Annotated in this window: 225 protein-coding genes, 1 tRNA gene, 3 pseudogenes, 3 riboswitches and 1 other annotated feature (2 of these 233 only partly in view); of the genes and pseudogenes, 45 read left to right on the top strand and 184 right to left on the bottom strand. The window is 37.4% G+C overall.

Going from position 1 to position 230,686, the window contains the following annotated elements; genetic code table 11:
• The 29 genes from minD to FC748_RS01480 form a co-directional block, all read right to left on the bottom strand.
• Nucleotides 1-415, bottom strand: partial view of a septum site-determining protein MinD gene (gene minD / locus FC748_RS01630; RefSeq protein ID WP_024363185.1) — the 5' portion only. 383 nt of this gene lie to the left of the window's left edge; only the first 415 of its 798 coding nucleotides appear in the window; its start codon is at nucleotides 413-415; the stop codon falls past the left edge of the window.
• Nucleotide 416: 1 nt separating this feature from the next.
• A complete protein-coding gene (gene minC, locus FC748_RS01625; protein WP_024363186.1) occupies nucleotides 417-1,085 on the bottom strand; it encodes a septum site-determining protein MinC in 669 nt (222 codons plus the stop codon).
• A 29-nt stretch (nucleotides 1,086-1,114) separates the two neighbouring features.
• Nucleotides 1,115-1,639 (bottom strand): rod shape-determining protein MreD, encoded by a 525-nt coding sequence (mreD, locus tag FC748_RS01620; RefSeq protein WP_024363187.1) that lies wholly within the window; start codon nucleotides 1,637-1,639, stop codon nucleotides 1,115-1,117.
• Nucleotides 1,639-2,550 carry a rod shape-determining protein MreC gene (mreC, locus tag FC748_RS01615; RefSeq protein WP_024363188.1) on the bottom strand — a complete coding sequence of 304 codons (912 nt, stop codon included), beginning with the start codon at nucleotides 2,548-2,550 and terminating at the stop codon, nucleotides 1,639-1,641. Before mreC ends, mreD begins: the two co-directional genes overlap by 1 nt.
• Before the next feature lie 13 nt (nucleotides 2,551-2,563).
• Nucleotides 2,564-3,583 carry a rod shape-determining protein gene (locus tag FC748_RS01610; RefSeq protein WP_024363189.1) on the bottom strand — a complete coding sequence of 340 codons (1,020 nt, stop codon included), beginning with the start codon at nucleotides 3,581-3,583 and terminating at the stop codon, nucleotides 2,564-2,566.
• Nucleotides 3,584-4,271: 688 nt separating this feature from the next.
• Entirely contained in the window at nucleotides 4,272-4,943 is a 672-nt protein-coding gene (gene radC, locus FC748_RS01605; RefSeq protein ID WP_029747282.1) for a RadC family protein, read from the bottom strand.
• A gap of 32 nt (nucleotides 4,944-4,975) precedes the next feature.
• Nucleotides 4,976-5,569: a Maf family protein gene (locus FC748_RS01600; protein WP_108029856.1), complete on the bottom strand. Its 594-nt coding sequence runs from the start codon at nucleotides 5,567-5,569 to the stop codon at nucleotides 4,976-4,978.
• 98 nt (nucleotides 5,570-5,667) lie between these two features.
• Nucleotides 5,668-6,312, bottom strand: coding sequence for a hypothetical protein (locus tag FC748_RS01595; RefSeq protein ID WP_024363192.1), 645 nt, complete (start codon nucleotides 6,310-6,312; stop codon nucleotides 5,668-5,670).
• A gap of 834 nt (nucleotides 6,313-7,146) precedes the next feature.
• A complete protein-coding gene (locus tag FC748_RS01585) occupies nucleotides 7,147-8,412 on the bottom strand; it encodes a bifunctional folylpolyglutamate synthase/dihydrofolate synthase (protein ID WP_108029858.1) in 1,266 nt (421 codons plus the stop codon).
• On the bottom strand, nucleotides 8,409-9,701 hold the full coding sequence (locus tag FC748_RS01580; protein WP_108029859.1) for a bifunctional folylpolyglutamate synthase/dihydrofolate synthase: 1,293 nt from the start codon (nucleotides 9,699-9,701) through the stop codon (nucleotides 8,409-8,411). The genes FC748_RS01585 and FC748_RS01580 overlap by 4 nt, the downstream gene beginning before the upstream one ends.
• A gap of 141 nt (nucleotides 9,702-9,842) precedes the next feature.
• Complete coding sequence (locus FC748_RS01575; RefSeq protein ID WP_024363195.1) at nucleotides 9,843-10,244, bottom strand: hypothetical protein; 402 nt, start codon at nucleotides 10,242-10,244, stop codon at nucleotides 9,843-9,845.
• A gap of 87 nt (nucleotides 10,245-10,331) precedes the next feature.
• Nucleotides 10,332-10,433, bottom strand: a riboswitch (cyclic di-GMP riboswitch).
• A 124-nt stretch (nucleotides 10,434-10,557) separates the two neighbouring features.
• Nucleotides 10,558-13,203 (bottom strand): valine--tRNA ligase, encoded by a 2,646-nt coding sequence (locus FC748_RS01570; protein ID WP_025220182.1) that lies wholly within the window; start codon nucleotides 13,201-13,203, stop codon nucleotides 10,558-10,560.
• 179 nt (nucleotides 13,204-13,382) lie between these two features.
• Nucleotides 13,383-13,704 (bottom strand) — a binding site (T-box leader).
• A gap of 281 nt (nucleotides 13,705-13,985) precedes the next feature.
• Nucleotides 13,986-14,666 (bottom strand): hypothetical protein, encoded by a 681-nt coding sequence (locus FC748_RS01560; RefSeq protein WP_029747283.1) that lies wholly within the window; start codon nucleotides 14,664-14,666, stop codon nucleotides 13,986-13,988.
• Between the two features lie 141 nt (nucleotides 14,667-14,807).
• Nucleotides 14,808-15,254, bottom strand: coding sequence for an SRPBCC family protein (locus FC748_RS01555; protein ID WP_024363198.1), 447 nt, complete (start codon nucleotides 15,252-15,254; stop codon nucleotides 14,808-14,810).
• Between the two features lie 123 nt (nucleotides 15,255-15,377).
• Nucleotides 15,378-16,670 (bottom strand): glutamate-1-semialdehyde 2,1-aminomutase, encoded by a 1,293-nt coding sequence (gene hemL, locus FC748_RS01550; RefSeq protein ID WP_108029860.1) that lies wholly within the window; start codon nucleotides 16,668-16,670, stop codon nucleotides 15,378-15,380.
• Nucleotides 16,670-17,650, bottom strand: a complete 981-nt coding sequence (hemB, locus tag FC748_RS01545; RefSeq protein ID WP_024363200.1) for a porphobilinogen synthase — start codon at nucleotides 17,648-17,650, stop codon at nucleotides 16,670-16,672. Before hemB ends, hemL begins: the two co-directional genes overlap by 1 nt.
• Complete coding sequence (locus tag FC748_RS01540) at nucleotides 17,647-18,408, bottom strand: uroporphyrinogen-III synthase (protein ID WP_024363201.1); 762 nt, start codon at nucleotides 18,406-18,408, stop codon at nucleotides 17,647-17,649. Before FC748_RS01540 ends, hemB begins: the two co-directional genes overlap by 4 nt.
• The gene (hemC, locus tag FC748_RS01535; protein WP_024363202.1) at nucleotides 18,398-19,330 is read right to left on the bottom strand and encodes a hydroxymethylbilane synthase; all 933 of its coding nucleotides are present in this window, start codon (nucleotides 19,328-19,330) and stop codon (nucleotides 18,398-18,400) included. Before hemC ends, FC748_RS01540 begins: the two co-directional genes overlap by 11 nt.
• Nucleotides 19,331-19,348: 18 nt before the next feature.
• Nucleotides 19,349-20,176, bottom strand: coding sequence for a cytochrome c biogenesis protein CcsA (gene ccsA / locus FC748_RS01530; RefSeq protein WP_024363203.1), 828 nt, complete (start codon nucleotides 20,174-20,176; stop codon nucleotides 19,349-19,351).
• Between the two features lie 222 nt (nucleotides 20,177-20,398).
• Nucleotides 20,399-21,763, bottom strand: a complete 1,365-nt coding sequence (gene hemA / locus FC748_RS01525) for a glutamyl-tRNA reductase (RefSeq protein WP_024363204.1) — start codon at nucleotides 21,761-21,763, stop codon at nucleotides 20,399-20,401.
• A gap of 343 nt (nucleotides 21,764-22,106) precedes the next feature.
• Entirely contained in the window at nucleotides 22,107-25,037 is a 2,931-nt protein-coding gene (locus FC748_RS01520; protein ID WP_108029861.1) for a VWA domain-containing protein, read from the bottom strand.
• 17 nt (nucleotides 25,038-25,054) lie between these two features.
• Nucleotides 25,055-26,503 carry an S-layer homology domain-containing protein gene (locus tag FC748_RS01515; RefSeq protein WP_024363206.1) on the bottom strand — a complete coding sequence of 483 codons (1,449 nt, stop codon included), beginning with the start codon at nucleotides 26,501-26,503 and terminating at the stop codon, nucleotides 25,055-25,057.
• A gap of 79 nt (nucleotides 26,504-26,582) precedes the next feature.
• Nucleotides 26,583-28,235 (bottom strand): hypothetical protein, encoded by a 1,653-nt coding sequence (locus tag FC748_RS01510; RefSeq protein ID WP_024363207.1) that lies wholly within the window; start codon nucleotides 28,233-28,235, stop codon nucleotides 26,583-26,585.
• Nucleotides 28,236-28,400: 165 nt separating this feature from the next.
• Nucleotides 28,401-28,574, bottom strand: coding sequence for a YjfB family protein (locus FC748_RS01505; RefSeq protein WP_080653334.1), 174 nt, complete (start codon nucleotides 28,572-28,574; stop codon nucleotides 28,401-28,403).
• 198 nt (nucleotides 28,575-28,772) lie between these two features.
• Entirely contained in the window at nucleotides 28,773-29,354 is a 582-nt protein-coding gene (gene yihA / locus FC748_RS01500; RefSeq protein ID WP_025220187.1) for a ribosome biogenesis GTP-binding protein YihA/YsxC, read from the bottom strand.
• Between the two features lie 4 nt (nucleotides 29,355-29,358).
• The gene (lon, locus tag FC748_RS01495; protein ID WP_024363209.1) at nucleotides 29,359-31,683 is read right to left on the bottom strand and encodes an endopeptidase La; all 2,325 of its coding nucleotides are present in this window, start codon (nucleotides 31,681-31,683) and stop codon (nucleotides 29,359-29,361) included.
• A gap of 232 nt (nucleotides 31,684-31,915) precedes the next feature.
• Nucleotides 31,916-33,187, bottom strand: a complete 1,272-nt coding sequence (clpX, locus tag FC748_RS01490) for an ATP-dependent protease ATP-binding subunit ClpX (RefSeq protein ID WP_108029862.1) — start codon at nucleotides 33,185-33,187, stop codon at nucleotides 31,916-31,918.
• A gap of 599 nt (nucleotides 33,188-33,786) precedes the next feature.
• Complete coding sequence (gene tig, locus FC748_RS01485) at nucleotides 33,787-35,076, bottom strand: trigger factor (protein ID WP_024363211.1); 1,290 nt, start codon at nucleotides 35,074-35,076, stop codon at nucleotides 33,787-33,789.
• 273 nt (nucleotides 35,077-35,349) lie between these two features.
• On the bottom strand, nucleotides 35,350-36,339 hold the full coding sequence (locus tag FC748_RS01480; RefSeq protein ID WP_108029863.1) for a DUF3196 family protein: 990 nt from the start codon (nucleotides 36,337-36,339) through the stop codon (nucleotides 35,350-35,352).
• 180 nt (nucleotides 36,340-36,519) lie between these two features.
• On the opposite strand from FC748_RS01480, the gene FC748_RS01475 reads away from it, so the two are divergent.
• From FC748_RS01475 to qoxD, 6 genes are all read left to right on the top strand, one after another.
• Nucleotides 36,520-36,987 carry a hypothetical protein gene (locus FC748_RS01475; RefSeq protein ID WP_025220189.1) on the top strand — a complete coding sequence of 156 codons (468 nt, stop codon included), beginning with the start codon at nucleotides 36,520-36,522 and terminating at the stop codon, nucleotides 36,985-36,987.
• Between the two features lie 416 nt (nucleotides 36,988-37,403).
• Nucleotides 37,404-38,246, top strand: coding sequence for a DUF2785 domain-containing protein (locus FC748_RS01470; protein ID WP_108029864.1), 843 nt, complete (start codon nucleotides 37,404-37,406; stop codon nucleotides 38,244-38,246).
• 768 nt (nucleotides 38,247-39,014) lie between these two features.
• Nucleotides 39,015-39,968, top strand: a complete 954-nt coding sequence (gene qoxA, locus FC748_RS01465; protein ID WP_108029865.1) for a cytochrome aa3 quinol oxidase subunit II — start codon at nucleotides 39,015-39,017, stop codon at nucleotides 39,966-39,968.
• Between the two features lie 27 nt (nucleotides 39,969-39,995).
• A complete protein-coding gene (gene qoxB, locus FC748_RS01460) occupies nucleotides 39,996-41,939 on the top strand; it encodes a cytochrome aa3 quinol oxidase subunit I (protein ID WP_024363216.1) in 1,944 nt (647 codons plus the stop codon).
• A gap of 1 nt (nucleotide 41,940) precedes the next feature.
• Nucleotides 41,941-42,540, top strand: coding sequence for a cytochrome aa3 quinol oxidase subunit III (gene qoxC, locus FC748_RS01455; RefSeq protein ID WP_024363217.1), 600 nt, complete (start codon nucleotides 41,941-41,943; stop codon nucleotides 42,538-42,540).
• Nucleotides 42,540-42,821 (top strand): cytochrome aa3 quinol oxidase subunit IV, encoded by a 282-nt coding sequence (gene qoxD / locus FC748_RS01450; RefSeq protein ID WP_024363218.1) that lies wholly within the window; start codon nucleotides 42,540-42,542, stop codon nucleotides 42,819-42,821. Before qoxC ends, qoxD begins: the two co-directional genes overlap by 1 nt.
• A 144-nt stretch (nucleotides 42,822-42,965) precedes the next feature.
• Here the strand turns inward: qoxD and FC748_RS01445 are convergent, their stop codons facing one another.
• Nucleotides 42,966-43,388, bottom strand: a complete 423-nt coding sequence (locus FC748_RS01445) for a universal stress protein (protein WP_108029866.1) — start codon at nucleotides 43,386-43,388, stop codon at nucleotides 42,966-42,968.
• Nucleotides 43,389-43,631: 243 nt separating this feature from the next.
• Between FC748_RS01445 and FC748_RS01440 the strand changes: the two genes are divergently transcribed.
• Entirely contained in the window at nucleotides 43,632-44,045 is a 414-nt protein-coding gene (locus FC748_RS01440) for an NUDIX hydrolase (RefSeq protein WP_108029867.1), read from the top strand.
• 136 nt (nucleotides 44,046-44,181) lie between these two features.
• On the opposite strand, the gene FC748_RS01435 is transcribed toward FC748_RS01440, so the two are convergent.
• The 11 genes from FC748_RS01435 to FC748_RS01385 all read right to left on the bottom strand — a co-directional run bounded on the left by FC748_RS01435 (nucleotide 44,182) and on the right by FC748_RS01385 (nucleotide 57,459).
• The gene (locus tag FC748_RS01435; protein WP_024363220.1) at nucleotides 44,182-44,595 is read right to left on the bottom strand and encodes a YugN family protein; all 414 of its coding nucleotides are present in this window, start codon (nucleotides 44,593-44,595) and stop codon (nucleotides 44,182-44,184) included.
• Between the two features lie 395 nt (nucleotides 44,596-44,990).
• Nucleotides 44,991-45,194: a cold-shock protein gene (locus FC748_RS01430; RefSeq protein ID WP_024363221.1), complete on the bottom strand. Its 204-nt coding sequence runs from the start codon at nucleotides 45,192-45,194 to the stop codon at nucleotides 44,991-44,993.
• Nucleotides 45,195-45,764: 570 nt separating this feature from the next.
• Complete coding sequence (locus tag FC748_RS01425) at nucleotides 45,765-46,142, bottom strand: SET domain-containing protein (RefSeq protein ID WP_024363222.1); 378 nt, start codon at nucleotides 46,140-46,142, stop codon at nucleotides 45,765-45,767.
• 478 nt (nucleotides 46,143-46,620) lie between these two features.
• Nucleotides 46,621-47,826, bottom strand: a complete 1,206-nt coding sequence (locus FC748_RS01420) for an SH3 domain-containing protein (RefSeq protein WP_108029868.1) — start codon at nucleotides 47,824-47,826, stop codon at nucleotides 46,621-46,623.
• 155 nt (nucleotides 47,827-47,981) lie between these two features.
• The gene (locus tag FC748_RS01415) at nucleotides 47,982-50,372 is read right to left on the bottom strand and encodes a sensor domain-containing protein (protein WP_108029869.1); all 2,391 of its coding nucleotides are present in this window, start codon (nucleotides 50,370-50,372) and stop codon (nucleotides 47,982-47,984) included.
• 12 nt (nucleotides 50,373-50,384) lie between these two features.
• Nucleotides 50,385-51,563, bottom strand: coding sequence for a beta-ketoacyl synthase N-terminal-like domain-containing protein (locus FC748_RS01410; protein ID WP_167492616.1), 1,179 nt, complete (start codon nucleotides 51,561-51,563; stop codon nucleotides 50,385-50,387).
• A gap of 208 nt (nucleotides 51,564-51,771) precedes the next feature.
• Complete coding sequence (locus tag FC748_RS01405) at nucleotides 51,772-51,972, bottom strand: hypothetical protein (protein ID WP_080653336.1); 201 nt, start codon at nucleotides 51,970-51,972, stop codon at nucleotides 51,772-51,774.
• Nucleotides 51,973-52,186: 214 nt separating this feature from the next.
• Complete coding sequence (locus tag FC748_RS01400; protein WP_025220198.1) at nucleotides 52,187-52,525, bottom strand: hypothetical protein; 339 nt, start codon at nucleotides 52,523-52,525, stop codon at nucleotides 52,187-52,189.
• Between the two features lie 153 nt (nucleotides 52,526-52,678).
• Entirely contained in the window at nucleotides 52,679-54,490 is a 1,812-nt protein-coding gene (locus tag FC748_RS01395; RefSeq protein ID WP_108029871.1) for an ABC transporter substrate-binding protein, read from the bottom strand.
• 25 nt (nucleotides 54,491-54,515) lie between these two features.
• Nucleotides 54,516-56,012, bottom strand: coding sequence for an ABC transporter permease (locus tag FC748_RS01390; protein ID WP_108029872.1), 1,497 nt, complete (start codon nucleotides 56,010-56,012; stop codon nucleotides 54,516-54,518).
• Between the two features lie 16 nt (nucleotides 56,013-56,028).
• The gene (locus tag FC748_RS01385; RefSeq protein WP_108029873.1) at nucleotides 56,029-57,459 is read right to left on the bottom strand and encodes an ABC transporter permease; all 1,431 of its coding nucleotides are present in this window, start codon (nucleotides 57,457-57,459) and stop codon (nucleotides 56,029-56,031) included.
• Nucleotides 57,460-57,627: 168 nt separating this feature from the next.
• Here FC748_RS01385 and FC748_RS01380 point away from each other — a divergent pair, with 168 nt between their 5' ends.
• Genes FC748_RS01380 through FC748_RS01375 form a run of 3 tightly spaced genes read left to right on the top strand, consistent with a single transcriptional unit; the run spans nucleotide 57,628 to nucleotide 59,714 of the window.
• Nucleotides 57,628-59,364: an ABC transporter ATP-binding protein gene (locus FC748_RS01380; protein ID WP_108029874.1), complete on the top strand. Its 1,737-nt coding sequence runs from the start codon at nucleotides 57,628-57,630 to the stop codon at nucleotides 59,362-59,364.
• A 19-nt stretch (nucleotides 59,365-59,383) separates the two neighbouring features.
• Complete coding sequence (locus tag FC748_RS22355) at nucleotides 59,384-59,506, top strand: hypothetical protein (protein ID WP_279633368.1); 123 nt, start codon at nucleotides 59,384-59,386, stop codon at nucleotides 59,504-59,506.
• A 37-nt stretch (nucleotides 59,507-59,543) separates the two neighbouring features.
• Nucleotides 59,544-59,714, top strand: a complete 171-nt coding sequence (locus FC748_RS01375; protein WP_080653337.1) for a YjcZ family sporulation protein — start codon at nucleotides 59,544-59,546, stop codon at nucleotides 59,712-59,714.
• A gap of 350 nt (nucleotides 59,715-60,064) precedes the next feature.
• Here FC748_RS01375 and FC748_RS01370 read toward each other — a convergent pair whose 3' ends face one another.
• From FC748_RS01370 to FC748_RS01350, 5 genes are all read right to left on the bottom strand, one after another.
• Nucleotides 60,065-60,631: a DUF4256 domain-containing protein gene (locus tag FC748_RS01370; RefSeq protein ID WP_108029875.1), complete on the bottom strand. Its 567-nt coding sequence runs from the start codon at nucleotides 60,629-60,631 to the stop codon at nucleotides 60,065-60,067.
• 58 nt (nucleotides 60,632-60,689) lie between these two features.
• Nucleotides 60,690-61,514, bottom strand: a complete 825-nt coding sequence (locus FC748_RS01365; protein ID WP_108029876.1) for a hypothetical protein — start codon at nucleotides 61,512-61,514, stop codon at nucleotides 60,690-60,692.
• On the bottom strand, nucleotides 61,511-62,800 hold the full coding sequence (locus FC748_RS01360; RefSeq protein WP_108029877.1) for a DNA methyltransferase: 1,290 nt from the start codon (nucleotides 62,798-62,800) through the stop codon (nucleotides 61,511-61,513). The genes FC748_RS01365 and FC748_RS01360 overlap by 4 nt, the downstream gene beginning before the upstream one ends.
• Before the next feature lie 861 nt (nucleotides 62,801-63,661).
• Nucleotides 63,662-64,102 (bottom strand): YfmQ family protein, encoded by a 441-nt coding sequence (locus FC748_RS01355; RefSeq protein WP_024363234.1) that lies wholly within the window; start codon nucleotides 64,100-64,102, stop codon nucleotides 63,662-63,664.
• 338 nt (nucleotides 64,103-64,440) lie between these two features.
• On the bottom strand, nucleotides 64,441-64,815 hold the full coding sequence (locus FC748_RS01350; protein ID WP_108029878.1) for an HsmA family protein: 375 nt from the start codon (nucleotides 64,813-64,815) through the stop codon (nucleotides 64,441-64,443).
• Nucleotides 64,816-65,015: 200 nt separating this feature from the next.
• On the opposite strand from FC748_RS01350, the gene FC748_RS01345 reads away from it, so the two are divergent.
• Nucleotides 65,016-65,240, top strand: coding sequence for a hypothetical protein (locus tag FC748_RS01345; RefSeq protein ID WP_024363236.1), 225 nt, complete (start codon nucleotides 65,016-65,018; stop codon nucleotides 65,238-65,240).
• Between the two features lie 139 nt (nucleotides 65,241-65,379).
• Here FC748_RS01345 and FC748_RS01340 read toward each other — a convergent pair whose 3' ends face one another.
• A complete protein-coding gene (locus FC748_RS01340; RefSeq protein ID WP_024363237.1) occupies nucleotides 65,380-65,607 on the bottom strand; it encodes a hypothetical protein in 228 nt (75 codons plus the stop codon).
• Between the two features lie 196 nt (nucleotides 65,608-65,803).
• Here FC748_RS01340 and FC748_RS01335 point away from each other — a divergent pair, with 196 nt between their 5' ends.
• Entirely contained in the window at nucleotides 65,804-67,186 is a 1,383-nt protein-coding gene (locus FC748_RS01335) for an SMI1/KNR4 family protein (RefSeq protein WP_108029879.1), read from the top strand.
• A 278-nt stretch (nucleotides 67,187-67,464) separates the two neighbouring features.
• On the opposite strand, the gene FC748_RS01330 is transcribed toward FC748_RS01335, so the two are convergent.
• The 4 genes from FC748_RS01330 to FC748_RS01315 form a co-directional block, all read right to left on the bottom strand.
• Nucleotides 67,465-68,172: a DUF4274 domain-containing protein gene (locus FC748_RS01330; RefSeq protein WP_108029880.1), complete on the bottom strand. Its 708-nt coding sequence runs from the start codon at nucleotides 68,170-68,172 to the stop codon at nucleotides 67,465-67,467.
• 31 nt (nucleotides 68,173-68,203) lie between these two features.
• Entirely contained in the window at nucleotides 68,204-69,490 is a 1,287-nt protein-coding gene (locus FC748_RS01325) for a DUF1963 domain-containing protein (protein WP_108029881.1), read from the bottom strand.
• A gap of 39 nt (nucleotides 69,491-69,529) precedes the next feature.
• Nucleotides 69,530-70,558, bottom strand: coding sequence for a DUF4303 domain-containing protein (locus FC748_RS01320; RefSeq protein ID WP_167492615.1), 1,029 nt, complete (start codon nucleotides 70,556-70,558; stop codon nucleotides 69,530-69,532).
• A 145-nt stretch (nucleotides 70,559-70,703) separates the two neighbouring features.
• Nucleotides 70,704-71,759 (bottom strand): ankyrin repeat domain-containing protein, encoded by a 1,056-nt coding sequence (locus FC748_RS01315; RefSeq protein WP_108029883.1) that lies wholly within the window; start codon nucleotides 71,757-71,759, stop codon nucleotides 70,704-70,706.
• Nucleotides 71,760-71,956: 197 nt separating this feature from the next.
• On the opposite strand from FC748_RS01315, the gene FC748_RS01310 reads away from it, so the two are divergent.
• The 6 genes from FC748_RS01310 (at nucleotide 71,957) to FC748_RS01290 (ending at nucleotide 76,596) form a co-directional block, all read left to right on the top strand.
• Nucleotides 71,957-72,361 (top strand): hypothetical protein, encoded by a 405-nt coding sequence (locus FC748_RS01310; protein ID WP_024363243.1) that lies wholly within the window; start codon nucleotides 71,957-71,959, stop codon nucleotides 72,359-72,361.
• 391 nt (nucleotides 72,362-72,752) lie between these two features.
• Nucleotides 72,753-73,358 (top strand): stalk domain-containing protein, encoded by a 606-nt coding sequence (locus FC748_RS01305; protein WP_024363244.1) that lies wholly within the window; start codon nucleotides 72,753-72,755, stop codon nucleotides 73,356-73,358.
• Between the two features lie 192 nt (nucleotides 73,359-73,550).
• Nucleotides 73,551-73,715 (top strand): hypothetical protein, encoded by a 165-nt coding sequence (locus FC748_RS21920; protein WP_162832720.1) that lies wholly within the window; start codon nucleotides 73,551-73,553, stop codon nucleotides 73,713-73,715.
• Nucleotides 73,716-73,997: 282 nt separating this feature from the next.
• Nucleotides 73,998-74,582, top strand: a complete 585-nt coding sequence (locus FC748_RS01300) for a hypothetical protein (protein ID WP_025220214.1) — start codon at nucleotides 73,998-74,000, stop codon at nucleotides 74,580-74,582.
• Nucleotides 74,579-75,169, top strand: coding sequence for a hypothetical protein (locus tag FC748_RS01295; protein ID WP_108029884.1), 591 nt, complete (start codon nucleotides 74,579-74,581; stop codon nucleotides 75,167-75,169). The genes FC748_RS01300 and FC748_RS01295 overlap by 4 nt, the downstream gene beginning before the upstream one ends.
• Before the next feature lie 332 nt (nucleotides 75,170-75,501).
• The gene (locus FC748_RS01290; RefSeq protein ID WP_108029885.1) at nucleotides 75,502-76,596 is read left to right on the top strand and encodes an NADH-dependent flavin oxidoreductase; all 1,095 of its coding nucleotides are present in this window, start codon (nucleotides 75,502-75,504) and stop codon (nucleotides 76,594-76,596) included.
• A 708-nt stretch (nucleotides 76,597-77,304) separates the two neighbouring features.
• Here the strand turns inward: FC748_RS01290 and FC748_RS01285 are convergent.
• The 5 genes and pseudogenes from FC748_RS01285 to FC748_RS01265 form a co-directional block, all read right to left on the bottom strand.
• Nucleotides 77,305-77,901: a hypothetical protein gene (locus FC748_RS01285; RefSeq protein WP_108029887.1), complete on the bottom strand. Its 597-nt coding sequence runs from the start codon at nucleotides 77,899-77,901 to the stop codon at nucleotides 77,305-77,307.
• Between the two features lie 365 nt (nucleotides 77,902-78,266).
• On the bottom strand, nucleotides 78,267-78,578 hold the full coding sequence (locus FC748_RS01280) for a DUF2834 domain-containing protein (protein WP_024363249.1): 312 nt from the start codon (nucleotides 78,576-78,578) through the stop codon (nucleotides 78,267-78,269).
• A gap of 980 nt (nucleotides 78,579-79,558) precedes the next feature.
• A pseudogene (locus FC748_RS22535) lies at nucleotides 79,559-79,687 on the bottom strand (hypothetical protein); the annotation flags it as partial.
• 213 nt (nucleotides 79,688-79,900) lie between these two features.
• Nucleotides 79,901-80,653: a DUF4085 family protein gene (locus tag FC748_RS01270; protein WP_108029889.1), complete on the bottom strand. Its 753-nt coding sequence runs from the start codon at nucleotides 80,651-80,653 to the stop codon at nucleotides 79,901-79,903.
• Nucleotides 80,654-80,796: 143 nt separating this feature from the next.
• Nucleotides 80,797-81,621: a sulfite exporter TauE/SafE family protein gene (locus tag FC748_RS01265; RefSeq protein WP_108029890.1), complete on the bottom strand. Its 825-nt coding sequence runs from the start codon at nucleotides 81,619-81,621 to the stop codon at nucleotides 80,797-80,799.
• 106 nt (nucleotides 81,622-81,727) lie between these two features.
• Between FC748_RS01265 and FC748_RS01260 the strand changes: the two genes are divergently transcribed.
• Entirely contained in the window at nucleotides 81,728-82,612 is an 885-nt protein-coding gene (locus FC748_RS01260; RefSeq protein WP_108029891.1) for a LysR family transcriptional regulator, read from the top strand.
• A 467-nt stretch (nucleotides 82,613-83,079) separates the two neighbouring features.
• On the opposite strand, the gene FC748_RS01255 is transcribed toward FC748_RS01260, so the two are convergent.
• The gene (locus tag FC748_RS01255; RefSeq protein ID WP_108029892.1) at nucleotides 83,080-83,460 is read right to left on the bottom strand and encodes an iron chaperone; all 381 of its coding nucleotides are present in this window, start codon (nucleotides 83,458-83,460) and stop codon (nucleotides 83,080-83,082) included.
• A 634-nt stretch (nucleotides 83,461-84,094) separates the two neighbouring features.
• Here FC748_RS01255 and FC748_RS01245 point away from each other — a divergent pair.
• The 3 genes from FC748_RS01245 to FC748_RS22530 all read left to right on the top strand — a co-directional run bounded on the left by FC748_RS01245 (nucleotide 84,095) and on the right by FC748_RS22530 (nucleotide 86,132).
• On the top strand, nucleotides 84,095-85,057 hold the full coding sequence (locus FC748_RS01245) for a S8 family peptidase (protein ID WP_108029893.1): 963 nt from the start codon (nucleotides 84,095-84,097) through the stop codon (nucleotides 85,055-85,057).
• A complete protein-coding gene (locus tag FC748_RS01240) occupies nucleotides 85,057-85,866 on the top strand; it encodes an endonuclease I family protein (RefSeq protein WP_108029894.1) in 810 nt (269 codons plus the stop codon). The genes FC748_RS01245 and FC748_RS01240 overlap by 1 nt, the downstream gene beginning before the upstream one ends.
• A gap of 161 nt (nucleotides 85,867-86,027) precedes the next feature.
• Entirely contained in the window at nucleotides 86,028-86,132 is a 105-nt protein-coding gene (locus FC748_RS22530) for a putative holin-like toxin (protein ID WP_370635715.1), read from the top strand.
• Nucleotides 86,133-86,300: 168 nt separating this feature from the next.
• Here FC748_RS22530 and FC748_RS01235 read toward each other — a convergent pair whose 3' ends face one another.
• From FC748_RS01235 to FC748_RS01105, 28 genes are all read right to left on the bottom strand, one after another.
• Nucleotides 86,301-86,798 (bottom strand): P-loop nucleotide/nucleoside kinase family protein, encoded by a 498-nt coding sequence (locus FC748_RS01235; protein WP_108029895.1) that lies wholly within the window; start codon nucleotides 86,796-86,798, stop codon nucleotides 86,301-86,303.
• A 408-nt stretch (nucleotides 86,799-87,206) separates the two neighbouring features.
• Entirely contained in the window at nucleotides 87,207-87,536 is a 330-nt protein-coding gene (locus FC748_RS01230) for a four-helix bundle copper-binding protein (RefSeq protein ID WP_108029896.1), read from the bottom strand.
• A gap of 95 nt (nucleotides 87,537-87,631) precedes the next feature.
• Entirely contained in the window at nucleotides 87,632-88,315 is a 684-nt protein-coding gene (locus FC748_RS01225) for a peptidoglycan recognition protein family protein (protein ID WP_108029897.1), read from the bottom strand.
• Nucleotides 88,312-88,716: a phage holin family protein gene (locus FC748_RS01220; protein WP_108029898.1), complete on the bottom strand. Its 405-nt coding sequence runs from the start codon at nucleotides 88,714-88,716 to the stop codon at nucleotides 88,312-88,314. Before FC748_RS01220 ends, FC748_RS01225 begins: the two co-directional genes overlap by 4 nt.
• A 140-nt stretch (nucleotides 88,717-88,856) precedes the next feature.
• Entirely contained in the window at nucleotides 88,857-89,048 is a 192-nt protein-coding gene (locus FC748_RS01215; protein ID WP_108029899.1) for a DUF4177 domain-containing protein, read from the bottom strand.
• A gap of 78 nt (nucleotides 89,049-89,126) precedes the next feature.
• Nucleotides 89,127-89,279 carry a hypothetical protein gene (locus FC748_RS21915; protein ID WP_167492614.1) on the bottom strand — a complete coding sequence of 51 codons (153 nt, stop codon included), beginning with the start codon at nucleotides 89,277-89,279 and terminating at the stop codon, nucleotides 89,127-89,129.
• Nucleotides 89,272-89,520 carry a hypothetical protein gene (locus FC748_RS01210; protein ID WP_108029900.1) on the bottom strand — a complete coding sequence of 83 codons (249 nt, stop codon included), beginning with the start codon at nucleotides 89,518-89,520 and terminating at the stop codon, nucleotides 89,272-89,274. Before FC748_RS01210 ends, FC748_RS21915 begins: the two co-directional genes overlap by 8 nt.
• Entirely contained in the window at nucleotides 89,520-92,045 is a 2,526-nt protein-coding gene (locus FC748_RS01205) for an exo-alpha-sialidase (RefSeq protein WP_108029901.1), read from the bottom strand. The genes FC748_RS01210 and FC748_RS01205 overlap by 1 nt, the downstream gene beginning before the upstream one ends.
• Nucleotides 92,046-92,047: 2 nt before the next feature.
• Nucleotides 92,048-92,647, bottom strand: a complete 600-nt coding sequence (locus FC748_RS01200; protein ID WP_108029902.1) for an integrase — start codon at nucleotides 92,645-92,647, stop codon at nucleotides 92,048-92,050.
• Nucleotides 92,640-92,948 (bottom strand): hypothetical protein, encoded by a 309-nt coding sequence (locus tag FC748_RS01195; RefSeq protein WP_108029903.1) that lies wholly within the window; start codon nucleotides 92,946-92,948, stop codon nucleotides 92,640-92,642. Before FC748_RS01195 ends, FC748_RS01200 begins: the two co-directional genes overlap by 8 nt.
• Nucleotides 92,945-93,598 carry a putative phage tail protein gene (locus FC748_RS01190; protein WP_108029904.1) on the bottom strand — a complete coding sequence of 218 codons (654 nt, stop codon included), beginning with the start codon at nucleotides 93,596-93,598 and terminating at the stop codon, nucleotides 92,945-92,947. Before FC748_RS01190 ends, FC748_RS01195 begins: the two co-directional genes overlap by 4 nt.
• A complete protein-coding gene (locus tag FC748_RS01185; RefSeq protein WP_108029905.1) occupies nucleotides 93,595-94,686 on the bottom strand; it encodes a baseplate J/gp47 family protein in 1,092 nt (363 codons plus the stop codon). Before FC748_RS01185 ends, FC748_RS01190 begins: the two co-directional genes overlap by 4 nt.
• Nucleotides 94,679-95,095 carry a DUF2634 domain-containing protein gene (locus FC748_RS01180; RefSeq protein ID WP_108029906.1) on the bottom strand — a complete coding sequence of 139 codons (417 nt, stop codon included), beginning with the start codon at nucleotides 95,093-95,095 and terminating at the stop codon, nucleotides 94,679-94,681. The genes FC748_RS01185 and FC748_RS01180 overlap by 8 nt, the downstream gene beginning before the upstream one ends.
• Complete coding sequence (locus FC748_RS01175; protein ID WP_108029907.1) at nucleotides 95,071-95,526, bottom strand: DUF2577 domain-containing protein; 456 nt, start codon at nucleotides 95,524-95,526, stop codon at nucleotides 95,071-95,073. The genes FC748_RS01180 and FC748_RS01175 overlap by 25 nt, the downstream gene beginning before the upstream one ends.
• Nucleotides 95,523-96,491 (bottom strand): XkdQ/YqbQ family protein, encoded by a 969-nt coding sequence (locus FC748_RS01170; RefSeq protein ID WP_108029908.1) that lies wholly within the window; start codon nucleotides 96,489-96,491, stop codon nucleotides 95,523-95,525. The genes FC748_RS01175 and FC748_RS01170 overlap by 4 nt, the downstream gene beginning before the upstream one ends.
• Before the next feature lies 1 nt (nucleotide 96,492).
• Entirely contained in the window at nucleotides 96,493-97,194 is a 702-nt protein-coding gene (locus FC748_RS01165) for a LysM peptidoglycan-binding domain-containing protein (RefSeq protein ID WP_108029909.1), read from the bottom strand.
• Entirely contained in the window at nucleotides 97,191-99,905 is a 2,715-nt protein-coding gene (locus FC748_RS01160) for a tape measure protein (protein WP_238600141.1), read from the bottom strand. The genes FC748_RS01165 and FC748_RS01160 overlap by 4 nt, the downstream gene beginning before the upstream one ends.
• A 250-nt stretch (nucleotides 99,906-100,155) precedes the next feature.
• A complete protein-coding gene (locus FC748_RS01155; protein WP_108029911.1) occupies nucleotides 100,156-100,557 on the bottom strand; it encodes a phage tail assembly chaperone in 402 nt (133 codons plus the stop codon).
• 14 nt (nucleotides 100,558-100,571) lie between these two features.
• Nucleotides 100,572-101,039 (bottom strand): phage tail tube protein, encoded by a 468-nt coding sequence (locus FC748_RS01150; RefSeq protein ID WP_108029912.1) that lies wholly within the window; start codon nucleotides 101,037-101,039, stop codon nucleotides 100,572-100,574.
• A 15-nt stretch (nucleotides 101,040-101,054) separates the two neighbouring features.
• Nucleotides 101,055-102,350 (bottom strand): phage tail sheath C-terminal domain-containing protein, encoded by a 1,296-nt coding sequence (locus FC748_RS01145; protein WP_238600142.1) that lies wholly within the window; start codon nucleotides 102,348-102,350, stop codon nucleotides 101,055-101,057.
• Nucleotides 102,350-102,553, bottom strand: a complete 204-nt coding sequence (locus FC748_RS01140) for a hypothetical protein (protein WP_108029913.1) — start codon at nucleotides 102,551-102,553, stop codon at nucleotides 102,350-102,352. The genes FC748_RS01145 and FC748_RS01140 overlap by 1 nt, the downstream gene beginning before the upstream one ends.
• Nucleotides 102,531-102,968 (bottom strand): phage tail terminator family protein, encoded by a 438-nt coding sequence (locus FC748_RS01135; RefSeq protein ID WP_108029914.1) that lies wholly within the window; start codon nucleotides 102,966-102,968, stop codon nucleotides 102,531-102,533. The genes FC748_RS01140 and FC748_RS01135 overlap by 23 nt, the downstream gene beginning before the upstream one ends.
• On the bottom strand, nucleotides 102,961-103,356 hold the full coding sequence (locus FC748_RS01130; RefSeq protein ID WP_108029915.1) for an HK97 gp10 family phage protein: 396 nt from the start codon (nucleotides 103,354-103,356) through the stop codon (nucleotides 102,961-102,963). Before FC748_RS01130 ends, FC748_RS01135 begins: the two co-directional genes overlap by 8 nt.
• An 814-nt stretch (nucleotides 103,357-104,170) precedes the next feature.
• Nucleotides 104,171-104,584, bottom strand: a complete 414-nt coding sequence (locus tag FC748_RS01125; protein WP_193768779.1) for a LuxR C-terminal-related transcriptional regulator — start codon at nucleotides 104,582-104,584, stop codon at nucleotides 104,171-104,173.
• 34 nt (nucleotides 104,585-104,618) lie between these two features.
• On the bottom strand, nucleotides 104,619-104,804 hold the full coding sequence (locus tag FC748_RS01120; RefSeq protein WP_108029916.1) for a hypothetical protein: 186 nt from the start codon (nucleotides 104,802-104,804) through the stop codon (nucleotides 104,619-104,621).
• Nucleotides 104,805-104,911: 107 nt separating this feature from the next.
• Nucleotides 104,912-105,787 (bottom strand): DnaA ATPase domain-containing protein, encoded by an 876-nt coding sequence (locus FC748_RS01115; RefSeq protein WP_108029917.1) that lies wholly within the window; start codon nucleotides 105,785-105,787, stop codon nucleotides 104,912-104,914.
• Between the two features lie 265 nt (nucleotides 105,788-106,052).
• Nucleotides 106,053-106,802: an ORF6N domain-containing protein gene (locus FC748_RS01110; RefSeq protein ID WP_238600143.1), complete on the bottom strand. Its 750-nt coding sequence runs from the start codon at nucleotides 106,800-106,802 to the stop codon at nucleotides 106,053-106,055.
• A gap of 42 nt (nucleotides 106,803-106,844) precedes the next feature.
• On the bottom strand, nucleotides 106,845-107,084 hold the full coding sequence (locus FC748_RS01105) for a helix-turn-helix transcriptional regulator (RefSeq protein WP_108029918.1): 240 nt from the start codon (nucleotides 107,082-107,084) through the stop codon (nucleotides 106,845-106,847).
• A 153-nt stretch (nucleotides 107,085-107,237) separates the two neighbouring features.
• Between FC748_RS01105 and FC748_RS22350 the strand changes: the two genes are divergently transcribed.
• Complete coding sequence (locus tag FC748_RS22350; RefSeq protein WP_108029919.1) at nucleotides 107,238-107,636, top strand: helix-turn-helix domain-containing protein; 399 nt, start codon at nucleotides 107,238-107,240, stop codon at nucleotides 107,634-107,636.
• A gap of 107 nt (nucleotides 107,637-107,743) precedes the next feature.
• Nucleotides 107,744-108,247 (top strand): ImmA/IrrE family metallo-endopeptidase, encoded by a 504-nt coding sequence (locus tag FC748_RS01095; RefSeq protein WP_238600144.1) that lies wholly within the window; start codon nucleotides 107,744-107,746, stop codon nucleotides 108,245-108,247.
• A 189-nt stretch (nucleotides 108,248-108,436) separates the two neighbouring features.
• Here FC748_RS01095 and tnpA read toward each other — a convergent pair.
• Together tnpA and FC748_RS01085 are read right to left on the bottom strand one after the other, a co-directional pair.
• Nucleotides 108,437-108,628 (bottom strand): annotated as a pseudogene (tnpA, locus tag FC748_RS01090) (IS200/IS605 family transposase); the annotation flags it as partial.
• 172 nt (nucleotides 108,629-108,800) lie between these two features.
• Nucleotides 108,801-108,874: transfer RNA gene (locus FC748_RS01085), tRNA-Arg, on the bottom strand.
• A gap of 220 nt (nucleotides 108,875-109,094) precedes the next feature.
• Between FC748_RS01085 and FC748_RS01080 the strand changes: the two genes are divergently transcribed.
• Complete coding sequence (locus FC748_RS01080; protein WP_108029921.1) at nucleotides 109,095-109,841, top strand: SDR family NAD(P)-dependent oxidoreductase; 747 nt, start codon at nucleotides 109,095-109,097, stop codon at nucleotides 109,839-109,841.
• Between the two features lie 83 nt (nucleotides 109,842-109,924).
• Nucleotides 109,925-110,593, top strand: a complete 669-nt coding sequence (locus FC748_RS01075; protein ID WP_108029922.1) for a hypothetical protein — start codon at nucleotides 109,925-109,927, stop codon at nucleotides 110,591-110,593.
• Between the two features lie 72 nt (nucleotides 110,594-110,665).
• On the opposite strand, the gene FC748_RS01070 is transcribed toward FC748_RS01075, so the two are convergent.
• From FC748_RS01070 to rph, 5 genes are all read right to left on the bottom strand, one after another.
• Nucleotides 110,666-110,830, bottom strand: coding sequence for a DUF2639 domain-containing protein (locus FC748_RS01070; protein WP_080653340.1), 165 nt, complete (start codon nucleotides 110,828-110,830; stop codon nucleotides 110,666-110,668).
• Nucleotides 110,831-110,957: 127 nt separating this feature from the next.
• On the bottom strand, nucleotides 110,958-112,424 hold the full coding sequence (locus tag FC748_RS01065; RefSeq protein ID WP_193768780.1) for a protein adenylyltransferase SelO: 1,467 nt from the start codon (nucleotides 112,422-112,424) through the stop codon (nucleotides 110,958-110,960).
• Between the two features lie 146 nt (nucleotides 112,425-112,570).
• A complete protein-coding gene (locus tag FC748_RS01060; RefSeq protein WP_108029924.1) occupies nucleotides 112,571-113,074 on the bottom strand; it encodes a metallophosphoesterase in 504 nt (167 codons plus the stop codon).
• 12 nt (nucleotides 113,075-113,086) lie between these two features.
• Complete coding sequence (locus FC748_RS01055; RefSeq protein ID WP_108029925.1) at nucleotides 113,087-113,680, bottom strand: XTP/dITP diphosphatase; 594 nt, start codon at nucleotides 113,678-113,680, stop codon at nucleotides 113,087-113,089.
• Between the two features lies 1 nt (nucleotide 113,681).
• Nucleotides 113,682-114,431, bottom strand: coding sequence for a ribonuclease PH (gene rph, locus FC748_RS01050; RefSeq protein WP_024363266.1), 750 nt, complete (start codon nucleotides 114,429-114,431; stop codon nucleotides 113,682-113,684).
• Nucleotides 114,432-114,606: 175 nt separating this feature from the next.
• Here rph and trhA point away from each other — a divergent pair, with 175 nt between their 5' ends.
• Entirely contained in the window at nucleotides 114,607-115,248 is a 642-nt protein-coding gene (gene trhA, locus FC748_RS01045) for a PAQR family membrane homeostasis protein TrhA (protein WP_108029926.1), read from the top strand.
• A 63-nt stretch (nucleotides 115,249-115,311) separates the two neighbouring features.
• On the opposite strand, the gene racE is transcribed toward trhA, so the two are convergent.
• The 8 genes from racE to FC748_RS01005 all read right to left on the bottom strand — a co-directional run bounded on the left by racE (nucleotide 115,312) and on the right by FC748_RS01005 (nucleotide 121,046).
• Entirely contained in the window at nucleotides 115,312-116,109 is a 798-nt protein-coding gene (gene racE, locus FC748_RS01040) for a glutamate racemase (protein ID WP_024363268.1), read from the bottom strand.
• Between the two features lie 10 nt (nucleotides 116,110-116,119).
• Nucleotides 116,120-116,572 (bottom strand): MarR family winged helix-turn-helix transcriptional regulator, encoded by a 453-nt coding sequence (locus FC748_RS01035; protein ID WP_024363269.1) that lies wholly within the window; start codon nucleotides 116,570-116,572, stop codon nucleotides 116,120-116,122.
• 74 nt (nucleotides 116,573-116,646) lie between these two features.
• Entirely contained in the window at nucleotides 116,647-116,868 is a 222-nt protein-coding gene (locus FC748_RS01030; RefSeq protein WP_004226437.1) for a helix-turn-helix domain-containing protein, read from the bottom strand.
• Nucleotides 116,869-116,905: 37 nt separating this feature from the next.
• Nucleotides 116,906-117,088, bottom strand: coding sequence for a hypothetical protein (locus FC748_RS01025; protein ID WP_108029927.1), 183 nt, complete (start codon nucleotides 117,086-117,088; stop codon nucleotides 116,906-116,908).
• Between the two features lie 71 nt (nucleotides 117,089-117,159).
• A complete protein-coding gene (locus tag FC748_RS01020) occupies nucleotides 117,160-117,618 on the bottom strand; it encodes an acyl-CoA thioesterase (RefSeq protein ID WP_024363271.1) in 459 nt (152 codons plus the stop codon).
• Between the two features lie 212 nt (nucleotides 117,619-117,830).
• Nucleotides 117,831-118,610 carry a succinate dehydrogenase iron-sulfur subunit gene (gene sdhB, locus FC748_RS01015; protein ID WP_024363272.1) on the bottom strand — a complete coding sequence of 260 codons (780 nt, stop codon included), beginning with the start codon at nucleotides 118,608-118,610 and terminating at the stop codon, nucleotides 117,831-117,833.
• Nucleotides 118,611-118,615: 5 nt separating this feature from the next.
• The gene (gene sdhA / locus FC748_RS01010) at nucleotides 118,616-120,370 is read right to left on the bottom strand and encodes a succinate dehydrogenase flavoprotein subunit (RefSeq protein ID WP_024363273.1); all 1,755 of its coding nucleotides are present in this window, start codon (nucleotides 120,368-120,370) and stop codon (nucleotides 118,616-118,618) included.
• A gap of 67 nt (nucleotides 120,371-120,437) precedes the next feature.
• Nucleotides 120,438-121,046, bottom strand: a complete 609-nt coding sequence (locus FC748_RS01005) for a succinate dehydrogenase cytochrome b558 subunit (RefSeq protein WP_024363274.1) — start codon at nucleotides 121,044-121,046, stop codon at nucleotides 120,438-120,440.
• Nucleotides 121,047-121,318: 272 nt separating this feature from the next.
• Between FC748_RS01005 and FC748_RS01000 the strand changes: the two genes are divergently transcribed.
• Complete coding sequence (locus tag FC748_RS01000) at nucleotides 121,319-121,753, top strand: YslB family protein (RefSeq protein WP_024363275.1); 435 nt, start codon at nucleotides 121,319-121,321, stop codon at nucleotides 121,751-121,753.
• A 97-nt stretch (nucleotides 121,754-121,850) separates the two neighbouring features.
• Here FC748_RS01000 and FC748_RS00995 read toward each other — a convergent pair whose 3' ends face one another.
• From FC748_RS00995 to zapA, 13 genes are all read right to left on the bottom strand, one after another.
• Nucleotides 121,851-123,080 (bottom strand): aspartate kinase, encoded by a 1,230-nt coding sequence (locus tag FC748_RS00995; protein WP_108029928.1) that lies wholly within the window; start codon nucleotides 123,078-123,080, stop codon nucleotides 121,851-121,853.
• A 103-nt stretch (nucleotides 123,081-123,183) separates the two neighbouring features.
• A riboswitch (Lysine riboswitch) is annotated at nucleotides 123,184-123,361 on the bottom strand.
• A 139-nt stretch (nucleotides 123,362-123,500) separates the two neighbouring features.
• Nucleotides 123,501-125,291 (bottom strand): excinuclease ABC subunit UvrC, encoded by a 1,791-nt coding sequence (gene uvrC / locus FC748_RS00990; RefSeq protein WP_108029929.1) that lies wholly within the window; start codon nucleotides 125,289-125,291, stop codon nucleotides 123,501-123,503.
• A gap of 156 nt (nucleotides 125,292-125,447) precedes the next feature.
• Nucleotides 125,448-125,759: a thioredoxin gene (trxA, locus tag FC748_RS00985; protein ID WP_024363864.1), complete on the bottom strand. Its 312-nt coding sequence runs from the start codon at nucleotides 125,757-125,759 to the stop codon at nucleotides 125,448-125,450.
• A 181-nt stretch (nucleotides 125,760-125,940) separates the two neighbouring features.
• Nucleotides 125,941-126,918: an electron transfer flavoprotein subunit alpha/FixB family protein gene (locus FC748_RS00980; protein WP_025220271.1), complete on the bottom strand. Its 978-nt coding sequence runs from the start codon at nucleotides 126,916-126,918 to the stop codon at nucleotides 125,941-125,943.
• Between the two features lie 51 nt (nucleotides 126,919-126,969).
• Entirely contained in the window at nucleotides 126,970-127,743 is a 774-nt protein-coding gene (locus FC748_RS00975; protein ID WP_024363862.1) for an electron transfer flavoprotein subunit beta/FixA family protein, read from the bottom strand.
• A 110-nt stretch (nucleotides 127,744-127,853) separates the two neighbouring features.
• A complete protein-coding gene (locus tag FC748_RS00970) occupies nucleotides 127,854-128,627 on the bottom strand; it encodes an enoyl-CoA hydratase (protein WP_108029930.1) in 774 nt (257 codons plus the stop codon).
• A 14-nt stretch (nucleotides 128,628-128,641) separates the two neighbouring features.
• Nucleotides 128,642-129,223 carry a fatty acid metabolism transcriptional regulator FadR gene (locus FC748_RS00965; protein ID WP_024363860.1) on the bottom strand — a complete coding sequence of 194 codons (582 nt, stop codon included), beginning with the start codon at nucleotides 129,221-129,223 and terminating at the stop codon, nucleotides 128,642-128,644.
• Nucleotides 129,224-129,459: 236 nt separating this feature from the next.
• A complete protein-coding gene (locus tag FC748_RS00960) occupies nucleotides 129,460-131,151 on the bottom strand; it encodes an AMP-binding protein (protein WP_108029931.1) in 1,692 nt (563 codons plus the stop codon).
• A gap of 502 nt (nucleotides 131,152-131,653) precedes the next feature.
• Nucleotides 131,654-132,067 carry a DUF350 domain-containing protein gene (locus FC748_RS00955; protein WP_010860124.1) on the bottom strand — a complete coding sequence of 138 codons (414 nt, stop codon included), beginning with the start codon at nucleotides 132,065-132,067 and terminating at the stop codon, nucleotides 131,654-131,656.
• A gap of 21 nt (nucleotides 132,068-132,088) precedes the next feature.
• Nucleotides 132,089-134,455 carry an endonuclease MutS2 gene (locus FC748_RS00950; protein WP_024363858.1) on the bottom strand — a complete coding sequence of 789 codons (2,367 nt, stop codon included), beginning with the start codon at nucleotides 134,453-134,455 and terminating at the stop codon, nucleotides 132,089-132,091.
• 18 nt (nucleotides 134,456-134,473) lie between these two features.
• A complete protein-coding gene (gene polX, locus FC748_RS00945) occupies nucleotides 134,474-136,183 on the bottom strand; it encodes a DNA polymerase/3'-5' exonuclease PolX (RefSeq protein ID WP_108029932.1) in 1,710 nt (569 codons plus the stop codon).
• Between the two features lie 259 nt (nucleotides 136,184-136,442).
• On the bottom strand, nucleotides 136,443-136,988 hold the full coding sequence (locus tag FC748_RS00940) for a CvpA family protein (RefSeq protein WP_024363856.1): 546 nt from the start codon (nucleotides 136,986-136,988) through the stop codon (nucleotides 136,443-136,445).
• Nucleotides 136,989-136,993: 5 nt separating this feature from the next.
• The gene (zapA, locus tag FC748_RS00935) at nucleotides 136,994-137,254 is read right to left on the bottom strand and encodes a cell division protein ZapA (RefSeq protein WP_024363855.1); all 261 of its coding nucleotides are present in this window, start codon (nucleotides 137,252-137,254) and stop codon (nucleotides 136,994-136,996) included.
• A 135-nt stretch (nucleotides 137,255-137,389) separates the two neighbouring features.
• On the opposite strand from zapA, the gene rnhC reads away from it, so the two are divergent.
• Nucleotides 137,390-138,316, top strand: a complete 927-nt coding sequence (gene rnhC / locus FC748_RS00930; protein WP_108029933.1) for a ribonuclease HIII — start codon at nucleotides 137,390-137,392, stop codon at nucleotides 138,314-138,316.
• Between the two features lie 226 nt (nucleotides 138,317-138,542).
• Here rnhC and pheT read toward each other — a convergent pair whose 3' ends face one another.
• The 6 genes from pheT to FC748_RS00900 all read right to left on the bottom strand — a co-directional run bounded on the left by pheT (nucleotide 138,543) and on the right by FC748_RS00900 (nucleotide 146,874).
• The gene (gene pheT, locus FC748_RS00925; RefSeq protein ID WP_108029934.1) at nucleotides 138,543-140,960 is read right to left on the bottom strand and encodes a phenylalanine--tRNA ligase subunit beta; all 2,418 of its coding nucleotides are present in this window, start codon (nucleotides 140,958-140,960) and stop codon (nucleotides 138,543-138,545) included.
• Nucleotides 140,961-140,972: 12 nt separating this feature from the next.
• Entirely contained in the window at nucleotides 140,973-142,010 is a 1,038-nt protein-coding gene (gene pheS / locus FC748_RS00920) for a phenylalanine--tRNA ligase subunit alpha (protein WP_024363852.1), read from the bottom strand.
• Between the two features lie 487 nt (nucleotides 142,011-142,497).
• Nucleotides 142,498-143,262, bottom strand: coding sequence for a TrmH family RNA methyltransferase (locus FC748_RS00915; RefSeq protein ID WP_108029935.1), 765 nt, complete (start codon nucleotides 143,260-143,262; stop codon nucleotides 142,498-142,500).
• A 112-nt stretch (nucleotides 143,263-143,374) separates the two neighbouring features.
• Complete coding sequence (locus FC748_RS00910; RefSeq protein WP_108029936.1) at nucleotides 143,375-144,343, bottom strand: sensor domain-containing diguanylate cyclase; 969 nt, start codon at nucleotides 144,341-144,343, stop codon at nucleotides 143,375-143,377.
• A gap of 27 nt (nucleotides 144,344-144,370) precedes the next feature.
• Entirely contained in the window at nucleotides 144,371-145,165 is a 795-nt protein-coding gene (locus tag FC748_RS00905; protein ID WP_024363850.1) for an alpha/beta fold hydrolase, read from the bottom strand.
• A 359-nt stretch (nucleotides 145,166-145,524) separates the two neighbouring features.
• Entirely contained in the window at nucleotides 145,525-146,874 is a 1,350-nt protein-coding gene (locus FC748_RS00900) for an FAD-binding oxidoreductase (RefSeq protein ID WP_108030026.1), read from the bottom strand.
• 174 nt (nucleotides 146,875-147,048) lie between these two features.
• On the opposite strand from FC748_RS00900, the gene FC748_RS00895 reads away from it, so the two are divergent.
• The 3 genes from FC748_RS00895 to FC748_RS00885 all read left to right on the top strand — a co-directional run bounded on the left by FC748_RS00895 (nucleotide 147,049) and on the right by FC748_RS00885 (nucleotide 148,991).
• Complete coding sequence (locus FC748_RS00895; RefSeq protein ID WP_108029937.1) at nucleotides 147,049-148,455, top strand: glycoside hydrolase family 18 protein; 1,407 nt, start codon at nucleotides 147,049-147,051, stop codon at nucleotides 148,453-148,455.
• Between the two features lie 173 nt (nucleotides 148,456-148,628).
• A complete protein-coding gene (locus FC748_RS00890) occupies nucleotides 148,629-148,787 on the top strand; it encodes a YfhD family protein (protein WP_105928897.1) in 159 nt (52 codons plus the stop codon).
• Nucleotides 148,788-148,799: 12 nt separating this feature from the next.
• A complete protein-coding gene (locus FC748_RS00885) occupies nucleotides 148,800-148,991 on the top strand; it encodes an H-type small acid-soluble spore protein (RefSeq protein WP_024363847.1) in 192 nt (63 codons plus the stop codon).
• Nucleotides 148,992-149,095: 104 nt separating this feature from the next.
• Here the strand turns inward: FC748_RS00885 and FC748_RS00880 are convergent, their stop codons facing one another.
• Together FC748_RS00880 and FC748_RS00875 are read right to left on the bottom strand one after the other, a co-directional pair.
• Nucleotides 149,096-151,255, bottom strand: coding sequence for a bifunctional diguanylate cyclase/phosphodiesterase (locus FC748_RS00880; protein WP_238600145.1), 2,160 nt, complete (start codon nucleotides 151,253-151,255; stop codon nucleotides 149,096-149,098).
• A 212-nt stretch (nucleotides 151,256-151,467) separates the two neighbouring features.
• Nucleotides 151,468-151,992, bottom strand: coding sequence for a sigma-70 family RNA polymerase sigma factor (locus tag FC748_RS00875; RefSeq protein ID WP_238600146.1), 525 nt, complete (start codon nucleotides 151,990-151,992; stop codon nucleotides 151,468-151,470).
• Between the two features lie 236 nt (nucleotides 151,993-152,228).
• Here FC748_RS00875 and sspI point away from each other — a divergent pair, with 236 nt between their 5' ends.
• Nucleotides 152,229-152,438, top strand: coding sequence for a small acid-soluble spore protein SspI (gene sspI / locus FC748_RS00870; RefSeq protein ID WP_024363844.1), 210 nt, complete (start codon nucleotides 152,229-152,231; stop codon nucleotides 152,436-152,438).
• Between the two features lie 77 nt (nucleotides 152,439-152,515).
• A complete protein-coding gene (locus FC748_RS00865; RefSeq protein ID WP_108029939.1) occupies nucleotides 152,516-153,895 on the top strand; it encodes an FAD-binding oxidoreductase in 1,380 nt (459 codons plus the stop codon).
• Between the two features lie 218 nt (nucleotides 153,896-154,113).
• Here FC748_RS00865 and FC748_RS00860 read toward each other — a convergent pair whose 3' ends face one another.
• The 17 genes and pseudogenes from FC748_RS00860 to FC748_RS00785 all read right to left on the bottom strand — a co-directional run bounded on the left by FC748_RS00860 (nucleotide 154,114) and on the right by FC748_RS00785 (nucleotide 169,672).
• A complete protein-coding gene (locus FC748_RS00860) occupies nucleotides 154,114-154,626 on the bottom strand; it encodes a GNAT family N-acetyltransferase (RefSeq protein ID WP_024363842.1) in 513 nt (170 codons plus the stop codon).
• A gap of 81 nt (nucleotides 154,627-154,707) precedes the next feature.
• On the bottom strand, nucleotides 154,708-155,415 hold the full coding sequence (locus FC748_RS00855; RefSeq protein WP_108029940.1) for an amino acid ABC transporter permease: 708 nt from the start codon (nucleotides 155,413-155,415) through the stop codon (nucleotides 154,708-154,710).
• An 11-nt stretch (nucleotides 155,416-155,426) separates the two neighbouring features.
• Nucleotides 155,427-156,128 carry an amino acid ABC transporter permease gene (locus FC748_RS00850; RefSeq protein ID WP_025220288.1) on the bottom strand — a complete coding sequence of 234 codons (702 nt, stop codon included), beginning with the start codon at nucleotides 156,126-156,128 and terminating at the stop codon, nucleotides 155,427-155,429.
• A 24-nt stretch (nucleotides 156,129-156,152) separates the two neighbouring features.
• Nucleotides 156,153-156,977 carry a transporter substrate-binding domain-containing protein gene (locus FC748_RS00845; RefSeq protein WP_108029941.1) on the bottom strand — a complete coding sequence of 275 codons (825 nt, stop codon included), beginning with the start codon at nucleotides 156,975-156,977 and terminating at the stop codon, nucleotides 156,153-156,155.
• A gap of 16 nt (nucleotides 156,978-156,993) precedes the next feature.
• The gene (locus FC748_RS00840; protein ID WP_108029942.1) at nucleotides 156,994-157,272 is read right to left on the bottom strand and encodes a glutaredoxin family protein; all 279 of its coding nucleotides are present in this window, start codon (nucleotides 157,270-157,272) and stop codon (nucleotides 156,994-156,996) included.
• Nucleotides 157,273-157,287: 15 nt separating this feature from the next.
• Nucleotides 157,288-158,301 carry an LLM class flavin-dependent oxidoreductase gene (locus FC748_RS00835; protein ID WP_108029943.1) on the bottom strand — a complete coding sequence of 338 codons (1,014 nt, stop codon included), beginning with the start codon at nucleotides 158,299-158,301 and terminating at the stop codon, nucleotides 157,288-157,290.
• A gap of 47 nt (nucleotides 158,302-158,348) precedes the next feature.
• Nucleotides 158,349-159,677: an LLM class flavin-dependent oxidoreductase gene (locus FC748_RS00830; protein WP_108029944.1), complete on the bottom strand. Its 1,329-nt coding sequence runs from the start codon at nucleotides 159,675-159,677 to the stop codon at nucleotides 158,349-158,351.
• Between the two features lie 200 nt (nucleotides 159,678-159,877).
• Nucleotides 159,878-160,774 carry a LysR family transcriptional regulator gene (locus tag FC748_RS00825; RefSeq protein ID WP_024363835.1) on the bottom strand — a complete coding sequence of 299 codons (897 nt, stop codon included), beginning with the start codon at nucleotides 160,772-160,774 and terminating at the stop codon, nucleotides 159,878-159,880.
• A 302-nt stretch (nucleotides 160,775-161,076) separates the two neighbouring features.
• Nucleotides 161,077-162,042 carry an ornithine carbamoyltransferase gene (gene argF / locus FC748_RS00820; protein ID WP_024363834.1) on the bottom strand — a complete coding sequence of 322 codons (966 nt, stop codon included), beginning with the start codon at nucleotides 162,040-162,042 and terminating at the stop codon, nucleotides 161,077-161,079.
• Nucleotides 162,043-162,336: 294 nt separating this feature from the next.
• Nucleotides 162,337-162,552 (bottom strand): helix-turn-helix domain-containing protein, encoded by a 216-nt coding sequence (locus tag FC748_RS00815; RefSeq protein WP_024363833.1) that lies wholly within the window; start codon nucleotides 162,550-162,552, stop codon nucleotides 162,337-162,339.
• Nucleotides 162,553-162,605: 53 nt separating this feature from the next.
• Nucleotides 162,606-162,845, bottom strand: coding sequence for a DUF2975 domain-containing protein (locus tag FC748_RS22525; protein ID WP_024363832.1), 240 nt, complete (start codon nucleotides 162,843-162,845; stop codon nucleotides 162,606-162,608).
• A 41-nt stretch (nucleotides 162,846-162,886) separates the two neighbouring features.
• Entirely contained in the window at nucleotides 162,887-163,369 is a 483-nt protein-coding gene (locus FC748_RS00810) for a DUF2975 domain-containing protein (RefSeq protein WP_024363831.1), read from the bottom strand.
• Nucleotides 163,370-163,641: 272 nt separating this feature from the next.
• A complete protein-coding gene (locus FC748_RS00805; protein WP_108029945.1) occupies nucleotides 163,642-164,349 on the bottom strand; it encodes a zinc ribbon domain-containing protein in 708 nt (235 codons plus the stop codon).
• 599 nt (nucleotides 164,350-164,948) lie between these two features.
• Nucleotides 164,949-165,107: pseudogene (locus FC748_RS00800) on the bottom strand (peptidase M28); the annotation flags it as partial.
• Between the two features lie 141 nt (nucleotides 165,108-165,248).
• Nucleotides 165,249-167,747, bottom strand: coding sequence for an HD domain-containing protein (locus FC748_RS00795; RefSeq protein ID WP_167492613.1), 2,499 nt, complete (start codon nucleotides 167,745-167,747; stop codon nucleotides 165,249-165,251).
• 242 nt (nucleotides 167,748-167,989) lie between these two features.
• Complete coding sequence (locus tag FC748_RS00790) at nucleotides 167,990-169,078, bottom strand: M42 family metallopeptidase (protein WP_108029947.1); 1,089 nt, start codon at nucleotides 169,076-169,078, stop codon at nucleotides 167,990-167,992.
• Between the two features lie 108 nt (nucleotides 169,079-169,186).
• A complete protein-coding gene (locus FC748_RS00785; protein ID WP_108029948.1) occupies nucleotides 169,187-169,672 on the bottom strand; it encodes a dUTP diphosphatase in 486 nt (161 codons plus the stop codon).
• A 104-nt stretch (nucleotides 169,673-169,776) separates the two neighbouring features.
• Here FC748_RS00785 and FC748_RS00780 point away from each other — a divergent pair, with 104 nt between their 5' ends.
• Complete coding sequence (locus FC748_RS00780) at nucleotides 169,777-170,172, top strand: hypothetical protein (RefSeq protein ID WP_024363828.1); 396 nt, start codon at nucleotides 169,777-169,779, stop codon at nucleotides 170,170-170,172.
• Between the two features lie 43 nt (nucleotides 170,173-170,215).
• Here FC748_RS00780 and FC748_RS00775 read toward each other — a convergent pair whose 3' ends face one another.
• From FC748_RS00775 to citZ, 23 genes are all read right to left on the bottom strand, one after another.
• Nucleotides 170,216-170,488, bottom strand: a complete 273-nt coding sequence (locus FC748_RS00775) for a DUF1294 domain-containing protein (protein ID WP_024363827.1) — start codon at nucleotides 170,486-170,488, stop codon at nucleotides 170,216-170,218.
• Nucleotides 170,489-170,821: 333 nt separating this feature from the next.
• Nucleotides 170,822-171,181 (bottom strand): 50S ribosomal protein L20, encoded by a 360-nt coding sequence (gene rplT / locus FC748_RS00770; protein ID WP_024363826.1) that lies wholly within the window; start codon nucleotides 171,179-171,181, stop codon nucleotides 170,822-170,824.
• A gap of 58 nt (nucleotides 171,182-171,239) precedes the next feature.
• Entirely contained in the window at nucleotides 171,240-171,440 is a 201-nt protein-coding gene (rpmI, locus tag FC748_RS00765) for a 50S ribosomal protein L35 (protein WP_024363825.1), read from the bottom strand.
• A gap of 31 nt (nucleotides 171,441-171,471) precedes the next feature.
• Complete coding sequence (gene infC, locus FC748_RS00760) at nucleotides 171,472-171,975, bottom strand: translation initiation factor IF-3 (protein ID WP_024363824.1); 504 nt, start codon at nucleotides 171,973-171,975, stop codon at nucleotides 171,472-171,474.
• Nucleotides 171,976-172,369: 394 nt separating this feature from the next.
• Nucleotides 172,370-174,304, bottom strand: coding sequence for a threonine--tRNA ligase (gene thrS / locus FC748_RS00755; RefSeq protein ID WP_024363823.1), 1,935 nt, complete (start codon nucleotides 174,302-174,304; stop codon nucleotides 172,370-172,372).
• A 393-nt stretch (nucleotides 174,305-174,697) separates the two neighbouring features.
• Nucleotides 174,698-175,627 (bottom strand): primosomal protein DnaI, encoded by a 930-nt coding sequence (gene dnaI, locus FC748_RS00750; RefSeq protein ID WP_255313727.1) that lies wholly within the window; start codon nucleotides 175,625-175,627, stop codon nucleotides 174,698-174,700.
• A gap of 24 nt (nucleotides 175,628-175,651) precedes the next feature.
• Nucleotides 175,652-177,025, bottom strand: coding sequence for a replication initiation and membrane attachment family protein (locus FC748_RS00745; RefSeq protein ID WP_038509878.1), 1,374 nt, complete (start codon nucleotides 177,023-177,025; stop codon nucleotides 175,652-175,654).
• A 17-nt stretch (nucleotides 177,026-177,042) separates the two neighbouring features.
• A complete protein-coding gene (gene nrdR / locus FC748_RS00740) occupies nucleotides 177,043-177,513 on the bottom strand; it encodes a transcriptional regulator NrdR (RefSeq protein WP_024363821.1) in 471 nt (156 codons plus the stop codon).
• Between the two features lie 170 nt (nucleotides 177,514-177,683).
• Nucleotides 177,684-178,706 carry a glyceraldehyde-3-phosphate dehydrogenase gene (locus tag FC748_RS00735; RefSeq protein WP_025220297.1) on the bottom strand — a complete coding sequence of 341 codons (1,023 nt, stop codon included), beginning with the start codon at nucleotides 178,704-178,706 and terminating at the stop codon, nucleotides 177,684-177,686.
• A 565-nt stretch (nucleotides 178,707-179,271) separates the two neighbouring features.
• Complete coding sequence (gene coaE, locus FC748_RS00730) at nucleotides 179,272-179,865, bottom strand: dephospho-CoA kinase (RefSeq protein WP_024363819.1); 594 nt, start codon at nucleotides 179,863-179,865, stop codon at nucleotides 179,272-179,274.
• Between the two features lie 13 nt (nucleotides 179,866-179,878).
• Nucleotides 179,879-180,751, bottom strand: coding sequence for a bifunctional DNA-formamidopyrimidine glycosylase/DNA-(apurinic or apyrimidinic site) lyase (gene mutM / locus FC748_RS00725; RefSeq protein WP_024363818.1), 873 nt, complete (start codon nucleotides 180,749-180,751; stop codon nucleotides 179,879-179,881).
• Nucleotides 180,752-180,762: 11 nt separating this feature from the next.
• Nucleotides 180,763-183,390, bottom strand: a complete 2,628-nt coding sequence (gene polA, locus FC748_RS00720) for a DNA polymerase I (protein ID WP_108029949.1) — start codon at nucleotides 183,388-183,390, stop codon at nucleotides 180,763-180,765.
• Between the two features lie 210 nt (nucleotides 183,391-183,600).
• Nucleotides 183,601-184,032 carry a hypothetical protein gene (locus FC748_RS00715; RefSeq protein ID WP_025220300.1) on the bottom strand — a complete coding sequence of 144 codons (432 nt, stop codon included), beginning with the start codon at nucleotides 184,030-184,032 and terminating at the stop codon, nucleotides 183,601-183,603.
• Nucleotides 184,033-184,396: 364 nt separating this feature from the next.
• Entirely contained in the window at nucleotides 184,397-185,398 is a 1,002-nt protein-coding gene (hflC, locus tag FC748_RS00710) for a protease modulator HflC (protein ID WP_024363815.1), read from the bottom strand.
• Complete coding sequence (hflK, locus tag FC748_RS00705; RefSeq protein ID WP_108029950.1) at nucleotides 185,398-186,384, bottom strand: FtsH protease activity modulator HflK; 987 nt, start codon at nucleotides 186,382-186,384, stop codon at nucleotides 185,398-185,400. The genes hflC and hflK overlap by 1 nt, the downstream gene beginning before the upstream one ends.
• Nucleotides 186,385-186,519: 135 nt before the next feature.
• A complete protein-coding gene (locus tag FC748_RS00700) occupies nucleotides 186,520-187,239 on the bottom strand; it encodes an LrgB family protein (RefSeq protein ID WP_108029951.1) in 720 nt (239 codons plus the stop codon).
• A complete protein-coding gene (locus FC748_RS00695; protein ID WP_024363812.1) occupies nucleotides 187,236-187,601 on the bottom strand; it encodes a CidA/LrgA family holin-like protein in 366 nt (121 codons plus the stop codon). Before FC748_RS00695 ends, FC748_RS00700 begins: the two co-directional genes overlap by 4 nt.
• Before the next feature lie 243 nt (nucleotides 187,602-187,844).
• The gene (gene pnpS / locus FC748_RS00690) at nucleotides 187,845-189,398 is read right to left on the bottom strand and encodes a two-component system histidine kinase PnpS (protein ID WP_025220303.1); all 1,554 of its coding nucleotides are present in this window, start codon (nucleotides 189,396-189,398) and stop codon (nucleotides 187,845-187,847) included.
• Nucleotides 189,395-190,111, bottom strand: coding sequence for a response regulator transcription factor (locus FC748_RS00685; protein ID WP_024363810.1), 717 nt, complete (start codon nucleotides 190,109-190,111; stop codon nucleotides 189,395-189,397). The genes pnpS and FC748_RS00685 overlap by 4 nt, the downstream gene beginning before the upstream one ends.
• A 55-nt stretch (nucleotides 190,112-190,166) precedes the next feature.
• Entirely contained in the window at nucleotides 190,167-190,607 is a 441-nt protein-coding gene (locus FC748_RS00680) for a MaoC/PaaZ C-terminal domain-containing protein (protein ID WP_024363809.1), read from the bottom strand.
• A gap of 189 nt (nucleotides 190,608-190,796) precedes the next feature.
• Nucleotides 190,797-191,735, bottom strand: coding sequence for a malate dehydrogenase (gene mdh, locus FC748_RS00675; RefSeq protein ID WP_024363808.1), 939 nt, complete (start codon nucleotides 191,733-191,735; stop codon nucleotides 190,797-190,799).
• Nucleotides 191,736-191,913: 178 nt separating this feature from the next.
• Entirely contained in the window at nucleotides 191,914-193,176 is a 1,263-nt protein-coding gene (icd, locus tag FC748_RS00670; RefSeq protein WP_024363807.1) for an NADP-dependent isocitrate dehydrogenase, read from the bottom strand.
• Between the two features lie 80 nt (nucleotides 193,177-193,256).
• Nucleotides 193,257-194,372, bottom strand: a complete 1,116-nt coding sequence (citZ, locus tag FC748_RS00665) for a citrate synthase (RefSeq protein ID WP_024363806.1) — start codon at nucleotides 194,370-194,372, stop codon at nucleotides 193,257-193,259.
• A gap of 180 nt (nucleotides 194,373-194,552) precedes the next feature.
• Here citZ and FC748_RS00660 point away from each other — a divergent pair, with 180 nt between their 5' ends.
• Nucleotides 194,553-195,590, top strand: a complete 1,038-nt coding sequence (locus FC748_RS00660; protein WP_309501205.1) for an AI-2E family transporter — start codon at nucleotides 194,553-194,555, stop codon at nucleotides 195,588-195,590.
• Here the strand turns inward: FC748_RS00660 and FC748_RS00655 are convergent.
• The 8 genes from FC748_RS00655 to FC748_RS00620 form a co-directional block, all read right to left on the bottom strand.
• The gene (locus FC748_RS00655; RefSeq protein ID WP_024363804.1) at nucleotides 195,574-195,963 is read right to left on the bottom strand and encodes an FxsA family protein; all 390 of its coding nucleotides are present in this window, start codon (nucleotides 195,961-195,963) and stop codon (nucleotides 195,574-195,576) included. The genes FC748_RS00660 and FC748_RS00655 overlap by 17 nt on opposite strands.
• Nucleotides 195,964-196,119: 156 nt before the next feature.
• The gene (gene pyk / locus FC748_RS00650; RefSeq protein WP_069513748.1) at nucleotides 196,120-197,880 is read right to left on the bottom strand and encodes a pyruvate kinase; all 1,761 of its coding nucleotides are present in this window, start codon (nucleotides 197,878-197,880) and stop codon (nucleotides 196,120-196,122) included.
• A 27-nt stretch (nucleotides 197,881-197,907) separates the two neighbouring features.
• On the bottom strand, nucleotides 197,908-198,867 hold the full coding sequence (gene pfkA / locus FC748_RS00645; protein ID WP_024363802.1) for a 6-phosphofructokinase: 960 nt from the start codon (nucleotides 198,865-198,867) through the stop codon (nucleotides 197,908-197,910).
• Nucleotides 198,868-199,094: 227 nt separating this feature from the next.
• On the bottom strand, nucleotides 199,095-200,051 hold the full coding sequence (locus FC748_RS00640; protein ID WP_024363801.1) for an acetyl-CoA carboxylase carboxyltransferase subunit alpha: 957 nt from the start codon (nucleotides 200,049-200,051) through the stop codon (nucleotides 199,095-199,097).
• Nucleotides 200,044-200,901, bottom strand: coding sequence for an acetyl-CoA carboxylase, carboxyltransferase subunit beta (gene accD, locus FC748_RS00635; protein ID WP_024363800.1), 858 nt, complete (start codon nucleotides 200,899-200,901; stop codon nucleotides 200,044-200,046). Before accD ends, FC748_RS00640 begins: the two co-directional genes overlap by 8 nt.
• 21 nt (nucleotides 200,902-200,922) lie before the next feature.
• On the bottom strand, nucleotides 200,923-201,564 hold the full coding sequence (locus tag FC748_RS00630) for a FadR/GntR family transcriptional regulator (protein ID WP_024363799.1): 642 nt from the start codon (nucleotides 201,562-201,564) through the stop codon (nucleotides 200,923-200,925).
• A 130-nt stretch (nucleotides 201,565-201,694) separates the two neighbouring features.
• Nucleotides 201,695-204,778: a DNA polymerase III subunit alpha gene (gene dnaE, locus FC748_RS00625; protein ID WP_108029952.1), complete on the bottom strand. Its 3,084-nt coding sequence runs from the start codon at nucleotides 204,776-204,778 to the stop codon at nucleotides 201,695-201,697.
• Nucleotides 204,779-204,797: 19 nt separating this feature from the next.
• On the bottom strand, nucleotides 204,798-205,745 hold the full coding sequence (locus FC748_RS00620) for a DHH family phosphoesterase (RefSeq protein ID WP_108029953.1): 948 nt from the start codon (nucleotides 205,743-205,745) through the stop codon (nucleotides 204,798-204,800).
• 90 nt (nucleotides 205,746-205,835) lie between these two features.
• Between FC748_RS00620 and FC748_RS00615 the strand changes: the two genes are divergently transcribed.
• Nucleotides 205,836-206,141 (top strand): YtpI family protein, encoded by a 306-nt coding sequence (locus FC748_RS00615; protein ID WP_024363796.1) that lies wholly within the window; start codon nucleotides 205,836-205,838, stop codon nucleotides 206,139-206,141.
• Between the two features lie 85 nt (nucleotides 206,142-206,226).
• On the opposite strand, the gene FC748_RS00610 is transcribed toward FC748_RS00615, so the two are convergent.
• Together FC748_RS00610 and FC748_RS00605 are read right to left on the bottom strand one after the other, a co-directional pair.
• Entirely contained in the window at nucleotides 206,227-207,534 is a 1,308-nt protein-coding gene (locus tag FC748_RS00610) for a DRTGG domain-containing protein (protein ID WP_024363795.1), read from the bottom strand.
• A 152-nt stretch (nucleotides 207,535-207,686) separates the two neighbouring features.
• The gene (locus FC748_RS00605; protein WP_108029954.1) at nucleotides 207,687-208,370 is read right to left on the bottom strand and encodes a metal-dependent hydrolase; all 684 of its coding nucleotides are present in this window, start codon (nucleotides 208,368-208,370) and stop codon (nucleotides 207,687-207,689) included.
• A gap of 307 nt (nucleotides 208,371-208,677) precedes the next feature.
• Here FC748_RS00605 and FC748_RS00600 point away from each other — a divergent pair, with 307 nt between their 5' ends.
• The gene (locus tag FC748_RS00600) at nucleotides 208,678-209,766 is read left to right on the top strand and encodes a M24 family metallopeptidase (RefSeq protein ID WP_108030028.1); all 1,089 of its coding nucleotides are present in this window, start codon (nucleotides 208,678-208,680) and stop codon (nucleotides 209,764-209,766) included.
• A gap of 376 nt (nucleotides 209,767-210,142) precedes the next feature.
• Here the strand turns inward: FC748_RS00600 and ald are convergent, their stop codons facing one another.
• Nucleotides 210,143-211,258, bottom strand: a complete 1,116-nt coding sequence (gene ald, locus FC748_RS00595) for an alanine dehydrogenase (protein ID WP_024363792.1) — start codon at nucleotides 211,256-211,258, stop codon at nucleotides 210,143-210,145.
• Between the two features lie 298 nt (nucleotides 211,259-211,556).
• On the opposite strand from ald, the gene FC748_RS00590 reads away from it, so the two are divergent.
• A complete protein-coding gene (locus FC748_RS00590) occupies nucleotides 211,557-212,006 on the top strand; it encodes a universal stress protein (RefSeq protein WP_024363791.1) in 450 nt (149 codons plus the stop codon).
• Between the two features lie 48 nt (nucleotides 212,007-212,054).
• On the opposite strand, the gene FC748_RS00585 is transcribed toward FC748_RS00590, so the two are convergent.
• The 5 genes from FC748_RS00585 to mbcS form a co-directional block, all read right to left on the bottom strand.
• On the bottom strand, nucleotides 212,055-212,984 hold the full coding sequence (locus FC748_RS00585) for a class I SAM-dependent methyltransferase (protein ID WP_025220308.1): 930 nt from the start codon (nucleotides 212,982-212,984) through the stop codon (nucleotides 212,055-212,057).
• 88 nt (nucleotides 212,985-213,072) lie between these two features.
• Nucleotides 213,073-213,576, bottom strand: coding sequence for a thiol peroxidase (gene tpx, locus FC748_RS00580; RefSeq protein WP_024363789.1), 504 nt, complete (start codon nucleotides 213,574-213,576; stop codon nucleotides 213,073-213,075).
• Between the two features lie 250 nt (nucleotides 213,577-213,826).
• Nucleotides 213,827-214,435: an RDD family protein gene (locus tag FC748_RS00575; RefSeq protein ID WP_108029955.1), complete on the bottom strand. Its 609-nt coding sequence runs from the start codon at nucleotides 214,433-214,435 to the stop codon at nucleotides 213,827-213,829.
• Between the two features lie 12 nt (nucleotides 214,436-214,447).
• Nucleotides 214,448-215,461, bottom strand: a complete 1,014-nt coding sequence (gene sppA, locus FC748_RS00570) for a signal peptide peptidase SppA (protein ID WP_024363787.1) — start codon at nucleotides 215,459-215,461, stop codon at nucleotides 214,448-214,450.
• A 187-nt stretch (nucleotides 215,462-215,648) separates the two neighbouring features.
• Nucleotides 215,649-217,235 carry an acyl-CoA synthetase MbcS gene (mbcS, locus tag FC748_RS00565; protein WP_108029956.1) on the bottom strand — a complete coding sequence of 529 codons (1,587 nt, stop codon included), beginning with the start codon at nucleotides 217,233-217,235 and terminating at the stop codon, nucleotides 215,649-215,651.
• Nucleotides 217,236-217,429: 194 nt separating this feature from the next.
• Nucleotides 217,430-217,527, top strand: a riboswitch (TPP riboswitch).
• 92 nt (nucleotides 217,528-217,619) lie between these two features.
• Here mbcS and thiM point away from each other — a divergent pair.
• From thiM to thiE, 3 genes are read left to right on the top strand one after another with little or no spacing between them, the layout of a single operon-like run.
• Entirely contained in the window at nucleotides 217,620-218,375 is a 756-nt protein-coding gene (gene thiM, locus FC748_RS00560) for a hydroxyethylthiazole kinase (protein ID WP_108029957.1), read from the top strand.
• On the top strand, nucleotides 218,375-219,202 hold the full coding sequence (thiD, locus tag FC748_RS00555) for a bifunctional hydroxymethylpyrimidine kinase/phosphomethylpyrimidine kinase (RefSeq protein ID WP_108029958.1): 828 nt from the start codon (nucleotides 218,375-218,377) through the stop codon (nucleotides 219,200-219,202). The genes thiM and thiD overlap by 1 nt, the downstream gene beginning before the upstream one ends.
• Complete coding sequence (gene thiE, locus FC748_RS00550) at nucleotides 219,189-219,818, top strand: thiamine phosphate synthase (protein ID WP_108029959.1); 630 nt, start codon at nucleotides 219,189-219,191, stop codon at nucleotides 219,816-219,818. Before thiD ends, thiE begins: the two co-directional genes overlap by 14 nt.
• Before the next feature lie 108 nt (nucleotides 219,819-219,926).
• On the opposite strand, the gene FC748_RS00545 is transcribed toward thiE, so the two are convergent.
• The 4 genes from FC748_RS00545 to ezrA all read right to left on the bottom strand — a co-directional run bounded on the left by FC748_RS00545 (nucleotide 219,927) and on the right by ezrA (nucleotide 224,741).
• Entirely contained in the window at nucleotides 219,927-220,133 is a 207-nt protein-coding gene (locus tag FC748_RS00545; RefSeq protein WP_024363781.1) for an alpha/beta-type small acid-soluble spore protein, read from the bottom strand.
• Nucleotides 220,134-220,345: 212 nt separating this feature from the next.
• Nucleotides 220,346-221,554: a tRNA uracil 4-sulfurtransferase ThiI gene (thiI, locus tag FC748_RS00540; RefSeq protein WP_108029960.1), complete on the bottom strand. Its 1,209-nt coding sequence runs from the start codon at nucleotides 221,552-221,554 to the stop codon at nucleotides 220,346-220,348.
• Nucleotides 221,551-222,711 carry a cysteine desulfurase family protein gene (locus tag FC748_RS00535; protein ID WP_108029961.1) on the bottom strand — a complete coding sequence of 387 codons (1,161 nt, stop codon included), beginning with the start codon at nucleotides 222,709-222,711 and terminating at the stop codon, nucleotides 221,551-221,553. Before FC748_RS00535 ends, thiI begins: the two co-directional genes overlap by 4 nt.
• Nucleotides 222,712-223,037: 326 nt before the next feature.
• Nucleotides 223,038-224,741: a septation ring formation regulator EzrA gene (ezrA, locus tag FC748_RS00530; RefSeq protein ID WP_024363778.1), complete on the bottom strand. Its 1,704-nt coding sequence runs from the start codon at nucleotides 224,739-224,741 to the stop codon at nucleotides 223,038-223,040.
• 199 nt (nucleotides 224,742-224,940) lie between these two features.
• Here ezrA and hisJ point away from each other — a divergent pair, with 199 nt between their 5' ends.
• Together hisJ and FC748_RS00520 are read left to right on the top strand one after the other, a co-directional pair.
• Nucleotides 224,941-225,738: a histidinol-phosphatase HisJ gene (gene hisJ, locus FC748_RS00525; protein ID WP_108029962.1), complete on the top strand. Its 798-nt coding sequence runs from the start codon at nucleotides 224,941-224,943 to the stop codon at nucleotides 225,736-225,738.
• Nucleotides 225,739-225,758: 20 nt separating this feature from the next.
• Entirely contained in the window at nucleotides 225,759-226,238 is a 480-nt protein-coding gene (locus FC748_RS00520) for a free L-methionine (R)-S-oxide reductase MsrC (RefSeq protein WP_024363776.1), read from the top strand.
• Between the two features lie 91 nt (nucleotides 226,239-226,329).
• Here FC748_RS00520 and FC748_RS00515 read toward each other — a convergent pair whose 3' ends face one another.
• The gene (locus FC748_RS00515; protein ID WP_108029963.1) at nucleotides 226,330-228,213 is read right to left on the bottom strand and encodes a sensor domain-containing diguanylate cyclase; all 1,884 of its coding nucleotides are present in this window, start codon (nucleotides 228,211-228,213) and stop codon (nucleotides 226,330-226,332) included.
• Nucleotides 228,214-228,681: 468 nt separating this feature from the next.
• Here FC748_RS00515 and rpsD point away from each other — a divergent pair, with 468 nt between their 5' ends.
• Nucleotides 228,682-229,284, top strand: a complete 603-nt coding sequence (gene rpsD / locus FC748_RS00510) for a 30S ribosomal protein S4 (RefSeq protein WP_024363774.1) — start codon at nucleotides 228,682-228,684, stop codon at nucleotides 229,282-229,284.
• Nucleotides 229,285-229,625: 341 nt separating this feature from the next.
• Here the strand turns inward: rpsD and FC748_RS00505 are convergent, their stop codons facing one another.
• Entirely contained in the window at nucleotides 229,626-230,384 is a 759-nt protein-coding gene (locus FC748_RS00505) for an N-acetylmuramoyl-L-alanine amidase (protein ID WP_108029964.1), read from the bottom strand.
• Nucleotides 230,381-230,686 carry the 3' portion of a phage holin family protein gene (locus FC748_RS00500; RefSeq protein ID WP_108029965.1) on the bottom strand. It continues 102 nt past the right edge of the window, so only the last 306 of its 408 coding nucleotides appear in the window; its start codon lies beyond the right edge, outside the window; the stop codon is at nucleotides 230,381-230,383. Before FC748_RS00500 ends, FC748_RS00505 begins: the two co-directional genes overlap by 4 nt.

Below are 230,686 nucleotides of genomic sequence, written 5' to 3'. Positions count from 1 at the left end.
CATGGTCTGCACCAGCTACTGCGTTACGATAGCCTTGCTCAATTCCAGCTGGACAATCAATTAAAACATAATCATAGTCTCTTTTTAATTCCTCTATTAAGCTCTCCATTTGCTCAGGTGTGACAGCATTCTTATCTGTCGTTTGAGCAGCAGGTAATAAAAATAGTTTATCATCTACACGTTTATCTTTAATTAACGCTTGATGGATTTTACAACGTCCTTCAACAACATCAACTAAATCATAAATAATACGGTTTTCGAGACCTAGAATAACATCTAAATTTCTCAAGCCAATATCTGTATCTACTAAACATACTTTTTTCCCTTGTAGAGCCAATGCAGTCCCGAGGTTAGCCGTTGTTGTCGTTTTACCGACACCGCCCTTACCTGAGGTTATGACGATTGCTTCTCCCACACTAGCTTCCTCCCTTAGACACATTTAACAATGGTCGAATATTTTTTAACGCATGAATTTGATCGTACGTAATACGCCCATCATAGCCGATAAATGCACAAGCCATGTCTGCTTGATTAATCGCTTTTACATGTTCATCTGACATTGCCTCAACTTGATCGGCAATCATTATATGTGTGGCTTCTAAACGAGATGCCGCAATAATCGCTTCCTTGTTGCCATGTACACCTGCATGCACAATTCCCTTGAGCCTACCAAGGACATATACATTACCACCAGCTTCTACACGTCCATTCGGATTCACATTCCCCACAATTACTAAATCCCCCGAGGCACGTAGAATTTGTCCCGACCTGACCACTCCTACATATGTATCTTGTTGGCTTTCAATCATTTTCTGGTTGCTTTCATGGACAGTCAGTACTTCACTTTGCACTTTTGCTACAATTAGCTGTTCCGATTCTTGAACAATTTTTACTAGCTCTTTTACTTGTTCATCAGAACAGTATCGATAGCCTAAATGTAATTGAACATCTACCTTGCCATCGATACCGCCTTCTGAAACTTTTCGTTTTAGCTCTTCTACTAAATCGGCATACGAACATTGATCGTCTAAACGAAGAACAAAACCGTCCTTTGTTCCCTTCATATTAACTAATTGTTTTTTCATGAATGCCTCACCTCACGTTGCTCTTGTTATTAAGAAACTTCACGTGCTCTCTGTAAGACACGCGCATTAATTAGATACTTGAAGGCCCAACCAAGAATCATTAAAAATAATGTATTAGCAATGATTGTTGGTAGTAGTCGTGATTGTAAGAATTCCGTTAACGGTATTGTTGTAAAAGCGATTAGATAGAAGAATTGATAGAGTACGAATTCTAAAATTGCTACTAAAACAACTGAAATAGTTGTGGTCACAACTAAGTGCTGATGAATTATTTTCACGATAGACCCTGCTAAAAAACAAATAAGTGGATAGAGTACCGAATATAATCCAATAATATCAATGTAAAACACATCATACAAGACACCAAAAAAAAGTCCATACATTACCGCACGTTGACGGCTGTAATAGATGGATATAAATATTAAGTATAAAATTAAAAATCGGGGTACTAGATAATAGATATGTCCACTTACTTCAATCGGTGAAAGCATAGCAAACTCTGGTTCTAGTAAAAATAGCAATACTGCAACAGAGGGAATGAGAAATCGAACCATTACTTTTCCCCCTCTACAGTAGCCTTTTGTGGATTTGATAAATCTACATTTGTCGCGTCACCATCTGAACCATCAATAACTGTCAATGTTCGTTTAGCTATCACAACATTTTCTAAAATTGAAAAATCAGCAGATGGTTTTACATAAGCCATTTTGGTTAAGCCAAAATCATCTGTACTTACTTCTGTAATTTCTCCAATTGGTACACCTTTAGGGAAAATACCGCCAAGACCAGAAGAAACTACTTTTTCTCCTTCTTTCACCGTTAAGCTAGAATCGATTCGCTTCATAATGAGTTCATTTCGTTCTTTATCAAAGCCCTCGATTAAACCGTATGCCTCTTTTTCTCCTAATACCATCGCGGAAACACGGTAGTTAGGATTGTTTGTATATAAAAGCTCTACTTCAGATGTGAAAGGGGTTACTAGCGTGATTTTACCAACTAGCCCTTTCGCTGTCATAACTGCCATATTTTTTTCTACCCCATGAGAAGAACCTTTATCTAAAATAATTTTTTCTTCCCATTGGTCAGGATTTCTAGCAATAACCGTTGCTTGAATTGGATTAAAAGCTTTTAAACTTTCCGCTTTAGAAAGTTCCATTAGCTTTTCATTTTCAGATTTTAAAACCAATGCTTCGGCTTGTACAGCTGCAAAATCTTCTAAGCGTGCTTTTAAACGTTTATTTTCTTCGTACGTGTTTAAGAGGGAGTCAATATTATTAAAAATACCAGTTATGTAATTTGCCGGCTTCGCAACAATAGATTGTGCGACGCCGACTGTATCTTTAATAATTTGCTCTGGTAAAGTTGCATTCGTCCGATCTCGTAATGAGAAGCTAATCAATGCCACAAGAAAAACCATGCCCACAAGTAGCAGTATTACTTTCTTATTGAAAAAAAACTGTGGCATTGCCTAAACCTCCTTACCCTTTTACTTGTTGTTGACGAATTAAATCAATATGATCTAATGCTTTACCTGTCCCAATAGCTACACAATCTAATGGATCTTCAGCAATAAACACAGGCATATTGGTTTCACGGCTAATAACTTTGTCTAAGTTCGTTAATAACGCGCCACCACCTGTTAACACGATACCTCGCTCCATAACGTCAGCAGAAAGCTCTGGAGGTGTTTGTTCCAACGTTTTTCGTACACCGTCAATAATTGACGATACCGCTTCACGCAATGATTCTGAAATTTCCTTAGATGAAATTTCAATCGTTTTTGGTAAGCCCGTTAATAGGTCACGACCTCTAATCTCCATTTTTTCATCTGGACCTTCAGCAAATGCTGTACCAATCTCCATTTTTACTGCTTCAGCCGTACGCTCACCAATCGTTAAGTTATACGATTTACGGATATATGAAATAATCGCTTGATCCATTGCATCCCCACCGACACGTACAGACTCACTTGTTACGATACCACCTAAAGAAATAACTGCTACCTCTGTTGTACCACCACCGATATCAACTACCATAGACCCTGTTGGATCCCAAACAGGTAAGTTCGCTCCAATAGCTGCGGCAAAAGGCTCCTCAATTGTAAACGCTTCTTTTGCACCTGCTTGGCGAGAGGCATCGATAACTGCGCGTTGCTCAACCGATGTAATACCATATGGCACACAAATCATCACATTCGGTTTTTTCCAATTACCGCCAGAATTTTTACAAGCTTCTTTTAAGTAATATTCAATCATCGCTGTTGTAATATCAAAATCAGCAATAACGCCATCTTTCATCGGACGAATCGCCACGATAGATCCAGGTGTACGGCCAATCATATTTTTTGCATCATTACCAACTGCAACGATATCTCCTGTTTTTGTATTCTTTGCTACTACAGAAGGTTCGCGTAAAACGATGCCCTTCCCTTTAATAAAAACTAATGTATTCGCTGTGCCAAGGTCAATCCCGACATCTTTACTACCTAATCCAAACAAATTGTGTACTCCCTTTCTATTTAAGCCATACTATCGTTGACATAAAATCATACCGTTCATTATAACGGATAAATGCAAGAATTTGTAGTGCCACATACCGCTTCTTGCAGAAAACTTACTATTTTAATTCCCTCGTAAACTAAAAATAGTACGTATAGATTAGCATATTATTTTTTTTCATGTAAGACAACGCATTATAGGCTACCAATTTTTGTGAATGCTATAGACATTTCTATGAATACAATAACGTCATCCATTTAAAAAGGTTCGTTTTGAGTTAACCCACTTTTAAATTTGCTACAACTATACTACTTCTAGATTATACTATAAAAATTTTATCTTTTAAAAACTGATATCTTCTTTGGAAGTATTTACAACCACTTAAAGACTTTGAGACCTTCTGCAGAAATCTAAAAAGCTCTGCAAATATATGCAGAGCTTAAGCTTGTCCAAATAACTTCAATGCGCATTATGATGTATCTGAATGAAAAAGCAACGAGCCGTGCCAAGCGCTTTCTTAGGTTCGTTGCACTTCCTCTTCGTACCTGTCCCATTACCTATTGCACACGCTTATGGAGAATGTTAACGCCCTTGCCTTCACTTCGCGTAGGAGTTGACATGTCCATTCCTTCATTCAACAACATTTCAATGCACAAACGTATGTAGGAAAGCCTTTACTTTATTAAAACTAAAAATAACCTTTTTCTTTTAAGCTAATAAATTGATGGTCGCCGATGATGATGTGATCCAGTAATTCAATGCCAATAATATAGCCAGCCTCCTGAATTCGTTTCGTTACCTCAATATCTTCTGGACTTGGGGTAGGTATACCGCTTGGATGATTATGCGCACAAATAATAGAAGCGGCAGAGCGCTTGACAGCCTCACGGAAGATTTCTCTCGGATGCACAATAGAAGCGTTTAGGCTCCCGATAAATATCGTTTGCTTATGCATAATTTGATTTTTGACATTAAGGAAAAGGACGACAAAATGTTCTTGACTTAGAGAGGTCATATCTGGCATAAGGTATGCTGCGGCATCTTGCGGAGAACGAACGGTAAACTTGTCATCATTTTGCTTTTGAGACAAGCGCCGGCCAAGCTCTATGGCAGCTAAAATTTGAATTGCCTTTACCTCCCCTATCCCTTTAATGGCAATCATTTCTTCAATAGTTGCATGTTTTAAATGGTGTAAACGTTCAAATGTACTTAATACACGATTTGCAAGTGCAAGAACTGATTCTTCCTTCGTACCTGTCCTTAGTAAAATAGCTAATAGCTCCTGATTCGATAAGCTCATTGCACCTTGTCGAAGTAGTCTTTCACGTGGTCGATCTGCCATATTGACGTCACGAATCATCGTTTTTGGTAAAACATCTGTTGGCAATAGCTTCACTCCTTCGCAAATTGAATAATATGCTTCGCTATCAATTGCGCAAACAACGCTGCAAGTGGTAAGCCGACAACATTGTTATAATCTCCTTCAATTCGTTTAACTAAAAGGGTTCCAGCTGTTTGAATACCATAACCGCCCGCTTTATCATAAGGGTCTCCAGATGCTACATAAGCTTCTATAAGCTCCTGTGATAAAGTATGGAATACAACTGCTGTTTCTTCTACAAATGTTGTTTCTATACCATTCGGCTCAATGATGGCAACTGCTGTCATCACCGTATGACGCTTGCCTGATAACCGAGATAAGTGTGAAATAGCTTCCTCCCGTGTTTTTGGCTTATGCAGTAACGCATTGTTAAAAACGACGATTGTATCTGCGCCAATAATCGTTGCTGCTGGCACTTTCTTAGCTACATCTCGTGTTTTTAGCAGTGCCACACCTGTTACATAATCCTGCATAGTTGTTGCTTTTACACTTGTCTCTTCTACATCACTTGTTACAATATCAAACGGAAGGTCCAACATAGCAAGCAGTTCCTTTCGTCGTGGTGATGCAGAAGCAAGTACTAATTTATGATTTGTTTCAAACATGATTTCACCATTCCTCCTTCTCTCTATCATAACGGAGAATACGGTTTTTGAAAATTTTCAAAAAATCAAGATAACACTCATATAGCTAACTATTCGACTTAGAATTTCGTTTGAAGACAAGCATTTTTGGACTTATAATGTGCAAAAATTTGGAGACGCACGATACTTAAATCACTAGAAATAGAGGTTGCTGCCTTGCCAATACTTTGCCAATCAGCAGGAAGAGTGGAATCCTTCGTTGCCTCTTTAAAATTTAATTTTGTCGTATTTTTATCAGCTAATACTTTTATCACTTCAGCAATTGTCGCCTCCTTGCAACTTTCACCACTAACACTAAACACTTTTTTAAATGTTGGTGGGTCCTTTAAAAACACTAACTCACTTTCTTCGTTCACTATACTTGTCCATACATAAAACTTGCCCTCTACTTCTACAATTGCACTTTCTTGCAATGACGGATGTTCAGAGACAAATGCACTTGCACTTGCATAATTAGAAAATACGCCCGCTTGACTTGCAAAAAACATAGTTGAGTTTGCAGTACCGCCTGTTGTCGGAATTGTTGCGGAGTCTGCCTCTGTTTCAGTTTCATTTTTCGCTACTTCACTTTCCTTTTTTAAAGAAAATTGGGTACTAGCTTGGAGAACACCTAAAAAAACTGCAACACCAAAAAGCCCGACAATACCACCAATTAGCATTGCACGCACTACTTGTTTTCTCACTACATGACTAACTATTTTCATACCTTCATCACCTCTTCCTTCAACTATCAAAACGAACATAAAAAAAGACGACACTGTTATCAGCTGTTATTTCATATAAGTATATGTTAGAGAGTATGCTTAAATGCTAATTTAATGCATTACCATTAATAGAAATTGGTGAGGTTCTACATTATATTTTTTACCTTGTTATATAAAGTGTTTGCCTACGCCTCACTAGAGTGTGATTGTTGGCATGAACTTACATAAGTGATAAAAAAATAAAAAAGTCAACCCATTAATGAGTTGACTTTACCTTTCTAATTAAACCTATAATTTTCATTGCTTACTAAATTTCAAAATAGCTAAATCAAAGACGTTAAAGATAAACTTTATTGTGACAAATCCAGCTAAGTTTAAAATGATAATATACGTAGAAAAATAAATTATACTTTTAACATCACTTATTACAGGCGGGTTGACAAACGCAATAGCAATCACAAAAGCCAAAATAAAAATAAAAAAATGACTATTTAAAAATTTCATAAGTAACCCCTCCGCATTTAAAATTTATTAGAGCCATCCATTTGTTTCACAAAAATCTGTAAAAAATCTAAGATGCTAAATACGTTGCAATAAAGTTTAAAATCGCAACGATTGATGACTATCTTCCTTCTTACAATGATTAAGTAACTTGTGTCCTTTACCGTGTCAGGCACAAGCAGTTAATCCAATGTTACTTACAGCCACTGGTTACATAAATTGCATGGCGATTTTGTAACATCCTGAAAGCAATTGACAAGCCGTTGCTCAAGTAACTATCCTTCTAGCAATCCCCTATCTAAATCGCACGCAGGAGTGGAAAAACAGTTGTCACTACCTATGTCCGCTTCCGTCAAGCAAGCTACCGCGCACTTCTGTTAATAAATATAAAGAGCCGGTTACGATTGTTCTACACTTCTTCTCTGATTGCTGTTGTAAAAATGGAATTGTATTTTGCAAAATTGCTTTTTGCGGGGCATGACATAATGCCAACATATCTTGTGCTGACATCGCACGCGGATTATCAAAATCAACAAAATAAAATGTCTCACTAATTTGCTCTAAGTACTGCAAAACTCCTTTTACATCCTTATCACCTAATATGCCGACAACAAAGGTAATAGACTCATTAGGAAACGCTTGGCGAACCGTTTCTACCAATTTTTCTGCACTAGCTGGATTATGCGCACCGTCAAAAATAATATATGGCAACACCTCTTCAAATCGTCCTAAAATGCTTGCCATTTCAATACCTTGGCGTATACTTGCCACATTGATTGCTACATTTAGCGCAGTCGCAACTTCTAAAAATGCCGTAATGGCTAATGCCATATTATTCGCTTGATGAGGTCCTTTCATATGACGTGTAAGATTTGTGATATGTAAGTCCATAGTATCATTTTTATAGTTCTCATAGTCATGCATCCGCACAATATGGAATTGATTGTTCAGCTCTAGAACAGGTGCTTGCTTTGCATTAGCTTCTCTCTCAATAATGTTCTTTGCTTCACAAGGTAAATCCCCGATTACAACTGGTCGATGCTGTTTAATAATCCCTGCTTTATGCTGCGCAATGCTTTCAATAGTCGGACCTAAAAATTTTGTATGCTCTAGCGCTATACTCGGAATAATCGAGACAATAGGTTGCACTACATTCGTACTATCTAGTAAGCCCCCCATACCCGCTTCGATTAATGCAATATCGACATCACAATGGACAAAATGCAAAAACGCTGCGACTGTTAAAAGTTCGAAATCCGTTAGTTTACCGCTAAGCCCCGCATCCTTCATTTGTTGAAAAACGCGATCCATCTCTAGTGCTGAAATAGGTTGTTGCATTACTTGAATTTGGTCATGCACATTCAAAATGCATGGAGACATGAACTTGCCTACTTTTAAGCCATGTTCCTGCGCAATTGACTCTAAAAATGTTAATGTTGAGCCTTTGCCATTCGTGCCTGCAAGGTGCACAATTTGCAATGTTCTTTCAGGATTCCCTACAAGTGCCAATGCTTCTTCAATCGCTGTAAGCCCTGGCTTAATTACATCATCACTAGTTAAAGCCCATTTTTTCTTATAATCATCGAACTGAGGAATCATTGTGCTCCCTCCTGTATCCATTGGCGAACTTCAGCTATAAAATACAGCGAACCTGTAATCACAACAATATCTTGTTGGTCCTTATGTTGTATGACTTCACTTACTATATATTTCCAATTTCTGTTATATCGTTTGTCTTGATGCGTTGATAACATCGCTAACTGTTCAGCTGGCATTGCATTGGGTAGTCCAATTTGTGTAAAAGATATAGAAGTTGCTACTGCATCCATTAACGCAATACTATTGGCATGGTCTTTATCAGAAAGAGCTGCATAAATAAATCGATAGTGTTGATTTGGATAGACCTTCTGTAATGTTCGAATCAATGCGGCAGTTCCTTCTGAGTTATGAGCACCATCTAATACAATATTATTAGGGAACTGTTCAAAGCGACCTGCCCACTGTGCGTGTTGTAGCGCTTGGCGCATTGACTCTTCGGATAAATGAATAAGCCCTTTTTCACGTAATAAATCCATCGTTGTGATAGCCAGACTCGCATTAGCGATTTGATGCGCTCCTGCCATTTTTAATTGAATGTCTGTGAGGTCAAGATGCGCATTGTGATAATGAAATGATTGCATGCCCATCTCCTGCTCCTGTGCACTCACGTTAAAATCATGCCCTAGAACAAGACACCTAGCATGACGTTCTTGTGCAACCTTTTGAATCGTAGCAAGTGCTTCTTTATTTTTAACACCAACCACTACGGGTACACCTTCTTTAATAATACCTGCCTTCTCAAAAGCAATCTTCGCATATGTATCGCCTAAAAAGGCCGTATGCTCTAAAGAAATCGTTGTAATAATGGATACAAGTGGTGTTATGACATTGGTCGCATCAAGTCTTCCACCGAGCCCAGTTTCAATTAACGCAAAATCCACTTCTTCATGTGCGAAATATTGGAACATAATAAGTGTGACGACCTCAAAAAAGCTTGGATAGTCCCCATTATAATTTGCCTCAATGATTGAAGCTACGTTATTCATATACTGTAAAAATTGCTCGTCCGGAATTTGTTTTCCATTGATGGTCATACGTTCATTGACACGTGTTAAATGTGGTGAAGTAAAAGCACCAACCCGATATCCTGCATTCTCTAGCATTTCTCTCAGTACATTTACGGTGGACCCCTTGCCATTGGAACCTGCCAAATGGATAGCGCGCAACTTGTTATGCGGGTCCCCTAAACGCGCCAATACTTCACGCATCATGACTAAAGGTTCACGTTTATGATCAACCGCCTTTAATGTAAAAATAAAATCTGTACATGCTTTTATCGTAGTAAACAAAAGAAACACTCCCTTTCACTACAGTATAAAGGGTGACTGGCACACAAACAATTCTGATACAAATTTAAAAACACACAGAAAACCACTGTAGGAGTGATCATTTGTGTGTTTTTAACTAATTTTTTTCAAATAAACAACAAATTATTGTAATTGATGGATGCCTAATAGCGCTCCCATATCATCTAAAATTATTTTTGCATCATTATTTAAGAGTGGCATAACATCCGATCTTTGCACTAGTTCTAATGAATTTTTTAATGTTCTTTTCAGCATCGAAATATCAAAATTTGAACAATACTCATTAATCTTATTTATCACTAGTAAATCTGTACGTGTTAATGAAATCTTCGTATCTTTTTGTCCCTTATTATCCGCTAAAATATGTTTAATAAGAACCCGTCCACTTGCATTTAATAGTCGATAATATTTAGCCTCCGATAACTTTAAAAGATTTGCTTCTATAATTCCCCTAGCGCTCACAAAATCTAAATCATCACAAGCTTTGTTTACTTTCACTACAATTGTTCCAATATTTCCTGACATAATAAACCTCCGTTATTCTTGCATTCAAAGTAAAAGACCATTCTACTCAACATAGAATGGCCATAAAATTAAATAAAAATTTCATTTAATGGTAACCAGGCGATCATAGTTTGAAAAATACTCATTTCTCTTCACCTTAGACCCTAGGCTTTGCGTCCTACCCTTTCGGATAGTTTGCCTTTATCTATTATACTAACTAAAATAGATAATACTATATATTTTTTCCTAACTCAATACATAACTTTTGATGCATAAAAAGAAAAACAGCAAATGACTATTTCGCCATCTGCTGTTTCTTCAAATCACTATGCTATTACATGTTTTTTAATTCTTCTAAACGTTTTAATACTACTGCATGTTTCTCTTCATAATCCGCTAATTTTTCGCGTTCGGCATTTACTAATGCTTCTGGAGCCTTTGAAACAAATTTTTCATTGGACAGCTTACCAGTGACAAGCTTCACTTCTTTCGCCCACTTTTCTAGTTCTTTTTCTAGACGAGCGATTTCTTCTTCTAGATTGATAAGACCTACAAGCGGTAAGAATAGCTCTGCTCCCGTTACTACTGCCGTCATTGATTGACTCGGAGCCTCTAAGCCTTCACCAATTGTTAACGGCTCAGGATTACAGAATTTTTCTAAGTAGGCTTTATTCGCTTCAAGAGTAGCAACTGTTGCACTATCTTTAGCAGAAATGAACAACGGTACTTTTTTGCTCATAGGTGTGTTAACTTCCGCACGAATATTACGCACCGAACGTATAATATCCATAAGGAGCTTCATATTGTCTGCTTCTTCAGCAAAGTGAAGATCCGTACGCACAGTAGGCCATGCTGCCACTGTAATTGACTCACCTTCATGAGGTAAATGTTGCCAAATTTCTTCTGTGATGAATGGCATAAACGGATGTAATAGACGCATTGTTTGGTCTAATACGTAAGCTAGTATAGATCGAGTTGTTTTCTTAGCAGCCTCATCTTCACCATTCAGCGGTAGTTTCGCCATTTCAATATACCAAGAACAGAAATCATCCCAAATGAAATTATATAGTTCACGACCTACTTCACCAAACTCATAACGTTCTGCTAATGAAGTCACACGTTCAATTGTTTCATTCAAGCGCGTTAAAATCCATTTATCGGCTACTGATTTTTCACCAGTTAAGTCGATTTCATCATATGTCATTCCATCCATGTTCATAAGTGCGAAACGGGAAGCATTCCAAATTTTATTAGCAAAGTTCCAAACAGATTCTACTTTTTCCGTTGTATATCGTAAATCTTGGCCTGGAGATGAACCTGTTGCTAAGAAATAACGCAGTGAATCCGCTCCGTATTTCTCAATAACATCCATTGGGTCCACACCATTACCAAGTGATTTACTCATCTTACGTCCTTCGCCATCACGTACCAATCCGTGGATTAATACATCTTTGAATGGGCGTTGTCCAGTAAATTCAATACCTTGGAAAATCATACGAGATACCCAGAAGAAAATAATATCGTATCCTGTTACAAGCGTACTTGTTGGATAGTAACGTTGATATTCTTCATTTGCCTCGTCAGGCCAACCCATTGTAGAAAATGGCCATAGTGCTGATGAGAACCATGTATCTAACACATCTTCATCCTGTGTCCAATTTTCTGCGTCTGCAGGCGCTTCTTTACCTACGTAAATTTCACCTGTTTCATTGTGATACCATGCAGGAATTTGGTGTCCCCACCATAATTGGCGAGAGATACACCAGTCACGGATATTTTCCATCCAACGAGAATATGTGTTTTCAAAACGTGATGGAACGAAGTGAACTTTACCTTCCTCGTCTTTTTGCAGTTCTAAAGAGGCATCTGCAAGTGGTTGCATTTTAACGAACCATTGTGCGGAAAGATAAGGTTCTACAACTGCACCAGAACGTTCAGAATGTCCTACAGAGTGCATATGCTCTTCAATATTGATTAGGACACCTGCTTCTTGTAAATCGGCTACAATTTGCTTACGGCATTCAAAACGATCCATACCATTGTATTTACCCGCAAGTTCATTCATTGTGCCATCTTCGTTCATTACCAGAATACGTTCTAAGTTATGACGATTACCAACTTCAAAGTCGTTCGGGTCATGAGCTGGTGTCATTTTTACTACACCTGTACCGAATTCCATATCAACGTAATCATCTGCTACGATAGGAATTTCTCGGCCCACGATTGGTAAAATAACCGTTTTACCGATTAAATGTTGGTAACGCTCATCTTTCGGGTGAACTGCTACACCAGAGTCCCCAAGCATTGTTTCAGGACGTGTCGTTGCAACTTCCACATAGCCAGAACCATCTGCTAATGGGTACTTCATATGATAGAATGCACCTTGTACATCCTGATAGATAACTTCAATATCCGATAAGGCTGTTTTTGCTGCTGGGTCCCAGTTAATGATACGCTCCCCACGATAAATTAAGCCTTTTTCATATAATTGCACGAAAACCGTTTTAACGGCATCCGATAAACCTTTATCGAGTGTAAAACGTTCACGAGAGTAGTCTAATGCAAGGCCAAGCTTCGCCCATTGCGCGCGAATATGCCCAGCGTACTCCTCTTTCCATTCCCAAGTTTTTTCTAGGAATTTTTCACGTCCCAAATCATAACGTGTAATATTATCTTCACGTAGTTTTGCTTCTACTTTTGCTTGTGTAGCAATACCTGCATGGTCCATTCCTGGTAACCAAAGTGCATCATAACCTTGCATACGCTTCATACGAATTAAAATATCTTGTAATGTTGTATCCCATGCATGACCAAGATGCAATTTTCCTGTTACGTTCGGTGGTGGAATGACGATTGAATAGGGTTCCTTCCCGCTTTCAGGTTGTGCTTCGAAAAATTTACCTTGTAGCCACCATTCATAGCGACCCGTTTCAATAGACTGCGGATCGTATTTCGTCGGCATTGAAATGTTTTCTGTCATATTGACTCCTCCTGTTGTGAAATAATTTTTGACATTTATGCGCTTAGGCAAGCTTCATAATTACTCGTCTTGATTTACCAGTGTATTCACACCAAATAAATCAGTGACAAATGCCTTTGGATTATTCGCTAATAAAATGCATACATCTTTTTAGCAAATAAAAAAACTCCTATCGTCAACAAAAGGACGAAGGAGTTTAAGTTCGCGGTACCACCTTTAATTCCAGCAGAGTAAGATAAGCACTCTCGCACATCACTATTTCTCATATTAGTGCACTTTAAATGCCCTTATACATTAGAAGTAAGGATTCATGCTGGATGTCTTAAGCTTATTACAGCTGGCTCTCAATTCGTTAACGGTGTTTAACCGGCTTTAACTACTATTAGTTCACTAAAGCTGCTCGAGGGCTACGTTCGATTACGTACAAATAGAAACTTTTCAGCTACCGTTTCCTCTCTATAAATGCACAAATAATTTACTCTTCCCTGTCATAGCATCCATATTCAGCTTTCCACATTGTACCGCAAATTCATCTATTTTTTCAAGTGATTTAGTTAATTTCAGCTAGTCTTAAAAAGTAAATAGAAAAGGAAGTGACTATTCATATGCGACGACGTAAGTATAACCCTTGGCTTTTACCACCTTGGCTACGACAATTTCGATTTTATTGTAGAACAATTATTGTACCGATTTGTGGTTTTCAGTTTATCCGCGTTATCATCATCCCAACTTCTGGCGATCTTATCATCTTATTACTTTTACTACTTCTATGCTATTTACTTTTAAAAGATATCATTTGATACACGAACTTTGAGCGGAGTATAGTCTTCTGTTAAATCCCAAATCATTGTTTCTACTTCATTCCAGGAACTTGATTCACGCACAGCAGAGTGACTGGAAGATTCTCTAAGCACAATTTTTTGTTCCGCCGGTACCGATTGTTTAGCTTTGGCTGATGCTTCTACAGGTGTCGGCTTCATTACTTGGACAGTTTGCTCAATAAACGTAGACTCCTCTATTGGAAGTTGCGTCTTGGCTACAACAACCTGTTCCTCAACAGCATCGATTTTTTCTACTGCTGGCATTGGTAATGCTTCACTACGAAATGTACTCGTCACTGTCCATTCAAGTTGACACATTTGATTGGACAGTATTGGACGAATGTCTTTCACCATTAAGTCCTCAATCGCTGCCTCTTTTGGTAAATCAACATTTAATGGGACTGCATATTCAAAATAGCCAGTATCTCCTTGAATATCGAGTGCATCAATACTGATTAAATCTTCGGCATCCATGAATGTTTGCATGTCTTGAAAATCAAAGCGTACATGCGCTGTGATATGATAAATACCATTTAATCTTAACGAGTCTTCTAATTGCATCGATTGCCATTGTGGCTTTATCTGCACAGCCGCAATTTCTGTTGGGCAACCATATCCCGGAAAACAAAATGTTTCACGCATATTCCAAGTTTTCTGTTCGATAATAATCCCTCCCTTAGCATCATATGAATTGCAATCGAAATGTATGCTAGACAACGATGGTTACAAGATTTTTACCATAAAAAAAGCATGCCTGAATAAAAATCAGGCATGCTTTTACGCTTAAACGTTTACCATTTTAATTTTATTTGCTACGCGATCTGTCAACATTTGTGTAGCTTTTGGAACGATTGGCTTGAAGATTGGATTTAATACAGGACCAGCTAAACCTCCTGCTGTAACTTCTAAAAAGCCTGTCATTTTTGTATTGTTTGCATCAATGCTTTCAGCTAAGAAATAGCCATTTCCTGTAAAATTATCTGATAGGCCTTTTAATTCAAAAGTTACCTTTGAAGGTGCTGCCCACTCTAAAATTGTAATCTCTACTTCTACCGTTTTTTTCAGTACACCAACATTACCTTTAAATGTCCACGTAGAGTGTTTATCATCTATCATCGTATGTGCATTATAACCTGGGACAAGCTTTGCCCATTTTTCCATGTCACTAACGAATTCCCAAACATGTTCAATTGCTACGGGTACTTCTACTGTATGTGTGCCTGTTGCCATTTTAAAACCACTACTTTCTTTTCTGAATAGCTCTATTATAAACTAAAACGCCCACTATTTGGCTATGCTGAAAGTTTTAATTTTGACAAAAAAAAGCCACCCCAATGGATGGCTTTAGATAACTTATTTTGCTAATTGGGCAAACACTTTATGGAAAGCATCGACCGTTTTCGCGATATGTTCCTCTGTATGTGCAGTAGAAATAAACAATCCTTCAAATTGGGAAGGCGGTAAGAAAATACCTTCTTCTGCCATTAAACGGAAGTATTCCGCAAATAATTGTAAATCAGACGTTTTCGCTGAAGCAAAATCGATTACATCTTCATTTGTAAAGAAGAAACCAATCATCGAGCCAGCGCGATTCACCGTATGTGGAATATTGTACTTTGTAGCTGCAGCTCTAAATCCTGCTTCTAGTTGGTCTCCTAACTTTTTGAAATACTCATAGGCGTTTTCATCAAGTCGGGATAACGTTTCATAGCCTGCTGTCATTGCTAATGGATTACCTGATAATGTACCAGCTTGATAAATTGGACCAGCCGGTGCTACTTGCTCCATAACTTCCTTCTTACCCGCGAAAGCACCTACAGGTAGACCGCCACCAATTACTTTCCCTAGCGTTGTCATATCTGGTGTTACAGCAAAGTAACCTTGCGCACAGCCATAGTCAACGCGGAAGCCTGTCATAACCTCATCAAAGATTAGCAGCGCACCATGCTTTGTTGTTAATTCACGTAAGCCTTCTAGGAAACCTGGCTGTGGTGGGACAACGCCCATATTCCCTGCCACTGGCTCAACAATTACTGCCGCAAGCTCTGCACCAAATTTTTCAAATACTTGTTTAGCACCTTCTAAATCATTGTAAGCCACCGTTAATGTATTACGCGCAATATCCGCAGGTACACCAGGGCTATCAGGTAGGCCTAATGTCGCCACACCTGAACCAGCTTTTATCAATAATGAATCACCATGACCATGGTAAGAGCCTTCAAATTTCAAAATTTTATCACGACCTGTTACACCACGTGCTACACGTAATGCAGACATTGTTGCTTCTGTCCCTGATGATACAAAGCGAATCATCTCCATGCCAGGTAAACGTTCTAATACTAGTTTAGCTAAACGATTTTCTGTATAACTAGGAGCTCCAAAAGAAGAACCTTTCGCTGCAGTTTCAGCAATGGCTTTTACAACTTCCGGATGAGTATGCCCTAAAATTAAAGGGCCCCATGATAGTACATAGTCAATATATTCATTGCCATCGATGTCTGTAATTATTGCACCATGACCAGATTCCATAAATATAGGATCCATATTTACTGATTTAAATGCACGTACGGGACTACTAACCCCACCCGGCATTAAGTTGATAGCTTCTGCATATGCTTGTTTTGATTTTTCGTAAGAACGCGCCATTATTTCTCCTCCAACCAACGTGCTACATCTTTAGCATGATAAGTGATAATTAGATCCGAGCCTGCTCGTTTCATACCTAGCAATGTTTCAAGCACTACTTTTTTCTCTTCAATCCAACCATTGATAGCTGCAGCTTTAATCATTGCATATTCACCAGAAACGTTATAAGCAACAATCGGTAATGTATAGTTATTTTTCATATCTCGAATAATATCTAAATAGCTTAGGGCAGGCTTCACGATTAAGAAATCCGCACCTTCTTCAATATCAGATTCTGCTTCACGGAAAGCTTCCATACGATTGGATGGGTCCATTTGGTATGATTTACGATCACCAAATTGTGGTGCTCCATCAGCCGCATCACGGAAAGGGCCGTAATAGCTTGATGCATATTTTACGGCATAGGACATAATTGGTACATTTTCAAAGCCCGCTGCGTCAAGACCAGTACGTATTGCAGCAACAAAACCATCCATCATATTTGACGGTGCAATAATATCTGCACCTGCTTTTGCTTGTGAAACAGCAGTACGTGCTAAAACATCTAAAGAAGCGTCATTTAAAATTTGATCGCCCTCAATCAAGCCACAATGACCATGGTCTGTAAACTCACACAGACATGTATCAGCAATCACTAACAGCTCTGGGTGACGCTCTTTAATAAGGCGTGTCGCTTCTTGAACAATTCCATGATCGTGGAAAGCACCTGTCCCCACTTCATCTTTTTCTGCTGGTAAACCAAATAAAATAACAGCTGGGATACCTAAAGCAACCACTTCATCTACTTCAGCACCTAGATTATCTAATGAAAATTGAAAAACACCTGGCATTGACTGAACTTCATTCTTAATATCTTCGCCTTCTATCACGAAAATAGGATAAATTAAGTCCTCTTTGTGTAAGTAAGTTTCTTTTACCATAGATCGTATCATTGCATTTGCGCGTAAACGACGATGTCTTTGAAATTGTAAATTTGTCATGTTCTTTCCTCTACTTTCGTTAATTCCTCGATGACTGCTTGCATAGTATAAATACTCGGCATAATGTCTACAGTAGCACCGTGGTTTACAATAGCTGCTTCTGTAATGTGCCCGATTGCCGCCACACGTACCGCTTTCCATCCAACGACTGTAGCTATATCCTTTGCATAGACATCTACAGCCGAAGGACTTGCAAAAATGACTGTAACATCTGAATGTTGCTGGATACAATCGATAATTACTTGTTTTTGGTCGTGGCGCTCAATCGTTTCATAAACCGTCCATTCATTTAATTTGAAGGGCAGCCCATCCTTTAATGTTGTTTTCGCTTTTTCCCCACGAATAAATAAACATGTTGGATTGTGCCCTGCAACAATAGGAAACTCTTTAACAAAGACATCGGCACTAAATATTGAAGGCATAAAGCTAACTTGAAAGCCTAACTTTTCTAATGCCGCAGTCGTTTTCGTTCCAATCGATGCAATTTTCCCTTGAAAATGGCTTGCACTTAAATGACAACGATTCATCTTACTAGCAAAAGCATCTACCGCATTTTGACTCGTAAAGATTAGCCAGTTAAATTGACGTGCAAATGCTAATTGCGCATCATCTTTTGGATCAATAATTTCGCAAGTTTCTATCAATGGGGCAAAAACTGCCTGACCACCTAAAGCGGAAATATCGTCTCCAACTGTTGCTGTTTTAGACGTTCCAGTTAAAATAATTGTTTTACCCTGCAAAGGTAAATTATTTAGCATCTTGCTCTGCCTTAACACGTTGAATTAAATCATAGGCACCTTGTTTCGTTAACATGTCAGCTAGTTCATTACCAATTGCTTCGGCATCAGTACCTACTACCGTCTCTTTATAAATAACTGCGGCATCTGGTGCGGCAACTAACCCTGTTAGTGTAATTTCTTCCCCATTATACTTGGCATAACCTGCAATAGGCACTTGGCAACCACCATCCATAGCAGCTAAGAAAGCACGCTCTGCATGTGCTTCTTTCCATGTAGCACTGTCAGTTAATTTTGCTAGTTCAGCTAATAATTCAGCATCGTCTTGTCGACATTCAATCCCTAAAGACCCTTGTGCTACAGCTGGAAGACAGTCTTCCACTGATAAAAACTCTGTTACGACATCATCGCTCCAACCCAATCTCTTTAAACCTGCGGCCGCTAAAATAATCGCATCATATTCGTCTGTTTCAAGTTTTGCTAAACGTGTATCGACATTTCCGCGAATCCATTTAATTTCAATATCAGGACGTAATGTTAAGAGTTGAGCACTTCGTCGAAGAGAGCTTGTCCCCACTACTGCTCCTGCAGGAAGATCTGCAAATTTCACATGACCTTTAGAAATAAATGCATCGCGCGCATCCTCACGAGGTGGAATACAACCAATTACTAAACCTTCTGGTAGTACGGCAGGCATATCTTTCATCGAATGAACCGCAAAATCAATTTCCTTGTCAAAAAGCGCCTGTTCAATTTCTTTTACAAAAAGTCCTTTACCACCAACTTTAGAAAGTTGAACATCTAAAATTTGATCGCCTTTAGTAACAATTTCTTTTACTTCAAATTCAAACGGCACACCTGCTGCCTTTAGCTCATTGATAAACCAATTTGTTTGCGTTAATGCTAATTTACTTCTCCTAGAACCTACAATAATTTTTCTCAACAGTCTCCAACCTTTCTTCTAATACCATAAATGGAATCGAGATAAGCTACTTCCTAAAAAGAAATTTACGACAACTAATAAATAAGCATAAATATGAACCCACGCATAATTAGTGCCCGTCAGCTTACTTTTACGATTCACATATAAAATACAACAATATAATACTAAAATGATAAAGGACCCTATTATCTTCGCATCAAAGATAGATAAACTCTCTAATCTTAATAATGCCCATTCAAAGCCTAATATTAAACTTATGAATAACATTGGAATCCCTATAAAAAATGATACGTTCATCCAATTGCTCGTTTGCTGTAATGATGGCAAACGTGTCCATAATTGTGACCATTTTTTCTTTTTTAATAAGCGATATAAAACTAAATATAATATCGCAAATACAAAAGTTAACGTGAAAGCAGCATACGATAATATCGCAAATGAAATATGGATAAAGAGCATTTCCGAAATTAATGTATCCCCTACTGCTCCTGTTGGCCTTTTCGGCATAAATGTAAAAATACTAGCAAATAAAAATCCTAATATATTGATAATAAATACTGGTAAATCGACTCTCGCTATACAATGGAGAATAATCGATAAAGTTACTAACAACCAAGAATAGAACAGAATTCCTTCATATAAAGATAAAATCGGGAAACGCTTTGTTTCGATAAAAGTTAGTATAATAATGGCACTTTGAATCACCCATACAAATGAAACAAGCCAAAAAGCAATCCGCCTTGCACGTACTTGTTTATAAAAGTAATCAGTAAAGTAAAACACTAGACTGATCGCATACAAGACGATCATCACTTCATAGAGCCTTGTCATTGTCAAATCAGCCAATGGACATCCCTTCTTTATTTCAAAAAGTGCTAAAGCTACTATAAACAGTATCCCAGCCTAAAAAAGACGTTTTCGTATCTTTAGTTTACCATACAGATACGAAAACGCCTCATGTAATTTCAAGTTCGCACACGTCAGCAAAACCATGCAAAAAGCAAAAATTTGCTACATGACTCAAATCGTGAGCCTCAAGCGATTGTGGAGCTCGAATGTCTAGACATCTTAGAAAGAGTACTTTGGTTCAGTAGGTGTTTGCGATGATCGTAAACGTTCTTTACGCTCAAGCTCTTGCTTGCTCATCATATCCACTTCATCTTCCACAGCATCCTCTATGCCAAAAATTTGTTGGAATAAACGTAACTGTTCATTTGCTTTTGGTGAATTTGCCATTTCCTTAGCTTGTAAAATTGGCTCTTTTAACAATTGATTAATAATTGATTTTGTATGCTTACTTAAAATCTTACGTTCTCGATCCGTTAACTCTGGCATTTTATTTTCAATACTGATCATTGTTTCTTGTTGAATTTGGTTTGCTTTTTTACGTAAAGCTGAAATGACTGGCACGACACCAAGCGTTGCAAACCAATCTTTAAATTGAACAACTTCTTTATCAATCATTTGCGTAATTTCCGCTGCCGCACGTTCGCGCTCTGCCAAGTTAGCTTCAACAATACCTTGTAAATCATCGATATCATATAAGAATACGTTTGGCAGATCACCAACACGTGGATCAATATCACGGGGTACCGCAATATCGACCATAAACAGTGGTTTACCTTTACGCAAACGTTCAACAAGTTGCATGAGCTCATAATCAATGACAAAATCTGTCGCACCTGTGGACGTAATTAAAATATCCGCTTCAAGTAGTGAGCATTGTAATTCCCTCATTGACTTCGCTTCACCTTGGAACTTGGCTGCTAAACTTTCAGCTTTTTCAAAAGTACGATTAATAACCGTCACTTTTCCTACGCCGTTACCATACAAGTTCTCGATAGCAAGTTCACCCATTTTACCTGCCCCTAAAATAGCGACGTGCTTGCGTTGTAAAGATCCAAAAATTTTCTTTGCTAATTCTACTGCTGCATAAGAAACAGATACCGCATTCTCCCCAATAGCTGTTTCACTATGTGCTCGCTTCGCAAATGTAACTGCTTGTTTAAATAACTGATTGTAGACCGTACCTGTCGTCCCAATCTCTTGTCCATTTAAGAAGCTTTTTTTCACTTGTCCTAAAATTTGTGTTTCACCAAGCACCATTGAATCAATTCCAGCTGTAACTTTAAATAAATGTTCTAATGCCTCATCTTCTTCTCGAATTGTTAAGTAAGAAGAAAAAGTCTCCACAGGCAAGTTGAACCAATTTGCTAAAAATTGCTTCACAAAGTGACGTCCAGTATGCAATTGATCGACGACTGCATATATTTCTGTTCGATTACAAGTTGAAACGATAACATTTTCCAATATACTTTTTTGTTTTTGCAGCGCTTCCATTGCTTGCGGTAACTCGCTTTCTACGAAAGATAGCTTTTCCCTAATTTCAACTGGCGCTGATTTATAATTCAAGCCTACTACGATGGTATGCATGAATAACACCTCACACGTTCTAATTCACAAATCTCATTATAGCACAGTTCGACAATAGTTCATCTATTATTTGTGAACATGTCATGAAGAACTATAATTCATTTTCTACTTTAGAATTATTATAAACTAAGTTTAACAAATTATACGTATTGTATCAAATTTTAAAACTGCATACGAGTAATGCTGGTTTCGCTATGTCAAGGAAAGTTCAAAAATAGAATGGTCTGCTAGATAGCTTTCTCTAAAAATGGCATTGAACTCTTTTACACAATAGAAAAAACTGTAGACAAACTAAAACTTGCATCTAGTCGTCTACAGTCGAATCGCTCCTCATTGAGCACTTTTATGAATTTGTAATTTTAACAGTTTTTTGTGAAATTATTTTTCCGTCTTTATCATAAGCTAAAAACTCGATGTCGCCATTGACTTTAAAGTCAACCATAGTTTGAACATTTTTCGTCAACATAAACACACTATCGCTGCGCTTTTTAAGATCAAATTGAACATCACCGCTGACAGAGGAATAACGAACAACGACATTTGCAACATTTGGACAATTACTATCAATTCTTGCATTCATCGTAATATATCCTTTTCGGATGGATACTGTCGCTTCCTCAAATAAATCATCAGGGTTGATACAGCTTGAAGGCGCAGTTTTACATAGAATCGCATCAATTATTTTTTGAGCGACCTGATGGAACTGGTAATTATCAATTGCATGATAATATGTGCCACCTGTTTCCGTAGCCATTTGTGTCAGAATTGCCTCATTAATTTGGTTTTTCTTACCCATACTTACAGTGTAAATTTTGATGCCTTTCTTTTTCGCATCATTAATTACTTTTGTCATTTTTGATTTACTTGTTTTTCCATCAGATACAACAATAATGGATTTAGAAGTTTTTGTATCATTTGAGAATTTAGTAAGAGCTAATTCTATACCCGTAAAAATCTCTGTAGCTCCCTTATCCGTCGATGTACGATACAGGTCTTTCTTTAAGACATTATCTGTACTGCCTTCACCTAATACAGTTGCACTTGTGTTCGTTTCAATGACAATATTATTTTTCGCCTGAATTTGATTGATTACTTCCATCATTTTTGTACCGCGATAATTCGTTTGGTCGATACGTTTCATAGAAGAAGAGTAATCAACTACATATGCGACTTCAGTTGCTAAACTACAAGCATTTTTACTAAAGTAAGGATTTGTAAAAATTTCTTTTGTAATCGTTTTATCTGTAATAGACTTCAATATTGTTGCATAACGTGGGTCAACTTTATTGACAAGAGTAGCTTCTATTTTAGATTTCCCATAAATGATCGAGTCAAAGTAAGCGACTGCAGTCCCTGGCCCACCTGTATTATTCAAATAATCCGAAGTATTTGTGACAAAGGATGCCGTTTTTTCTACACCATCAAATTTGATTTTTACCGTTCCTTGATAATCCGTAATTGGTTCTCCACCTGGACGAACTAACGTTACCATAACTTGTGTATATCGGTCCTTACCAGATGGTCTTGCCGCAGCATCTGCACTTTCTTTTAACGCCTCAACACGTTTTTTATAAGCTTCTACTTGTCCTAGTAATTTACCGCCTTGGTATTTTAATAATACGGTACGTTCATAATTACTTAAGCCCGTTAATATAGCATAAATTTTCATAACACTATCATAATGCTCTAATGTTAAATTCTTTTCTTCTGGCATATATTTTGGACTCATTAACTGAATAATCGTACCTACTGGATTGATATTTTCCACTTGTGAAGCAATATTATCATCGATTCCTTGGATTCGATAAATTGGACGACCATCCTCTGAAATCATATACATAATCTCAGTCTTCGCTGGTGTCGTCACAGAATCTTTTAAACGCTCGTTCAATATTTTTTCAAATAAATATACAGAGATATTATAGTTTTCAAATTGTAAAATCGCATTCTCATATCCAAGAGCAGGATACTTCGGATCGGCGCCACCATATTGTAAATACATATTTTGTACAACGCCTAGAGAATTGGTAACATTTGTTTGTTGTCCAATACTAAAACGCTTTTCATCTGCATCAGGATTTAATGGCACGGGACCGTAAACATCAATTACATTTTCAGTGAAAAACTCCGGTGGCTTTTCATATTGTACATAAGGTGGTGTTATAGTACCATTGTCATCTGTATTCGTTGGGTCATACACTTTAAAGTCAATGCGTAATTCTGGCTGTGGCGCGTAACGCACGTGTGCATTTAATTTTTCTCCAACCAGACACTTCATGCTAGGGTCTGTGTTGTTAATAAGTTCAAAACTAATCGTATCACGTACTGATTTTGTAAGCTTTTTCGCTTTAACAAACGCTGTTACAGTTGAACCGTCCGATTGAACGTTGCGAACAGCTTCACCAGCTGAATTGACAATATCAGCTCCCTCTGAAGACGTTACACGGAACGTATAGGACTTATCATCAGCAATCGGGTCACCGTTACATGCCTTTAAAGATACTGTAATCGGCGTCATATCCTCACCGTTTGCAATTAAATCTGTTTTTTCAACTTCAATACTTTGCAGAGCATTATTGACATAGTCAGGACCTGTAAAATCACTATCATTATCCTTCGGTTCTTCAAACTCTCCGCTATTCGAACCCATAAAGCCTGCTGGTAAAGTTACTTTATCATTATCACGACCTGCTGCAGATTTTTTTAAACCTAGGACAGCAAAGGAACCGTTTTGTACACTACGATATAAAAACTCGGCTGCATCACCACGAGATAGTTTCGTAGAGGGATTAAAATCAGCAAATGTTTTTTTGCCTGTATTGCCAGTTGAAATATCATTTGTATATAAATATTGTACTGCCTGTGGTTCATCTAAATCTAAACCTTTAAATGCAGCATATATACGTGCAAAGTGACCTCGTGTAATGGCTTTTGAACGATTTACCATTACATGTGTACCTTCGAATGGCAAATATAAATCACTATAAAAATTATAGGCAACACTTTCGTTATATGATAACGCATAGTTTTTATCAAGCTTTGCAAACATTGTGACAAGCTCTCGCTCTGTTACTTGCTCGTTTGGCAAAAAGTTATTCGCACCATTTAATGCTAATAAATCATTATCAACTGCCCAAGAAATAGCTTTGTATTTACTATCAGTTGTCGGCACATCTTGAATCGTTGTAGCAGCTAGTGAGACCATTGGTGTTACAGTCATAAAGGCTAGTACAAAACAGGCCAATAATAGCAATGCCTTTTTCGCATATTGCATTCCTTTCAGTCCTTTCATTAGTTAAAGAATAATATATCATCTCGGTAGTTTTGTTTTAAATCATTCTCTAAATAGTTTAAGAATCGCTCAAGCACAGCAGATGCTTGGGCACGAGTTAATGGTTGGTTTGGATTAAATCGGCCCGTTACAGGGTCGCCTGTCATAAGACCAAGCTCATTGACGATATAAATACCATCTCTTGAATAGTTAGGAATTTGTGCATCATCTTTAAATTTTGTAACATAGCCAGGATCTGGCGCTTTGTTTTCAAGCCCTAATGCACGGACAAATATTGCCGCAGCTTGCGCACGTGTAATCGCATTATCTGGTTTAAAATAATCTGGTGTCACACCTTTAATAATGCCTTTGTTGACTGCCGATTCAATATAGGCATAATCTTTCATCGTACGTTTAACATCTTTAAAGACACTTGTAGATGTTTTTTTCGTATTCTTTTCTTCCATAACACGAAGGTCAACTGCTTTACCAATGGCGATAGTAAAGTCAATTCGTTTCATCGGCGTATTTGGTGAAAAGAAATTACTTGTATCGGAATAGATCCCTAATGAGTATAGTTTTTCGATAGCAGCTTTTGCATAGTGATTCGATAAATCACGGAATTTCGGAATAATAAGACGTTCGATTGTCGGCGTAAATTCTGTATTTAAATCCACTTTACCTTTTTGTCCAGAAGCTAAATCATACGTATATTCTGAAATTACGTCCTTTTCGCTAACGACCGCATAGCCTCCATCAAAGCTTGCTAAACTGCCTGGATTTTCCTCATAATTGAGCACACGTGATTTGCTTGTTGATAGGCGATTTTTCACATGGCTTGTTGTGCCATCACTGTACGAATAAACAGATTCAGTAATTTGCGTTTCAGTTGCTCCCCAGAAATTTTCGTACCCGGCATGACGACTATCCGTTTCTATTATTACTGTATTTGTTTTTGCGGTCTTACCAGAGCCAGTCTGAAATGTATATGTTTTTCTTGAAATAACATTTCCTGAATAATAATCAGATGCTGCGCGGTTATCTGTTACAGTTCCTTGTGAAAACTGGTAGTCTGCTAATGTATACGTTATTTTGCCGACTACAATTTTCTCAGAGTACTTTTTCACAACACCATTCGATGTCTTTTGCCCAATCGTAGCATAGTTAACAACATCTGATTCATAAGCTATATTTCTTGTTAATGTCGCGCCATTACTTGCTGTTAATTTTAAACTATACGTTTCTGTTAATTTCCCTTTTGATTCTTTTTGAGTAATTTTAATATCTTTACTCGTCCCTTTAAAAATAATGGGTGTTCCAGTAATGAACACGGCTTCTTCGTATGTATATTCATTTTTTACCGCACCAGTTGTTTCCACCGATGTGGCAGAAGCATCTGCTAGTATGCTGGTCCCCATAACGAACACCATCATTAACGCTAACAGCACTTTCAATACCTGTTTTCGCATCTGTTTTTTTCCCTCTCTTTCTTCCCATGCATATGCACAGATGAAGCTATCCCTACATAGAGAGATAGCTTCCATCTTATTAATCTACTAGAATGAAATGTGCCTTTACAAAACGGTCAGATAGTACGACTAAACGATCGGAAGGTTTCAAATCAGATGGTTGAATAACTTTCCCTGCTTTAATAAGCGTCGCTTGATCAATATTCATATCAACCATTTGGCCTGCCTCATACCAACGACCATTTTGCCATTGACTCACACTTTTCACATTAATAGTAGCTGGATATGTCGATTTTACTGACTGAAGTTTACCTACTAGCATTAATGGAGCAACTGGTTTTGCATTATCTAACATGTGAAGAGCTTGTACATGCCCGTTGTTCACATAGAAGTAACCGTAATCCCCTTCTGATAAATACAGTTCAATATCTGGCATTACACTATATGTTTTATTGCCATCATCAACCTTTGCCTTTGTCGTATTACTCACAGATAGTACAGTCTTATCTGTTTTCTTGAACACATTTGATTCGATTTTCATTGCATCATCAATTTCAATTAAATAGCCATCCGCTTGAGTTAAACGTCCATAATATAATTCATGTGATGCTAAGTTTGGTGACATAAAGCTATCGCTTGTTACATCCACCACTTGTGCATAATGATCACGAGCAGTACCGTCAGTAATAACAAACGCAGTACCATATGCTAATAATCCTGTTGGTTGAACAAAACGGCCATTGCGAATTAAAATTGATCCATCATGGAAGTACAGCGTGCCCGCATTTTTCAGCTTTAATAATTGGTAATCTGTATCGACTGCAATCATTGGCTCATAGTACGTACGTTCATTATTTTTCAATACAACAATCTTCTCAATAACCTCTTTACCAAATTGCTTCACTGTCGCGTAATATGCTTCACTACCAATATAATTTTTCAACTGACCTTTTTCTATTTTCGTATTGCCAACGTAAATAGGAACCTTTGTAGAAAAACTCATTGTAGATAGTGCAGTTGTTGACGCTGTACCAAATTGCCAGTTCACAAAGGCATTTTGATTTTTAACCGTTAATTTGTTCGCATTGATATTAACCGATTGTATTTCACCTTTGTAAAGATTTTCAACTAATGTTCCTGTCTCACTAATATCTACTTTTGTCACAATCGAAGTACTTGTATTTTTCAGATGAAGCTTTACACGATCTCCTACATACAGTCCACTAATATCAACTGATGAGGAAGCTTTTTGAAACGCTGTATCCTTATTCAAATAATATGTAGTTTCTTTACCGACATCTGGCTTTACCATAATGAACATACCATTAGGATCAATGCTTGTGATTACGCCAGCTATCGTTTTAGGATTTTGTGCGACTGTTGTCGTTTCCTCAGTAGTATTGGAAGTACCACGAAGTTCCACTACACTACGCAGCGAGATTTCAGCTTCTACTTTCATACCTAGTTTAAAACCTTCAATCGTTGTTTCCGTATTATTGATGTACAGGCGGGCACTATTGCTAATATTGTATGTGACTTGGCGACCACTCGCATTTTCTAAAGTGATTTTACTTAGCTGTTTTTCTACTTGCCCACTTGCATTCGTATATTCTGAATAAGTTACATCTACGAAGGTTCCTGTTACTAACTGTGCGGCCTGAACAGTTGGTAATGATGGTAAACTAAATACCATTAAACATAGAACGATCAATATGTATGGAATCTTCTTCAACAATTCCCGCCTCCTTATAAAATTGTTATTTATCAATAGTATATCGTATTATTGGTAGTTTTTCTTATTCAAAAAGTTACATTTTCACATGTTTTTCTATTTTTTCGAATCTACCATAGACATAAAGGAAGAGGTAGCTTCCAATTTCAAGCTACCCTGCCAACATCATACTTGGATATCAATTGTATGTCCGGCTGTTGGATGTGGAGCATCTAACATTTCAACTAACTGTTCAGTGTTTTGCTGTTGCATCTCCATCGCTTGCTTTGTAACAGCTAAAGAGACATTTTGCATAAGATTTGATTGATTCATTGCGATAGATAAAGCTGCAATATCCATTCTAGTCCACCTCCTATTTCATTTATCGGCTAATTTTAGCGTTCATCAAGCAATTTTCTTATATTTGTCCATAACTTTCATGCTAGTAATTAAAAGTGTCAAAGCGCTTTTCATGAAAAATAATAACGACGAAATGCTTGCACATAAAAACAAAAAAACATCTACTGTGCTACATAAGACGCAATAGATGTTTTTAGTTTACATTTTATTTTCAATTGTTTGCCAAGCTTCTTCAAAACCGATGCCTTTTTCTGAAGAGAACACAATGAGCGGATCATTTTTATCCATATCTAATGTTTCCTTGACAACTTTTTTATGCTTATCCCACTTACCTTTTGGAATTTTATCTGCCTTCGTTGCAATAACGATACAAGGAATACTGTAATGTTTTAAAAAATCATACATCATACAATCATCAGCAGTTGGAGGATGACGTAAGTCTACAATTTGAACGACCGCTTTTAATTCTTCACGGCCCGTAATGTAACGTTCAATCATTTTCCCCCAAGCTTCACGCTCGGTTTTTGAAACTTTGGCATAACCATATCCCGGAACATCGACGAAAAACAGTTGTTCTTCGATTTTGTAAAAATTTAGCGTTTGTGTCTTCCCAGGTTTAGAAGAAATACGCGCTAACGCTTTACGTCCAATCATTCTGTTAATGAAAGATGATTTCCCAACATTTGAGCGACCTGCTAATGCAAATTCTGGCAGTCCATCTTCTGGGTATTGGTCCGGTCTTACTGCACTTATGACCATTTCGACATTATGGACTTTCATTTCTTTAAAAACCTCCGTCTAGTGCAATTGCTAATACTTCATCAGCAGATGACACTAGTTTAAATGTTAAATTTTCGCGTACACTTTCAGGAATATCTTCAATATCACGTTCATTATCTTTTGGACAAATGATCGTTGTTAAGCCTGCTCGGTGTGCACTTAATGTTTTTTCTTTCAAACCGCCAATTGGTAGGACGCGACCACGTAATGTAATTTCACCTGTCATGCCTACTTCACGACGAATCGGGCGATGTAAAATCGCAGAAACTATTGCTGTTGCCATCGTAATACCTGCTGAAGGGCCATCCTTTGGTACTGCGCCTTCTGGTACATGGATGTGGATATCATGTGTCTCGAAATATTCCGAATCCACATGAAGTTCTTCTATTTTTGTACGTACATAGGACAATGCAGTTTGTGCCGATTCCTTCATAACATCTCCGAGTTTCCCCGTTAGCTGTATTTTTCCTTTACCAGGAGTTAAAGAAACCTCGATTTGCAACGTATCACCACCAACGGTTGTATACGCTAGCCCAGTTGCCACACCAATCTGATTTTCCTCTTCTGCTTGTCCATAGCGGAAACGGTGTTTTCCAAGGTATTCGATAACCGATTTTGAACTTACAGTAACACGTTTCTTTTCCCCAGACACAATAACTTTAGCGATTTTACGGCATAGCGTTGCGATTTGACGCTCTAAGCCACGAACCCCCGCCTCACGCGTATAATAGCGGATGATATCCAGCACCGCTTCATCTTTGATAACAACTTGTGTTTTCTTCAAGCCGTGTTCTTTTAATTGCTTTGGTATCAAATGATTTTTTGTAATTTGAGCCTTTTCAATTTCTGTATAGCCAGCAATTGAGATAACTTCCATACGGTCCAACAAAGGCCCAGGGATTGTACTTAAATCATTGGCTGTCGCAATGAATAAAACGTTAGATAAATCGTATGGTTCTTCAATGTAATGGTCGCTAAATGTGTTGTTTTGCGCAGGGTCCAACACTTCTAGCATTGCCGCTGCAGGGTCTCCTCGGAAATCATTAGACATTTTATCGATTTCATCAAGTAAAAATACCGGATTAATCGTACCTGCTTTTTTCATCCCTTGAATAATACGACCTGGCATAGCACCAACATACGTACGACGATGTCCGCGAATTTCAGATTCATCGCGCACGCCACCTAAAGAAATACGAATAAATTTGCGATCTAAACTTTCTGCAATTGAACGTGCCAATGAAGTTTTACCTACACCTGGAGGGCCAGCTAAACAAAGAATTGGACCACGTAATGAATTTTTTAACTGACGCACAGCTAAATATTCTAGCACACGTTCCTTTACTTTATCTAACCCATCATGATCGCGGTTTAAAATTTCCTCAGCATGCGTAATATTCATTCGATCCTCGGTTGCCTTTGTCCAAGGTAAGGATACTAACCAGTCAATGTAATTGCGAATAACACCACTTTCCGCGCTAGCACTCGGCAATTTTTCATATCGATCAAGCTCTTTTAATGCCGCTTCTTTTGTCGAATCAGGCATGCCTGTTTCATCGATTTGTTTACGCAATTCCGCAACTTCACCAGTTTTTCCTTCTCGATCCCCTAGCTCTGTTTGAATAGCTTTCATTTGTTCGCGTAAGTAATATTCTTTTTGCGTACGCTCCATCGATTGCTTTACTTTCGTATTAATCTTCTTTTCAAGGTCCAGCACCTCTTGTTCATCATGCAAGCGAATAATTAAATGATCTAAACGTTTTTTAACATTTAACATTTCTAAAACTTCTTGTTTATCCGCAATTTTGATTGGTAAATGAGAGGCTATAATATCAGCAAGGCGGCTTGGTTCTTCAATATCAGCCACTGTATTAATCGTTTCTGTCGTGATTTTGTTGGAGGATTTAGCGTATCTTTCAAAATACGTTAACAATGTACGCATTAAGGCTTGCGTTTCCACATCTTTCTCAACTTTATCCTCTTTTACATCAATATCAACAACTGTAAATTTCTCTAATGCTTGATAATTAGACCAAGTTGCACGCGCAACACCTTCAACTAAAATACGTAGTGTGCCGTTTGGCAATTTAAGCATTTGCTTTACATACGCCATCGTACCGACTTGATATAAATCCTGTTCTTCTGGCTGTTCATCGTGCATTTCTTTTTGTGTCACCAATAAAATCAATTGGTCCTCTAACATTGCTTGTTCAAGCGCCGCTACAGAACGATTTCTACCCACATCAATATGTAACACCATCGACGGGTATACTAAAAGTCCACGTAAAGGCAATAATGGTACATTTGTTGTTTTTTGAATTGTTACCATGCGGGTATTCACCTCCGTCAAAAATTTTCTTGTTCACAATCCCGCGCTTCTAGTATGTGTTTAAAAAACCGATTCACACTATCTATTCAAACGAGCCAAAAATTTCATCTATTTACAGTCGCCGGCTTTATGTATGAATAAAAAGCTGACTCTCGATATGTGCGAACATTGCACAATCGAAGTCAGCTAAGTTACTCTTTTTCTCATAACAATAGACAGCTTTGTCTGTTTATTATGCTGAAGTTTTTGTGTCGCTACCTTCATCGAGTTCAGTGCCATCTTCAAGAAGCAATTTCGGTTTCTCTTTATCCGTAATTGTTTTTGCCGTAATGATACATTTTTTCACGTCATCACGTGAAGGTAATTCGTACATTACTTCAAGCATTGTTGACTCAATAATTGAACGAAGACCACGTGCACCTGTTTTACGCTCAATTGCTTCCTTTGCAATTTCAGAAAGGGCACCTTCATCAAACTCAAGCTCAACACCATCTAGTTCAAGCATTTTTTGATATTGCTTCGCTAGCGCATTTTTTGGTTCCGTCAAAATTTGTACAAGTGCAGCCTCATTCAATTGTTCTAGGCTTGCAAGTACTGGCAAACGACCGATGAATTCTGGAATTAGACCAAATTTCAACAAATCTTCAGGAATTAATTTCGACATTAATGAACCTTCGTCCACTTCAACTTTATTAGGATCTGAACCGAAACCAATCACTTTTTCACCTTGACGACGTTTAATGATGGATTCAATACCATCAAATGCTCCGCCTACGATAAATAAAATATTTGTTGTATCAATTTGTAAAAACTCTTGGTGTGGATGTTTACGTCCGCCCTGAGGAGGCACACTTGCAACAGTACCTTCTAAAATTTTTAGCAATGCCTGTTGGACACCTTCTCCAGACACATCACGTGTAATCGATGGATTTTCTGATTTACGTGCAACTTTATCGATTTCATCAATATAGATGATCCCTTTTTCTGCACGTTCGATATCATAATCTGCTGATTGGATTAATTTTAATAAGATATTTTCAACGTCTTCACCTACATAACCAGCTTCTGTCAAAGAAGTAGCGTCTGCAATTGCGAATGGAACGTTTAATATACGTGCTAATGTTTGAGCTAATAATGTTTTACCGCTACCAGTTGGGCCGATTAACACAATGTTCGATTTTGCTAATTCTACATCATCAATTTTACTGTTTGTATTGATGCGTTTGTAGTGATTGTAAACCGCAACCGCTAAGGCTTTTTTAGCACGCTCTTGTCCAATAACATAATCATTTAAAATCGATAAGATTTCTTTCGGTTTAGGAATATCTTGGAAATCGATTTCTTCCTCAACACCTAGTTCTTCTACAACGATTTCTGAACAAAGTTCGATACATTCATCACAAATATAAACACCAGGACCTGCAACTAATTTACGTACTTGTTCCTGCGGCTTCCCACAGAATGAGCATTTTAAATTGCCTTTTTCATCATTAAATTTGAACAATATGTTTCACCCCTATTCAAGCTACAATCTTACAAGATTATTGAATCATTATCAAATAAATTGATTGCAACATTTACGTCATGGCGCAAATGCATCTAAATTTTGAATTATTTTCAAGTCTATTCAAACGATCTACCAGTTAGCTAAGTAATTGCAGCATTTGCGCAAAAACATTAATGGCTCTCTACTTGCTGTTCTGCAAATAATTCGTGTTGATGCGAGCTTTCAGACGAACCCATGACAACTGTCTGATTTTTCAGCTTCATTTTCGAGGTTTTAGCTCCCTCAGTCGTAAAACCTAAGTGCGTTCTTCCATTTTAACGGAGACACTATACTACTGCTACTTGTCGGCTTTACTACAATGAAGTTAAAGTTTAGCATCGTGTAAAAAATTAAACAACAATACTATGTATAAGATATTAACTAAAGTTGCCTCCAAAAGCATAACAGTTAGTAAAAATTGGATTTTTTCATTCCTCGACCTTGAGAGGTTGGGGCCCCTTTAGTCTAAACTAAAAAGCTATGTGTGATAAAACAAGGCACGGTTTAACGCCGTACCTTGTTTTCTTAATTTTTCTATCTAGTTACGTTAAAAAATCTTATTCAGTAATTTTAGCGTTTTCTACTAAAAATTCAACTGTTTTTTGGATTTTGATATCATTTTCAAGAACAGCAGTACCGCCTAGTGCACCAGTAATTTGTTCTTTCGTCATATTGAATTGAGCTGCCATTTTTTCTAATTCAGCTTCGATGTCAGCTTCAGTAGCTTCAATTTTTTCAGCGTCAGCGATTGCTTCAAGTGTTAATGAAACACGTACACGGCTTTCAGCTTCTTCTTTCATTTGACCACGTAAATCTTCTTCTGATTGACCAGAGAATTGGTAGTATAGCTCTAGGTTCATACCTTGCGTTTGTAAACGTTGACCGAACTCTTGTAACATGCGATCTGTTTCAGAGTTAACCATTCCAGCTGGTACTTCAAACTCTGCATTGTCAGCAGCTTTTTCTACTAATTCATCACGAAGTGTAGCGTCTGATTCAGCTTGTTTTTGTGATGCTGTTTGTTCTTTAATTTTTGCACGTAATGCTTCTACGCCTTCAACTTCTGGATCTAATTCTTTTGCAAACTCATCGTTTAGCTCTGGAAGTACTTTTGTTTTTACTTCTTTTACAGTCACTTTGAAAGTAGCTTCTTTACCAGCTAATTCAGCAGCGTGGTATTCTTCTGGGAAAGTTACAACAACGTCTTTTGCTTCGCCAGCTTTCACACCTACTAATTGCTCTTCAAATCCAGGAATAAATGAGCCTGAACCGATTTCTAATGGGTAATCTTCGCCTTTTCCGCCTTCAAACGCTTCCTCACCTACAAAACCTTCAAAGTCAATTACCGCTGTGTCGCCTTCTACGATCGCTTCATCTTCTTTGATTTCAAGTTCAGCTTTACGAGCTAATTGCTCTTGGATTTGCGCTTCAACTTCTTCGTCTGTTACTTCAACTGGAAGTTTCGTAACTTCTAAGCCTTTGTAGTCGCCAAGTTTTGGTTCTGGTTTCACTGTTACTTGTGCAGTGAATGAGAAATCTTGACCATGTACGAAGTTTTCTGTACCAGAAATTTCTGGGTAATCAACTGGCATAATACCAGCTTCGTCGATTGCTTTTGCATAAGAATCTGGAACGATGATTTCTAAAGCATCTTGGTATAAAGATTCAATTCCAAAACGTTGTTCAAACATTTTACGAGGCATTTTACCTTTACGGAAACCTGGTACGTTAATTTGTTTTACAACTTTTTTGAATGCTTGGTCCATCGCTGCGTCTACTTCTGCAGCTGGTACTTCAATTGTTAGAGTACCGATATTACCTTCTTGTTTTTCCCATTTTGCTGACATGTATAAATACCTCCAAAATAATCTAATTTCAATCACGCTTGACGTAATTGCGTCCGGATTTGTTTGAAAAATCCGCAACATATGCCAGCGACTTAACATTTAGCTCAAGTTTTCATACCCTACTAGAAAGTTAAAGCCATTGACATTAAATCCGCCTACTCATGTGAAGTAGAGGATTGGGTTGATCAATTTTAAATGTTAGACAATTTATTCGTAACTACGATTTTGACAACCATTTTAGTATATCATAGATGCGTATAGTTTCAACTTATTTCATACTTCATGGAGTTCTGTTAGTTTTTCTAACATTTGTAAAAAGTCAATGATTTCATAGTCCATTTCCTGAACCTTACCAAGCATCGATTGTACAAAATCTATATAGCTATATGCAATATCATCGGCTTCAAAAGGAAACCATTCAAATGGATAAGTAACAATAGCATGCTTAGCCATTAAATATTGTACCATTTCCAACGTTGATGGGTCTTGTTCTAATTTAGATTCGATAATTTTTTTTATTTCATTATATTGTTTTAATTGATTTGGCAGTGCCAGATGTATTGGATTGACTGTTTTGGTTTGTTTAAATTTTGAAACGATGATATCAATCGAAACTTCTTGCTCAACAAGTAATATTAACGCAAGACTTTGCACAAATGGGTGGATATCAGCACATTCGATAATAGCCTTTAAGGGTTTTTTTAATTGTCGTACATTCGTATCCATTAAACGATGCAGTCGCAACGATTGTTCATTTGGTGTTAGTGCACTAAACTTCTCCAAGTCATATTCTTGTTCTTCTATAAGTTCTTGTACAGCCTCTCTTTGTTGAAGCTTTTTAGCCACTTCACTATTTATACTTTTTAAGCGTTCGAATTTTTCTAGTTGTGCTTCAGGAAGTACTTTTTCTTCTATCAAAGTAGTTATTATGGACTCCACTTGATGGTATTCCTTCAACTGCATACATATTGTAATGTATAGTTCCATTACTTCCACATACATTGAGGTGCCTAGAGCTAGCAGTTGTTCACACACTTCTTTTGCCTTCAAATAGCCCTTCAGCTCATATAAAGCATAGGCATAGGCACATAAGGCTTTTTCATCTCCACTTTCATATAAAAACGCCTTTTCAAAGCATGCGACCGCATCTTCATATTGGTATTTTTCCGCAAACATATGACCCTCTCGAATTAATGTTTGGATGGCACCAGGAAAAACAACAATATTGTCATGTTTAATAACATGACGCTTATGCTTTGTCATCTTCTCACCTCTTTAGATTTACTAATTGTTTATTTTTAACAAAAACTATTGAATTTCTATTCATATTTTGTAATAAATTGAATTATAATTAATAATACCCATATTTTTTCCTTCATAACAGACATCGCTATATTCATTGTCAGCAAGACCAATACAAGTTGTTCATAAGGAGTGTAATACATGCCATTAATGGATACAATCATGGAATTTGATAGTCGCATCTCCCCCGTTTTTGAGGAATTATCTATTAAAGTTATATCAATTACGACAGCACACGGTCCGCTACAAGATTATTCAATTGACTTTGAATTTTTTACACAGACAAAATTAAATACATTTACAAAAGAAGCAACGACACATATTACAAGTATGCATGGGAATATTCCTGGCTCCATCTCTATTGGCCATCAACATCAAGCGTCACTTTTTATTATTCCCCAAAGCGTTCATATTGAATGCAACTATAAACTTTTGCAAATTGACACTAATGATATGAAACGTATTTTACAGCATCCTCATCCCACTCTCTATTATAGTGAGTGGCTTTTAGATGCCATCAAAAATGCTAGTATCCTTATGGAATTAAAAACAAATCAAAATACAATGATTGAATGGCCACTCGGCATCAAATCGGCTGTTATTTTATAGGAAGCAAAACTAATTCCGTTTATGTATATCGAGTATAAAGTGATAATAGGGTTGTTTGACTTCTGCCTACAATAGCGTTTCCCCTCTCCCATAAAGTGAAACATACGAGGAACCTTAAACTACGCTCTCACATAGGGAGAAACTTGCAATGAAAATAACATCATAAACGTTAGGACGAGCTAAACTCCTGTCTTATACATTAAAACTACATTTAACCGAGCCTTGGGCATACTACAAGTATGTCTTTTTGTCGTGCATCAACGATGGTTGTCCAGCCTTTGCGCTATTATCATATCAGCTTTCTATAGATTGCGGTATTCCTATTGTCAAAGTAACCATTAAATAATTCGCTACAGACAAATTTCTTGAGTAAAAATGTATAATGAACGAGAGATTTATTTTTGGAGGCATTCATCATGGAGATTAAAGAAGCATTACAAACATTTTCATCTATGACCCTATCAGCACGACAAGCATTTTTTAACAAGGAGGGCGAATGGCTACTAAAGGAAATGTTAGCGCATATCGGTTCAACAGACGCAGAACTACGCGATCACCTTATCTATAGAATATTTATCGACTTATTGAGTGATAATTTACTAAGCGCTCAGCAACTACAATATTTATTTGACACAGCAACTGGTGAAGATTTCTTATACGCTAACATTGGAGAACAAATGACGGATAGTGTTTTCACCCGCTCTTTTTCAGCTTTACTAGTAGCGAGCATTTTGGCAAAAGATAGTGAACTCCTTATTTTAGATGACGCAAGCTTACAATCTTTCTTTAAAAAAATAGGGCGTTATTTGTTACTTGAAAATGATACAAGAGGTTATATAGAAGGTAAAGGCTGGGCACACAGTGTTGCACACGGAGCAGATTTAGCGGCAATAACAATTAAACATCCGAAATTTGATTTGCAACACGCTCCTTCTATTTTACATGCATTCAAACTAGTAACTTGGAAAGATGTTGTTTTTATCAACGACGAGGAAGAACGCTTAGTCAATATAATTGAAGCATTATTAGCAAGGAATTATTCTGAGGAAGCACTATCCGAATGGGTAGAGCAAGTTTTTGATAAATTCGAAATGCATTTAGTAACACAAGGCTATAATCAACGCTTTTTTAGTGGGCGCACTTGTACATTGAACGCAATGAAGACTTTGTATTTCGCTTTAAAAATGAATAACCTAGCACCAAAACTTCAAAACACACTGTATTTGCAAATTGCAAAGTGGTTGAAGCTCGGTTCCTAAATGAAGGACAGAACATCCAACGCATTTGGATGTTCTTTTTTTCGAATACTAATATTAATATACTAATATTTGTTAATTTTTCAAATCGTTTAATTATGTTAACATAATTTCAACAATGTTCCAATATACCCCTTTATAATCATCCCTTACATAGAAAATTTATCCTTTCAGGTACCTAAAACCGACTTTTCTTATACTCCTTTTTTAGATAAAACGCAACTAAAATGTATCAAAAACACAGTCGCATCATGGACTTTATTACAAAACATCGTCTAAAATGTGAAATGATAATTTTCACAAAAAATTTGTTTACTTAGTTAAATACGACAAACGCAGTATTTTCAACGTTTATACAGTGTTAATTTAACAAAACCTTAAAATACCAATAGTAAAATAGCTTTTTTTGTTCAAAAAATGTTCATAATCACCCCCTATTCATTATCAGTTCTATAATTAAATATTTTTTTTTCTGGTGCTGCGGGCGTATAATCCTATATGCAAACAAAGACATGATGCGACCATCTACATTGAAGAATTGTCCATTTTATGGTGCATACATCATCATGTTTGTGAACGCTTGCAAAAGACCAATCATTTACTAGACTTAATGCTTCATATTGAACCATGCCATTGTCATTGTTAATGCAAACGTATTTGATTGGTACATCAGATAAAAGAGGTGACCTCAATACCCACTATTTATAAATGTGAATCAATACTACTACACATGAAATTTATGAATAGCCGTTTTATAGAAAGGAGTCAAACATGAATAAAAAATTTAGCTTAATGTTATTAGCATTTGGCGCTATCGCAATCCTTTCTGGTTGTGAACCATTAACTGTTTTCAATCCAAAAGGACCAAATGCTCAAACATTATCAAACACAATTATTTTATCCATTATTACAATGGCAGTTATTTTACTAGTCGTGTATGTGCTTTTTGCATTTATGCTAACAAAATACCGTGCATCAAAAGCTTCTGCCGATTATGAGCCACCTCATGAAGAAGGTAGTCATGTACTAGAAATTACATGGACAGTTATTCCTATTATTATCGTAGCATTCCTAGCAATTGTTACTGTAAAAACTACTAGTACGGTAGAAACAACACCAGAAGGTTATGACAATAAAGAACCACTAGTTATCTATGCAGCATCTTCAAACTGGAAATGGCACTTCAGCTATCCAGAGCAAGGTATTGAAACTGTGAACTATGTAAACATTCCAACAGATCGTCCTATTGAATTCAAACTGTATTCATTCGGACCAATTACAAGTTTCTGGATTCCACAGTTAGCGGGTCAAAAATATGCGATGAGTGACATGTTAACAACTATTCACCTTGCAGCTGATGAAGTTGGCTCATTCATGGGACGTAACTCAAACTTTAATGGTCGGGGATTTGCGGAAATGGAATTTGAAGCACAATCTATGACACAAGCAGACTTCGATCAATGGGTTAAAGACGTAAAAGCGAACGAAAAACCATTAACTGAAGAAAAATTCAAAGAATTATTAGCAGCTGAACATGTAGGTCGTTCAAGCTACTCTTCTACTCACTTAGATTTCAGCCCTGCACCAATGGCACATGGTGATATGGATATGGGGGGTATGGACCATGGTGACATGGACATGTCTGACGAAGATATGAACCATGAAGATATGAACCATGAAAATATGGACCATTCCAAAAAAGATGCCGAAACACATTCACACTAATTTCCAAATTTGAAAGGAGCGCATCCTATGAGTATGGAAGAATTATTCCATCCACTGCAAGAACCGATGATTTTAGGCGCAGCTATTAGTATCGTAGTTGGTGCAGTAGTTGTCGTAGCAGGCCTTACGTATTTTAAAAAATGGGGCTACTTCTATAAAAACTGGCTATCAACAGTCGATCATAAAAAAATCGGTATTATGTATATCGCCGTTGCACTTTTAATGCTATTCCGCGGTGGTATCGACGCACTTTTAATGCGTGCACAAACAGCAGTTCCTGATAACGGACTACTTGATGCACAACACTATAATGAGATTTTCACTACGCACGGTTTAATCATGATTTTATTCATGGCGATGCCATTTGTTATCGGTTTAATGAACATCGTTATTCCATTACAAATCGGTGCACGTGACGTTGCGTTCCCACGTCTAAACGCTGTCAGCTTCTGGGCATTCGCAGCAGGTTGTGGTTTACTGAACCTATCATTCATTATTGGTGGTTCACCAGATTCAGGTTGGACAGCTTACTTCCCATTAGCGGGTACAGAATTTAGTCCAACTGTTGGGAACAACTATTATTCTTTAGCACTACAATTATCAGGTATTGGTACGTTATTGACTGGTGTTAACTTCATCACGACTATCTTTAAAATGCGTGCTCCTGGTATGACTTTAATGAAAATGCCAATGTTTACTTGGTCAATTTTAATTACAAACGTTATTATCGTATTTGCATTCCCAGTATTAACTGTAGCACTTGCATTAATGATGTTAGACCGTCAATTCGGTACAAAATTCTTTGCGATGACAGATGGCGGTATGGACATGCTTTGGGCCAACCTATTCTGGGTTTGGGGACATCCTGAAGTTTACATCGTTATTCTTCCTGCCTTCGGTATTTTCTCTGAAGTCATTGCAACATTTGCTCGTAAAAACTTATACGGTTACAAATCAATGGTAATGAGTATGGTTGTTATTTCATTACTATCATTCTTAGTATGGGCCCACCACTTCTATACAATGGGTCACGGCGTTATGGTAAACAGTGTATTCTCTATTACAACAATGGCGATTGCTGTTCCAACCGGGGTTAAGATGTTCAACTGGTTGCTCACAATGAGGCACGGTAAGATTCAATTTACTACCCCAATGCTTTATGCACTTGGCTTTATTCCGATTTTCACAATCGGTGGGGTTACAGGTGTAATGCTCGCAATGGCAAGTGCCGACTATCAATATCATAATACGATGTTCTTAGTTGCCCACTTCCACTATGTATTAATCCCAGGTACAGTATTTGGTGTACTTGCAGGTTACCACTTCTGGTGGCCAAAAATGTTCGGTTTCCGTTTAAATGAGAAATTAGGGAAAGCTGGTTTCTGGTTTATCGCTATCAGCTTCAACGTAGCGTTCTTCCCTCTATTCATTTTAGGTTTAGATGGTTACGCTCGTCGTATGTACACTTACTCTGAATCTACTGGTTACGGTCCACTTAACTTGCTATCGTTCATCGGTGCACTTGGACTTGCAGTCGGCTTTGCGTTAATTTGCTATAACATTTACTACAGCTGGAAACATATGCCACGTAACGAAAAAGCAGATGTGTGGGATGGTCGTTCATTAGAATGGGCTACTCATTCTCCAGTTCCTGAATACAACTTTGCAGTAGTACCAACAATTACACGTTTAGATGAGTTCTGGTTTGCGAAAAAAGAAGGTCGCGATATTACTGCAGGTAAAATCGAGAAAATCCACATGCCTAACAACACAGGTACGCCTTTCTGGACAAGTGGTTTCTTATTCCTAGCAGCATTCTTCGCAGTATTTAGTCTTTGGATTCCAGCCATCATCAGCATGCTTGTTGTATTTGGCTTCATGGCTCATCGTTCATTTGAAGATGATCATGGTCGTTACATTTCAGTTGAAGAAATTATGGAAACTGAAAAAAGTTTGAGAGGTGATAAATAATATGAAAATCGATTCTTCACTTCCATTAGAATATAGTACAGAAGAAAACCGCTTAAAGATTTTTGGATTCTGGGTTTTCCTTGGCGCCGAAATCATGTTATTCGCTACACTCTTTGCTGTTTACTTTGTGCTTCACAATCGTACAGGCAGTGGCCCGAATGGTGCTGAGATTTTCGAGTTAACACCAGTATTACTAGAAACATTCCTACTTCTAGCAAGTAGTTTTACAATCGGTCTTGGCGTTCATGCTATGCGCCTTGGCAACAAAAAAGCAATGATGACATTCTTCATCATTACACTTATCTTAGGTCTTGGCTTCTTAGTTATTGAGATTGACGAGTTCGTCACTTATGTTCATGAAGGTGCAACAATTACAACAAGTGCATTTTTATCTTCATTAATGACTTTACTTGGTACGCACGGTGCCCACGTAACATTTGGTCTCTTCTGGGGCGTTGCAATTTTAATCCAAGTAGCAAAACGTGGCTTAAACCCACAAACGGCTAACAAAGCGTTTATCTTCTCACTGTACTGGCACTTCCTAGACGTAGTTTGGATTTTCATCTTCAGCTTCGTCTACTTGAAAGGACTGATTAGCTGATGAAGGAACTATTCCCAAAACAACATGTGATGGGCTTCGGCTTCTCACTATTATTAACAATTATCGCTTTAGCAGTTGTGAAATTTGATATGTCTTACAATATGGCATTTGCAATCCTAGTAGTGACTGCACTTGCGCAAGCAACTGTTCAATTAGTATTATTCATGCACATCGGTGAATCTGAAGATAAGAAAACGTTATATACAACAATTCTATATTCAGTATTCGTAGCTGTTGTGACAATCCTTGGTACATTATTTGCAATGATCTGGGGTTACTAATAAAAATGGCCGAGAAAATGATCCTCATTTTCTCGGCTTTTAAAATACAACAAAAAAGCCAGTCTCGAAAATATCGAAACTGGCTTTAGTTTGTTTAAAAATAGTGAACTTGCTCTAGGCTGTTATACGTTCATTAAATTCGTATTAGCGAACGATTAGCACATCACATGTAGCTAAACGGACAATACGCTCCGCTACTGAACCGATGACCATTTTTTCTAACTGATTTAAGCCTGTTGCACCACATACAATTAAGTCTACAGTAGGCAGTTGCGTAAGAATGCTTTTTGGTGAACCCGTTTCTACAACAGCCAATACCTCTGTTACGCCGGCTGTTTGAGCCTCTAATCTTAACTTTTCGATTTTAGTAAGATGTTCCTCTTTCAATTTCTCTGCATACTTTAAGTCATATGCAGTGATAGCACCAAACGACTTCGTATCAATCACATTCACTAGTTGTAATGTTGCGCCATATTCTTTTGCCAATTTTACCGCACGCTCACACGCTTTCAACGACTGTTCAGAAAAATCTATTGCTACAGCGATTCTTTTATAATTCGTAGCCATCATTAATCCCCCTCATCTTTTCTTACACATTCAGAGTTTTCTCAATCATTATATCATAAAGAAAATAGATTCCCCCTTCTATCTGTAGCATAACTAGTAAAATAAAGATATTGACCGTCTACTACTATATCTCGATTCAGCCAAGACTCGAAATAACCCATTCACAATATGCCCTTTCCAAATATGTTCCAATACGCTATTATGTATGTATTTAACTATACGAAGATAGACAAGGAGAGGCTAATGGAAGAAGTTAAAGTCGTCTATGCATTAATTAAAAATGTCGATTATCATATATTAATGGTTCATAATCATGAAGGGCATTGGTCGCTTCCTGGTGGCAAAGTGGAAACAGATGAAACGCTGATAGAAGCTACAATCCGTGAAGTCCATGAAGAAACAGGTTATCTAGTAGAAGTAGGTAAATTACTCGCGGTAAATGAATCAAAATTAACAAGCAGGAATCATCACGCTTTATTTTTCACTTTTGAAGCGCAAGTTATAAGTGGGGTTGAAGAAATAGCATTGCCCGATGAAATAACCAACATCGAATGGGTACCTATTGAAATTGCTAACAGTAGAATGCCTTATTATAGAGAAGGAATTGACAAACTTTATGAAAATCACGCGCTCTACTACGACCAAGGTACAATATAACAAGCTGGCATTTAACGATACATGACCACTATAAATTAAAAAACTATTTTAAGAAGATTTGTCACTAAGTTCATAGGCATAATAAAAGCCACTACTTTTTAAAAGTGTGACTAGCGTAAAACAATTGGTGTAAAGACTAGTGAAAATAAGGGAGAACTTTATCAGCCACTACCTTTTCGCCAACTTCTATCCATTTACTTTTATCATGTATATAGCCATCCTTATCAAGCGGTGTTTGGAATTGGCTCGCTCCCGTTGCATCTAGCAAAGAGCCCTCATCATAATCCAATCCGACATTCGTTACATGTTTAATAACAAATGGGTTTTGAAAGCGAATTTGTGCATCATAAAAATCTAGTTCACCTTGCGTTACAATAAAAGGCACTCGCAAATAGATGGTTTCTCCACCCTCACTTGATAAAATCGTATCAAAACTTCCTTTGTGATACTCCCAATTGCCTCCAATTGTAAAACCATGTCTTTCTATATGATCACGTAAGTAACCAAAGCTTATTTCTTTTCCGACGATATTAGATTCAATTTGTAACAATTAGATACCCTCCTTTGCTGTTGATTGCAGTCTATCCTAAAGACACGAAATACAAACAAGTTTATTCATAGTGTTTTTTATTTCTTTATTCTAAACTCGATTTATTTAAGCAAAGTTAAGTTCTCTGTTTGCATAAAACCATTTCCAGAAGTACAGATACGTTTTAAGCGCTTCTCTACGCTCCCTATTACCTTTTCTCTTCATATAAAGGGAAAGAATCATCCAATGTTTAAAAGAGCGTACACATGCTGTTAGAAAGCTTCAATGAATAGGTTTATTGTCAGTCATCTCAAAAGACACTGAAATAAAAAAACTGTAGACAAATCCCAAATTGCTTTGAGTTTGCCTACAGTCTTAAGCATCGTTGAAGATGCCTATCGTCAGTTTAATAAAAATTAAAGTTTAACGATGTTTGTAGCTTGAGGTCCACGTTGGCCTTCTTCTACAGAGAATTCCACTTTTTGACCTTCGTCAAGTGATTTGAAACCGTCACCTTGGATAGCTGAGAAGTGAGCGAATACATCGTTTCCGCCTTCTACTTCGATGAAACCAAAACCTTTTTCTGCGTTAAACCATTTTACTGTACCTTGTTGTGTCATTTAAATGACCTCCATTAATTGTATTTAATAATATCCGATTTCCTCAAAAGAAAAAAATTCACATATTACAAAAAGTACCGAACAAATAACACGATTACTCTTTGTAACATGTGAATTCATTGTTTCTTCGCAAACGATCTTATTAATTTCATTATATACTACAAAATTTCTTTTGTCTAGTGCTAGTATAAACAACTTTCAATTTCTTTATTCATCTTCTTTTAAATCTTTTCAAAAGAGGCTGGGACATAACTAAAAAAATTTAAGGTACAGAGGAAAGGTGTTCATACATTTTTGCTATATGAAGAACTTAGCTATTCTTGCTTTTGCAATAAATAAAACAATAGAAGGGTTCACTAGTTGTTGGTAGCGGAGGTGGTGACTCCTGCTCAGAACAGCACACAATGTAAGACGCGGGCATTCCGCGCGTTAGCGAGGGTTGCGGCTTACGGTGCTGAGCGGAAAGCACCGCTGTAGCGAACAAACAATGGCGCAGCAAAAAAGGTGTTAGATTGACTGCAATCAATCTAACACCTTTTCTCTTTTGTCCCAGCTTCTGTTCACTCTTTATTATTTCTCATTAAACCATAATTGGTCTTGATTATCTACATCACCATTATAATTAATACATATTTCTTCCCCAGCCTTAATGTCTTTGAAAGCAAAGAAATCAAATGTCTGGTTTCTAAAATTAATCTCATAAGTTGCATTTGGTTCATAAGAATGGTTAAACAACATCCCATAACCAAGAAGAATTGCAGATTGACCTATACCATATTCAAAAGCATAATCAGCAAGCAATGTTTGCTCGATGTATTGATGCTGTTCATTTGGATAAGAAATGACTGGTGCTTCATGCAACAGCTCTCCTTTTTGGATATCGCACGTAGCAAATACCCCTCTATTGAATTCTCCATCACTTAATGGAGATGTTTTAATTTCTATCATATTCGTTCTCCTACTCACTATTAAAATATACTTACAACTGTACCATTAATTTAGTCCATGAGCTCATTTTTTTAATCTTTTGGGCAATTTTTTTCAATTTAAATCCATTTACGGTCTTTTAAAAGACAAAAAATTAGGTAATCTAATGCTTCTGGTAGCTATTTTCATTGCAAAAAAATCGTGCAGCACATCACCATTCAAATGCGCTACACGAAATATAGTTTGTCAAATCAATTTTTAGCATTGTTTTTTAATAGATGATGAAGTATAACCACTATGATTATTAAGCCAATAAAAGTACCTGTATTATCTGACTCAATGGCAAAAAATGTAGGAAGAACAAATAAATTGAGTATAAAGATGAATGTCGCCATTATCAATAAAAATCGATATATCATTTTATTAATCGCTCCTTACTGTTCTGTTCCCAAAGCATAGCTATCAGCTCTTTAACAAGTTCTAGCTTAGACAAAGGGAATTATTGAACCCAATAATCGTAACGACCCTTCACTAATCCTTTAGCAATAATATAATCGCCTGCGATTACTACATTGTTAAATGTTTCATAACTATCTGTTATATTTAAAGATAAATGCTCATATATTTTGGTCACTTTTTGCTCGTTTCCATTGATATAAATTGTATCATTTACTTTTAGCGGGAACTGAATCGTTATTTTATGGTCGTGCACTTCACTTGCTAAATGATAAGTTAGCTTATTATTTACAAGTGCATAGCTAAGAACTCCTGCTAGTTGTTTGCCTCCAGTAATTTCATCATCATTTACTAGTTGCATATAGCCTTGCCAGCGATTACTAGCAGTCGGTGAAAACTCGGCTAAATAGTAATCTGGGGCTGTTTGTGATAAGGAAATCTTTTTCGTTGCATCAAATAAAATGTTCGACGGTTCAGCTAAACTTAGTAGCTCTTTGTCCATGATTGGCGTTTTGGATAAAGCACTTGCAGGGAGGTATCCATATATTTTATTTGAAGACACGTAGGCACGACCATCTGCTGTTGTGAAATAGACTGCAACAGATGTGCCCGTCTTTAATGATTGACTTTGCCAGCCAGGACGAACGGATACATCAACATTTTCTTTTACATATTGAATAGTTCCTTCAGGTAAATTGGAAACATAGTCTTGCGGTACATATCCCCATACATAATCAATTGTTGAATCCGTTCTTGGATTGTATTCTACTTTTACATAATCTCCACTTAGCTCGACTACTTTAAAAACAGCTCCATATGGCGTATGCATAATAGTTTTTGCTGAACTACTCGGGGCTTCTTTAATAGAAACGCCTTTTGCTGAGCTTGAAAATATAGGTGTTCCAACCGTAAACTTTTCACCTGCTACTTGTTGTTGAATAGCTAACGGAACATCCTTGTAAATCACTAAATTGGTTGCTTGTACACGATAGCCGCCACTCATCTTGTATACTTTGCCAACAGTCGAATACTCATGGCCGTATACACGATAAAATTCTCCTTTCTTGACAACGAGTGAGGTGAACGTGCCATCAGCATTTTTTTTATATATTTTCACATCCTTTGAAAAGGTCAACTTACCTGTTTGCCCTTTTGTAATTTCCGCACCATCCCAAATAACCTGTGCTTTTATATTTGATTGAAAGCTTAAGCATATTATTAGCGTAAAGAATACTATCCATTTTTTCATAAACACCATTCGCTCCTTTTTATCTATTTGTCTATCTCCACTATTTTGTTCAAGCGTATAGTCGCAATATAATACTCGTAATTGTTACAGCAAAGGCTTCCTCAAAAGAGAAAGCCTAGCTAACAAATTTTAACCGTGAATGAATAGGGCGTACATCAGTTAATGGTAAGCCATTGCGCTTTTAATGCTGCGACAGGTAGTGGTCGGCTAAACAAATAACCTTGCGCATAGTCACAGCCAATTTCGGCTAAGAATTCGTATTCTTCCGCCCCTTCTACTCCTTCCGCTATTACTTTCAAATCGAGCTGCTTAGCTATCGCGATAATGGTTTTGACAAGCGCTTTGTTTTCATCATCTTGGTTCATCCCAATAACAAATGATTTATCAATTTTTAAGGAATCCAATGGATATTTATTTAAATAACTAAGCGAAGAATAGCCTGTACCGAAATCATCCATTGATAAACTGATTCCTAGTTTTTTCAATGCATATAATTTTTCAATCATTGACTCAGCGTACATCGCAATACTCTCCGTAATCTCCAACACAACATAGGATGCATCGAATGACGCATTCTCTATTGCTTGCTTAACATTTTCTACAAATGTTGATTCAAGCAGCTGCTTCACCGATACATTAATACTTATTTTTAAAGGCTTATTTGTTTCATTGTGCCAACGGGCTGTTTGTGCTATGGCTGTAGTCAATATCCATTTACCTATCGGAATAATCATCCCTGTTTCTTCCATAACGGAAATAAATTCATCTGGGGTAACTTGCCCAAGCACCTCATTATTCCATCTAATGAGTGATTCCATAGCAATAATTTCATTCGTTTTCACATCAATAATAGGCTGGTAATAAAGCTCAAACTCCTCATGATCTAATGCTGTTCGTAATTGCTTTTCAATCATCATCTTTCGATAGAAGTGTTGTTGCATTTCTGAAGTAAATAATTGATAGTTATTTTTCCCTCGTTCTTTTACGTAGTACATGGCTGTATCTGCATGCTTAATCAATGTATTCGCATCATACCCATCATTAGGGAACGTGCTAATACCAATACTCGGTGTAATGAAATACTCACTTCCATCAATCCAAAACGCTGTATTAAATTGACATAACAAATCTTTAGCAAATCTCTCACTTTTAGTAGCATCATAATCAGGCAGTAAAATGGTAAATTCATCTCCACCGAGTCGATAGATCGTTGCCTTGCTATGTTTTTCTTTTAGCAATATTTCAATACGCCTTGATACTTCAATCAATAAGAGATCACCCACATCATGTCCAAGTGAATCATTGATATATTTAAAACGATCGAGATCAAAGAACAATATGGCATTTTGACTTCCTTCAAGTTTTGCTTGTTCTAAAAGCGCTATTAAATCTTCATTGAACATCCTTCTATTTGGTAACCCTGTTAATGCATCATGATTAGCTTGAAACTTGATTTCATCTTCATAGCGCTTGCGTTCCGTAATATCAGTTGAAACTGCCAATAATGTAGCACTATCATTTATATTAATCGGAACTTTAACCGTTTGTACCCATACAACTTCCCCCGAAGCGGATGTAATAGCTTCTTCTTTTATAAAATACTTTTCTGGCAATTTAAACGTATTATCTGGATTGTTGCATTCTTCTCCATCAGTGAAGTCAGCTAGTAAATCGCCGTCCGTTTTCCCAATCATATCTTGAAAGCTCATGCCCATTAACTGTGCATACGATTTGTTCATTAATGTATAACGACCACTTTCATCTTGCGCATAAATATAATTAGGATTTAAATCAATGACCCTGAACAAAAACTGCTTTTGCTCGTATAGCTTTTTATTCATATTATTAACAATTTCAAAATGCATTCTACTCGAAAGAATCAAGATAGAAATCGCAAAGACTAAAATAGCAATCGAGCTTGGGTACAATCTAGAAGTTGGAAACATATTTAAGTAACCAATAGCAAAGCCGATGGATGTGAAAATAGTAAAATAAAATAAAAAAGAACGTTCACTTTTATGTTGTACATCTAAACTAATCAACAAACAAATAATAATTGTGATGATAAATAGAAATACATTAAAATTAAAAATCCATGATAGCTCTCCATCAACAGGAAAGTAAAAAACACTTGTATCTATTTGAATACGTTCTAATCCACGAATACTTTTAGAGCTCCATCCTATTATGTAAACAAATAACGCAAACGCATAAGAGATGAATACAGTGGTCCGATTAACAATAGTCCCCCACTTTTTTTGATACTCCGATGGGAGCATTTCTTGAACAATCGTATACCCAACGTAAAAGATGGTTGGTGTTAACATGATTGACCCAAATCGAAATAGTTTAAAAAAGAACATAATGGTCTCTTGGCTAAACAATTGAACAGCATATAAAAATGAAACATCTATATGCCAAAAGGACGCCAAAAGAAGAAATAGAAAAATAATTTTGGATAGTTTATTTTTTTTGAATAACACTAAAATCGTAATTCCAACACAAATGGGAATACCAGATAACAAAAGTAAAAAAATAAAAAACATATAAAGAGCCTCCTAAGTATGTGTCAGTAATAAACAAGCATTATTCCCGCTACTACCATGAGTAGTGATACATACAGACTCTACCGCTTGATGCCTCGTTTCATAAACAATCGGTGTATCTTCAAATCCATGCCCTAATGTTTTAATCGTTGGCGGGATAAACCCATATTCCATTGACAACAAAGAAGATATGATTTGCATTGCTCCCATTGCACCAAACGTGTGACCAATCATTCCTTTAATCGAAGTAATGGGCACATTTGAACCAAATGTTTCTTTCAAAATAAAGCGTTCGATTTGATCATTCAATGCTATGCCTAGTGCCTGACTGTTTATATAACTCGGTAGTGTATCCCCAACCGTTTCTTGAAAAACGTCTAACATATGTCTACCAGTACTATCAGAATTTAATAGTTTCTGCCCTTCATTTCTCGAAATAACACGCTCAACCTTCCCATAAATGCTTTGCCCTCGTGCATTTGCAGATTGTCTACGTTCTAAAACCATAACGCCAGCTCCCTCGGATAAAACAAAGCCTTGATGCAGTGTTGAAAAGGGAACACCCGCTTTTTCAATGGAGCACTCCGTTGAAAGAGACCTCAATTTTTTAAAGCCATTAATAGTCCATTGGCCTAAAGGAGCCTCTGTTCCTCCTACAATGCAAGCATCAACACTTCCAGACTCTAATAATTGTTTCCCTATTAAAATGGCATCTAAACTAGCACTGCAACCAGTTGTGACGGTAAATGCAGAACCACACGATCCGATAGCTTCTGCAACAGAGCTCGAAAGCGTGTGGGTATCAACAAGCGCAACCCCATGAATCGGGAATTTTCTTAAATCAAAACCATCCGCAGCATATTTTTCGATTTCCAAAATCGCTCCAGCGGATGTACCCATAATGACAGCGATTCGATGCGGTTGAACATCTTTTAAATTTGCCATTTCCATTGCATCCAATGTCGCGGCAATTGCCATTCTTACAGAACGTGGATGTCGGCGATAATTTACGCCATTAATCTCCTGAAAGTTTTGGTCAATCACGCCCGCAACGATGTTTGCTTGAGGCTGATGAGCATTGTTTAAATTACTCTGTGTACAAATACCTTTTGTTAATACATTTAAAAAACTATGTTTATCTAGAATTCCAGGAGCTTTAATGCCATACCCTGTTATGACTATGTCGTCCAATACAATCACCTTCACGCGTTAACTTTATTTTATTATATACAACTAAATCAGACATAGCCATATTGGCAAGCCTTAAGTTCTAAATAGGTGATTGAAATGAATAATTTGTATCATATTTAAGCAAAAACTCGTAATATTTTAAGCAAGGTTTTTCTTTTCATCTAATATTTTACAAGCAAGAATACCATTTTTTATGGAAATAATAGTATTAATTGACGATTTTGTGGTTATATTCAACCCACTTTTCCATTTCTCGCTCAACGGCTCGATTTTGCCATTCAAACCAAATGCCGCTACATTCACTGCAATGACTTTCTACTCCGCTTTTATTGTGTCGATCTTTACATGTAAAGACCGTCTTTTTACGACAGCTATAGCAGTAAATTTCTTTATCTTGATTAAATATCACAACAATCAACTCCGACTTTTTCTTAAAGTACTTTCCAATTACTATGTGAATTATTCGTTACGTTGATTTACAACGAACACTAGAATGTCCTCTATTTTGGTTTATCATGTCAACAGCAAAAGCCCTTCTAACCGTTGGAGAATGGTAGAAGGGCTTTTTAATGTAAGTAAAGTATTTTGTAAAGTCGGAATAAGAGCTGCATAACTTTTCTATATTACTTTGCACTAGGTGGAATAATCTCTGCAATTAATAGGAGAAAAAACACCAGTCCAATTAAACAAAATAATACCGAAGCCAAAAATATCGGACCTTTCTTGGTAGTAAATTGCTCGTTTTTGTGAATGATTCCTGTTTGAGCAGTAACTTGAACTTCATTGTATCTAGCCATTGGTCCACCACTACTCAAAAAGTAAAAAATTCCACCTGCAATGGCAAAACCAACAAAAAACATAATTTCGATAAATCGAACAGAGAAAAACGATGCAATCAAGTACGTAATGATTCCTTCTACAATCAAAGTGACTAGCATAATGAGTACATCTTTCTTTCGCAAATGCCTAACTCCCCTTCTTTATCTTTTTTCTTCATATACGATTAAAACTCTGGAAAGTTCCAATTTTAAACAAATAATGTAGCTTTGTACTAAAAAAAGCACTTCAACCATAAAAAATGGCTTTGAAGTGCTTTACCTAAAGTGGAAGATACTTTATTTATTAGCTTTATAAGCACTTAGAAATTCTTTTACCTTTGTGCTATCTGCTGTTAATTTTAGGCCTGTGTCAACAAGTGGGGAAACTGTTGAAACGGCTGGTTTTTTATTACCTTGATAGAAACTAATAAATTCATCTTGGTTGATCGAGTAAAGGATGGCTTTACGCAAGTCTGCAGATTTCGAAACTTCACGGCCTTTTGGATTGATTAATAAATATGATACAGCATTACTATCCGCTGTTTTTAACGCTAAGTTTGCATCACCTTTTACAACATCAATTTTCGTTTCAGGCACAGATTGTAATACGTCAATTTCACCATTACGAAGAGCAGAAAGTGCTGAGTCATTATCTTCAATGAATCGAACGTTAATATGATTAATTTTCGGCTCGTTTTCAGTCCCTACTTGGTAAGCTGGGTTTTTGACAAACGTTGCTTCATAATCATTTTTTTGAACTAAAATGTAAGGTCCAGATGCCGCTAAATGATTGGCATATGTTGCCCCTTCTGTTACAGTAGCTTGGTCACCGTATGCCACATTTACATTTGGGTCATAACTTGCTACGTCAAATGTATTGACTGCTTTAACTGCCGCTTCAGACACAATTCCGCCCGATTGGTGAGCTAAATAGTTTAGCACTTGTGGGAAAGGATTCGGTGTTGTAATTTTCACAACTTGATATTTACCTGCTGCATTATCTACACTCGCTTCGTCCGTTACAACTTGTGCAATCGCTGCAGGAAGTTTAGCCGATAATTCATCTAAAACTGATTGACCGTCAGACGTTTTCACCGCTTCAAGTGCAGTTATATCTGAAACAATTTCTACAGAATCAATATTCTCATGAATAGAGTATGTGCGGTGATCTGGTACTGAATTTTGATCTTTTGCACGCTGTAAAGAGAATACAACGTCTTCAGCCGATACCAAGTCGCCAGTATCTACCGCTTTGCCATTTTCCACCTTAGCAAAATTGATATCATCACGTAAGACGAAATAGTATTCTTTGTTATTTTCGGAAATTGCGTGATGATAAGATAGTGAACCATTAGAAACGACCTCATCCGTATCAGATAAATTCACTAATCGTACATACATATTAGTATTTAATGTATTAATGGAACCGTCATTTCCTTTTACCGGGTCAAGAGAAGTTAAGGAAGCAATCCCTTGATGTAAAACTAATGTATCTGTTGCATTTTTAGCGGTATCATTAAATGAAATTGTTTCCCATGCTTGTGCACGTGATTTTGGTAAACGGACAGTGTCTGGATTTACTTCTTTTGCATAAATCCCTTGGAACTTTTGAGAAATATATAATGGTGCAATATACGCATTATCAAACACTAATGCTTGCTCTAGCTCTTTATACTTCTCTTTTGCAGCATCTCCCGTTAACGTACTCGCTTCATCTATTAATTTATCGATAGTGGCATCGGCAGTCACACTGTAATCTCCACCTGTTTTAAATAACCCTCTTACTGCATAGTCAGGATTGCCGGTTACAGTTGTCCAGCTAGATACCGCTACATCATAGTTGCCAGCATCTTTTTGTGCCGAGTAAGAACCGAAGTCTGGTTGAATATTTAACTTTACTTCAAAACCATTTTTTACTAATTGGTCTCGTACAATATTCATATCTTGTTCTTGTGAAGCCATCCCAAGCACTTCAAGAACTGGTTTAGTACTAGCTGTTTCTGATTGATCATCTTTATTTTCTACATTTGATTTTGTTTCTACACAACCAGCTAACGCAACCGCAGCAACAGTTGCTGATGTAGCCAATGTAAATAATTTTTTGTTCATCTGTCTTTTCCTCCAATATAATAAGTTAATTTGTTTTAGGATCAAGGGCATCACGTAATCCATCGCCGAAAAAATTAAACGATAAGACGAGTAACATAATGCATAACCCTGGGAAAATAGCCACATAAGCATTGGTTTCTAAATACGTACTACCTACTTTTAAAATATTGCCCCATTCTGGTATATGCGGCTCTATACCGAGGCCAAGGAAGCTTAAACTACTAGTCGATATGACCGCTCCGCCAATTGTTAAAGTCGCTTTTACTATCATCGGAGCAAGAGCGTTCGGTACGATATGTTTAAAAATAATGGCGGCATCTGATACGCCTAGCGCCTTTGCTGATTCAACAAATTCAAAATTGGCAATTTGCATGACATTGGCGCGCATCGTTCGTGCATAGGTTGGAATAGCCCCTACACTCAATGCAATAATTAAGTTCACTGTATTTGCGCCAAATGCTGCAATAATTGCAATAGCTAGTAAAATGCCTGGGATAGCATATAAAATATCTAGCAAACGCATGATAATGTTATCTGTATTTTTTCCGTAATAGCCTGAAAACGCACCGAGTGCTCCTCCTATTACAGCTGGTATAATTGTAGAAAAGAAACCAACAATTAATGAAATTTGAGCACCAAATACGATTCTAGAAAATAAATCCCGACCAAAATTATCAGTTCCGAGCGGATAATCTAAAGATGGCGTCTGTAGCAAGGCACTATAATTATTTTGCACGGCAAAATCGTAATCAAATGTCCATGAACTCACGACCGACAGCGAGAACATAAAAATAATGAAGAACATGCCGAATACAGCCATCGTATTGCGCAAGATTTTATTCCATATTTTTTGCCATTTTTCTACTGCCGATGGATCCGTATTACGTGCTTTTTTAATTAACGTCAAGCCAAGCAGTAATGAAAATAAATTGCCAGTTAGTGTAGGTAAAAGTAACACCACACCAAGGGGTATCATCCATTTTGGCGCATTACTAGCCGTAACGTAACGCGCTACAAGTATAGCCATCACGGCATAAAAGACAGCGAGTGCTAAAAACGCACCCATTGCGAATAAAAATGTATCGACTACATACGGCTTAAATAAATTGAGTGCCGAAATACCGATAATAAAAATTTGTGTAATGAAGGCATAGATGGCAAAAGTATATTCTGCCGTTTTATTTTTTGTTGCGAGCATAAATCCGAAACCTGCTGCAAATACATTACCCACTAGTACTGTTAGCATTAATGGGTAACCAAGCAATCTTGTTCGCTTTTGAATTTCTCGTTGTTTAGCTAAATCTTTTTTTATTTGCCACGTTGCGACCCATACATATAAAGTCGTAGCAACGTAAATGATAAATAGCCCAAGGATATAGGGACGCCATACACCGTCAGCAAAATTAAAACTATTTAGTAAAAACAACACTGAAAAAATAGCAGAAAAGACAATGGTAAACTGTGCATTGACATATTCTTGCGTTATTTTCATTAGCAGCTTAACATTCGAGATGAATTTCACACTATCCCCTCTCCTCCTAAGATTTCTTCATTTTTGAACGAATACGTGGATCAAAGAATGCATATAGCACGTCGATCACCATGTTGACAATCGAAATCGTAATCGCAATATAGACAACCCCTCCAAGGAGTGCCGGTATATCCGGAATAAATTGTTTATCAACGATATAGCTACCAATACCACTGATGTTAAAGACTTTCTCTGTAACAGAAGCACCGCCAAGCATACCACCAAATAACAGACCGATTACTGTAACAATAGGAATCATTGCATTGCGAATCGCATGCTTGGTGATAACCATGCGCTCACTCAATCCTTTCGCTTTGGCAGTAATAATATAATCCTCATGAATCACTTCAAGCATGCTTGACCTTGTCATGCGAGCAATCGACGCTGTAATAGAAGTACCTAATACAACAACTGGCATAACAATGGATAACCAATTATTCGGATTATACGTAGCTGGGAACCATTGTAATTTTAATGAAAACGTTAAAATAAAAATCAAACCTTGCCAGAAGCTCGGTATGGATAAACCAATAAGTGCGATAAACATAAACGCATAATCTGCAAAAGAATTTGGCCTTACCGCTGAGATGATCCCAACAGGAATGGCAATCGCCACCGCCATTAGTAATGACAATAGGGCAATTTCCAATGTCACAGGAAATTTATTCATAATACTTTGCGTAATATTTTCCTTGCCTTCAAACGAATTACCTAAATCAAACGTAAACAGTCCAGATAAAGAATGCCAAAGCTGCACTAAATAAGGTTGATCGAGTCCATAAATTTTATTAAAATTTGCGACTTGTTCAGGTGTTGCCTCAATACCCAGCAAATTGCGAGCAGGGTCAAATGGTGATAAATATAAAATCGTAAATACTAATGTGGCAACACCAACGATGACAAAGGCACTTTGAACTAAACGTTCAACGATAAACCGACTAAATGCGTTACTACATAAGATAAGGAAAATATACATAAAAACACCTGGAATAAATGACAAAACTAAAAACAGTGGATTTTCAAGCAGTTCACTAAAATAGCTTTTATAAGAAGGCTTTGCTAAACCATCGTTTGCTAATATTTTTTCAACTTCTCTATGTAGCTTTTGTTCTGTTAATTGATTAACAACCAAATCCAGTTGACGTTCATTCAGTGATTTATTAAAAAATGCAGCCTTTGTTTGTTCCTGTAGCCTATATTCCGCTGCCCAAGCATGTACTTTTCCCTCTGAAATAAATTGTTGTTTCATTTGTGCAAACAACGGCACATATAAATTTTTATCCTTTTTTAACAAATATAAAAAATATGTAACAACATGAACTGGAAATCCTAGTAAAAATAGTGCAATTGAATAACTATGTTTCCTCGTTATCTCGATAAAAACCCGCTTGAAATAATAATTTCCATCAAACTTTATAATATTCTGAAAATTAATCATGTATTTCCTCCTTTCTTCGTTTACTATAGTAGTAAGGTATGAAAATCAAACGAAATAATTTACATCACAGGTTATATTGTACAATCCCTACCTGTATAGTATAGTATGTATGAACGACTACATTTCGTCAATAAGAATATTTAAAATTTATAAAAGGATGAGCATTCAATGAGTGAAAAAATTCTTGAAATACAAGATTTACGCGTTTCTTTTATTACTGGTGAAAGTGAATTTGAAGCAGTAAAAGGGGTAAACTTTTATGTCAATAAAGGAGAAACAGTCGGCATTGTAGGCGAATCTGGTAGCGGTAAAAGCGTAACGGCTCGATCCATCATGCGCCTTCTCCCTTCCCCCCCTTCTTTTTTAAAGTCTGGAACAATTCTTTTCCAAGGGGACAATCTAGTGACACAAACGGAAAAACACATGGAAGAGATTCGGGGAAAAGATATTAGTATGATTTTCCAAGACCCCATGACTTCCACTAACCCAACCATTCGTGTTGGTGAACAAATCGCTGAAGGTTTAATGAAGCATCAAAAAATGACTAAAAAGCAAGCCTACAAAAAAACGATTGAATTATTAAAATCTGTTGGTATAAAAAATAGTGAGGAGCGTTATCATCAGTACCCGCATGAATTTAGTGGTGGTATGCGTCAACGTGTCATGATTACCATGGCTCTTGCCTGTAACCCTGCCCTGTTAATTGCTGACGAACCAACAACAGCACTGGATGTCACAATCCAAGCACAAATTTTAAGCATAATGAAGCAAATGCAAGAACGTCTAGGGACATCTATTATCTTAATTACGCATGATTTAGGTGTAGTTGCAGGTATGTGTGATCGTGTCATTGTCATGAAAGAGGGAGAAATTGTTGAGGAAGGCACTACGGAAGAAATATTTGCGAACCCACAGCACCCCTATACAAAGCGTCTGTTAAACGCATTGCCAAAGCTTCATGAAAAAAAAGAAGCGAAACAGCCACCCCATCTAGCACAAGATATAGATTTAACTGTACCGCTTGTTGAAGTTCGCAATTTATCAAAACATTTCGATTTAAAGAAAGGTGAGCTTTTAAAGGCAGTCGATGATTTATCATTCCGTATTTTCCCTGGTGAGACATTGGGGCTCGTTGGTGAATCTGGTTCAGGCAAATCCACAACAGGGCGTACGATTTTACAGCTCCATGAACCAACAGATGGTGAAGTGTTGTATAAAGGGGTGCCTGTTACACGCTTATCTAAAAATGAGTTAAAAAGTATGCGACGTCATATGCAAATTATTTTCCAAGATCCCTATTCATCACTAAACCCTCGTAAAAAGGTGCTTGATATTATCGGGGAAGCGCTTGATGTACATAAATTAACGACATCAACAGAACAACGTCGTGCCCGAGTTGAAGAATTACTCGAACTAGTAGGCTTAAAAAAGGAACATGCTTTACGCTACCCTCATGAATTTAGTGGCGGGCAACGCCAACGTATTGGCATTGCGCGCGCTTTAGCTGTCGAGCCAAATTTTATAGTATGTGATGAACCACTGTCTGCTCTAGATGTTTCCATTCAAAAGCAAGTTGTGGATTTACTGAAAGATTTACAACAACGTTTAGGTTTAACCTATTTATTTATCGCCCATGATTTGTCGATGGTCAAACATATTAGCGATCGCGTTGCCGTTATGTATGGAGGAAAAATTGTAGAATTAGCAGAGAGCGAAGAGCTGTATGCCAACCCACAACATCCTTATACCAAAATGTTATTGCAGTCAATTCCGATTCCAGATCCAGCCATTGAAAAACAAAAGAAACGCCAAGTCATGACCGAAGAAGAGTTGATGGTAAACCGTTTTAACTTAGACAATACACAACTTGTAGAAGTTTCTAAAGATCACTGGGTTGCGATGTAACAAAGCACAAATGGTTTTTGTGGCGATTTCATTTGTGCTATTGGCGATTCCAGCGATTTTAATGGCGATTCCAGCGATTTTAATGGCGATTTCATTATTTTTTTTTACCCCAATGGATAAACACCCCTCCACTTCTTTATAGTTTACATACTATATATTGAAGAAAGGAGGGATTTTCCATGGGATACTTCGGCGGAAATGTAGGAGGCAATTGGAACAACAATTATTGCGGTAACTATGAATACGGTAATAACAATGGCTATGGTTCAACATTCGCTCTAATCGTTGTATTATTTATTCTTTTAATTATTGTTGGCGCTACTTTCATAAATAGCAAAGAAGACTGCTAATTCTAACATACAGATTCATTGCACCTCTCTATAAAAAAGGGTTATTCCCAGCCTAGTGACCCTTTTCATTGTGTTTCAAAATAGACGAGCTGGTTGAAATACTATCTTTACATTTCTCACTAGCTCCCGCTTTCATACGAAAGAAACAGTCACCCTGCTAATTTGCATGGATGACTGTTTTCATTATGAGCAAAACTATCTCTTCATTGTTTGGACTCTCCTTATGGTGATTAGCCCTCAAACGCTAGAAGCCGCTATTATATGAATGATTTGCTTTAGCGCTTTATCAATTCAAAAAGCTTTCTAAACAGCATAAACGCTCTAGAAAGCTCTTGGAAGGTTATTTATATTTATACTTTAAGCGCACCACGGAAGCCTCTTGCAGCATAGTAGGAATCCGCTCCATTGTGGTACATAAAGACTGTATCGTAGCGACGATCACAGAAGATGGCCCCGCCCAGCTTTCTAATATTTGCAGGTGTTTGTACCCAGCTCGACGTTTTTAAATCGAAAGTACCTAGTTCCTGCAATGCTCGGTATTGTTCTTCTGTTAAAAGTTCAATGCCCATAGCCGTTGCCATATCTATCGCCGTATTTTCTGGTTGATGCTTCTTCCTTGACTCCAATGCTTCACGATCGTAACAAACACTTCTGCGACCTTTCGGGCTCTCCGTTGCACAATCATAAAAAATAAACTCTCCCGTATTTTCGTCATACCCTACGACATCAGGCTCACCGCCAGTGCTTTCCATTTCATTGAGTGACCATAGTTTTTCAGCTTTCGTCTCGAGCTTTGCTTGTACTGAAGTCCAATCAAGACCTTGATGGCGATTCATATTTTTCTCAAATCGCTCTTGCAAAGTTTGAAGTAATTCCTCACATTGTTCGAGTGATAATGCATTATTTTTCTTTGACATAGTTGTTTCCTCCTTATTATTTCTAACTTTGCTACATAACCTATTATTTATTCATTATCTAATAAATCTCGTCCTTCAGTAAACCTTCTGAACTTAAAATATACTTTGTCTGCTGTTCAATGCTTGAAAATGATTCGGTAGCAAAAAAAACACCATTAATATGTTCATCTTTTAATCTGGTTTGTAAATTAATATGTTCACTCGTAAATGGGTAATAAATTATTGCGTAAAAGCTAGCATTCGGACAAATTTTTTTAAATTTTCTCGCCTTATTGATGATTTCATCCGCTCTTTTATGGATATCTTGTTTTGCCTCAATTCTCCTGACATCGATACCAACCTTATAGGGCGCATTGGATGGATGTACTGCATCTAATTGAAAGTTTTCCCCATCACATTCAAACTTAACTTTTTTAAAATCATCCGTTCTTGCATTCTTTTTTAAAATAGTAAGAATCGCTTTTTCCCAACTACCTTTTAATTTTCTTATTTCTTTATCTACATAAAACCATCTATCCAGCTCACATATTGCAGGAATTGCAAGTTCATTTGGTAACATCGGTTTAATATAACCTGCTAAAATAGCCGCTTTTTCTTTCGGTAACTTATCACTATATGTATCAATAGATATATCTAAATCTCGCTTAATCGCCCTTCCTGCAACATTTACCGTCGCTAAAATGGATTTGACCACGATAGGGTAAGCGCTAAATGCATTCGCTAATTCACCAGCAGTCATATTACCAAAATTAATAAATGGTACTTCTTTTATAAAAATAAAAGGTTCGAATGCATGTAATAAAGCATTTTCGACGATATTTTGTCTATCTGACACACCATGAACTTGTGCTACTTGTTCTCTATGGCTACTATACTCCGTCAATTTTTCCCCTTCTTTCTTATAAGAACAGCATCCTCATAGTAAATTTTATTTTTCACATATTTCGAAGATTTCGTATTAACATTGGCTAAATGATGTTTCACAACATCTCGTTTAATAATTTGTGCTTCTAAATTAAGGGATTGAGCCATCTCCACATACATTTCTCCCAGTTTAGCTTCTACATCTTTATAATAAGAAGATTGCACCACAAGACAAGCTTGTCCATTTGGTTTTAGTACTCGTTTGATTTCACGTAACGACTCAAATGCATCTCTAAAATACTGTAAAAATATAGGTAGGTAATAACTTTGGGAGGCTTTTGCATGATGTTCTTTCACCTGTTTTAAAAAAGAACAAATACAACTACCCCACTTTTCGTTTATGACTATATTTTTATCAGCAATAACAGGAGCTCCCATAGTTGCTCTTCTCACTCTATCAAAATCCGTATCTTGTTTATAACCTAAAAACAATAATTCTGGCTTTGTAGAAACAGCGTAATCAATGCGTGTTAAATACGGAGGAGAAGTAATGATATTATCTGCGGTACAATCAGAAAAAATCATTTGTTTACTATCCCCTTCATACAAAGAGGGATAGGAATAGCCATAATTTAAAATATTCGTATAGTATGTTTCTAAGTCTTTTATCATGGCCTTTACATAATGATAAAATAAATGATATGTATCTACTTCGTCGGTTCTCGCTTTACGTATTTCATTTACTAGCCATGTTGGATTTTTACCTACCTTGAATTTCCCTACGTACCTTAAACACCTAAATAGAACGGCAAAGTAAAAAGCTCGTATTGTATCTGATAATGGTGCATCTGAAATATCGCTGTGATGCTTACAAACATCGTCGATAGCTAGTTGAATTTTATTTAACACATTCAGATGTTTATCACTTACAAATTCTAATGTGTCTTCATTATTTAAAAATTCATCTTCTGCAAGTTTGACATGACTAGCCGTTTCCTTAATAGCATTTCCGATACTATCCAAATTCAATTCAATTAAATTTCTAGTTTTAGCTTTCGAAAAAATGACCATCACTGGGTTGATATCTATACCAAAAGATTTGATTCCTCTCTTTTGGCACACTAAAGCCGTTGTCCCACTGCCCATCCAAGGATCGAGTACAATCGAGCTCTCATTAGCTCCTAAATAATCTAGCATATCCTCCACAAAGTATTCAGAATAACTCGCATAATAGGGATGCCAATTGTGAATACCATTCCGTTCATTTTTCCCTCTTTTAGCTGACCTTATATTTTCTGCTAACATTTACTGACACCATCCATTCAAACGCCATGTATTATTAATCAACTAACTAACCTCTAACCATTAGTAAGAAAATCACATGTAATTCATGTATTTGCTAATTCTTATAGAAGGCAAATGCTGCTAACTAAAAGCTATTTTGTGCTGTAAAAACTACTAACTTACTAAACACAGTACACAAATTTTATAAACAAAATCCTTCCTAGTCAATTTTCAAATAAATACAATATAGAATTTTATAATTTTTCGTAAAAGAATTGCAAATGCTATTCTTTTTAATTGCAGCATTTTGCTATCATTAAAAAAAGGATAAAGAGGGGTCTATATGAAAAAATCAAAAATTTATATTAACCGTTATTTTATCTTTACTTATAATCGTTGTTGCTAGTTTTTTATTGCAATAAAAAGTCGAACCTATTCTGCAACAGATGTATTAACGGACGCTAATTTCAATGCAGCCAATCCAACTGTCACTGTTCATAGAGTCAATATAGGCTACAAAGTTATATTTACAGACATAAAACTCCCCGAAGAAACACAAAAAGAACTTATAGAATCTTTTAAAAACGCCAAATTTGAAAAAGCATCAGTATCCTTGCTTGATTATGATTACCGAATCAACTTCACATTAAATACAGGTTATGCGATATTCTGATTCACATAATAAATCACTGACTGTAAATAAGTACCAAAGAGGACTATACAATCTCAAACGATAGCAATTTTTTTACTATTTTAAAAAAGACGACACAATCAAAGGCACTTACAATTTAGTAAGTGCCTTTTTCATTTCATACAAAACGAAAACAACCAGTCGCCGCTATAATAGCGACAACTGGTTGAATCATTTGCAATGAAAGCTTTTTATACTAAACCTTTAGACGTTGAAAAGTTTTGTAAACAATCAGAACTTACACTGTACGAAACGACTTTTTCCTTGTATTTCTTCACGATATCAACGTGATTATCGTAATTAAAAACAAAGAAGTGTATATCCTTTTTGCCTTTTTTAAAATTGATAACAAATGGCGTAATATTTGATTCAGGTTCTAAAAATAACTTTTCATTACCTGGGAAAATATAATGCTTTTTTAAAAACGAAGCTTCATTAAAATAGTTAGTAAATCTACTTTTTTCTTCTTCTTCTAAATTCTTTCCGTTATAGGTTACGGTAACATCTTTTGCATCCAGTTTTTTGTGCAGTTCAAATTTACTGACAGTCCACCCTACAACGATGCTTGGAGGACTCATTACCAATTTAACAATAGATCCAATGACTATTGTCATAACTAAACCCCATGTCATATCTTATCAGCTCTTTCATAATTTATTAATGTAGTAGCAAGTAATTAAATTGTATCACCTTCATTGCTCCGTGTTTCATTAGAGGGGTGTTTTCAACCACCACTCATTCAAAAGGGATTTACATTTATTGTAACCATCTAATTGGATGTTATTTTGCCCATACATTTATTTTAGAGCTAAAATATAATGTTGATTTAGATAGCGCCTATTGAAAATTGGAATTCAGTAAATGCCCCATTCAAAACCATACCATATAAGATTTGAATATCAAATGAAAGTATTGTGACATAATAATAAATAGGGTAATTTTTAGAACATTTTTTTCAAAGAACAAAACTTTAAAATTTATTAATCATCCCAACTATCATTCCAGATATATAAGGAAACAACCAGATGAACCATACCACCATGCTTAACTTATGGAACTTTTGCTTCATTTTAGAGTCATTTTTCACCAACACAATAGAAGCCCAAATGGCATGAAATAACATTAACACAATAGCTAATAAACCTGTTACGCCATGAAAGCTAAATAAAGATCCTTCTGTAGCCATTTTTTCCATCATGGTCGTTCCAAGCGTATCGCATATGAAGCCTATCCAAAAAATAATCACATGCCACAATTTTAATGTTTTTTGGAATTTTTCTGACCATACTCCTACTGTATAAAAAATTAGTGCTGCTGTAATAAATATTGTAGCCATTATTAACATTTCAATCACCCGATTCATAGCAAAAATTTAAATGTACCTTTATAAGAATGCATACACTTATTGCCCAGATATATTTTACAAAGGCAAGATGAACAACAGATGAACTGGTTAAGATATATTTCATCAGTTTTTTAAGGACAGCGCTGTACATTGGTTAATTATTACTAATATTGTATTATCTATAGTGGGGGTGAATATTAATGGATGAAATAGACATTTTAAATAAAGAAGCAATCAAAACAGATTTAGCGTTAATTAAATCTTGTTTGCGGTTAATCAATCAAACAGTCACGTTAAGCAAACGAAGAGGAGAAACGTTTAACGCTTCAGAAAATGAAGAAATACATATGTTAATTTCAAAAATTGATAGGGACTTGCACAAAATTAAAGTAAACATCGAGTATGAAACAAACCATACGATGTAACGTTAACCTTTTTATTTGCACGAATTGCCATTATCTATAGCGTAATATTATATAAACAAAAAGGAAGCGATTAGAGCTTCCTTTTTAAATATCCAACTATCGTTGTAAGCATAACGATAAAAGTATTAAATTCGTTGGATTAATCAAATGTGACAACATTTTGCACGACCGATACCTTATAAACTTCTTTCGTGCTAATTAATATCGTTTTAAAATGTTCAGTTTCAGTAAATGAATACCAAGGCTTTTCATTGAATCCATTAGACAGTTCTTCTACAAAGGTTTCTTGTCCAATATTATTTTTAATTTTATATTCTTCTTCACGGCTTTCGTTAAAGTAAAACTTCACGGAATATTCATAATCCATTAGCCTGCACCCCCCATCTACCTATATCATGGGACAAATGGGCATGAAGTAATCAATAAAAAGACAATCAAAATGGAAATCCTGCTATGGTTTCATACAGGAAAATTCTAGAATCCTTCATTTATAGATGTTACTATTTTAAAGGTAAGGATTTACCAGATGCATAGTATTTATGAATAATCATTTGGAGGTAACAATGGAACAAAAGCTTATAAATCAATTGAACGAGTGGCATGAAGTAGACGAACATCAACGAATTGTCGATACCCTTTTAGCAATTCCTGAAGAAGAACGAGACGATGAATTGATTAGCATTTTAGCTAGAGCCTATAACAATTTGGGTCTTTACGAAGAAGCGCTCAATCATTTTAGTAAAATTTCTGAGGCAGGTAAACAAGATGCGCTATGGCATTATCGGGTAGGCTTTGCTTTCTATTATTTAAAGCGCTATGAGGAAGCAGCTCAAGCTTTTAGCATGTCTGACCAATTAGATTCCGGAGATCGCAGCACCGAGTATTTTTTAAGACAGAGTACCCTTAAAGCCAAGAAGCAAAAAAGTGAAGCACTTCGACTTGCCCAGAAGAAAGCTTACTCCGAGCGTGGTGGCTCCGTAGAAAAGAGGATTCCTTTTTCAGAGATGTCTCTAAGTGCATTTTGGGAAGATAGCGAGTATGCAAGAACATCCTATCAATCTGAGCCACCGTCGGATGAATTAATTGCCTATATAGAGAAAGAGCTTGGTTATAAACTCCCCGCTTCGTATATTTATTTAATGAAGCAACACAATGGCGGAGTACCGAGAAATACTTGCTTTCCAACAGATATCGCAACTTCCTGGGCGGAAGATCATATTGCCATTACAGGTATTATGGGTATTGGACGTGAGAAAAGCTATTCCCTATGCGGAGATTTGGGTAGTCCGTTTATGATAGAGGAATGGGGATATCCAGACATTGGAGTAGTTATTTGTGATTGTCCTTCAGCCGGGCATGATGTCGTGATGTTAGACTATCGAGCATGTGGTCGAGATGGTGAACCTGAAGTGATTCATGTCGATCAAGAAGATGATTATGAGATTACGTTCCTTGCCGATAATTTTGAAGCGTTTATCAAAGGCTTAGTGAATGAAGAACACTATGATACTTCTGAAGAAGACAAAGAAGAAGCCCTGGCTAAAGTAGCGCATGGGAAGTTTTCTCCTCTGCTGGAGGAGCTGTGCTCTCGTGTAACAGAGGTGGAACAAGTGGAACAGAAAATCCGTAGCATATGTACACAGATTGTCGAAGAGAAAGGCCATTTTAGTTTTCATGCAGATCAATTATCCTGTACCATGTATGATGTGCAATTTTGGTTATATACGAAGTCGTATCCTGAAACTAGTTACGACCAATATATAGAAGCTTATCAAAACATCATCGCATTTGGCAGTGAGTTCGGTCTAGGTGGGTATGCGCCTTCCTTTATTACAGATTGGCTCAATCAACGCCTGAACGAAGGGCTGATTGTACAAGAACATGGAATTATTCGCTTTAGCAATGTGTTAGCAGAGGAAGTCATCCATAAATTAAATGCTTACTAATAATGCAAAGAGGCTGGAACATAACTAAAAAATTTAAGGAACAGAGGAAAGATGTTCATAAATTTTTGCTATATGGAGGACTTAGCTATTCTTGCTTTTGCAATTAATAAAAAATTAAAAGGGTTCACTAGTTGTTGGTAGCGAAGTCGGTGACTCCTGCGGGAATGCACGTAGCGTAAGACGCAACGAACCGCGCGCTAGCGAGGGTTGCGGCTTACGTGTGTGCCCGCGGAAAGCACCGCCGAAGCGGACAACAACGGCGCAGCCTCTTCTTATCATTAGTGACGGCACTGCTCTAATCTTTTATACAGTGCAACAGCAAGCTCCGTAAAGCGCTTCTCCTCATCTGTGTTTAATAAATCATGTGAATCCCTCTTGTTCATCCAGTAATCCCCATCTAACAAATCATACATATCAAGAAGTGTAATTTCTGACGTTGCTGGATGTTGAAAAACGGATAGCATCGGTTCCGGACCATCATCCCAGTTATATCCGTTCACAATGGCATGTAATATTTCTGGCGAATTAATGTGTGCTATTTTCTCGCATAGTTTGTTTTGTGACTCTTCATACAACAGCTCCTCAACAATGCTTTGTTCTTCCATTGTCAACGAAAGGCGAACCGCTCCTTTTGTTGCAAGCAGAAGGTCAGCAAGCTTTTTATCTGTACGAGCTGCATTCCAAGCCGTCGCTAAAATACCCAGTGGCGAATCTAGTTCGGCTCCCGCTTCGATCAGCTTCAATATAGCATCCACTTGCTTGAACTTTACAGCTTTTTTAAGTGGCGTTTCACCAAGTTTATCTTGTGCTTCAAGTTCTGCTCCGTGCTCTATTAATATTTCAATTGCTTGTACAGGCATTCGATTAGTTAAAAAAAGCATCAGCGGTGTCCTCCCGCGCTCGTCCCGTTCATTCACATCCAGTTCCATTGCTGCCTGGTGGACAAGTGACAGATTATCTGTCTTGCTAACTTCCTTCCAACGCAAGATTATTCCCCCTTTGACACAGTAACGTTATTTAGCTTTGCTGATAGATGGTTGCTGTAATGTTGTCTTTTAGACAGACAAACATATAAAAAATACCTTCAGCATATTCATCAAAATCAGCATAATCAATCTGCCCTATAAAACGCATTCTTTGCTCACAGCAAGGGCAAAGCGGATATGCTGAATCCTGCACCCAGCTTGGATAACCACCGATCTGCGAATTTAATTGTGACATCGTCCAAAGCGCAGCATAATATGGTGATTGTGGCTCATGTGCAAGGGCTAACCTAGGTGTCATTTCAATAGAGCTGTTTACGTCATCAATATCTGGAAGATACGCTGGTTTTTGATTATAACGGCTCCAAACAGGCACACCATCCTTGTCCAATTCCATGTAGATTGTACTAAAGCTTCCACATAAATCACAGGTTATTACCTGCAAGTTCTTGTGCATGTTGAGATAGTGCAAAGATGGATGAGCGGTAGCCACGTCCATTAATTTCGTTAACTTCCTATTACACCACGGACAGGTTGAATGGCTTATCCCAAGAAAATGCGCATACTGCTCTTCATTGAAATCTTCACTTTGTTGATCTGTTTGCCTAATTGCATAGCAGACATGGTTAATTAGGTCACGCCTCATTCCGTCACGGCTAAGCTCCCATCCGCCTTCAAGAGCGTAGGTTTCTGGCGTTACATACAACTGCTCTGCCCATATTGGCGGCTGTTTTTGCCATTGCCGAAACTGCTCCATGACCATGGCATTACCAATCCAACCGAGCACAAGGAGGAGATGGTTTCGGTTATCCTGATCCCATTTAATACGCTCTAAAAGGAGCTGTTGTATATCCGGCGGTGCATCTTTAAAAACAAGTGGATAATGAAACAAGCTACGCTCTATCAGCTGAGGTAAAGCATTGGCGATATTTTTATTTCGATAGCATACTAGCGACAATAGAATGTCCTCTGCTTCATTGTCATTATTTTTGGCAAGTAATTCCATGGCATATTTCAACATATTGTCCGCTTCTTGTTCTGATAATACTATGTATATCTGCTCCATGCTTAACGGATAAGGAATGTATTGGATAAGAGGAGCATACGTTCTCGGCGCATGCATTACCTTAAGAATGTCCACATAATTCGTAAGTCCTTCATAGAGATTAACCGTTTTGCGGTGCTGCTCAATATAAGCTTGTTGCTTTTTTCGTGCATGCTCCTGATGACATGGCATACAAATACCGCCCGTTTTGGCTGCTGTAGTCGGCAGTATTGTTGCGCTACAGCCTTTCGTCTTACATGGTAGTCGTTGCGTCATATTGGATTCCCCCCTTTCGCCTTATACGATTTTGTAAAATTATAAGCGAGCAGCTTGTTCTGCCAGATCTTCTAATACCACCATTAGAATGCGCCTAGTATCATCTTCAAGTTCACTGTTCAGATGCTCTTGAATATGTGGGATGGCGTGACCTCCAAGCCCCACAAGTTGTTCATAAGCCTCATAATCTGTTCGCCAGAAGCTTCGCATGCTACCTTTACCAAATTCTCCTCTTTCGATTACATCTACCCAATGTTTTACTTGTTGAACAAGGGGGCGTTGCTGTATAGCATCGACAGCAGAATGGAATTCCATATCTTTCTTCATTAAGTCAGGCATTGATTGATATAATTGGTCTTCGGGTACAGTTTTTCTTATGAGCTGACTTAATGTCAAATAATCACCACCAACGCCATCCGCGGCTGACACGTAGGCAATAAAGTCCTCCGTACGGTTCAATTGCTTTAGGTCATTTTGCAATCGATGAATAACTTGGATGGCAATTAAAAAGAGCTCTGAATCTATTATGGTCTTCTCAAATATGTAGTTCTCGTCATTGCTTAAATACGCGGGTGTTTCTTGACTAATACAGTTGAACATTTCAAGATAGGTTTCAAGACCATTCGGCATCTCGTCGTACATAAAGGGATAATCGCCTTCACTAAATTTACAGGAGCGATAGATTTGCTCTAGAGTTTGATTGTAAAACTTGCTACCAGTTTCCAAGTAACTTTCTTGATATTGTGCGTAGTATTGAGCAACCGTTTGCTCTAAAGAATCCCGATTATTAATGTACACTATATAGCTGCCATTATAGCTATCCGTATAGAGTGAGAAAGTATACACATCCTTGTTTCGTCCTTCTTCTATATAGCGAGCAATTGCAGATTTGCAGAGGTCGTAAAGGGCATTCTCCAAATCACGCGTACTAATGAATATCCCATCTTTAGAACCAAATGTCGTTATTTCTTGAATCGTTTGATTAGCCGTACATAGCAGATAACTACCCTTCCCTTCTAATTCTCTTCTCCCACTGATTAACCTTCCGATATGAACATCATAACTCATAGTAAAACATTCCCTCCAATTATGTTTAGTAAGCCAATAAAGGTGTTTTGTCATTCCTTATCTGTCCGATTCTCTTTTTTTAGCTTGTAAAGTAAGAAAATTGCTAAGCATTGAATTCTTATTGGGCTGAACAAGGCATACGTAGTTATCGCTTATAATCTGGCTGTTCCAACCTCATTGGATTCGGATTGCTAAGTACCCAATGCACAGCTAATTCACACAGTCTCGCAGGTTCATCACTACTATTACCGTTGTGAAGTTCTTTCACTAATGTTTCAGCCTCTTGCAAAGTAGCTGGGTTTAATGGCGTGCCCAGACGAAAATAATGACCCAAACTGTGGAGCATCTTTCGATATTGATTATCCCAGTTAATGCCACCGTTATCTAAAATTTCATAAGCGACTTTACCAGTAATACGAATTACCTCACCCTGTATGGTGTTCGCATGGCCTTGTGAAGGAATGAGTAAACCCCATAGTTCATTATGCTGCGCCTGCCAACCATTTGAAGATACTGTAATTAGAGAGCTGCCATCATGCGTCTTTCGTTTTCCGACTGGGGAAACAGCAAATAGCTGATATAGACGGTAAAGTGCCTCATCCGTTTGATTCAAATATTCCTTATTAAAGTTATCTCGGTGAAATTCAAAATCGTTGCCAATTCGCTTAATAGCGTTTTGCATATCCTGCGTTACAGTCACTCCAGCGTTTAGCAAAATTTCTGCAACCTTTGCCATATTGACGATATCTATGTTTCTACAGGTTGCCAAAGCTTTTTCTAAAGGGGTTTGTTTCATCTTGTTTTCTGCGCTAAGATTTGCGCCTTTGCCAACTAATGTGTAAACTGCATTTGGATTAAATGACTCTGCCGCTGCAAATAAAGGTGTCTCATTTTGATAATCCAGTGCTTCTATCGCTGCACCCAACTCAAGTAACAATTCAATATTTCCGCACCAACTCATTGCCTGTTTATGTAGAGCCGTTCTTCCGTAACGATCACGCGCATTAATATCAGCACCCTGCTCCACAAGCCAGCGAACCAAATCATTCGGTACTTTAAAAAAACTTAAAGCTGTTGATTTACTGTAACCACCATGAGCATCTAATTCACATTGTAAAAATACCTCTTTTAACGCTGATAGATCGCCTATTTCAATGAGTTCCTCGAAATTTTTCGGTAAGGTTTTTCGCTTCCTGCCCATTTATGTTCTCTCCCTAAGTCGTTTTTTTAAAATCACGCCATTCCTATATTTTACTACTTATTCATTTCTTGTAGTATGCATTCTCCATAATTCGCGTGTTATTCGTCTGCTTCTAACGAAAAGTTAATAATGCCTATTTCAAGTATTAAACGAAATACAAGTTCATAGGCTATTGTAAAATGCAATGGAGGATGGCTATGAGCATTGAAGTTATTACATTATCACCAACATTATTTCATGTGTTTAAAGCAGGCGAGTCCAATCCTAAAAAGGAAAAGCGTATTATCTATGGGCAAGCTACATCAGATGCTAATGGTGTAGCGACGTTTTATTTTACAGACAATGCATTAGCTACAGGCAATACACTGTTATCAACAATCGACTACGCAGTATCAAGCGTCTATTCCACCAATTCATCGATTAATGCAAGACCGCGGGTACAAATGAGAGAAAAGAACATTGCTGCAAAATATGTCTCTGCTAACGTTACAAATATTAGTGGTGTAACAGTTTTAGGCATTAACGTTTTAGGTTCAGAAAACCCCGTAAGTGGCGTAGTGGTCGATTTCATGGTATTAGGCAGCTTTGATACCCAAACTTAAATCAAGGATAGCTTACTCCTTATTATTTCCTTCTACATAACAGGATTTTTTACGATCCCCAACATTGAAGATTACTCTTATTATCTCAGTGGCAGTTTTCCACTAACTAGGAAATCGAATTCTACGCTTTTATATGTATATCAATTGAAAAAGAAGTATTGATTTAAGGTAGTATTAGCTATTTTATTAAGCCACCTATTTTTTGTAGTTTAACAATATATGCAAAAATTTTCTTTAGTTCGGACGCTGTTTCTTATTCCAATCACAAGATTATCCTTTTATCCTAATTAGAAGAAACTTATTTAAGCAGATACCTATTATGGTTATCTGTTTTTTGTTATATACAAAACTTATTTAGTTCCCTATTATGGTTAAAAAAGGAGGATTTAATTTGAAAAAATCAACAGTTATATTGAGTGTATTCATTTTACTATTTACGTTTAGTATGGGTGCTTACGCTGCCACTAAGTACAATTTCACTTTCGACGGCAACAAAAAATCTATCGATGTACAGTTAATTAATAACAAGGCTTATGTACCACTAAATGAAGTTACAGAACTATTTGGAGGGAAAGTAACTTACGATAGCAAATCTAAAACATATGCTGTTACATCCAATTCTAGTAAAACTCCTACTACCCAATCGGAATTATCAAAAACGATTAATGGTGTTACGGTGAATATTGACAAAGTCATTCAAGATTCAGATTCTCTAAAAGTATATTTAACGTATATTAATAACTCAAATGATAAAATAAACACTAGCGTTTCTTTATCTAGAATAGTGGCAAATGGCAAGCAATACAGTTACAAACATGATTTCAATTTTGATAGATGGTATAAAAAAGATGTTCCTCATGCTGATTCATATATTGAACCAGGTGTAACTGCCGAAAATGTAATTTTCTTTGAACCTGTCAATGCTGATTCCATTAATATTGCCCTAACTGCTAACTGGGAAGATTACAAATTCAATAATGTAAAGATTACAAAATAAACGTCTCATATCAAACAGATAACTACTACTAGTTGTCTGTTTTTTATTTTTGTGTGCCATCCATTATCGTCGTTATCAAAGCCTGTCCACTAGTGGTCGGAAAAATAATTTTTGTTTTGAAAATGTGAATTTGAAAAAAAACAAGGATATTTTATGGAGATACGTTAAATACTATTTTTAGGAGGTGTCGAAATGAAAAGGGATAAAAAAGATACAGAATTTGCAACAGACGAGTCAGCAAAATCATCCAATATTAAAAAACCGAATGAGCGTGTCGGGCATACTGAACCCCCTCGCCCAAAACATGAAGAAGACCTAATTATGGATGAGAAAAAAAGTAAGTCGACTTCATTATAAAATAAGACCAAATTGCATATTATCTATATTGACCACTTATAAGGAGTGGTCTTTTCCTTTTTACAATCTGTTTTATCCTATATTAGTTAATAGAAATTCTGAGTGCGGCAACAAGCAAATCAGTTTCTCAAATGATAAAGTTTTAGGCATTTTATACAACGATTGTTTAAAAAACAAATTTAAACATTTGATTATGTAAAAAATTTGAAAATCAAAAAATAATGATATATAATTTCATTAACCTATTTTTGGTAAAATTTGTATGATGAATGGAGGATGTTTATGAAGAAAACCTTATTAGCAACATCAATGTTATCTTTACTTTCTTTACATGCTGTTAGTGGTGCTAACGCTGAAGAACCTGTAGACCTTACAAACGCAGTTGACTTTACAAACTCTGAGGACTATACAGAATACGATAACGCTCCGCTTGTAACTTTGCCAAGTATTGCGCCATATGCCAGTGATATGTCAGGGTATGAATATGTGCATTCTAGTTCCTCTAGAAACAATCAACTAGAATTTCAACATTTGGCTAAAAATCCTAGTTCGGCCACAGATTCTGTTAGTTATTCAGTAGCTGTTACGCAATCTTCTTCAGCTAATGTTGCTACTAGCGCTACTTTTAAGTCAATGGTGGCTGAAGTTGGGGTTTCAACTCAAGTAGAACTAGGAACATCTACTACAAAAACACTTTCAATCACTTGGTCGATTCCCGCCAAGTCTAATTATTTGTTAAGAGCAGGAAGTAGTTGGGTGCAAGCAAGTGGAACTGAAAAACTATGGAGTGCAGGCAAAGTAATAAGTTCTAAGACTGTGACAGGAAAATGGACGTATACTAGTTGGAGCGATAAGGTTAAACAATGATAAAAATTATTAATAGTAAACTTTTTATTTTTATTCTAGTTATGTTGACATCTATTTTTGTTCTTGTAGCATGCGATAATAATCAACAAATTGAAGATACAAAACGTAACAATCAGCAATTAGAGGAAAAACAAAATAATCATCAACAACAACAAATGGAGGAAGTCAGTAGTACCGTTTCTTTAGAAAAGCAATTTATTCCACCAAATTTTGGAGTTGATGAATTTAAAGTAAACGCTAATGATAAATTAGTGGAATTTAAAATTTCTTACAGAATCAGTCCTCAGCTTTATGATGTGTTAAGTAAAATTAATAGTAAATATTATTTTGAATTAAAGATACCCGAAAATATTTCTTCAATAATAAACAAAGATAGTACAGGGTTAGTTCCTGGAGCTATTATGGAATTTAATGCACTAAAATATATTGTTACTCTTAATACAGAAGTAGATAAACCATTGACTACTAGTGAAATAAAAGAGCTAGTACAAAACAAAAATGGTTATGGATTATATGTATATGACCAAGATAAAGATGCAATTCACTACTTTGATGATGTTGAATTGTTTTCTACGATACCTAAATAGAGGGCTAGTTTAAAAGGTTACACGATACTGTAAGCTAATGATAGACATAGAAAAAGGCGACTCTTTGGCCGCTTTTTTCTGTGTTTTATTAAAATACGTAAGTGTCCAACGTGCGGATAACGTGAAGCAAGATGTATCATGCGCATTGTGTACGAGTGAAATAACGAATAGTCGTTTTCAAAGGCTCCAATTATGGCAGTATGCTGTGAATCAATATTTTAGGCCTTTTCTGATTTTTTCATTATGATGTAGTAAATAGAAAATAGTCGTAAGCATGATCTTTGACTTTTAAATCCTATAAATTTACTCTTGTTTTAGAAGGAGTGAATAACATGACAACTTTTTTAAAACCATTTACTTTTCATAACGGCGTCACAATTCGTAATCGTTACTTAATGGCGCCAATGACCACTTACTCAGCAAATGCGGATGATACGGTATCAGATGCGGAGATTACATATTACCGTGAGCGCTCATATGGCGTCGGTGCGGTGATTACAGCATGTGCTTACGTACTTCCTAATGGGAAAGGCTTCCCAGGTCAAATTTCGGCACATAGCGATGAATATATTTTGAGCTTAAAACGTATTGCTGATGCGATTCACGACGGTGGCGCAAAAGCAATTTTACAAATATATCACGGCGGTCGCCAAGCAGTACGTGACCTTGTACCAAATGGCGATATCGTAAGTGCAAGTGAAAACGTTGCAGCAGATGGCGGTGTGGCACGTGCATTAACGGTAGAAGAAATTGAGGAAATCGTCGTAGCATTTGGTGAAACGACACGTCGCGCCATTGAAGCAGGATTTGACGGTGTGGAGATTCACGGTGCAAATACGTATCTATTACAACAATTCTTCTCAGGCTTTACAAATAAACGCACAGACCGTTATGGTGGCTCTGTTGAAAACCGTATGACATTCTTATTAGAAATTATCGAAAGTGTAAACCGTGCCAAAGCGCAATATGCTGATGATCAATTTATCGTTGGTTATCGTTTTAGCCCAGAAGAGCCTGAAGAAGACGGCATCACGCTAGATGAAACGGTTCGACTTGTAGATCGTTTAGCAGATGAAAAGCTCGACTACTTGCACATTTCATTAGGTGATTTCCGCTCAGAAGCACATCGCTATAGCGGCGAAAAAGAAAACCGAATTAAAATTTTAAAACGCGTCATTGACGGTCGAATACCGTTTATCGGCGTTGGTTCAATTTATTCACCAGAAGATGCGAAAGAAGCAATGGAAACAGGTGCTGATTTACTTGCACTTGGTCGTGAGCTTTTAATTGAAGCGCACTGGGTGGAAAAAGTAGCCGCTGGTGAACCCGTTATTACGGAAATGGATATGAGCCGTGATAATAACATTCCAGAGCCCCTAATGAACATGATGAAACGTAATGTAGGTTGGGTCCCTGGCGTAAAATAATTGTAAAAACGAACCACCATGACACACTAAACTAAACAAACATAAAGAACAAATTATCTACGATGATCTACTTTGGGAAGCAACAGATTGTACTGATGCTAGCGATGGTCAAAAAATCATTTATAACTAAGCCTGTAACAGCCATTCAAGACTTCCCTGTACAGTTCATTTTCTTACGTATTCTTAATAAAGAAAAAGAAGCGTCTCAAACCCTTGATTTTAAAAGGTTTGAGGCGCTTTTAGTTAGCATGAAGCTTTAGACGTCTCAGGAGTACTTATAAATATTTCTGAGACATTAATTTTACTAGGGTTTCTAGCTTCACTGTGTAGAAATTGTGTATAATTATGTTTTTACTTAGATACCTCTTATTTCATCAATACATAAAATGCTAAATACGATTAGAATCAAGGTTTAATTCTTAATGGAAATAACTATTACACTCGCAATACTTTATATCATTTTTCATATCTTTTTTATACTGGTAATACATCTTTTCTCTTATTGAAGGGATAATTTCGGTATTAAGCCACTTCTTTAGTTCTTTTTGTATTTCTTTCTCTTTTTTACTAATTCCTTAGTCATCTTACGTTTAATTTTATCTAAAAACATTTAAGGCATCGGCAGTTATTCCAACGGCTCCCATTACCCAACCTGCAGGGTTCCAAAATAAAATAGCCTTACAAAGCTTGTTGTAAGGCTTTACTTTTTTAAATACTTGTTCCATCCGTAAAGATTATGGATTTAATTTTGTATTTAAATTTCATATTCTCAAATGGCAAATTATAAAACCGCATATCTTCATCTTTGAATTGATTTAAATCAACAGCAGTATTGAAGTTTGAAGAACCATTTGCAGGAATAACATCCCACTCATATTTGAAATCTAATGTGTATACTAATTCACCAAACATATCATAAAAATATGTTTCTGCTATAAATCCTTTTATGTCTTTATCTGTATGGTTAATATATTTCAAAATAAAATTTAATTCATATCCATAGACATTATCATCAATACTTGGGTCCCTAGGAATAACATCTTCTAAAACTAATGTCAAAGATGTATTTAAATGATTGTCTTCAGCAATCTCTTCATTTTTGGAAATTTTCTCGACACTTTCAACTAAACCATCTTGATTTGATGTATCTACTTCTTCTTTTTCCTCTTGATTTAAAGTTTCTACTTTTTCTTGTTCATTCTCACCTGATTTATCAACACTTTCTTCTTTCTGATTACATGCTGATAAAATTAAAACATAAAATAAACTTAGTAATAATAATAACTTTATCTTACTATTTTCCATAATTGTTCCTCCAAATATGTATTAATCTATATGGTATCATAATTAAAATTTCACTCAATACAAAATAAACATTTTGAGTGCTATGTACAATTAATTTCAAAAAATCCCCTCGAAATAAGGTCAAATAACGATAAGAAAAAGAAAATTTCACACCTAAATTTCGTTTATCAATATTCCTAAACATATCTACTATTTCTATTAAAAGGAAAATAAATCCAATAAAATAAACTTCTAATTCAAGCACCTCTAGGACACCAATTAATGAATAAATATGTAATTTTCTTTATTAACTTATCTATTAGAACGTATTGTCAAAGACCACCCATCACGGAGTATTTAATTAAAGCCTATCTAGGTTAACACCCTTATTTCTTTATATATGGCTGTCTGAAAAACAAAAATAATGGTAATGCCAATGATAAACCAACTGTAAACAAAGTTAATAGACATATCCACTTTTCTTTAATGTTATACTTTCTCGACTCATTAAACATAAAGATGATAAAAACAAAACATGAAATAAAAAAGTCAACAGCGAAGAAGGTCGATATCGAGTTTGCAAATAATAAATCTATTAATAACCCTAAATCAAATCCGTTTTCGTTCAAGAATTGCACTAAAAAATAATACGGAAATACTGTGCCAATAATAGCAAATAACAAGTAAACTTTTCTCATTTAAAAACCCCTCTCTATGCTTTTCACAAATAATATAGTTTAATAATACCTCATAAAAAATTAATTTTAATAAATATTTCCATTTATCACTCCAACTAATATTCTAACGATGGTTCACCATACACCATTGATTGTGGAAGGCTATCATCTTCATTTAACCAATTGTAGAAAGCACAGGCCGTTCTTTATATGGAGTTTCTTTTATAAAAGGATGATTTATATAGATTCATATTAACAATCTAGAGCTTTTCTATACGCTCCTAAAAGAAGTGGATGAACGAGATGAAGAAATTGCACTCAACATTTTTGCATCTTAATTTTTTGTTCACATTGTTTACCTAAATTTAATTCTATATGTTATTCAATGCTATTCTCGATATTTTGTACACAAAGAAAAAAATGCCCAAACCCCTATATTATCAAAGGTTTTAAGCGTTTTTCTTTTTGGTTAAAAACCAACCTACGTTTTGCAATTGACGTCCCAGGGGGAGTTTATCATTCGCCTGGAACATTGGTATTACTGGGTTTTCAATTAGGTTGTGTAGAAATGTGTAGAACATGATTATTTACTCTACAATTATACTTGCTGATTAATTGGATCACTAGCTCTTATAAATTAACTACGGTAATGTTCCAAACTGAAATTCTAATTAATTCTTCTTACTAAAAAGAATCCAGGATTTACTTCTGTTGCAACTAGCTGAACAAAATTATCGTACGTATAAGTAATGAGGGATTCAAACCCGCGACCCGAAACTATAATACTTCAGCTTCTTTCTCGTGTAGTTTGTCTACATACGATTCTCTAAGCATTATGGCGACCTTAGAAACAGCTTACAATAATCTAGTCTATCTTTATGTAGATTAATAGGTAAAACACCCCAATTAAACCACTCCAATATTTAACAGATTTGAAATTATAACAGTTGATTACTTAATTTTCTCCTTGCTACTAACATCTTGGGCTCTAAAAATATTAGCTAATTTATTTGTATAGACAATTGTATTATCATTTTTTCTTTAGCTCTTGTAACCGCTACATAATGAGCATTTAGTCTTTCTTCATTTTCAAAATCATAATCTCTACCAAATGCTACAACTTGTTCAAACTCAAGACCTTTATTAACTGTATTTACAAACTATCAAGTTCTTATAGCATTTAAACACACGTAAATTGTATCAGAGAAGAGGAGCTTATTCCGCAATCGCGCCCGATTGTTGAGTACCTTATTGAAGATAAGCACCCGTTAGCTTAATAAGGCTTCTCTTTATTTTTTTTATATCTTCGCTTCGACTTAATACAAAAACGCCTCAGTTTACTATCAAAGATTATTTTTATTACTTATAAAGGAAATTTGTTCAGCTGATATAATAAAATCAATTAAGTCCTCCGTTTTATTTTGTAGCAAGACGTGAAATTCATATTTGTCATTCACTTTATATATTTCCTCATACAGCCACCATGAATCTTCTAACAAATCATCCTGTTTGATAATATTAATATTTTCAAATATGACCTCATCTATATTTGTATCACTCACTTTATTATCAAGGAGTAATTTTAAGGATTTATCATTCTTAATTGATTTTATAATTCTGCAATCATGGAAGCTAAAATCCCCATCAATTTCTATATCCAGTAATGTTGAGTTTTCTTTTATATATCTTTTGTAATCTTCAATTACTGTGGTTACAATTCTGTAATTTTCCTCGCAAAATTGAGTTACAGCATTTATTACATTACGAGTTGCCTTATCTAAAGTAAACACCCTTATATCTGCAATCTGTTTTACTATTGTTTCTGGTAATTGCTTTTTTAAATACATAAGATTATGTATGAAAATATCATGAAATTGTTCTATTCCCTTTTCTTTATTAAAAGGTTCATAGTTTTCGTGAGATTTTAATCTTAAATTAGCTTCTTCTTGTACAGTAAGCCAACTATTTAATTCAATGTGGTAAAGCTGTTGAAAATATTCTTCTGAGAATGTTTCAGCTTGCTTTTCTTCCTCTAAATGCAGATGTAAATTATTTTTTTGACACAATTCATGCCATTCTTTAGTAAAATATTTCATTTTATTACCCTCGTTTCTCTAAGTAGATAATTTTTAATTAAACTGCTCTGTTAGTTGAATAAGAAAAAAGAGCTGCCTATGCAACTCAATAATCTTCAAGAAAAGCGCCCGATTGCTGAAGATCGTGATTTAGTACTGCATATCTACTTAAATTGCCATGCTACTTGAACGATTAATAAAATTAGGATGGTAGTTACTAACCCTTTAGCAATTTTTAAAGGTATTTTTGATACGATTTTTAATGCAACTTGTGTTCCAATGATAGATCCCGTACCCAAAGCAATTGCATAATCCCATTGTAAATAACCCGTTTGATAAAAAATGATAAATGCCCCAAAACAGCTACCGAAATTTAACACTCTGCTCATTTGTGTTGCCTTTACATAAGTATTTTTAGATTTTATAAAGTATAAAATACTGAATGTTGATGACCCAGGACCAAATCCACCATCATACATCCCAATAAAGAATGACATCACTTTAGAAGCACGATTATTATTAAGGTTTGTATTATTTGCTTGTAGTTTGCTATACCATTTTTTACTTTTAATAGATACAAAAAATGTAAATATGAGCAAACAAATTGCAATTAGATTTAGCCATTTCTCTGGAAGAATTGACGTAACTAGCGCACCAAAGCCTCCTCCGATAATCGAAGAAATAATGTAGGATTTCATTATTTTCATATTCAACTCTTTTGTCTTTAGAAGAACAAATAAACTAGATAATGATGCGATTCCTGAAGAAAATTTATTTGTTGCGATACTAAAATGAATAGGAATTCCAAGTAGTAGCATTGCAGGTAACGTAATTAAGCCCCCTCCTCCTGCAAGTGTCCCTATAAATGAACCTAACATGCCAATGCAAATAATGATACTGAGAAACGGGATGTTTGTTGTAGCATTAATTTGTAATAATAGAAAAACTCCACCTACAAATATCAATGAAAGATTAATCAATGTTCTCATTATTTTTCCCTCAACTTTTTATACAAACCATACAACGCTATTATCAATAAATCTAATATATAATTAAGTAATATTCATAAATAATATTTATGCAAGGGGGATTTTCATGAATCTACACGCTTTAAGAATATTTAAAACGGTAGCCGAATTTGAAAATGTAACAAAGGCCGCAGAGTATCTATGTTTGAGTCAGCCAGCTGTAACGATACAAATTCGCCATTTAGAAAAAGAGCTTGATGTGACATTGATCCAATCGAAAGGTAGAGGAATTCAATTAACGAAAGTAGGACGCATTCTTGCAAAAGAGGCGGAAAACCTTTTTTCATTAGAAAACTCGATAGAAACAAAAATCGCGAATATAAAAAAACAAGCAGCTGAAACAATTGTCATTGCGTCGACCTATTTACCAGCTACGGCTATACTTCCACCATTCATTTCGAAGTATAAAGATGAAAATGAGCATATTCAATTTGTACTTCAATCAGGAAACACAAAAGACATGATTCATAATTTGCTAAATTATAAGGCAGATATAGGAATTATTGTTACTGAAAATATAGATGAGTCTAATATAGTAAGTAAACATTGGAAAGATATTGAGTTTTATTTCGTTACTCACCCAAAGCATAAATTAGCAAATAAAGAGGTCACTTTAGATGAACTTGTTCAATACTCATTTGTTATGAGAGAAGAAGGGAGTTCAACAAGAAAACTTTTTCAATCCATTTGTCATACTCAAGGTGTGCCATTTCCTAAAATAGGATTGGTTTTTAATGGATTAACAGAATCGGTTCAAGCAGTTCTTTCAGGTTATGGTATTACTTTATCTCCATCTATTGCTGTTGAAAGGTATTTAGATACTAATCAACTGCAGAGGATTTATGTGAAAAACATAGAAATTATACGCCCTGTACATGTATGCACACGATTAAACATGCAGCCAAATACTAGTTCTGAATTGTTTTTAGATTTTCTTTTAAATAACAAATAATAAGTTATCAAACCGCCGTTTGGTAACTTTTCATAAAAGAATGTTATACAACAATATGGCCCGTTTGTGGAATAAGAATGAAACACATGTGTACGGCTTTGGTATAAATAGTGAAACAGAAAATAACCATTTTAGTACATTTATTTCGTGAATATGCCCATTAGCGTTGTAAACAGGATTGTTACACAAAGGTGGTATCAGTCAATGCCAATGTACCCCAACCTACGAAATATTGGTTATCCATACTCTGTCTCCCCTTTTACATTTAACTATACAATAATGTTAGATGAAAAAAGCACCCAAAGAATCGTCTAGTTACATTTACAAAAGCATGTCATTCAATAATCTAACCCTCTAATGAAAACGAGCGCTGATCCATATTATAGAATCGCGCCGATTGTTGATAAATCCTGTTATTATGATTTTTGTTACAGTTCATAAACAAAGGGAAATTTGCCATCTACAAATTATTTCTTTTTTATTTTCCCTTCCACTTTACTTTGGTTTTCAGCAACCCTAAATTTTACTATTTGACGAATTAATCCATAAGGGATGGGTTCTCCAATCGGGAATTGAACTGCACCTTTAGAGGTTTTATATCCCGATAATTCATGCTGAAAATTATTAATCCCGCTTGAAGTTGGGTAGAAGCCTATATGGTTTTTATATGCAGCAAAATGTACCAGATTTCCGTTTAATACAAAAGTAGGCATTCGGTAACTTATTTTTTCTTCGGCATTTGGCGCTGATTCCTTTATAACCTTTCTTATTGTTTTTAATATTTCTTGAATCTTTTGAGGATATTGTAAAATATATTCATCAATTGATTCAGGAATGTTTTGTTCCATAATATGCCTCCTTGTAAATTTAAGTATTGAAAGGATTTTAAAACACTTTAATATTAAAGTAAATATTCTTTATCTATTTCTCACTCTCCCCAATTTTGTCAAAGTTAATATTGATGAATTGATTTAAATATTTTTGGTCCATTTTGTTTAAATGAAAATCCTCACATTTTCTTTTGCTTGTTGAAAACTTTAAATTCCATTTTCCCCCTCAATCGTGTCCTTCTTATACCATTTCACCATTTTCCTTTTTTGCTCGAATTGTAATTTTACCCACGCATTGTGTTGGATTTTTATAGCCCTTTTCACCTTTGTGAAATAGCGTAGAGAATAGATTTTCTACTTCAGCTAATGAGTTTATGTACACATTTTAATTCGATACCTTTATAAGCATCTTCTGTTCCATGAACTTCAACTTCTCCAATGCAGTTTATTTTAAGTACAAACATCCACAATCTTTAAGATGTTATCATGCGATATTGACTAATAGATACCAATACTATTTTCACTATTAAAATTCTGATATTTTAGATAAAAACACATCTATTGTAACTGTTATTCAAAATTCAAAATTGTTAGAATATTATTAATTACCAATTTTAAACTTAAAACCTAATTTCTTTCAGGAGGGATACAAATGAAGCAAAAGTTACATTTAATTCCGTTTCAAGTGAATGAAGTGGTCGAAGTGGTCGAAGTGGTGCCAGTAGGTATTGAACTTATTGCAGCTCCAAAAGTTTGGGAGAATTCTAAAGGGAAGGGGATTACTGTAGCGATATTGGACACAGGCTGCGACGTCACCCATCCTGATTTGAGTGGGCGTATTATCGGTGGGTGGAATTTCACTCATGATGATGATGGACAACCTGATCGATACATCGATTATAATGGCCATGGAACCCATGTGGCTGGCACAATTGCTGCAATCAATAACTACACAGGAGTAGTTGGTGTTGCACCTGAGGCAAATTTACTGATTTTAAAAGTGCTTGATAAAAATGGATCAGGGCAATACGACTGGATCATAAATGGTATTAACTATGCAGTTGAACAAAGGGTGGATATCATCTCCATGAGCCTCGGAGGTTCTGTCGATGTACCTGAGTTACACCAAGCTATTCAAAACGCAATCACTAATCAAATACTAGTCGTTTGTGCTGCTGGTAATGAGGGAGATGGACAGAGTTTTTCAAATGAATTGGCCTACCCTGCCTGCTACAATGAAGTCATCAGTGTCGGTTCCATTAACCTGCAACGCAGATCTTCTTATTTTTCAAATTCGAATAATGAAGTCGACTTAGTAGCCCCTGGTGAAGAAATCCTTTCAACGTATTTAAACGGAACTTATGCAAAACTAAGCGGAACTTCGATGGCAACACCGCATATATCTGGTGCACTTGCACTCATAAAAGAGAATGCCAACAGAAACTTTGAGCGAAATCTGACAGAGGCTGAGCTGTATGCACAATTAATAAAAAGAACGATTCCTTTAGGAAACTCGCCAAAACTCGAAGGCAACGGCATGCTGTACTTAACAACAGAGGAATACTTATCGGATGTATTCAACCAAAAATTATCTGGACAGGCGTTGAAAATATAATGGAAAAACTAGATTTGCTATACTGTGAATGGGAAACGGCCAAGTCAGATTTTTTAAACTATCAGGAAAATCGACCCTATTATGACGAAAAGAAAGATAAGGAAGTCAGAAATCAATACTATCATAGCATTTCATTCACGAATACTACTCTTTTAGACAGCCTTCACACATTGCTTATAAAAACACATACAGATCAATTAAACTACAGCCCGCACCGTTATGTGTACCCCTGGGTTGATTTACAGGAAAACGGTTCATTAAAGAGTCTTTATTCTGGAAAAAGGATGGATCCCCTTTCTGTCATAGAGGAGGACGTTCGGCTCCACGAAATGCAGGCAAAAGGGTTAATAAGCATCTTATCGGATAATCTATTTAACTGTGAACATGTAGTGCCTCAATCATGGTTCGATAAAAAAGAACCGATGAGAGGAGACTTGCATCATTTATTCGCCTGCAATCCTACCTGCAATAGCAGTCGCAGCAACTACCCTTATTACGATTTCCATGATTATATCCCTGAAGGATTAATTTTAGGAATCAAAGATGGCTGCGGCAAAGCTGAAGAAAGTAAATTCGAACCAGAATACGGCAAAGGAATCGTTGCTAGAGCTACACTCTATTTCCTAATTCGCTATCCAAACATAATAAAAAAAGAACTAGAGAATATCTCCTTATTGTTAAAATGGCATCTATCTTTTCCAGTATCTATCTATGAAAAGCATCGCAACCTAGCTATCCATGAACTTCAAGGCAATCGGAATCCATTTATTGATTTTCCAGAGATTGCAGAATGTATCGTAACAAATTAAAAAACACTAATTCCCTTATAATCGTACAAAAGATATTAGTGTTCGCTTTTTTAATATTAAACGCCAATAAAGGTATAATTTCTACATGTAGTAGATCGAGATATTAAGGGTGATTGGTCATCTTTTATTCCAAAAATTCGTTTCAAACGAAAATAAAGGAGATGGTTCCAATGACAGTTTATGAGTCTATAACGCTCATGTTTAGTTTCGCTACACTTATTGTAACGATTCTTGCGTTGTCATTTACTTTTTCAAAAAAAAAGTAAATCACCCTCTATACCTTACAGAGTAGGGTGAATTACTAGAATGCCAATCGCCTTTAATGTAATCACCTAAATCCGAACAATCTCATTACCTTTAATAGAAACTATCGCTGGTCTATTTTGGTATTTTTTTACACACTTTAAATCTTCAAGGATATGTTGCAAACCTTATTATTCTTCCCCACTAAACTCTAAAATATTTAAACCCTCGGATAATTCTGGTTCTTCAAAAAAATTAGTAACATGAATAAACGTCTCTTTTGTGTCAAAAGTTGCTCTTTCGGGTTGTTCGATACATCTTTGTGCAATTTGACGTAAGCATTGCTCATTATTTAAATTAAGGAAAATTAGTTGATGGTTTGCATTTACCTCTGATGCAATATCCAAAAACCATTTTCGCTGTTGTTGAGTATTACCTGGAAAATCCATGACTACATCTGTACCAACACTTAATATGTTTTGGACATGCTTTTTCATCATCGGCTTGAGTTGCGCTGAGAATTTAAGATAGTCTTCAAATGTTGTTATCTGATTAGGGTAAAGAGATGCAAGCCATTCATCCTCAGATAACAATACTGCTTGCTTCTCTAAAGCCACTTGTTTTGATTTAGTCGTTTTTCCAGCTCCCATTTTTCCGCAGAAAAAGTATAGAGTCCCTAGTTTTTTCATATTTTTATCCCTCCATCTTATTTTATCGGTTATTTCCTTATCTTGTAACCTAGCTTATTAATAATTGTAATTGTTATGTAATGAAATTGCATTCAAAGGGATTATTAGAAAACTCACCTATTATCCCAATATCACTATAAAGGAAAAAGTCGTTATAGTTTTCTTCCTGGTCTAGTACATTTATCGTTTCTTTAATCGATAAAGAAGCATATCTTTTTTTCTTTAATATAAAGGGGTAGCGATTGACCCAATCCCTTTTACTGCTTTTCAGAAAGATTTAGTTCATATATGATGGAGAAGCTTAATAATTGCTTTGTATCAATAAAAAAGACGCCAAATAATTGGACGTCCCGACTCGTGAAAAAGTACTTAATGCTGGATAAAGTATTTTTCAAGTAAGAAAAGAAATTAAGCAGCTAGCTTTCTGCAAGCCTCTGCACATTTGAAACAAGCTTCCGCACACTGCTGGCAATGTTCATGATCATGTTTCTTACATTCATTGCCGCACGCCTCGCATACTGTCGCACATACTGATGCTAGCTCTGAAGCAAATGGTGTATTTCGTGCTAACGCCTGCTCTAAAAAGTTACAGATATCTGCACATTCCCGGTCTAATCTGATGCATTCAGCCATCATCTTTACATCGTCTTCCTTTAGACAAGCGCCAAAGCAGTAATTGCAGGCAACCACAAATTGGTGTAAAGCCTGGATTAATTTTTGGTGTTGTTCATGTGACAAATTCTATCCCTCCTATTAATTTCTTATTTACCAATAAAGGTATTTTCCGAAAAAAGGTAGATTAATATTTTTTGGTTACCCAGTCTTTTTACACCTTATAATGTCCGTTTTACAACAGAAATGAGTAATCCTAAAGCTTCACCATCTGTCATTGAACCAACTCTTTCGCTATGGTCCACCTTCAAGATTCCTTTTTGATAAGTCGCTTTTAACAATCCTTTTAAATCCTCTTTAGCTGTTGATGTTAGTGTGTTTGGCACTTTTGGTTCCTCCTTTTGTTGAATAGTATTTTTGGGCTTCATTGCTTCTTCAATTCGTTTCAAGAAGCTATTCCAGCGACTTTCGCTTAGTATCCGATGTGGACAATGTTTTCCGTTCCAATCTTGGTGTTTTTTAACTCGCTCAATGCCCCAACCATACTCTTTAAGTAGTTTCGCTATATACTGTACAGCGTTTTCCTCTGCGGCAGCATAACGGGCACCGCCACTTTTGCTGTAACAAATTTCAATACCGATTGATTTACGGTTACCATTTTCTTGTCCATCCCCACAATGCCAAGCATTACGGTTAAATGCAATGGCTTGAATCACTTCTTTATCATCAATTGCAACATGATAGGATACCTGATTGTTGTTAGTAATCATGTATTTAATTTCGTTGCTTGCAGAAGCATCATTCGCAGTATTGTGTACCGTAATATACTGTGGTGTCATAGAATAAGGCGCTTTTATAGGATACTTACTAGCAGGCAATAGGTTTTGTATAAAAATGTAACTCATTTGCTTTCACCCTCTTTTTCGTGATTATTAAAGATTTCTAAAGCACGTTTTACTGGTCCTGGCATGTCCAAACCTAATTTGGCACTATTTTCTCCTAAGCTCACAATTTCATTTAAGATAAATAAAATTGCTACAGCATCAGGAATAATTTGACCAATTGAAAAGCCTTGGTCTAACAGCACTAAATAAATTAAGTTAGCCACTACTATCCAAACCCACATCATGCCCTTTTTAATAATGCCTTGGTAACCTCGTTTACTATTAATAGCTCCCCAATTGGCAGCCGTACCAGTTAAGAGATCAAGGATGTTAAATACTAATAGAACCGTTAGCAATAACCCCCAACCCCCAATTAAAAACGATAAAGCTCCTCCGAATACTGATACAAAAAATCTTTCCATTTATACACCGTCCTTTGCCCTTTTTATAAATAAACAAGCGCCATGAGAAACATCGAGAATCAGTAACATGTACTGTTTGCCCATCTCGATTGCTCTCACAGCGCATAATAAAAAGCACCCTCGGTTGAGAGTGCTAAAACTTATTCCTTTGGTCTTTTGAAAACTAATTGAATATTCGTAACCTTATTTGGTTCAATAGGAGTAGAAGAAATTAATTCCCAACCCTCAGACCCTATTTGATTTAATAAATTCCCTAATAGTTCATTTACATTACCAAATTCCATACCGTTAATTTCAGCTACAAAATTTTGAACTTTATATTCCCAAATCATAAATAACCTCCTCTCCTCTACACTATTCGACAAAAGGAAGGTATTACCTTTTATTTAGACAATAAAATAACGCTAAGCCTATGCTTGCGTTTTACTATCCGTTTCTTGTTCTAATTTGCTGTACACCACTTGGCGCAGATTTGAAAGGTTCGGCACCTGTTCTTTTTTATCTGGATTTACTTTCACATAATTACACCAGATACATACAAGCCCGCTGTTTTCATTAAACATTGCTTTCACCTCCTGGTAATGCAGCGATAAGTGTAGAAAGTTCCATAATGGCGTTTTCTTGACCTGCTATACGTTGTTCTTGGTTAGCCATATAGGATGACATCTCCATCATGCTGTTTAACAGTAGTTGATTTTCTTGCTCTAACCGCGTTGCCTTTTCTTCTGATGTTTCTTCTACTCCGAATTTCTTCATATCACCAAATGTACTGTCTGAGTTGCGTACTTTATATTGAAATGGCATTAGTCCACCGCCCCTGAAATTAGATGTATTTTGTGATTAAATGATAAATCAGTTTGTGATGGTGTGATTTTGAGAATGATATTTTCCTTTGCTTCTAGCCCCTCGTGTTCGAAAGTATCCTCTATTACGCCTTGTTGTACTGGTGCAGTATTCACAGGCGTTAATGTTTCGTACTGTTCTTGCTCACCGCTTAAAGTCATGGATAGCTCCACTTTTACATCCAGTTCTTCATCACGTTGTATAAATAATAAAACACCCTTCGCTGATCCCTTCGGTGGCTCAATTTTATACCGAGCAACAGATTGCAAAATAGGTGTTTTCACTTCTTTTTTATTTAGTGTTACTGTCTTACTAGCTTTTGCTCCATAGTTATCGACGACCTCAATCACAATCGTATTTTGACCAACTACAAGTTGCAATAGAGCTAGTTCAAATTCCCACGCTCCACCTGCTCCACTGTATATTTCAACAGCATTCCCTGCGTTAATCCGACGAGTTACCTTGACCGTTGAATTAGCATCTTGGTCGGAGGCCGTACCACTAATTTTAAATTTGTCCGCATCAACTACGCCAGAAGGTACAACAGCATCCACAGATAACAAAGGCGCTCGGTTAGGTACCACGTAAAATGTACGCTCCACATTCGCAGAAGAAGCTTTTTCACTGTCCTCCGCCCATACTTTTAATGTATGTGCTACACCATCGGCTAGTGTGCCTGTGAGTGCCGTATCACCGTCATATAGCTTACCACCTTTGAAGGTTAGCTGCTTTGATAAAGCAATTTGCGTCTGACTTATGTTTGTTGCTAATACCTTTCGTTGTTCGCTGTTTATTTGATAGTACGCTGTGACAGATTGGTCTTTGTCAGCGTCATATGCCTCGCCCGAAATGTTAAGTGTGTCGTTTTCGTATAACGTTTGATTGTTTGTCGGTGTTATCAATGCTATTGTCGGGTCGTTGTTTGTGTTAAGTGTTCCGACAAATTGAACGCTCTTTGTTGACTGTGCATAAACCGTAGGTGGTATAACACCAAAAGTTTGTTTAAAAGTAGCATCATATAAAGTAGACGGATAGGTCATTAAATAGTCTACTACCTGTGTTGTCCATTGAGTACTGCCTTTTTTTAGCATGGCTACGTTTTTCACGCCACCTACCAAGATAATTAAGTCGCCTGTCTTGTCTGTTGTTATAGATGCCATTGCATAGTGCCCCTGCGAAGTACCTTTTAGCACGCTCTCCGCGCTAGTCCACGTACTGCCACCATCTGTAGACTTAGCGTAGTATAGATTATTGTAGCCTCCCGAATCGGACGAAGTCCCATGCCAGGCAACATGAATCACGCCGTCTTTGTCCACTACTGCTGATGGACTGGATTGAGCGTATGAGTATCCGTTGTAAATAGTTTTATTTTTCCAAGCACCAGAAGCCCCGTGAATACCAGATAAACCAACCTTTTTACTAAATACATCTATACATTTGTCATTTGTACTCCATATCGTTTCTGTTATTATTAAAGCGTCTGAATTTCTAATCACTATTGTTGGATTCGATATATTAATAGGGGATTGATTCATATTAGTAACTTGCTCAACTGCTGACCACGTAACCCCACCATCTGTACTCTTTGTATAACGGATATTAAACGAATTTGGATACGTTGCATTTTTACTTGCCCATGTTGCGTGTAGGTGTCCGTTGGTTGGGTCGATTGCTAGGGACGCACCGGCTAGTGCTGATTGATTGTCGTCTAGTCGGGCGTATTTACCCTGGTCGTTAGTGCCTAGAGACCAATCTCCGCCATTCATTTCACTTATACGTAACTCTTTGAATTGGACAACGTTAGTGCTTACTGTAACCAGGACAAACACACTTGTCCCGTTTGTTGTAAGGGCCCATGAGGCTGTCGATAACAGTGACCAACTACCGTTTTTACCTAAGAATGTCCATGAGTTACCGTTGTCTGTTGATTTATATACATGAAGAAACCAGGCAGTAGCTACTTGCCCTAGAACACAAGCTACTAACGTCCCATCATTTAATCTAACTAACTTGCGTCCGCCATTACCCGCTGTACTATATGGCTGATTAATTACAGTACCTGGAGACAAAGGTCCAACTGCCGCGCCTTTTACATACCAATACCCGTCTGTATGACGTCCGTTTGCCGGATATGTGCCATCTTCTGCCGTGATGTTTGATTGCACTAGTGAGCCTTTTGAGTAGTTTGTAGAAGATTGATACCAGGTTGGTGTGCCTGGTAGCTTAGATATAGTATAAACCCCATACCTGCCCTGGTATCGTATAAGGTTATCGTTGTAATTTGTGTATACTACAGTGTTCATGTTGACAATTGCGCTTTTTGAAGCCCCGATAGTAGACACTTTGCCCGTGTTTTGGTCTAGCGTATAATCTTCGTACCCGCTCACAGATTCGGCATCTAAAAATTCTTCTGTTCCCCATACAATTTGCCAGCTATAGACAGGTGTGCTTATCGCCGTAAACTTGTCATAATAATACTGAACCATCCTTAAACCACCTCCACTAATTCAACGTTGAATGTCTGCCAATCACCGACACCCATTTCAGCGTTAACCACATCAATTTGAACATTACTTCGAGCCACTTTTGCGCCTTTTTTGTATGCATTGGTAAGTGCAGAAACGGTAATCGTACCTTGACCTATCGCTGTAATTACAACGTCCTCACTTGCTACATCATCAAAAATAGTGACTTGTGTAAACGGTGTAAAACCATCAACACTAGCCACTTTTAAAGTAGTTGTTCCTATTATGACAGCCTCAATAATGTCGGTCATCGCTGTGTCTAATTTGATTTTGTTTGTGCTGCCGTCAAGCGTGTCTGCAAACGTTCCGCTGTTTCCTGGTACACGGCCATCTAGTTCCATTTGAATACGCATTCGTTCTAATTGACGGTACATTTCAATCATAAAACGATAAGCGTTAAAGATTCCCCACTCGAAGTTATTAGCAAACTCTGACATGAACAGCGTCCCGTCCTCAATCACTTCTCCTGTCACTGGATCTGTTACGTCATCATACCATTCAGTACGCTCGTAAGGATTTTTCTTAAAATTCAGCGGTATTTCACCATTCATATAGTTACTCATTTACTTTCACTTCCTTTGATTCAAGTTGTAGAGGAAATGCTATTACATACCCCTTCGAACCTTTTTGATAGTTCATTGTTTTTACGTACAATTCCCGCCCGTAACTATCGACTAAAACAGCCCTTGTTACCAAGCCTTGTTCTGTCGATAACTTTACGTACTTTCTTAATCCGAACTTTGTGCTGGTATGATAGATTTCTTTATCATAAACAACACCATCAATAGTAACCTTTGCGCCAACTGTAAGATTACTTAAAAATTGTTGAGTTAAATTTATCATTAATGGTTGTATTTCATTCAATCCCTTACACCTCCCACTCTAAATCGACCACAAATCTGATTGTTCATAACGAAGCCGTATATCTCATTAGATACTACTAAAATTTCATTCCCTAAAGCACCATGCGTTTCTGCTGTTTTAAAACGACCACATATTTTGTAATTGATAGGCCATGCATAGGTACCACCTATAATAATTAGGCATTCTTTTAAAGCTAAAATTGTTGTCATTAAATCAATATTTAACGGAACAATTCTTTCAACTAACTGCACAACTTCATTATAATAAGTCGATTGTTCAACTTCGATTGCCACTTCCATTTGAAATTCATTAATATCTAATAAAATCTGATGATTATTTTCTCCGATTAACCCTGATAAGGCCTTTGATAAGTACTCCAACACATAAGGTGCACTTTCTTGCATTCGTGCCAGTAATCGGAGTTTTCGAAATTTCAATGTCTCTTTCTTTCGATCTGCGCGAATACCAAAATCCTTTTCTCTTATAGCAATAGCAGCCTCGCTTGAAGTTAAAATAAATTGATCATTATCCACACCAAAAAGAGCTTCGTCAAGTTTATCCCAGTTAAGCGTAACTGTATTGGACAACTCCCGAAACTCTTTTATATTTTTATAGTAGGATGGTAACTCCTCTAAAAAAGCATTGTTCATGTACTCACTTCCTTCAGTATTACTTTAGAAAGTACCGGAATTTCTTCGACCAAGTTAATGTTATTTGCTAAGCCATTCAACAATGTTGAAGCAATATCCTCTATTCCTTCAATCTCTAATAGCCGAGATTCAATATGAGTAATACGAACATTGATGTCTAAATCTTTAAACCAACTTGCACGTAATTCAGCAAAATACGTTTCTAACGTTGCACTCACTTGTGCTTCAATTTGTCCGATAGATGCCCCATTCAAGATCAGTTCAATTTCAACTTCAATATTATTTTTCCCTACACCTTCAACTGTTACTTCATGACCAATAGGCGCAGTACCATAACCCTCACCTTTAAACTCTAATGGATCCATAAGCTCTTGAACATAAGATACAAACTCAGGTGTCGGAGCATTAAAATCCGAATCAATAATGATTACTTTTACTGTTCCGCCACCAAATGGAACTCGACGCAGACGTACACCACCAACGCCTTGAATTGCTCTCAGCTTTTTCTTATAGTCCGCGCGATTACCACCAAAAGCTTTTTCACGGATATGTTCGACAAATCTTAAATATAAGGACTCATCTGTTTCATCATCTTCACCAGGCACAAGTACATCAGCTAATACAGCTTTACCTAGCTTGTTATTTGCTTCTAGAGGCAGCATTTCTCCATAATCCTTGTTACCAACTGCACCTGCTATTTGTGCCTCTACTTTATATACCCCGACATCTAATCGCTCAATTACATTATAGACAATTGCCTCTAATCGATATTGGCTATTTATAGTCACATCTAGAGGTTGACCATCACCATCTGTAAATAAAGCTCGGCGAATAGCCTTTCCTGCATTCTTTCGTTCGACACCATGCTCATTTACTCGTTTTTCAAGATCAGCTCCGTCTGCTGTTGCAGCAAAAGTACGACGATATAATACTGACATATCCCAATATGTTTCTGCTAACTTTAATGCTGTAGGTGCAAGTGCATCGTATATTACACTACCTTCACGTTTATCAATGTCATCCGGAACACGTTCAAGCAGTACAGCTAATATTTTGTCGTATGATTGTGATTCTAAGTACTCAAGCAATCCTAATCGCCTCCTTTAACAGACTAACATCGCCATAAATTGTTCGAGCTATAAATGTTATTAATACATCATCTTTTGAGATAAATTCAAGACTAAAATTTTCTAATGATGTAATACGTTCATCTTGTAACAAGGCATCGTGTATTCGCCTACTTAAATCCCCGCGAACATATAACTCATCATAGCCAACCATGTTTTGAAAACCATAATTATTTGTATAAATCAGATGTTTAAAGCGAATGGTATTTAATACTTTAAAAATTGCTTGTTCCATAGCTTTTTGACCATCTATTAAACCGCTGCAGCTACCTCGTTTGAAATCTAAATGATACGTTCGAGTGGGTAATTTAACAGCGTCCATTACTTCAATATCAGGGGTAATCGTTATTGCTTCTGTTGGTAGTGCCATACACTATCCCCCTCTCTATATCTGTCTGATACAAAATATTTTTGCCCACCTTGTACTCGATGCATTATTACTTTATCACCTTCTTTTAACCCATCTTCTAAGACGAGCTTTAGATATTTCATTTCATATTCTTCATAAGGCACCGCAGTCGATTCGCCTTGATTTTGTCGTTTCGAACTTGTCTGTTTACCTTCATCACCAATTTGACCTTTGGTGTAACTATTCGGATATTTGAATTGAATACTGGCAATTCTTTCATGTCTAGTAAGATGCTCTGCAACAAGTAAAAACTCATCGGTCAAGATGAGTTTCGAGTGTATTTCTATTTTTAACGGCTTTGCTTTAATGACTTTACCCAAAACAATATTTACTGGATTGGACGCTTGAAATGCTGCCATTGCTGTTGTTTTAATTAACTCTAGTAAACTCATGAAACCACCTTCAATTCTAAACTCATTGTATGGACTTTAGCGGACCAATCATGTGTACATGTCTCTACTAAAAACAACTGTTTAATCCCTAATTTTTCGATATAGATAAATACCATCTTTCCAGCTCGTACTCGCCAATCACCTAAGCACTTTAAGGATAATTCCTTTTTTTCTTTATTGTGAACCGCGAGTAATACATTCAATAAACTTTCAATCTGAGCGGGTGTCATATTTTCGTCTACCTTTTTGTAATACTGCAGCTGACCCCATTTAGCGATATTGCTACTATCCTGCGCAATAAATACTCTTCGCTTCGAAGCCTCTTTATCATCTAATACCAGTTTTACTCGATTATAAGAATCCTCAATTGATACCGAGTAATCAAAGTCATACAAAAGACTTTCTTCACCAATATAAAAATCTGTAGGGGGTATAACAAGATCGCTAATATTATGCAATCCTAGTGAGCCGAAATCATCCATAAAAACAAAGCTCTGGTTTGTAGCCACAATAGCTGAATCAATGTATTTCATGATGACATCTAATGTCTTCTTATTTTCTTCAACCATTCCTGGCGCTGTAAAACCTGTTTTCGCTACAGAACTCAACTTAAGATTTGCCATACTGCAAATACGCTCAACAGCCTTTTCTGTTAACATCGATGGAATAACAAAAGTATCTTCATACATTAAATACTTTAGTTGATCGTAGGCAATGATATTAAATTCGCTATCCTTACCAAAACCAGTTTTAAATGAGTAGCCATAAAATACTTTGTGTCCATCATCGATTACCCTTACAATCGCACCAGATACAATTTTGTTTTCAAGTGGCTTAGGATTTAGCAAAGAAACATTAAGCTCTGATGCTTTCCCTGTTTTTTCAGTCTTCCAGCTAAGTGAAGTGACAGGCACTTCGTATATATTTCCATCTCGATTATCAATTAATACTTCTATACCTACCACCTCATTTCTTAGCCGTCCATTCAGGCGGAATTTTCACTTTCAACCCAATTGGCAACTTCCTTAAATCACTATCTTTAATCCCGTTCAAGGTTTGCAGTGCTTTATAATTTGCTCCGTTTCCGGTATACTTTTGCGCGATTTTCCAAAGCGAATCACCCTTTACTAAACTATACGTCTGTGGTATTTGCTTAGAGTTTTCTCTTGGAGCTTCCTTTTTCACGACTTTCTTCACTGTCTTTTTCTTGGCAGACACAGTTGGCACATTACTCTTATGAACAAGTTCCATTTTTTTAAATCCAAATGGCACATACTTTTTAAAAGAGATAGTATAATCCACATCGGACGTACCAAATTGATCTTTTGCTTCAAAGCTTTCAATAGTAAACTGGCCGTTAATAGAGAATGAACCGCCTACATAAACAAAGCGGATAACCGTTTCTTCGGCCATCCACTTTTTTATTTGGTCAATATACTTTTTAGGTTCAATAAATTGTGTTTCAGCGTAATGTGTATCCTGCGCTGGAAAAAACGAAGAGAATGAGAACTCGGGTAATTTCATAGGTTTAGGCACTTTAACAGTTCCAATCTTAGCGACTGAAAATTCTTCTCCATCTGCATCCTGTTTAAAAGATAATTCTGGCGGATTTACAGGGATACGAAATCCTTCTTTGTCATTGTTAGCACTTAGATAGATTCCTATCATCCATATACCCCCTCTACCGAACGATTCTGCTCATCTTTCAAACCTTGTGTAATAAACTTTACAACTTCATGAACATCCACTTTCTCACGAATATCACCAGTGAAATAAAACTTCGGTTCACTTTGAATATGCTGCACAACATCTTTACTAGTATTTGTTATAGGTGAAGCAGAAATTTTCTCTCGTACTTCGTTTGATACTTCAACTTCATCCCTAACTGGAACATTCAATGCTTGTGATACATAGTCATTTATTTTAGCAACATTACCACTTCCATTAGATAAATCACCGAATTTATTAAGCATTTTTTCCATTACACTACCAGTTGTATCTTCAAAATTATTATGGACCTGTAAATTTGGTGTAAGCGAAACAATGTTATTGATCACTTTACCTTCCGCAATATCTTTAAATAATTCGAGATATTCGTCTGCTAGATTGATTTTGTCTTCAATCTTCCCAACTTTATCTATATTTCCACCATTAAGTTTTTGATTATCATCAGCATTTTTTCCAAGACCTGATTCTGAAGGTGCATTTATTTGACCAAGACCCGAATCTGAAGGTGCTGATTTTACTACATCATCTGTCAAACTGGATGGAAATGGATTAGTATTCTCTTCATCTTTCTTCACTAATCCCGCTAGCCCTTTTGCTTTGTCTACTAGACTACTTAATTTTTCACTGCCAGCAAGTGAAAGAGAATTTCCTAATTCATATCCTTTGTCATATGCATTACCTAAGTCTTTGTAATCTAAACGCTCAAATTGTTTTTTGATTGGTGCAGTCGGCATAGTTACATTATTCATATAATCCCCAGCGGTGTTCATTCTTCCCAGAGTAATCTTGTCAGCCTTTGTAGGCGCTTTAATAAGATTTTGAAGCGTTTCCCCAAAGTTAGTTGCACCACTACTTAATTTTAAATCTACTGTACCTATCTTAGAAAGATCGGTATCTAGCACACCATTAAGTAAACCTATGAATGAATTCACTCCACCAATTGCACCGTTGATAAGATCAGATATTCCGCCTAATGCATTATTAATGACATTAAAAATACCATCTGCTATACCACCAACCGTTTTCAACACCATAGTTCCCATCGTATAAAATGCCATCTGTACACCATACACTAAATCGTTGAATGTATTTGCAATCCACTCAGCTACGCTAATAATATTATTTCCTATGGCATCTAATACAGTTCTAACCATAAGATTAAAGGCAATCCATGCTAGTTGTACAAAAAATATAGCCTGATTCCATGTATTAACGAACCATTCGGCAACGGTAATAGCAAGGTTAGCAATACCTATCATAATGTTATAGAAGGCAGTACCTAGCCAATAAACGCCTCCAACAATTGCACCAATTACAGTTGCAGTTTGTTCAGCCCACATCACCATTGCGGTTACAACTAAAGCAATTACTGCAATAATTCCAATTATGACCCACGTAATAGGGCTTGTTAAATAAGCAGCATCTACTATCCATTGTGCTGCAGCCCACGCAAGGGTTGCTGTCCTAATTAATCCTAAAACAGCATATTTGGTTAGCAAAATTGCTACAATTGATCCTAGAACAACACCCATTATTACAAGTATAGGCACCACCCAATTAGCGTTATCATACATAAATGTTCCTACCGCACCGATTGTGTTGTAAATCATCTCAAGAGCATCAAAAACAAGTGATAATCCAGCTACAAATAGATTAATAAACATCATTGCATGACCTGCTAAAACCCCAAATGCATCCGAATTAACAAATTCGCTGAATCGTTTAAATATAGGTTCAAATGCATTTTGCGCATAGTTTTTAAATACAGTCATTGCATCTGAAAATGTTATCGGCGTTTTACTAAATTTATCTTCAATTTCGTCAGCAGCATTAAATAACGCATTTTTGATAATATCCGCTGTAATTTCTCCATCTGATGACATTTGTTTTAGTTCACTTGTACTTTTTCCTAAAGAATCTGCAATTGCATCTGCAAGCAATGGAGCCTTTTCTGCAATCGATGTAAACTCATCTCCTTTCAATCCTCCAGAATCCATTGCTTGCGTTAATTGTTTTATACTTTCAGCCTTTTCTTGACTACTAGCTCCTGAAGCAGCGAAAGATTTATTCATCAGCTCACTGAAACGGATCGCTTCATCATTGCTACTAAAAGTATCACTAGCGTTTAATTTAGCAACACTAGTAGCCATATCATTATAAGAGCTTAAACTTCGCTGAGAAGCTCTATAAATCTTATCCTGCAACTCCGCTTGTGTTTGCGAACCGTCATTAATATTAGCGATTCGCGTATTAGTATTACTATAAGAATCAGAAGCGCTTGCTAACTTCTTAAAACTCTCAGTTAAATTCTTTACCGATAAAATATTAGAAGCAAAACCAACAAATTTACTAAAAAAATTATCTACTCCACTTGTGGCGGCTTCTATCCCTCCCGAAGTCCCTATAAATCCATCACCCACATCGCTAATACTTTGATGTGCAAGTCTTGCACTAGTCCCTAATCTATTAAAAGCTACACTCGCACTCTGGATAACGACCGTTGCACGTTGCAGGCTACGCATATCCCCTGCTCTGTTGGATGATATATGCATTTGCTCCATCGTTCGGATTGTACTATTCATAGCTTTCATCATCTTATGAAGAGTACCCGTCATTCTATCGGTCAAGGTCATGGTTGTACGCACTGACATAACACTCACCTCATTTTAGGGCTAAAAAAGACATACCCAACAAGGCATGCCTTTTCTATATAATTATAATTGTCTTATTACTTTTTCGAGGCCTCTGCCTCTTTTTCAAGTTCTATATCCAAACTTGCTATAATGAATGCGCGCTCTTTGCGATCCATACTTAAAAACGAGTTAGGCAGTATATTGAACCGATGAAGCGCAACATGTGCATAAAATGCTAGTCCGTCGCGCTCATCGTCATTGCCTTGTATTAGTTTTTTACTTCTTCCACTTCATCTTCGAGCGTAATATCACTTCCGCTAATTTCGGATACTTTTTCTGAAATCAGCGATGTTTCACCTGCTAGAAACATTCTCCCATATAAGGCCTCTGCACCTTTTACGCCATAAGATTGTTGTAATTCTGTATTATTTAGGTCTGGGTATACGATAGCTGCTACGTTTAATCTACGGTTGTATGCTACTGGATCAAATACTCGTTCTTGGCGTCCTCTTTTGCCAGCTACATTTTTAAAACATCTATCGTTAATCAAATCGGCTTCTTCAGATGGAACAGGTCGTAATTTAATAGGTTCTGCAAAACGTTGTAGGGATAACTCGATAGGTTCTACCGCCATTACATTTTCTTTCATGAATGCTTTAAAGTTACTCATTTACAGTTTCCTCCTTATTGGATAACACTAAATTGGTTTAAGATTTCAAAATCGTCAAATGTGAATGAAAATTCGTCTTTTAATGTGTCTGCACTATCTGCATCAAGCATTGCTAGTAATGTTTTATCTGGAACAATATTTCGGACATCCACGGTTTGTTTACCAGCTGCACTAGTAATATCCGCATTGACAATTGTTGCATCAAACATTGGCGATTTCCCTGAACGTAGATAGTTCATGGCCATCGCTCGAACCTCTGGGCGATGGTAATACATCGTCATTTCACCGACACCTTTTGCTCCGACAATTTTTGAACCTTCCATACGAGCATTTAACCGTTTTACTTCTACTTTGTTGTATTCTACTTCCGCCTTGAATTTAAGAATTTCTGCAAATTCATATGTTTGCCCTTCAATATTAATAAATACCAAGCCCTCACGAGAGGACATTGCGTCTTTTGTTTGCATTACGTTTGCTGCCATCTAATTTTCCCCCTTTTATTTACACTCAACGCGCATATATAATTTTTCCATTGCATCGATAAACTTGATACCAATCACTGCAAATACGGCATCTTTTTCATCACCTTGCTCAACAGTAATATCTTCAGGCAAATATGGATTGATCACCCCTAACCGAACATATGGATCGAGCACTGTTTTCATTAATTGCTTCTTAAATAAATCTCTTCCATCGTCATTATTATTCACTTTACCGATGAAGTATTTTCGGAAAATGTGGCGTGTGTTATTTTCAACAATAGTCATTCCTCGATCAATTTTTCCTTTACGGAAATCTTGGTTTTTAGACGGTGTAAATGAATGGAAAGTATTTATATCCTGCTCTACTACTACTTCATCATTATTGAAAGTGAAGACAATATGACCGTCTTGTAATGCTTTAATGATTTCATCATTGGTCATCGCTTCCGCTTCTATTGCACCCGGATATTTTGCATATGTTAATGAACCTACAGTGGATGCTGCAAATGCTGCACCAAACCAGTACACCGCCTCATTTGCACTTAAGATTTCCCCACCATCAAGTGTGACGCCATTTTTAATCGATACTGTGCTTTCATGGTCTGCTGCATTATAATTATTCGTAACGAATGTAACGCGTTTACCTGCTTGTTCTCGCAGTTCTTTTACTTTTAAGGCAAGTAACTCTTTTATTGTATTGTCAGCAGTCCCATATGCCACTACCTTAAAATTCAAAGTATCCAATGCAGACGCGAACTCAGATAGGGACTCGTTTGTAGCAGCTACTGTTGTTCCACCAGCTAAAGTCAAAGTAGCATCACCTGTTGGTAATGAACCATTAAACAATACATATTCATTTGATTTTAAATCTTCGAAAGTAATCACCTTTTGTAAGTCCACTTGAATACCGTCAAAATAGGTTTTTACTGTTGTAGAACCGTCTAATCCAGTTGTCGTAATAATGTGAATCCTATTTCCATCAGTTCCACCGAACTTCGCAGTAGCTGTTAATCCTTCAACTGTCGCTTTCGCTTTCTCACCAACGCCATTAAGGTTATACAAATAAACATTTCCAGTAGCCTTAAAAGCTTCTCGAAGAGGTAAAATATCACCCAGTGCTTTACCGAATAAGCTCCTAAACTTTGTATTTGAAGAGAGTTTAGTAAACTTACCAACATCACCCCAATCAAGTGTCACAGGTACAACTAGAGCCCCATTAGAATCAAGTCCCATTGTATTTAAACTGTTTGTTTCAAAATTAATATAAGCATCAGGACGTACTTTATTTTGCGTTTCCCAAATTCCACCCATTATGCAATTCCTCCTTTTTGCTTCCACTCGGATACTTGTTTATCAGCTTCTATTTTTGTATAAGTTACGCCATCTTGAAGCACAACTTGATACTCTAAACGCTCTTTTGAAGATTGAGCGCTATCTAAAAAAGCAGCCTTAGAGAATTTTTTATTCTCTGGCTGCTTCACTGTTTTTTGTTTAAAAGTCATTATTTGTGTCAAATCCAACGCCCTCCAATGTTTTCATTTTCGCTTCTTCTTGACTGTCGTAAAGTCTCGCTTTCACTTGAAAATTAATCATTAGTGTTTCATTAACTATTTCCCCTTCTATTTCATGTATTTGGAAACTATCCGCAAGGTATTTAAAGTTGTTTTGGATAACTTCCAGTACATTTAAGCATTCATCATCTATTTCATCTGTAGATGGTAAATAGACGATGCTAAATGAATAGGTCCGAATTGCTTGATTCTTCATACTTCGCTCTTGATGCACGTTTATGATTCGAACTAAAAATGCAGGTAATTTTAAGTCTTGCTTAACTGGTTTATTGTAAATTTGATATTGATTGTTATCAGGATACAAAGATCGTAATTGCATGATTGCTAACGTTTTAATACGATCTGTTACATTAACCACCCATTTTACGCCCCCATTCCTTCTCGATTTCGTGTTCCCACATTTGAGGTATAAGATGTTCCATTTCTTGTTCCGTGAGTTTAAGTATATATTGACCATCTACAAAACCTGCTGTTCGTCCAGTCATGACACTATGCCTTTTCTCAACAAAAATCGGATATTCTAACTGATTATAAATAATAATGATAAAATTATTACCCTCTTTAACAATATGGAATTTCCAGTTATCACGAAACCCATTATTATCTACAGGTGTAAGCATTTTCACTTTCTTAATAGCTATTTGAGCAACTCTCTCAGCCACTTTTTTGTGTATCTTCTCAGTTGTAATAGTGAGTTCTTTTAAGTTTTCAGCTAACTGCTTTACTTCCTTAAATTCAAATGCCATTAAGTAAACACCCTCCTTTTAAAGGACAACTTCGTTCGATACATAGAGAAATCATTTTTTGCTGATAACACCTCCTCATCCTAAAAAATGATACAACTTTCTTTTAATAGCTCTAGCCCTCCTTTTCCTAAAATAGTGTAACGGTAACATTTAAAAACTTATTCTTTAACGTCTACAAGTTCGAAAAAGACGAGATTAGGCATAATAAAAAGTCGTAGTTACCTACGACCGATTGATAAAATCTTTTTATATACTATTGTTAACTTTGTTGTTTCTCCCTATATTCAAAATATAATACAAACAGAAGAAAATCTTAGATAACTTGCCTAAATCTAGTTTACATGATAATTTCTAACTCACATAATGTTTAAAGTATGGCAACTTTGGAAAGTTTGAAATCGTAGTTACCTACGACCGTTAGAAAAATCCATTTATATACTATTAAGTTGTTCGCATTAACTTTGGAACTATTGGCTTTCCCTAAATTCAAAATATAATATAAACAAAAGAAATCTTACCTAACCTGCCTATAGCCTAGTTTACATTATTATTTCTAACTCACATAATATTTAAAGTATGGCAACTCTGGAAAGTATGGAATGTTTCTACTGATTGCTTTCATTCAGTGTATCCCTAAGAGACTATTAGTTAAAATGCAAGAAGAATTACCAAATTGCCAGATGGAAAAAAGTTGAACAAAATGTAATTCAGCTTGCACTTATCCTTTAAAAAAAGATTTATAACAACACAAGTAGACAAAGTTTCAGGCCAATAAAAAGTTTTAGGATCCCTCAATTTATATGAGGGATCCTTTTTAAGCTAACATTTTGATTAAAATATTTTCTTTAATATTTTGTATTTGTGTGTGACTCAATTCCATTTTTTTTGCTATCCAACGCTTAGATTTTCCATCTAACATCCAATTTAATACTTGTATCTCCCTATCGCCTGTAACTTTTTCAAGAAGTTTCTGAACCTCTAATATCTTTTTCTCGTAATCTGCAACACGTTTATTATTTTTCGATCGTCTAATAGCCTCTTGCATAATTGGATCACCTATCCCGCCTACCGCCTTTGGTAATGACGCCTCAATACCATATTGTGCCGTCTTTGCCCCTATGACCATTTCTTCTCGCATTTCTTTGATAGCGTTAACCATCCAATGGTAGTCTGTAATCATTGAATCCAAAACATCCGGTGTAATAACTAGTGCTCTCTCTTTTAACATAAATTTTCCCTCCTAAGTGTAATGATATTCTCCTCTATGCAGAGTAGTAAATTTTCGGCTCATATCGATGATAAAAGCCATTGGGATTAATATGCATTGCTAATGCTGTTTGTAATTCACACTCGTCAAAGCAAATTGTTTTCGATTTATTCTCATCCCCTTTACGCCATATGATAACTGCATACGGTTTTACTCCAAAACCTAAAAATATTGGATTCAAACTGCTACCTCCCATATCTGATTCATAACGAACTGTTAATACTCCACTTTTAAATGCTTTATATCCATTTATTAAAACTAAAACGTTTTTTCCTGTTGTTTCGTCATCTATTCTCCCTCCGATAAGGGGATGGGGGTCTCTCTATTTTTTTCAAATAGTTTGCGCAATCGATAGTTCACTTTCTTATCCTTCTGAATAGTCACTATGAAATCTTGCGTCATTTCAAACAGTCGACTAGTTAAAGCCTCATCGATATAAAGCATGTCATCAAGAGACAATTCACTAGATATTAATAAAGGTTTGTTGCTCAAATAACGAGCGTTTACCACTTCGAAGATGACCTCAGTCTGCCACGACTTCACATTAACTTTCCCACCGATTGGCTTAAATAAATCGTCAATGAACAAGACAACAACCTCCTTCATCTGAGTCATAATTTCCATTTTACGTTCAAAATTGTTAGCAGCGATCTTGTTCAAGCCATCTTTGTATGGAAAGTATAGAACAGGCACTTGATTTGAATGGATCAGATAGTTAGATATAGCGGTTAATAAGTGTGTCTTGCCACACCCAGGTTGTCCCACAAGCATGATGCTGTTTTGTCTGAAACCTCTAATTTCTTCAAAGGCTGCATAATACTGTTTCACTTTACTTTTCATTTCTACAACTTTGGGATGAACATTATCCGTCGAGAAGTTTTTAAGGCTCATTTTCTGAAACTCTTTTGTAATTGCACTCGATTCAATAAGTCTATTAATCTTGAGCATCATGTTGCATTCACAAACGACATAATAGTCTTGCTCCACTTCAACACCTCGGATATAGTAACCATTTTTTTTACGGACTAAGTAACTACCAGTATCCCTACACTTAGAACAGTTATATTGAGTTTCCTCAATCGCTACAGTAGTCTCCAAATATTGCTTGCTTCTCGCCATTAGCTCCTCCATGACTTCTGCCATTCTGTCGCCCGTTTTTTGCACTAATCTTCACCTGCCCATCTGTAGTTATTACATTGCAATGTATTATTAAAAACTGTATTATTCTCCTGACTGGGTATCAACACGTTTGAACATTCACTCTAGTCGTTTTGTTAATACGTCGGTCAATAACTTTTGTGCCAGGTTTGTAGATTAGGTCCACAATGACATTGCCCTTATCTTTTAGACTTGAAATTAACTTTGTTATTCGCCCCTTGCTAAGACTATAGATTGGTGCTAACTAATTGTTCAATGACAACACCCTTGTTCAACTCACAAACCAAACTTCAACAATTAATATATCCACACACAAAACGAGAGTTATGATACCTTTCGAGGAATCCAAAATCGAATGTAATTCCAGTACATTTTGCAAATCTTTCCTACGAATATCTTTATAACTAGCTACAGCAAAACGATTCTTAATTTCACGATGCAATTCACGAAATAATTTAGGTTGGATGTTTGTATCATCTTCAATCTCATAAACTTTTATGGCAACTTCTTTTCGTACAGCGCGTTGTTCACCAGAAGTTAATGTTATTTGTTCATTAAATTTTTCGATAATCATAGACAGGTCCTGTCCATGCTGTTCTTGTTGAATTGCTTGAGTATCTTTCACTAAATCAGCAGTTGTACGAAGATCGGTCACATGTGTTTGATTTTTAAATAAAGGAATTACATTTTCTTTCACCGTGTAGTATTCGTCTACTAAATTTTCATACGCGTCCCAAGCTTCATCTGTATTTAGAAATTTAGCATGTAGCCAAGCTCCCTTTTCAGTCCAAAGATATAACGCTCTACCCTGATTGGAAATTTGTAAGTGTTGTTGCGTTTCTCGAAAATTCAATAATTCCTTACCTTCTAATTTGATAAAGTGCTTATATTCTTTATATCGATCTTTATTTTCTGAAAAGTTTTTATAAATATGGTCACTAATTGTTCCATAACTTTCAGCAATTTGTGCTGTCGTAAGTATTCTACAATTTTCATATAAGATAATTTGTAATAATTTCATGTCAATATATCCTCCTTTATTAATAAACTTTGTATCATATCGCTACACAAACACATTTACACAGCCATTTTGTAACGAATCGTTACTTTTATCATCAAAAAAAAGAACCCAATCAAAATCTAGTACTACCGCAATAGATTTAGCAACATGTACAGAAGGCCTGCGTTTATCTTGTTCAATCATGGTATAATATGCTCGTTTAATTCCAGATGCTTTAGCGACATCATCATGAGTCAGATTATTTGCTAAACGTTTTGTCTTTAACCAAGTTCGATTTTCCAATTATTCACCAACTTTCATATAGCTTATTTATAATATAGTATCAATTCGTTACTTAGTCAAGTATATTTGTATCGTTTCGTTACATTTTTGTTTTTTATTGGATTAGTAACAATTTGTTACATATAATGATATTTAGAAACGCGAGGTGAAATTATGCTAGGTGGACGCTTGAAATATCTACGAAAATCAAATAACAAAACGCAACAAGATATAGCAGACATTCTAGGCATTACTAGACCAGCTTATACTGCTTATGAACAAGGTAAAAGAAATCCTGATTATGAAATTTTAGAAAAAATTGCGGACTACTATAATGTGTCTATAGATTATCTTTTAGGGAGAACAGATAATAAAGGAGCTTTACATACCCAAGCTGGCATCTCTGATAATGAATACAACAATCTAAGTGCATATCAAAAAGAGGTAATTGATTTCTTTTTAACTAGAGAAGATTTATTTTTTAAAAACCAGCCAGAAAATTTACTGGATGCGTTAGAACAATTTGAAGTTTTCTATGAAGTATTGAAACGGCAACAAGAAAACAAAAAATAAAATCACAATAATTTGCAACGTTTCCAATCATTTTAAAATTCGCCTTTTCTTTGGTGAATTTTTTTGTTACCATAAACAGAACATACGTTTGATAAAAGGGGGATATTATGAATTTTATTTATACTCATCTAGAAGATTATATTTGTGAATTATATACAAGTATTGATGTGACAACACCTAAACATCTTAATCCAGGATTAATCGCCTCACGCCTTGGTTTTACACTATACTTTTTACCTTACGATTCTACCAATACAGGAAATGTAATTTTTATTGATTCTAGATTGTCTGAAGAAAGGCAGTGGCAGGATTTCGGGCATGAGTTATGTCATGCGACGGTACACTCTGGTAATCAAGCTAAATCAATTCAGCTTTTTAGAGAATATCAAGAATGGAAAGCAAATAGTTTTGCTCTCCAAGCCTGTGTACCCACTTTTATGCTTAATAAGCTAAAACTACCTTCAAATGAGGAAAAAGCAATTATTACAATTCAAGCGTTCTTTCATGTAGAATACGATTTTGCGAAGAAAAGATTATATCACTATCTTAATAATCATTATTTTGATGGTTATAGACTCACTGAAGGGAGTAATTATTGTGAAGTACGTTAAATTACGATTGATTAACTGCAATAATTAGTGTTAGTCAGAGTGAAATAGTGTAAACGAAAAAAGTAGTAACCATTCTATCTAAGAACATCAAAAATAGTCAGTTCGAAGATGATGCCGATAAACGAATAGAATAACCATATTATTTTCAAATGAATGCGCAACCCTTTTGCCCTGAAACAATTAGCTACCCAACATGTGAATAGGATCAGGGCAAGCTGTTGCTTCAATTATTTCTACTCCTTTTCTTTCACATAACTGGCGAAGAATTCTACCTACATCTACTTTAATTTGTCCATAAATAATCTGCCTTCTATATTTTGGCGCAAAGACGATGTGATACTTACAATTCCATGTTGTGTGTGCTAAACTTTTATTATCCATTTGGATCCCCTTTCGTACGAAGTCGGTTGACCAGACCTGAATTTATCGTACGGCTGGGGATTTTTTCTTGTCCATAGCTAGAAGCTCTTTAGAACCCCTCGCATAGCAAGGGGTTTTCAAAAAAACACAATAAAAAGCCTTACAACCGTTGTGGCTGCAAGGCTTACGTTAGCGTCCCAGGAGGGATTCGAACCCCCGACCGACGGCTTAGAAGGCCGTTGCTCTATCCTGCTGAGCTACTGAGACATGGTGTGTGTGTTCCTAAAAACCTCTTAGGAAAGACAATATTTATTATATGTCCTTTATTACATAATGTCAACATGAATTTTACTATGGAGGCAAGGTTTGCCTTGAAAATATTATATACCTATTTATTGTATGATGCTATAGCTTTCTTTATGTTATTTCACTGCATTACATTGTCTTATTTTTTGTTAAAATAATAAGCAAAAATGGAGGTATGTGTATGTTTGAAAAGTCGGTGGTTGTGGTGACTGGTGGTGCGCAAGGAATTGGAGAAGGGATTGTGCGTGCATATGCACAGCGTGGTGCCAAGGTTGTAATTGCAGATGTGAATGTAGAGCTGGGGCATCAATTAGCGCAAGACTGCAATGAGCAAGGGTATTCGGCATTGTTTGTGGAGGCGGATGTGTCTAAGGAACAAGATATTGTTGCGTTAATGCAGCAAACGGTCCAACATTTTGGGACGATTACGATTTTAATTAATAATGCGGGTAAGTTTGAGCATGTGTCACCTTATGATATTACGGTTGCGCAGTGGCATAATCTTTTACAAACGAATTTAACGAGTGTTTTATTCTGTTCTAGAGAAGCGGCTAAAATCATGCGAACAAATGAGCTTGGAGGTTCGATTGTTTCTTTAGCCTCTACACGGGCTTTTATGTCTGAGCCTTATAGTGAAGCGTATGCCGCTTCCAAGGGCGGTATTGTAGCGTTAACGCATGCATTAGCCCGCTCTTTCGGTCCAGATAACATTACGGTCAATTGTATATCACCTGGCTGGATTGAAACCGGTGATTATGAACAGCTACGTGCTATCGATCATGAACAACATCTAGTAGGGCGTGTTGGTGTGCCGGAAGATATTGCACAAGCTTGTCTGTACTTAACAAATCCTGCGAATCGATTTGTCACAGGGATTAATATTACGGTCGATGGAGGCATGACAAAGAAAATGATCTATGAGGAATAATGGACGCATCTGGATTCTTGCACATTCAAGGATCGTGTAGAGTATTCTACACTAGAATGAATTTTTTAAGGGAGTGGTGTGCATTGTTTCCATATTCAAACAGCTATTCCGGGAATTCTTTAAGCGTCATCTATACGGCTCCATCCAACCAGTATACAGCGCCTATTCGGCACTTTTTACAGCCGCAACAGGATCATCGCAGATGCATTAGTAAAGCAGAGGCTGATTTTATGGCGATGAATCGACTGTTGTGGATGGAGCATGTTAATTGGACGAGGATGACCATTATAAGTATTGTCTTTAATTTGCCGGATTTACCATTTGTGCAAGCACGTCTTTTACGCAATGCGACGGATTTAGGTAATTGTCTGCGCCCCTTTTACGGCGATCAAATAGCAGATCGCTATGCAGAGCTAATAAAAGAGCATTTACTTATTGCAGCGCAGCTTGTTACAGCGGCGAATAAAGGAGATGCGGCAACAGCAGCGGCTAAAGAACAAGAATGGTATCGTAATGCCGATGACATTGCCATATTTTTAAGTTCCATTAATCCATATTTAACTAAAGAAGCTGTGCAGCAAATGTTTTATCGCCATTTAGCTTTAACGAAAAAAGAAGCCGTGACGATGATTCAAAAAGACTATCAATCAGACGTGCAAGTGTTTGATGATATAGAGGCAGAGGCACTTGCCATGTCAGACATGATAGCAAATGCCATTGTCATGCAGTTTTGCTACCGCTTTTATTCATAATAAATAAAAAACCAGATTCATCGACAATCAGCATTTGTCTATCAATCTGGTTTTTCGTCTTGGAGAAAAAAGCTATGATTGCTCCGTATCGGTTTGTTGTTGCTCCACATAGCGGTAATATAAATTCCGTAATTCAGATTCTTTAAACTTGCCTAGATGTGTTTTTAATTGAGGATGCACTAAAATCCCTTTTGCGCGTAGCTCTTTGACAAACCAACCTTTTGAATATTGATGCAAGTTGCACCGTCTCCTTTTCTGTTAGTCATCCATAGCGTATGCGCAAAGGTTTTATGCTGTTACCGCTACCCCTTGTTACACCAAAATAAAAACAAAGGACAAGAAATAATCCTTTGTTTACAGTCCATTATGTGCCACAAAACGTTTGGTATGGACAGTTGGATGGTGCTGGTAGCGTGGCATACGCTTCTTGTTCCGCTAAATGAGCGTACGGCTGAGATAGCACCTGTAATAGCTTATCCATAACACGATAATCACCGCGTGTAACAGCCGCTTCTAACGCTTCCTCTACCCGATGGTTTCGCGGAATAACAGCAGGGTTGGTGTCTCGCATTAACTGCTGTGATTGTGCTTTGGATGGCTCTTGCCTTTGTCTTCTTGCTTGCCACTGTTCGTACCACTTTTTAAATTCCATACTATCACAAAGCGCCGTTCCTTCACATCTTTGAAACGTTAGTGAACGGAATGTATTTGTATAATCTGCTTCATGCTTTTCCATTAACGTTAGAAGTTCATCTATTAGTGCGGCATCTTGCTGTTCTTCATTAAAGAGACCGAGCTTTGCGCGCATTCCCGCTAACCAGTTTGTATAGTACAACTGCGGATATTGCTCAATCACTTGCTGAGCTAGTGCTATAGCATCTTCTGGGTCGTCATGGATAAGTGGAAGGAGCGTTTCAGCAAAACGCGTAATATTCCATCCTCCAATAGGCGGCTGATTGGCATAAGCATAGCGTCCTTGTCGGTCGATGGAGCTAAAAACTGTTGCTGGATTATAACGATCCATAAAAGCACAAGGACCATAATCAATCGTTTCACCGCTAATCGTCATATTATCTGTGTTCATTACACCATGAATAAAGCCGACTAGTTGCCATTTGGCAATAAGGGCTGCCTGTCTTCCCATAACTTCTTGAAGCAAGCTCAAATAGCGATTTTCCGTCTGTTCAATCATTGGGAAATGGCGTTGGATTGCATAATCAGCTAACTTCTGAAGCTCTTCATCGCTACCCCATTGTGCCGCATATTGAAATGTCCCTACACGTAAATGACTACTTGCAACACGCGTCAAAATCGCACCAGGTAGTTCTGTTTCACGATGTACTGGTTCTCCTGTTGTCACTACTGCCAAACTACGGGAAGTTGGGATACCTAACGCAAACATTGCTTCGCTAATAATATATTCACGTAGCATCGGGCCAAGTGCTGCACGGCCGTCACCTCCTCTAGAGTAAGGCGTTCGTCCTGAACCTTTGAGTCCGATGTCATAGCGCTCCCCAGAAGGTGTTATTTGTTCGCCTAGAAGAAGTGCTCTACCGTCCCCTAACATATTAAAATGTCCAAATTGATGTCCTGAATATGCCTGTGCAAGCGGCAATGCCCCCTTTGGTATCTCGTTACCCGCAAGCACCTCAATCCCATCTTCTTGTTGAAGCGCACTATAATCTAATCCAAGGGACTTTGCCACTGCTTCATTTAAAATCGCCAACTTAGGTGCATGCACGCGATTTAATTGAAGATGGCTATAGAATGAATTTGGTAGACGAGCATAGCTATTATCAAAATTCCAACCAATATTATTTGCCTTAGTCATTTGATCACCCTTGTTCTTTTCATTTAGTCTTTCTACTAACATGCAATTCATTCGTGGACGTATTTTCCAAAGCCTTTGTAATCCATAAATAGAAAAACGCTTAAACTCTCTTTTAATAGAATCTTAAGCGTTTTTAATAAGTTTAGTTATGCGCGAACAAACGTATGCGTTGACAAACGATCATTGTTCTCTGTGAAGAAATCCACCTGATAATAGCTAGCTTGAATGTCTATAACTGCAAAGCTTTTTTCATTGCCACCTCTTGGCTTTAATAAACTTCCTGGATTGATAAATAAGACATCATCAATCATTTCGACACCTAATAGATGAGAATGACCAAAGCACACAATATGTGCATCGACTTCCTTTGCGCGATACAATAATGCCAACATGGATGATTTAACTTTAAATAAATGACCATGTGTGACAAAAAGGGCAGCATCTCCCACTTGCACAATTATTTCCTCTGGAAAGGCTTTATCAAGATCACAATTTCCCCGCACTTTTTTCATGCCATCTAATGCAGCATGGGAAAAAGGCAGTTCGCTATCACCACAATGAATCATCGTTTCGACATGCGGATAAAAGCCACGTACTTGGTCAATTACATGGCTATCTCCATGTGTATCACTCATGACCACTATTTGCATGGATATCACCTCTTACTTAATAAGGTTTGGCAATTGTTCCTTTAACTTGCGAATGGCATTTCCTCGGTGAGAAATAGCCCCTTTTTCTTCTGGTGTTAATTCAGCCATCATACGATTTAAACTTGGTACAAAAAAGACAGGGTCATAGCCAAAACCATTAGTTCCACGTTTTTCATGTGCAATGACACCTTCGCACGTGCCGAACACTGTTGTTGTTTCAAAATCAGGACCCGCAATAGCAATACAGCAGCAAAAGCGAGCTGTGCGCTTGTCATCTTCTATACCTTGTAAATTTTGCAATAGTTTTACCATATTTGCCTCATCATCATGATCACCAGCATAGCGTGCCGAATAAACACCTGGCTCCCCATTAAGCGCATCTACAGCTAAACCACTATCATCCGCAATAACAATCGTTGCAAGCTCTTTTGCTAAAGCCTCTGCTTTTAACACGGCATTTTCTTCAAATGTTGTGCCTGTTTCTTCAATTTCCATGTCCGGTGCGACATCAAACATCGTCACCACTTCATAACCGAGCGGCCCAAACAATGCTTCGAAATCTTTTGCTTTGCCTTTGTTTTTTGTAGCAATTACAACTTGTTTCATATTAGCAGTTTCCTCCTACTTTATGAGCTATTTCTCCAAGCGCTTGTTTTTGTAGTTCAATAAGCTCACGAATGCCCTTTTCACCTAATGCAAGCAAGTTATTTAATTCCTCACGTGAAAAGGTCGCTTCTTCACCAGTCCCTTGTAATTCTACAAAACGGCCTGCTCCTGTCATGACGATATTCATATCTACCGCTGCATCTACATCTTCTACATAATTTAAGTCTAAAACGGCACCTTGCTCTTCAACAATGCCAACACTTGTAGCCGCTAAAAAATCAGTAACAGGGAATTTTTCTAGTTGTTTTTCTTCAGCAAGCTTGGCAATTGCCTGTGTCATTGCGACAAATGCCCCTGTAATCGAAGCAGTTCGTGTTCCGCCGTCTGCTTGAATCACATCACAGTCAATCCATACTGTACGTTCTCCCAACGCTTCTAAATCGACGATAGCACGTAATGCGCGACCAATCAGACGTTGAATTTCCATTGTACGTCCGTTCACTTTCCCGCGTGACGATTCACGTGGTGTTCGTTGTGCTGTGGCACGAGGTAACATTGAATACTCAGCTGTAATCCAACCTTTGCCCTGTCCGCGTAAAAAACCTGGTACTTTATCTTCAACCGTTGCTGTACAAATTACTTTCGTATTTCCAACTTGGATTAATACCGAGCCTTCTGGATGCAATAAATACTCGCTATCCATTTTCACAGGACGCAATGCATCTGCATCTCTACCATCAAATCTTGTCATCATTCATCGTGCCTCCTAAAATCTTTCGCGCCCTTATTTTATCATATTTTCCACTGATGCGACGATTTACTACATGCAATATATGATATTTATCATATCAATTGCATTACATTTTCATCTACAATGAAAAATCTTAAGCTGTTATAGTAATATAATAAAGAAAGAGGTGATGGTCATGTCTCAATCAACAATTGAGCATAGTAGTTATACCATAAAGGAAGAATTTTGGAATGCGCTAACACATGGAATCGGTGCATTTTTAACAGTTCCTGCTACCCTTCTATTAGTGCATAAAGCTCTAACAACCGGTACAAGCACCGAGCTTATTAGTTACATTATTTTTGGTATTTCGATGTTTTGTTTATACATAGCATCGACCTTATATCATGCACTGCCCACACATAAAGTGCTTTTGAAAAAATTAGATCATAGCTCCATCTTCTTATTAATTGCAGGAACATATACACCTGTAGCGCTTATTGCCGTAGGTGGAAAATTAGGAATGAGCATATTTATCATCGAATGGGTTCTTGCCTTTATCGGCATCGTCTTAAAACAATTTTTCGTCCATCGTTTCAAAAAAATCTCGTTGATTGTGTACATTGGCATGGGTTGGCTGATTGTCTTTGCCTATAAACCATTGGTCGCTTATATCTCATTCAACGGGTTTATGACACTTTTACTCGGCGGTATTTTTTATACTGCTGGCACATTTTTTTACAAAAACAAAAAAATAAAGTACAACCACGCAATATGGCATGTCTTTGTGATGGCAGGAAGTGCAACGATGTTCGTTGCGATTTATTTGTTTATGTAAAATTGTCTATTTCAATATAATGACGACTAAAAAAATCAGCCTAGCTCGTAAGCTAAGCTGATTTTATTTTAATGTAATACGGTGTATGTCAAGCGTACCTTGTTCTAACCAATTTTCTGCAATGGAACGGAAAATCGGCACAGAACCCGTTGCATAAAATTTATGTGCGGGCTTAGCATTTGTATCTGCTAAAGTACCATTATACGCAAGCATTTCCTCGACATCCTTTGCTGTTTCTTCCGCAGAAGATAGCACGAAAACATCTTCTCCGACGACAGCTTCAATTTGTTTTTGCAAAATCGGGTAATGCGTACACCCTAAAATGACCGTATCAAATTGTTCGTTTTTTAACGGTTTTAAGCCTTCTGCAATTAAATTATTTGCAAATTGTCCTTTATATTCGCCACTTTCAACTAGTGGTACGAACGTTGGACAAGCCAATGGAATAATGTGGGTAGACGTATTCAAAGACAATAAGGCTTCTTCATACGCCCCACTTTTAATTGTACCTTCTGTTGCAAGCACAACGACTTCATGTCGCTTCGTTTTCTTTACAGCTGCACGTGCGCCAGCATTAATAACGCCTAGTACCGGAAAAGGCATATTACGTTGTAAACTTTCGAGTGCTACTGCAGTCGCTGTATTACAAGCTATGACGAGCATCTTAATATTCATTTTTTCGAGTGCTTTGGCCATTTGCCAAGTAAAATTCCGTACTTCCTGTCGAGTTCGTGGACCATACGGACATCTTGCTGTATCACCGATATAATAAATCGTTTCGTTTGGCAATCGTTTTATTATTTCCTTTGCTACGGTTAGACCGCCTACTCCTGAATCAATAACGCCTATCGGGGCATTCATACTTTCCGCCTCAATCCTGTTTCATGTGTACATGTAGTTTTTGTAAATAGCTCGATAATTGCGCGACTTCTTGTTCGTTAAATCCTACAAGCATTTCTTGCAAATATTGCTGTCTTTTTTCAATAACCTCTTGAATAATTCGTTCGCCTTTTTCGAGAAGATGAACGACAACGACCCGGCGATCATTTTCATCACGCACTCGCTTGACTAATTCATTTTTCTCCATACGATCCACTAAATCTGTTGTCGTACTAAAAGCTAAGTATAAACGGTTTGATAAATCGCCAATTGTAATATCACCGAGCTCTTCTAACCACTGTAATGCAACAAATTGTGGCGGCGTAATTGTATATTGTGAAACAATTTCTCTTCCTTTTTGCTTCACAATGGCCGCAATATAGCGTAGTTCCTTTTCAACCGTTGCAACGGTTTCAGGTGAGTGCTTTGTTACTTCATCCGACATATAACTATTCCACTCCTAAACATGCGTTGAATAGTTCTATTTTGTCGTTTTTTTCACGAAATAGCAAGTGTCCATTAGTCTAATTTGAATTCTTCTAAGCGTAACAGCTCAATTAACGCTTGAGATCGATTTGTTACACCTAGCTTTTGAATTGTATTGGAAATGTGATTTCGCACTGTTTTTTCACTAATACCAAGCTGCTCTGCAATATCCCTCGTTGTTTTTTCAGCTAATAAAAGCGCAAATATTTCACGTTCTCGGTTTGTTAAAAGAGAACGATGATGAGAGCCATTCATTTTCAGTCACACCCTCCTCCCCCGCACGTATTGTAACTTATGTTAAGGAGTGTTGAGCGGTGACGGCTATTTTCATGAATACACCGAGTTTCCACAAAAATTTCAGAAGTTCTTCTTTTTCGCGCGACAAATGACATGAAAAATGGAATTCTTGACGCCCTAGCTTCTTTTTTCGAGCATGCTCGGGAAAATCTGCGTTACCTGCCACAAGAAATTCCACGCCGACCTCCATCCATGCCTATATTCCATTCTGCCTCACTTAAAAAGATGAAGCACTCAATGAATAGCAAATTACATAATCGCTAACTGTGCTAATTGCGCCTTTTCTTCTTGTGATATCGGCACGCTTTTACCTGTTCGTGGATCCATTTGTACTACTGTACCACGACCTGTAAAGCATACTTCATCCTTTTGATTTTTCGCTAAGTAATGGATATCCATTGATGAGTTACCTAATTTCGCTACTTTTGTATATATACGAAGTACATCATTAAAGAAAACTTGCTTTCGATAATCACATTGTAAATCTGCTACAATCGGAATCCCCTTTACCTTGTCGTCCAATGCAGAAGGCATTAATATGCCTAAATGATTAAAATAATCGATTCTAGCCTGTTCAAAATATGTAAAGCTAACGGTATTATTCATATGCCCATACATATCCGTTTCCGAAAAACGCACACGTACCTCAATATAAAATGAAAAATCCTCTGCCCATTTCTCAAAGTCTTCAATATAATTTGCTTTCATATCCCCAACCCCTTTGTGTGATTGCCTACTGTTAATCTATTCGTATTACCATCGTTAAAAAATGAATACAAATTCATTATAAAGGAAGAGAGGCAATTATGATAGAAAAATCAGAAATTTTAGTGTTTTATTCACGATTTCACTCATCTTCTATCTAACAGTCTATAAAAAAACTCCCTTACACTATTGTGTAAGGGAGTAGCATTGTACAATTAGTCAACGTAATGGTCAGAACCGAAGAAGTTACGGAACATTTGCACTGTTGTTGCACGGTTTAAAGATGCGATAGATGTTGTTAAAGGAATACCTTTAGGACAAGCAGCTACACAGTTTTGAGAGTTACCGCAGTTAGCAAGACCGCCGTCACCCATAATTGCATTTAAACGTTCGTCTTTAATCATTGCACCTGTTGGGTGTGTGTTAAATAGACGTACTTGTGATAATGGTGCTGGTCCAATGAATGAAGCTTTTTCAGACACGTTTGGACATGCTTCCATACATACACCACAAGTCATACATTTAGATAATTCATAAGCCCATTGACGTTTACCTTCTGGCATACGTGGACCTTCACCTAAATCATAAGTACCATCGATTGGTACCCATGCTTTCACTTTTTTCAGTGCGTTGAACATACGATCACGGTCAACTTGTAAGTCACGTACAACCGGGAAAGTTTTCATTGGCTCAAGGCGTACTGGTTCAGTCAATTGATCAATCAGTGTTGAACATGATTGACGTGGACGACCATTGATTACCATAGAACATGCGCCACAAACTTCTTCAAGACAGTTCATATCCCATGAAACTGGTGTAGTTTTTTCACCGTTTGCCATCACTGGATTTTTTTGAATCTCCATTAACACAGAAATAACGTTCATACCATGACGGTAAGGAACTTCGAATTTCTGCCAGTAGCTTTGGCCACCTTGTGTATCTTGACGTAAAATTTCAACTTTTACCATTCTTCCAGTATTAGCTGCGATTTCCATAATTCTTAGTCTCCTTTCGCAGAGTAGTCACGTTTACGTGGTGGGATTAATGATACGTCTACTTCTTGATATGTGATCACTGGCTCGCCTGTAGCAGGGTCGAATTTCGCCATTGTTGTTTTTAAGAAGTTTTCATCATCACGTTGCGGGAAGTCTGGTTTATAGTGCGCACCACGAGATTCATTACGAAGTAAAGCACCTTTTGTCATTACTTTCGCTAGGTAAAGCATGTTTTTCAACTGACGTGTAAAGTGAGCACCTTGGTTACTCCATTTTTGTGTATCGTTGATGTTAATGTTTTCCCAACGTTTTTGGAATTCACCAAGTTTTTTATATGTTTCTTCAAGTTGGTCGTTATAGCGTACAACTGTCATTGTAGCAGTCATTAACTCACCAAGCTCTTTATGAAGAAGGTAAGCGTTTTCTGTGCCGTCCATTTTCATGATAGCATCCCATTTCGCTTGCTCTTCTTTAACACGTGCATCATAAATATCTTGCGATAAATCTTCAGCATGCTTTTTAAGATGTTTAACGTAATCTACTGCATTTGGACCAGCAACCATACCGCCATAAATTGCAGATAATAATGAGTTAGCACCAAGACGGTTTGCACCATGTTGAGAGTAATCACATTCACCCGCTGCGAATAGACCAGGAATTTCAGTCATTTGGTTGTAGTCAACCCATAATCCACCCATTGAGTAGTGAACTGCAGGGAAAATTTTCATTGGTAATTTACGTGGGTCATCACCTACGAATTTTTCGTAGATTTCAATGATACCACCAAGTTTTACATCTAATTCATGTGGATCTTTATGAGAAAGATCTAGGTACACCATGTTTTCGCCGTTGATACCAAGTTTTTGGTTTACACAAACGTCGAAAATTTCACGTGTTGCGATATCACGTGGTACTAAGTTACCATATGCAGGGTATTTTTCTTCTAAGAAGTACCAAGGTTTACCGTCTTTATATGTCCAAATACGGCCACCTTCACCACGAGCAGATTCTGACATTAGACGGTTTTTGTCGTCCCCAGGAATCGCTGTTGGGTGAATTTGAATGAACTCACCATTCGCGTATGAAGCACCTTGTTGGTATACGATAGAAGCAGCAGAACCTGTGTTAATAACAGAGTTTGTTGTTTTACCGAAGATAATACCAGGGCCACCAGTCGCCATAATAACAGCGTCTGCACGGAATGATTGAATTTCTTCTGTACGCATATTTTGTGCGACGATACCGCGGCAAACGCCGTCATCATCGATAACAACACCAAGGAATTCCCAGTGTTCATATTTGTTAACTAAACCAGCTACTTCGTGAGAACGAACTTGCTCGTCCAACGCGTATAGTAATTGCTGACCAGTTGTAGCACCTGAGAATGCTGTACGGTGCATTAACGTACCACCGAAACGGCGGAAATCAAGTAAACCTTCTGGTGTACGGTTGAACATTACACCCATACGGTCCATTAAGTGAATAATACCAGGGGCAGCATCACACATACCTTTAACTGGTGGTTGGTTCGCTAAGAAATCCCCACCATATACTGTATCATCAAAGTGAATCCAAGGAGAATCCCCTTCACCTTTTGTATTTACGGCACCATTAATTCCGCCTTGCGCACATACAGAGTGTGAGCGTTTTACAGGAACTAATGAGAATAAATCAACTTCAGTACCAACTTCAGCTGCTTTAATCGTTGCCATCAGACCAGCTAAACCGCCGCCGACAACAATTATTTTGCTTTTCGCCATGATTATTTCTCACTCCTCTTAAAAAATTGCAATGATTGCATGTACTCTTATAGTAGCTTCTATTGAATTATACGAAAGCTAAAATAGCAGCCACACCAACTACACTTAGAATTACGAAAAGAACGTTTGTTACATAAGTAGCAATCTTTTGAGACTGTGGTGATTGTGTAATACCCCAGCTTACTAAGAATGACCACAAACCATTTGTTAAGTGGAAAGTTGCTGATAAAATACCAACAATGTAGAATCCAAGCATAAATGGATTTGCAACGATATTTGCCATCATGTCGTAATCAACGTGTGTACCAAGCGCTTTTTGAATACGAGTTTGGAAAATATGCCATGCAATGAAAATTACTAAAAATACACCTGTGAAGCGTTGTAATGAGAACATCCAGTTACGGTATGTGCTGAAACGCCCTGTATTTGGTGTAGCTGTGAATGCAATGAACACACCATAAAATGCGTGGAACATTAATGGAATGTAGATGACAATCCACTCAACTAGGATAAGAAATGGAATTTTTTCCATTACTGCGGTAGCATCATTGTAACTTTCTGCTCCGCCTGTTGCTGTAAAGTTAATGAATAGGTGCATCGTTAAAAACAGACCTACTGGAATGATCCCAAGTAGAGAATGTAAGCGACGCCATAAAAACTCTCGATCTTTCGACAAGACTGTTACCCCCCTTAGTACTTAAAATAGCACAACAAAAGAAGTCATCATTTTGTAAATGATACTCCATTGACTGTGTATTTCATCATGGTACAATATTATGACATGTTTATTGTACTCTCAAGAGCTACGAGCGTCAAGGTAACATAGAGTTTTTGCTAGACCTTATTAAAGAAGCAATCTAGTACATAACGTGTCGTTTCTTCTCGAAAAATCTATCATTACTTTATTGGTGCTAAATTATAAGAAAATTCTAAGAAAGAAGGATTTCTATGTTAAATAATCCATCTAATACTATCTCATCATTTGGATATGAGTTAATTCGTGATCATGTCCTATCTTCAATACTTGGTAAACATGAGGATGACGTACTATATTGGGCTGGCAAGGAGCTTGCACGGAAGTTTCCTTGTAAAAGTCAAGATGAACTTATCGCATTTTTCGCAGATGCGTGCTGGGGTACTCTAGTATTGACAAAGGAGTCTAAAGATGGGCGCATTTTCCATTTAATGAATGAACCAACCCTTTTACAAATTCAAAATCGTAGCTTTAGACTTGAAGCAGGCTTTATTGCTGAACAAATTCAGCAAGTAAAAGGTTACTTGACTGAATGTTATGATGAGAAGCGTGAAAAACAACAGCTTGTCACGTTTACAGTCAAATGGGATGTTAAAGAACGTATTATGAATACAATAACAAATGAATAAACGTTTAAAGGATTCTTTTGTTAGAACAAACCTTATACGTGGGGACAAAAGGCAACAAGATGTTACTCTTGATGCCTTTTATCATTTTATATAGTAGTTACTGTTTGTGAATTTCTTCTTCTAAATTAAACTCCTCATGTAATGCATTAGCAGCTCGAATCATTTCGTCTTGCGGCACAACAACAGAGACTTTAATTTCCGACGTACTCACCATTTTTACTGGAATATCCTCTCGACGTAAGCGATCAAACATTCTGGCAGCTACTCCAGGATTCGATGCCATCCCAGATCCAATAATCGACACTTTCGCTAAGCCGATTTCAAAATCGGCAAAGCTAAAACCAAGTGACAATTTACTATTTTCTAACACTCGTAAAGCTTCAGCAAATTCCTCTTTTAAAATGGTAAAGGATACAGATGGTTTCACACCTTCAATAATAGCTTGAACAATAATATCAACATTAATGCGGTTTTCTGCCAGTATCGCAAACATATCTGCTAACGATGCAGTTGAATATGTATCATAGCCAATTGTTAAACGAATAATATCTGCTTCGAAAGCAACACCACGTACAATTAAATTTTTCTCCATTTCAACTTCCTCCTTCAATAAAGTACCTACTGTATCCACTACACTTGAACGAATAATCACCGGGATTTGAAATTTTTTTGCTAACTCCACTGCACGTGGATGTAGAATATGTGATCCTAAATGCGAAAGTTCCAACATTTCATCATAGGAAATCTCCTGTAACTTTCTCGCTTTTTCAATATGACTTGGATCAGCTGTATAGACACCATCGACATTTGTATAAATCTCAACACGCTCTGCATCTAATGCTGCTGCAATGGCTACTGCTGTCGTTTCTGCTCCACCCTTTCCAAGTGTTGTAATATTGTTGGCAGTATTCATCCCTTGTTCCCCAGCAATAACAACAATTTGTCCTTGTGTCATATGCTCTTGCATGCGACGAACATCGATTTGATCAATACGTGCATTAAAATGCTTTGCATCTGTCTGCACACCAGCTTGCCAGCCAGTTAATGACACTGCATCATAACCGGCCTCTTGCAAAGCAATCGCAAATAGTGCACTTGATAGTTGCGAGCTCGTCGATAACAGTACATCCATCTCACGCTTAGAGGCATCATCTGATAATGCACGTACCATTTTCGTTAAGTCTTTAGCTGTACGGCCCATCGCTGCTGTCACTACTACTACATCATAGCCACGCTCTTTTTTTGCCATTGCAATTTTAGCGACCTCCTGAATCCGCTCTGTTGAGGCGATTGCAGGTCCACCAAATTTCAATACAATACTTGCCATTTTCATCATTCTCCTTTTTTAGATTCGTTTCTAGAACAGCAAAAAGGCAGCCATCACATAACGTGAAAGCTGCCTGCAACATGTACAATAAAATAGCTTGCGCATGTGTGATAGCTCTCCGAAACGTCAAGATTCGACAGTCCTACATCTGTTAAATGCAAAACCAGCAAAGTATCGGAACAACGATACTTCACTTCGGCAAGCTCCCCTTTCACACATCATCACTGGATTTGTCCATCCTTCGATGTGCTACTATTGAACCTTGCACCTCTATCATCACTTAAAATAGTGAAATGTAATTTTACCTTTTATGAAAATACTTCGTTATTATGCTTTATTGCACAATCGTTCATACAAGGATTGTTAGAACATAGCAATGGTATTACCATTGCTATGTTCTATTCCAACATTAGCATATGTCTAATCCTTTGACAACGTCTGCTGCTGAAAATAAGTGTAAATAATGTTCGCTAAGTTTGCAGGCATTCCTGCTTCTTGAAGGGCAAGCTCACTCGCCTCACGAATCTTTTTAACTGAGCCAAAATGCTTCAATAGCTGTTGCTTTCGTTTCGGTCCAACACCTTCAATGCCATCGAGTACAGATTGAATCGCATTTTTTTCATGTTGTTGCCGTAGGAATGTAATAGCAAAACGGTGCACTTCATCCTGAATACGTTGAAGTAAATAAAAGCCATCACTCGTTCGTTTTAATGCGATAACATCAGGCGGATCACCGAACAAGAGCTGAGATGTATTATGCTTATCATCTTTTGCTAAACCAGCGATTGGAATAACAAGACCAAGTTCATCTTCCAACACTTCTCGTGCCACTTCCATCTGTCCTTTACCGCCATCTATTAGCACTAAATCGGGCAATGGCAAGCCTTCTTTTAATACCCTCGTGTAACGGCGGCGTATCACTTCCTGCATTGCCCCGTAATCGTCATGTTTTGCGGCTGTTCGTGTTTTGTATTTACGATATTCTTTCTTTGCCGGTTTACCATCAATAAAAACAACCATTGCTGATACCGCATCCGTACCATGCATATGGCTATTATCGAATGCTTCAATGCGCAATGGTGCTGAAATGCCCATTGCTTCGCCTAGTGCCTCGCATGCGCCAATTGTACGTTCTTCTTGTCGCTCAATCAATTGGAATTTAGCAGCCACAGCAATTTCCGCATTTTTCATAGCCAAATCAACTAGCTCTTTCTTTTGCCCTCGCTTCGGTGTCAGTACTTTAACCTCTAATAATTCGGTTAAAATTGCTGCATCAATAGCCTGTGGAATGAAAATTTCTTTCGGTTTAATATGCTCTAGCTTTTCATAAAAGCGTCCGACAAACGTTAAAAATTCTTCCTCCACGTCCTGATAAATTGGGAAAATGGAGACATCCCGTTCAATTAACTTGCCTTGACGAACGAAAAACACTTGCACACACATCCAACCTTTTTCAACCGCATAACCAAAGACATCGCGGTTGGTCGTATCACTAGACACGATTTTTTGTTTTTGCATAACCGTCTCAATATGTGCAATTTGATCGCGGAACTCCTTTGCTCGCTCGAATTCTAGTTGCTCTGCCGCGACTAGCATCTTGTCCTCAAGTTCTTTTTTTACTGCCTCAACACCGCCATTTAAGAACTTTGTCATATCTTCAATCATATCGTGATAGATGTGAGCATCAATATCCTTTACACATGGAGCTAAGCACTGTCCCATATGATAGTACAAGCAAACCTTGGTTGGTAATTGCACACATTTTCGCAGCGGATATAGTCTATCCAGTAGCTTTTTCGTCTCACTTGCTGCATACGCATTTGGATAAGGACCAAAATATTTTGCCTTATCTTTTTTTACTTTACGTGTTGTAATAAGTCGTGGATGTTTCTCGTTCGTAATTTTTAAATACGGATATGTTTTATCATCCGTAAGCATGATATTGTATTTAGGATCGTGTAGCTTTATAAGGTTCAACTCTAAAATAAGTGCCTCCAAATTAGATGAAGTCACAATATACTCAAAATCTTCAATTTCGCCAACAAGGCGTTGTGTTTTGCCTTCGTGTGTTCCTGTAAAATAGGAGCGCACTCGATTTTTTAGCACCTTTGCCTTACCTACATAAATAATTGTCCCTTGTCGATCTTTCATCAAATAGCAGCCAGGCTGATCTGGTAAAATATCAAGCTTTCGTTTAATTAAATCATTCATCGCCTACCTGCCCCCCTTTTTTTGATGCTAAATAAAAGTGCCATTTGCGATGCCTAAACGGATATCAAATATCACCATTTAACGGTTGCTTCTCTTTTATTATATAACGAAAAAAAGCTGAGCACATCTAAAGATGGCTCAGCTCTTTTTTACAAATTAAGCATGTTTTGCGATGAAAGCTTCTAATGCTTCTTTTGGTTGGAAACCAACAGTTTTGTCTACTAATTCACCATTTTTGAATAAAAGCAGTGAAGGAATAGACATGATTTGGTATTGTGCAGCAGTACCTTGGTTGTTATCTACGTCAACTTTGACGATTTTAGCAGCACTACCCGCAGCATCCATTTCTTCAAGAACTGGTCCAATCATTTTACATGGTCCACACCAAGCAGCCCAAAAGTCGACTAATACTAAGCCTTCTTTAATATCATCTTGGAACGTCGCATCTGTTGCATGTACAATTGCCATTTGAAATCCTCCTTAAACTTACTATGTTTGTAGTATAGCATGGTTAATTTATGTTGAGCGAACAATCTGCCTGCAATGTCTAATTTAGGCTTTACGTACAATCGGCATCCTGTTCCCCTATTTTACTATTCCCCATTTTTTCTTCTCTCAAGCATTAAAAAAGCTAGGGAAGACCCCTAGCTTATGCGTTCACTTTTAACGCTTTAAATTCTTCAATTAGCAATGGAATCACTTCGAATAAATCGCCTACGATACCGTAGTCTGCTACTTTAAAGATATTTGCCTCAGGATCTTTATTAATCGCTACAATGACTTTTGAGTTTGACATACCCGCTAAATGTTGGATAGCCCCAGAAATACCTGCTGCGATGTAAAGGTCTGGTGTCACAACCTTACCTGTTTGACCGATTTGTAATGAATAATCACAATACTCAGCATCGCATGCTCCACGAGATGCACCAACTGCACCACCAAGTAAATCTGCTAATTCTTTTAGCGGTTCGAAGCCTTCCTCTGATTTAACACCACGACCACCTGCTACTACCACTTTAGCTTCTGAAAGATCTACGCCTTCTGAAGATTTACGTACGACCTCTTTAATGATTGAACGTAAATTTGTAATATCAACTGTAATAGATGATACATCACCTGTTTTACCTGGTGCTTTCTCTAAAGGTGCAATATTATTTGGACGGATTGAAACTAACACTACGCCATCTTTTACTTTTACCTTTTCAAAAGCCTTACCCGAATAAATTGGACGGATGAATACTGCATCGTCACCGGCACCTTCAATAGAAGTGACGTCAGAAACAAGCCCTGCTTGTAATTTACTCGCAATTTTAGGCGATAAATCTTTACCATTAGCTGTATGACCAAATACGATGCCTGTTGGATTTTCTTGCTCGATAACAGCTAATAAAGCTTGTCCATAGCCATCTGATGTATATTGTTTTAAATGCGGATGCTCCACTGTCACAACACGATCTGCCCCATGCTCGAATAATGCACTTGCTAACCCTGCAACCGCATCTCCTAAAAGTACCCCTACAACTTCGCCGCCATCAGCGATTTGTTTTGCTGCTGCAATTGCCTCGAAAGATACATTACGTAAGCTTCCTTCACGAACTTCACCTAATACTAATACTTTTTTTGACATAGTATATTCCCTCCGTTACCCTTTAAGATTCGATTTGCGTTAACAAATGACTTAAACTACTTTCGCTTCTGAATGAAGTAAGTTGACTAGCTCTTTTGCTTGAGCAGAAAGTTCGCCTTCTAAAATACGACCTGCTGCTTTTTGAGCTGGCAAGTAAATATCCACCGTTTCTACTTTTACTTCAACATCATCTTCATCGATATCTAAATCATCTAATTCAAGCTCTGCAAGCGGTTTCTTCTTCGCTTTCATGATGCCTGGTAATGATGGGTAACGCGGCTCATTTAAACCTTGTTGAGCAGTTACTAAAAGTGGTAAAGATGTTTCAATTACTTCTGAATCCCCTTCGATATCGCGCACGATTTTTGCAGATGTGCCATCGATTTCTAGATTTGTAATTGTTGTTACATAGTTAATGCCTAATAAATCAGCAACGCGTGGACCTACTTGACCAGAACCGCCGTCAATTGCCACATTGCCTGTTAAAATTAAGTCCGCCTCTTTATCTTTTAAGTACTCAGCTAAAATGTAAGCAGCTGCATTTTGATCTAATTCATCTAGATCATCTTCTGTATTAATAAGAACCGCTTCGTCAGCACCCATTGCTAACGCTGTACGTAATTGTTTCTCCGCATCTTCGCCACCAATTGTCACAACTGTTACTTTACCACCAGCTGCGTCACGAACTTGGATTGCTTCCTCAATTGCATATTCATCATAAGGATTAATAATGAATTCAGCGCCATCCTCTTGGATTTTACCACCTGACACAACGATTTTTTCTTCTGTATCAAACGTACGTTTAATTAATGCAAAAATATTCATATATTCATACCCCCTGCAACGTTTTTTGATTTCCAAGTAAACTTGTAAATATTATATATTTTCAACGTAGATAAACTCCCCTTTCAGTCGTTACCTACACTGATGGAAAACTATTTGCCAGTAAACACAGGCTCGCGTTTTTCGATAAATGCTTGAATACCTTCTTTAGCATCTGCTGATACAAAAACCGTACCAAAGGATTTAGCTTCTGCTTCAATACCTTCATAGAATGAAGCCGGCTTCGCATATTGCAATGCTTGAATGGCTTCTTTCAAAGCGATTGGGCTCTTTTTAGCAATTTTTTTAGCAACCTTTAGTGTTTCCTCAAGTAATGATTCATCGGTAAATGCACGGTTCGCTAAGCCCCACTGCACAGCTTCTGCCCCTGAAATAGGTTCGCTTGTAAACATCATTTCCGCTGCTTTTGCTACCCCCACATAACGCGGTAAACGTTGTGTGCCACCAAAGCCTGGAATAAGACCTAGTTGTAATTCAGGCAACCCTAATTTCGCAGATTCTGTTACAAAGCGCATATGGCAACTCATTGCTAGTTCTAGACCACCGCCAAGTGCCGCACCGTGGATTGCTGCAATAACAGGTTTAGAGAACGTTTCAACACGTTCAAATACTTGTTGCCCATTGCCTGCAAGCTTCGTAAATTCATCTCCAGACTCTACTTCAGTAAATTCCTTAATGTCTGCACCCGCTGAGAAGAAACGGCCTTCACCATGAAGCACAAGGACACGTACAGCGTCATCGTTTTCTACGGCATCTAGCACAGCATCTACTTCTGCAATGATTCCACGAGATAATGCGTTTGCTGGAGGACGTGCAATCGTAATAATTGCTACTCCATCTTCTACTTTCCAACTTAGAAATTCCATTTCTCCACATCCTTTTAAGCTTTAATGCCGTTCAGGATTAATGCCTGAACTTTCGGAACCTGTTCTATCAAATCATATCGATAGTCATTCATCACCCACGATGTAATCGTTTCGTCAATTGTGCCAAATACCATTTGCCGTGCCAAACGTACATCCATCGTTTGATTGAACTCACCAGTAACCATACCTTCAATTAGAATCTGATCAAGCAATTGCAAGTAATCTCTTAATACTGCATTGATCTTTTGACGTAAATCTTTATTTGATTGACGAAGTTCTAATTGAGTCACAGTCGCTAATGATCGATCTGTAGCTAGAACATTAAAATGATTTTCAATCATGCGTGAAAGTTTGTCTTTCGACGTGCTTCCATTTTCTATTATATCTTGTAATGACTCTACAAAAACAGCCATTTTTTCATTAAAGACAGAAATTAATATATCTTCTTTATTTTTAAAATATAAATAGATCGTTCCGTCAGCCACCCCAGCTTGTTTTGCGATCTTCGATACTTGCGCTTGGTGATACCCATTTTCTGCAATAACGAAGACAGCTGCATCAATAATTTGCTTATATTTTGGCTTATCTCGTTTCATCTTTATATCACCACCTAAAAAACATACGCACGCCTATCTCCATCTGTGGCACTTTGCTTATTTGCCAATCAGTACTAATAAGTGCTGAAGTTCCCGATACAAAAATTTGAGCGGTCCATCCTAGCTAAATACGGCGTGGTCAATAGAAACAAAAAAATATGAAAATATGAATGGTTATTCATTCATATTTTCATATTATATTTTACACTCGCGCTTGTCAATACTTTCACACGTAGTTATTTTGCTTCTTTATTCGCTAATTTCGTTTTTTCTTCATCCACTAAGGAACGACGCAAAATTTTTCCAACAGCTGTTTTTGGTAGTTCATCTCGGAATTCATAAATGCGTGGCACTTTAAAAGCAGCCAAGTGCTGACGACAGTATTTATTTAATTCGTCTTCAGTAATCGAATATCCTTCTTTTAATACAATATATGCTTTTACTGTTTCTCCTCGATACGGATCAGGAATACCTGCGACAACGCATTCTTGAATTTCTTCCCGTTCATACAAAACTTCTTCGACTTCACGAGGATAAATATTAAAGCCACCCGCAATAATTAAATCCTTTTTCCTGTCCACCACATAGAAGTAACCTTTCTCATCCATATAGCCAAGGTCTCCTGTTAAAAACCAGCCATCTGCAAAAGTTGCAGCCGTATCTTCTGGACGATTCCAATAGCCCTTCATAACCTGTGGACCTTTGACAGCAATTTCACCTACTTCACCGACAGCAAGTTGTTCTGTATCCCCCGTACGTAAAATGACAGAGTCGGTATTCGGCCACGGTAAACCTACTGAACCGATAACCCGGTTACCCCAAATGGGTGTTGCGTGCGTTACGGGAGAGGTTTCAGTTAACCCATAACCTTCCACAAGCTTCCCACCTGTTACGGCCTCAAATTGTTCCTGTACTTCTACAGGCAGTGAAGCGGAACCACTTAAACATGCTTTAATAGACGATAAATCATACTTCGCAATATCTGGATGATTTAGTAAACCAATATATAATGTCGGTGCACCAGGGAACAATGTTGGCTTTTGCTTATCAATTGTTTTTAAAGCTGTTTCAGCATCAAACTTCGGCAACAATACCATTCTATTTTGGGTAAACACAGATAGTAGCATTACCGTTGTCATACCATAGACATGGAAAAATGGAAGAATACCCATAATTGTTTCTTCGCCATGTACGCATTTATACATCCAGGCATCGCACATTGTCGTATTGGCAATTAAGTTTTTATGCGTTAACATAACGCCTTTCGGGTACCCTGTCGTCCCTCCTGTATATTGAAGCAATGCTAAATCTTCTTCAAAATCAAACGGCAGATTGATCATTTTTACAGGTGAGGACTTCATTATTTCTGTAAATAAATGATTTTGTCCGCTATGCTCCACTTTCACACTAAAACCGTACTGCTTTTTTTGAATAAAAGGATATACTAAATTTTTCGGAAATGGTAAGTAATCTTTAATAGCTGTTACAATGACATTTTCAAGGTCTGTTTCTTTCATGATTTTCATGACACGTGGATACAAAATATCCATTACTAAAATTACCTTCGCACCAGAGTCGGCCATTTGGTACTGCAATTCTCGTTCAGTGTAAAGTGGATTTGTCTGTACTACGACTGCGCCGGCATACATTGCCCCGTAGTAAGCGATTACACTTTGTGGCGTGTTTGGTAGCATAATCGCTACACGATCTCCTTTTTCCACGCCAAGTGCTTGTAAGTAGTTTGCAAACTTAAGTGCAGATTCATATAAATCGGTGTACGTCAAATCCTTACCCATGAAATGAATTGCCACTTTCGATGGCTTCTTTTTATAGGCACGCGTTAAAAACTCTTGCACAGGAATTTCCTCAAACGTTAAAGACGGTGGTACTTCTTCAGGATAATTTGCTAGCCATGGTTTTGCTGTCATACGTCCTCTCCCCTTTATCCCAAACTTTGTAAATTCTTATTTTAATTATAATGAAAAAGGAATGTACTTTCAAACGCAAAATAGAAAATAAATGCATTTTCGATTAATTATTATGCATTTAACAACATTTATATTACTACTCCTTAATATCTTTTCCGTTGATATCATTATGAATACTCATTCATTGTTTTGTTTTTTATGCAACTGATGGCCATTATATTTCTATATTAGAAAAATTTTTTAAAAGGCAATTTTCATCAGCGTGCAATGGCTACTGATTTCGTGACGATTCCCGCCCTTTTCGTGGCATTTGACCTACTTTTCATGGAGACCCTACAGATTTCTAAACAAAAAAACTGTAGATAAACTTAGAAATCCAAGTTTACCTACAGTTAAATCCCTCGTATCATTATACGGTCAACATATAGTAGACACCGACTGCCAAAAATGCGATACAGACTACGATTAGAACTTTCGCTAATTTTTCCATCCTATAACACTCCTATGCAATACTTGCCCCAATAACAAACGATAAACCGACTGAAATCGTAAAGGAAATAAAGCCAACTGAGCGATTGTCGTTAGCAATTTCTTGATCTACGTTAAAACGAGGGGTCATAAATTCAAATAAGAAATATGCCACAATTAGTAACGTGAAGCCAAATAGTCCCCAACCAATCATTTCACTCAGCGTGCTATGGCGAGCAATCGAATAACGAAAAATATTACAAATACCTAATATTTTACCGCCCGTTGCAAGCGCCACAGCTACATTACCATTTTTTATTTCTTCCCAGTTTTTATATTTCGTAACGACTTCGAACAATGCCATCGAGACGACTAAACATAACACAACAACACTAAAATATCCTGCCGTTTCGATAATTGGATATCGCCAAAAGCTAGAATTTAGCATTTTCTCCGTCCCCTTTACAGCTTATTTCAATTCCACAACAGTGACGCCAAATCCACCTTCGCCTGCTTCTCCAAAACGGAAGGATTTCACCCGTTTATGTTTTTTCAGGTAACTTTGAATGCCCTGACGTAATGCTCCGGTCCCAACACCGTGGATAATCGACACTCGACCATAGTTTGCAAGTAGCGCATCATCTATATATTTTTCAGTGCGTATTAATGCATCCTCATAGCGCTCCCCACGTAAATCTAACTCTAATTTCACATGGCTATCTCGATTTTTCACACCGGCAACTCGTTGTATAGGCGCTTTCTCTGGTTTAATGTATTCAAGATCGGTATCGGCAATTTTCATCTTTAAAATGCCCATTTGTACAACCCATTCAACATCAGATACTTTTTCAAGCAACGTACCTCGTTGACCATAGCTTAACACCTTTACCTCATCACCGACAACCAAGTTTTGTGCACGCGCCTTGACTTGAGCCGCTTTTTTCAATACTTTGTTATGCTCAAGCGGAGTGGCTTCTTCCAATCGTTTCCGCGCCTCAATCAGCTCATGCTCTTTCACTACTTGATCAGCGTTTTTACGCATTTCTCGAAGCTCTGAAATAATCGTTTCTGCTTCTCGTTTTGCTTCTTCGACAATTTTGCGCGCTTTTTCCTTCGCTTTTTTGTCAAGAGCTTCTTTGCGTTCTTCGTAAGCTTGAAGCTTGTCCTGAAGCTCTTTACGAAGTGCTTCGGACTCTAGTAGTAAATCATGGGAACGCTCTGCATCGTCCTCTGATTGGCGTCGTGTTGCTTCTAAGGACGCAATCATGGATTCCACCTCATGTCGATCCGTTCCTGTGAAGTTTTTGGCACGATCAATAATGGACTCTGGTAAACCGAGACGACTAGAAATTTCAAAAGCATTGGAGCGACCTGGTACACCAATAAGTAAGCGATAAGTTGGACTCAACGTTTCAATATCGAATTCCACACTTGCATTGGCAACACCAGGGCGATTATAGCCGTATGCTTTTAATTCAGGATAGTGCGTCGTAGCCATAACACGAGCGCCGCGACCATGTACTTCATCTAAAATAGAAATCGCTAAGGCAGCCCCTTCTTGTGGATCCGTTCCGGCGCCTAATTCATCGAATAGCACAAGTGATTCGTGATCAAATTGCTGTAAAATGTCGACAATGTTCACCATATGTGATGAAAATGTTGAAAGCGATTGTTCAATCGATTGCTCATCACCAATATCAGCAAAAAGTTGCTCAAATACCGCTAGCTCTGAACCGTCTAATGCCGGCACCGGTAAGCCTGCTTGTGCCATTAATGTACAAAGACCCACTGTTTTTAACGTCACGGTTTTACCACCCGTGTTGGGTCCTGTAATTACAATAGCCGTAATATCTTTGCCAAATTCGATGTCATTGGCAACCGCCGTTTCGATAGGTAATAGCGGATGGCGTGCACGCACAAGTCGAATATAACCATCTTTGTTCATTTTAGGCATCGTACATTTATTGGCTTGGCCATATTTACCCTTTGCCAAAATAACGTCAATCTCGCCTAATAGTTTTACTAAATTAAATACATCAGGTGCCACTTCTTCAACCATCGCACTTAAAGCAAGCAAAATGCGCTCAATTTCAACTTGCTCTTTCATTTTGAGACGGTGTATTTCATTATTCGCTTGTACAACTGAATCTGGTTCGATAAATAACGTTTGACCAGACGATGATTGGTCATGCACAATGCCGCCATAGTGATAGCGATATTCTTGTTTAACTGGAATCACATAACGGTCGTTACGAATCGTTACAATTGCATCTGAAAGCATTTTGGCTGCATTACTTCCTCGTGTTAAGCTCTCTAGCTTTGAACGCACTTTAGCCTCTTCTGCTCGTAGAGACTGGCGAATGGAGCGCAACGTTTGACTTGCAGAATCTAAAACAGCCCCATTATCATCAATACAGTTATTAATTTCATGCTGTAAACCTGTTAATACAGGCATCATTTCCTTTTTAGCGATAAAATGAGGGATTTCAATAATTTCATCTGACTCTAAATCTTCTAAGAAATTACGCAGTATACGGCTAGCTCGAATCGTACTAGACACTTCCATTAATTCCATCGCTGAAAGCATGCCTCCGATTTGGGCACGTCTTGCTGCTGGTCGTACATCGAAAATACCACCCATTGGCACATTGCCTTTTACACGTAAAATGGAAAGCCCTTCATCCATTTCTTCTAACAACTGAACGACTTTTTCAAAGTCTGTTTGTGGCACAAGTTCATCAATGGCTGATTTGCCGATTGAAGAAGTACAGTATGTAGCCACTTGTTGACGTACCTTATCATATTCTAGTGTTTTCAATGCGCGGTCTGCGATCACTGAGAACACCTCCTCAACCTATTTATTTCGTCGAATGAACGACTCGAACTGTTCGCGCGTCCATGTATTGACAATCATATCTTTTTTCAGCCATGCCCTATTTGCATAGCGCACACCAATATCCATAAAACGTAAATGCGCGATATCATGCGCATCGGTATTAATCGCTACTGGTACACCTGCTGCAACAGCCATTTCTAAATGCTCAACGCATAAATCTAAACGATAGGGATTGGCGTTCAACTCTAAAATTTTACCATATTCCTTTGCCCATTCAATCAACTGCGCGATATTTGGATTATAACCAGCCCGGTCTTCAATAATGCGCCCCGTTGGATGAGCAATCATATGTACATACGGATTTTGCATTGCGGTATGTAATCGCGCCATTATTTTATCCTGTGACTGTGTAAAACTCGAATGAATGGAGGCAATCACGAAATCCAATTTCCGCAGTACTTCATCATCAAAATCTAACGAACCATCTGGTAAAATATCCATTTCTGTGCCTGCATATAAATAAAAGTCAGGATGCGCTTCGTTAAAAGCGTCAATTTCAGCTCGTTGCTTCACTAATCGTGCAGGTGTCAAACCATTCGCCACTTTTAAATATTGTGAGTGATCGGTAATAACACTATATTGATAACCACGGGAAATTAGCGCTTCACCCATTTCAGCCACAGAGTACGCGCCATCTGACCATGTTGTATGCATATGCAAATCAGCGACAATGTCCTCTAGCTTAACTAAATCCTTGACTTCACTTTGCCGGTCAAACTCTGTTGACCCTGTTCGTAAGCTAGGGGGGATAAATGGCAAATCAAAATGGGCAAAAAATGCCGCTTCGTCTGCAAATGTCAGCACAGAACCATCTGCTTGCTCTACACCATACTCACTAATTTTTTCCCCACGTGTTTTGGCAAGTTGGCGCATGCGAACGTTATGCTCTTTTGAACCTGTAAAATGGTGCAAGGCTGTGGCATACTCAACATCCTTTACTAATCGAAAATCAACACTTACAGCATCATCTAAATCTAAAATAACGGAAATTTTTGTATCTCCTGCTGCCACTACCTCTTGAATAGCGAGTGCACTCAATATTTTTTCTCGTACTGTCTCTATTGCTTCAGTTACAACAATGAAATCAATATCTTTACTTGTTTCAGATGCACGACGGAAACTGCCTGCTACGGAAAAACGCGTCACTTCCTCCATACTACCGAGAAGTGCTTCAATTTGTAAAACGACAGGCTCAAGCTGCCAAATTGGCAAACGTTCTGAACGATTAGCAAAATTAGCTAGTTCCTTTAAAATCTTTTCTTCTGTTTTGGCGGCAAAGCCTGCTAGCTCGCGCACTTTACCCTCTTCACATGCTGCTTGTAAGCTCTCAGCTGAGTCTATGCCTAGCTCTTGGTGAAGCTTCGCAATCTTTTTGCCACCTAAGCCTGGTAACTTCAGTAATGGCAGTAATCCTTTCGGTACAATCTCTTGTAATTCTTTAAGCAGACTCGATTCACCTGTCTCGATTAAGTCTTCAATAACAGCGGCTGTACCTTTACCGATTCCTTTAAGCTTTGTTACATCCTCCATCTCACTAAGCGAGCGCTCGTCACCTTCTAATGCTGCTGCAGCTTTGCGGAATGCGGATACTTTAAACGGATTTTCACCTTGCAACTCCATATATAATGCAATTTTTTCTAACGTACGAATAATTGTTTTTTTGTTCATTTAGAATTCCCCCTATCGTAAAAACACTTCCCTCTAGTCCGAGAGAAGTGCATCATTTACTATTGCCTATTCATTACGGCTTTTGCGCAACTTTGTTTTAGCTTACATTGCGATAGGCAATCAACATTCAACAAAATTTACAATCTGCTTGTGCACAAAACAGCTACGCCCTTAACAGAAATTTCGCCATTTAGCAGATTTCTACGGACAAATGAGTGAATACTACATTCAATTTTCCATGCGTAGATGCCAAATTTTATTAGGAAGCATGGAGATAAATATACCACCAATTTTGGAACATCTTTGTAATGATCGGCGTATGTTCCAAAATAAGGCCTGATATGAACGACTTCGACATTAAATTCTGAATAAAATCAATCGGTACTAATGCCAAAACATACAATACAATAAATAAAATTAAATAATTCTCAATCATGCCAAGCAGTGCACCAAGCCAGCGGTTGACCGTACTTAACACTGGTAAATAAGCAATGAAATCAAAGATGGATGCCACAATTTGCAAGGCAATCTTTACTGCAAAGAAAATAACCGCAAACGCAATGACACGATAAAATGTTCGGTCTAAATCTAAGCTGTCAATGACAACTCCAAGGCTTCCCGAATCTGTAACACCTGGATATGGCACCCAAAACACAAATTTCTGTGCTAATGGCTTATAATAAATATACGCAACAATTAGGGCAACAACAAAGCTAACTATATGCATCATTTGTACAATGAAGCCACGTTTTGCCCCCACTAGCAGTCCACCTAATAGAACTACTAATATAATTAAATCTAGCATTTACTTCAACCCTTTAATTTTTTCAATTCTTCTTCTAGTAATTCTATTTGCTCTTTTAAGAGTAAATAATCGTGCACCGTATTTACGGCTGTAAGGACGGCAAGCTTTGTGCTATCAAGTGAGGGATTATGTAAATTCATTTCGCGCATACGGTCATCAACAATAGAAGCGACAAGTCGCATATGTCCAATGGATTCGGAGCCGACCATTTTATATGTATGACCATATATTTCCACAGAAATTTTATTCTTTTCTTGATTTTCCATAGTCGCACCCTCCAGTAAAATCTTTTTGCTCACGGTGTTATTCGTTATGAGCAACGTCCATACAAAAAAGCTATATATTATCATACCATGAAAGGTATAAAATTGTGAACAATGAGGATAGAAAGGAACGGTTTAATGTCAAATATTGTACTTTTAATTTCAACAACTGCACAAAAAGAGGTAATGTCCTACTACGCAAATTATTATGTGGAGCGAAAAGCACCTGGTGTTGTGTTCGCTGCAAAACTGCCTGATACAGCCATTACGATGTATAAATCAGGAAAATGTATGTTTCAAGGAGGCGGTGCTGAGCGAGAAGCCGCACGATGGGGAACCTCTGGGGCATCAGCTACGCAAAAGGCTTCAAATGTTGGTGCAAAAGGAGATACACTTCCTGAAGGTTTTGCCGCCATGTCTGTGTTAGGCTCTGACGAAACAGGAACTGGGGATTATTTCGGACCGATAACAGTGGCAGCCGTTTACGTTCCTTCTTCAAAAATAGAATTGATTAATGAACTTGGCGTGAAAGATTCTAAAATGCTGACGGATGACTATATGCGAAAAATTGCCCCTGATTTACGTGCGGCATGTATTCATAGCGTACTCGTATTGCGCAATGAAAAATATAATGCTTTACAAGCAAAGGGCTATTCACAAGGCAAAATGAAAGCGATGATGCATAATAAGGCACTTGGACATACATTAGCAAAAATGGCGCCCGAAAAACCTGCACATATTTTAATTGACCAGTTTGCAGAACGCGGGGTGTATTATAATTATTTAAAAAATGAGCGTGAAATTGTCCGAGATGGCGTCCTATTTTCAACGAAAGCAGAACAATTACATGTTTCCGTTGCCACCGCTTCCATTTTGGCGCGTGCAGCATTCTTAAAAGAAATGGATCGACTCAGTGAGGTTGCTGGCGTGGCGTTACAAAAAGGTGCATCTAGCAAGGTTGATGCCTTAGCAGCACGTATTTGGCGTGGACAAGGTGAGGAATTTTTACGCTCCATTACAAAATGGCATTTTGCGAACACCGAAAAAGCTCGGAAGTTAAAATAGATTTATAGGGGTTTCTGCTGTTGGTATTCTCTACTAGCTGGCCGCTTTCCGCAGGCACATCGTAAACCCTTTGCTCCAATCAGGTGAATCTATTTGGAAAGCTATTTCATGTAATGCTCATCAATAATATAAAAAAGACAAAAGGCATCTAGAGCGAACCTCTGGATGCCTTTTGTCGACATTCTGCGCTGTCTCCGTATTCGATACAGCTTTTAATTAGTATAAATTAACGTACTTCTGTTCCTTCAATTGTAGCAATGGCTTTCAATACTTTATTATGCGCAGCAACAACTTCTTCATCTGTTAACGTGCGTTCTGGATCAAAGTATGTGAGGGAGAAAGCAACAGATTTTTTACCTGCCTCCATTTTTTCACCTTCATAAACATCGAACACTTTAATATCCTTCAACAGTTTCACTCCTGCCGAACGAATAACCGTTACTACTTCACCCGCTGTTGTTGCACGATTCATAACAAGTGCGATATCACGAGACATCGCTGGGAAACGAGGCACCGGTTTATAGCCAAGTGGCGCTTCACTTGCATTGGCTTGTAGTAATGCTACTAGATTCATTTCCATCACGTACGTATCTTTTACACCCCATGCTTTTTGCTCCGCAGGATGTAAACCACCGATAATACCCACTTGTTCACCATCTAATAAAATGCTAGCGGTACGACCAGGATGTAAGCCAGCTACTTCTGCTTTCACAAACGTAATGCGCTCTGTTAAACCAAGTTTGCCAATAACACCCTCGATAATACCTTTCAAGACGAAGAAATCAACTTCTTTTTTCTCACCTTGCCAAGCATGATCTAACCATTTACCTGTTAACACAGCTGCTACATGCTCTTCCTCAAACGGTAAGCCCTCTGCTGTTTGACCAAGGAAGACAGAACCAACCTCGTATAATGCTACGCTATCCGCTTTACGTGCTACATTATATGCCGCCGCTTCGATTAAATGTGGAATTAAGCTTTGACGAAGTGTTGAACGTTCTTCACTCATTGGCATTAATAAACGTGTTACGGGCTCCGCTTTTAGTGCAAAGCGTTGTGATAACGCCTCAGACGTTAATGAGTAAGTAACCGCTTGATAAAGCCCCGCACCTTCCATAAAGTTACGTACAACGCGACGATTTGCTTGATACGCTGTCAGTTGTCCAACTTGGTTGGCACCTTCTGGTAAAGTCATAGGGATTTCATCGTAGCCATATAAACGTGCAATCTCTTCAACGATATCTTCCTCGATTTTAATATCTTGACGACGTGTTGGTGCATCAATGATTAATAAGCCATTTGCTGCTTCTACACCGAATTTCAAACGCTCTAAAATCGAAAGCATATCTTCTAATGAAATTTTCATGCCAAGACGTTCGTTAATAAAATCCGGAGAGACCACAACACGTGCTGGTGTTTTATCTAATTCATCTACGATACAAGTGCCTTCTAACACTTCACCGCCAGCTAATTCAGCAAGCAATGCCGCTGCACGTTCAGCTGCAGGCACAACACGGTTAGGGTCAACACCTTTTTCAAAGCGAGCTGATGCATCTGAACGAAGACCTAAATTGCGTGAAGTTTGACGTACTGTTAAGCCATCGAAATAAGCAGATTCAATCACAACAGTCGTTGTAGATGCTGTTACTTCCGAATTGGCTCCACCCATTACGCCTGCAATTGCCACTGGCTCTTTGCCATTGGTAATCACTAAATCAGATGCCTTTAATGTACGCTCTTGGTCATCTAAAGTCGTGATTTTTTCACCTTCTGTTGCTTTACGCACAACAATTTCACCTGTTGCTAAGCTATCATAGTCAAATGCATGAAGTGGTTGACCATATTCCATTAAAATATAGTTTGTCACATCGACTACATTATTGTGAGGACGTACGCCAGCTGCCATCAAACGGTGCTGTAACCACATTGGTGATTCTGCAATTTTAACGTTTTTTACAACTTTCGCTACGTACATTGGGTTCGCTTGTAAGTCTTCTACACGAAGCTTTAGTAAATCCTCCGCTTTGTCAGAAGATGTGCTATAAGCGATTTCTGGGTACTTTACTTCCTCTGATAGAATAGCACCAACCTCATAAGCTACCCCTAACATCGAAAGCGCATCTGAGCGGTTTGGTGTTAAACCAAGCTCAAGCACTGTATCACGAAGACCTAAAAGCGCTAGCGCATCAGCGCCCACCTCTGCATCTGCTGGTAACACATAAATGCCCTCTGCATAAGCTTTCGGTACTACTTTCCCTTCAATACCAAGCTCTTGTAATGAACAAATCATACCGTTCGATTCGTGCCCACGTAGTTTTGCTTTTTTAATTTTAATGCCACCTGGTAAATGTGCACCTGGGCGAGCAACAATGACTTTTTGACCTGCATCCACGTTTGGCGCTCCACAAATAATTTGTTGTGGCACTTCTTCTCCAACATCTACTTGGCAAATATTTAATTTATCGGCTTCAGGGTGCTTTTCTTTTGATACAACATAGCCGACTACAATTTTATCCATACCGCTTGCACGGTCAATTACTGCGTCTACTTCAATGCCTGAGCGAGTAATTTTTTCTGCTAATTCTTCAGGCGCTAAGCCTTTTGTACTTACATAATCTTTTAACCATTCTAATGATACTAACATTTATAGTCCCCCTTACGCCTCTGTTCGCTCGAATTGTGATAAGAAACGTGTGTCACTTGTATAGAAATGACGAATATCGTCGACGCCATATTTCAACATAGCGATACGTTCTGCCCCAATACCAAATGCGAAACCAGAAACTTTCTTCGGATCATAACCAGCCATTTCAAGTACATTTGGATGTACCATACCTGCACCTAAAATCTCAATCCAGCCTGTGCCTTTACATACGTTACAACCTGCACCACCGCATTTGAAGCAAGAAATGTCCATCTCAACAGATGGCTCTGTGAATGGGAAAAAACTTGGACGCAAACGAATTTCACGGTCAGCACCGAACATTTTTTTTGCTAGTGTATCTAATGTCCCTTTCAGATCACTCATACGAATATTTTCACCAATAACTAAACCTTCAATTTGCATAAATTGGTGAGAGTGTGTTGCATCATCATTATCACGACGGAATACTTTCCCTGGACAAATAATACGAATTGACTCGCCTTTTTTCGCTTCCATTGTACGTGCCTGAACTGGAGACGTATGTGTACGTAATAATATTTCCTCGGAAATATAGAATGAATCCTGCATATCACGTGCAGGGTGACCTTTTGGTAAGTTTAACGCTTCAAAGTTATAGTAATCCTTTTCCACTTCTGGGCCTTCTGCAATTTCATAACCCATACCGACAAATAAATCTTCAATTTCTTCAATAACGCGTGTTAAAGGATGACGGTTACCTACTTTAATAGCACGCCCTGGTAATGTGACATCAATCGACTCACTTGCTAATTTTTCGGCAATTGCCGCTTCTTCTAATACAGTTGCTTTTGTTTCTAACACTGCTGTAACATTTTCACGAACTGTATTAACTAAAGCACCCATTTTTGGACGTTCTTCAGCCGATAATTTCCCCATTCCTTTTAGCAAGTCTGTGATAGGTCCCTTTTTCCCTAAATAAGCGACACGCACATCATTTAATTCTTTTAAATTTGCTGCTGCTTCAATTTTTGCTAGCGCTTCTTGTTCTAACTGCTTTAATTGCTCTTCCATGTAAAAAACCTCCTTGATCATATAAATGCCCGCTTGCTCAAATGGCATAAAAAAACCTCGCCCCCAAAAAAGGGACGAGGACATATTCGCGGTACCACCCTAGTTATTGCGCGCTTTTGGTGCGCACAATCACTTCATTGCCATAACGACTCGATTGAAGCCGGCTTACCTTTACAGCATCTTTTCTTGCTGGTCCCGGTAGCTGCTCGCAGGATGAATTCAAAATTGCATTGGTTCGGCGCTGGCTCTCAATCTCCGACCTACGCTCCCTGTCGTCCATTCACAATCTTTACTACTTCCTGGTCAAAGCATTTCCTTATACAGAATTACATTTTAAATGTGATTATACAATATGATACCACTTCAAATCAAGGGGCATCTGTGCAAGCTTGACTTTAGCATTGTTCTATCGGCGTTGTTGGAAGGTTTACTTTACCGGCGATTTACACTTGTTTATCGGTATTTCTTTCCATTTACACACCAATTTCTATTTAACAAAGCCATATAACACAATACCTGTTGCAACAGCGACATTTAACGATTCTGCTTGTCCGAAAATGGGAATAATAATGTTTTGATCTGTCATCGCTAATAGTTGTGGATTAATGCCACTGCCTTCATTGCCCATCATAATCGCAAATGCACCAGTATGCTGAATTTCATGATACACGACTGCATCCTCATCAAGAGCTGTCCCAAATACAGGTACACCATTGTCCTGAAGCATATCAATCCAATCTTCCAAATCACCGCGGATTACGGGAATATGGAAATGTGACCCTTGGGCAGAACGCAATGTTTTTGGGTTATATAAATCTGCACAACCTTTGCCTAAAATCACTGCATCCAGACCAGCCGCATCCGCTGTTCGAATCATTGTGCCAATATTACCTGGGTCTTGCACAGCATCGATGAGAAGTACCTTGCGCCAAGAAGCCATTGTATCTTCTTCTACCGCTAGCTGTTTGCATACCGCAAAAACTCCTTGAGAGGTCTCTGTTTCCGCAAATTCTTTTGCTACAGCTGCTGTTACTTCCACCATTGCTACATTGTCGATTGGCCATAGCAACGGTAAATCAACACCCTCGCGCACGATTAGCTGTAACACTTGATTATTGTTTTTCAACGCTTCTTCTACTAAATGGAAGCCTTCCACTAAAAACTCACCCGAACGTTCACGCTCTTTTCGCGTATTTGCCAGCTTTTTCCAATATTTCACTAACGCATTTTGCGTAGATTCTATTCTTTTCATCGTAGTTTGTACCGCCTTTATCCTATTTACTGTTCATTATTATACAGTAGAAAACCGCAAATTACATAGTCCAGTAAAACACAGCAAATTGTCAGAATTGTTTGCGTGCCAGTCACTCAAACAAACTCACTTTGTTTCTTCCGTTCTCTTTCGAAGTATATAAAGCCTGATCCGCCTTTTTCAAAATCGTCGCATCGGAATCGTTCTCGGTTACTGTGGCAATGCCGATACTTATCGTAATTCTTCCTGTCTGCCATTGAGCCTGCTCAACCGTTTGACGAAGTTGTTCAGCAATAGTCCAACAATCATCGACACTGGTATCAGGTAAAATGATGACAAATTCTTCCCCACCATAGCGCGCTACTACATCGCTTGGACGAGCTTGTGCATCTAAAATTTGTGCCAATTGGGCAAGCACCTCATCTCCTACTTGATGTCCGAATGTATCATTGACCCTTTTAAAATGATCGATATCCAAAATTAATAGTGAGAAAGGGATCGCCGATTTCCTGAACATAGCAAGCTGTTCTTCAAGCTTTTCTTGAAAAAATCTTCTGTTTTTCAAACCTGTTAGCTTATCCGTAATGGAAAGTTCTACAAGCGTGGCATTCATAGATAATAACTCTTCTTGTTTGTGCTCAATTGCCAAATGGATTTGCTTTAATTTTGCTAATGCTTGATCCTTTTCTAAATAAGCCGCCTCTAGTTGCTTTTTAGCCGCACGTAATTCTAATTCATAATCAATGCGCTTTTTCATCGGCACTAAAACGCAATCAATACATTCAACCTCTCCCACCGCATACTTCCGACCGTTCAACAGAAAAGGAATGGCTGTACCATTGTCATGCTTTAAACTGATGAATAATTCTTCCACATAATCGTACAAATTAATGGTCGGGTAAAAAAATGAATGAAAAATCATTTTGTTAGGCTTGGACATTAGAATTTCAATATGCTGGTGTAATATATCCACCCGTTCATAACCCATCCACTGCAGAAAGGTCTGATTCACCTCAATCATGATGCCATCAAGTGTAATGGCAATAAATCCACAAGGTGCATAGTTCAATCGTTTATCCATTTCTGATAATAATCCTTTCATTTTCCATTAAAGAAATTGTGTAATTAAGTCAATCGTTTCTTGCGGATGGCTAATATGTGGATAATGGCCTTTTGCTGTCATTAAACGCAACGTGCTAGCTTTTAAATGCTGATGTAGATATTCTGCAACTTCAATCGGAACGATACTATCATCCGAACATTGCATGATTAAAATAGGAATACTTGCCTTAGATAAGTCACTTCGATGATCCGATAAAAAAGTAACTTCCGCAAACTCCCTTGCAATGACTGGGTCTGCTGATTTAAATGTTTGTTCAAGCTCATTTGTAAATTTTGGAGACTCGGGATTATTCATAGCAATAGGCGCTAGAAAACTAGCCCAACCTGAAAAGTTCATTTCCATCATATCTAATATTTCCATAATGTCACTTAGCTCAAATCCACCAACATAGCCATCTCTATCATTTAAATAACGAGGTGAAGGGCCAATCATGATTAGTTTTTCAAAATAATCTGGGCGTTCAATGGAGGCAAGTAAGCCAATCATTGAACTAATAGAATGACCAATAAAAATGACCTGTTGCAGTTCAAGTGTCTCAATGATATCCAAAACATCCTGCTTGTAGCCCTGAAGTGACTGGTATTTTTGAGATTGATAGGCATTAAAATCAGAATTACCTGAACCAACATAATCAAATAAAATAATTTGATAGTGTTCCTCGAATGCAGGTGTAATATAACGCCACATATTTTGATCGCAACCAAATCCATGTGCAAATAAAATTGGTTGCTTCCCTTTGCCGATTATTTTCACATTATTGCGTACAACTACATCCTTCATCGCATTTACTCCCTCTAGAAATATATGTAATATCTCCATTTTGACGATGTATTCAATAATTATCAAGGGAAATAACGAGTATGAAATGAATAATAAAAGGCATCGTGACATAATTTTTTAATAATTTCGAAACAAAGGCTCTGTGTTTTTCCATTTTCTCTGTAAAAATAGCGCTTTTACAAGCGTATAAATTAGTAGCTAGCTACAACGGCAACCCCTGTGTAACAGTACAAATGAGGGGCATGCAAGCTACCGAGAAATCGCCAGTTTATCTTTAAAACATAGCAAAAAAGTGTTAGATTATAAGCGCTCAATCTAACACTTTTTCTCTTAGGTTCCAACTTTACTTTATAAGGGAACTACAGCCACTTTCGAATCGGAGGAATACTTTGCTGGAATCGAAATACATTGAATGGATCGTATTTGGTTTTCACTTCTCTTAACCGTCTGAAATTACGTCCATAGTATGCAGTTGGCCAGTTTTCAATCGATTGATCTGGAAAGTTCACATAATCCCCCATTGTAAACGGGGATAATGTCCTTCTTACATCTTCCACCCACTGAATATTTTCCTTTTCATCTTGAGTTTGTTCCCATGAAGTGATGTACTCTTGGGCAATAAGAGCATCGCGATAGTAATAGGCAGTACGGTTTGGTGCAATGTGACTAACAGCACCTCTAAGCGATTGGTGCCAGATGCTCGCATTTCTGTTAGGTGCATTTGCTAAAAATTGCTTCATAGTCAAGATGGCAGCATGCGGAAATGGTTTTTCAATAAAGGAACCTGATCTTTTACGGAGTGCCGGCTGGTTACCACTCGGAACATCAAAAAATCGAACTGCCTTCATATAAGGCACTTCTTTTATCCATAGATCCGTTGGTGACCCGCTTTTTCTTAATGGTCGTAACAGCTTTTTTAATTCTGATGGTGCGCCAACAAATATACCTTGCACAACAACTTCCCCCACTTCCTTTGCTTTTAACTCTATTTGTGAGGTTAAACGTTCATCTGTAAAAGGCGCCCATTTTTGCCATGCATCAAAAGCAATCTCAAAATCATCCCAGTCCCAAGAAATATGGAAAAGAGACACTTCCGCTATAGGATGTAACTTAAATGTAAGTGCTGTAACAACTCCGAAATTCCCCCCACCGCCACCACAGCTAGCCCAAAATAAATCACTATTCATCTGCCGATTTGCTCGAATCAGCTCCGCTCCTTGATGGCCACTCGCTCCAACCATTTCAATTTCCATTAATTGATCGCAAGTAAGCCCAAAAGGACGAGAAAGCATACCGATACCTCCACCAAGCGTTAAACCCACAATTCCTACACTACTTTCAGTTCCTCCTGGAATTGTCATACCATGTTCCCATAATGTACGGTATACTTGCCCTAAGTTCGCACCCGCCTCAATGCGAGCAGTTCCATAATCTAAATTAATGGTTATGTCGTTCATTTCACTCACATCAATGACTAGACCGTGATTGATTAAGGAATAATTTTCATAACTATGACGCCCACTCCTTATTCGGAAGTCCTCATTATTTTCCCTAACCCATCTTAAAGCGTTCACGACATCTTTTGTCCTTTGGCAAAAGACAATTTTACTCGGGAATTTTGGCAAACTTAAGTTATTATTTGTCCTCGCTTCATCGTAATCTAGATCAACTGGACTAACAATTCTTCCTGTGAGCTTTACTTTCTTCAACATACAGCCCCTTTCTCCAATAATGCAATGTGCATGTACTATACTATGTATATTTAATGAGGAAAAAATATGCATTTTAAAATGGGAAAGAATGAAAAATAACATGGCATTTCATCATCAGCTATCCATTTTGTTTCATATGATGCATTAACAAAACCTATTAGGGGGAGAACAATGTTAATACATGTAGTTAGTGCGGGTGAAACATTATGGCACATTGCAAACCGTTATGCTGCGCCACTGCAAGCAATTACTCATTTAAATGCGTTACCTAACCCAAATCAATTAATAATCGGACAATCACTCGTTATTCCTTCTGCTTACACAACGCATATCGTCAAAAAAGGTGACACATTATCGAGAATTGCCAAACAATATAACATATCAATGCAATCAATTATTCATATGAATCACCTTACGAATCCGAATGTTTTATCACCTGGAACAAAACTGATTATTCCGCCCATTACACATACTGTACAAGCTGGCGAAACATTATCACAAATCGCTAGCAACTATGGTACAACTGTTCAAGCAATTGTAGAAGAAAATAGCATGACAAACCCAAATATGATTTATGTCGGTTCACAGTTAGTTATTCCTAGAGCCAAGCCTACTATTGAAGTAAATGCTTATACGTATCAACCGCCTGAAGAAGCTGTTCAGTCATTGCATGCAATCGGTCATCTTCTCACTTTTTTTAGCCCGTTTGCTTATATGATAGAGGAAGACGGTACATTACAACCGATTAATGATCAAGCAATGATTGACGCAGCACAATCGCAAAACATCCTACCAATGCTAACTATTACAAATTTTACGTCTACAGAAAGCGGCTCCAACTTAGCCCATATTATTTTATCTAACGAACAGTTACGTGTAAAAGTGATGGATACTATCTTACATGTGATGCAGGATAAAGGCTATAAAGTGTTAAACATAGACTTTGAAAATGTTCTACCGACAGACCGAGAACTATACAACCAATTCCTTCAATTAGCCGTTGATCGTCTGCACCCGCAAGGTTATTTAGTATCAACTGCACTTGCTCCAAAAACAAGGTCTTCTCCAGCAGGGTCAACATATGAAGCATTTGATTATGAGGCTCATGGCAAAATTGTGGATTTTGTTGTGTTAATGACCTATGAATGGGGCTATCGCCTTGGACCTCCGCAGGCCATCTCGCCCATCAATGAAATGAAGAAAGTTGTAGAATACGCTCTAACAGTAATACCCGCTAATAAAATTTTTTTAGGCTTTCAAATTTATGCTCGGGATTGGCTAGTTCCTCATGTCAAAGGGCAAGAAGCGGAAACCTTTAGCCCGCAAGAGGCCATTAGAAGAGCCAAACAATTTGGCGCTACTATTCAATATGATCGCACTACACAATCACCATTTTTCCGCTACGTTGATCAGCAAGGAAGAAATCATGAGGTTTGGTTTGAAGACGCCAGAAGCGCACAAGCTAAATTCGATCTACTCAAGCAGTATCATCTTCGTGGTGTAAGCTATTGGGCTTTAGGTTTTCCATTCCCTCAAAATTGGGCACTATTAGAAAATGATTTCTCTATAAAAAAATAAGGACTACTACTAGAATTTCCCGAAACGCTATCTTTCATAAGCTTTTATGAATCTTGGCAAAACCTTTTGACATTCCTTCATGAATTTCTTACGTTTCCCTAGTATTTCCCATGATAAAAATAGCACTTGAAAGCCATATTAAGAAATATCAAAACTGAAAGGAGACAGCACACATGGGAAGAGATAATAAACAAGGGAAAAGCCAAAATAAAGGCTCATTACCACAGACACCAAAAAACCAAAAAATCGCACCTGATAAAGTAAAAGAAGAGTTTTCTCAAGAATTCACAGAACTTATTAATGCTGTGACGAAAAACAAGCAAAAAAAATAAGGGGGTATTCAATTGGAGTATCAACGCGCACAAGAAATTGTTGCCTCTCCATCGGAATATGAAGTGAGCTACAATGGCGTTTCGATATGGATTGACAAGCTACATGATGATCGCAAAACAGCCACTGTTCATTTACGACGCTCGCTAGAAGAACGCTCTGAAGTCAATATTTCAGAACTGAAAGAAGAATACCTCGTTCATTAAAAAAATAAGGACTCCCCAAAAATCCGCATTGTACTTAATTAGATGCAACCTTGTTGCAGCCTAATTAAGTCAAAGCGGATTTACCATTTTCATTTACTATCTTTTTAAATGCTGTATTCTTCCCCGTATTTAAAACGCTCTAAAATATCATTTGCATGCATATGTAAGTCATTAAACGTTGTTGCAAGCTGTTCAGCTGAAATAGGCTTACTAAATAAATAACCTTGTATATAATCGCAATCCCCTGCAACAAGGAAAGCAAGTTGTGCAATTTCCTCTATCCCCTCAGCGACAACTTTTAAACGTAAATGCTTTGCCATTGAAAGGATCATGGATACAAGCGCTTCATCATTTGGGTCATGTTGAATATTATGTACGAAAGCACGATCAATTTTTAAACAGTCGATTGGAAAATCTTTTAAATACGACAAAGACGAGTAACCTGTCCCAAAATCATCGACAGCTATTTGAATCCCTAGTGCTTTTAATTCATGTAAAAGCTGCGTCATTTGATCAATATTCATTGTCATACTTTCTGTAATTTCCAATTGAAGATAGCTTGGTTCCAACTTACTTCGTTGTAAAATCTCTCTCACCATTTGTACTAAATCTTGCTGAAATAATTGGCCAAGAGATAAATTAACCGCAACTTTCATTGGCGGCAAACCTTGCGCTTCCCATGCTTTTACTTGCAAGCATGCTGTTTCAAGAATCCATTTTCCCAGAGGAATAATAAGCCCTGACTCTTCTGCTATCTCGATAAACGTATCAGGTGGGACAAGTCCACGCTCTGGGTGACGCCAGCGCACTAGCGCCTCGACTGATTCTATTTTTCCTGTTTTCAAGTTAATTTGTGGCTGATAAACCAAATAAAACTCCTGTCGCTCGAGCGCCCTATGTAACTCCTGCTCTAATAAAATACGATCTGCCACACCGGTTGACATATGCTGTTGGTAAAAAAGAAGTCGTTGCGGTAATTGACTCGCTTCACGCATCGCTAGCTGTGCATGCGTCAATAATTGTTCAGCCGTACAATTGGCGTCATTGAATGCAATGCCAATATTGACATTGCCTTTTAATGAAAAAAGTTGTACTTGCAGCGGCTGATTCATAACGTTTTTTAAATTCAAACAAAACTGGATCAATTCTTCTTTTGTTTGTACATGATGAATAAAAATGACAAACTGGCTCTCCCGTAACTTTGTGGCAAAATAATGGGGTGGTAGCATCGCTTGAATTCTTTCAGCTACAAGTTTCATCATCTTATTGGAATAACTAATGCCTAAGGAGTCACTAATAGTTGCTAGACGATCAATTTCAATGGAGATAATGGCCTGTTGTTGCCTACCATCCTTATGTAGCTTCTCCTTTAATGTTTTTAAAAGAAGACGCTCATTCGGAAGTTGGGTAATATCATCATGATAAGCTTGAAAAGTTAGCTCCTGTTGCGATTGTTCCAAGTCTAGCTTAATTTTTAATAGCTGTTGATAGGGCTTTTCAACTGACGTATAGTAAATTGCCTTTAGAAAAATATAATACGCAAAAAATTGATAAAAGAGTGCAGCGAACATCCAAATACCACTGAAGTTATAGCTACAAACAAATAACAAATCACTCAAAATCAAATAAGCAGACCCACTCATTAGCCATCCAGTTTGTTTTGGTGCCTCCTTATAATGATTGCTTAAAAAATAGATTGAAACACCTTGTAAAACCGCAGTCAATAATTGCGCACTATTTTGTATTGTTGTCACTAATGGACTATCATCAATAAAAGGCTGTGCCTTATACAACATGATGAGTACCATTGCAACAGATAAAACCGCAATGCCATAAGCAATCCTACGATGTGCCAACGTTAACTTTTTTCTAGGCTTTACAAGCATTAGTAATACACCAATTACTAAAGCAAAGCGCATGAAAATCTGTATCCAAACGCTTAGTAACATTAAGTCTAGGCTTTGAGAAACTGCTAAGACAATGTTCGCAATTTCTAACAAAGCAACAACAAAAAATATACTACCTATGTATAATGTTTGATTTGATAATAGCTGTGAAAAGATTAACCATGAATGAATAGCAATGGTCATAGTAAATACAACGATAAAAATTTTCATGATTAAACTTAAATAAACAAAGCTACCTTCAAAAATAGCAAAAAGCTGATGGTTAAAAACGATTAGTGGTAGTAATAGTAGCAACGGTATCGCACTAAATCCAAGCTCCTTTTTGTCTATAACTATATTATTACGCGCGTTTTCCAATACTAACCCTCCATACCAAGTTATACTCATTTTAAATAGACGGGTATATATACCCATTAATTCATAGCAAAGACATTGAAATTGTATATATCTTAGACTTCTTACAAATCATAGCACTTTTATTAGACTTTGTATGCATCAAGCAAAAGTATGCTAATATTCAATTTATTTTGATATTAGCATACTTTTACTATCTTTTTGTAGTAATTTCTTTATCGACGGTAGAGACTACGGAGCTTATATATCAGTCTTGTACGTCTCTTTTTGACTGCAGCAACAGACAGAGATAGTTCTTTAGCTATTTCATCATACGTATAGCCTTCTAGGTAATAAAGTTGCAGTATCTTTCGGTCTACCTCTTTTAAATTACCCATGATTGTATCTACTAATAAACAAGCCTCTAGTCGGTTAATCTGTTCCTGCTGACATCTTATACTGTTTAATTTGTCGTCAGCTACAAATGTCACGTTGTCTTGGAATTGTTTATTCTTTGTCAGTTCTTTCAAAATTTCCCCTTTAACAGTTGAATAAATATATGCAGAAAACTGCCCGTTCGATGGATTGGCCTTTTGATAAGCTTTCCACACAGCAATTGCTGCAATATGGCGATAATACGCAAAGTCTTTGTAAATATGGCACTTTAATAAAATAGAAGTAATCATCGGTTGGACTAATTCTAATATTTCCTCAAATGGCTGTTGTGGCGAAAGAAGTTGTTTGTGCTTGTCTTGTGACACTATTACTTTCCTAACGACTTGTGCACAGTCCATTATTCCTAGGTGATACTAGCTTAACGTGCGGCTACCAAATCGTCGACAAACGCTTTTATAAAAAATCATCAACGAAACTTTTAAAAAATCGCCTTAATTTAGCACAAATAATAAGAAGTATTTAAACAAATCATATGTTTTACCTTCATTTAATACATATTTCTTTTTTCGCTGGACACATTATGACTAAGGAGGCGAAATAGATGAATTTTCAAATAAGAGATGCCATTTCAGCAAACGTACATGGGCAATCCGCAGCAGAATTTAAGGATATAGTGCAAGATGCTATTTCACGTGGTGAGGAGCATCTACTACCTGGGCTTGGTGTATTTTTCGAAAAATGGTGGCAACAATCAACTGCTGAAGAACAAGATGCATTCGTTCAAAAGCTTGAAAAAGTATTTGCACACTGATTTTTTATGAACACTTCATTCCAATTCCACTAATCGCATGATAAATTAGATTTATCAGAAAGTTTGGAGGGATTGGAATGACTGTTGCAATAGAGCTACTAGTAAATCAACTTAGAGAGGTATTATCGGATGAGCAAGTGTCGACAAACGACACAGTACGAGAACTACATGGCAAAGACGAATCTCATCATGCGATGAATTTACCTGATATCGTCGTCTTCCCACGTTCTACAGGAGACGTAAGTGCCATCATGAAAATCGCACATGCTAATCTTATACCCGTTGTCCCATTTGGTGTTGGCTCAAGTTTAGAAGGCAATTCTATTCCGATTGAAAAAGGGATATCTATCGATTTTTCTGAAATGAATGCAATTTTAGAGATTCGTCCAGAAGATTTATTAGTGAAAGTGCAACCAGGTGTGACACGTGCACAATTAAATAAAGAACTTAAAAAACATGGGCTACAATTTACGGTAGATCCTGGAGCAGATGCGACACTTGGTGGTATGGCTGCAACAAACGCCAGCGGTACGACAGCAGTTCGTTACGGTGTAATGCGCGACCAAGTACGGGATTTAGAAGTAGTACTTGCTGACGGAACTGTCATTCATACGGGCAACTTAGCAGCGAAATCTTCTTCTGGCTATCATTTGAACGGTTTATTTGTTGGTTCAGAAGGTACGTTAGGATGCTTTACAGAGCTGACATTGCAAGTTTACGGTATTCCAGAATTCGTGACTGCTGGCCGTGCTGTCTTTGAAACAGTGGGCGATGCTGTCAGTGCAGTAGCCGCATTATTGCAGGCTGGCATCTCCGTTGGTCGCGTTGAACTAGTCGATGAAGCTTCTATTACACAAGTGAATATTTATAATGAAACAACGTATGATGAAAAACCTACGCTATTTTTAGAATTCCACGGCAACGATGCAGGTATGCGTGCAGATATTGAATTTGCTACAGAAATCTTTGAGGATTTCGGCTGTAAGAGTGTCCAATTTGAACAAGACAATGCAGCACGCAATAAGCTGTGGGAGGCACGTCATTCTTTAGCCTATGCATATATTCATGCGTACCCTGGTAAAAAACTAATGTCAACTGACGTCTGTGTACCGATTTCAAAATTGGCAGAAACGATACTCTATGCACGCGAACAATTAAATACTGTCGGTCTAGTAGGAGGCATTGTCGGACATGTCGGAGACGGCAATTTCCATGCTCTATTAATGTTAGACCCAACGAATGCGCAGGAACAGGCTCAAGCTGACCGTTTTAACGAACATATTGTACAGTATGCATTGCTTCGCGGTGGAACTTGTACAGGAGAACATGGTGTAGGGATTGGGAAGATGAAATATCAATCAATGGAGCACGGTGCCTCATTACTTGTTATGAAAAGCATTAAGGCAGCACTTGACCCACATAATATTATGAATCCAGGAAAAATTTTCAACTTGTAGTAGCGATATATTTTCACTTTCATTAATTGAGAAAAAACACGACCCCTCCAACTAAGGAGAAGGTCGTGTTTTGAACATGATTAAAGGTGACAGGCACTTATGTCACGCTCTGTTCAAGTGCACGTGGAACCATTGTTTCGATGAGATAATCTTCTTCATAAATGATTTTTTTGAAACATCTAACAACACCCGCTGGTTACTTTTCAGCGGGTTATTCGTTACAAATCATAGCGGAAGCTTTTCACCAAGATATCGCCTTTATAAAACTCTTTTGACTCGTCTCGGACAAAACCGAGTGATAAATAGAGGTTGATCGCAACTTGCATAATATCACCAGAATGTAAATAGAGAGATTGATCCTGACGCTTGCGAGCAAAGGCAAAACTTTCTTGTAATAATTTTTTAGCCACACCTTGCCCCCTCCCTTTCGGATGAACTGCTAATAAGCGTACAATCGTTGACTCAATACCAAGTTCAGGAAGACCGTATGCTTTTTCAGCATTTGTAAATAGTTGCAAGCCTCCTACAATTTCCTGCTCACGCTTTGCAACTAATATTGTCTCTGCATTTGGATTGCCAACAGACGACCGAATATCTTGTAAATATTGAGCCCAATGCGCTGGGTCTTTGTAATCTTTCTCATACTGCGCATAACTGTCCACTAGCACTTCCAAATAAGCTGGATAATCTTCTTGTCGTAAATGTTCAATAACAATTTGTGCTACTGTCATAAACAACACTCCTTTCACTTCTTTTTCGATTGAAAACTGGATAAGCACTCAGGCGTTGAACAGCGTTCTTATTGCACACAACTAGATGCCTCCCTTACTATAAGCCGTCACCCTCTTTTCGATTTGGTGAGCAAACCATTCCACAACAATTGAAACACCCCAATAGATTAAACCGACTGCTATAAATGCCTCTAAAAACTTTAAATTAACTGAAGCCACGATATTCGCTGCGCCTGTTAACTCTTTAATTGAGACAAAAAATGCCAAAGAGGTCGCATGCAAAAATCCAATAAAGACATTTGTAAAATTCGGTATGGATTGACTAAATGCTTGAGGTAATATCAAACGTCGCATTGCCTGCGAAAAGGTTAGCCCAACAGCATACGCCGCTTCTAATTGCCCTTGTGGCACACCTAAAATACCGGATCGTATAATTTCTGATGCATAAGCCCCTGCACTTAACGTCAACGCTAGTAAGACCAAAAATAAAATTGGAATCGTATTTGACTGAAAATCCAAACTCAATGCTTGTGCCATTGCATCTACAACAATTGGTATTCCAAAGTAAATAAGCATAATATGCATAATAATCGGTGTGCCTCTGAAAAAAGAAACGTAAAAATTTAATAACGGTGCTAGTATTTTTAGTTGTTTTATGCGAACAAAGGCGACGATGATGCCAATTAAAATACCTAAACAAACAGGTGTGAATGTCATAAACAAAGTTAAAGGCAACACCTTAAAAATTTCCTGTAAAGCGTGCCCTATAAATGCTACATCGATAGTCATTTTCTTTCCCCCTAGCTCATCGCTACTTCTTTCATATAACGGTTGAGATAGCGTTCATTACGTTTCAATACCTTTTCCGCGAACAGCACAATCACATAATAAACGACTGATAGTGCCAAATAGATTTCTAATGCTCTTGTAGTCGAAGCAATCAGCGTTTCTCCTCGACCGACCATATCCATAACACCAATTGAAAATGCCAATGACGTATCCTTTAACGAGCTAACCATTGTATTCGCCATATTTGGAAAGGCGATACGTAGCGCCTGTGGCAAAATAATACGTAAAAATGCTTGCGCTCGATTTAAGCCGACAGCGTAAGCCGCTTCTAATTGCCCACGGTCAATCGTTAAAATAGCAGCTCTAAAAATTTCTGCAAACGATGCAGCATTACTGAATGTATACGTTATGATGACAAAATAGATAGCATCCATTCTTGTTACATCAATATGAATCATCTTTAATAGAGCAGGTACACCGTAAAACACTAAAAACAACTGAATTAAAATAGGTGTGCCACGAATAAATGAAATATAAATCGTAACCATTTGTTTTAAAATTGGAATTTGTAATAGCTTTGGTATGGCAGCTACGAAGCCAAACAATATGCCAAAAACAATTGAAAAAAATAATATCTCCAGTGTTACGGGTAAATATTGAAGCAATATCGGAAGTACATTCGCTATTAGCATCCAGTCAAAATCATTGCCCATACTTCCCTCATCCTCTCTTATGCGTTAGAAATCTACAGTATAGTCATCACCTAACCACTTTTTACTAAGCTCGCTAATTACCCCTTCTGTTTTAAGCTCTCTAATCGCCTCATCAATACGCTCCTGTAAAGGTACTTCATCTTTGTTTAGTAAAAAGTAAACTTTCGAGTTTAATAGTGCGTCACCCACTACTTTTTGTTGAGCTTCATTGCTTTCGTTATAGTACTTCACTGCAAATGGTGTTGTAATAATTGCATCAAGACGGCCTGTCGCAAGTTGATTATTAACATCCACTGATCCAGAGGAGTACACAATATTTGCCCCTAAATTATGCTCTTTATTATATTTTTCAATAAAAACAGCAGAGTTGCTCGTTGGCGACACACTTACATTTTTGCCTGTTAAATCCGCAATCGATTGGATGTCATTATTTTTCTCATTGACCGTTACTTGTAATGGAAATACATTATATGGCTCCTTGTTAAATAGAAATTTTTCCTCCCGTTCACTATTGACCTCCATCTGATGTGCGATTAAATCAATTTTCCCTGTTTCTAAACTTAGTAATAAGTTTGAAAATTCCATTGTTTTAAATTCAAAATTATACTCCGGTAGCTTTTTATCAATCGCTCTTACAAGCTCAACATCGTAGCCTGTTAAATTCCCCTTATCATCAAGGAAGCAAATATTAGGAAATTGCGTACCTGTTCCAACCAGTATTGTTTGAACGTTATTTTTACCTTGTGCTTTCGCATCTTTACTACTATCTATTTGTGATTTTTCTGTACTTGAGCAAGCCGTTAACAATAACATAAGTACACATGTTAAATAAAACGTTAATTTCCTCATCGTATCACTCCCTTTCTTAAACTTGCGATGGTAGATGAATAGCAAGTGCTGTCTTAATAGGTTCAAGTCCAAGTTCTGTAACGGCTTTGTACACTCCATCCTCACTTGATCCAATTTCTACTACTGGCACATAGCGTACGCCATACTTTGTATCAAGAATGTCACGAAAAGCATCGTTATGTGTAACATCAACTGTTCTATAGGCAATTCCTTGCCCTTGTAAATAGGCTTTAACTTCATCACAATAGCTACAACCTTGCTTTGACCATACAACTACATCGATTTTTTTTGCCATGTTTAATAATCCTCCTTAACTTACTGTTTCATGTTGTTGTAAATGTAAATTTACTGGACTTAATAGTTCAAATGATCGCTGTCGTTCAAATGCCTTTAAAATCGGTGTATGCAAAATAAACTCATCAATTTGATATTGCTTGTAAAAGACATCCAATGTGGCTTTTATCTCTTCAGGCGTACCGTATAAAATATCAGCATCATACTGCTGTACAGTGAACGCTTCTCCTGATTCCTGCCCAAATTTTTCTGCTAATTCCACCGATTGTAGTGTCAAACTACGCCCACTTGCCAAATGTACTTTCGTAATTTTTTGTTCTCCTACTAATGCCTGTGCCTCCTCTTTTGTTGGGGCGGCAAAGGCGGCAATTGATACTGCAAAATGACCATTTGGGAAATGCGTGCGATAGGTCTTAGCCGCTTCCTGTAAAATTGCCGGATCACTATTGATAAAGCGTGCAAAGACAAAGGCAATGCCAAGCTTACCTGCAAGAGCTGCACTTTGAGGGCTTGCACCAAGTAAAAATAACGATGGTTTTACTTTAGGAATAGGTGTTGCCTGAACATCTTTTAGTTCATGCTCTGATGGTAGCGCGTTGTCCATTAATTGCTGTAAAAACGTTAGTCTTTCCTCAAAGTCCTCCCCATTGTTCAGCGTGCCAAATTGCAATGCCTTTGTAGACAATGGTAGACCTCCTGGTGCTTTTCCAATGCCCAAATCTACTCTCCCTGGTTCTAACGTTGCGAGCACATGGAAATTTTCTGCCACTTTGTATGGGCTATAATGTTGTAACATAACCCCGCCTGAGCCAATACGAATTGAGGTCGTTTTTGCAAGTAAATACGATACTAAAACTTCTGGTGAAGTGCCTGCTAATGTATCGGTATTATGATGTTCTGACACCCAAAAACGCGTATATCCTAACTGCTCAGCTCTTTGTGCTAAAGCGACTGTATTTTGCAATGCTTGCTCGTTTGTCGCATTGTCGATAATTGGGCTTTGGTCTAAAATGCCTAAAGAATAACTCATACAATACCTCCCCGAAATATATTTATTCAAATAAGTTTACTTGGTTTTTAAACAGACTGTGTGACATAACGGCTTTCTTTATATGGTAATCCTAAATTACCTCGCAATGTATCTGCCTCATATTGCTCTCTGTATAGACCTCGTGACTGCAAGATGGGTACAACTTTATCGACAAAATCATCAAGTGCATCAGGCACTGTTACAGCTACAATAAAGCCATCCGCTGCTTCTTTTTCAAACCATTCCTGTACTAAATCAGCAATGTGTTCAGCAGTACCAAAAAATGTCGTTTTCGGTGTAGCTTCACGTAATGCTACTTGACGAAGTGTGAGCCCTTCTTCTTTAGCATAGGTTTTAATATAATCTGTCGTGCTACGGAAGCTATTTGCTCCAATGTCACCTAGCTCTGGGAATAATGCATCCACATCATACTGAGTAAAATCATGATGATCAAAATAACGACCAAGATAGGCAAGTGCACGTTCAATGGAAACAAGCTCTACTATTTCCTGATACTTTGCCTCGGCTTCTTCGATTGTGTCCCCGATAATAGGTGATATTCCTGGGAAAATCTTCACTTCATCAGGATTTCGTCCAACTTCTGCAACCGCCGTTTTTACTTTTTTATAAAACTTCTGTGCTTCTTCGAGTGATGCACCATGCGTAAATATGGCATCCGCATCCTTTGCGGCTAAGCGGATACCTGCATCCGAGGACCCTGCTTGGAAAATAACAGGTTGCCCTTGTTTTGAGCGCGCAATATTGAGCGGGCCTTGTATCGAAAAGTATTTCCCCTTATGTTGTAAGGTGTGTAGCTTTGCTGGATCAAAAAACACGTCATTTTCCACATCTGCTATAAAAGCATCATCATCCCATGAGTCCCAAAGTCCCTTTGTCACCTCTAAGTATTCCTCAGCAATTTGGTAACGTTCCGCATGGCTAGGATGCTGGTCAATCGTTTTATTATAATTTAACGCCGTGCTCTCTAATGGCGTCGTCACCACATTCCAACCTGCTCGCCCATTGCTAATATGATCGAGTGATGCCAATTGTCGTGCTACCGTAAATGGTTCACTATATGAAGTGGATACCGTTCCTACAAGTCCGATGTGATTTGTTGAAACTGCTAGTGCCGATAATAACGTTAACGGCTCAAAACGATTTAAAAAATGAGGGATTGACTTTTCATTAATAAATAAACCATCTGCAATAAAAGCTACATCAAACTTCCCTTGTTCCGCCTTCTGTGCTTGTTGTATATAAAACGGCAAGCTAACACTTTGATTGCTTGCTACTTTTGGGTGTCGCCAGCTTGAAATATTGCCACCTACACCATGAATAATCGCCCCAAATCGAATTTTATCCTGTCTCACCATACCTGTTCTCCTCCTTAAAAATTTTTATTTTACTAAACTTAGTGGTTAAGTATGTTTTGAGTTAAAAAATAATATTTCACTTATGCTGTCAAGCAGACATGCATAAATAAAATAGGATTGAGGAAGATATTACCGTTCATTAAACGATTATGCAATAGGTCTTATAATAGAAAAAATTTTTTGAGCTATAAATTTTTTTATCATGAAAATGTTTGGGTATTTTCAAACTGAATAGCTGTATTTAGAATATTGTCCCAAAAAGCAGGTTCCAGTGTATCTTTCTTCAAATAAGTTAAAAAAATATGCTGGTTCATATCGAGTAAATGCTTCACATCAATCTCAACAAACTCGCCGCTTTCAAGCTCGTTTTTCACACATAGATGTGGCAAAAAGCTCATATAACCTTTCGTTCGAATAAATGCCTTCGCTACTTCTAAATGGTCTGTTCGCACTTCAATATTTGCCGATACGCCTTCTACCTCGAACATTTTATGGACATAGTTCCAATCAAATGCGCCACATTCAAAAAACACCATTTTTTGCTGCGCTAATTCTTTTGCCTTTAAAACGACTCCTTGTGTCAAAGTATGGTCTCGATGCATAACGAGCTTTACTGCATTGCTTAATAACAACTCATTGCATACTCCTTGTCGATGCACATATTGCATAAACCCTATATCAATTTGGTGACTCTGTAATTTTTCTAACAGGATTGTTGTAGGACCTGTGATGATTTGAAAGCGCATGTGAGGAAAGCTTTCCTTCCATTTAGGTAAGGCATATGCCAAAAAATATTGGGCTGTCACACCGTTCGTGCCAATACATACTTCATTTATTGTTTGCGTTTCCTGCAATTGCTTTTTCCCTTGCTGAAATGTTTGCACAATCTGTGTGGCAAATGGTAAAAAATCTTTTCCTTTCTCTGATAAAATGACACTTCTTGCATCACGATAAAATAATTCAACGTTTAACTCACGTTCCAATGATTTGATACGAGCTGTAACTGTTGGCTGTGATAAAAACAATGCATTGGCAGCCTTATGAATGCTTTTATAATGGACAACATATAAAAATGCCTCGATATGATCAATGTTCAAATAAAGCCCTCCTAAAATTTCGTATTGTTCCTATTATATAGATATCCATCAATTTTCTCTATAACTGATTGGAAAACTATGTTATTATCAATAACCATTTGAATAAAAAAAAAGCAACCCAGCGTCTCCCAGGTTACTTTCACTATGTAGCGATGAGGTCATCCATCTTGACAACGTACATCGCGCGCAGCTACATCCCTCTGTCTGTATGCCGCTTTATGTTATTCACAGATGACACCCACTGTTGTCAATGTGAACTCTCTATATAGCAACTCTCCATAAGAAAGTCATCTAGCCTAACGTTAAGCCATAATAGAAGCTAGAACAGCTTTTTGAGCATGAAGCCTATTTTCTGCTTGCTCAAAGATGTAAGAATTAGGGCCATCTATAACTGATGTTGCCACTTCTTCTTCGCGATGAGCTGGTAAGCAATGTAAGAACATATAGTCTGGCTTTGCATGTGCAACAAGTTCATCGTTGATTTGATAACCAGCAAAATCTTGTAAACGTTTTGCAGCTTCCTCTTCTTGCCCCATTGATGTCCAAACATCTGCGTATACCACATCTGCATCTTGGACTGCTGTTACAGGATCATTTGTAATCGTAATGGTACTACCGTTTTTCTCTGCAATCTTTTGTGCTTTTGCGATAACTTCCGCATCGCATTCATAGCCAACAGGCGTTGCAACAGCTACATGCATCCCTACATGTGCAGAAGCAACTACTAATGAGTGTGCTACATTGTTGCCATCTCCAACATAGGCAATTTTAAGACCTTGTAATTCACCTTTATTTTCAAAGATTGTTTCTAAATCTGCTAATGCCTGACAAGGATGATAAATATCCGTTAAACCATTAATAACAGGAATCGTAGCATGCTCGGCTAGTTCTTTAACCATTGCATGAGAGTTTGCACGAATCATAATGCCATCTAAATAACCTGATAACACATGTGCAGTATCATAAATTGATTCACCGCGTCCAATCTGCAAATCACGCGCATGCATAAACATACCTTTACCGCCCAATTGTTCCATGCCTACTTCAAATGAAATACGAGTACGCGTTGAATGTTTTTCAAAAATCATTCCGAGTGTTTTACCTTCAAGTAATTTCGGACATTTACCTTCTTTTGTAATTATTTTTAGTTGAGACGATAGTGCAACTAACTGTTGAACTTCTTCACTTGTATAGTCTAGCAAAGTTAGTAAGTCTTTCCCTTTTAAGCTTGACACTAACTTTAACTGTACCTCTTCTAATAATTTCATAGCCTTCGCTCCTTGCTTTTGTTACTGTTGAACTTAGTATACACATGCATAAATATAAAATCAACTGAATTTTTATGTTTATTTTCAAAAATTAGAATTCATCAGTTATTTGTGACGAAAATACGTCTATTTGAATATTTATGCATACACAACGTATTGTCAGCATACTACTGCCGTAGTTACATTGATAACCATTTCATATAACCTGTTTTGTTGCCATAAAAAAAAGAGCCTACCCGAAGGCCTGCTCTGGTCACACTTATGCAGTTATTTAAAGCTATTCTAAATATTCTACTACTCTTCGGCATCACTTCGATATTCTAAAATATCGCCAGGCTGACAGTCTAACGCCTTGCAAATCGACTCTAAAGTAGTTAATCGAATTGCTTTTGCCTTTCCATTTTTTAAAATAGAAAGATTCGCCATTGTTATGCCAACCTTTTCCGAAAGCTCTGTTACGCTCATTTTTCGTTTAGCTAACATCACATCGATGTTAATAATAATCGCCATATCCTCAACCTCACACTATTCAATCATTTTCCGATTTTATGTCTACGATTTCTTTATACAAGTGTTTGGGAAAACCTCAGATTGTGATGACACTCGAATGCCAGCAGTTCCACTCTATCACCTTTAATAAAAATCGCAACAACGAGAATTCCCGCTACAACAAAAGCACTGATAACAATAGCACAGAACTTGATTACTTTTAAAGCCTTAACTGATACTTCTGAACATGTCTTGTTCCTAGCAATGTCAAGCAACAGCTTATATGCATTATTATAAAGCACTAGAAAATACATAAGTTGCTCCTGAAAAAGTTGGTAATGCTAAGTTACTTTCCTCAAACAACTAAGTCGTTTTCGGATTTAATTTCGACCGCTTCTTGTAAAAGTCGTTGAAGAACAGCAGCAAATACTGCTATCACCATAGAGGCAAATGGTACAAGCAATCCAACAAAAATCACACCTGGTGCATCGTCTTTCTCAGCAAAAAGGTAAAAAAGTGGCAAAATCAGGACATGTAAACTACTAATGATAATGGCACAATATTTAATCTTCTTTAAAGATTTTACAGAAAGTTCCGAGAAGGCTTTGTTTTGATCAATGTAGCGTAATAGTTGAAAAGCCTGATACAAAGCAAAGTAAAACGGAATGGAAGATGCATACAAAATAATCGATACGATATATTGTATTGAAGAAAACGCAGGTAATAACTTTTCTGAAAGCGTCCCTAGCTCCGGTACAAGCAAAATACACAGTGCTAAAACTGGGATAGCCATTAGTATGACCGCTATTTTTAAAAACAAAGTTGTTGCTATTTTCATAAAAACACCTCATTGGTTTATATTCAATATGATTTTAATACAATATTTATCGTATTACAATAAATAAACATTGATTTCCATTGAAATATTACCTTTCTATCCTCCGTAAGCATGCCCACTCGTATTGCTAGGGCTCGCTTTTTTCTTTTCGTAGATTATATATAGTTTGTAGATGGTACTGTTGACACTAGCTTTCATTGTATCTACTAGAACAATAAGCTTTAATACTCCCGTAAACAAAAAAACGGTCACCCATTGGCAACCGTTCATTCTTAAATATCTGCATCCTCTTCATTCTCATACTTCTCTACATATGTTTCATATTCCTCTTTAACATCCGCAGGCATTGTGATTAAAAACTCTTCAAATAATGTATTAAACTCTGAGAATAGGTCATTTGTTTTGTTATTAAACGTTAATAAAGAACCTGTTGGCGATTGTGCTTGGTTTGAAAACTCAACATAAACAGTATACATTTCTTTTAGCACATCATAAGCATCTTCATAACCCTCCGGTACATCTTGTAAATATTTCATACTTTCTTGAATTTCTGTTTGACCATCAACTAAGTCTTGTAAAAGACCTTTCTCTTCATATGTATTTTTTAAGTTTGCTAATGCGACATTAAAATCTCGTCCATCGTCAATAGCATCATCCCACTGTTCAGAATAAGAGGAAATAACCATTGCATTGCTTATTGTTTCCGTATACATGTTAAATGCGTTTACAGCCATCTCACTAACGTATTCTTGCACTCTTTTTTCTTCTTGTGTCTTTTTATAATACAAGAAAGCAATTACTCCACCAACTATTACTACTAGGCTTAGAATTAAACTAATAATTAACTTCTTCTTTGATTTTTTCTTAGTTGGCAATTCTTCATTTTTATTGTTATCTATTACTGTTGTTAAACCTTTACCACATTCTGAACAGAACTTGCTAATCTCACCATTCTCATGCCCGCATTCATTACAAAACACCTAATCACCTCAAGAATATATAGTAAAATAATCATACCACAATATTTGGATTATATATACTGTAATTTACATTATTATGGTGCATCAAGAAGCCAGAATTGAGGACAAAGGCTTGATGCAAAAATGAACTGCCTATGCTTTAGATGCTAATTGAATAGAATCTAAAACTTAGACAGCCATCGCTATATGTACATGAATCCCTCATTTAAGGTATCCGTATATGTATGCCCTTGTTAATGTGAGATTCCTCACATTGCATCTACTAATCTACTTCTGCCCCTGATAGTTGTTTAAAACTTGTACACATGCCAGTACAATTGCCGTTAATCCATATCTCCTTCATTTAATGAGGAACTCTGAAACTCCTAAAACATATGATACAACCTGCATGATCTTAATCATTCAGACCTTCCAGCCCTAACTGTTAATGGTCGCCTTATCTAAAATGCTTTTTCCTCTGATATTGGCTCTTCTTACTTTTGAGCTCGAATCGCCAAAATCTTCGCATCAATGTCAACATTTATATACTTCTTTGGTCTAGCCAACGCAAAAAGCCTCCTAACATTTTAGTTAGAAGGCTAAACTGCATTATAGCATGATTAATCAAATGTTATTTTGTTTACTGCATCGCGGTCTAATTTTTTGATCACTTCAACCATTAACTTCACAGCGTTATCGTAGTCATCACGGTGTAAAATCCCTGCGTGTGAGTGGATATAACGTGTCGCAATACCGATTGATAAAGCAGGTACACCGTTGAGCCAGCGTCATAAATGAGTGCTGCATACTCATTTTACCCCTACCAAATGCAACTATCAAACCGATTCTAACAAAAGAATGTTCATTTATCGTAAGGAACTGTATAAGAACATAGTTCAAGCTAAAGTTTGGGTTTACTTTCATAGGAAATACTTTATTTTCTCAATGTATTCTTTTTTAAGCAAGGATTTTTCATAATTATGATAACGCTTAATATAATTACTTAAAATAATCTGTTCCTGCTTATTATTTGTTTGCTCTAAAAAATGTAAATAGAGTGCTTGATTAATTGAATTACTTATTAATTTTTTATCCTCGTTTAATAATTCTTTCCTAGTTACATTTGGCATTATCTTTCTATTAAAAATATTTATTTCACTTTTAATTTTTTTACTCTGGTTATGGATAATTGCATTTGGCATATGTAGTACTATATCGCTTACATACACATTTCTAATGAACACTCTGGTTCCCATCGCCCCGCGAGATGAAGTAAGATGAAGAACCTTTTCAATACCCTCAACACTAAAAATATTTATTTTATAATCATAAAAATAAGTACCATATTCATTCTCATGATAAAAATCTTCATCAATCTCTTCAATTAACTCAAACTTTAAACCATTTACAATCTCATCCACTTCATGAAGCTTCCCTTTAAAATTGTGTACAGGTATATTAGGTGAAATTACAATATTTGTTTCAATAGAATCATACTTAGACTTATATTCTTCTTCCGCATCTATAGAAAACATTTCATTTTCAAGCTCTATTAATTCGTAAAGACCTGAAGAATCTTCTACATTCATAAAAGATACAATTTGAATTGTATCTTTTTGCAAATAATCTTTTATTGGTATAGGCTCTTTATCACACATTCTTAATGTGCTTCCATCAAAGCTATAGTTATGCTCTGCATCTAAAATCTCATCTAAATACTGAAAAAAATAGTTTTGAATTTCATTAGGCAATATAATTTCAGCATCTATGTCATCTAGATATTTAGATAATGAAATTATAGTTTGTGATTTATTTCTACCTTCATTTTGCTTTAAACTTACTCGTTTCTTATCTTCTTTATCATCTATAATAATTTCAAAATCTTTTATCAAGAAGTTCTCATAAATATATTCTATAATATCCTCTTTATCTTCAAATACATTAAAAAATTCTTGATAGTCTAAAATAATCTCAGTACCGTTAAATTGGGTATCCTCTAGTTTTCTTATCGAAACATACTCATTATCTTTATAGATATCAATTTCAGATAAATTACTATCCCTATATTCCCTTGTTCTAACTTTCACAGTTTCACTTAACATAAAACTTGCTAAAAAACCTATTCCATAGTTACCAATAGGATTATATTCATATCCACTTAATAAAAAATCATCCGACATAAAATAAGAAGCCCCTATTTCTAGAAAATAATTTTTTATTGTATATATATCCATACCTTTTCCATTATCTTTTATCTTAACAATACCATTACCCTTATCTAAAATAATATATATTCTAGGATTATATTCATCATATTCACTTTCTACGTCATTAGCTTTTATTTCTTTCAAAAGCAAACAAGCATCTATAGAGTTTTGTATCAATTCTCTTAAACCTATTTTTCTATCTCCATATAATGCTTCACCCATTAATAGGTTAATCGTGTTTTTATAATTCATTTGAAACTTTAAATCAACAATGGAATATTTTTTGGAATTAATCTTATCAATCACTTTATGATAAAAATTCAATCTATAATTTACAGCAAGTTCTTTTGTTATCTCAATTGCATTTGTCAATTCATAATTTACCCAATCAATATAACTTAAGACCTTCCTGTGTATTATAGGTTCTGAACATATACCGTAAAACTCAATATATTTTTTTCCATCTTCAGCAATTTTTATTTTATCAGTATTTTCTATAGAAAAATGCTGTTTCCATTCTTCTTTACTATATTCAGTAAGATTTATAGCGTTAAATAATCTTTGAGGAGTTCTCATACCATCAAAATCAAGTATATCCGCAATTCTTAGAACAATAGCATAAAATTGTGGTGCTAATTCATACTTGCCTATTTTATATTCATTCTGCACATTATTTTTAAGCCACAATATATCCTTTGTATGGGCTTCACACACTAATGCTACAATATCCGCAAATGATTTTTCAGGCATTTCTGGTAAAACTAACTTTTTATTCAAATTTTCTTTAATGTAATATGATGACCGCTCAGCATGAACTTTTCTAATGTACTCTTGTATCGCTTCAGTTTCATTACCATTAAATTTATTTAATAGTGCCTTATATTTAATATTATTATATTTTAAAGTCCCTAGTTTTATATTTTCTATCTCCTCATCAGAAGCTGCCATTCCAACATCGTGTAGCAAAGCAGATAATAATAAAATAGCTATTTCCAAGTCATTTAGTTCATCAATATTTGGAACTATTTTTTCCATATGTTCTATTATACGTTTGGAATGCTTAGTATCATGTTGAGTATATTTTGGAAATACATAAGCTATTCTCTGGTCTAAAAGCGATTCTATTTCTTTATAAACATTTTGAATAATACTATAAAAATCTGAATCTCTGGATTTTAATATTTTCATAAAATCATTATTTTCAATCATCATTTTCATCCTTCACATTTTTCATTTACACAAAAAGCAACTTAACAAATATCTTATTTATACTTTTACCATATTATACAAAACTTTTAACCTCAAAACCAAAATATCAAATATTTTACTACAATAATTTCATTTTCCAATGAAGATCCAATATTAATTTTACAATATAAGTGGATTATAAAAAGCCTCCTAACTTTTTAGTTAGAAGGCAAAACTACGGTATATCTATTTAGATCTTTCCATGATTAATCAAATGTTATTTTGTTTACTGCATCGCGGTCTAATTTTTTGATCACTTCAACCATTAACTTCACAGCGTTATCGTAGTCATCACGGTGTAAAATCCCTGCGTGTGAGTGGATATAACGTGTCGCGATACCGATTGATAAAGCAGGTACACCATTAGCTGTAACATGGATAGAACCAGCGTCTGTGCCGCCACCAGCCATTGCTTCAAATTGATATGGAATGTTGTTTTCATCCGCCACATCTAAAACAAATTCACGTAAACCACGGTGTGAAACCATAGATGCATCGTAGACAACAATTTGTGGACCTGCACCCATTTTACTAGTCGATTCTTTCGGTGTTACCCCTGGTGTATCCCCTGCAACACCAACATCAACAGCAAAACCGATATCTGGTTGAATTTTATGAGTTGCAGTTTTCGCACCACGAAGACCTACTTCTTCTTGTACGTTCCCTACAGAATATAGGATATTTGGATGTTTTTCATCTTTTAATGCCTTCATGACATCAATGGCAATCGCACAGCCAATACGGTTATCCCATGCTTTTGCTAATACATACTTCTCATTTTTCATTACATTGAATTCGAAATAAGGTGTTACCATGTCACCAGGACATACTCCCCATTCAAGTACTTCTTCTTTAGAAGCAGCACCCACGTCGATAAACATATCTTTAATGTCTACCACTTTGTTACGTACATCGGCTGGTAAAATATGAGGTGGTTTAGAACCGATTACCCCAATAATTTCTTCACCTTTGCGTGTTGTAATTGTCACGCGTTGCGCAAGCATTACTTGGCTCCACCAACCACCCACTGTTTGGAATTTGATGAATCCTTTATCATCGATTTGAGTGACCATAAAGCCTACTTCATCTAAATGGCCTGCTACCATAATTTTAGGGCCGTTTTCATCGCCTACTTTTTTAGCGATGACGCTCCCTAAATGATCTGTTTCTACAGTATCTGCGTATGGTGCGATGTATTTTTTCATAACTTCGCGTGGTGCACGCTCGTTACCTGCAATGCCGTTCGCATCTGTTAAATCTTTAAACATTTGCAAAGTTGAATCTAGTTGTGTCATCCTTTTGCCTCCTACATCTTGTATCACCTCTATTATACTTCGTTTACCGAAATATTCCTAGTGAGTCGTCTGAAAATTGATGTTTTTTTTACTTTTTAGTCTAGTAAATTAATAGCCACTTCGTTGGCGATTATAATTTTCTTCGTTTTTTTCAATATACGCTGACACAACATCCTCAAATGTAAAACCGAGGTTATATGCAAGTAACCCATAGCATTGCCAAATTGCTGCATAACTATGCTCTGTTGGGTGGCTTATAAATGTTAATATATAGTTTTGTGTCATTAAAAATGTCTCAGTTAAATCACGCTTCTCTTCCACAACTGGCCATTTTTCTATAGCCGTATAGCCTTTAAGTAGCCCTAGCGATAAAATAAAGTGAATTGAATCCACATACTCCTCTAAAATTACTTCGCGCGCTGATGGTCCTTTCGTACTCCAAAACTTAAAGCAACGTGTTTCATTGGCAAGCTCCGCAAGCTCAACCATTAACGCCAAGCCTTTCTCTTTAAAGACATCGTGTTCAATATTTTGTGTTTTTGCAATAAAATCATCAAGTTCTTTTTGCATCATAAATAATTGTTGTAAGTTCATTTTTTTCTCCTAAATTTCTAAAATTTTTTTGTATAAAGTGAAACTAAATGTCTCCCCCAATCGTATAGGTAGGAATAACCTTTCTTCAAGGGGGAATTTTTTAAATGTTACCATTACTTATTCGACTTGCAGTGATTGCGCTTATTATCTATGTATTCTATAAAGCGATTCGATATATAACCGATCCTAAACGAAAACTCGATGAAGCCTATGAAAAAGGCCAATATTACTTTTATGATGACGTAAAAAATGTTCGAAAGAATTTCTTTATTTCTTTTAAGGGTGCGCTATTTGAAGGTGAAAAATACTTGGGTACGACCGAAGATGCGTTTGAGGTCGTTACAATTTTCGTTGGTGCCCGCGACACTGCAACTTTACAAGGATTTACAAGGAGTGACTTCGAATATCTCCAACAAGAAATTTTATTTAACTATCCTAACGCTAAAATCAACTGGAAGCAACCCATTGAACAACTTATGCGTGACACATCCTCTTCATGAGGATGTGCCAGGCACTCACACAATTCTACTCAATTTAAGTTTTTTATAATGAGCTACTCCATAATTGCACGATTATAAAAATTTGAATTGCTGCAATCAATGGAAAGCCAAACGCAAAACTGTTATGGCGTGTTTTATGACGGAATAAATACATACCTAATACGCCACCAACAGCCCCTCCTGCAATTGCCAATGTAAACAACGTACGTTCCGCAATGCGCCACTCATGCTTTTTTGCGCGCGATTTATCCATGCCCATCATAACAAGCAATACAACTGAAACAATTGCCATATAGGCAAGTAAAGCTTGAGCCATTAAAACAACCTCCTATATAAAAAAGACTGATGAAATAACCCCACCAGTCTTCACTATACACTAATTTATTCGCACTTGTCGCTTCGCTTCAATGCCAAATATCTTTTGCCTCTGTCGCTTTGCTTTCGAGGCTGAAACCTTATTTTGCCTCTGCCTCTGCCGCTTTCGGGGCAGAAATTTATTTATATTTTGCCCCTGTCGCTTTGCTTTCGGGGCAGAAACCTTATTTTGCCCCTGTCGCTTACGCTTTCGGGGCAGAAATTATTTATATTTTGCCCCTGCCGCTTACGCTTTCGGGGCAGAAATAAAAAAGAGCGACTTAGTCGCTCTTTTTTATTTCGCTACTGCTTTTTTAGCAGCTTCTGCTAATTGTGTGAATGCTGCAGCATCTGTTACAGCTAAGTCAGCTAACATTTTACGGTTAACTTCGATACCAGCAACTTTTAAACCGTGCATTAAACGGCTGTAAGAAAGACCGTTCATGCGAGCAGCTGCGTTGATACGAGTGATCCATAATTTACGGAAATCACGTTTTTTCTGACGACGGTCACGGTATGCATATTGACCTGATTTCATTACTGCTTGGTTAGCAACTTTATATAATGTATGTTTAGAACCATAGTAACCTTTAGCTAATTTCAATACTTTTTTACGACGTTTGCGCGTCACTGTTCCGCCTTTTACGCGTGGCATATGAATTACCTCCTGCTTTTCATTAAAAAATGAATATTAGTTTATTTTGTGTAGTCAATCATTTCATGTAAACAAGTAATGATTTGATGCGTTTGAAGTCACCAGATGATACAACTTTACCTTTACGTAGGTGACGTTTTTGTTTCGTAGATTTGTTTGCGAATAAGTGGCTTCCGTAAGCACGGTCATATTTTAATTTACCTGAACCCGTTTTTTTGAAACGTTTCGCAGCTCCACGGTGAGTTTTCATTTTTGGCATGTCGAATTCCTCCTAAACTGTTCGTCTAATATTATTTCTCGTTCTTTGGTTGAAGAACTAAGAACATGCTTCGGCCTTCCATCTTCGGTTTTTGTTCAACCGTAGATACTTCAGCACAAGCTTCAGCAAAACGATCTAACACACGTTGACCAATATCTTTGTGTGTAATCGCACGACCTTTGAAACGTAGGCTGCATTTTACTTTATCGCCTTTTTCAAGGAATTTAATCGCATTACGTAGCTTCGTTTGGAAATCATGTTCATCGATTGTTGGGCTCAAGCGAACCTCTTTCATCACGATGACTTTTTGATTTTTACGAATTTCACGGTCTTTCTTTTGCTGTTCAAACTTAAATTTACCATAGTCCATGATACGAGCGACTGGCGGCTTGGCTTGAGGGGCCACAAGGACAAGATCCAAGTTTACACGAGTGGCGATTTCTAGCGCTTCGTTACGTGTCTTTACACCAAGCTGGTCACCATTGTGATCGATTAATCGAAGTTCACGTGCGCGAATGCCTTCGTTTACATACATGTCTTTGCTAATAGTAATCCACCTCCAAGTAGTTGTCGCGAATACATGGTTTGGGCAAAGCCTTGCCCGGTTGAACGGTACATCCTCTTGTCATGTCCATAAAAAAAGGACGGACATTTTTGAAGATGTCCGCCCGCTATATGTGCATGCGTAAATGTACGCAAAACAATTCAACGTGTCATACCTGTTCACAGCCTAAGCGTTGTATCAGGTGAGAAGCGGGCAGCCTCTACTTCAACCACAAACTTTGTATTCATTAACCTTAATTATATTAGCATGTACAATTTAGATTGTCAAATATTTTTACAATCTCATAGTTAGTATGTGTAATACACTTACAGTTTATACGTCATTATAGTACAAATAATTATAGATAATCAAGTACTTTATTCAATTAAAAACGTGCAACTTCCGCTTTAATATTCGCTAAGAAGTCTTCGAATGCAATTGTTTCTGAATCTTTTGAGCCGTAACGACGCACGTTTACACCGTTAGCTTCAACTTCTTTATCGCCAATAACAAGCATGTAAGGAATCTTTTTCATTTGAGCTTCACGGATTTTGTACCCTAGTTTTTCTTCACGGTCATCCATTTCAACACGTAATCCAGCTGCTGTCAACTGCTCTTCGATTTGTTTCGCATAGTCGAAGTGGGCTTCGTTTGATACTGGGATTACTTCTACTTGTACTGGTGCTAACCAAGTTGGGAATGCCCCTTTATATTCCTCAATTAAGAAGGCAACGAAACGTTCCATTGTTGACACAACACCACGGTGAATAACGACTGGACGATGTGGTTTACCATCTTCACCTACATATGTTAAGTCAAAGCGTTCTGGTAATAAGAAGTCTAATTGTACAGTTGATAACGTTTCTTCTTTACCAATGGCCGTTTTTACTTGTACGTCAAGTTTAGGGCCATAGAACGCCGCTTCACCCTCTGCTTCAAAGTAATCTAAGCCAAGCTCATCCATTGCTTCTTTTAACATGCTTTGTGCTTTTTCCCACATTGCATCGTCATCAAAGTACTTCTCTGTATCTGCCGGATCACGGTAAGACAGACGGAATGAGTAATCTTTTAAATCAAAGTCTTTGTACACTTCTAAAATTAACTGCACAACTTTTTGGAACTCTGCTTTAATTTGGTCTGGACGAACAAAGATATGTGCATCATTTAACGTCATCCCACGTACACGTTGTAACCCTGAAACAGCGCCCGACATTTCATAACGGTGCATTGTTCCAAGTTCAGCAATACGTAATGGTAAATTTCGATAAGAGTGCATGCTGTTTTTGTAAACCATCATATGGTGCGGACAGTTCATCGGACGCATAATTAATGTTTCATTATCCATTTCCATTGGTGGGAAAATGGAGTCTTGGTAATGATCCCAGTGACCAGAAGTTTGGTAAAGCTCTTTAGAACCAAGTACTGGTGTATAGACATGTTTATAACCAAGCGCTAATTCTTTGTCTACGATATAACGTTCAATCACACGACGGATTGTTGCACCATTTGGTAACCAAAGTGGTAAACCTTGACCTACTTTTTGAGAAGTAGTGAATAATTCTAATTCTTTCCCGATTTTACGGTGGTCACGTTCTTTTGCTTCTTCCAACATTTGAAGATGGTGTTTTAATTCTTCTTTTTTGAAGAAAGCTGTACCGTAAATACGTTGTAGCATTTTGTTATCAGAGTTCCCTCTCCAATAAGCACCTGCTAATGATAATAATTTGAACTCACGTAGTTTACCTGTTGATGGTACGTGAATACCGCGACATAGGTCGAAAAATTCCCCTTGGTAGTAAATAGACACTTGCTCATCAGCAGGAATCGCTTCAAGTAATTCTAATTTATATTCGTCGCCAATTTCTTCATAAATTGCTTGTGCTTCTGCACGGCTAACGTTTTTACGCTCTACTTCTAGATTTTCAGCAATAATTTTTTTCATTTCTTTTTCGATTGCTGGTAAATCTTCAGCAGTAATTGGTGTTGGTGCATCAATATCGTAGTAGAAGCCGCCTTCAATAACCGGACCAATACCAAGTTTTACTTCAGGGAATAGGCGTTTAATCGCTTGTGCTGTTAAATGGGCTGTTGAGTGACGAAGAATTTCTAATGCTGCCTCATCATCTTGTGTAATAATGGCAATTGTTGCATCTTCTTCAATTGGTGTTTTTAAGTCTACTAATTCTCCATTTACTTTCCCTGCATAAGCTTTTTTACGAAGTCCTGGGCTAATAGATAATGCCACATCATCAGTAGATGTACCTTTTGCAAATTCCTTTACAGCGCCATCTGGGAACGTTAATTTAATCATGTCTGACATTTTGTTGCACTCCTTGTTTGGTTAAATTTAGTGATGCATGATGAAGCAGCGAATCTTATGGTTAACGTAAGCTTGCACAAAAAACCCTGAAAAACAAAAAAGCCCCGTCCCTCACAAAAGGGACGAAGCGTATGCTCGTGGTTCCACCCTTCTTCCTTCCGATAAAATCATCAGACGAAGCTCAAGGCTAGCTAACGGGCTAGGGACCGGCGAAAGATATGCCCTTTCGCTGCTCAGTAGGTAGTAAATAATGTGTCCAAACTAGGAAGCTTACAGCCGATGACTTCCCTCTCTAAAAGCCGTTACACAAAATTCATGTCCTCATCATTGCATTGTGCTATATAGTATATGAGACAGTATACGCTCGATTGTCATAAAATGCAACTGTCAATGTTATAAACGTCGATTTTTGCCACGCATTTCTATAGGCTCCGTCAAAGCTCTCACACGTTCCATAATACGGCCTGCTTTTACGACCTCAATATCCCCTTTTTGAGACTGCGCTAAGTGATGCTCTAATTCATCATAGTTAAAATTAGAGGTAATGAATGTTGGCAATTGTTCTGCCATTCGATAATGGAAGATTGTCCCTAAAATTTCATCGCGTGTCCAAGCTGACATTGTTTCTGCCCCTAAATCATCAAGCATTAATACCGGCGCTTTTTTCACATAATCTATTTTTTCATTTAGCGTATTATCACCGATTGCATTTTTCATTTCACGTAAAAATTCGGGTACGAAAACGACCACGGAACGAATTTTTTTGGAAGCCAATTCATTCGCAAGTGCACCAAGCACAAAGGATTTCCCTACACCAAACTTCCCATATAAATAAAAGCCTTTCGTTGGCAACTGCCCTGTTTCCTCTGTTTTCTTAACAAATTGTGCCGCCCGTTGCGCGATAAGCACACGTGATTCATCATCAATCATTAAATCTTGGATTGTCGCTTGTAACACATCTTTTGGCATATGCATACTAGCAATCATATTGGCAACATCCCGACGTTCATCCTCACGTACCTTTTGTTCACAGCGCACGTAATCAATTTCAACCGTATTGCGTACAACCCGTAATGTCGGAATAAAACCTTTTAAATAATTGGTGCAATGCGCTGTATGATCACAACCACAGCACACTGTCGATTGACTAATAAATTCATGTAGCTTTGGTAAATTGCGCTCAACAGCATCGTAGCTTAATTCTTCTGCGTGTTCTGCTAAAAAGGCCTGCACACGAGGGTGTTCTAAAATCTCTCGCCTCATCGCCTCATATCGCTCTTGAAATGATGGTACATTAATGGCTCTTTTTAATGCTTTATTAATTGGTTCGATTACCGTTCACCTACTTTACTTATCGCTTTTTCCAAGCATTTCTAATATTTTTTGGCGCTCTTTTTCAAAATCCATCGTACTTGAAGAAGCGCTCTCGTCTGGTTGCTCATTGCGTTTATAAAACCATTCAGGTACTTTTTCCTTACGCTGATTATTTGCTCGTCCTTTGACATACTGATTATTATTTTTAGCTGGTGCCTGTGGTTTATTTTTCCACGTTGTATATTTATCATGTTCTTGACGTGCAAGTTCCATTGCTTCCTTCGCCGTCTTAATGTTTTTTCGCACCCAGTGATCGGCAATGGTTTCCACATACTTTTTAGGTAGCTTCATATCCGTAGATAGCATGACATATTCAAGTAGTGCATTAACCACGCCTACCGGCATCCCATGTTGCACGATTAAGCTCTCAGCTAATTGTACAGATGTTTGCAATGGCTCTTTACCGTTATTAATATCTCGCAACACTTGGACAGGAGGTGTTGACTCTAAATAATGTTGCAACTCCTGATCTTTTGTTTTTTGAACAGCATCTTCCTCAACCGGTGGAGCATATACTTTGGCAAGCTTTGGTGGCTCTTTTGAAACAGTAAGCTTATAAAAATCGGCTGCCGCTTTTCGTAATCGTTCTTGTGAAATACCTAACTCATCATCAAGCGCTAAAATAACAACCTTTTGCATATCCAATGCCGTTAAATGATAGAGGAATGCTAATTTGGCAATTGTTTCGCGCACTTCAAGCGTCAGCAAATTTGCGGGTACTAACTGGTCAGATAAACCTGCCTGTAGCAACTCAAAATCAAATTGCTCAAAATAAAACGGGTAGACCTTTTGTGCATTTTCTTTGCTATCAATGCCACCCTGCAAATCGGTAGGAATATTGGTATTAACCGGTTTAAAAACATCCATAAAGGCGCGTGATACATCTTTATATTCTGTACCCCTTATAGGCTGAATAAAACGTTGGCGCAATTTCCGATACGCCTGCTCTCCGATTTTACTAAACAAAAACATTGATAATAAAGGATCTTTCATAAAACTATCTGCATCAAGTGGGCGCATAAGCTCATATAAAAAGCTTCGCTGTTCTGCCTCTTCTTTTTTCCAAGTACGTAACAAACCGATTGCTTCAAGTGCAATACGTGCTTCGAACACTTTACCGATTGGTAGTCCTAGCACATTCATTAAATAATAATGATTCATTTGCTGTTTTGGCATTTGCTCTGCTTCAGCCCATAGTGTTAAATAAAGACTGATTGGTTCAGCACCCGTTAGAGGTTGATAAAATAATGTTACTAATTGACGTTCCATCGTGGAAAGCGCATGAGGTAGACGAATGTCAAAAGTATCTGCGGGCTGCAATTCTTTATACAAATGAATCAACGTCATTCACCCTCTCTGTTTTCCTAAGATTTTTGCTCTGTTTGACGTTGAATAATTTCTTTTATTTCCTCAATAAATACATTGATATCCTTAAACTGACGATAAACCGAGGCAAATCGAACATAGGCCACCTCATCAATTTTTGCCAAACGATCCATCACCATTTCTCCTACATCCTCTGATCGTACCTCAGCGTTCCCAATACGGCGAAGGTCTTTTTCAATAGATAGAACAAGTCCCTCTAAAACATCTAAAGCAACCGGACGTTTTTCACAAGCACGAATAAGACCACGCAGCACCTTCTCGCGGCTAAACTCTTCCCGTGAGCCTTCTTTTTTCACAACGACTAACGGTGTTTCTTCAATTTTTTCAAACGTTGTAAAACGAAAGCCACATGACTCACATTCACGACGTCTACGAATTTCTTTATTATCATCTACTGGCCTCGAATCCACTACGCGTGTTCCGTTAAATTGGCAAGAAGGACATCTCATATTTTTACTCTCCTGATTCCACAACAATTTGATATTTGTATTATAACAAATTTCCTACAAATAAGAAAAGTTCATTTGGTGCCAGGCACTCAAACAATTTGCTTTACATCCTAACTTGCAAAAAAAAAGCACATTGAAACCATAAGATTTCAATGTGCCAATAGCGTTCATTATGCGTTAACTGTTTCTAGCGCTTTTGCAACTTTTTGCACTAGGTCTACAACACGTGCAGAATAGCCCCACTCATTATCGTACCAAGCAAGTACTTTTACTTTACGGTTACCCATCACCATTGTTGAAAGTCCATCAACTGTAGATGAGTATGTTGTTGTATTGTAATCAGCAGATACAAGCGGCTCAATTGAGAAGTTTAAAATACCTTTCATCGGCCCTTCTGTTGCTGCTTTGACAAATGCAGCATTAACTGAATCAACTGTCACATCTGTATTTAAATCTACAACAAGGTCAACTAGTGATACGTTTGGTGTTGGAACGCGAAGTGCCATACCGTGAATTTTGCCTTCTAATTCTGGTAACACTAATTTTAATGCTTTTGCAGCACCTGTAGATGTTGGAATAATCGATTGTGCACAACCGCGCGCACGACGTAAATCTTTATGTGGGTTATCTAAGTTTTTTTGGTCATTTGTATATGCGTGAACTGTTGTCATTAAACCGCTTTCGATACCAAAAGTATCATTTAACACTTTTGCAACCGGTGCTAAGCAGTTTGTTGTACAAGAAGCATTTGAAATAACATCATGTTTTTCAACATCAAGCTTTTCATCATTTACACCTAAAACAATTGTAACATCTTCGTTTTTACCTGGAGCTGTTAAAATTACTTTCTTTGCGCCTGCTTCAAGGTGCATTGCTGCTTTCTCACGATCATTGAATTTACCAGTTGCTTCAATTACAATATCCACGCCCATTGTAGCCCATGGTAATTTTAATGGATCACGTTCGCTAATAATTTGGACACGTTTACCATTTACAATTAAAGCATCGTCTGCTGGTTCAACCGTACCTTCGAATGTTCCGTGATTTGTGTCATACTTAATCAAATGTGCTAACGTTTCCGCTGGGTAGCTTGCGTTAATTGCAACAATATTTAAACCTTCCTGTACGATCGCTTGGCGGAAAACCATACGTCCGATACGTCCGAAACCGTTAATAGCAACTGATACTGTCATTATAAAATCCTCCTGTGAGTGCATACTCATATTCATTATATACTTTATGCTAATTAGTATAACACAATTTTAAAAAAGATGAACATTATATATCCATAATAAAAAAGTTCTTATTTTCTGAAAAATAGCACCTTTTTTGAAATAAAAAAATTCAGTACTTCATGCTTATTATTACGCTTATAAACAAAAAAATGCACAGCAATAATTGCTGTGCCTAGAATGCCTTTGGCTACATACTGGTTGATTTCTTCTATGGGCGAGCACGCCAACTAGCCTAAGACAAAGAGGCTGGGACAAAAGAGAAAAAGTGTTAGATTGACTGCCATCAATCTAACACTTTTTGCTGCGCCGTTGTTGTCCGCTTTGGCGGTGCTTTCCGATACCAACAACTAGTGAACCCTTCTAAATTTTTATTTATTGCAAAAGCAAGAATAGCTAAGTTAGCTAAGTTCTCCATATAGCAAAAATGTATGAACACCTTTCCTCTGTTCCTTAAATTTTTCTAGTTATGTCCCTGCATCTTTTTGGAGCTTCTCTGTGTAGTAATTAACGTTGCGCTTTTTGACTAAAGTACGCCCCAATGCGTCAGAATTTTCTTTAACTGCTCTTCTGTTTGTTGTAAATTTTCATTGTTGTAAATCACCGCATGTGCACTTTTTTCTTTCACAGACATGGGTAACTGTGAATGCATACGAGCTAGCGCATCTTCCTTTGATAATTGATTGCGCTCCATTAATCGTCGAAGTTGCACCTCTTCACTAACTGAAACAACAAGTATTCGCTCTACAAAATGCTCCAATTTACTTTCAAACAGTAATGGAATATCCATCACGACATGCTTTTGTCCAGCCTCTATATATGCATCGCGTTGGCGTAACATTTCCTGACGAATAGCAGGATGCATAATATCATTTAAAATTTTGCGTTTCGCCGGCTCATGAAAAATAATATCACCAAGCTTTGGACGATTTAAGTTGCCATCTTCAAGTAAAATGTCTGCACCGAAATTTTGGACAATAAGTGCCAACGTCTCCGTTCCTGGTTCCACAACATCACGTGCTACAACATCTGCATCGACAATCGGTAATCCAAGCGCTGTCATCATTTTGGCGACTGTGCTTTTACCACTTGCAATACTTCCTGTTAGTCCGATAATCATAGTAAATTCCCCTTTAATGTTGACAATTTGGACAATATACAGATGTACGTCCACCAATTGTCATTTGACTCGTCCCTGTTCCACACACTGGGCATATCTTTTTACCGTACATTTGTAATCGATTTTGCATGCTTCCTGCCTCGCCATTAATATTACGATAATCCGAAATCGTTGAACCTCCCGCTTCAATACTTTGACGCAGGACGTCAACAATTGCCCCAAAAAGTGCACGTTTTCGTTTTTCACTTATGCGGTTCATTTTGCGGGCTGGGTGAATTTTTTGAGCAAATAATGCTTCTGTCGCATATATATTGCCACAGCCCGAAATCACTTGTCCGTCCATAATGACTTCTTTAACAGCCTTTTTCTCGTATTTCGGTAGCATGGATTTGGCTATAAAATAATCACATGCTATCTCATCAAACGGTTCAGGCGCCATTTTTGTCAGTGGCGCATGATCTTCAATTTTCGTTAAAAATCGCAACTCACCAAAACGGCGAATATCTGAATAAATTAAATAGCCACCATCTGCCATTTGAAAAGTTGCATGAATATGCTTTTTAAATTTTTCTTCATTGATTTCTTCAGGCGTGTTGACGATAAACCATGCACCTGTCATGCCTAAATGACTGACTAATACATAGGACACATCTTCTTTCACCAAATGAAAAAATATATATTTAGCACGGCGCTCAATCTTCGTAATCGTCATTTGAGATAATGCCATTTCAAATGCATCGGGCTCAGCTTGCTTAACGATACATTGCTTTCCTTCATCATAAGAAAAGCGGACAATTTCTGACAGTTGAACCTGCTTAATTGTGCGACCTTCAACTTCCGGCTTTAATGCCTGCACGACACCTTCTACCTCTGGTAATTCAGGCATTTTACCCCTCCTTACTTTGCTTCGTACCAAGTTGCCCCATAGTTGAAGTCCACTTTCAATGGAACAATCAACTCAATGGCATTTTCCATAACCTCTGGTACAATTTTTTCGAGCAAGGCAATTTCTTCTCTAGGCGCTTCAAAAATTAATTCATCGTGCACCTGTAAAAGAAGTTTTGCTTGCATGTTTTCCTTTTTCAAGCGAGCATCCATATCAATCATTGCTTTTTTAATAATATCTGCCGCGCTTCCTTGAATCGGCGTATTCATCGCTGTGCGCTCTGCAAAGCTTCGTAGATTGAAATTCGAACTCGTGATATCTGGTAAATAACGACGACGATTCAATAACGTTGTGACAAAACCATTAAATTTTGCATCTTGGACAATCTCATCCATATAGTTTTTTACACCAGGGAAGCTGGCAAAATATTTCTCAATAAAAACGGCTGCTTCCTTACGTGTGATATCTAAATTTTGTGATAATCCATAATCACTAATGCCATACACGATACCGAAGTTAACTGCCTTGGCAGCTCTACGCATGTTGCTATCAACTTCTTCTGCGGTTACATGGAAAACATCCATCGCGGTACGTGTATGAACATCCATGCCTTCACGGAAAGCTTCCACTAAGTTTTTATCCTCTGACATATGAGCAAGTACACGCAACTCAATTTGAGAGTAATCCGCAGAGAAAAGAATCCAATCTTCTTGCGATGGCACAAATGCCTGACGAATTTTTCGCCCTTCCTCTAAACGAATTGGAATGTTTTGTAGGTTAGGGTCCGTTGAGCTTAGGCGACCTGTTGACGTCAATGCCTGTTGGAAGCGTGTGTGTACTTTTCCGTCTTCTTTATGGATTTCTTTTAGCAAGCCTTCAATATACGTTGATTGTAACTTACCGAGCTGACGGTACAGTAAAATATGCTCGATAATGGCATGCTCTGGCTTTAATTTTTCCAACACATCTGCTGCTGTGGAATAACCTGTTTTCGTTTTTTTAATCACTGGTAAACCTAGCTTGTCAAAAAGGATAACGCCTAATTGCTTTGGTGAATTTATATTGAATGCTTCGCCCGCTTCCGCATAAATTTCCTGCTCAATCACTACTAATTTATTATTTAGCTCCTGCCCCATCGTTTCAAGTGTGGCACGATTTACTGTAATCCCTTCACTTTCCATTTCACTTAAAATCGACGCAAGTGGTAGTTCTAAGTTTTTATACAGTTCAAACTGTTCATTTTCCTTTAACAATGCCTCTAGTTTAGGTTGTAATGTCCACACAGCAAACGCTTTACGACTAACATGTTCAGCTAGTACATCACTTGCTGGTATAGCACGTTTTGCTCCTTTACCATAGACCGTCTCATTTGCTTGTACTTCTCGATAGCCTAAATCTTTTGCAAGTGTTGCCACATCATCACCGCTAAGTGCAGGGTTATTAATATAGGATGCAAGCAATAGGTCAAACTCCACCCCTGCTAAACGAATACCTACACGCTTTAAAGCCGCCTGTGCTGCCTTCGTATCTGTTATATATTTAATCTTCGTAGCGTCTTCTAACCATCGACGTAGCAAATCAGATGTAGAAGCCACTTCAAATGGCACATAAATCGTCGCTGTGCCATCCGTTAAAGCAATACCTAGTGGCTGACAAGTATGATAATGCTCATCTTCTAACTCTACATGTATCGCCATAACGTCCTTTAAGTGCTCTGGCTTCACTTCTTGTACAATGTCAAAAGCAAATGGTGCCTGTTGGTGTTCTTCCACAGTAAAATTACTTTTATCTAGTAGTGATTTGAAGCCGAGCTCCTGCCACACACTAATTAGTTCTTCTTCGTTAGGTCCACCATAAGCAAGGTCATTTAACGTTAAATCAATCGGTGCTTCAGTAAAAATTGTAGCAAGCTTTTTACTCATTAATGCCTGCTCTTCATTGGCAACAAGCTTTTCTTTCATCTTGGAAGCCTTTAACGTATCCATTGCTTCATACAGTGCCTCAACTGAGCCATGCTCTTTTAACAATTTAACAGCCGTTTTTTCGCCAACACCAGGTACTCCAGGAATATTATCAGAGGCATCCCCCATTAAACCTTTCATATCTATAATTTGAAGAGGTGTTAAGCCATACTTTTCTTCGATAAATGCAGGTGTGTTTTTTTCGATTTCCGTAATGCCCTTTTTCGTAATATACACTGTTACCTTATCCGTTGCGAGCTGGGTAAGGTCACGGTCTCCTGACACAATAATTACTTCCATATCTTGTCCTGCTGCTTCTTTTGCCAATGTGCCAATAATATCGTCCGCTTCGTACATGTCTAGTTCATAGCGTTTAATTCCATAAGCATCAATCAGTTTGCGAATATAAGGAAACTGCTCTGAAAGTTCTGGTGGCGTTTTTTGACGGCCACCTTTATATTCCGTAAATGTATCGTGACGAAATGTCGTTTTACCTGCATCGAAAGCAACGAGCATCTTCGTCGGTTGTTCTTCCTCCAAAATTCGTTGCAACATCGTTGTAAAGCCGTACACTGCATTGGTATGAATACCGCTATCATTTGTCAGCAGTGGCAATGCAAAAAAAGCGCGGTAAGCTAAACTATTACCGTCTAGTAATAGTAATTTTTCCTTAGTCATCTTATTTCCTCCTGAAGTCGTCGTTCTTTTCATTGTAAAACGAAAACGTATGTTTGAAAATGCCTCTTTCCTCTACTTTATCGGGAAAACAGACTTTTTACCAATCATAGGGACGCAGATCAGTTGAAAAATTAAAATCACGCAACATTCCATGGTATTTTCCGTTAAATCCATAAAAAAAGTCAATTGCACATGCAATCGACTCTACTCTTATTGACTAACATTTTTAGCTCTTTCTTTACGAAAGAAAATTTCCTCATAAATAACTGTCATCATGAAAGCATTCATAAAAGCAATAACAAAAAATAGCGGCATACCGCCTAGTTTTAACTGTGTTAGTCCTGCACTAAACACCATGACTACGCCGATTTGCGCGAGGAAGAAAATAAAACCAATGCCCACCTGCCAAATTGGGCGTTTCTCTTGCCGTTTCTCGTACCAAAATATTTTTTTAGAAGCTTTGCGTACATCCTCTGCAATGACTAATCCTAATAAAAATAAAATAACAAAAAATACCGGTATATGATAAACACTGTTCGTCATCCAAGCAAAATCAGATATACGAAAGAAAAGTGTAAAAAACGATGCGATGCTACAAGCAATCCCTAAGTTTTGGAGCCACGTGCTAATGGTTAGTTTCACAGCTATTACCCCCATCTATCATTTCTAAACAACATCATTTTATCAGAAAATAGCAGTCTATAACACAACCAATTATTTGTTAGAATTAATTTCATAGTTTGGATACTAGCATTACTACAAGGTCAAAAGAGAAAAAGTGTTAGATTGATTGTCGTCAATCTAACACTTTTTTGCTGCGCCGTTATTGTCCACTTCAGCGGTACTTTCCGCTCAGCACAGTAACCCGCAACCCTCGCTAACACGCGGAATGCCCGCGTCTTACACTGTGTGCGTTCTGAGCAGAAGTCACCGCTTAGCTCCTAACAACTAGTACTATCTATTATATTTAGTATATTCTTTATTAACCCCTGCAAGGATTCCAGTATTACTTTATATAGCCTGATAACACTTTTGCATACGGTGAAGTAGACGGCAAGATAATCACCGTATCCTCACCAACTGTTTTCTTATATGATTCTAACGTACGGTAGAGCGAATAAAATTCCGGGTCTTTAGAGAAGGAGCTATTGTAAATTTTCGCTGCCTCCGCTTCTCCTTCCGCTTGTATCAATGCTGCTTCTTTATTGGCTGTTGCTAGCATTTCTTGCACTTCTCTATCTGTTTGTGCTTCGATACGGCGTTTATCCGCATCACCTTCTGATAAATATAGTTGTGCAGTTGATTGTCGTTCTGAAACCATACGCGTAAATACAGACTGCTCATTTTCTGCTGGCAAATCCGTTCGACGGATACGTACATCTACTACTTCAATTCCGTATTTATCGTTTAGCAATAATTCATTCACACGTGCTGTTACACGATCATTTAAACTACCTCGAGAGGAATTTTCATCATTAATGATTTCATCGTATTTAAGTTGACCAAGCTCTGTTCGAATGACAGAATAAATAAACTCCTCCATTCTAGATTCTGCCTTCGTCAGCGTACCCGCATTGGAGATTAGTGCTTTCGGGTCTGTAATGCGCCATACTGCATAATTATCAATAATGATACGTTTTTTGTCCTTTGTATTAATCTCTTCCTCTGAAATATTATAGGTCATTTGATTTTTGGGTAGCGTTGTTACACTTTGAATAAATGGTACTTTCATTTTAAGCCCTGGATCACGTTCAAATTTTACTACTTCCCCAAATTGTCGAACAACAGCATATTCAGATTCTTTTACGATATATACATTAGCAAAAAGAATAATGGCAATAGCAAAAACAACAGTTAATGTGACAACAAGAGAAATGTATTTTTTAGGATTCAACGGACCCTTTTTTGACATCTTAATAACATTGTCTCCATCACTTGGAGCAGTATTTTTTGATTTCCCTGATAAAAAATTTAGAAATTTTTCAAGATCTTTATTTTTCTGGTCCATTAATTACCGCTCCCTTCTTTTTTATCTGTTGGTGCCTGCTGTTCTTTTGGCTCCTGTTGTGCTGTTGGTTGTAATGCTTGTAATGGCAAATACTTCATCGTACTACCATCATCATTCATAATATAAATTTGTGCCTTCGGAAGAACATTTTCGAGCGTTTCTAAAATTAAACGTTCTCGCGTAATTTGTTGGTTACCTTTATATTGTTCATACATTTTATTAAAGACTGCGACATCCCCATGAGCTTGCTCAATACGAGCTGTTTTCGCACCATTTGCTTTTGAAATGATGGCGTCCTTTTCCCCTTCAGCTTCGCTAATTCGTTGGTTTTTATATTTTTGCGCTTCATTCGTTTTTGTATTTTTCATCTCGCGTGCATCTGTTACTGCAGTAAATGCCGCACGTACTTCCGCATTCGGTAATTCTACATCCTGTAATTTGACACCTAATACGCCAATCCCAATATCATATTTATCTATAAGTGAAACAAGCAATTCTCTTGTTTCGGCTTCAATATCTGCTTTTCCATCTGTTAACGCAGCATCAATTGTTGAACTACCAATGATTGAGCGAATGGCGCTCGATGTAGCGCTATGTAATATTTCTTCTGGATTTTGTGCATTAAATAAGTATTTGCTAGGATCTGTAATTTTCCATTGCACTACAAGATCTGTTAAAACAATATATTCATCACCTGTAATCATTTTCGTTTCAGCATCATAAGCTTCCAATTCACCTTCTTTATTTTGCTTATAGCCAAACTGTAAACTAAATGTTTCTCTTGACAAAATCTCAACGGATTGTACAGGCCAAGGCAATTTAAAATGTAAACCTGGATTTGTTACCGTTTCATCAGCACGGCCAAACGTGATGACAACTGCTTGCTCCGATTCATCGACTGTGTACCATGAAGTAAATACAGCGATTAGTGCTACAATGCCGAAAATCCCAAGCCCTACCATCATTAGTGTCCTTTTCACACTCATGTCTGTTCCTCCCTTATGCTTAGTACTATTGTATACGGGATATTTCATAAAAAGATTCAAAATAATTTCATAAAGGAAAATTAGATAAATTGTTTGAGTGACTGGCACACATACAATTACAAAAAAAATATCCCGTCACCATGAAGGTAACAGGATATTCATAACGAAATATTCTAACACTGGGAAAAATGTAGCTGACAACACGATGCTTATTAGGGCAGCTACAATCATCGCTAAACTAGCAAAAGTACCTTCTAGTTCCCCTAATTCAAATGCTTTTGACGTACCCGTTCCATGCGCACCCATGCCAAGCATCAACCCTCTTGCAGATGGCTTTTGGAAACGACATATCCGCATCACGATTGGTGCAAGTAGGCTAGCTAAAATACCCGTTGTCATAACAAAAACCGCAGTAAGCGTAGGTGAGCCACCTATCATATTGGAAATATCCATCGCAATAGGCGTTGTGACAGACCGTGGCACTAAGCTATGAACTAGCTCATCATTTAGCCCAACTACTAACGCTATAATAAAGGAAGAAGCGATTGCAACGGCTGATCCGATTGCAATGCTAAGGACAATTTCAAATGCATGTTTTTTTAATAGATCAAAATTTTTATAAATCGGTACAGCAAATGCAACGGTTGCAGGCCCTAATAAATTCGATAAAATATCAGCCCCTGCATTATAAGATTCATAGGATGTACCAGTTACTAGCAACAATAAAATAATAACTAACGGGCTAATCAAAATTGGCGTAAGCCATTCTTTACGAAACTTTTGATAGAGCGCTTTGCAAGCATAAAAAATCACAATGGTCCCTAATAAACTGATGACAGCAATCACTATGTTCATGCAGCATCACCCTTCTTTCTCTCTAACCACTGCGCAGTATAACCCGTCACTAACATTACTACAAATGCACTGACTGAAATAACAAGTATTACTTTCACGCCTTGTATACCGAATAATGCATCATAATCAATGATACCTATCGCGGAAGGTATGAAAAATAATAACAATTCACTAAGTAATAACCCTGCGCCTAACTCAATCCATTCTAATTTAATAAGATGAAACTGTAACATTAAAAATAATAAAATAAGTCCAATTATACTACCGGGAATCGGCAAGTGAAGTAAACGAGCAATGCTATTCCCAATAAATAATATTATATAAAGATAGCCAATTTGCACGAAACTTTTGACGATTTTCATGGTCAACCTTCTCTCAATTTTTTATGCTACTATACTTTACACCTAAATCTACTACGTGTAAAACAGAAAAAATCTATCCCCAAAATAAATTTGGAAATAGATTCTTCTGTGGCGAAAGCTAAAGTAGCAACCATAAAAATCTTCATACAAGTTATCAAGATTTTTTCTTCATTATTTTCGTCTTCACAAAATAGGGGGTTTCTATAAAACAGTATAGCCCTCTATTTTGAATCCTACATATAATTATTGTAAAGAATTTGTTAATTTTTTAGGAATCATTACAATCATTTTTGTGCCAACCCCTACTTTACTTTCTACCTGAATTCGCCCATGATGTGCCTCCACTAAATGCTTAACAATGGCTAGCCCTAAACCGGTTCCACCCGAATTTCTACTACGTGCACGATCGACACGATAAAAACGTTCAAAGACACGTGCAATTTCATGCTTTTCAATCCCTATACCTTCATCTTCAATTTCAATAATTCCATACATATCATTTTCCTTCAAGCGAATCGTGACGGTTGTATCTTCAGGTGAATAGGTGATGGCGTTTGTGATTAAATTCGTTACAATTTGAATAACGCGATTTGCATCCCCCATTACTTCCACATCACGAGCAATATCCACATGAAAGCTCATATTTTTTTCATCGAGTCGTGGCCCTGTTAATTCTGCTCCACGTATCAGTACATCCTGCAAGCCCATAGGCATAATATTTACCGTGAAACCATGTTGCTCGATTTTAGATAACTCTAATAAATCTTGGATGAGCATTTGAAGACGATTGCTCTCTTTATGCATAATTTCTAAAAAAGACAGCAGCATCTTTTCATCCTTGTATGCACCATCAAGCAGTGTTTCAGAAAAGCCTTTAATGGATGTAATCGGCGTACGCAGTTCGTGTGATACATTGGCTACAAAGTCTTTCCGTATTTGCTCTAAGCGTACAAGCTCTGTTATATCATGCATAACAATGACAACGCCTAGCCAACGTCCGTGGTCGCCAATAACAGGAGCACCGTACACTTCTTTATTATATAACTCCTGCTGTACTTCCATTTTTATTTGTTGGCGATAGGGCATTTCTGTTAAAAATACATGGTCTATAAATTGCTCAAGCGTTTTCGGTAAGCCAATCGTACGAAAAACTTTTCCTTGTACATCCTCAAGTTGCATACCAAAGCGCTCTAAAAACACGCGATTGACGATTGAAATATTCCCCTCACGTCCAATCATCATAAGTGAGCTGCCCATGTTTTCAATTAACGTTTTTAGCCTTTCTTCTTCTACTTCACGAATCGTCGTAATATCCTGTAAATTACGCGCTAAAATATTGATGGAATGACTAAGAGGCATCATGCGTTCCTGCTCATTCTCGTGTGCACGAGCACGGTAATTTCCTTTTGCTAATTCAAGTGCCGTTTCGGTTACATTATCAATCGGTGCGGTGAAATTCACAATCATGTAACGACTTACAACGGCTATTAATAGCAGCGTAATCGTAAATAATATTGCTAAAACACCATACAGACGGGCACGCACGTATGACAAGAGCGAGTCCTTTATTTCGATTGTTTGAGATGCAACTAATGCTTTTTTATCTTCCTCAGATAAAGTAATTTGACGTTCCTCTAGTACTTTTTCGATTGCTTCTTGACTTGATGAGCTCGCCTGCTCTTTGTATTGTTCTACATAAACAGGAAAAAGCTGACCTATAACAATCATTAGGACAGCTAGAATCGTTCCGAGTGAGAGCATGAATGTCAAGAATAAGCGGTTACTCATTGATTTCATGAAGTTTTCGGCTCCTCAAATTTATAGCCAAGACCACGAATTGTTTTAATAAACATCGGTTTACGACTATTTTCTTCAATTTTATCGCGGAGGTGACTAATGTGCACATCTACAATACGAGTATCGCCTGCAAAATCATACTTCCAGACAGCACTTAAAAGCTGATCACGCGTTAAGACACGGTTTTTGTTTTCGAGTAAATAAATAAGCAACTCAAATTCTTTCGGTGTAAATTCCAGTGCTTCCTCTTGTAAAAATACTTCAAAACGCTCAGGAAATACGCGTAATTGTCCAAATTCGTACATTTTTTCTTGAGATGCATCCTTATCCTCAATCACAACATTTTGTGTAAAGCGTCTTAAAACCGCTTTAACACGTGCTAATACTTCACGTGGACTAAAAGGCTTTGTCATATAATCGTCAGCCCCTAATTCCAAACCAAGTACTTTATCGAATTCATCATCTTTTGCTGTTAACATAATAATCGGTGTATTCATTCGTTGTTGACGAATTTGCTTACAAACTTCCATACCATCTAACTTTGGAAGCATTAAGTCCAAAAGGATTAAATCGGGCTGAATTTCCATGGCTCTATTTAGCCCTTCTAAACCATCGGCTGCCGTCTCAACTAAATAGCCAGCCTGTTCTAAATTATATTTTAATAAGGTCGCAATAGAAAACTCATCTTCTACAACTAAAATTGTCTTTGTCATGTATATTGCCTCCGTTAGTGATTTGAAACCCCCATTTCAAATCTTAAGACGCTCGCTATAATGCCAGTGGTGGTGTCACCAGCAATGTACCTTCAATTACAAGCTGCTTTTGTTCATTATAGGAGAGCACAGATACAGTAATAGTATTCTGTACTTTATTGACTGCTGTTACCTCTAAAAACGTATCAAATAATTCATAATGATAGAGTGGTCCTAAATACGTTAAATGTTGTTCGATAATACGCGCTCCTGGTCCAGGTATATACTTTGAGACAGCTGACGTAATTATGCCATTTAACATAATAGTTGGTACAATTGGCTTTTTAAAAGGCGTCATCGCTGCATATTCATGTTGAATATATAATGGATTACTATCATTTGTAAGTCCTAAATAAAGCAATAAATCCTTATCTTCTATTTTTTCAGTAATATGAATTTTCTCGCCAACTGTAATTTCATCAATAGTGAGACCAAGCTTACTGTTCTTTTGAAGCAAAGATACGCCAACCCCTTTTCTATCATACTACCTTCATAGTATCAATTTTATTCTAAAAGTACAACGAAAAGCAGAATAACCATTTTATAACTAGGCATAGTATAAAGTACAAAAGTGGCTTTTTTTAATATTTTTCTGCATAAAAAAAATCGAGTAAGAATGAATCTTACTCGATTTCATAAACTTTGATTAAGCTAAAACTTTCATAACTGCTTTGACAGCGTCAGCAGAATTATCTAATGCAGCTTTTTCTTCATCCGTTAATGCCAGTTCAAAGATTTTTTCAATACCGTTTGCACCAAGTAATGTTGGTACTCCTAAATAAATATCATTGTAACCATATTCACCTTCTAGGTAGGCGATAGATGGAAGTATACGCTTTTGGTCTTTAATGATTGCTTCAGCCATTTCAACAAGTGCAGCTGCTGGAGCATAGTATGCGGAACCGTTACCAAGTAAGTTGACGATTTCTGCACCACCATTGCGCGTGCGATCTACAATTGCTGCTAAACGTTCTGGAGCGATTAAAGTTTCTAAAGGAATACCACCAGCAAAAGAATAACGAGTAAGTGGTACCATTGTATCACCATGACCACCTAATACAAAACCAGTAATGTCTTTTACAGAGATGTTTAGCTCTTCAGCTACAAAAGCACAGAATCGAGCGGTATCAAGTACACCTGATTGTCCGATTACACGGTTTTTTGGAAAGCCCGTTTCTTTAAATACTGTGTAAGTCATCGCATCAACAGGATTTGTCAATACGAGAATGGTTGCGTTTGGTGAATGAGCAGCGATTTCTTTTGAAACAGTTTTCATAACGCCTTGGTTGATTTGAACTAAGTCGTCACGGCTCATGCCAGGTTTACGTGCGACACCTGCAGTAATGATGACTACATCAGAATCAGCAGTATCTGCATAGTTAGAAGTACCTTTTACAAAAGAATCAAAACCTTGTATTGGCGCAGCTTCCCACATATCTAAAGCTTTACCCTTTGTTGGATTTTCAGCTTGTGGGATATCGACTAATACAACATCGCCAAGTTCTTTTTGTGCTGCTAAAAAAGCTGCAGTTGCGCCGGTGAATCCGCCACCGATTACTGAGATTTTTTTACGTTTCAAAGTCATTTGAATACGCTCCTTTTATTTTAGGATATATGCTAAAAAAGGGAGGAGAATAAATTCTCTCTCCCTCGATTAAACCAGGTACTAATATTACTGTAGCAAACCAATTTTACATGAAACAAACGTCTGTTGACACATTCCGGATTGTTACAATGATCATTTTTACGCTATTTCGTAAAAATTATAGGTTTTTAATTAGTTCGTTAGCGAATTCTGAACATTTCACTTCTGTAGCGCCGTCCATTAAACGAGCGAAGTCATAAGTTACAACTTTTGAAGAGATTGTATTCTCTACAGATTTAGTGATTAGATCAGCCGCTTCTTGCCATCCTAAGTGTTCAAGCATTAATACACCTGAAAGTAATACTGAAGATGGGTTAACTTTATCTAAGCCAGCATATTTTGGAGCTGTACCGTGAGTAGCTTCAAAGATCGCGTGACCAGTTACGTAGTTAATGTTCGCGCCTGGAGCGATACCGATACCACCAACTTGAGCAGCTAATGCATCAGAAATATAGTCACCATTTAAGTTCATTGTAGCTACTACATCAAACTCAGTTGGACGAGTTAAAATTTGTTGTAAGAAGATATCAGCGATTGAATCTTTTACTAAGATTTTACCAGCTGCTAAAGCTTCAGCTTGTGCTTTGTTTGCTGCTTCTTCACCTTGGTCAGCTTTGATTGCATCATATTGGTTCCAAGTGAATGTTTGATCAGCAAATTCAGTTTCAGCTAATTCATAACCCCATTTTTTGAATCCACCTTCAGTGAATTTCATGATGTTTCCTTTGTGAACTAAAGTCACAGAAGGACGGTTATGTTTAATTGCATATTCGATAGCAGAACGTACTAAACGCTCAGTACCTTCTTTAGATACAGGTTTTACACCGATACCTGAAGTTTCTGGGAAACGGATTTGGTTAACACCAAATTCAGTTTGTAGGAAGTTGATGATTTTTTGAGCTTGTTCAGAGCCTGATTCGAATTCGATACCTGCGTAGATGTCTTCTGTGTTTTCGCGGAAGATAACCATATCAACGTCTTCTGGACGTTTAACTGGAGAAGGTACTCCGTCAAAGTGACGTACTGGACGTAAGCAAACATATAAATCAAGTTGTTGACGTAATGCTACGTTTAGAGAGCGGATACCACCACCGATTGGTGTAGTAAGAGGACCTTTGATTGCAATTAGGTATTCGTTAATTTTGTCTAAAGTATCTTGTGGTAACCATTCACCTGTTTGGTTGAATGCTTTTTCACCAGCTAAAACTTCTAACCATTCGATTTTCTTTTCGCCGTTATAAGCTTTTTCTACAGCTGCGTCAATTACGCGAGATGCTGCTGCCCAAATATCTGGACCGATTCCATCACCTTCGATGAATGGGATTACTGGGTTGTTTGGTACATTAAGTACGCCGTTTTCAACTACAATTTTGTTTGACATTGATGTTGCCTCCTAAATTCATAATCATAGGACTGTGTTATAGGTAACACAGTCCCAAATATTCTAGCATAAATTCCAAATTAGCGCTCGCTGATTGGAACATATTTTTGCATGCCTGGTCCAACATACTCTGCACGTGGACGGATTAGGCGGTTGTTAGCATATTGTTCAAGAATATGTGCTACCCAACCAGAAGTACGTGAAACTGCAAAAATTGGTGTGAATAAGTCATGATCGATACCTAAAGAATCGTACACTGATGCAGAGAAGAAGTCTACGTTAGCAGGTAATTTCTTTTGTTCAACGATCATGTCATGGATTTTAACTGACATTTGATAAAGTTCTGGTTTACCAGTTAGTTCAGTTAGCTTTTGTGACATTACACGTAAGTGTGGTGCACGTGGGTCGCCTTTGCGGTATACGCGGTGACCGAAGCCCATGATTTTTTCTTTGTTGTCTAATTTATTTTGAATGTAAGATTCAACGTTTTCAAGTGAACCAATTTCAGTTAACATCTTCATAACTTGCTCATTTGCACCGCCATGAAGTGGTCCTTTTAATGCACCGATAGCTGCAGTTACGCCAGAATAAACATCTGATAATGTAGCTACACATACACGTGCTGTAAATGTAGAGGCATTTAATTCGTGGTCAGCATGTAATACTAATGCTTTATCGAACGCTTCTACTTCGATTGCTGCTGGCTCTTCGCCTTTTAACATATATAGGAAGTTTGCTGCATAGCTAAGCTCTGCTTTTGGTTGGATTGGCTCTAAGCCTTTACGTACACGTGCAAATGCAGTCACAACTGTTGCAATTTTAGCTTGTAGACGGATAGCTTTACGGTAGTTAGCTTCTGGATCCATCACATCCGCTTCTTCATCGAATACACCAAGTAAAGATACTGCCGTACGAAGTGCAGCCATTGGATGTACAGTTGAAAGTGGGTACGTTTTGAATTGGTCTACAATTGCTTGTGGAATAGACATGTTGTCTGCTAATTGTTGTTTTAACTCAGCAAGCTCGTCCGCTTTAGGTAAACGAGTGTGCCATAGTAGGTAAATAACCTCTTCAAATGATGCGTTGTCTGCTAAATCATCAATGTTGTAACCAACATATGTAAGTGTGTCATCGATAATTGAACTGATTTTAGATTCCGCTGCTACGATACCTTCTAAACCTTTTGTTGCTGACATAAATTATCGCTCCCTCATACTAATAATTTTTATTGTAAACGCTTTTTCAAACATAGCATTTACGTTTTTTGCTCACATGAACCATTAAGTAAATCGCTTACATTGCTATTATAATCATTTTTGACAGCTTTGTGAATGAAAATCCTTTAAATAAAGAAAAAGTCGGACGAGCGACTATATATGCGTACTAAAGAGGGTGTTTTGTATATTTTGACAATATTTTTTCATTTGAATCGGGGTGATTTTGTAAAAATGAGGAATATTAAATATTTTTCATACGAAAGAACTATTAATATTTTCTGGTTTATTTTCTATTTAGTAATTCTTTGGTTCGTATTACCTGTGTCTCTTGCTATATTTTTATCATTTACCACATATCCTATAATAAATTTTCTTCATAAGTACTGTAAAATCGCTTATTGGATTGCTGCAATTATCGTTGAAATATTGATACTTTCTTGCATTGTTCTCCTCATTATTATATCAATAAACAGCATTATACTCATCTTTCCAGAAATACGAGACACACTCCAAAACTTCCCATTATTCACTGAATATGAATCCATTTTCATGCAGTTTTTACAGGAGAAATCACTGTCTATTTTTGATTCAATCGTCGTTTATACAGCAAATTTATTTCAAATATTTATGAAGCACGTCATTGAAGTTTTTATCTTTCTTGTTGCATATTATTTTGCATTATTAGAAACAAGGAAATCTCGTTATTGGTTTTTCCAATATGTCCCGAAAAAATATAGACATGAATGGCAATCTCATTTTTCCAAAGTTATGCAACTGTTTCATTACTTTGTATTCGTGGAATTTCAGTTATTTACGATTACACTGCTCATTCTTTGTGCAGGCTTTATGATGTTCCAATTTGACCAAGCTATTACGAAAGCATTTATTGTTGCTTTTGCAGATGTACTACCTTTTTTCGGCATTGGTGTTTTTCTTGTCCCAATGAGCATTTACTTTTATTTTAATGGTAATACCTTTTTATGTGTTGCCATTTTACTATTGTATTTGTTTGTCCAACTTACAAGGCAGCTAGCTGAATCTATGCTTTGGTCGAATACACTGCAATTACGAACATTTCACACATTTTTCATCAGTGCTGCCTCCATTTTATTATTCGGCTTTTATGGTATTTTACTAAGCCCATTATTTTTATTTTTAGCTGTTAAACTGAAAGAAAAATCTATTTTTGAACAATGATAAATTGTCCTTTTTTCATTTTTTTACGCATCCAGTAAAATACGAGCGGTTGGAATAATTTTCGTGTTATTGGTAACAGCAATAACAACCCGATAACATCTGTTATAAAACCTGGTAGTGCTAAAAGTACACCGCCACTAAAATTCAACATGGCATCGACTAATGCAGGTCCCGGAGCTTCTCCTCGTGCTACCATATGTTTTACGTTTTTCACGGAATTAATACCTTTATTTTTCGCTATATAAATACCAATAATTGTCGTTGCGACAACAAGTAATAATGTATTGAAAACGCCAATATTTTGACCAATAACTATTAATAACGCCAGTTCGGCTAATGCATATACAACAAAACTAAGAAAAAATTTTTTCATATTTTTCTCCTTTCTATTGAAAAAGCTATACCTTCTATACGTTATTATAGCCCAATAAGTTTCATCTAAAAAACAAATACATGTAAATACTATTTTTCACTTGTTATGTAAAAGGCTCTAGTACGGTTCCCCCTACTAGAGCCTTGTTATTATTTATTAAAGTACACTTGCATGTCCTTTATAAATAACACCTGTTTCAGCATCCATTGTTATTTCCTGACCGTGGCGAATTAATGTTGTTGCTTCTTTTACGCCGACGATTACAGGGATACCAAGGCTTAGCCCTACAACAGCAGCATGACTAGTCAGTCCGCCTTCCTCTGTAATAAGGCCGATGCAATTTTCAATCGCTGGCATCATATCGCGATCCGAACCTAATGTTACTAAAATGCAGCCATCTGTGTCATATGCTAATGCCTCTGCTGCATTTTTTGCTACAACTGTCTTACCGATTACTGATGCTTTGCCGATTCCTTGACCACGCGCCAGTAAATCACCAATAATGTGAACTTTCATTAAGTTTGTAGTACCTGCTTCACCAACAGGAACTCCAGCCGTAATAACAACTGCATCACCATGCGTAACATAGCCATGTTTTAAACTTTCGTCTACTGCCAGCTCTAAAATTTCGTCTGTCGTTGTAACACGTTGACATACTACCGGATAGACACCCCATACAAGCGTTAGTGTATTGGCTGTATTTGCAGAGCCCGTAACAGCAACAATTGGTACACCAGGACGATATTTTGCAATCATTCTCGCTGTATTTCCGCTTTCCGTTGGTGCCAATACCGCTTTTACGCCTAAGTTTATCGAAGTATAAGCTACTGCCTGAGAAATAGCCTCTGTCATATTCGCTTCTTTTTCACGACTACGTGTCGAAACGATTGCTTTATAATCCAATGAGTTTTCAGTGCGCTGTGCAATTTTATTCATCGTTTGTACAGATTCCACTGGGTAAATTCCTGCTGCTGTTTCACCAGATAGCATAATCGCATCCGTTCCATCAATAATGGCGTTCGCAACGTCACTTGCTTCAGCACGTGTTGGACGAGGATTACGTTGCATTGAGTCTAACATTTGAGTAGCTGTAATAACTGGTTTACCAACTTGGTTACATTTTAGAATTAATTTCTTTTGAACTAAAGGTACCTCTTCGGCTGGAATTTCTACACCAAGGTCACCACGTGCTACCATTAATCCATCTGATACTAAAATGATTTCGTCAATATTATCGACACCTTCTTGGTTCTCGATTTTCGGGATAATTTGAATATGACTACCACCATTTTGCTCAAGTAATTCACGAATTTCTAATACATCTTTCGCTCGACGAACGAATGAAGCGGCAATAAAATCGACACCTTGCTTAATACCAAATAATATATCTTGTGCATCTTTTTCAGTAATACCTGGTAATTGCACTGAAACGCCAGGGACGTTAACACCTTTTTTATTTTTTAAGACCCCAGCATTTTCTACTATTGTGTGGATAAGCCCTTTTTCCGTATCTGTTGCTAACACACGTAATTGAATTAACCCATCATCCAATAAAATAATGGAGTTTTGTTCTACGTCTTCAATTAGTCGGTCATACGTAACAGAGAAGCTTGCCTCTGTTCCTTCTACTTCCGTCATCGAAATATCGATTACTTGTCCTGCTGTTAAATGCAGTTCTCCATTTTGCATATTATGCGTGCGAATTTCAGGTCCTTTTGTGTCGAGCAAAATCCCTACTGGTTTTCCTAACTTATCTGCAACTTCACGAATTAAATTAATGCGCACTTCATGTTCTTCATGTGAACCATGTGAAAAATTTAAGCGGGCTACATTCATACCTGCCTCAATTAGTTTCTCTAAAACTTCCGGTGACTCACTTGCTGGACCAATTGTACATACGATTTTTGTTTTTCTCATTTTCTGCCCACTCCGTTTTACGCCAAATTATATTGATAGTTCTTTCATTAAAGTATACAAGCTTACATCTGACTCATGATGCTTTTCAAAAGCTTCTGGCATATCATAGTCAATTACTGTATGGTTGCGTATGCCTACAGCTCGACCAGATTTACCTTCCATTAATAATTCTACTGCATGTGCACCAAATTGACTTGCGAGGACACGATCACGTGCCGTTGGAGAACCACCGCGTTGAATATGACCAAGAACTGAAACACGCGTCTCTTTCCCCGTCTTTTCTTTTAGTAGTTTTGCCAAATCGCTTCCTGACATTACACCCTCTGCTACAATAATGATACTATGCTTTTTCCCTCGTGCTTCACCACGCTCTAGACGCGATATGATGTCGTCTAAGTCATAATCTTCCTCGGGAATTAAGACGGTTTCAGCACCTGCTGCAAGCCCTGCCCATAATGCGATATCACCAGCATCACGCCCCATAACTTCAACAATAAAAGAGTTTTCATGGGAAGTCGCCGTATCACGAATTTTATCGATTGATTCAACGACTGTATTAAGCGCGGTATCAAAGCCAATTGTATATTCTGTTCCAGGAACATCGTTATCAATCGTTCCAGGCACACCAACAACTGGGAACCCTTTTTTCACAAGGTCCATAGCACCTCGATAGGAACCATCACCCCCGATAACAACTAAACCTTCAATACCTGCTTCTCGCATTTTAGCAATACCTTGTTGTTGGACAGCATCTTCTTTAAATTCAGGGCAACGAGCTGAAAATAAATTCGTACCCCCTCTTTGAATGATGCCACCTACAGAGCCTAAATCAAGTAGCTCAAAAGATCCTTTAATTAAACCTTCATAGCCATGCTTAATGCCAACAACATCTAGTCCATGATAAGCTGCCTTACGAACGACTGCTCGAATGGCTGCGTTCATGCCAGGTGCATCTCCACCACTTGTTAATACGGCAATTTTTTTCATTGTCGAACAACCTCCTGCAGTGTTATCTAATATTATTCACATTAACACGAAAAAACAAACTATGTAAGGGTTCTGACGTTAGAAAAACATAACTTTTACATAAAAAATGAAAAGAATGCGCTTTCACACATTCTTCCCATCACAAAGCATCTAAAATTTAACATTTTTAAAAAATTCTTCGTTATAAATTAACGATTAGCTAGTCAGCGCTTTGTTATGTGTTTAGTCTACACTTCTGTATATTGTCCAATTTTTTTAAATTTTTCATAGCGGTCTTCAATTAGTTGCTCACCATTTAAAGAATTTAATGCTTTTAGTGTGTCACTAATACATTCCTTTATATACATAGCTTGCTTTGCTACATTGCGATGAGCACCGCCAGTGATTTCAGGAATAATCCCATCAATAACACCAAGCTCTTTTAAATCAGGTGCGGTAATGCGCATTGCCTCAGCCGCCTGCTTTGCAAGACTACCATCACGCCATAGAATTGAAGCCGCACCTTCTGGAGAAATAACCGAATAAGTAGAGTTCTCTAACATGAATACACGGTTTGCTACACCTAATGCTAAAGCACCGCCACTACCGCCTTCTCCTATAACAATGCTAATGACTGGTACTGATAACCCTGCCATTTCTACTAGATTACGAGCAATCGCTTCACTTTGACCACGTTCTTCTGCTGCTTTCCCTGGGTAAGCACCTTTTGTATCAATAAAACAAATGATTGGACGATTAAACTTTTCAGCTTGTTTCATTAAGCGTAACGCCTTACGATAACCTTCTGGATGTGGCATACCGAAATTACGGCGAATATTTTCTTTTGTGGACTTGCCACGTTGATGACCGATGATAGTGACAGGTTGTCCTTCAAAAAGAGCAATCCCACCAAGTATCGCGGCATCATCACCAAACGTACGATCACCATGTAGTTCAATAAAATTTTCGCACATCGCTTCAATATATTGTAACGTTGTTGGTCGTTCTGGATGACGTGCCACTTGCACTCGATCCCACGGCTTCATATTGGCATAGATTGATTGCTCTAATTGCGTTAAACGTGTTTCCAGCTTTTCAATCTCACCAGTCATATCTACATCCGCATCGGCTGCAATCGTTTTTAATTCATCAATTTTTTCACGTAATTGTACTACTGGTTCTTCAAAGGCTAAATTTTTAGACATGTTGTACGCCACCCTTCGTATGCATTTTTACAAGCACAGCCACTTGTTTACGTAAATCTTTGCGATGGAAGATGGCATCTAGTTGACCATGTTCTAATAAAAATTCTGCTGTTTGGAAATCATTTGGTAGTTTTTCTCTTACTGTTTCTTCAATTACACGTCTACCAGCAAAGCCGATTAGTGCTTGAGGTTCCGCAATATTAATATCCCCCACTGAGGCAAAACTTGCAGAAACACCGCCTGTCGTTGGGTGCGTTAAAATCGAAATAAATAATAGCCCTTGATCGCTATGACGTTTTAACGCCACACTCGTTTTTGCCATTTGCATTAACGATAAAACACCTTCTTGCATTCGTGCGCCACCACTTGCAGTAAAAATAATAAATGGTACACGTAATGCTGTTGCTTTTTCAACAGCGCGTGTTATCTTTTCTCCAACAACAGAGCCCATTGACCCCATACGGAAATGCGAATCCATAATGGCAACGACGATCTCTTCCCCATCCAGTGTGCCTAACCCTGTCAATACCGCTTCATTTAGGCCTGTTTTTTGTTGATCCGCATTAATTTTCTCTACATAGGCAGGGAAATTTAGTGGATTGCTTGTTTGTAAATGATCGTCCATCGAAACGAACGAACCTTCATCTAAAAAGTCTGCTACACGCTCCTGTGCCGTCATTTTAAAATGGTGACCACATTTCGTGCATACTTTGTGATGCTTCTCTAATTCTTTTGTTAACTGGATATGGCGGCATTCTGGACATTTTGTCATGAGTCCTTCTGGAAATGCCTTTTCTTGACCATCCTGTTTCTTTTTTCGATTTGCGCTAAATATGTCGCGTATTGCCATGTTTGACTCCCCCTTTGTTGTCTAAAAAGTTTGACCAGTACCCATCCACTGCTCGTAAGCTCGTAAAGCTTCTTTTTCATAACCAAGCTGCATCGATTTCAACATTGTTTGAAGGATAAGTTTTTCATCTTCCGTTGAGTTTCGATTTAAACGGTCACCGTCATAAGCTGCAAGTTGAAACCAGATTTTCAGCGAAAGCCGATTGCCTGATGTAATGATTATTTCTCGTAACACATCGCGACAATTGACTGTTCCTTCAATCTCCAGCTTCACAAAAAAACTGTCCCACACAGGTAGTGTACGAAGAATCTCTGTACAACTTATTACGCGAATTGCTTCCTTTTCATGAATTTGTCGCGTTAATTCGACATCTTTTTTTGATTTTTCATCTTCTAATATAAACATCGACAGTACTTCTACAAGCTGATGCTTATGTGTTAAGGCAAGGAATGTACCTCCACCATGGCGTGTCTCGATGAGTCCAAGTAACTCTAAACTGCGCAGTGCCTCCCTTACAGAGGATCGCCCAACACCTAACCTTTCTGATAATACACGTTCAGAAGGAAGCTTTTCTCCAGCTTGAATTTTTTCCATTCGAATCAGTTGACGCAATTGCTGAACGATTTCTAAAAACACTTTTTTTTGTTCGGTTTGTTTATCCATATGATTAACTCCCGTTATCAAAAGTGGTCTGACCACTTTTTAGCATTGACTATATCTTACAAAATAACTTTTGAAAAGTAAAGAAAAAACTGCATATGATGCTATGCAGTTTCTAAATTCTTGTTTAATTTCATAATTTTTCAGTCGATTGTGCATGTTTTACTTTCACTTGTGGTTTCCCAAAACGTTTTTCCAGCGTGCCTTCAATATAGAGTAACCCATCTTCCAGCAACATTTCCTGTACGAGTTGAAATACTTGCGGGAATAATGTCACAGATACTGTACCAAACTCATCTTGAAGTTGGACAAAAGCCATCTGCTCTCCTTTTTTCGTTCGGATTTTTTTTACTTCTTCAATCAGTCCAATCATTTTTACATACATTCCCTCACGTGCATGCTTCAGTTCTGCACATGTAATATTCACATCTGCCCAGTAATTTCTTACTTCTGAAACAGGATGAGCTGATATATAAAAGCCTAGACTTTCTTTTTCATGCTGGAGTTTTTCCTTCTGGGGCATCGCTTCTGCTTGCATATACTTTGGTTTCCCAAAAGTAAACGCAGTTGCCGTTTCTATATCTACATCTTCTGTTGGACGCAATAGTTCTGCATGCATTAGCGCCGCCTCTAAAGTAGCTACGAGCACCGCACGATCCTTACCTAGATAATCGAGCACACCTGCATAAACTAAAGTTTCCATTACTTTCGGTTTGAAATGTTGTGCACTTAAAGCGACTGCCAAATCAAATAAATTATGAAAAGCAGCTGGATTTGTTTTGCGTACTGCCATTACCTTCTCTATAAACGTGTGCGGCACACCTTTAACGCCGGATAAACTAAAGCGAATTCCATCCTTTTCAACTAAAAAGAATTTTGTACTGTGCAACAGCGAAGGTGGATAAAATGGAATTCCTTTATCTTTCGCTTCCGCTACAAGTTGCTGAATTTTTTCCGTATTTCCCGTTGCATTTGTTAATAAAGCAGCATAAAAACTTTGCGGATAATGTGCTTTTAAATACGCCATTTGATACGAGATGACACTATAGGCAACAGCATGACTTTTTGGGAAGCCATAGTCTGCAAAGCGGACAATTAGCGCATAGACATCTTCTGCAATATGTCGATCAAAACCTTGGTTCAATGCCCCATTGACAAAGGCGGCTTGTTGCTCGTCTAAAATATCACGATTTTTCTTACTCACCGCACGACGCAATAAATCCGCCTGCCCCATTGTAAAACCTGCCATCGTTGCAGCAATGTGCATGATTTGCTCCTGATAAACAATAACACCAAATGTTTCGCGTAAAATTGGTTCCAGCAACGGATGGGGCATCGTTACTTGTTCCTTGCCTGCTTTCCGTCTAGCGTACACAGGGATAAATTCCATTGGGCCTGGACGGTAAAGTGCATTGACAGCTACAATATCCAAAAAATGGGTTGGATGAATATCACGTAATGCTTGTTTCATCCCTTCCGATTCTAGCTGAAAAATACCAACTGTATCACCCTTTTGAAGCAACTGGAACGTCAGCTCGTCATGCATTGGAATAAGGTCAAATTCTATCCATGGCCCTCCAGTTTTATAAATAGACCAACGTACTTGCTCTAAAATTGTTAAATTGCGCAACCCTAAAAAGTCCATCTTTACAAGCCCACGCGCCTCCACATCCCCCATCGGCCACTGCGTAATATACACACCATCATGACCATCTTCTATTGGAATTGTATTCACTAAAGGTGTCGGTGCTAACACAACACCCGCTGCATGGGTAGAAGAATTTCTCGGCAAGCCTTCTAGTTTTAATGCCACTTCATACCAACGTTGATGGTATTCATTTTCCGCTAACCAAGTTTGAAAGTTTGGTGATTCTGCCACCGCTCTGTGCAATGTCATCCCTGGTTTATTGGGGATCATTTTCGATATCTTTTCCATCACTTCAGCCTCAAACCCAAAAACACGCGCCACATCTCTTGCTACTGCTTTCGCAGACAAAGTACCAAAAGTAATAATTTGTGCAACATTAGCCTTGCCGTATTTTTGTACGACGTATTGAATGACTTGATGTCGTTTACTGTCCACAAAGTCAATATCGATATCTGGCAGTGTAACACGCTCAGGATTTAAAAAGCGTTCAAATAATAAACCATAGGCGAGTGGGTCGACCTGTGTTATAGAGAGACTAAAAGCAACGAGTGAACTTGCGGAAGATCCACGACCTGGCCCAGTTAAAATACGCTGTTCTTTGGCAAAATGCATAAAATCTGCAACAATTAAAAAATAATCAGCATAGCCCATTGAACAGATGATTCCAAGCTCATATTGGAGTCGCTCTCGATATGATACAGGTAGCTCAGCCACCTTCAAACGTGCAGCTAAGCCTAAAAATGCCTCTTTGACAAGCAAGTCTTCGGCTGTTTCTCCCTCTTGTACAGGGAATGTAGGCATTTGAACATGCGTTTCTGGAATTTTTGCAACACAGCTAGCAAGCATGCTGGCACTTGCTTCAAGCCATTCTAAACGATCTCCAAACCAACCTTTCCACTGTTCCTCAGTTGGTACAAAATAGTGTTCTAAATGCGCTGTTAGCATCGTGTTTTGAAGCTTTTCCCCTGTATCGATTGCTCTAGCTACTTCATAAGCAAAATGGTCTTCTGGTCGTAAAAAATAGCAAAGTTGCGTGGCTACAATGGCAATATTTTCGGCTTCACACCACTGCGCAATCATCGCTTCATTGTCTGTTCTTATTCCTCCTGGTCTTGCGATCCCTACATATAGACGTTTTCCAAACACTTGCTGTAGCGCACTTGTCATTGCTTGCCACTCTGCTCTATCGGCTATTTCAACCGTCGACAGTAGCGCTATACATCCTGCCGCATAGCCTTCAAGCCATTTCCAAGGCAATACCTCGTCTTGTCGAATAGAAACAGCACTACTAATCTTTAGTAGATGCTGATAACCTTCCTGTGTTTGCGCATACAGCACAAGCGGAATTGTTTTTTCATGCCACTGGACCTTTATTGTAAGCCCTATTACCGCATGAATATTTGCTTGCTGCATCGCTTGACAAAAAGGCAAAAGCCCGTACAATTTCGAATTGACAATTGCACAGGCCTGCGTATTTTGCTCTTGTAAAAAAGGGATCAATTGTTCAAGCCGAATCGTGCTTTGCAATAAATCCGCGCTCGTATGCATTTGTGTATATACATGTGTCAAAAGAATCCCCGCCTTTCAATTATGAATGATATGATTGACAAATTTCTTTTAAACGTGCAGTGACACGCTCTGCTTCTTGCCATGAATAGGCAGTTGCCCCTGAAGCAAGAGGGTGTCCCCCACCATTAAATTCTTTTGCTAATGTGTTAATAATCGGACCTTTAGAACGGAGACGAACTCGAATTTGGTCTTCCTCTTCTATGAAAATAACCCAAGCACAAATTCCCTTTACACTGCCTAAACAACCGACTAATAAAGATGCCTCTGATGGCACAACGTTAAATTCTGCAAGTAATTCCTTAGTCAGTTTAACATACGCCGCTCCATGTTCATCCATTATGAAGTTTTGATAAATATAACCTTGTAAAGTTAACAGTTTTTGTTCCATTTCATACATCCCATCGAAAATTTGATTTCGATCAAAATGATATGTAATGAGCTCTGCTGCCACTCTAAATGTTTTTACGGTCGTACTTGGGAATTGGAAACGCCCTGTATCTCCTACAATTCCAGCAAATAATAATCTAGCAGAGGCATCCGATAGTTGCCAATCCAATGTTTCTTTACCTGTTTCAAAAAGCTCGTAAATCATTTCACTGCACGAACTTGCTGTTGTATCTACCCACAATAAATCTCCATATTGGTCATCATTCGGATGATGATCAATTTTTACAACCATCTTACCTTTTGTATAGCGTTGATCATCAATACGCTCCGTATTCGCTGTATCTGTCACAATAACTAAAGCATTTTCATAAACAGCATCCGCAATTTGATCGGGCTCTGCTAAAAACGACAAAGACGTATCGTGCTGGCCTACAGCGTACACTTTTTTATCAGGATAATTGGCTAAAATCAATTCTTTTAACCCTAATTGTGATCCGTACGCATCCGGATCCGGACGCACATGGCGATGTATAACGATTGTCTCATATGCAGTAATTGTGTCGATGATTTGTCTTTTCAAAATGATTTCCCCCAAAATGATAGTAATAACCGTTAGCATTTTTCTTCAATAATCGTTACAATAATGTCTAGTTATGCTAGGAGGTTTACTATGCTCAATTTAATTTTTGTCTTCGCAATTATCATATCATTTGTCTTTTATTTTTATTTTAAAACAAAACAGTTCCGTTCTCCATTACCTATTGCTAAAAATTGGTACAAAAGTAAGGCGAATATAGGCTTCGGTTCCTTTATTCTTGCATTTTCTTTAAACCAAGCTTACTTATTCCCTGGAATGTTTACATTTATCATTGTAGCAATTCTTGTGATATTAGGCATCTTTGTTATTGTAGAAAATATTAAAAAAGCTCGCCACTATGGTCAATTTGTGGATGAAGAATATCGTATCAACCGATAATTTCTAATTGCAGGGCACATATCATTGAACATAACGATTAAAGGGATGACCTAGTATTTGCACTAGGCCATCCCTTTTTGTGTACTTAACGCTCCAATAGCTGGAACATCATCATTGCCTTACCGACAAGCATTTGCTCATTAAATACTTCGAAGTCCATCTTAACAAACTTCCGACTCATATCTAAAATGCGGGGCTTAACAGTAAGTGTGCTCTCCATTTGAACAGGCTTAATGAAATAAATCGTCATGTTTTCTGCCACTGCATCGCCACGTTTTCGACGCTTTAATGCAAATGACCCAACTTCGGCTAGTAAAGTTGTAAATGCTCCGTAAGAAATAGCCCCATATTGGTTTGTCATTTGCGGTGTCACTTTAAACTCAACGATTAAATCTTCATCGCCTAGCACTTTCATCTCATTCTTTACTAAATCATCAATTGTTTCACCGTGCTGAGGCTGTCTTTGTGCAAGTTGCAATGCTTTCAGCACATCTTGACGACTAATTACACCTTGTAGAACATTATCGTCATTGACAATTGGTAGTAAATCGATTCCTTCCCAAATCATGCGGTGCCCTGCAGACGCGACGCTCATTTTCATTGAACCAGCGATTGGATTTTTCGTCATAACCTTTTCAATCAGCTCGTCTTCTTCCCTACCAATAACGTCTTTAACAGTGATCATTCCGACCAATTTATTGTTGGCAGTTACTACTGGGAATGCACCATGTGTTGTACGCTCATTCAACTTGTGGAAATGATGAATCGTTTCATCATTGCGTAACACAGATGTCTCAACCATTGGTACATAGATATCCTCAATAAATAAAATATCTTTTTTAATTAACTGGTCATAAATAGCACGGTTAATCATCGTGGCAACGGTAAAAGTATCGTAGCTAGTAGAAATAATCGGTAAATCCAGTGCATCGGCAAGTTGCTTATTGTCATCTGTTGTGTCAAAGCCACCGGTAATTAATACAGCAGCACCTGCACGTAGCGCATTTTCGTGCGCTTTTATACGGTTTCCGACGATAAGTAAACTACCAGCATCTGTATAACGCATCATATCTTCTAATTGCATCGCACCTATTACAAATTTTGTTAATGTTTTATGTAGACCTGTTTTACCACCTAATACTTGGCCATCTACAATATTAACAATTTCGGCAAATGTTAACCGTTCGATGTTTTCTTTCTTTTTCTTTTCAATACGAATTGTTCCGACACGTTCAATAGAACTTACTAAGCGACGATTTTCCGCTTCTTTTATAGCGCGGTAAGCCGTTCCCTCACTAACTTGCATTTCTTTTGCAATTTGTCGTACTGAAATTTTATCGCCCACGGGTAGTGACTCGATGTATTGTAAAATCTTCTCATGTTTTGTTGACAAAATATCACCTATTTCTCAAGCAATGAATTCTGTTCTTAGTGTACCATATTTTTTGCGAAAATATTGAGTATAAAGGTGTAAAATGTTTAACGTTTCCTATTATTTCAACTACGCACGTGGTGTCAATTATTATAGTACAGCACCTTAAATGATTAGGAACAGTTTACTTTTTCACCAGCTTTTAAAATTTGAACCTCTGCATTTTTCACTAAATTTGCAAAAATTTGCGGATCCTGCTCAATCGGAGGGAATGTATTATAATGTATCGGTACAACAATTTTTGGTTTTAAAAATTCTACAGCACATGCAGCATCTTCAGGACCCATCGTAAAATTATCACCAATTGGTATAAACGCTATATCAATTGGATGCCGTTCACCAATTAATTTCATATCGCTAAATAGTGCTGTATCCCCCGCATGATAAATCGTTAATCCCTCGATAAATAATAGCACGCCGGCAGGCATTCCCATGTAAATGATTTCATTGTTTTCTGTTATATAAGAGGAGCCGTGGAAAGCCTGTGTAAACTTCACCTTCCCAAAATCGAACTGTTTTGCTCCACCAATATGCATTGGATGCGCTTTCACACCCTGCCATGAAATCCAGTTTGCTAATTCATTTGGTGCAATAACTAGCGCGTCCTTTTTCTTAGCAAGTTCCACCGTATCCCCTACATGATCATTATGCCCATGTGTAAGTAAAATAATATCCGGCGCCTCATCTGTAACCTTCAAATCGGTTTGGCTATTTCCATTAATGAAAGGGTCAATTAAAATTGTTTTATCATTTGTCTGAATTTTAACGACAGAATGACCATGATAACTAATTTGCATAAAAACGTTCCTCCCAATACCATAATATTTGCTCCATTTTTTAATTCGCTATCCATGCGCTTTTTCCCTTTTTTTGATATGCTTGTACAGGATATGAAAAGTGCTATAGTGCTAGCTTTTCCTTTGACATGTATATGCCGAGAAAAGAACCATCGTGCTAAATCATTTTTTGTTATAACCGCGCTGCGGGTGCTCCAAATAAACGTAAGCATTGCATTGCTTATACCTAAAAATGAAGCCACTTGAAAGATGATGTTTTAAATTAACATCGAAAAAAACTAGGTGCAATATGAGGAGGAAATGGATGATGTCAAAAGTACAAGAAATCCAAAACTATTTACAAAAAAATCAAATTGATGCCGCATTCGTAACGACTCCCGATAATGTCTATTACGTATCAGGTTTTAAAAGTAATCCCCACGAACGATTACTAGGTGTGATGATTTTTAAAGAAGCAGAACCTTTTTTAATTTGTCCACAAATGGAAATTCCAGATGCACAAGCTGCCGGCTGGTCATATGAAGTAATCGGTCATCAAGATACAGATAATGCTATGGATGTTCTTGCACAAGCGATTCATAAGCGCAATGTAAATCCATCAACATTTGCGATTGAAAAAGCACAGCTTATCGTAGAACGTTTAGAAGCTTTACAACAATCATTTCCACAAACTCAATTCGTACGCCTTGATGAAAAAATTAATGCAATGCGTGTGATTAAAGATGAAAATGAGTTAAATAAGCTACGCAAAGCGGCTCAACTTGCCGATTATGCGATTGAAGTAGGTTGCAAAGAAATTGCTGAAGGTAAAACTGAAATGGAGATTTTAACTGCTATTGAAAGTGCTATTCAAGAAAAAGGCTGTAAAATGTCCTTTGAAACAATGGTATTAAGTGGACCAAAATCGGCTTCACCACATGGTAAACCTGGTTCACGTAAAATCGAAAAAGGCGATATGGTGTTATTTGATTTAGGGGTAATTTACGATGGTTATTGCTCTGATATTACACGTACAGTAGCTTTTGGTGAACCATCTGCTCCACAAAAGGCAATCTATAATGCTGTATTAGCGGCTAATACCAATGCCATTGCAGCTGTAAAGCCTGGCGTACGTGCAATGGATTTAGATAAAATTGCGCGCGATACTATTACAGACGCAGGATTTGGTGAATATTTCACACATCGACTTGGCCATGGGCTTGGCATTTCCGTTCATGAATTCCCATCTATTACAGGAACAAATGACATGATGATGGAAGAAGGCATGGTATTCACAATCGAACCTGGTGTTTACAAATCTGATGTGACAGGTGTCCGTATTGAGGATGATGTCGTGGTTACAAAAGATGGTGTGGAAGTATTAACAAAATTCCCTAAAGACTTAATCGTACTGTAAGACAAGGTATTTTACAGTTGGAAATACGATGTAGAAGATAGCACAGTTTCTCTGGATTCTTTTACAGTCACAAAAGAGAAAAAGTGTTAGATTGACTAAAGTCAATCTAACACTTTTTCTTTATCGTTTGTTGTCCGTTATGGTGATGCTTTCTGCTCGGAATGCCCGCGTCTTACATGATGTTTGTTCTGAGCAGGAGTCAGCGCCTACGTCAACAACTAATGCTAGCTTCAAGATTTTTATTTATTGTAAAAGGAAGAATTGCTAATCCACCATAAATGGATATTTCTATCCTTCTTTTGGCATTTCATGGTTCAGATGTATTCATACGTAACGAATAGCAACCACAGGATATATTAATTTTAGTTATTCATTATTATTGGATTAATTCATCCACATTCACATATGGCAAGCCTTGTGCTTCTGCTACCGCTTTATAAGTAATATGCCCCTCTAATGCATTCACACCTTTTTTCAATGCAGGATTGTCAATACATGCTTGCTTATAGCCTTTATTGGCAATTTGCAACGCATATGGAATTGTATTATTTGTTAAAGCAATCGTTGAAGTACGTGGCACAGCTCCTGGCATATTGGCAACAGCATAGTGGACTACCCCATGTTTAACATACGTTGGATCATCATGTGTTGTAACACGATCAGATGTCGCAAAAATTCCACCTTGGTCAATCGCAATATCCACAACAACAGAACCTGGTTGCATCGATTGAATCATTTCTTCCGAAACTAACTTTGGAGCCTTTGCACCAGGAATTAGAACAGCACCGACAACTAAATCTGAGTGTTTCACAGATTCTGCAATATTATACGGGTTAGACATTAATGTTTGAACATCGCGCCCAAACATATCTTCTAATTGACGTAGACGTTCTGGACTTAAATCAATAACTGTTACGTCTGCTCCCATACCAACTGCAATTTTCGCAGCGTTTGTTCCGGCGATTCCGCCACCAATTACTGTTACTTTACCGCGTTGTACACCTGATACACCGCCTAGTAAAATCCCTTTACCACCGTGATTTTTCTCTAAATATTGCGCACCAATTTGTGTTGCCATTTTACCAGCTACTTCACTCATTGGTGTTAATAAAGGTAGTGAACCATTTGCAAGTTGAACCGTTTCATAGGCAATACCTACAACTTTTTTATCTATTAATGCCTGCGTTAATTCACGCTCTGGCGCTAAGTGCAAGTAGGTAAATAAGATTTGTCCCTCATAAAAGTAATCGTATTCCGATGCTACGGGTTCTTTTACTTTTAAAATCATCTCTTGAGCCCACGCTTCTTTTGCCGATGCAACGATATGTGCACCTGCTGCTACGTAATCTGCATCTGTAAAACTTGAACCGATACCAGCTCCTGTTTCAATATACACTTCGTGCCCAGCATGCGTTAAGGATACAACTCCTGCTGGTGTCATTGCTACGCGATTTTCGTTGTTTTTAATTTCCTTTGGAATACCAATCTTCATATTTCCAATCCCCTTTCATAACCTATGAACTAAGCAATTTTCATCAAAATACGTTTCATCGTAAATGATGCACCCCTTGCATTTCCATCTTACCAAACATGTGCAAAAAATGCTTTAATTAAAGCAAATACTAATTAAATTTACAATATTTATAAAATATCAAATAGTAAGACTATTAAAGATATACGAGTCATTGTACAGTAAATGCCTTCACTTTTTCACAAATTTTCTTCGGAAAGTATTTCCTTTAGAAAATCATTTGATATAATATCATTATACAAATAGGGAGGTAATACAAATGGCTAATCATTATAAAAGCATTGTAGTTGCAGTAGACGGTTCTAAAGAGGCAGAGTACGCTTTTCGTAAATCAATCGACGTTGCTAAACGTAACGAAGGTGCTGTTTTAAACCTAGTAAATGTTATTGATACACGTTCATTCGCTGCTATTGAAGCATATGACCGTTCCATTGCAGAGCGTGCACAAGCTTTCTCTGAAGAATTATTAAATGGTTACAAAAAACAAGCTGAAGAAGAAGGCTTAACAAACGTAAACCTTGTAATCGAGTATGGATCTCCTAAAAATATTATTACAAAAGAGCTTTCTAAAATCGTTGATGCAGATTTAATTATCTGTGGCGCTACTGGTTTAAATGCAGTAGAACGCTTCCTAATCGGTTCAGTATCTGAAGCAATCGTACGTTCTGCAAATTGTGACGTACTTGTTATCCGTACACCAGAAGCTTAATCGCAATACATAAAAAGGTATCCTAATTCGGATACCTTTTTTATTATTTTATTTTCCTTCTTGCCACATCTTCACTTTCTCAAAAAACAGTGCAAGCGCTTGTTTATTTTGCATATTTGGTACTTTTGCCAATAATACTTCTTTCGGGGCTTTAAAAGCTTCCCCTTGCTTTTGTAAAATCACAATACTTTTTTCAAGTGCTTTATTGGCAAACATTGTATCTGGCAATTGAATAATCGCTTGAATCCAAGCATGCTTTTGGATGTACTTATGCAGTTGTTTCGACTGTTCTGATTCAAAAAGATGTGTTGGCGCTAAGAAAAATAAATAGCCTCCGTCTTTCGTATAATTGATAGACTGCTCAATAAATAAATGATGAGCATAGCTCATGCCTTCAGAAGCACAAAGCTCATAATCTAGTGCTACTTCCTCATTCGGATAGTATCCGACTGGTAAATCACAAACAATCGCATCTACAGGATCCACCAATAAGTCTTGCAACGCATCTTGGCGATATAAAGAAACTGGTTGCTCTGTTAAATCTGCTGTTGCTGCAGCTAATTGGATCAGTAATTCATCTACCTCCACGCCTGATGCTTCTAATTTTCCATCAAGTAAATTCATAACTGTTAACAATAGATTACCTGTTCCCACTGCTGGGTCCATGATTGTCAGCTTTTCTTTCTCTAATCGATCCGCAAAAATTTGTTCAACAAAATAACCAACTAATAAACCAAGCGTATCTGGCGTCATTTGATGATTTGGCTGGGAACCTTTACGCATCCCTTTTAAAATCGCAATTTGAATAGATTTACGCACATCTTCTTTCGTTGCTCCTTGTTGGGAGAAATCTACTTCTCCATCAAGCCATGCTTCTAGCCCATCAAGCACACCTTCAAGCAATGTCGCATCTTGCTCTTTTTCTATTTTTTCTGCATGCTCATTCAGCATCCCAAATAGTTTTTCAATTTTTTCCATACATAACTTCCTTTCACGCAGAAAAGAGCCGTGACAAAACCTGTCACAGCCCTTTTGTCTAGTATTATCTTAGCCTAAAAGAAGCAAATTATGCTAGTGCTTTCACTGCTGCAATTGCTGCTTCATAGTTTGGATGATCTGTAGCTTCAGGTACATACTCGACATAAGTCACTTTGCCAGTTGCATCTACCACAAAAACAGCACGTGCTAGAAGGCGCAATTCTTTAATATATACGCCATATGCTTCACCAAATGACAGGTCACGATGATCTGAAACTGTTTGAACAGCATCAATTCCTGCAGCTCCGCACCAACGTTTTTGTGCAAATGGCAGGTCAACTGATACTGTATAAATTACTACATCATCGCCTAAATTTGCAGCTTCCTCATTAAAACGGCGCGTTTGTGCATCACATACACCTGTATCTAATGATGGGACTACGCTAAACAAGCGAATTTTACCTTCTGAATCTTTTAAAGAAACAGGTGATAAATCATTTGCTAATACTGTGAAATCCGGTGCTTGGTCTCCAACCTTTACTTCGTTACCTATTAGTGTTACTGGACCCTTTTTAAATGTAATTTGTGCCATGTTAACGCCTCCTAATCATCATATGTACATAATCTTACTAAATGTAGGGAAATAATTGCAACTAGGACAACTTATCTTCATGCAATTATTGTGATGGCTTGTCAGCTACCACTCCTATTTACACTGTTCACACACATTTTTAAAGATAATTACAAAAAAATGTTAGATGACTGTAATCATCTAACATTTTTACATATCAAAAATTTACATCTCTTTGTCAAGTCACTCAAAGTGATGTTTTGCCTGCTGATTATTCCTCAGGCTTCTCCTCCAACTTTTCAGGCTCTTTAGCAGTTTCCTGAATAGTTGCTGTCGTTTGTACTGTTGCTTGCACAGTTTCTTTTACTATATACACTTTTTCATGAACAACCGTAGTCTCCGCAAAATAATCATGTATACCTTGATTGTCAGGTAAAATCGCAACTAAAATATACAGCGGCGTAAAGATATTACTGATTAAACGACCAATCCATTCTCTGAACAGCACATCTGACCATTGGAGTTTATCATGTTTCAGCGATACTACACGTAACCCCAATGCCATTTTCCCTAAAGTTTGCCCGAAAAATTTCGTCATCAAAACAAAGTAACAATAATAAAGAACAGCTGAAATAATTGAAATAGGTGCATACCACACTGATTCTGATAATGACCAGTCCATTAAGTAAAATATTGGATTAACAGCAATTCCTATTATTGCAGAAATAATTAATCCATCCAGGACAAATGCCCAAAAACGTACCCAAAATCCTGCGGTCTTCAATTCATAGTTTGTCATCACTGTAGGCGTCACTGTTTTATCTAGCAATTCTTGGCTTATCGAGGGTGTCCCTTGCAAAACGAAATCATTGTTTGTCATGGTATGCCCTCCTTAGTATTCACCATATAAATACATCATTTTTGGTGCCTTGTATTCCGTCATAATTTTCATCAACATTTTTTCTTCAGCCGAAGGACCAAATAGTGAACCTACTTTCATGCCAATTAATGACGGTAAGCCTCCTTGATTATACGAGTATTCGAAAAGAACTGCATCCTCTAATCCAAAATCTTGTCGTAAAGCTGCAATTGCCGCTTGCTCATCGCCAATTTCGTCAATTAAGCCTGCTTCAAGTGCCTTTGTACCGCCAAGAATTCGACCATCAGCTACCTTTTTTACATCCGCTTCAGACATATTTCGTCCTTTTTCAACAATATCAACGAACTCTTCATAAGATTCATTAATCATATCTTGCATCATAGCACGTTCTTCTGCAGTAATTTCACGCGTAGGGCTTAGCATATCTTTATGTTGCCCTGATTTAAACGTTTCAAATTTCACGCCAACTTTTTCGGCTAATTCTTGATAATTAATAGATTGCATAATGACACCAATAGAACCTGTTATTGTATCACGATGTGCATATATTTTATCTGCTGGTGCTGAAATGTAGTAACCACCCGACGCTGCCATAGAATCCATCGACACGTAGATAGGAATTTGACGCTCTTCTTTAATTTCTAACAATTTCTTATAAATTTCTGCCGATTCCTTTACTCCACCACCTGGAGTATTCACACTTAGTACAATCCCCTGTACTGTATCATCAGCTAAAATATTATCCAATTGATTTAAGAAAAACTGGTGATCGTAAGCAATGGATTGCCATAATGTATTCGATCCAACATCTTGAATCGTCCCATCCACTTTCAAATATGCGATACGTTTAGTATGATCTTCACCTTCAATAATCGTTTCGTATACATCTAAATTTTTGCCAGCCATCACGCTATCAAAATTACTAAAGAAATCTGATTTAAAAATCGCCATAATTGTGTTAAGTCCTAATGAAAACACTAATAATACAGCTGCAACTGCTAAGGCTATCCACCTTTTTGTATTCATCTAATCGCCTCCTCTTCACGTTATACGTCTAAATGTCGAAAACGTTTCACTTTTAAGTGATTTTTATGTAAAAGTTTTTCCCACATTTATTATTTTGCCATAAACGAAATAGGGATGTACAAAAAAAATCAAAAGTTCATCATAAAGCATGAACTTTGATTTTTCGACATTATTTCCTAGGAAATAATTATTGGTGTGTGTAATGGGCTTTTTCTTGTTGTCGTAATTCGACACGACGGATTTTTCCAGATGCAGTCTTTGGTAATGCTTCAACAAATTCAATTGCTCGTGGATATTTGTAAGGTGCTGTCATCAGCTTCACATGGTTTTGTAGCTTTTGAATAAGCGTATCATCACCTGTCACTCCTTCACGCAAGACGATAAAGGCTTTCACAATATTTCCTCTTACTTCATCAGGGCTTGCCACAACAGCAGCTTCTTTAACAGTAGGATGCTTCATTAAGGCATCTTCCACTTCAAATGGCCCAATTGTATAGCCTGACGAAATAATGACATCATCACCACGTCCCTCAAACCAAAAATAGCCATCTGCATCTTTATATGCTCGGTCACCGGTAATATACCAATCTCCACGGAATTGCATGCTAGTGCGTTCTGGGTCCTTGAAATACTTTTTAAACAGTGCTGGGGTTTGACGATGAACGGCAATATCTCCAACAACGCCATCAGCAACAGGATTTCCAAAATCATCAATAATTTCGACTGTATTGCCTGGTGTCGGTTTACCCATAGAGCCGACGCGAGCATCCATGCCAACCAGTGTCCCAACAAGCAATGTATTTTCTGTTTGGCCATAGCCATCACGCACTTGAATATGAAACGTTTTTGAAAACACTTTAACGACTTCACTATTTAACGGCTCACCCGCTGATACAGCTTGACGGATGGCACTTAAATTATAGTCCTGTAGATTGTTAAGTGTGGCCATAAAGCGATATTCTGTTGGGGTACAACATAACACATTTACTTTAAATTTTTCTAGCAATGACAAGTAAGTCGAAGCATCAAATTTTCCTTTATAGACAAATGCTGTTGCTCCACTACCTAACGTTGCTAAAAACGGACTCCAAATCCATTTTTGCCAACCGGGTGCGGCAGTAGCCCAAACTATATCATTTTCTTGGACACCTAACCAATTCGGTGCTGTCGTACGTAAATGCGCATAACCCCAGCTATGTGTATGAACAGCTGCCTTAGGATTCCCTGTTGTCCCACTTGTATAAGCTAAAAAGGCATGATCTGTACTTTTTGTCGGTGTAGGGTTTGTATAATTTGTAGGATGTTCCTTCATTTTTTCAAGCAATGGTTGCCATGGTGCATGCGCGTGACCAATAACGAATTGCATAATTCCTTTTAAATTTGTTACGTCGTCAAATTGCTCAATATATGGCTCATAGGCAATAATACCTTTGGCATTGGCATGTGTAATACGATATTCAATATCCTTTGTACGTAACATTTCAGAGCTAGGGATAATAGTTAAACCCGCTTTCAGTGCCGCTATGTAAACAATATAAGCTTCGACAGATCTTGGAACCATCACTAATAGCACATCGCCCTTCGTTAAACCCTGCGAAGTAAATACATGGGCAGCCTGATTCGCCTTTTCCAGTAAATTTGCGTATGTAATATATTGAATTTCTTCGTTGTCATTATAAACTATTAATGCATTTTTAGATGGATCTTGAGCATACTTTTCAATTTCCTCCACAATGTTATACCATTCTGGTGCAATTAAATCCTGTCTTTTCATCATAACTTCCTCCTTAATACTAGGTTCATTATAAAACTCATTTTTTACGATTTTCAATGGAAGGACCCTATTTTAAAAAAGTCATGACAATTATCATGGTCTAGTATATGGCATCAGTCACTGCTTTCCAAATAATGATAAAATGCTATTGAATACTATGAAAAGGTATGTTACATTTTGGTCAACTAAAATTTTCATGATTGCAGGGGGACTCTTGTGAGTTGAGAAGGTAAAACCTGACCCTTTGAACCTGTTAGTTAATACTGACGTAGGGAGCAATACACATCTTATTATTGATGAAAAGCTCTTTTTACGTGTGCCTTGTGCCCGAATAAAAAAGAGCTTTTTTTGCATGCTTACGTCCACCAAAAGAGGAGGACTACAATGGTTTTTCAAACGATTCGTAAAAAACAACCGTTGATTCACTGCATAACCAATTATGTAGTGGCAAATTTTCAAGCAAATGGCTTACTAGCAATTGGTGCATCACCGGTAATGGCGGATGATCCGCAGGAAGTCGAAGAAATGGTATCCATCGCATCAGCGTTATTAGTCAATATCGGAACGCTTACTACACGAACAAAAGAGTCGATGTTACTTGCAGGAAAAAAAGCGAATGCCCTTGGTATACCAGTAATTTTGGACCCAGTAGCTGCTGGCGCTACAGCATACCGCAAACAAACGGTACTACAGTTATTAGATTCGATTCATTTTGCTGTTATCCGCTGTAATGTTGGCGAACTTGCCGCGATTGCTAATGTACAATGGCAACAAAAAGGTGTTGATAGTGGTACTGGTTCCATATCTGTTGAGGATAAAGCAAAAGAAATAGCAAAAAAATTTAATTGCATCGTGATTGTAACTGGTGAAAAAGATTTTATAACCGATGGGAACCTTGCGCAATGGATTGCTGGTGGTCATACTCGAATGACAGAAGTGACAGGTACTGGCTGTTTATTAAGCGCAATTTGTTGTGCTGCATATATGGCGGGCAATGAGCCTTTTTCTCAATTATGCGAAACATTAACGAGCTATAAAAAAATTGCTGAACATGCTCATTCGGCTGCTCAATACAATGGTGATTTTGCTGTAGCAGTCTTAAACGAATTGCATCGTTTATCGAAGGACGGTGCTATTTGATGCACATTGTTACAACAATAGCGGGCTCTGATAGCGGTGGCGGTGCAGGTATCCAAGCAGATTTAAAAACATTTCAAGAATTAGATGTATTCGGAACGTCCGTAATTACAGCTTTAACTGCCCAAAACACACAAGGTGTCATGGATGTGCTACCCATTGAACAAGCTTTTATAAATAAACAATTTCATGCTCTCTTAGAGGATTTCCCAATTAGTGCCATTAAGACTGGCATGCTTTTTTCCTCTGATATTATTCGTACAATTGCGCTAGCTATGACGAATTTAACCATCCCTCTTATAGTTGATCCTGTCATGATTGCAAAGGGCGGTGAAACGTTATTACAACAAGAAGCTGTGGAGGCATTAAGAAACAATTTATTACCACTTGCCACGATTGTAACGCCAAATATACCAGAAGCTGAAACATTAACTGCAAGAAAAATCGAAACCGTGTCTGACATTCGACTTGCGGCGCATTCGTTACTACAGCTAGGTGTTCAATGCGTGATTATCAAAGGTGGCCATCTAGCGAACAAAGATTTTGCTGTAGATTATGTATTTTTTAAAAATGGCAAATCATTCTCAATGCAGACTAGTCGAATTGCGACGAAAAATACACACGGGACAGGGTGTACATTTTCTGCCGCATTAACAGCTTTTATTGGCCGTCAAATGCCGATAGAGCAAGCCATTATTGAGGCTAAGAAATTCATTCAACTAGCCATTACTCATAACTTATCGATTGGTCATGGTAATGGACCAACCAATCATTTTGCTTACCAAAAATTCAAAGAAAGTTGCGAGGTGACCATAGGTGAAACGCAGTGATTTGCAGCTCTATTTTATAATGGGCACAGCGAATGCAAAAATCAAACAACCATTAGCAATACTAGAGGAAGCGTTGCAAGCTGGTATTACGATGTTCCAATTTCGAGAAAAAGGAACAGATGCACTAACTGATGAACATTATGAACATTTTGCCCGTCAATGCCAAAAACGATGTCATCACTACAATGTTCCATTTATCGTAAATGATGATATTGAGCTTGCCTTAAAGCTCAAGGCAGACGGTATTCATATTGGACAAGATGATTGTCCCATCTCGCTAGTAAGAGAAAAAATTGGTGAGGACATAATACTTGGTGTTTCGGTTCATACAGCGGATGAATTACAAATCGCTATAGAAAATGGCGCAGATTATGTAGGGATTGGTCCCATTTTTGCCACCACTTCTAAAAACGATGCCAAAGCGCCAAGTGGTACTGAATTTTTACAACAAGCACGCCGTCATTATCCCGAGTTGCCGATTGTAGCAATTGGAGGCATTAACTGTCACAATGCAGAAACTGTATTAAAAGCTGGTGCAGACGGTGTAGCAGTTATTTCCGCAATTTGTGAAAGTCATAATATTCACCAAACCGTTGAGACCTTTAAATCGTATTGATTGAATAATTCGAGTTGCGCTAGTCATAAAAAAAAGTAAAAATAAACAAACTAAAACCAGTGCCTTTTACGGTCACTGGTTTTAAGTTCAATAAATGCTTTTTTGCAATTATTGTTTTGGCATACCTTTTAATTGAGATTCTGCCATTTGTACAAGACGTTTAGTGATTTCACCACCAACGGAACCGTTAGCACGAGCTGATGCGTCAGCTCCTAATTGAACACCAAATTCTTGTGCAATTTCGTATTTCATTTGATCAAGCGCTTGTTGTACACCAGGTACTGCAAGCTTGTTTGAACTGTTGTTGTTTGTCATGTCTCTCACCTCCTTGTGAATATAGAATGTGCGATATTCGATTTTTAATACGAAAATTTTAAAGGTAAAATGTAACTCTAAAGGAAAAAGACTAGAAAATATAAAAAAACCGTCCCAAATTACAAATTTGAGACGGTTTCCTTCTTATTATAATGTCGTTATTGGTCTTTATAAGAAAAGAACATTCTTTTTAGTTTAAATCCGTAAATTTTTTATAAAAGATCTGCAAATTTATCTTTAGGCTGTTCTTTTTTCGGGAAAATGTACACTTCACGGTTTTTCACAGCACGTTCGATTAGTTCATCAAAATCAGAAAAGCTTTCATAATGCTCTACTTTTTCAAGCTTTGGCTTTGTTTTCGGACTAGCTGGGGTGAAAATTGTACAGCAATCCTCAAATGGCTGAATTGACGTTTCATATGTGCCGATTTTTTCTGCAATATCAATAATTTCTAATTTATCATTTGAAATAAGCGGACGTAAAATTGGTGTATTCGTTACAGCATTAATCGCCGTTAAACTTTCTAGCGTCTGACTTGCTACTTGTCCAAGACTTTCACCTGTTACAATGGCCAGTGCATTAATTTCCTCACGTACTTTATCTGCCACCTTTAACATCATGCGACGTGTTGTTGTCATTGACACATTGGACGGCACTCTGTCTTTAATAAGTACTTGGATTTCTGTAAATGGAATAACATGCAGGCGAATACTTGCACCAAATTTTGTTAGTTCATTTGCAAGTACTTTTACTTTTTCCAATGAATTTTGACTTGTATACGGTGGGCTAAAGAAATGAATTGCTTCTAAACGTACACCGCGTTTCATCATTAAATACCCAGCAACAGGACTATCAATACCGCCTGACAGCATTAATAATGATTTGCCGTTAGAGCCAACTGGCATACCACCTGCGCCTGGTATCACTTGCGCCATCATATATGTTGAATCGTGGCGTACTTCCACTCGTAATTCTACATCTGGATGTTTCACTTTTACTGATAAGTTTTGATATTGTGGTAAAACATGCCCACCAATTTCGCGTTGAATGCTGTGAGAATCTAATGGGAATGTTTTATCTGTACGTTTCACTTCAACTTTAAATGTTAGCTGTTGATCTTTAAATGTGTCCATGATTGTAAGCGCAAGTCGCTTCATAGCATCCATATCTTTTTCACATGCAGCAACTGGGCTAAATGATTGAATTCCAAAAATTTTCGGTAAGCCTGCTAATAAAACATCCATCTGTGCTTCATCTTGAATGGCAATAAACATTCGGTCGCGTTCTGTGCGGATGTGTAAATGGCCTAAATCTGCAAATGCATAGCGAATATTTTCACGTAAACGGCGGATAAAGTCCATTTTATTACGTCCTTTTGTCGATAGTTCGCCATATCGAATTAAAATTTCTTTCCAAATCATAATAATAGTTCTCCTTTAAGTTCCTTCAATACTGTATTAATAACTTGTATTAATTGGGTTATATCGTCCGATGTTACATGTGCACCAAAACTAACACGAACAACACCTTTTTTAAAATGTTCATCAATATTTAAGGCTTCGACAACATGGCTTGTCTTTGTTTGTTTGGAAGAACAAGCACTCGAAGTCGATACAATCACGCCATGTTTTTGCAAAGCATTGATCAGTACCTCGCCTTTTATATCTCGTACACTAAACGATAAAATATGAGCTGCACACTCTGGAGTAGATATTATATGCACAATATCACCAAAATGCGCTAGTGCTGCACGTAATTGCTGTTGCCAATTACGGTAGTTTTCAGAACGTTCATCCATTGTTTCGACTGCCATACGAGCCGCTTTTGCCAATGCTACTGCTTGAGGTACAGCCACTGTGCCACTACGTAAGCCGAATTCCTGTCCACCACCAAAAGCATAAGGTTGCCATTGCATTGGCTTACGAAAAGCTAAGACACCAGAACCTTTAAAGCCATGGATTTTATGTCCAGAAATCGTAATACAATCTGGCCCATCTTCACCTTTAAACGTTAATGGAAGTTTTCCAAAGCTTTGGACTGCATCCACATGAAATGCCGCTCTACTTTCTGCATGAACGATAGCAGCCGCTTCAGAAATAGGTTGAATTGCTCCCATTTCATTATTGACATGCATTATGCTAACCAATATCGTATCTTTCCGTATTTTGGCTCTTAGCTCATCTAATGAAATAACACCTTGTTTATTGACACGTAAATATTCTATTTCAAAGCCTTCCTTTTCAAGCTGCTTGACTGGCTCTAACACAGAAAGATGCTCAATTTCCGTTGTTATAACATGTTTTCCTTTATGCGTATTACCGCGTGCGAAACCTAAAATGGCTGTATTATTCGATTCGGTTCCACCTGAAGTAAATAGCACATTTTTTGCTTCAGTCTTCAAAATATCTGCTACTTGCTCCCGTGCACGCATTAATAATGCATTTGATTCTACACCCATGGCATGGATTGATGCAGGATTTGCATAATATTGCTCATTTACTGCCATAAATGTTTGCATCACTTCTTGATAAGGCTTTGTAGTAGCACTATTATCAAGATAAATTGTATTAGCTTTCATTATTTTTCACACACTTTCAAAACGTTGATTTAACGGTATTTATCATAACGCAATCTGTCGCAATTGACTACTAAATATTCTAATTTCGTCATTTTAGGTCCGCTTAGCATCGCTTATTTATTGCGAATATGCTGTGAATTTCAGCTGATTTCACACCATAGAAAAATATTTTGGAAAACATTTATTTAGGATAAAATACCCAAAACAACCAGTAAAATGTTCAAGTAAAAGAGTACGGTCGTAAAAAAAGCTACCTAAAAAGGTCACTTCACTTTTTAGGCAGCTAATTCATTTGTTATTGTCTATTTGTTACTGTCATAAAGCTTTTATGACTTTGTGAACGCTTCTTCGGCAACAATGGCCTCAATGCGTTTCAAAGCACCTGGCTCCATTTCCTCCACTGCAGTCCCTGCTTCTTCTAAAGCCTTTGCATACCGGAATTGATGAAATGCCTCTTCTGCTTCTTTTAAACGAGCATTTAACTTTGGATTTGTTGCACGGTGGCGATTGCCATATTGAATAATACGTTCGATAAGCATGACGTTTTCAATCAATTCATGTGCTTTCGCGTGAACATCCTCAACACAAAGTGTCGCTGCATTTAAGTTATTATGGACAGTTCCCATATTGAGCGGTACCTCTTGTAGACTTTGCATCACAACGTAAATATGCTCCGCTGCCTCATCTAATCGCGCATCCATCTCTTCAGGAATACCTGGAATATTCGCCTTATTTAACAGACGATCTGTTTCTTGTAACGTTTTTTTCAAGTTGTCCACTTGTGTCCGAGCCTTATTTTCATCTATGCGAAGTTTTTTCATTGTATTCGATAAATGCCCTTGCTCTTCGTGTATGCGCTCCAGTTCTTCACTAATTTCAATTAATTCCTCTTGTAAGCTTGAATAGGCCGATTTTTCCTCTGACACACGCATCGCCAATAAATCATAGCGACGTTGTAATGCTTCTAATTGTTTTAGCGCCGCTTTTGGAATTTCTGCATCTTTTTCATTCAAGTGGTAGCTTTGCTGGACAAATGTTGCTTCATCACTTACTAATCGAGTGGAGTTAATAACATTCGTAATCGATCCTAATAAGCGCTCACAATTTTGGTCGACATAGTTTTTAGCAATCACTTCTTTTTCAAGCAAGTCATAAAAACGGTCTATTTCTTCATTTATTTCAGCAACTCGAGGTTTCACAGATGTTAATTTCAGCTCCGCAAGTTCTTCTTTTAACGAAGCAAACTCTTCTTCCAGTTTGTCCAGTGCCTCTGTAAGTTCTAAATGATGCAAGTAGTAAGATTGTTCTTCCATTTCACGCTGACCATTGCGTAATTCTTGAATTGCACCAGGTAATTTTACTTGTAGTTCTGTTAAAATAGTTGGCACATCATTAATATATTCAAACGTTTGCTGAGATTCATTATTTAAGCTAATTACTATTTCACGCGCTTGTAAATAATTGCCCTCGCTTGTGAGTACATCAAATTCTTCAAATTTTTGTACAAACACTTCTAGTTTTTGTTCAAGTGCTGGTAGGGCTACACCAAATGAGTGCTGATGTGCAAGCAATGTTTTACGTGCTGATCGATAATATTCTTTTAACTGTTCAATTTCAATACGGTTTTTTTCTTCGCTGCCAATTAATTCATTAAGTTCTTCTAAGATTTTATCTTTATCTTTTTCACACTTACGAATATAATCTTCTATTTCACGCTCAATCAACGTTGCTTTTTTAAAACGAAGGCGATTGATTTGGTCTTCAGCATCGAATAAAAGCGAATCAATTTTTGTCATATGTACGTCGATGACTTCATCCCAACTATTACGCCACCGTTCAAACATTTCCTCTGTTTCGCCATTCATGTTTAAAGATTTAACTTTAGAAATTTCTTCATTTATGGGATTGTTTTGTATTTGTAATTTTTCATTTTCAAGTTGTGCAATAATTGTTGTATGTTTTCTTCGCATCATTAATCCTACTATGGCTAAAATTAATAGTAGGATAATCGGAATGATGATATACTCCATCGTAAGCCTCCTATTCTACAATAAACGAATTGGCTAGTTGTATTTATTATATACTATGTTTTCGCCTTTTGTACTAAAATTTAAGTGATTTTCAGAAAAGTGTATTCACGACCTACATATTGACAGCTTCCCCTATGTCATTGAACATAGAGCGTAAATATGTATTTATCATTTTAATAGTTAAAGGAGTGTAAAATGTATGAAAAGAGACGGGCACATCCATAGCCCCTATTGCCCACATGGGTCATCTGATTCATTTACACAATATATTGAAAAAGCAATTGCTGAAAACTTTACCGATATTACATTTACAGAACATGCACCATTACCCTCTAATTTCCAAGATCCTACACCTGAACAGGATAGTGGTATGCGCCCAGATTTTTTAATGCCTTATTTGGAAGACTTACAACGACTTCAAAAACAATATGCACAGGATATTCGCATTCGCATCGGTTTAGAGATCGACTATATTGTCGGCTTCGAGCAAGAAACACGTCATTTTCTTGATACATATGGACATTTTTTAGACGATGCCATTTTATCTGTTCATTTTTTACAATGGCAAAATACGTACGAATGCATTGATTTTTCTGCTGAAAGTTTTATAAATTTTGCCCACAAAGTAGGTTCTGTTGAACGTCTCTATCATTTATATTATGATACTGTCCTACAATCTATTGAAGCTGACTTAGGACAATACAAACCTAAGCGCATCGGGCATCCAACACTTATTCATAAATTTCAGCTAGCCCATCTTCAGCCAGTTGATGACACTGACCGCATCCAAGAAGTATTAACTACTATGCAACAAAAAGGATATGAGTTAGATTTAAATAGTGCTGGCTTAAGTAAAACATATTGTCAGGAACCCTATCCACCATTTGCCTTTATCGATTATAGTAAAACGATTGGTTTACCTATCATTTTCGGTTCAGATGCTCATGCTGCTGTCGATTTACATCAGCATTATAAAACTCTATTTCCAGACAAATAACGTTTAAACGAGGTGCTCATATGTTTACACAAATTAATTACGAAGGATCTATTGCGGATCAATACAAGACATTAGCAAAACAGTTAGATGCATTACTCACTGGCGAAACCGATCGCATTGCAAATTTAGGTAATGCATCTGCCTTGCTTAATCAATTTCTTACAGACATTAACTGGGTTGGCTTTTACCTTTTACAAGAGGATGAACTAGTTTTAGGGCCATTCCAAGGCTTACCAGCTTGTGTGAGAATTCCAATTGGACGCGGTGTGTGTGGAACAGCTGTAACAAAAAAAGAGACACTTGTCGTAAAAGATGTTCATGCATTTCCAGGGCATATTGCATGCGATGCTGCCTCTCAATCAGAAATTGTCATTCCGCTTATTCAACAAGAGAAGGTGATTGGCGTTCTTGATATTGATAGCCCTATTAAAAATCGCTTTTCACAAGAAGATCAAACCGGCTTAGAACATTTTGTAGAAACACTACTTCTTCATATTTAATATTTCGCAATATTATCTTATAGCCACTAAAAAATGCCCTGAAATGGATTATAAATATATCATTTCGGGGCATTTTATAGTAAACCATCTATTATGCATTTGTTTGTAACGTCCGATCATGGATACAAAATCTATTTTTCCCATTGTTTTTCGCTTCATATAAAGCTGTATCGGCGTGTAGAAAAACCGATTGAAAAGCTGGTCGATAGTATTGATCCCATGTTATAAGACCTGCTGAAATCGTTACTTTAGGGTCCGTAGCATTCGGAATGACTTCAACTATTGTTGAAGCTAACTCAATGGCCTCTTGCTCACCAACATTTGGTACATACACCGACATTTCTTCTCCACCCCAGCGAGCACAAATACCGCTAGCACCTATTGTTTCTTCTAATTTCACGGCAATTTGCACAAGAATTTTATCGCCTGTTTGATGGCCGTAAGTGTCATTGATGCGTTTAAAATTGTCAATATCAATAAGCAAGAACATACCTGATTGATCTTTTTTCAGGGATTTTTCTACATATTGATCTAAATAACTGCGTGCATATAATTTTGTTAAATGATCGCGGTCAACCATTTCTTGTAGCTGATTGCGTAAAATAGAGTTGGCAATCGCTAACGAAGAATGATGGATTAAAGATTGCATTAACTTAAAGCTATCAAATGAAAAGAAATAGGGCTCTTTGTGCAGTACGATACTAAAGCCATTTATTTTTTCCTCCATTAAGATAGGAATCGCCATAATTGAACGATATTCTATTTGATTTGGGGTTAATCGGCTAAAATCTGCTATAAAGAGTGGATCATTTGTATGCTCAAAATGTTGTTCAACATGTCTAATATAAATATTACCTTCTTCTGATTTAAATAACGATGTGCTAGCATCTGTCACTTCATAGGTAGCATGATCTTTAAAAGCGAAACAAACTTCCATTGGTTGGAAAGACTTCATTAATTGTTTTTGTAGGAAAAGTAACATTTCATTAATATCAATGCGCATATTTAATCGATGCGAAGTTTCATTGATGAGTTGTAAGTCACTTACGAGGCGATGCGATTGATGATATAATTTTGCATTTTCTAGCGCATTTCCAGATGCTTGTGCTAACATGCGCACAAAGTCTTTTTCGGTTGCTGAAAAAAGATATGTGGTTGGTGCACTCACTTGCAAAATGCCATAAATAGCTTGTCTCCCTTTTATAGGGGCGTTTAATAAACGACAATTCAAGTCTCCGGCTAGTTCAGTAGTCAATTCTCCTGATACAAAAGCTTCGATAGTAGCCGGTCTTTCAGACAGATAATCAAAAAGTTTTATATCGATAGTCGTATGGCGATCTTGATCGTTAGATAATATAAGTTCCACATTAAATTCTGGAAAATTATCGCGAATATTTTTTAAAACGTTTTCTAAAATCAAATCAATATCCATTGTTGAGTGAAATAAATCGGTCATGTTATAAAGTTTTCTATATTGGTCTTCATTTAACTTTACTTCGAGATTTTCAATCAGCATTTGTAAAACTTTTGTAAGCGTTTCTACACACTCTTCACCGTAATCCGAAGTCATAAAGTCCGTCCAAGTATCGGTGGCTTCAACAAGTAACACACCCATAGGCTCTTTGCCCTCCGTCTGGAAAAGCACCATATCTGTCATCATATTATAGGCTGTTTTTTCTTTTAATATATAAGGAAGCTTTACTACTTTCTGTTGGTAAAAGCTAGCTTCTATCATTAGCCATGACACAGCATTTAGTTTTGTTTCAATTGTCAAAGAGGCCAATTCTTCTACAGGTATTAAACTATTCCCTTCAAAACTAAGAAAGGCCGCATTTTCAATTTTCAAGTGCTTCTTTAGACACTGTTTAAATGAATAAAAATACTCATTAAAACTGACTAGTCCTCCATTCGAACTCACCCAAATGCTCAAAACATCAGATTTTATATATTTCAGCGTTTGTAAATGGTCTGTCATGAAATCACCTTTTCTATATAACGTACAAATCAATTACTATTAACTTATAATGTATTATACATAATTTGTGTCATTTTGACTATGTAATTCTACCTTACTTTTACATTTTACATTTACTACCGCATCAATAACCATTTCGTATTAGTGTTAAATTCCTCTCAAGGAAATTCCTACTATAGTTCTTTTTAAAAATAGCCATACTAATAATTGACGTCTACGCTCTAAGCAGTTACAATGAAGTTTGTGTAAAATAAACGCAGCAGTGGTATAAGCTTATTACTGTATTTTATTCCTCAATTTTACTGAGTATTACTACACAAAAACTCTCAGTGGCAAAATAGATGGTGTATTGTGTAACCTAACGGCTGCATAGGCGAAAATACATGAAAATAAAATGCGTATAAGAATGGGTACTACTGGTTTTTGTTTTACAACAAAAAAACCAAATTTAAAGGAGGAGACAACAATATGTCTCGTTATACAGGTCCATCTTGGAAATTATCACGTCGTCTTGGTATCTCACTAAGCGGTACTGGTAAAGAAATCGAAAAACGCCCTTACGCACCAGGTCAACACGGCCCGAACCAACGTAAAAAATTATCAGAATACGGTTTACAACTTCAAGAAAAACAAAAACTTCGTCACATGTACGGCATGAACGAACGTCAATTCCGTACTCTATTCGACCGCGCTGGTAAAATGAAAGGTGTTCACGGTGAAAACTTCATGATCCTTCTTGAAACTCGCCTTGACAACTTAGTTTACCGTTTAGGTTTAGCTCGCACTCGTCGTGGAGCTCGTCAATTAGTAAACCATGGTCATATCTTAGTAGACGGCAAACGCGTTGATATCCCATCATTCAGCGTTAAACCAGGTCAAACGATTTCTCTTCGTGAAAAATCTCAAAACCTTGCTGTAGTTACAGAAGCGATCGAAGTAAACAACTTCGTACCTGACTACTTAACTTTTGATGCAGATAAAAAAGAAGGTACATTCACTCGCCTTCCAGAGCGTTCTGAACTATCTGCTGAAATCAACGAAGCATTCATCGTAGAGTTCTACTCTCGTTAATTTTTTAACGTTAGATTACTTACGGTTCTTAAACCTCGTAACCTTGTTTATACAAGCGTTTACGAGGTTTTTGCATATAATTAGTTAATCGGAAATTCACGTTTTTATTCGGATGATTTTGGGGAGCACCTGGGGGAGCGTTTCCACCTTAATAAAATATTATGTTATATTCGTTCATTAGAAACAAATTAGAGTAGATGTACTCAAATTTATGTCATGTTTTAAGTTGCCGCTTAAAGCATGATTTTTTTATTTTTGATTAATTATTTATTATCCTTATATTAGCAATTTAAAAAATACCAGGGTCACAAATTTTTGTGGTTACCTGGTATTTTTACAATTTATAATGTCCGTTTCACAACTGAAATGAGTAATCCTAAAGCTTCACCATCAGTCATTGAACCAACTCGATCACTATGGTCGACCTTCAAGATTCCTTTTTGATAAGTCACTTTTAATAACCCTCTCAAATCCTCTTTAGCTGTTGATGTTAATGAATTAGTCATCTGTGTTTCCTCCCTCTTACGCTCTGTTTTTGGTTGTGTAGTTAGTTTCAATGTTTTCCCTAAATGCTTAGCAAGTTCAGTAGCTATGGCATAACAAATTTTTCCAAAGTCTCGTCGATAAACAACTGCATCTACTACACTATTCACAAAACAAACCTCTATTAAAATTGCTGGCTCGTATGTGCTTGCTAATACACCTAAATCCTTACGTTGTTTAGCACCTCTATTTGGTAGCTCTCCGCCAGTTGCATCAGAAATAGCTTTTGAAATACGTGCTGCTAAAGCTTGCTGGTCATAGTACAAGACTTCTGTGCCGATAGCTTTGGAACTGTCACCACCAGAATTCAAATGGATAGAGACAATTAAACTGTTACGATCCTTGTTATGTTGGTTAACAAGATAGTTAATGTTTTGACGTTGGTTAGTTGAGGTATTGTCCTCATAATAAGTACATGGCACATTTGATGCTTTCAGAATCCCGAATACTCTTTTAGCTATCTTTCGTGCCTCGATAACTTCATTTAGGATACCGACAGCACCACTGCCAGGATTAATCCAATGTCCTGGGTGAATTTCAATTTCTTTTATGCTCATTTCACTTTTTCCTCCTTAGTATTAAATATGTCTAATGCCTTTTTAACTGGTGCAGGCATGTCTATACCCAGCTTTGCAGAATTCTCCCCCAAGCTAACTAATTCATTGAAAATGAACATTAATACCACCGCATCAGGAATAATCTGCCCAATTGAAAAGCCTTGGTCTAACAGCACTAGATAAATTAAATTCGCTACGACAATCCAAACCCACATCATGCCTTTTTTGATAATGCCTTGATAACCTCTTTTGCTATTAATCGCTCCCCAGTTAGCAGCCATGCCTGTGAAAAAGTCAATTGC

This window comes from Lysinibacillus sphaericus, assembly GCF_005217585.1.
GTDB classification, from domain to species: Bacteria; Bacillota; Bacilli; order Bacillales_A; family Planococcaceae; genus Lysinibacillus; species Lysinibacillus sphaericus.
Note: the sequence above shows the minus strand (reverse complement) of the source record. Positions and strands in the feature narration are given on the sequence as shown.

Coding starts and splice junctions, on each gene's coding strand:
- FC748_RS01160 (WP_238600141.1), bottom strand. CDS start 99,905: ATGTCAGTGCGTACAACCATGACCTTGACCGATAGAATGACGGGTACT.
- qoxA (WP_108029865.1), top strand. CDS start 39,015: ATGAATAAAAAATTTAGCTTAATGTTATTAGCATTTGGCGCTATCGCA.
- FC748_RS00895 (WP_108029937.1), top strand. CDS start 147,049: ATGTTAATACATGTAGTTAGTGCGGGTGAAACATTATGGCACATTGCA.
- FC748_RS00865 (WP_108029939.1), top strand. CDS start 152,516: ATGACTGTTGCAATAGAGCTACTAGTAAATCAACTTAGAGAGGTATTA.
- FC748_RS22350 (WP_108029919.1), top strand. CDS start 107,238: ATGCTAGGTGGACGCTTGAAATATCTACGAAAATCAAATAACAAAACG.
- FC748_RS00855 (WP_108029940.1), bottom strand. CDS start 155,415: ATGACTATCGATGTAGCATTTATAGGGCACGCTTTACAGGAAATTTTT.
- thrS (WP_024363823.1), bottom strand. CDS start 174,304: ATGTCAGACATGATTAAATTAACGTTCCCAGATGGCGCTGTAAAGGAA.
- FC748_RS01340 (WP_024363237.1), bottom strand. CDS start 65,607: ATGGATTATGAATATTCCGTGAAGTTTTACTTTAACGAAAGCCGTGAA.
- FC748_RS01130 (WP_108029915.1), bottom strand. CDS start 103,356: ATGGCATTTGAATTTAAGGAAGTAAAGCAGTTAGCTGAAAACTTAAAA.
- FC748_RS01320 (WP_167492615.1), bottom strand. CDS start 70,558: ATGAGTTATGATGTTCATATCGGAAGGTTAATCAGTGGGAGAAGAGAA.
- zapA (WP_024363855.1), bottom strand. CDS start 137,254: ATGGAAAATCAAGAAAAGAATAAAATTTCTGTGGAAATATATGGTCAT.
- FC748_RS01375 (WP_080653337.1), top strand. CDS start 59,544: ATGGGATACTTCGGCGGAAATGTAGGAGGCAATTGGAACAACAATTAT.
- FC748_RS01175 (WP_108029907.1), bottom strand. CDS start 95,526: ATGAGTTTACTAGAGTTAATTAAAACAACAGCAATGGCAGCATTTCAA.
- FC748_RS01360 (WP_108029877.1), bottom strand. CDS start 62,800: ATGTTAGCAGAAAATATAAGGTCAGCTAAAAGAGGGAAAAATGAACGG.
- FC748_RS00585 (WP_025220308.1), bottom strand. CDS start 212,984: ATGGAAAAAATTGAAAAACTATTTGGGATGCTGAATGAGCATGCAGAA.
- FC748_RS00505 (WP_108029964.1), bottom strand. CDS start 230,384: ATGAGCATAAAAGAAATTGAAATTCACCCAGGACATTGGATTAATCCT.
- rpmI (WP_024363825.1), bottom strand. CDS start 171,440: ATGCCAAAAATGAAAACTCACCGTGGAGCTGCGAAACGTTTCAAAAAA.
- sspI (WP_024363844.1), top strand. CDS start 152,229: ATGAATTTTCAAATAAGAGATGCCATTTCAGCAAACGTACATGGGCAA.
- FC748_RS00745 (WP_038509878.1), bottom strand. CDS start 177,025: ATGACGTTGATTCATTTGTATAAAGAATTGCAGCCCGCAGATACTTTT.
- FC748_RS01600 (WP_108029856.1), bottom strand. CDS start 5,569: ATGTTTGAAACAAATCATAAATTAGTACTTGCTTCTGCATCACCACGA.
- FC748_RS01350 (WP_108029878.1), bottom strand. CDS start 64,815: ATGTTAATAATGGCTACAATATTTATTACAGCAGCACTAATTTTTTAT.
- FC748_RS01515 (WP_024363206.1), bottom strand. CDS start 26,503: ATGCGAAAACAGGTATTGAAAGTGCTGTTAGCGTTAATGATGGTGTTC.
- FC748_RS01480 (WP_108029863.1), bottom strand. CDS start 36,339: ATGACAAAGCATAAGCGTCATGTTATTAAACATGACAATATTGTTGTT.
- FC748_RS00735 (WP_025220297.1), bottom strand. CDS start 178,706: ATGACAGTATCAGTTGCTATTAACGGTTTCGGACGTATCGGACGTATG.
- FC748_RS00660 (WP_309501205.1), top strand. CDS start 194,553: ATGCGTACTAAAGAGGGTGTTTTGTATATTTTGACAATATTTTTTCAT.
- FC748_RS00850 (WP_025220288.1), bottom strand. CDS start 156,128: ATGGGCAATGATTTTGACTGGATGCTAATAGCGAATGTACTTCCGATA.
- ald (WP_024363792.1), bottom strand. CDS start 211,258: ATGAAGATTGGTATTCCAAAGGAAATTAAAAACAACGAAAATCGCGTA.
- uvrC (WP_108029929.1), bottom strand. CDS start 125,291: ATGAATGATTTAATTAAACGAAAGCTTGATATTTTACCAGATCAGCCT.
- FC748_RS01475 (WP_025220189.1), top strand. CDS start 36,520: ATGCCATTAATGGATACAATCATGGAATTTGATAGTCGCATCTCCCCC.
- lon (WP_024363209.1), bottom strand. CDS start 31,683: ATGGTAACAATTCAAAAAACAACAAATGTACCATTATTGCCTTTACGT.
- FC748_RS00795 (WP_167492613.1), bottom strand. CDS start 167,747: ATGATGATTGAAAATAATGATTTTATGAAAATATTAAAATCCAGAGAT.
- FC748_RS00965 (WP_024363860.1), bottom strand. CDS start 129,223: ATGAAACGAGATAAGCCAAAATATAAGCAAATTATTGATGCAGCTGTC.
- pheT (WP_108029934.1), bottom strand. CDS start 140,960: ATGTTAGTATCATTAGAATGGTTAAAAGATTATGTAAGTACAAAAGGC.
- qoxD (WP_024363218.1), top strand. CDS start 42,540: ATGAAGGAACTATTCCCAAAACAACATGTGATGGGCTTCGGCTTCTCA.
- polX (WP_108029932.1), bottom strand. CDS start 136,183: ATGAACAAAAAAACAATTATTCGTACGTTAGAAAAAATTGCATTATAT.
- FC748_RS00775 (WP_024363827.1), bottom strand. CDS start 170,488: ATGGCTCAAGCTTTACTTGCCTATATGGCAATTGTTTCAGTTGTATTG.
- FC748_RS01430 (WP_024363221.1), bottom strand. CDS start 45,194: ATGACACAACAAGGTACAGTAAAATGGTTTAACGCAGAAAAAGGTTTT.
- FC748_RS01395 (WP_108029871.1), bottom strand. CDS start 54,490: ATGAACAAAAAATTATTTACATTGGCTACATCAGCAACTGTTGCTGCG.
- FC748_RS00575 (WP_108029955.1), bottom strand. CDS start 214,435: ATGACAAACAATGATTTCGTTTTGCAAGGGACACCCTCGATAAGCCAA.
- FC748_RS00905 (WP_024363850.1), bottom strand. CDS start 145,165: ATGAAGGATGTAGTTGTACGCAATAATGTGAAAATAATCGGCAAAGGG.
- rpsD (WP_024363774.1), top strand. CDS start 228,682: ATGTCTCGTTATACAGGTCCATCTTGGAAATTATCACGTCGTCTTGGT.
- mbcS (WP_108029956.1), bottom strand. CDS start 217,235: ATGAAAAGACAGGATTTAATTGCACCAGAATGGTATAACATTGTGGAG.
- racE (WP_024363268.1), bottom strand. CDS start 116,109: ATGAATGCCCCGATAGGCGTTATTGATTCAGGAGTAGGCGGTCTAACC.
- FC748_RS00700 (WP_108029951.1), bottom strand. CDS start 187,239: ATGAACATAGTGATTGCTGTCATCAGTTTATTAGGGACCATTGTGATT.
- hflC (WP_024363815.1), bottom strand. CDS start 185,398: ATGGACCAGAAAAATAAAGATCTTGAAAAATTTCTAAATTTTTTATCA.
- nrdR (WP_024363821.1), bottom strand. CDS start 177,513: ATGAGATGTCCTTCTTGCCAATTTAACGGAACACGCGTAGTGGATTCG.
- qoxC (WP_024363217.1), top strand. CDS start 41,941: ATGAAAATCGATTCTTCACTTCCATTAGAATATAGTACAGAAGAAAAC.
- FC748_RS01505 (WP_080653334.1), bottom strand. CDS start 28,574: ATGGATATTGCAGCTTTATCTATCGCAATGAATCAATCAAATCTTATG.
- mdh (WP_024363808.1), bottom strand. CDS start 191,735: ATGACTTTGAAACGTAAAAAAATCTCAGTAATCGGTGGCGGATTCACC.
- FC748_RS01030 (WP_004226437.1), bottom strand. CDS start 116,868: ATGAATGGCTCTCATCATCGTTCTCTTTTAACAAACCGAGAACGTGAA.
- FC748_RS01370 (WP_108029875.1), bottom strand. CDS start 60,631: ATGTCAAAGAAAAATAATGCATTATCACTCGAACAATGTGAGGAATTA.
- FC748_RS01345 (WP_024363236.1), top strand. CDS start 65,016: ATGGATGAAATAGACATTTTAAATAAAGAAGCAATCAAAACAGATTTA.
- FC748_RS00640 (WP_024363801.1), bottom strand. CDS start 200,051: ATGTCTAAAAATTTAGCCTTTGAAGAACCAGTAGTACAATTACGTGAA.
- FC748_RS00520 (WP_024363776.1), top strand. CDS start 225,759: ATGTTTACACAAATTAATTACGAAGGATCTATTGCGGATCAATACAAG.
- FC748_RS01145 (WP_238600142.1), bottom strand. CDS start 102,350: ATGGGTGGAATTTGGGAAACGCAAAATAAAGTACGTCCTGATGCTTAT.
- FC748_RS01420 (WP_108029868.1), bottom strand. CDS start 47,826: ATGAAAAAATGGATAGTATTCTTTACGCTAATAATATGCTTAAGCTTT.
- FC748_RS01055 (WP_108029925.1), bottom strand. CDS start 113,680: ATGAAACAAGTTGTAATTGCTACAAAAAACAAAGGCAAAGCAAAAGAT.
- FC748_RS00810 (WP_024363831.1), bottom strand. CDS start 163,369: ATGAAAATAGCAACAACTTTGTTTTTAAAAATAGCGGTCATACTAATG.
- FC748_RS01310 (WP_024363243.1), top strand. CDS start 71,957: ATGAGCATTGAAGTTATTACATTATCACCAACATTATTTCATGTGTTT.
- FC748_RS01270 (WP_108029889.1), bottom strand. CDS start 80,653: ATGAAATATTTTACTAAAGAATGGCATGAATTGTGTCAAAAAAATAAT.
- FC748_RS01210 (WP_108029900.1), bottom strand. CDS start 89,520: ATGCCATTTCAATATAAAGTACGCAACTCAGACAGTACATTTGGTGAT.
- FC748_RS01380 (WP_108029874.1), top strand. CDS start 57,628: ATGAGTGAAAAAATTCTTGAAATACAAGATTTACGCGTTTCTTTTATT.
- FC748_RS00790 (WP_108029947.1), bottom strand. CDS start 169,078: ATGACACAACTAGATTCAACTTTGCAAATGTTTAAAGATTTAACAGAT.
- FC748_RS00615 (WP_024363796.1), top strand. CDS start 205,836: ATGCTCAATTTAATTTTTGTCTTCGCAATTATCATATCATTTGTCTTT.
- FC748_RS01285 (WP_108029887.1), bottom strand. CDS start 77,901: ATGGAAAATAGTAAGATAAAGTTATTATTATTACTAAGTTTATTTTAT.
- sdhB (WP_024363272.1), bottom strand. CDS start 118,610: ATGGAAATCGCAGCTAATACTGGAAGAATGGTAAAAGTTGAAATTTTA.
- FC748_RS00545 (WP_024363781.1), bottom strand. CDS start 220,133: ATGACAAACAACAACAGTTCAAACAAGCTTGCAGTACCTGGTGTACAA.
- tig (WP_024363211.1), bottom strand. CDS start 35,076: ATGTCAGCAAAATGGGAAAAACAAGAAGGTAATATCGGTACTCTAACA.
- FC748_RS01095 (WP_238600144.1), top strand. CDS start 107,744: ATGAATTTTATTTATACTCATCTAGAAGATTATATTTGTGAATTATAT.
- FC748_RS00845 (WP_108029941.1), bottom strand. CDS start 156,977: ATGAGGAAATTAACGTTTTATTTAACATGTGTACTTATGTTATTGTTA.
- FC748_RS00975 (WP_024363862.1), bottom strand. CDS start 127,743: ATGAATATTTTTGCATTAATTAAACGTACGTTTGATACAGAAGAAAAA.
- FC748_RS21915 (WP_167492614.1), bottom strand. CDS start 89,279: ATGTTTAATGAAAACAGCGGGCTTGTATGTATCTGGTGTAATTATGTG.
- FC748_RS01290 (WP_108029885.1), top strand. CDS start 75,502: ATGACAACTTTTTTAAAACCATTTACTTTTCATAACGGCGTCACAATT.
- FC748_RS00685 (WP_024363810.1), bottom strand. CDS start 190,111: ATGACAAAGACAATTTTAGTTGTAGAAGATGAGTTTTCTATTGCGACC.
- FC748_RS01265 (WP_108029890.1), bottom strand. CDS start 81,621: ATGAGAACATTGATTAATCTTTCATTGATATTTGTAGGTGGAGTTTTT.
- qoxB (WP_024363216.1), top strand. CDS start 39,996: ATGAGTATGGAAGAATTATTCCATCCACTGCAAGAACCGATGATTTTA.
- pyk (WP_069513748.1), bottom strand. CDS start 197,880: ATGAGAAAAACAAAAATCGTATGTACAATTGGTCCAGCAAGTGAGTCA.
- FC748_RS22525 (WP_024363832.1), bottom strand. CDS start 162,845: ATGTATTTTCTAGTGCTTTATAATAATGCATATAAGCTGTTGCTTGAC.
- sdhA (WP_024363273.1), bottom strand. CDS start 120,370: ATGGCGAAAAGCAAAATAATTGTTGTCGGCGGCGGTTTAGCTGGTCTG.
- pnpS (WP_025220303.1), bottom strand. CDS start 189,398: ATGAAATCAATGAGTAACCGCTTATTCTTGACATTCATGCTCTCACTC.
- FC748_RS00815 (WP_024363833.1), bottom strand. CDS start 162,552: ATGGCGATTATTATTAACATCGATGTGATGTTAGCTAAACGAAAAATG.
- FC748_RS01020 (WP_024363271.1), bottom strand. CDS start 117,618: ATGAAAGCAAATTATATTGAAGACTTTGAGAAATGGGCAGAGGATTTT.
- mreC (WP_024363188.1), bottom strand. CDS start 2,550: ATGCCACAGTTTTTTTTCAATAAGAAAGTAATACTGCTACTTGTGGGC.
- FC748_RS01240 (WP_108029894.1), top strand. CDS start 85,057: ATGGAAAAACTAGATTTGCTATACTGTGAATGGGAAACGGCCAAGTCA.
- FC748_RS01335 (WP_108029879.1), top strand. CDS start 65,804: ATGGAACAAAAGCTTATAAATCAATTGAACGAGTGGCATGAAGTAGAC.
- mreD (WP_024363187.1), bottom strand. CDS start 1,639: ATGGTTCGATTTCTCATTCCCTCTGTTGCAGTATTGCTATTTTTACTA.
- argF (WP_024363834.1), bottom strand. CDS start 162,042: ATGAAATTATTAGAAGAGGTACAGTTAAAGTTAGTGTCAAGCTTAAAA.
- FC748_RS01540 (WP_024363201.1), bottom strand. CDS start 18,408: ATGCTAAATAATTTACCTTTGCAGGGTAAAACAATTATTTTAACTGGA.
- FC748_RS01555 (WP_024363198.1), bottom strand. CDS start 15,254: ATGGCAACAGGCACACATACAGTAGAAGTACCCGTAGCAATTGAACAT.
- FC748_RS00515 (WP_108029963.1), bottom strand. CDS start 228,213: ATGACAGACCATTTACAAACGCTGAAATATATAAAATCTGATGTTTTG.
- FC748_RS01255 (WP_108029892.1), bottom strand. CDS start 83,460: ATGGAACAAAACATTCCTGAATCAATTGATGAATATATTTTACAATAT.
- hisJ (WP_108029962.1), top strand. CDS start 224,941: ATGAAAAGAGACGGGCACATCCATAGCCCCTATTGCCCACATGGGTCA.
- hflK (WP_108029950.1), bottom strand. CDS start 186,384: ATGAGTGTGAAAAGGACACTAATGATGGTAGGGCTTGGGATTTTCGGC.
- FC748_RS01110 (WP_238600143.1), bottom strand. CDS start 106,802: ATGAAATTATTACAAATTATCTTATATGAAAATTGTAGAATACTTACG.
- FC748_RS00655 (WP_024363804.1), bottom strand. CDS start 195,963: ATGAAAAAATTTTTTCTTAGTTTTGTTGTATATGCATTAGCCGAACTG.
- tpx (WP_024363789.1), bottom strand. CDS start 213,576: ATGGCACAAATTACATTTAAAAAGGGTCCAGTAACACTAATAGGTAAC.
- FC748_RS01155 (WP_108029911.1), bottom strand. CDS start 100,557: ATGAGTAACTTTAAAGCATTCATGAAAGAAAATGTAATGGCGGTAGAA.
- FC748_RS01225 (WP_108029897.1), bottom strand. CDS start 88,315: ATGAGTTACATTTTTATACAAAACCTATTGCCTGCTAGTAAGTATCCT.
- FC748_RS01415 (WP_108029869.1), bottom strand. CDS start 50,372: ATGTTTTTTATTTTTTTACTTTTGTTATCTGGTATTCCCATTTGTGTT.
- FC748_RS00835 (WP_108029943.1), bottom strand. CDS start 158,301: ATGAGTTATTCTTTAGGCATTTTAGACCAAAGCCCAATTATCGACAAT.
- FC748_RS01035 (WP_024363269.1), bottom strand. CDS start 116,572: ATGTCGGATGAAGTAACAAAGCACTCACCTGAAACCGTTGCAACGGTT.
- FC748_RS01165 (WP_108029909.1), bottom strand. CDS start 97,194: ATGATAGGAATCTATCTAAGTGCTAACAATGACAAAGAAGGATTTCGT.
- FC748_RS00605 (WP_108029954.1), bottom strand. CDS start 208,370: ATGCAAATTAGTTATCATGGTCATTCTGTCGTTAAAATTCAGACAAAT.
- hemL (WP_108029860.1), bottom strand. CDS start 16,670: ATGGCGCGTTCTTACGAAAAATCAAAACAAGCATATGCAGAAGCTATC.
- FC748_RS01325 (WP_108029881.1), bottom strand. CDS start 69,490: ATGACGCAACGACTACCATGTAAGACGAAAGGCTGTAGCGCAACAATA.
- FC748_RS01560 (WP_029747283.1), bottom strand. CDS start 14,666: ATGCGTGAAACATTTTGTTTTCCGGGATATGGTTGCCCAACAGAAATT.
- FC748_RS01570 (WP_025220182.1), bottom strand. CDS start 13,203: ATGACAGAAAACATTTCAATGCCGACGAAATACGATCCGCAGTCTATT.
- yihA (WP_025220187.1), bottom strand. CDS start 29,354: ATGAAAGTCCATAATGTCGAAATGGTCATAAGTGCAGTAAGACCGGAC.
- thiM (WP_108029957.1), top strand. CDS start 217,620: ATGGTTTTTCAAACGATTCGTAAAAAACAACCGTTGATTCACTGCATA.
- FC748_RS01060 (WP_108029924.1), bottom strand. CDS start 113,074: ATGCAAATAGTGGTCATGAGTGATACACATGGAGATAGCCATGTAATT.
- FC748_RS01425 (WP_024363222.1), bottom strand. CDS start 46,142: ATGATAGAAATTAAAACATCTCCATTAAGTGATGGAGAATTCAATAGA.
- icd (WP_024363807.1), bottom strand. CDS start 193,176: ATGTCAAACAAAATTGTAGTTGAAAACGGCGTACTTAATGTACCAAAC.
- FC748_RS00840 (WP_108029942.1), bottom strand. CDS start 157,272: ATGGCAAAAAAAATCGATGTAGTTGTATGGTCAAAGCAAGGTTGTAGC.
- FC748_RS01315 (WP_108029883.1), bottom strand. CDS start 71,759: ATGGGCAGGAAGCGAAAAACCTTACCGAAAAATTTCGAGGAACTCATT.
- trxA (WP_024363864.1), bottom strand. CDS start 125,759: ATGGCAATTGTACATGCAACAGATGCGACGTTCCAAGATGATATTAAA.
- FC748_RS01445 (WP_108029866.1), bottom strand. CDS start 43,388: ATGGCTACGAATTATAAAAGAATCGCTGTAGCAATAGATTTTTCTGAA.
- FC748_RS00940 (WP_024363856.1), bottom strand. CDS start 136,988: ATGCTAGATTTAATTATATTAGTAGTTCTATTAGGTGGACTGCTAGTG.
- FC748_RS01190 (WP_108029904.1), bottom strand. CDS start 93,598: ATGAACAATGCTTTTTTAGAGGAGTTACCATCCTACTATAAAAATATA.
- mutM (WP_024363818.1), bottom strand. CDS start 180,751: ATGCCTGAATTACCAGAGGTAGAAGGTGTCGTGCAGGCATTAAAGCCG.
- FC748_RS21920 (WP_162832720.1), top strand. CDS start 73,551: ATGAAAAGGGATAAAAAAGATACAGAATTTGCAACAGACGAGTCAGCA.
- citZ (WP_024363806.1), bottom strand. CDS start 194,372: ATGTCAGCAACAAAAGGTTTAGAAGGTATCGTAGCAGCGGAATCTAAA.
- FC748_RS00960 (WP_108029931.1), bottom strand. CDS start 131,151: ATGACAGCAAAACCATGGCTAGCAAATTATCCTGAAGAAGTACCACCG.
- FC748_RS01215 (WP_108029899.1), bottom strand. CDS start 89,048: ATGATTTGGGAATATAAAGTTCAAAATTTTGTAGCTGAAATTAACGGT.
- FC748_RS01355 (WP_024363234.1), bottom strand. CDS start 64,102: ATGACATGGGGTTTAGTTATGACAATAGTCATTGGATCTATTGTTAAA.
- thiD (WP_108029958.1), top strand. CDS start 218,375: ATGCACATTGTTACAACAATAGCGGGCTCTGATAGCGGTGGCGGTGCA.
- FC748_RS00600 (WP_108030028.1), top strand. CDS start 208,678: ATGTCAAAAGTACAAGAAATCCAAAACTATTTACAAAAAAATCAAATT.
- FC748_RS00995 (WP_108029928.1), bottom strand. CDS start 123,080: ATGGCAAGTATTGTATTGAAATTTGGTGGACCTGCAATCGCCTCAACA.
- FC748_RS01280 (WP_024363249.1), bottom strand. CDS start 78,578: ATGAGAAAAGTTTACTTGTTATTTGCTATTATTGGCACAGTATTTCCG.
- FC748_RS01520 (WP_108029861.1), bottom strand. CDS start 25,037: ATGCAATATGCGAAAAAGGCATTGCTATTATTGGCCTGTTTTGTACTA.
- infC (WP_024363824.1), bottom strand. CDS start 171,975: ATGTATGTAAACGAAGGCATTCGCGCACGTGAACTTCGATTAATCGAT.
- FC748_RS01125 (WP_193768779.1), bottom strand. CDS start 104,584: ATGTTAAAAGAGAGAGCACTAGTTATTACACCGGATGTTTTGGATTCA.
- FC748_RS01220 (WP_108029898.1), bottom strand. CDS start 88,716: ATGGAAAGATTTTTTGTATCAGTATTCGGAGGAGCTTTATCGTTTTTA.
- ezrA (WP_024363778.1), bottom strand. CDS start 224,741: ATGGAGTATATCATCATTCCGATTATCCTACTATTAATTTTAGCCATA.
- FC748_RS00970 (WP_108029930.1), bottom strand. CDS start 128,627: ATGGAATTTCTAAGTTGGAAAGTAGAAGATGGAGTAGCAATTATTACG.
- thiI (WP_108029960.1), bottom strand. CDS start 221,554: ATGATTTGGAAAGAAATTTTAATTCGATATGGCGAACTATCGACAAAA.
- FC748_RS00785 (WP_108029948.1), bottom strand. CDS start 169,672: ATGAACTTACAACAATTATTTATGATGCAAAAAGAACTTGATGATTTT.
- FC748_RS01385 (WP_108029873.1), bottom strand. CDS start 57,459: ATGATTAATTTTCAGAATATTATAAAGTTTGATGGAAATTATTATTTC.
- FC748_RS01245 (WP_108029893.1), top strand. CDS start 84,095: ATGAAGCAAAAGTTACATTTAATTCCGTTTCAAGTGAATGAAGTGGTC.
- FC748_RS01585 (WP_108029858.1), bottom strand. CDS start 8,412: ATGATTCCTCAGTTCGATGATTATAAGAAAAAATGGGCTTTAACTAGT.
- FC748_RS00955 (WP_010860124.1), bottom strand. CDS start 132,067: ATGCTAAATTCTAGCTTTTGGCGATATCCAATTATCGAAACGGCAGGA.
- FC748_RS01065 (WP_193768780.1), bottom strand. CDS start 112,424: ATGACTAAGGCAAATAATATTGGTTGGAATTTTGATAATAGCTATGCT.
- FC748_RS00915 (WP_108029935.1), bottom strand. CDS start 143,262: ATGAAAAGAATAGAATCTACGCAAAATGCGTTAGTGAAATATTGGAAA.
- FC748_RS01150 (WP_108029912.1), bottom strand. CDS start 101,039: ATGGCAGCAAACGTAATGCAAACAAAAGACGCAATGTCCTCTCGTGAG.
- FC748_RS00980 (WP_025220271.1), bottom strand. CDS start 126,918: ATGTCAAAAAAAGTATTAGTATTAGGTGAAGTTCGTGAAGGAAGCTTA.
- FC748_RS00910 (WP_108029936.1), bottom strand. CDS start 144,343: ATGGATAAACGATTGAACTATGCACCTTGTGGATTTATTGCCATTACA.
- minC (WP_024363186.1), bottom strand. CDS start 1,085: ATGAAAAAACAATTAGTTAATATGAAGGGAACAAAGGACGGTTTTGTT.
- FC748_RS01200 (WP_108029902.1), bottom strand. CDS start 92,647: ATGAGTAACTATATGAATGGTGAAATACCGCTGAATTTTAAGAAAAAT.
- FC748_RS22530 (WP_370635715.1), top strand. CDS start 86,028: ATGGTTCCAATGACAGTTTATGAGTCTATAACGCTCATGTTTAGTTTC.
- FC748_RS00860 (WP_024363842.1), bottom strand. CDS start 154,626: ATGACAGTAGCACAAATTGTTATTGAACATTTACGACAAGAAGATTAT.
- FC748_RS00890 (WP_105928897.1), top strand. CDS start 148,629: ATGGGAAGAGATAATAAACAAGGGAAAAGCCAAAATAAAGGCTCATTA.
- FC748_RS01180 (WP_108029906.1), bottom strand. CDS start 95,095: ATGGCACTACCAACAGAAGCAATAACGATTACCCCTGATATTGAAGTA.
- rplT (WP_024363826.1), bottom strand. CDS start 171,181: ATGCCACGCGTAAAAGGCGGAACAGTGACGCGCAAACGTCGTAAAAAA.
- pfkA (WP_024363802.1), bottom strand. CDS start 198,867: ATGAAAAAAATTGCCGTATTAACAAGTGGTGGAGATGCACCTGGCATG.
- polA (WP_108029949.1), bottom strand. CDS start 183,390: ATGACTAAGGAAAAATTACTATTACTAGACGGTAATAGTTTAGCTTAC.
- FC748_RS01080 (WP_108029921.1), top strand. CDS start 109,095: ATGTTTGAAAAGTCGGTGGTTGTGGTGACTGGTGGTGCGCAAGGAATT.
- FC748_RS01235 (WP_108029895.1), bottom strand. CDS start 86,798: ATGAAAAAACTAGGGACTCTATACTTTTTCTGCGGAAAAATGGGAGCT.
- accD (WP_024363800.1), bottom strand. CDS start 200,901: ATGGCAATACGCGACATATTTAGCGCAAATCGAAAAAAGAAACAGGAT.
- rph (WP_024363266.1), bottom strand. CDS start 114,431: ATGACAAGATTTGATGGTAGAGATGCAGATGCATTGCGTCCTGTGAAA.
- FC748_RS01300 (WP_025220214.1), top strand. CDS start 73,998: ATGAAGAAAACCTTATTAGCAACATCAATGTTATCTTTACTTTCTTTA.
- coaE (WP_024363819.1), bottom strand. CDS start 179,865: ATGATTATCGGACTAACAGGAAGTATTGCAAGTGGTAAAAGCACAGTC.
- radC (WP_029747282.1), bottom strand. CDS start 4,943: ATGATTCGTGACGTCAATATGGCAGATCGACCACGTGAAAGACTACTT.
- FC748_RS01470 (WP_108029864.1), top strand. CDS start 37,404: ATGGAGATTAAAGAAGCATTACAAACATTTTCATCTATGACCCTATCA.
- sppA (WP_024363787.1), bottom strand. CDS start 215,461: ATGAATACAAAAAGGTGGATAGCCTTAGCAGTTGCAGCTGTATTATTA.
- hemA (WP_024363204.1), bottom strand. CDS start 21,763: ATGCATACCATCGTAGTAGGCTTGAATTATAAATCAGCGCCAGTTGAA.
- FC748_RS01000 (WP_024363275.1), top strand. CDS start 121,319: ATGTTAAATAATCCATCTAATACTATCTCATCATTTGGATATGAGTTA.
- FC748_RS00630 (WP_024363799.1), bottom strand. CDS start 201,564: ATGGATAAACAAACCGAACAAAAAAAAGTGTTTTTAGAAATCGTTCAG.
- rnhC (WP_108029933.1), top strand. CDS start 137,390: ATGTCAAATATTGTACTTTTAATTTCAACAACTGCACAAAAAGAGGTA.
- FC748_RS01440 (WP_108029867.1), top strand. CDS start 43,632: ATGGAAGAAGTTAAAGTCGTCTATGCATTAATTAAAAATGTCGATTAT.
- FC748_RS01260 (WP_108029891.1), top strand. CDS start 81,728: ATGAATCTACACGCTTTAAGAATATTTAAAACGGTAGCCGAATTTGAA.
- FC748_RS00830 (WP_108029944.1), bottom strand. CDS start 159,677: ATGGTGAGACAGGATAAAATTCGATTTGGGGCGATTATTCATGGTGTA.
- pheS (WP_024363852.1), bottom strand. CDS start 142,010: ATGGAAGAGCAATTAAAGCAGTTAGAACAAGAAGCGCTAGCAAAAATT.
- FC748_RS00535 (WP_108029961.1), bottom strand. CDS start 222,711: ATGAAAGCTAATACAATTTATCTTGATAATAGTGCTACTACAAAGCCT.
- FC748_RS01205 (WP_108029901.1), bottom strand. CDS start 92,045: ATGGTTCAGTATTATTATGACAAGTTTACGGCGATAAGCACACCTGTC.
- hemB (WP_024363200.1), bottom strand. CDS start 17,650: ATGACAAATTTACAATTTCAAAGACATCGTCGTTTACGCGCAAATGCA.
- FC748_RS01595 (WP_024363192.1), bottom strand. CDS start 6,312: ATGAAAATAGTTAGTCATGTAGTGAGAAAACAAGTAGTGCGTGCAATG.
- FC748_RS00780 (WP_024363828.1), top strand. CDS start 169,777: ATGTTACCATTACTTATTCGACTTGCAGTGATTGCGCTTATTATCTAT.
- FC748_RS01295 (WP_108029884.1), top strand. CDS start 74,579: ATGATAAAAATTATTAATAGTAAACTTTTTATTTTTATTCTAGTTATG.
- FC748_RS01575 (WP_024363195.1), bottom strand. CDS start 10,244: ATGTCAGGAAATATTGGAACAATTGTAGTGAAAGTAAACAAAGCTTGT.
- FC748_RS00590 (WP_024363791.1), top strand. CDS start 211,557: ATGGCTAATCATTATAAAAGCATTGTAGTTGCAGTAGACGGTTCTAAA.
- trhA (WP_108029926.1), top strand. CDS start 114,607: ATGTCTCAATCAACAATTGAGCATAGTAGTTATACCATAAAGGAAGAA.
- FC748_RS00695 (WP_024363812.1), bottom strand. CDS start 187,601: ATGAAAATCGTCAAAAGTTTCGTGCAAATTGGCTATCTTTATATAATA.